Raw genomic sequence first — 169525 nt, forward strand, 5'->3', positions numbered from 1 at the left:
TCGATGCCGGCCGAATTCGCCGTCATGTGGTCGGGCGCCTTCAATTTCCTCGGGGTTCTCACCTCCAGCGGCGCGGTCGCCTTCGGCATCCTGTCGCTGCTGCCGGTCGAGTTGATCCTGCAGGTCGGCTCGTCCTCGGGCTTCGCCATGGTGTTCGCGCTGCTTGTGGCGGCGATCCTGTGGAATCTCGGCACCTGGTTCCTCGGACTGCCGGCGTCGAGCTCGCACACGATGGTCGGTTCGATCATCGGCGTCGGCCTTGCCAACCAGTTCATGGCGCCCGCCGGCAGCGCCACCAGCGGCGTCGACTGGTCGCAGGCGACCAATGTCGGCGTCACCCTGCTGGTGTCGCCGATCATCGGCTTCTTCGCCGCGGCGATCCTGCTCTATGTAATGAAGCTGCTGGTGCGCAATCCGGCGCTCTACGAGGCGCCGAAGGGCAACACGCCGCCGCCATGGTGGATCCGTGGCCTGCTCATCTTCACCTGCACCGGCGTCAGCTTTGCGCACGGCTCCAATGACGGACAGAAGGGCATGGGCCTGATCATGCTGATCCTGATCGGCGTCGTGCCGACGGCGTATGCGCTGAACCGCACCCCCGACATCAACTATCTCGAAGCCTACAAGTCCGCTTCGGTCAGCGTCGAAACGGCGCTGGGCAAATATGCCAAGCCCGGCGTCACCGTCACCGATGCCAAGGCCGCCGTCCAGGATGCCGTGCGCACCAGGACATGGAGCGACCAGACGACGGTTGCGCTGCAGACCTACATCCACAACACGACGGCTGGCCTGCAGCCCTATGCCTCGGTCGAGACGGTGCCGACCGATCTGGTCAGCAACGCCCGCAACGACATCTATTTGATCGGCGAAGCGCTCAAGCTGATCGACAAGAAGCAGCTGCTGCCGATGGAGGCGGCCGATCTGAAAGCGGTCACCGACTATCACAAGGCCGTCGACAACGCGACGAAGTTCATCCCGATCTGGGTGAAGGTCGCCGTCGCGCTGGCGCTCGGCCTCGGCACCATGGTCGGCTGGAAACGCATCGTCGTCACGGTCGGCGAGAAGATCGGCAAGAGCCATCTGACCTACGGCCAGGGTGCGGCGGCCGAACTCGTGGCGATGGTGACCATCGGCATGGCCGATCGGCTGGGACTGCCGGTGTCGACGACTCATGTGCTGTCGTCGGGCGTTGCCGGAACGATGGCGGCGAACGGTTCGGGGCTGCAATGGGCGACGGTGCGCAATCTGCTGCTTGCCTGGGTGCTGACGCTGCCGTGCTCGATCACGCTGGCTTTCGTGCTGTTCATCATCTTCCGCCAGGTGTTCTGAGCCGAGCGTAAGCTTCCGAACAAAAGGCAGCGCCGGGTGACCGGCGCTGCTTTTTTCTTTAAGTGAGCACTGCGTTCAAGGGGCGAAGACGTATTCGTTTCTGTTGACGTGGAACATGCCTAGGAAATTGGCCGAAACGCCTTTCGCTTCGTCATCCTGTGGCGGAGCAGGGAGCGAAGCGACGCGGCGCAGACCATAGGATCCATGCCGCGACTCCTGAGCGTTGCCGCGGTGCAGAATTCTGCTCCGCTGCACTCCGTGGCAAAGGTCACGGCATGGATCCCAGGGTCTCCGCGACGGAGCTTCGCTCCTGCTTCGCCCAGGGATGACGAAGTTTGGAGGCGTCGGCCAATCTCGAGCGTCGGCGATGGCCGTTCAAACGAATCCTGGCCAACACGCTGAACCGTTGGGCATAACCGGCCTGGCTACGTCGGGTCTTCGCGATGCAGGTCATGGATGGCCACACCGTCGACATTGGTCGGCATCGTCAGCCACTCACGATGGCGCAAGGTGCGCTGCGTGTCCTCCAACCCTGTCTCCCAATGCTCGCGCATCGAGGTGCCTGAGAACTCATAGTCCTTGGCGTGACCCTCATAGCCCTTGTGCTGATAGATCAGGTGCACGATGTTGACGGTGCCGGCGTCCGAATAGTCCTCGATCAGCGCTTCCTCGGCCGGCGTCCGCAACTCCTTCGGCACCCGTTTCAGTGCATCGAGCAGGCGCATCTTGAGACCGTGGATGCGTTTGAAATTGTCAGTGTTTTGCCGTGTGCGGCTCGAATACATGATGTCCTTGTGGCGCGACAGCACGTCCGGCATGCTGCGCGGCAGGACGCCTCGCGCGCTGAACAGGTCGACCTGGAAAACCAGCGAGGAACGGTCCTCTTCCTGGTCGAGCAGATATTGCAGCGGCGTGTTGGAGACGATGCCGCCGTCCCAGTAATATTCGCCTTCGATGCGGATCGACGGGAACGCCGGCGGCAGCGCGCCGCTGGCCATGATGTGCTCCGGTTCGATGCGGACCTTGTCGGTGTCGAAATAGACGAAGTTGCCGGTCCGGACGTTGACCGCGCCGACGCTCAACCGCTTCTTGCCGTCGTTGAGGATGTCGAAATCGATCAGGCTTTGCAGCGTCTCCTTCAGCTCGGCCGTGTCGTAGAAGCTGGTGGCGCCCTCGGCGCCGGGCTGCTCCATCCAGGGGTTAGGATTGCGCGGCTTGAAGAAGCCCGGCTGCCCCATGACCATGGTCATCCACGAACTGGTGCGATTGCGGATATCACGGTAGATGTCGCCTTCCGGCGTATAGGCCCAGATCTTGCGACCCGAAATCGTCTGCCAGAATTGCTCGAGGCGCTGCAGCCGGCGGCTCGATTCATTGCCGGCGATGATCGCCGCATTGATGGCGCCGATCGACACGCCGGAAAGCCAGCTCGGCTCGCAGCCGGCCTCTGCCAATGCCTGGTACACCCCAGCCTGGTAGGCGCCGAGCGCGCCGCCTCCCTGAAACACCAGCGCGACGCGGTCATACTGCGCCGAGATCTCCGCGATGGTGGCGGTGGCCTCCTTGTTGCGATTGCGTTCGAGCACGGCTTTGGTCTCCGACTTCTGTTTGGGCTCTGAAAGGCTTGTGCAGCTCAGGTGCGGTCGGCGAGATAATCGTGAACCACTTCGCCCAGCCCAAGCGTCAGGTCGGCGGTGAAGTGGACGGCGGATACGATGTCGAGCACCGGCAGCCGCGCCACGTCGGCCATGACGTGCGGCCGCAAATCGAGTGCGGCGGGCGCTGTCCAGGCTTCCTTCAGCGTGATGTCGGTGAGGTGGTAGCGGACCAGTTCGCAGATGCGCGGCGTGCCGTCGACATGCGGGACGATCTTGATCAGGAAATTGGGCGCGGCCAGCGAAGCGAGGACAGAGCCGTGATCGGCTTTCTTGTGCTTGTAGCCCATCGTGCCGGTGGCGCACAGAACGCTGCCATAGTGCAGCGTGCCGACGATGACCTCGCCTTCATGCACGATCTTGGGATTGGCAAGCTTCTTGGGAAAGCCCCACAGTTCGCGGCCGCCGGCGATCGGCGCGTCGTCGTCGAGATACATCGAATGGACGTAGGCGCCGTGCTGGCCCTTGTAGCGCACCGGGATGACCTGGCCGGTCTCGGTGTAGTCGCCGAAACCGGTCGAGTCAGGCATGCGGATGAATTCGTATTTGACCAGCGGCTCGTCGATCTCCAGCGGCTCCGGCACGACAGCCTCTAGCGCCTCGCGCGTCGTGCGGTAGGTGATGATGACGTATTCGCGGTTGAAGAAACGGTACGGCCCGGGCGGAAAGGAGGGGTTGGTCAGCGGCATCGCATAGGCGCGCTTCACGACATCGGCGATCTGCAAGGCTGTAGCCCCATTTTGGTTCAGGAATGACTGCGCGAATGCGCTCCGGATTATGTTGCACGGCACCATGACAGTGCCGTGTCAGCCGCCGGACAGCCGCCCAAGAGGCCTGTCGACGGCCGTCTCAATCCTGTAATCGCACCGACATATGGCTATGGCACTGTCATGGTGCGGCGCACAAAGGCGGCCCCGTTCGTTCCCTCCCACCTCTTGCGAGATCATCATGGGTTTCCTGTCTTCGAAGAACGCCCTCGTCACCGGCTCGACCAGCGGCATCGGCCTGGCCATCGCCCGCGCCTTTGCCGTGGAAGGCGCCAATGTCACCATCAACGGCCTTGGCGATGCGGCTGCCATCGAGCAGGAGCGCACCGGCATCGAGAGGGATTTCGGCGTCAAGTGCCGCTATTCCGGTGCCAACATGATGGATGGCGCGGCGGTCAGCGCCATGGTGCGTGAGGCCGAGGCTGCCTTCGGCAGTCTCGATATCCTGGTCAACAATGCCGGCATCCAGCATGTCGCGCCGATCGAGGAGTTTCCCGATGACAAGTGGGAAGCCATCATCCGCATCAATCTGCTCGCCGCGTTCTACGCCATCAAGGCGGCACTGCCGGGCATGAAGACGCGCAAATGGGGCCGTATCATCAACACCGCCTCGGCGCATGCGCTGGTCGCCTCGCCGTTCAAGTCGGCCTATGTGTCGGCCAAGCACGGCATTGCGGGCCTCACCAAGACGGTAGCGCTCGAAGCAGCGCTCGACGGCGTCACCGTGAATGCGATCGCGCCGGGCTATGTCTGGACGCCGCTGGTCGAAAGGCAGATTCCCGACACGATGAAGGCGCGCGGCATGACCGAGGAACAGGTCAAGCACGATGTGCTGCTCGCCGCCCAGCCGACCAAGGAATTCGTCACCGTCGACGAGCTCGCCGCGCTGACGCTGTTCCTGTGTTCGGACGCGGCCAGGCAGGTCACCGGCACGACCTTGCCGATGGACGGCGGCTGGACGGCACAGTAGAGGGTAATCCAAGCGTTAAATTTGCCGGCTGGTGCCGCTGGGCGCTGGCAGAAAAGCACCCGGCTATGCCGTGATCTTAATCGATGCGGATGGCGTGGTCGTGCATTTCCATGATTTTCCGATCGACGCGGCGGGTTGCCCGTCTCCGGCAGGCTTCGCGGGACACTGAGCAAGACTTCCCGCGAGGGCCAAGATGCCGCCAGTCGCATGTGCCGGCCTATTGCACGGCAGCGCAACAGGCTGCGCCGTTGCTGAGCTGAACGATGCCAACCGATGCCCATCCGCGCACTGACGGCGACTGCGCGGCATCGGGTTTCCCAGCCTCTTTCTCGTCCCGCCGGACTACGGTGAAAGTGTCCAAAAAGCATGGGAATATGGACATTAGTCTTGACAGAAATACAGATGTTCAATACCCGTCAGGCAATCGAACAAGCCTGCATTATGGGAGGAACGAGCGGTATGGCTTCCAATGTTTCGTTGACGGGTCTTGCCCTCGATCTCGAGGAACGCGCAAAGTCGGGCAAGCCTATCCGCATCGGCCTGATCGGCTCGGGCGAGATGGGAACCGACATCGTCACTCGTGTCGCCCATATGTCGGGCATCGAGATCGGCGCCATTTCCGAACTGAACCTGCCGGCCGCCAGCAAGGCCGTCGATATCGCTTTCCAGGAAACCGGGCATGCGCGCGAAGTGTCGAATGCTTCGGCTATGACGTCGGCGATGGAAGCCGGCAAGGTGGCGGTCACCAACGACGCCGACCTTGTCATCAACAATGATCTGATCGACGTCGTCATCGATGCCACCGGGGTTCCCGCCGTTGGCGCCGAGATCGGGCTGCGCGCCATGGAGCATGGCAAGCATCTGGTGATGATGAATGTCGAGGCCGACGTCACCATCGGCGCCTATCTGAAAAGCGAGGCCGACCGGCTCGGCGTCACCTATTCACTGGGCGCCGGCGATGAGCCGTCCTCCTGCATGGAGCTGATCGAGTTCGTCTCGGCCATGGGTCACCCGATCGTTGCCGCCGGCAAGGGCAAGAACAATCCGCTCAACATCGACGCTATTCCCCCGGACTATGAGGAGGAAGCCAAGCGCCGGCACATGAATGTCCGCATGCTGGTCGAATTCGTCGACGGCTCCAAGACCATGGTCGAGATGGCGGCAATCGCCAATGCCACCGGCCTGGTTCCAGACAAGGCTGGCATGCATGGCCCGGCGGCGACGCTTGGCGAACTGTCCAAGGTGCTGGTGCCGCAGAAGGATGGCGGCGTTCTGTCGAAGGTCGGCGTCGTCGACTATTCGATCGGCAAGGGTGTCGCGCCCGGCGTCTTCGTCGTTGCCGACATGTCGCATCCGCGCATCTCCGAGCGCATGGAAGATCTGAAGATGGGCAAAGGCCCGTATTTCACTTTCCATCGTCCCTATCACCTGACCTCGCTCGAGGTGCCGCTGACCTGCGCGCGCGTCGTGCTCTACGGCAAGGCCGACATGGTGCCGCTGGCCAAGCCGGTGGCCGAAGTCGCCGCCGTGGCCAAGAAGGACATGAAGCCCGGCGAGAAGCTCGATGCGATCGGCGAATATTGCTACCGCGCCTGGATCATGACGACGCCTGAGGCGCGCGCCGCCAAGGCCGTTCCCTGCGGCCTGCTGCAGGGCGGCTCGGTCACCGCGCCGATCAAGAAGGGCGAACTCATAACCTACGCGAATGCAGCGCCCGCGGCGGGCTCCAAGATCGCCGAACTGCGCGCTCGCCAGGACAAGCTCGTCTATGGGACCGGGGGAGCGTGATCATGGCCACAGCCAGCAAAGCCGTCACTGACAGTCGCGCCAATCTGCCCTTCGTCTACCGCCAGTACAGCGCCGAGCAGCTCAAGCAGGTGCTCCACAAGATGTACCTGATCCGCCGCTTCGAAGAGGGCGCGGAGGAGTGCTACACGCGCGGCCTCATCCATGGCACCATGCATTTGTCGATCGGCCAGGAAGCCAGCGCCATGGGCATCTGCATGCCGCTTGCCGAGGATGACCAGATCACCTCGACGCATCGCGGTCACGGCCACTGCATTGCCAAGGGCGCCGAGGTCAAGCGCATGTTCGCCGAGTTCTTCGGCAAGACCACAGGCTACTGCAAGGGCCGTGGCGGCTCGATGCACATCGCCGATGTCGGCAAGGGCAATCTCGGCGCCAATGGCATCGTCGGTGGCGGTATTCCGATCGCCGTGGGGGCGGCATTGTCCTCCAAGATGATGAAGACCGGCAAGGTCGTGGTCTCCTTCTTCGGCGATGGCGCCAACAATGAAGGCGCTTTCCACGAGGCGCTCAACATGGCGGCGGTCTGGAAGCTGCCTGTCATTTTCGTCTGCGAGAACAATGGCTACGGCATGTCGACATCGACAGCCCGCTCGACCGCGGTCAAGAACATCGCCGAGCGCGCCGCCGCCTATTCGATGCCGGGCGTCATCGTCAACGGCAACATCTTCTCCGAGGTCGCCGAGGCGTCTCATCAGGCTGTTGCCCGAGCCCGCGCCGGCGAGGGGCCGACGCTGATCGAGTCCAAGACCTATCGCCATCGCGGCCATTCCAAGAGCGACCGCAACCGCTATCGCACCAAGGAAGAGATCGAGGACTGGATGTCGAACCGCGATCCGATCACCCTGTTCGAAAGCGAGCTCAGGGAATTCGGCTTCATCGACGACAAGGGCATCGAGGCCATTCGCGATGCCGTGGCGCAAGAGATCGCCGAGGGCATCGAGTTCGCCAAGGCGAGCCCTTCGCCCGATATCAGCGAGACGGGAAATTACGTGTATACGGAGCAGGCGTGATGGACGCGATGGTGCGTGAACTGAGCTACGCCCAGGCGATCCAGGAGGCCATGGCGATCGCCATGGACATGGACGAACGCGTTTTCCTGATGGGCGAGGATATCGGCGTCTATGGCGGCGCCTTCCAGGTCACCGGCGACCTGGTCGAACGTTACGGCGCTGACCGCGTCATCGACACGCCGATTTCGGAACTGGGCGGCGCGGGCGTCGCGGTGGGCGCTGCGCTCACCGGCATGCGGCCGATCTTCGAGTTCCAGTTTTCCGATTTCGCCACGCTTGCCATGGAGCAGATCGTCAACCAGGCGGCCAAGATGCGCTTCATGCTGGGCGGCGAGGTTTCGGTTCCCGTGGTGATGCGCTTTCCCGCCGGTTCCGGCACCGGTGCGGCCGCGCAGCACAGCCAGAGCCTCGAAGCCTGGCTCGGCCATGTGCCGGGTCTGAAGGTCATCCAGCCGGCGACCCCCTATGATGCCAAGGGCATGCTTTTGGCGGCGGTCGCCGATCCCGATCCGGTCATGATCTTCGAGCACAAGCTGCTCTACAAGATGAAGGGCCCGGTGCCCGAAGGCTATTACACCGTGCCGATCGGCAAGGCCGATATCTGCCGCGAAGGCCGGGATCTCACCATCGTCGCCACCTCGATCATGGTGCAGAAGGCGCTCGACGCGGCAGCCGTGCTGGAGAGCGAAGGCATCGACGTCGAAGTCGTCGATCTTCGGACCATCCGGCCGATGGACAAGCAGACCGTCATCGACAGCGTCAAGAAGACGTCGCGGCTGCTATGCGTCTACGAAGCGGTCAAGACGCTGGGCATCGGCGCCGAGGTCAGCGCCATGATCGCCGAGAGCGAAGCGTTCGACTATCTCGACGCGCCGATCGTGCGGCTGGGCGGCGCCGAAACGCCGATCCCCTACAATCCGGAACTCGAGAAGGCGACGGTGCCGCAAATTCCGGACATCATCACCGCCGCGCGCGACCTCGTGAAAGGGGTCCGCTAGCCCATGCCGACCGAAGTCATTCTTCCCAAGGTCGACATGGACATGGCGACCGGACAGATCTCGCGCTGGTTTGCCGAGGAGGGCGCGCACGTCAAGAAGGGCGATGTGCTGTTCGAGATCGAGACCGACAAGGCGGCGATGGAAATCGATGCGCCGGCCAGCGGCGTGCTGCGCGATGTCACCGGCAAAGAGGGTGTCGATATTGCGGTCGGCGCTGCCGTGGCGTGGATCTATGCCGACGGTGAGGCCTATGGGGCTGATGCTGCTGCGGCCAAGCAGGACAAGGCGCCAATCTCCCCACCCGCGGGGGAGATGTCGACGAAGTCGACGGAGGGGGGCGCTGTCGCGCCAACGTCTCATTCTGTCACGCACCCCTCTGCCCTGCCCTCTTTGCCGCCACTTGGCATCTCCCCCACAAGGGCGGAGATCGGCCAGTCGCCATCGGCCGGCCGTGCAACACCGCTTGCCCGGCGCCTGGCCCGTGAGGCCGGCCTGAACCTCTCGACCATATCTGGCACCGGCCCGCATGGCCGGGTGGTGAGGGCCGATGTCGACGCGGCCATTGCCGGTGGCAGCGCCCAGACGGCGCCTGCCGCCAAGGCTCCGGCTGGCGTGCCCGCTGCTGCTGCCGCGCCGGTAAAGGCGATGTCGGACGATCAGGTGCTGAAACTGTTCGAACAGGGCTCCTACGACCTCGTCCCGCATGACAATATGCGCAAGACCATTGCGCGCCGCCTGGTCGAGGCCAAGACCACCATTCCGCATTTCTACCTGACGCTCGACTGCGAGCTCGATGCGCTGCTGGCGCTGCGCACGCAGATCAATGCGGCAGCCCCGGTGAAGAAGACCGACAAGGGCGAGGCACCGGCCTATAAGCTGTCGGTCAACGATATGGTGATCAAGGCGATGGCCATGGCGCTGAAGGCGGTGCCCGATGCCAATGCCTCGTGGACCGAAAGCGCCATGGTCAAGCACAGGCACGCCGATGTCGGCGTTGCCGTGTCGATCCCCGGCGGCCTGATCACGCCGATCATCCGGCATGCCGACGAAAAAACGCTGTCCACCATCTCCAACGAGATGAAGGATCTGGCCAGTCGCGCGCGCAGCCGCAAGCTGAAGCCGGAAGAGTATCAGGGTGGCACCACGGCGGTGTCCAATCTCGGCATGTTCGGCATCAAGGACTTTGCCGCGGTCATCAACCCGCCGCACGCGACCATCCTGGCAGTCGGCGCCGGCGAGGAGCGGGCAGTGGTCAAGAACGGCGAGATCAGAATAGCCACCGTGATGTCGGTGACGCTGTCGACCGACCACCGCGCCGTGGACGGTGCGCTGGGTGCCGAACTGCTGGTCGCCTTCAAGAACCTCCTTGAAAATCCGATGGGCCTGCTGGTCTGATCCACCAAGCAGAAGCCGGCGCCGACTGATGCGCCGGCTTGCGACAGAAACGACTTGTCAGGCGCTGACCCTTGACCCATGTTCTATCTGGATTGCGATCCAGGGAGGCCAAATATGCCTGCATTCGACCCATCTGACGTCAAAACCCTGTTCGGCAAGGTCATGGGTGCGTCGCCATCCGACATCAAGCTGGTGGCGCAGCGCCTGCACGACCACGCCTTCGAGCCTCGCATGTCGGCGGAGGAGACCAGGCAACTCGTCGTCAGCCTCGGCTATGACAGTCTGGACGCGTTCTGCGCCGACATCGGTCTGCCCACGCATATCGCCGAGCGGTGGAGCCGTTTTGGTGTTTCCGGCGAGATGAAGCAGGTGTTCACACTGTTGGCGGCGCAGCGCAAGCGGGTGGCCGAGGCGATCGCCGAATTCGAATCCATGACCCATGTCGGCGTCGAGGATTTTTTGCGCGAGCGCGGGCTGATCTAACCGCCCTTGGCAAGCAGCGCCGTGGCGGTATCGCTGTCAGTGATCAGCACATTGGTGTCGACGGCTTTCAGCGCGGCGAGGATTGCCGCGACCTTGCGCTTGCCGCCCGCGGCGAGAACCACATTCGGCACCTGGCCGACCACATCGAGATCGATGGCCATGACACGCCCGTTGACCTCGTGGTCCACCAAACGGCCATTGGCATCGACGAAATAGCACAGCATGTTGGCGACCGCGCCCTTCGCTTTCAACGGAGCGATCAGCGATGACGGAACGATGCCATGCCGGAAGATGGTGGCGTCGGGCGACATGTCGCCGACGGTGAGCAGCGCGATGTCGGCGGCGGCCGCGCGTTGGCGCACATCCTGCAGGGTCGGCTGTGCCCAGAGGAGATCGCGCAGCGAGGAATTGTCGACCGTGACCGGCGCGGTGATCTGGTAGCTGTCGACCTCGAAGACATCGGCTACCTTGGCGGCAACGATGGACGGATTGATCCATTGCGAGTGCGGCAGGCTGCCGACGAGCGCCACCACACAGGCACGCTTCAACTGCCGGCGGGCAAGGAAGCCGAGGCTGGCATGCAGGGTCGCGCCGCCACCGATGGCCAGCGTCATGCCGTCCTGCATCTGCTCGCCGAGATAGGCCGCGACGGCATGGCCGATGGCCTTCTCCAGATGGTCATGCGCCGAAGGCGTCGGGATGACGACGGCGGCGTTCAGACCCCAGCGCTTTTCCAGCTCCCGCTCGAGCGCCACCTGCCCGGCGGTCGGCGCGTTGATCATGGTGACGACAATGCCCTCGGCGGTGCAGGAGGCCAGCGTACGCATGACCTTCACCCTGGAGACATCGAGCTTTTCGGCGATCTGTTCCTGGGTGAAACCTTCGACATAGTAGAGCCATGCCGTCTTGACGGTAAGGTCCGACGAGACCATCGGCAGGCGAGCCTGTCTGGGTTTTTCTGTGGTCATCGGTTCCTGTCCCTCATGAGCCGTGGCCTGACCGGTGCTCATCAAGGAAATACCGGCCGGATGTCAACTGATGCCGGATCTGCGGCGTGTCGATTGTCGCACATTTCTGTTCATTTGTAATTGACATCGTACATATGAACATATTTTGTGGGTTTCACGCGCTGTGTCATCCACCAGTCATATGCGCCGTGCAGGGAGGAAGAGACGGGGAGCCGGCCAGAGCCGGACCGGTCATGCACAGAAAGACAGGAGGTCTCATTGAAGACGCACTTCATCAAGCTGCTGGCCAGCCAGCTGGCGCTCGCAGCAACTTTGTTTGCCGGCGTGGCAAACGCCGAAACACTGACGCTCTACACGTCCCAGCCGGAAGCCGACGCGGCCAAGACCGTGGATGCCTTCAAGAAGGCGCAGCCGGGTATCGATGTGAATATCTATCGCTCCGGAACGAGCGACATCCTGACCAAGATGGCGGCCGAGTTTGCCGCCGGCAGCCCGCAGCCCGACGTGCTTCTGATCGCCGATGCGGTCTCGATGGAGCTGTTGAAGAAGGACGACCGGCTACTGCCCTATCCCGAGGCAAAGCTCGATGGCATCGAAGCGGATGCCTATGACGCCGACAAGACCTATTTCGGCAGCAAGCTGATCACCACCGGCATCGTTTACAACACCGCTGCGACCGAGAAGCCGCAGCATTGGGCCGATCTTGCCAAGCCCGCCTATGCCGATGGCCTGGTCATGCCGAGCCCGCTCTATTCGGGTGCCGCCGCCTACCTGCTTTCGGGCTTCGTCGGCGACGCCAATTATGGCTGGGATTTCTTCCAGAAGCTGAAGACCAACAACACCGTCAGCGTGCGCGGCAATGGTGCGGTGCTGAAGTCGGTGGCATCGGGCGAAAAGCCCTATGGCATCCTGGTCGACTTCATGGCGATGAACGCCAAGAAGAAGGGTTCCCCGGTCGAGTTCGTGTTCCCCTCGGAAGGTGTGCCGGCAGTGACCGAACCGGTCGCCATCATGAAGACTGCCAGGAATGTCGACGGCGCCAAGAAGTTCGTCGACTTCATTCTTTCCGATGACGGCCAGAAGCTTGCGCTTTCGATGGGCTATCTGCCGGCGCGCGCCTCGGTCGGCCGCCCCGAATGGCTGCCGGAAGGCGTCCAGGTCAAGGTGATGCCGTTCGACACCAAGGCAATCGTCGCCAAAACCGACGCCGACAAGGCGAAGTTCTCGGAACTGTTCGGCGGCTGAGCCGGCAATCCAGTCAGGGGTGCCGTCCCAGCGGTATCCCTGACGGGCAAAACCCCGATCGCCTCGGCTGATCGACCCCAGGAAACGCAATCATGTCAACACGGATCAGGGAAAGCCGGGGCCAGGAAATGGTCCTGACGGCGGCGGTAGCCATCGTCATCGTCCTGCTTTCCCTGCTGCCGATGCTGCGCCTGATCAAGGAGATCGTGGCGCCCGGCGGCACGCTGTCGACCGTCGCGATAAAGGCGGGGCTCGCCAGTCCGGCGACCTGGATCGCCACCTGGCACACACTGGTCGTCGGTATCGGCGGCACCCTGCTTGCGGTGCTGTCTGGAACGCTGGTGGCCGTCCTCGTCACTCTGACCGATATCCGCGCTCGCAGCGCCATGGTGCTCTGTTACGTCATGCCCTTGATGATCGCGCCGCAGGTGACGGCGCTGGCCTGGCTGCAATTGTTCGGCCCGGCAAGCCCGTTCCTCAAGCTGTTTGGGGCGGCACCGCCGCTCGGTACCAGGAACCCGCTCTATTCGACATCGGGCATCATCCTGCTGCTCGGCGTGCAGTATGGCCCGCTGGTTTTCCTGTTGGTGCGCGCCGGGCTGCGCAAGCTGCCGCGCGAGCTGGTCGAAGCCGCGCGGGCGGGCGGCGCCGGCTGGTTCACCGTGCTGGTCACCATCGTGCTGCCCTTGATGACGCCGTCGATCATGGCGGCCGCTGCTCTTGCCTTCGTCTCATGCGTCGGCAATTTCGGCATTCCGGCCTTTCTCGGCATTCCCGCCAACTATCTCGTGCTGCCGACGCTGATCTATCAGAAGCTGGCCGGCGGCGGCCCCGCCGTGCTCGGCGAAACCGCGTTCCTGTCGGTGCTGATCGGCATTATCGCCATGGCGGGCATCCTTGCCCAGGAGATCATGAGCCGCCGCCGCGACTATCGCATCAGCTCCACGTCGCTTCCGGCCGAGCCCTATGAGCTCGGCCGCTGGCGGCCCGCCGTGCACGCCGGCATGTGGCTGCTGATCATCGTGGTGCTGGTCCTGCCGCTGTTCGGGCTGGTTCTGACATCGCTGGTGCCGGGCTACGGCATTGCGCTCACCGCCAAGACGGCGACGCTCGACAATTATCGCTTCGTGCTGTTCGAGCATGATGCCGCCAGTAGGGCTTTTTTCAACAGCTTCTGGCTGTCGATCGCGGCGGCCTTCTTCGCGGTCCTCGTCGCCGTGCCGATCGGCTATCTGATCGCCTGGGGCAAGCAGCGCTGGGTGCGGCTGCTCAATCTGTCGGTCGAACTGCCCTATGCCTTGCCCGGCGTGGTGCTGGCGATCGCCTCGCTGCTCATGTTCCTGCGGCCGATCCCGCTGACCGGCATCCAGCTCTACAACACCGTCTGGATCATCCTCTACGCCTATCTCGCCCGCTTCCTGGTGCTGGCGCTGCGGCCAACCATCAGCGGCTATCACCAGATCGACCGGGCGCTGGAGGAGGCGGCGCAAGTAGCGGGCGCCGGGCTGTTCACGCGCATGCGCACGATCATCTTTCCCCTGGTGGCACCGGCGGCGATCGCCGGCGGACTACTGATCTTCATGACGGCGCTCAGCGAACTCACCGTCTCGGCGCTGCTGTGGTCGTCCGGGTCGGAGACGATCGGTGTCGTGATGTTTTCCTTCGAGCAGGGCGGCGATTCCAACTATGCGGCGGCGATGTCCGTCATCACTGTGGCGGTCACTTTCCTGTTGATGCTGGTGACCAATCTGCTTGCCCCCTACCTTCCGACCGGAGTGCTGCCATGGCGCGATTGAGCCTGGACAATGTGACCAAGAGCTTCGCCAATTTCGATGCCGTCAAGGACGTATCGATCGATGTCGGCGACGGCGAGTTCCTGGCAGTGCTCGGGCCGTCCGGCTGCGGCAAGACCACGCTGCTGCGGCTCGTTGCCGGATTCGAGAAGGTGACGTCAGGCGAGATCCGTATCGGCAGCGAGGTCGTGTCGGGCAAGGGCGGCAGCGTCGCGCCGGAAAAGCGGCGCGTCGGCATCGTCTTCCAGAACTACGCGCTGTGGCCGCACATGACGGTCGCCGAAAACATCGGCTATTCGCTGAAGGTGGCGAAGCTCGACAAGGCCGTCGCCCGCCGGAAGGTTGAAGACGCACTCGCCCTGGTCAATCTGCAAGGGCTGGGCGAGCGTCGGCCGGCCAATCTGTCCGGCGGCCAACGCCAGCGCGTGGCATTGGCGCGCTGCCTTGTCGCCGCGCCCTCGTTGGTTCTGTTCGACGAGCCGCTGGCCAATCTCGACGTGCATCTGAGGGCTTCGATGGAGGACGAGTTCGCGTCCTTCCACAAGCGCACCGGCACGACGATCGTCTACATCACCCATGACCAGGCCGAGGCGATGGCGCTGGCCGATCGGATCGCGGTGATGGATGGCGGGCGTCTTGCCCAGCTGGCGACGCCACGCGAACTCTATCATGAGCCGGCAAATGAAATGGTGGCTTCCTTCATTTCGCAGGGCATTTTGCTGCCTGCGGATGTGTTGAGCGCGGAAGAAAGAGGGCACTGCAAGGTCCGCGTTCTCGGCGCGGAACTGATTGTCCGCTGCCGGCCAGGCGAGCGGCCGCGAACCGGGGCAAAGGTCTGCTGCCGGTCGGCCGATCTCGACGTGTCGCCGGATGGCCCCGGCTTCGATGGTCTGGTCAAGCGGGTGATCTATCAGGGTGGCTCGGCGCGCATCGAATTCACGCCTTCGACCAATCCCGACCTCACCTTGCATTTCGAACAGCCCGATCCGGTCGCGCTGGAGAGCGGAGCCCAGGCACGCCTGCGGATACGCTCCGGCTGGCTGATCCCGGCGGCGGGGGCGGCATCGTGATGATGCTCGACCTGCTCGGCGGCTTTGGCGAAAAGGGCCGCACCAGCCTTGCTGTCAGCAGCGGCAAGGATCGCATCCTGCTCGACGTCGGCATCAAGGTCGGCGCCTCGGGGGCGGACTACTATCCGGCGCTGAACGGCTCGGTCGCCGACATCGATGCGCTGTTCGTCTCGCATGCGCATGAGGATCATATCGGCGCGCTGAGCTGGCTGCTGTCGCGCGGTTATGCCGGTCCGATCTTCATGACCGCCGAGACCCGCGACGAGGCGCCTGCCACGCTCGCGGGCTATGCTGAGCCCGAGGATTTCAGGCGGTTTCCTTTTCCCGAAGATCGCATCGAATTGTTCGAACCCGGCGATACGCTGAAGAGCGGAAATCTTACGATCCGGACGGGACGCTCCGGACATGTCGTGGGCGGCGTCTGGTTTGCCGTCGACGATGGCGAGAGCCGCGTCGCCTATTCCGCCGATGTGGTGCCGGACAGCAATGTCTTCGTCATGGACACCATCCCGCACTGCGACCTGCTTGTCCTCGATGCTTCCTATGGCGCCGATCCGGTGCCGGGGGCGGCGCGGGCGCTCGAAATCTCGCAATGGGTTGCGAGGCATTCGGACGGGTGTCTTTTGCCGACGCCGCTCTCTGGTCGCTCGCTGGAGCTGATCGCGGCCTTGCCAGGGCCGTTCGCCATCCATGCCGGCATGCGCTCGTCCCTGGAAGCGCAGATCGGCGCCACGGCAGCCCTGTTGCCGGGCGTTTCAACGTTGCTGCGCCGCCGCTTGCAGGAAGCAGCCGACTGGACCGATGCCGATCCCCTGCCGTCCATGCCGCTGCTGGCGGATGACGGCATGGGTGAAGCCGGCCCATCGTCGCGCCTCTTGCCGCGTGCCGACCATTCCGGTTTTCCGGTGCTGCTTACCGGGCATCTGCCGTCAGGTTCGCCGGGCGATCTGTTGCACAAGGCCGGTCGGGCGGACTGGGTACGCATGCCGACCCATCCGACGCTGTCGGGCAATGTCGATATCTGGGAGAAGGCCGGCCGTCCCGCGGCACTCGGCCATTCCTGCACGCCGGATCTTCTCGGCGACCTGCAAACCCACATCCCCTCGCTGCGCACGCAGTGCCGCACCGGCCAGCGCATAGTGGTGTCGGAGGCAAGAAAACGATGAGAATTCTGATCTGCAACGATGACGGCATCGAAGCGTCGGGGCTTGCCCGTCTGGTCGCGGCCGCCAGCGCGTTGAGCGGCGATGTCTGGGTGGTCGCGCCCGACGGCAAGCGCACCGCCGCCGGCTCGTCATTGACGATTGCCAGGCCGTTGACCATGCGGCGCCTCAAACCGAACTGGTACGCCTGTTCCGGCACCCCGGCCGATTGCGTGGTAAGCGCCATGACCTGGTTGTTCGCCGATACGAAGAAGCCAGATCTGGTGCTGTCGGGTGTCAACGATGGCCGCAACGTTGCCGAGGACCTTGCCTATTCCGGCACGCTCGGCATCGCGCGGGAGGCGACTTTCTGGGGCGTTCCGGCCATTGGCTTCTCACGCGTGAAAAATCCTGATTTCACCGATGGCGACGACCAATGGCTTGGCGCGCTGATCGTGTCCCTGTGGCAATCGCGCGCCGACTGGGCCGCTGAGGGTCATTGGCTGAGCATCAACCTGCCGACCTCGCTGCCGGCCGAAATCCGCCAGCCGCGCATCGGTCGCGACAAGATCGCCCGCAAGGCCGAGATCGTGGAGAGCGACGGCGACCGCACGGTCATCACCGTGCCGCGCGGGCGGGCTCACGACAGCCAGCCGGGCGACGAGAACGACGCGATCGATGCCGGCTTCATCAGCATCAACCGGCTGAACTGGCTTGGCGAGACGCGGCTGGACGAACGGTTTCTGGACGGGATCCCGCGCCAGCGGCAAACTGGCTGACCTGAGGTCTGCGCGTCGTCATCCGATCACCAACCTGTCAGCGGTTAAATCAAGCCAATCCACTACCTATGCTTGAAGCCGCCGCTATTTCATTCCACATCGGTGCGGATGAAGGGCGAAACAGAAGAACGGCGGCGGCATTTGCTGTGGGCTTTGCCCGCATCGCTGATCCTGCATGCGCTCATCGCAGCGTTTCTGATCTATGGCCTGCCGAGACCCGAGCAGCAGCCGGTTCAGCAGGAACAGCCCGTCAATGTCGCGATCGTGCCGCCGCCCGAGAAGCCCAAGCCGAAACCTGCTCCAAAGCCGCCGGAACCGACACCTGAAAAGAAGGCTGAAAAGCCGCCTGAACAAAAACCGCCGCCGCCGAAACCGCCAGACGACCAGGTTCTGAAGCGCGTTTTCCAGTACGGCCAGAAAGATACCGGGCCGGAGAAATCGCTCGACGGAAGCAGCGCTAAACCCAACACGCCGTCGCCGGCCAAGGATGAGGCTGCAAAGCCGCCTGTCGCGCCGACACCCGCGCCGACGGAGCCCGCCCCGGCTGCAACGCCACAGCAGAAGGCAGACCCCAGCAAGCCTGACGAGAAGCCGGCCACCGTTGCGCCGGACGAAAAGCCCGCGCAAGGCGAGGAAAAGCAGGCGACCGAGGACACCGACAAACAGCAGCCGGACAAACAAGAACTCGCACCGCAACCTGACGAAAAGCAAGCCGTCGTGACGCCAAAGCCATTGACGGCTGAGACCGGTGACAAGCCGGCGCCTCCAGCTTCGACTGCAAAGGCAAAGTCCAAACCTGCCAAGACAATGACGTTCAAACCCGCAAGAGCTTTCAAAGCACCGATCGGGAATGCTGGAAGGTCAAATCCCACCAACGACGACGTTGCAGGATCACCAATCTATTCCGGCCTTCCGGGCGTCAGAAAGCTTTACTCGCAAGGGGCAACCGGCAATGCGTTCGCTACAAGCTCCATGGAGAATGTGCCGCGCGGTCAGCGGGTGGCCACCCTTTGCGGCAACGTTCTGAGCCGGGAACTGCAAAGTGCCGACTATACGGTCAAATGGGTGCCAACCATTACGCTGGACAAAGGCAATGTTCTCAATCCTCCGCAGGCCGCCTTCAGCACCAGAAACGCTTGGTACAACCTAAATTTCCGATGCGAAGTCGACGCCGATGCGACGAGGGTCCTGTCCTTCAACTTCCGTGTGGGCTCACTCGTGCCGCCTGGCGAATGGGCCAGCCGTGGATTCACAAAGTATCGTCTAAACTAGGCCGGCACACCAAACCTAGCCAATTGCCGGCTAACTTCTTGCCAGTCGGCGCAGACGAAATCGGCACCGGCAGCCGTCAGCCGCGCGGCGTGCTCGGCATAGGTATGGCCGCCGCCGGTGTAGCCGATCGCCGTCATGCCGGCGGCGATCGCGCCCTGGATGCCGAAGGGCGAGTCCTCGATGACGATGCAGTCAACGGGATTGGCGCCGATCTTGTCCGCCGCGAAGAGGAAGATGTCCGGCGCGGGCTTGCCGTTCTTGACCATCGAGGAACTGTAGATCGCATCGCCGAAGAAACGCGCCAGCCCGGTCACCGCAAGGCTGTGGTTTATGCGCTCGACGGAGGAGGACGAGGCGACACAGCGATCGCCCGCGAGCGCCTCCAGAAAGGCAGTGATTCCCGGTGTCGGCTTCAATTCCTGCGAGAACAGCACCTTGGTCTCGGCCCAGATGTCGCCGTCCGCCGCCGCCGGAAACTGGTGGCCGGTCAAATCTTTGATCCTGGCGATGATATCGGACTGCTTCATGCCGATGCATTGGGCGATGATGCTGGTGTTGACGCCGGGCATGCCGTGCTTTTCGTAGACGCGCTCATAGGCGCGGGCGGCCAGAGGCTCGCTGTCGACAAGAACGCCGTCGCAATCGAAAATAATAGGCCTTGGTCGCGCCACGCGTTTCCCTCTCGAGTCAATTTTCGCACATCGCTATCGGCAAAAAGTCAAATGTTCAATAGCACGTGCGGTTTTGGGGACGCGAAGAGCGGGCTCAAAGCTGGCGCAACGCATCGCTCGCACGGGAAGACCCGAGCGCCCGCTGCATGGCTTGCCGGGACTGCGCGCGATCCGGGGTGATCCAGTTCGGTTCGGCGCCGAGAAAGCGGTCGAGGAAAGCCACCGCATAGGCCGGCATCTCGGTCACATTCTCGCGATAGGACCACCAGGTGCGCAAATCGTCGGCGCATTTGTCGATGCCGGGTGCCGTGCCGAATTCCTGCTCGTGGATCGCCGAAATCACCGAGACGCAGTAGTTGGTGTAGAGGAAACCCTCCGGCCAGAAGCGGACGATTTCCAGCGTGCCGGCGTTCGTTTCCGTCTCGATCAGCTGCGTGAGGCCGGAGATTTCCCTGGCCGGCGCCTGTTTTATCAGCTCACGCAGCACGAGGCCGGCGGCAAAGACGATGAAGTCGGCGCGGTCGATCGCGGCGAAGCGCTTCTGCGCCTCCATGATCTCGACCCAGTCGAGAAAGGCCCTGGTGAGCTTGGCCTCGTCGATCTCGAAGCGCACGCCGAACGTGTCCGAGACCACCTTGGCGCTGCCGCGAAAGGTGGCGCGGAACCAGCGCAACTGCCGCAGCCGATGGCGAAGATCGGGCATCAAGGCCAGTTCGTCCCTGAAGGGCAGGTCCATGTTTCCTCGTATCCTGTTTCCCGGTCAGCCTAGCACAAGCGCGCCGCCGCCGAAATCTGTCAGCGGCCCTGTGGAGGACCGCTTCAGAGGCCAATATCATACATATTGACATTCTCGGAAACAAATGTTCTCACTTTGCTGTTGTCACGCGCCAGTCCAAGGTGCGATTCAACTGAGGCTTCGGGAGGAGAACCGAATGGCGATTTGGCAGTGGGGACTGCTTCTGCTGGTTATCGTGTGGGCGCTGCAGTCGCTCGGCGTCTGGCTGCAGATGCGGCACTATTCGGATGTCTTCAGGGGCGTCACCGACCAGTACAAGGACGGCTTCGTCGGAGCCGGCAATTTTCGCGGCCGGTTGGCCAAGGGCACCATCGCGCTCGTGGTGGTGACGCCCGATCTGGTCGTGCGCCGCCTGATGGTGATGAGCGGCCGTTCCGTCTTCACCAAGTTCAAGAGACATGAAGAATTCGAGGGTGTTCCCCTCGATCGACTCCGGTCCAACCCTGCAATCATGGGGGAGGGGGAACCCGGTGTGGCCGAGGCCGTGAAACGGGCGATCGAGCAGATCGACAAGACACGGTCGGAGCCGGGGAAGAAGCCGGGCCTGTCCGGTTTGAACGTAGCAAGGGCTTAGAGCCGGATGATTTCGGGCTCTAAATCAAAGGGATAGAGGACGCCGCGCACCGACTGGGATCAACCGGCGGGTGGCATAAGGAGGAGAAATGTCTGTATTTTCGTTGTTGGCGCAGCATGCCGACATGGCCGTGCACAATCTGCATGTCGCAGGTGCCATGGTTTCGGATGCCGCATTGCATGGCAAGCTCGCTGTCGAGCATGCCTCCGACCATCTCGTTGTCCTCGCACAAGCGGACAGCGGACCGATCACCGTCGATCAGTTCAAGGAAAAGCTGAAGGACGTCCAGCAGGAAGAGCAGCTCGGCTGGCTGACCGCCATCGGCAAGTATTTCATCGGCATCTTCCAGAAGGGCGGCGAGGTCTTCGCCGGCTTCGTCACCGGCATCATTCCGACGCTGGTGGTGCTGATGACGGCCTTCTATGCCGTCACCGAACTGGTCGGTGAAGAGCGCGTGCATGGCCTGGCGCGCGGCGCCGGCCGGATCGCGCTGACGCGCTACACGCTTTTGCCGCTGCTGGCGGTGTTCTTCCTCACCAATCCGATGGCCTATACGTTCGGATCGTTCCTGGAAGAAAAGCACAAGCCAGCCTTCTATGACGCGGCCGTGTCCTATGTGCACCCGCCGCTCGGCCTGTTCCCGCACATCAATCCCGGCGAGTATTTCGTCTGGGGCGGCATTCTCGTCGCGCTGCTGGAGCTGGAAAAGAAGGGCGTCGTCGTCGCCGGCTACCACGTCAAGGTGGCGATCTGGTACGCCATCGTCGGCCTCGTCGTCATCCTGCTCAAGGGCATGCTGACCGAACGCATCACCGCGATCATGGCACGCCGCCAGGGCGTCGAGCTGTAAGGGCGGGGAGGACATCATGGCCAAGACATATAAAGCCGTAAAGATCTCCCAGGGCAAAACCGGCTGGGGTGGCCCGCTCATCATCGAGCCGACCGAACAGCGCAGCAAGGTGGTTTCCGTCACCGGTGGTGGCATTCACCCGGTGGCGCAGCTCATCGCCGACATGACCGGCGCCGAGGCCGTCGACGGCTTCAGGGCACCGCCGATCGAAAGCGAGATGGCGGTTGTCGTCGTCGATTGCGGCGGCACCGCACGATGCGGCGTCTATCCGCGCAAACGTATCCCGACCGTCAATCTGACGCCGGTCGGTCAATCCGGGCCGCTGGCCCAGTTCATCACCGAGGACATCTACGTTTCGGGCGTGAAGCCGGCCAACATCACAATGGCGGACGGATCCGAAACGATCACGACTGCAGGGGGAGCAGCAGCGATGAGTTCAAACAACAATGCGACCGCGGCACCACAGCCGCTGCCGAGCGAAGGTGGGCTGATCGGCCTCATCAGCACGATCGGCCGCGTCATGGGACGTATCGTCGGCATCTTCTTCAATGCCGGCCGCCGCACCATCGACCAGGTCATCCGCAACGTGCTGCCGTTCATGGCCTTCGTGACCATGCTCATCGGTCTGATCCTGTATACCGGCATCGGCGATGTGCTGGCGCAGCCGATGGGTCCGCTGGCCAACAACATCGTCGGCCTGCTGATCATCTCGGCGATCTGCGGCCTGCCGTTCCTGTCGCCCATCCTCGGGCCAGGCGCTGTCATCGCGCAGGTCATCGGCGTCGCCATCATCGGCCCGCAGATCGCCAACGGCACGATTTCGCCGGCAATGGCACTGCCGGCGCTGTTTGCCTACAATACCCAGGTGGGCTGCGACTTCGTCCCCGTCGGCCTGGCGCTCGGCGAGGCCAAGCCTAAGACGATCGAAATCGGCGTTCCGGCGGTGCTCATCAGCCGCCAGATCATGGGTCCGGTCTCGGTGCTGATCGCCTGGGTCGTCAGCCTGATCGTGTTCTAAGGCAATTCCGGGAAAAGCGCACAATGCTTTCCCTTGGAAACTGCGTCAAAACAAAGAGATAGAGCGGTTCACCGCTCTAGGGAAAGTTTGAGAAAATGAGGTTCGCCATATGACGGTTCTTTTGAGAACACGGGTCACTGCCATCGGCCCCGAAGTGGCGGACCTTGCCGAAGGGGGCGTGGTCATCCTGTTTGCGGATGGCTCGCCGCCGGAGCTTGCCGAGGTTTCGGTGCTCCACAAGGCGGAGCAGGGACCAAGTGACGGAGCGCCCGCCAAGGGCGCTTCGATCACCCTCGGCCCGGTTGCCGCTGTTATCACAGCGGTCGGCTCCAGCGCGTGGAGCAAGGTGCTGGAAATGGGTCATGTCGTCATTTCGTTCAACGGCGCTACCGAGGCCGAGAGACCGGGCGAGATCTGTGCGTCGCAAGTCGATCCGCAAGCGCTCGTGGCCGCCCTGAAGACCGGCGCGATCATCACCATCGCCGCCTGACAGCATTCGCGCCGCGGCCCATGTTGGGAGCGGCGCCCAAAACCAGAGTATTTGCCATGGAACGCTCGACCATCGTCAGAGTGCATGAAGGTTTGCACGCCCGTCCCGCGACGCGGTTCGTGAAGCTCGCCAAGGGCTTCGAATCCGACGTCGAACTGATCAAGGACGGCAAGGCGGTCAGCGCCAAGAGTTCGGTCAAGCTGATGCTGCTGGCGGTCAAGGAGAACCAGGAAGTCACGGTGCGGGCGAATGGCGCCGATGCCATCGAGGCGCTCGAGGCGCTGATCGGCTATCTCGAGAATCCGCGGGCCGGCCTCGATGATGAAGCGGAAGCGCAGAGCCCAGCCAACGATGCCGGGCAGGAAGCGGCACCCGCGCCGGGATCCGTGCCGGCGGCACCTGGCGGGGCAAACCGCTTGCGTGGCGTGGCCGCCAGCGAAGGTTTCGCCATCGGCCCGGCCTTTGCGCATTTCCCACCCGATATCGCCGGACAGGGCCGCATGTTGCGGGCCGAGGAGATAAAAGGCGAGATCGACAGGTTCCGCACGGCTGTCGGCGCGGTCCAGGCCCGCATGGATCATGCGTTGGCGCAGGACAGCCTGTCGGCTGGAGACCGCGGCATCGTCGCCGCGCTGCGCGATATCGCCGCCGACGACAGCCTGACTGGTGAGGCCGAGGGCCTGATCAAGGGCGGCAACGACGCGGTTTCCGCCGTCATCACCGCCGCCTCCACCATTGCCGCCGAATTCAGCGCCGTCGACGATCACTATCTCAACGCGCGGGCAGATGATGTCCACGCCGTTGGGCGGCAGATTTGCCTGGTGTTGCTGGGCCAAGACGATGTCAGCCTCGAAAACATCCCCGAAGGGGCTATCCTGATCGCCGACGACATCGGCGCCTGGGATCTGGCACGCGCGCCGCTGAAGCGTATCGGCGGCGTGGTGTGCGGCCATGGCGGCGCCACCTCGCACATCGCCATCATCGCGCGCTCGCACGGCATTCCGGCAGTGCTCGGCCTCGGCGACCAGGTCAATGCCTTGCGTACCGCGCGAGACGTCGCGCTCGACGGCAATGCCGGCCATGTGATCATCGACCCCGACGAGGCGACCCGTGCCGATTTCGCCGGCCGCGTCGAAGCGGCGGCAAAGGAGCGCGCCGGGCTGACCGTCTTCAAGACGGTGACGCCGAAGCTCGCCGACGGCAGGATCATCGAGGTGGCGGCCAATATCGGCTCACTCGAGGAAATCGAAGCGGCGCAAGAGGCTGGTGCCATGGGCATCGGCCTGTTCCGCACCGAGCTTTTGTTCATGCGCCATATGCATCTGCCCTCGGAAGACATGCAGGCCGAGACCTATGCGGCGCTGGCCAAGGCTTTTGCGCCTTATCCGGTCATTGTGCGCACGCTCGACATCGGCGGTGACAAGCCGATTGCCGGCATCGAATTTCCCGACGAGGAGAATCCCTTCCTCGGCTGGCGCGGCATCCGCATGTGTCTCGACCGGCCCGACATCTTCAAGCGCCAACTGCGGGCGCTGCTGCGCGCAGCCGTGCACGGCAACATCAAGGTGATGCTGCCGATGGTGTCCGACCTCTCGGAGGTCAGGCAGACGCGCGTGCTGGTCGACGAATGCACGGCCGAGCTGAAAGCCGAAGGCGTGCCGCACGCATCATTCGATCTCGGCGTCATGATCGAAACCCCGGCCGCCGTGCTCATCGCCCCGGCGCTGGCCAAGGAGGTCGCTTTCTTCTCGATCGGCACCAACGATCTGACCCAGTACATCATGGCCGCCGACCGGCTCAATCCGACCGTCGCCAAGCTCAACGACGTCACCAATCCGGCCGTCATGTCGGCGATCGAAATGACGGCAAAAGCCGGCGTCGCCGCCGGTATCATGGTCGGCATGTGCGGTGAAGCGGCCGGCCGTCCGGATCTGATTGCGACCTTCGTGAAGATGGGGCTGACCGAACTCTCGATGAGCCCGGCTTCGATCCAGCGCGCCAAGAAAGCGATCATGGCCATGGTCGCTGAAGGCTAGCCAGGCCGGCTGACTACGGCAGATGGGCAAGCAAGGTGGCGAAGACCGGTGTCAGTTCAGCGATCGGGTTTGCCTTGGCGCAAGCCTGAACGATGCGATCGTGGCGAATATCCGCCGCCAGGATCGCGATCTCCAGCATATCCGGCTCCGGCGCGCCGTCGCTGCCGGTGGTCGCCAGGCCGCAGGCCAAAGCGAGCGGCGCCAGGCAGCTTATGTCGAGCGCCCCGCCGCCCGCCGGCGTTCCCGGCACGGTCTCGGCAAAGCGAACGGGACGCTGATTGAGGCACTCGACCAGCAGCGCCGAGCAGGTGGCCGCGATTGCCTGCAGTCCGGCACCCGGCGCGGCCAATGCGGCCAGGAGATCGCCATGCCGCTTGCGCATCGTGGCATGGACGGCCGCGAAATCGGCTTCGTGGATGCGGGCATTGTCGATGTTCAGGCCGGCAAGCACCGCTTTGGTCAGATAATACATATCGCGCCGGAACAGGCGCTCGGCGTCCAGTTGGCGATCCTCGTTGCCGACCGGGAAATAGGTGCCGAGGCCCTTCACCGTGGTGCCGTCCACCTTGATCGGGCGCTCATGCGGGACGAAAGCTTCGGCGATCGACAGTGCTTCGTCGACGGCACTCGCGGCATGGCTGAGCAGGCCTTCGATGCCCTTGCCTGGAAACGGCGGCAGATGGCTGGTTGCTTCGCGCAGGATACTGGCGTCGCCGCTGCCGTCATGGCGGCTCTGGCGGATGATTTCGCGGACTTCCCGCAGCCGGTCCTTCAGATTGACGCGGACATCTTCGGAGATTTGTCGGAGCATCGCGGATCGCCTTGAAATTTGCTGCGGATAGCCGACCGGGGCAGCCGCCACTCTCTACATTGTTCCTATCGATAGGTAGATCAATAGGCGATACTAGACCAGCATGCAGAATCGGCGGCGGCGCCCTCGTCCGTCGCCGCAGGGGGAGAGACAGACTTGGGCAGACGACGACAGGGCGAAAGCGAAGACGGTCGAGGCGAGGCAACCGAGCTGGTCGCCAGCGAAAGCCGGACGGATCGCCTCAGGATTCGCGCCGCCTGGATGTATTTCGTCGAGCAGATGACGCAGAACGAGATCGCCGACGTGCTCGGCGTCGGTCGCGTCACCATCGTGCGCATGCTGGCGGATGCCCGGGCGCGCAACGAAGTGAAGATCACCATCGAGAGCGAATTGTCGGAAATCGTGCGGCTTGAGCGCGCATTGGAGAAGACGTTCGGGCTGCAGCAGGCTCTGGTGGCGCCGCTTTCGGCAGCCGATGCCGATCCCATACCAGCGATCAGCGCCAAAACCGGCAGCTTCCTGTCGGACACGATGAAGTCCGGCATGCGGGTCGGTGTCGGCTGGGGGCAGACGCTGTTCTCGAGCCTGCCCTTCATCAGCGCCAAGTCGCTCACCGACTTCAAGGTGATTTCGCTGCTTGGCGGTGTCGGCGTCGTGCGCCGGGTCAACCCAGCCGAGTTCGCCTGGCGCTTCGCTCAGATATTCCAGGGCGACGGCTATCTGATGCCGACACCAGCCGTGGTCGACAGCGTCGAGACCAAGATCGCCCTGATCGAGCGCTGCGGCCTGCAGGAGATTTTCGAAATGGCCGACGTGCTCGATGCCGTTCTGCTGAGCGTCGGCGGGATCGCCTCGGCCACCACCTTCTCTCGTGGTGGCTTCCTCAAGGAGGCGGATCGGGAGGCCCTGCTTGCGCGTGGCGCCGTGGGTGACCTCCTGTTCCATTTCTTCGACCGCAACGGCGATCTGGTCGACCACCCCGTCAACAGCCACGTGATGTCGGTGGATGTCGACCGTCTGCGCAAGGCACCGATCCGCATCCTCACCTCCGGTGGCGAGGAGAAAACCGAAGCGCTGCTCGGCGCCATGACCCTCATCGCCCCAACCATCCTGATCACCGACGAGGAGAGCGCGCGGCGCATGCTGGAAGCGGTCAGCGGAAGCTGAAGCTGTCCATGATGTAGTCCGGCCAGGCCTGCTGTTCGTTGAAAACAGCGGCGAGATCCGGTGTGTCCGCCAGTATTCCGCTCAGCACCAGCGCGGTGGCGAGGCCGGTGCTGTTTCCCCCCGATATGTCGTGTTCGACGCTGTCACCGACGCAGACCACGGTGCGACGGTCCGGCTCGCCGGCCAGCGCCAGCGCGGCTTCGAAAATCGCCGTGTCGGGCTTGCCGATGCGGGTAACGCTGCCGCCCAGGCTCTCGTAGAGATCGGCCAGCCGGCCGGCGCCGAAGCGAGGGCCAACGGCCGTCAGCATGATCATGTCGGGATTGGTGCAGAAACACGGCACCCGCCGCTCCGCCGCCGGCGCGAACAGCCTGCGATAATGGTCAAGGTCAAAGCGGTCACCCTCGCTGGCCGCGATCAGCACCAGCTCGGCCTCATCTCCGGACCCGGTCAGCGCAAATGGCAGGCTTTCGATCGCGGAGCGGTCATTGTCGCGGCTGATCAGCAGGCATTTTGTCCCCGGGCGCAGCTTTCCCGACGTCGCCATCTCCCCAAAGGATCGCCACGCCACCTCGCCGGAAGAAACGAAATGATCCCAGCTTCCCGCTTCGAAGCCGAGTTTCATGAGCCGGCTTTCATTGGGTTGAGCCCGCCTGCCGGAGTTCGAAACCAGCACCACGGTCTTGCCGGCGCGTTTCAGCGCCGATAGCGCTGCCACCGCGCCTGGATAGGGCCGCGTGCCGTCATGCAGCACGCCGAACTGGTCGAGCAGAAACACATTATAGCGCTCCGCCAGCGGCCCAAGGCCGTCGAGACGTTCGATCGTTTTCGCGCTCATAGGAGTCCTGCCCGGCTTGCACCCATCAGCGCCAGCCGCGCCGTGCCGGCGGCGGCCTCGTCGGAAAGCGCGGGCAGGAAATCGACGCCGAGCCTGCGACGCCGGATTGCCGTCCAGGCCGGGTTCGCTGCCCCGCCTCCGACGCTCCTGACCGATATCAGCGTGGGCGCGCCGAGTTCGGCAAGCCTGTCATAGCCGAGCGCTTCGATCGCGGCGATGCCTTCGAACATCGCTTTCAGATAATCGGCGTCGTCCGCCGGCCGCGGCGCAAGGCGAGGCGGCAGCGCCGGATCGGCGATCGGAAACCGTTCGCCCGTGGCGGGAAGCGGATAGTAATCGAGGCCGGTGCCCGTCTCCGGGTCGATTGTCGCGCTGAGTTCGATGATACGGGCGAGCGGAAAGTGCTGGGCCAGCACCTTGCCGCCCGAGTTCGAGGCACCGCCCGCCAGCCAGGCGTTGCCGAGCCGATGGCTGTATATGCCGAAGCGCGGCGCCGAAATCGGCCGGTCGGACAGAATCTTGATGGTCAGCGAGGATCCCAGCGCAGTGACGCCGTCGCCGATCGCGGCAGCACCGGTCGCCAGGAACGAGGCGCAGCCATCCGTGGTGCCGGCGACGACGGCCACATCGCGCGGCAAGCCGAACAGTTCCCCGGCTTCCGCGGTGAGGGCGCCCGTGACCTCGCCCGGCACGACCACGCGCGGCAGCAACTCCATGCGCATTCCGGTCGCCGCGATCCATTCCGGCCAGCGGCGGGCCTCGACATCATAACCTGTCTTCAGGGCATTGTTCTCGTCGCTGACATCGAAGCGGCCGGAGAAGTTTCCGGCAATCCAGTCGGCCTGATGCAGCACCATTGCAATACCCGGCAGATGCTGGAAGCGCAGGGCCTTGGCGAGGCCGGATGTCGCTCCGTGCGCTGCACTTGCAGCCGGCGCGGTGCGGGCGATCGCGGCCAGGATGTCGTCGTCATCGACCTTGTCGTTGTACATCAGCGGTTCGGCCAGCGGCCGCCCGGCGGCGTCGACCGGCAGCAGCGTGCCGGAGGTGCCGTCGACGGCGATGGCGCGGACCGCCGTGCGGTCGATGCCGGAAAGCAGCTCCGTCAGCACCGCCTTCACCGCTTGCCACCACGCCGTGGGGGCTCGGCCATCGCCGCCAAACCTGTCGAGTGGGACGGCCGAATGCCCGGCTATGGAAAAGTCAGGGCGCATGGCGACGGCGCGCGCACCTGATGTGCCAATGTCGATGCCGATGACAAGTGGCATCATGTCCATGCTAGCCGCCAGCCGCGTTGAGCTTCTGGCGATACTGCTCGGCGTCCCAGTTGACCAACTCGTCATTCTCGGAAGCGGTGAGATAGTTCAGCCGCGCGGCGATGTCGATGCGCGCCGTCACGTCGGCGAGGCAGCGTTGCATGGCATCGGCGCCGGCACTGGCGTCGCCGCGCATCAGCACGCCTGCGCCGGGAAACAGGATCGCCGCAGGCGACGTGCCCAGTCGTGCAACGACATCAGCCACGGCCTCGCCTGGCTTCGCCACGACGGAGCCCTGGCCGAGGAAGATGACGTGGTCCGGATAGAGGCTGCCGGCCTGCGCCACGCGGCGGCTCTCAGGGTCGAGCGCAACCGCATGCGCTTCGACATCGGCCGGCAATCTGTAGCCGCTGTCGCCGGCGAGCGCGGCCAAGGCGTCGAGGTCGGGTGCGGCGGTCGCGCGCGCCGGCCGGGCCAGCAATGACCTGATACGGCGCAGCAGAAGCTCCGCCCCGGCGACGGTTTCGGCAGCGACGACCAGACCGTGATTGCCAAGGATCAGCACGTCGACACCAGGCCGCAGTTTTTCGGCAATGCCGCGTGCAAGCGGCAGGCCGGGCCGGAAATAGGGCACATAGGCCCATTCGATGCCATCGAGCCGCTTGGCGACCTCGGCCTCGCCATCGGCCTGCACGGCAAGCGAGATGGTGTCGACGCAATGGACATGCAGAACGACGCGCTGCGGCATCAAAGCGTGCACCGTGGTCTCGATCGATGGCCGCAGGCCGCGCGGGTTGAGCGCTGCAATGGTGAAACCCTGCGGCTGGTCGGCGGCGCGATCGCGCTGTTCGACGGCTTTCAGCAGCGGCGCCATCGCCACCGGCACCATGATGTCATCGACGAGCGCGTCTTTCAGCCAGGTGCCGGAGGCCTTGATCCACAGCGTGTCGCCGGCTTTCAGCGAGGTGTTGCCGCCTGCCGCCTGGGTGAGATGCGGGCTCCGCCCGATGCTGGCCGAAAGCGCCCGCAAGGCCGCCAGTTCCTGCGCGTCAGCTTGGGTCGCCATGGCGCTTTTCCTCCAACGGCTCGGCCGTGTCCTGCGCGAAATCCCGTTGCCGGGATCGAATTGGCGCTGATATCGCAGAAACGAGTGATCTACGTCAATAGTGATCTACTGTCATCAAACACGCTTGCAATCCGACTAATGTTGAGTAAGTTACGCCAATTGCCATGGAAAATGGCATCCGGGAGGAAAGAATTGAGCGACTCCGGCCGTCAGCGTCAGATCGTCGAACTGTTGCGGGATCGTCCGTTCGCTTCGGTGCGCGAGTTGCAGGAGCGGCTTGGCGTTTCAGCCGCGACGGTCAGGCGCGATATCGACAGGATCGACGAGGCCGGCGAAGCGCGGAAGGTCTATGGCGGCATATCGGCGCTCGACGGCGCTTCCCAGGCCGGTGTTGCCTACGCCAGGCCCTACGACGAGAACCGCGACCTTGCGGTCGAGGCCAAGCGGCAGATCGCCGCTCTCGCGGCGACCATGGTGCGCGACGGCGACGCCGTCATCGTGCATGGCGGCTCGACCTGCTTCCATCTGGGCGTCAAGCTCGCCGAGCGCAACATCCGCCTCTACACCAACTCGATGCCGCTGGCGGCCTATCTCAGCGACCACGGCCATTGCAGCCTGACGGTTGCGGGCGGTGATCTGCATCGCGAACCCGGCATCATCCATTCGCTCAGCCAGACCGTGCCCTTCTATGCCTCCAAATTCTTTCTCGGCGCGCAAGGCCTTGGCCAGGAAGGCGTGATGGAATCGCACCCGCTGCTGGTACGCTCGATCGTCGATCTCAGCCTTTGCGCCGACCAGATCGTGGTGCTGGCCGACAGCCGCAAACTGTCGATCCACGCGCGCAATGTCGCGTTGCCGCTTTCCCGCATCGGCACGCTGGTCACCGACGACGGTCTCTCCGACGCCGATGCGCGCATGCTGGAGGACGCCGGCGTCATGGTGCGGATAGCCTCGGGAGCCATCCAGTGAAGGTGGCTGTCCTCGATTTCGGCAAGACCAATTCGAAGCTGTTCGTCTTCGGCCAGGACGGGCGGATCATCGACGAGCGCCGGACACAGCCGAAATGGGTGCGCCAAGGCGTCTTCAGCGTGCTCGACGAGGCGGCGCTCCACCATTGGGCGCTCAGCGCCGTTGCCGATGCGGTCGACCGTCATGGTGTGGAAGGGGTCATGGTGTCGGGCCATGGCTGCACCTTTGCCTTGGTCGACGAAGCGGCGCTGACGCATCCGATCCTCGATTACGAGCAAGAGCCGCCGGCCGAGATTGCCGCGCGGATCGATCGCCGCATTCCGGACTTTTCCGAGACCTTTTCGCCGCGGCTGCCGCTCGGCTTCAACTACGGCCGCCACATGCTGTGGCTGCAGGAGGTCGATCCCGACGCGTTCGCTACGTCGAAATCGATCCTCGGCTATCCGCAATACTGGAGCTGGCGCCTTGGCGGGCGGGCGGTCTCGGAAGTGTCCTATCTCGGGTGCCATTCGCATCTGTGGGCGCCGCGGAGCCAGGACTTTTCCTCGCTGGTCGACGCGCAGGGCTGGCGTGGCCGGATGCCTGGCTTCGAGCGCGCCGGCACCGTTATCGGCGAGCACCGCCTCGGCGCTGCGGCGCGACCGATCGCCATCCACAACGGCGTCCATGATTCGAATGCGGCGCTCTATGCCTATCGCCGGCAGGAGCTTGGCCCGGTCACCGTCGTTTCGACCGGCACCTGGGTCGTCGTGCTCAATCCGGATTGCCCGCTCGACGCACTCGACCGGGATCGCGACATGCTGGTCAATGTCGATGTCGGCGGCGGCCCGGTGCCGACCATTCGCTTCATGGGCGGGCGCGAATTCGCAACCATCAGCGGCGGCTGGCAAGGCGAGATCGCCCGTCCGGTGGTGCAGCGGGTGATCGATGCCGGCATCATGGCGCTGCCGAGCTTCGCGCCAGGTGGGCCGATGCCCAGTCAGTCCGGCCGGCTGGTGGGGCGCACGCCCGATGCCGAGGAACGCGCGGCGGCGGCGCTGCTCTACGTCGCGCTGATGGTCGATCTGTCGCTCGACCTCATCCATTCGAACAACACGGTGATCGTCGATGGCGGGCTGAACACAGGCGGTGTGTTGGCCGGCCTGCTGGCGCAGTTGCGTCCCGGCCAGGCTTTCCTGCAGGGCGCCACGCTGGAGGGCAGCGCCACGGGTGCAGCGGCGCTCGCCTTCGAGAGCGTCGGGCGCGAATTCGCCGCCGAAGTTCCAGAGCCGGTGCACGCGTCGCGTTTCACCGGGTTGGCAGGCTATCGCAGCAACTGGCGTGACGCCACGATGGACCAGAGCGTCGCCGGTGCGGCAGTGGGAGGCGCGCGATGAGTGCGATTGCCCAGGCTGAGACGGCGCGCCAGCCGGTGCTGGAGATGCGCCACATCTCCAAGACGTTCGGCGCGATCCGTGCCTTGCACGATGTCTCGCTCAGCGTCCATGCCGGGGAGCTGCACGCCCTGATGGGCGAGAACGGCGCCGGCAAGTCGACATTGATGAAAGTGCTTTCAGGCGCCTATCGGCCGGATGCCGGCGGCGAGATCCTGATCGACGGCATGCCGGCTGCGACCGGCGATCCGATCAAGGCGCGCGCCAGCGGCGTCGCGGTGATCTATCAGGAGCTGTCGCTGGCGCCCAATCTGACGGTGGCGCAGAACATCTTCCTCGGCAACGAGCCGCGACGCTTCGGCATCGTCGATCGCGACCAGTGCACGCGGCGCGCCAGCGAGATCATCAAGCGGCTCGGCGTTTCCTTTTCGGCCCGCGACATGGTCTCCAGCCTGTCGCTCGGCGAGCGCCAGCTGGTCGAGATCGCCCGCGCGCTATCGACCAATGCGCGCATCATCGTCATGGACGAGCCGACCACGTCGCTGACCTCGCGCGAGACCGACCGGCTGTTCGAGGTCATCGCGACGCTGAAATCGCAAGGCATCGCCATCATCTACATCAGCCACCGCATGGAAGAGGTCTACCAGCTTGCCGACCGCGTCAGCGTGCTGCGCGACAGCGGTTATGTCGGCACGCTCGAGCGTGCCGACCTCAGTGCCTCGCGCCTCGTCTCGATGATGGTCGGCCGCGATTTGTCGGCTTTCTACAAGAAGGATCATCGGCCGCCGGATGAAAAGCGCGCGGTGGCGCTCTCGGTGCGCGCCATGTCCGACGGCCGTCTCCTGAAAAACTGTTCGTTCGACCTGCACAAGGGCGAGGTGCTGGCGCTGGCGGGTCTGGTCGGTTCCGGCCGCACAGAGCTTGCGCGGCTGATCTTCGGCGCCGACAGGCACATTTCAGGCACGCTGGAACTCGACGGCAAACCTGTAACCATCGGCTCGCCGCGCGAGGCGCTCGATGCCGGCATCGCCTATCTGACCGAGGACCGCAAGGAACTCGGCCTGTTCCTCGACATGTCGATCTCCGACAATATCAGCATGGGCGTGCTGGCGCGGGATTCGCGCGCCGGCGGCTTGCGCGACTTCGCGGCCGCCGAAAGGCGTGCTTCCAAGGCCGTTGCCGATCTCTCCATCCGCACCAGTTCGGTGCAGGCCAATGCCGGCTCGCTGTCGGGCGGCAACCAGCAGAAGGTGCTGCTCGCCCGCCTGCTCGAGACCGAGCCGAAGGTCGTCATCCTCGACGAGCCGACCCGCGGCGTCGATGTCGGAGCGAAATCGGAAATCTACCGGCTGATCGACAATCTCGCCAAGCAGGGCATCGCCATCCTGATGATCTCCAGCGAACTGCCCGAGGTGATCGGCGTCGCCGATCGCGTGCTGGTGATGCGCGACGGAAAGATATCGGGCGAGGTGACGGCATCGCAAGGCGAACCGCTAAGCCAGGAGGAAATCATGGAACTTGCAACGGGAGCGGCCCAGCAATGACCGACAAGGCGACCGAGATCAGCGCAGGCGGCCAGGCGACCGGCACGAGCCGACGGTTGCGCACGGCTTTCGCTGCCCTTGGCATGCTGCCGGTGCTGATCCTGCTGGCGGCCGGCTTCCAGTTCCTGAACCCGCGCTTCCTGACCGAGACCAACCTGTTGATCGTCACCCAGCAGTCGTCGATCAACATCGTGCTGGCGGCCGGCATGACCTTCGTCATCCTCACCGGCGGCATCGACCTGTCCGTCGGCGCCATCCTCGCCGCATCGGCGATGGTGGCGGTGATCGTATCGCTGGTGCCGGACTGGGGTTTGCTCGGCGTGCCGGCGGCCATTCTGGTCGGCCTCGGCTTCGGCCTCATCAACGGGCTGCTCATCGCCTACATCAAGCTGCCGCCCTTCATCGTCACGCTGGGTTCGCTGACCGCGGTGCGCGGTGTCGCCCGCCTGCTCGGCCAGGACACGACGGTGTTCAATTCGGACCTGCCGTTCGATTTCATCGGCAACGGTTCGCTGTTCGGCATCCCGTGGCTGGTCATCATCGCGCTGTCGGTGGTGGTGCTGTCCTGGCTGGTGCTCAAGCGCACCGTGCTCGGCACCTGGATCTACGCCGTCGGCGGCAATGCGGAAGCGGCGCGGCTGACCGGTATCAAGGTGCCGCTGGTGCTGCTCTTCGTCTATGGCGTTTCCGGCCTGCTGGCCGGCCTCGGCGGCGCCATGTCGGCGGCCCGGCTCTACGCCGCCAACGGCTTGCAGCTGGGCCAGTCCTACGAACTCGACGCCATTGCCGCGGTCATTCTCGGCGGCACCAGCTTCGTCGGCGGCGTCGGCTCGATCTGGGGAACGCTGATCGGCGGCCTGATCATCGCGGTGCTCTCCAACGGGCTCATCTTGGCCGGTGTCTCGGACATCTGGCAGTACATCATCAAGGGATTGGTCATCATCGTGGCGGTCGCCCTCGACCGCTACAGGCTCCAGGCAGGAGCAAGAACGTGATTGACCTTAGTCGCCGGCGTCAACGACCGGTTTGTGTAACGCACCGTGAGAGGCGCGGGGCAATCGGAGGAAAGCAATGAAGACCATCGCCAAACTGCTCTGCGGCGTCGCACTCGCGTCGCTCGCCATCGCGCCTGCTTCGGCCAAGGACCTCAACAAGGTCGGTATCTCGGTCGGCCTGCTCGGCAATCCCTTCTTCGTCGCCACCATCAAGGGCATCGAGGACGCGGCCAAGAAGATCAACCCGAAGGTCGAGGTGACCTCGGTATCGGCCGACTATGACCTCAACAAGCAGGTCTCGCAGGTCGATTCGTTCATCGCCGCCGGTGTCGACGTGATCATGCTCAATGCCGTCGACGCCAAGGCGATCGCGCCGGCGGTGAAGAAGGCACAGGCCGCGGGTATCGTCGTTGCCGCCTTCGACGTTTCGGCGCCGGGCGCCGACGTCACTGTGATGACCAACAACGTCAAGGCCGGCGAAGAGGCCTGCCAGTACCTGGTCGACCACACCGGCGGCAAGGGCGACTACGTCATCCTCAACGGACCGGCATCGTCGTCGATCCTGGAGCGGGTGAAGGGCTGCAAGAACGTGCTTTCGCAGCATCCCGACATCAAGATCCTCTCCGACGACCAGAATGCCGAAGGCTCGCGCGACGGCGGCCTGAAGGTGTTCCAGTCGCTGCTCACCCGCTTCGACAAGATCGATGCGGTGTTTGCCATCAATGACCCGACGGCGATCGGCGCCCAGCTCGCTGCCAAGCAGCTCAACCGTTCGGAGTTCATCTTCACCGCCGTCGACGGCGCGCCCGATATCGAGAAGGAACTCTCTTCCGGCACCTCGATGATCAAGGCCTCGGCCTCGCAGGATCCCTATGTAATGGCCGGCCAGTCACTGACGATGGCGGCCGAACTGCTGGCCGGCAAGAAGCCGGCGGAGCCGACCGTTCTGCTCGACCCGAAGCTGATCACGGCCGAGAACCTGAAGGACTACAAGGGCTGGACCGCAGCCCGCTAAATTCTTCCCAAGGCCGGTGCGGCCGGGATGACCCGGCCGCACCTTGTCAGCACCGGAGACGATGATGTCGCGTATTGGAATCCATTCTTTCGTCTGGTCGGCGAGCTCGGCTCAGGCCGATCTGGAGCGCACGCTGGCCAACACCAGGGAGGCCGGCTTCGATCTCATCGAATTCTCCTATCTCGACCCCGCCAATGTCGACATCGGCGGGCTCGCCAGGCGCATCGCCGATCTTGGCCTCGGCGTGGCGATCAGCATCGGATTGCCTGTTGACGGCGATATTTCGAGCGCCGACAGGGCGATTGCCGCGCGCGGCGTCGAAATCCTCAACGATACCATCGCGCTGACGCGTGACCTCGGCGGCCGGAAGGTCGCCGGCATTCTCTCGACCAGCCACGGATTGCAGGTCGAGGCGCCGACGCGCGATCAATGGCAGCGCAGTGCCGGCACGCTGGCCAAGGTTGCCGAAACAGCCAAGGCGGCCGGCGTCACGCTCAACCTCGAGATCGTCAACCGCTTCGAAAGCAATCTGCTCAACACCGCCGCGCAAGGACTGGCCTTCATCGAGGACACTGGCTCGGACAACATCTTCCTGCATCTCGACACGTTCCACATGAACATCGAGGAGGCCGATGTCGGGCTGGCCATCCATCAAGCCGCGGACAAGATCGGCTATGTCCATATCGGCGAAAGCCATCGCGGCTTCCTCGGCACCGGCAATATCGATTTCGCCGCGATCTTCGATGCGCTGACGGCGATCGGCTACAGCGACGATCTCAGCTTCGAATCCTTCTCTTCGGAAATCGTCGATGAGCACCTGTCGAAGAAGACCGCCATCTGGCGCAATCTGTGGACGGACAACATGGCGCTGGCCAAGCACGCGCGCGCCTTCATCGGGCTCGGGCTGGAGACGGCAAGGCGCAAGGCGGAACTCGTTTCGGCGCGCCACAAACCCTGACCCGCCCGTCGAGAGGGCGCGGCGTGCGCCGCATGGCAGGGCTCTGACTTCAAATCAACAAACGGCCTTATGGCAGCCAGTGCTGGCAGCTTTTGCGCCGCCAGCTTTTTCGCGATAGGAATTTTTTCTTGACTCGGTGACCTCAGCTATGGTACATTTTTGCCTATGGTGCTGATTTGCGCCAGTGACCCGCCGCACAGGCGGGTTTTTGTTTGATGCACCGTCAGCCAAGGTGCCGGCCGTATGGCGGCGGCATTGCTCGCGGCAGGTGCATCGGTTATCTGACCGGCCAGGCAAACAGCGCCACGCAATCCCCAAACGGAGTTCGGCACATGACACGCGAGACAATCCTCAAATTCGGCACCGTCGAACACGCGGACGCAGGCGATCTGGCTGGCTGGATCGTCGTCGAGGGCAGGCCGACCATGCAAACCGCCGTCCAGCACACGACCGAGGACGGCAAGGTGTTGTCGGGCACCTGGCGGGCGACGCCCGGCACCTATCACGCCACCTATACCGACTATGAGTTCGTGCACATGATCGCCGGCCGCATCATCATCACGCCGGACGGCGGCACGCCGGTCGAGGTCGGCCCCGGCGACGCCTTCGTGGTGGAAGCGGATTTCAAGGGAACCTGGAAGATCATCGAGCCGGTGACGAAGCATTTTGTCGTGCGGGTTGGCTGAAGCGGGGTGATCCGTCTGGCCGCGCCATCGCGGCGAGTGCTCAAGCGAAGCTTTTTCGTGCCTCCGGGGGCCTTTTGGAGGCCATCCCACCCGACATCGCCTGGGTGTCGCCGATGGCTCGGAGGAGGTGCGCTGACCTGAGCGCGGTAAGCGTATTCGCTGATCTCTGCATTCGCCGGGGCCTCGGCTCGGCCACTCCTCGGACTCCGGTCATTGGGTCATGAAGGCGTCTGTGGCGTCATCCAGACGGTCGGCCTCGACATGAATGATACGGCACTCGCCAGCCAAGCGATCTCTCATCGGTGCTTACCGGCCAAGTATCCTTGATACACCGGATTGATCCCCTAGTTCTTTCGGGGGCGCGGCAATCGCGAGGTTGCCTCGGGGGCAGCGGCGGTTCGCGCCGTTCTGACTGCACGCGGCGGAAAGACGGTTGGACCGACGCATCCATGGAGGTCGTCGTGCGTCAATCGAGTGGATTCACCTGTGCGTATTTCGTCTTAGCTTGCTCGATCGCGGCAGTTTGCGCAGGAGCTGCAACGGGTGGTCAGCAAGGCGGAGGGCATGGCAACGGCGGCCATGGTTCTGGTGGCCATGGTGGCGGCGGAGGTCATGACGCCGGCGGCAACCAGGGCGGCTCGCACAAAGGGACTGGCGACGACCCCGGCGGCTCCAGTTCGTCGGCGGACGACGGCGAGACCAGCACAAGCGGCACTATGACAGCCCCGGGGACGGTAGGTTCGGCCACCGCTACTGCTGTTGCGTCCGCAAGGGGCGGACAGTCGCTCGACCTCCCGGCCGCTCTCCAGCCTCCCGGCGACAGCAAAACTCAATCAACAGTCAGCCGAACCGAGGCGCTGCCGGGCGTCCCGGATAAAGTCGTTCGGGCCTGCCATGATGCCATCGAGTCGGCCGCCGCTCCGTTGGGGGCGACCAGCGTGCGCGTCACCAGCGCGGGCTTCGTACATCAGTTGAGTCGGGCGACGATCTCGGCCCCCATCGAGGTCAGCATCGACTATGCGCGGCAAGGCAGCGTGGAAACGCGGCAGGCGGCGATCCAATGCGAATTGGACGCGACAGGCAGCGTGATCGGCCTGACATAGCGCATCGCGCAGAACACTCTCGCTGATGAAGCAGGGTGAATTCGAGAGGCCATTCATCTTTGGCCGAAATGGCAGCAGGCCTCGGATGTGTTACGAAGGGGTGCGGGGCATCAAAAATGGCCTTCCACGGAAGCGACCGCGCAGTCGGAATCACTGCGGTGTCACGTGTCTTGGCAAGAGCGAATAAGGAAGTGTGATCGAACGCACCCGGGTCATCCGCGAAGGGTTGCGAACCTTGCCAATCTTCTTGCTGACGGCCTTCACCTGGCTGGCTGCCGCGCGGCCAGAACGCGGCTTCAGGGGCGGTTCGATCTGCGCGCTGCGGCGCTCGGTCCTGAGCCTGTCGTTGTCCCCGCGCGCCGCAGCCAAGTCGCGGGCAAGAGAAACAGTGGCCTCGCGTTGCTCGTCCAGAGCCTCCTGAAGCTTAGCGACACGCACCAAAAGAGCTTGGGCGGCGGCTTCGCGCTCGATGCGTGCTCTGTCGAGATCCTCACGATTCATGACGGCTGTAGTACGTTCCCGTGCCAGAGCCTGTGCCGTCTCGGTTGCGGCCTGCTCGGCACGCTCTTTCGCTGAGACTGCCTTGGCTCGCTCCAGTTCAGCCGCCTGGCGCTCGACGCGAGCTTCTTTCAGCTCCTCAACGGCCGCTGCTGCTGCAGCGCGTTCTCGTGCGAGCGTTCGCTCCGTGTCAGCTGCGGTCCGCTCCACTTGTCGCCTCGCTGTGACCGCGTCGGTCTGTTCCCGCTCAGCCGCAGCCGTACGCTTCATGAGTGCGGCATTGGCCAGTTTCGCTTCGGCGAGATCGCCACGAAGCAGCTCCGTCTTCCGGCGCTCGTCGTCGAGTATGCCGCTCGCCTGCGCCAGTGAAGCCTTGGCCGTGGCGCGATCCTTGGCGGCCTCGGTCTCAAGCTGTTCAATTTGGACGCGCGCTTGCGAGAAATCGCGCGCCTGCCTTTGGGCTTGCTCCTGCTCGAGATGGGCAGCGGGCATCTCCTTAAGGACATAGCTGGCGGCCTCGCTCAGCATCGTGCGGGCCTCTCCCGCAATGCGCCGCAACGCGTCAAGGGTGCGGGCTGCCGCGAGTTCATTGCGCAACCGCTCCTCGCGCGCGTCATCGGCAGCTGCCATGCTTGCCCTCAGCGTGTGGATCTGCTTGCTCGCCTCGAGGAGCGCTCCCTGCAGAGCGGCGCTCCTGGCACGCTCGCCTTCCGCCGCCCGGTGCTCCTGGTCGGCCAATTGTCTCGCAGCGGCAGCCTGAGCACGATCCGTCCCGGTTTGCGCCTGGTTAGCCGTGAGATCCGGGCCAAGCAATTCGGCACTCGCCTGAAATCCCAACGGGCGCGAAAGGTCTCGATGGGCCTGGTCTTGGGTTTGCGAGATGGCGGAAGCGCTTTCGACCCAGATTTGTCTCGTCATCGCATAGCCAATCGGCGCGGCCAGACAAATGGCGGCGAGACCCAAGCGCGATACAAGAACGATCGGCCTGCGAACGACAGGGTTTGAGGCAGGCGCCATGGCCGGGTCGGGATCTCTCAACTGAGCTGTGAAATTCAAACCGCGATCCGCAGCATAGGCCAACGGAGCAATTTTTGGCGGTGAAGCCTTATGGCGCAATTGGTTCCATGCCGACCCGCAAATCCGCTTCCCACGTTCCGCGATCGCGCTGATGGATGCTGCAAGCCGGCCAGACTGCACTCTGTTCGGTGCAGGAGCACCGGTCTCGACCACTGACGAGCACCCGCTGGGTTCGGATGTCGCGGCGAAATGTTCGATTCGCACTCCGAACCGAGAGTAGTTGGTATTTTGAGCCCGAACATCCAGGCCGACCGCATGCAAAGGGTTGGCAGCCTTGGAAGAAGCAGGCCCGGCGACAAGTCCGGCCGGGCTTTCCCATTCCCAAGAAGCCTCGTCGGCGAAACCGGATCTGCCTTCGTCAAACGCTGCAAGGCGGCGCCGTCGCACCGCGGCAAGGATACGCCGGAGCACAAGATAGACGCCCACCGATGCAAGCGTCACCACTGCGCTCAGAATGGCCAGATTTACGTCGTTTGCATACATTTCGGCAAGATAATTTGGCATTGCCGTGCCCGTGCGTTCTGGGTGTATTGCCAAGTTCATAAAGCGATGTCTGGTCATTCGCCTTGGTATTCGCCAAGGCCTTACCGCTCTCGGAGCGTCGCTTTCTTCGGGATCCTTCTGGTCCTTGCGAATTGTTGCGGATGGCGGGGCGCCGGTCGCGTGCCGATAGATCGCCGCAGTTGATATTCCGTAGCGGGCAATGGCCGACCAAGGACGCATGCAGGGCTCTGAAACGCCGGTTTGCGCCTCTGCATAGCAACCTCGCGAGAGTTCGCCGGTGCGGACAATTCGCCATTTCCGGGCTTAGGACTGTCCATCATGAACTTTAAGCTAGGTCACAGCGCACCACGGTCAACCATCAGCTCCTAATGATCCTGCAGGCAGCCTTCGGCCAGACGAAAGGGCCATTGTAGTGCCCGCTCTTCGTAGCGAAGCTGATCGTTCCTTGTTCGGTGATGCATTCCCGCCGAGATTAGAATTCGTCGTACTGTTTCGCGAAAAGTACGACGTCAATTTGCTAAGCTGATGCAAAGCATGGTGATCCCGACAGGAATCGAACCTGTGACCTACAGATTAGGAATCTGCCGCTCTATCCTACTGAGCTACGGGACCACGCGGCCAGACACATAGCCGCTTCGGATCGTTTCGCCAAGAGGCCGGCCGAAGGCAATTCGGCCGGCTTTGCGCTGCCGCTGTCAGGCGGCCAGCGCGGTTTCAGCCAGTTTCACCCAGTAGCTCATGCCGTGCGGGATGACCTCGTCATTGAAATCGTAGGCCGGGTGGTGCAGACCGGCGGTGTCGCCATTGCCGATGAAGATGAAGGCGCCGGGGCGGGCTTCGAGCATGTAGGAGAAATCCTCGCCGCCCATCACCGGCTGGATGCCGCGGTGGACATGGGCGTCGCCGGCGACACTCATCGCGACGTCACCGGCAAACACCGTCTCTTCCGCGTGGTTGAAGGTCACGGGATAATTCGCCTGGTAGTCGACCTCGATCCTGGCCCCGAACGCGGTCGCCAGCCCGTCGCAAATGCTGCGGATGCGCTCTTCGGACTTCTTGGCGATTTCTTTTCGCAAGGTGCGCACGGTGCCGGCGATTTCGGCGGTTTCGGGAATGATGTTGTAGGCATCGCCGGCGTGGAACTTGGTCACCGACACCACCACGGCCTCGACCGGATCGGTGCTGCGCGAGGCGATCGTCTGCAAGGCGCCGACCAATTGGCTGGTGATGACGATCGGGTCGATCGTGCCGTGCGGCATCGCCGCGTGGCCGCCCTTGCCGCGCACGGTGATGGTGAATTCGGCGGTCGCCGCCATGATCGGGCCCGGGCGAATGGCGAACTGTCCGACAGGCAGGCCCGGCATGTTGTGCATGCCGAACACCCTGGAGATGTCGAAACGCTCCATCATGCCGTCCTTGACCATCTCGTTGCCGCCGCCGCCGCCCTCTTCGGCCGGCTGGAAGATCACCGCCACCGAACCGGTGAAGTTGCGCGTCTCGGCGAGGTATTTGGCCGCACCCAGCAGCATCGCCGTGTGGCCGTCATGGCCGCAGGCATGCATCTTGCCGGGGATGGTCGAGGCGTAGGGCTTTCCTGATATCTCGTTGAGCGGCAGCGCGTCCATGTCGGCGCGCAGGCCGATGGTGGGACCTTCGCCCTGGCGGCCGCGGATGATGCCGACGACGCCGGTCTTGCCAAGGCCGGTGACCACGTCGTCGCAGCCGAAGGCCTTCAGCTTTTCGGTGACGAAGGCGGCGGTCTTGAAGACGTCGAAGTTCAGTTCTGGCGTCTGGTGCAGATGCTGGCGCCAGCCGGCAACTTCGTCCTGCATTTCGGCGGCACGGTTCAGGATTGGCATGATGGTTCCATCTCGCTGTTGGGACGGCGGGTGTTGGCCGCTGCCTTGCAATTGTGATCGCCAGGCACTTTGCCATCTTGGCGTCACATAGAGTAAATAGCACCGCAACAATGGGGTCCGGTTTTTGAGGGTCGGACCATATGCTGGCGATCGCGTAATGAAATCTTACGGAGCCAGGGGCGACTACGGCAAGAGGCGATTTCGGATTTGATCATGCGGTACAGGCATTTCCTCAAACTATTCTCGGCTGGCACAATCGCGCTGTCGGTTGTGGCCGGGCCGGCGCTGGCCAATCCGGTGGTCGTATTCGACCTCGGCAGCGGCAAGATCCTGCAGCATCAGGATGCGTTCAAGCGCTGGTATCCGGCGTCGCTGAGCAAGCTGATGACCGCTTACGTCACCTTTCGGGCGATCGCGGCCGGCGAGGTACAGCTCGATTCGCCGATCAAGGTGACCAAACACTCCGCCGCCGAGCCGCCAAGCAAGATGGGCTTCAAGCCGGGCTCGGTGATGCGGCTCGACAATGCGCTGAAGATGATGCTGGTCAAATCGGCCAACGACATTGCCATGGCTGTCGGCGAAAATGTCGGCGGTTCGCAGGCGGCCTTTGCCGACCGGATGAACGCCGAGGCGACCCGGCTCGGCATGAACGGCACGCATTTCGTCAATCCGAACGGGCTCTATTCGCCGGATCAGTACACGACGGCGCGCGACCTCGCCGTGCTGGTGATGGCGATCCGCCGCGAATTTCCGCAATATGTGCCGTGGTTCTCGATCGAGGGCCTTGCCGTCGGCAAGAAGGCGATCCCCAACTACAATCTCTTGATCGGCCGCTATCCCGGCGCCGATGGCATGAAGACCGGCTTTGTCTGCCCCTCCGGCTTCAACATGATCGGTTCGGCGACGCGCAACGGGCGCACGCTGGTCGCGGTTGTGCTTGGCGAGAAGTCGGCGGTCACCCGCGCCGAGACGGCGGCAAAACTGCTCGATCAGGGGTTCGACACGCCTGTCGCCGGCTCGGCCACCGTCACCACGCTGGCGCCCTATGGCGACACGGTCTCACCCAACGACATGCAGGACGAGGTCTGCAAGAAGAAGACGCCGCAGGAGCAGTCCGAGGCGCCGCCGGCCGCCGCCAAGAACGTGCCGAAATCACCCTACCAGGAAAAGCTCGACCATGTGCCGACGCTGGTTGCCGTCGGCCTTGGCGGCGCCACCGGTCCGGCGCCGAAGGCCATCCTCGACCAGGGCGCGCAGGAATTTGCCGATGTGCCGATCCCGAGCTGGCGGCCCGACAGGCCGGCACCGGCCGGCACCGGCCCGAAGATTGCCGGCTCCGCCGCGCAGGGCGACCAGCCGGTCAAGGTTGCGAACTAGCCAATGGGCAGCGGCTTCCCGATCCCAGTCTCGGTGCTGACCGGCTTCCTCGGCGCCGGCAAGACGACGCTGCTCAACCGGCTGCTCAAGGATCCGGCGCTGGCCGACACCGCGGTGATCATCAACGAGTTCGGCGAGGTGGCGATCGACCATTTGCTGGTCGAGCAGTCTTCCGACGGCATCATCCAGCTGTCGGACGGCTGCCTGTGCTGCACGGTGCGCGGCGAACTGGTCGATACGCTGGCCGACCTGGTCGACCGGCTGCAGACCGGCCGCATTGCCCGGCTCGCCCGCGTCATCGTCGAAACCACCGGCCTTGCCGACCCGGCGCCGGTGCTGCAGTCGATCATGGCGCATCCGGCGCTGATCCAGGCCTTCCGGCTCGACGGCGTCATCACGCTGGTCGATGCCGTCAACGGCAACGCCACGCTCGATGCCCATGTCGAGGCGGTAAAGCAGGTTGCCGTCGCCGACCGCATCGTGCTCAGCAAAGCCGATCTGGCCACCGACCCCAATGAGCTGGAAATGCTGCGGGCGCGCCTGCGGCAGATCAATCCGGGCGCCGAACTGCTCGATGCGGGCGACACGGAGACAGGCGTGGCGGCGCTGTTTGATTGCGGCCTCTACAACCCGGCAACCAAATCCGCCGATGTGCGGCGCTGGCTTGGCGAGGAAGCGGCGCACGATCATCACCATCATGCTGGTCATGATCACGAGCATGGCCATGACCACGGCCATCGTCACGATCAGCGCGTGCGCTCCTATTCGCTGGTGCATGACGGCCCGGTGCCGTTTTCGGCGATCGAGATGTTCCTCGACCTGCTGCGTTCGACCCATGGCGAGCGCCTGCTGCGCATGAAGGGCGTCATCGAGCTCAGGGAAGACCCGTCGCGGCCGCTGGTGATCCATGGCGTGCAGAAGATCCTGCATCCGCCGGTGCAATTGCCGTCCTGGCCGGATGGCCAGCGTGGCACGCGGCTGGTGCTGATCACGCTCGACATGCCGGAAGATTATATCCGCAGGCTGTTCGCCGCCTTCACCGACCGGCCGTCGGTTGACACGCCCGACCGCGCGGCGCTGGAAAACAATCCGCTGGCGATCGCCGGGCGGTAGCCCCCAACGATTACGGCGCGCCGCGCTCGACCAGGAAGCGATGGCCGCCGGAGACCGCGGCCGTTTCAATCAACTGGTGGCCGCTCTCGGAGCAGAATGCCGGAATGTCGATGACGGCGAGCGGGTCGGTGGTCTCCAACCAGAGCCGACTGCCCGGTTGCATCCCCGCCAGGCGCTTCTTGGCCTTGAGCACGGGCAAGGGGCAGTTCAGCCCCTTGAGGTCATAAATAGCGGCGCGATCAGCCACGGGCGATATCAACCGCCGAACATGCCGAGCAGCTTGTTCTTCAGCTTCGTCACGCGACTCTCGTCGGCACTCGCCGCTTGCGTTTCAGCCATTGGCGCCGTTTCCGAAGGAGCCGCGATGGTCGCGGTGGCGACTGGGGCCTCCTTGGCGGCCTTCTCGGCCTCCTTTTCGGCCAGAGCCTGGGCCTTGGCGGCTTCCTTGGCTTGCTTGGCCGCCTCTATGGCAGCCAGCCTCTGCTCCTCGGCCTTCTGCTTGGCAGCTTTTTCCGCGTCAAGAGCCGCCATCTTGCGGCCAGCGGGCGAATCGATGCGGCCCATGCGTGCCGTCTCGGTGACCGAGCCGTCATTGTTGAGCGACGGCGGATCGATCGGTACGCGTTCGCCGCGTGCGCGGCGCTTGGACCAGTCGGAGACGATGCTGGCTTCCTTGATACCGGCGATGGTCGGCTTGGGCGCCGGCACGCTGGCCTTGACCGCGCCGCTGAACGCCGCGTCATAGGTGCTCATGTAGGAATTGTAGGCGCTCTTCAGCGAATCAGGCTGCGTCGTCGCCGGGCAGGCGCCAGTCGGATCGAATGTCTGACCGTCGGCGGCTACCTGGTTGAAGACATAACGCTTCTCGCAGACATCGACCTTCGGCGGCACCTTGGTGATTTCGAAATTGTCGTAGCCGACCTTGAGCATCTTCCAGAAGTCGTAATTCGGGTCGTTGCGGTAGCGCGCCATGTTGGCGGCGGTCATGCGGAACGGAAACGCCTGGATCTGGAACTCGGTCTGGCCGCCCTGGAAGGCGTCGCGGCCGAAGGCATAGATCTGCTCGATCTGCGCATCGGTCATCGAATAGCAGCCCGACGACGAACAGGCGCCGTGCACCATCAAATTGGAGCCGGTGCGGCCGTTGGCGCGGTCATAGGCGTTGGGATAGCCGATGTTGAAGGACAGATGGTAGTTCGAGCGCGGATTCATCTGCGCCGGGCGCACCGTGTAGAAGCCTTCCGGCGCCTGGCGGTCGCCTTCGGTGTATTTCGGCCCGAGCTTGCCCGACCATTTGCAGATGTCGTAGCTGGCAACCATGTCATAGCGGCCGTTGGTCTTGGCCTTCCAGATCTCGAGCTTGCCTTCTTCCTTGAAGATGCGGGCCATCACCGACGAGGTGCGGACCATGCCCTTGGCCCTCATGTCGGCGAGGATCTTGTCGGGCAGCGGCTTGTTGGCCTCCGGGGCAAAATCCTTCATCGACGAATTGTTGCAGCCGGCAACGCCGAGGGCAGCGATCAGGATTCCGGTGCGGGCAAGCTTGACAAACATGGCTACGGATATCGTCTTTTCTCTGGCGCCAGGACGTTTCCTGCCCCGGCTGCTACACTGCGCATCGACGGACCCTAAGCCCGTTAACCCTAATAAATTCCTTACCGCAAGTGCCGACCCATCCCCCTGCGGCAGTCTCATTGAGCCGAATGCAGCGGCATTTTTGTGGCAAAAATGCTCCGCTCCGCCACATTGTTGCGGCCAAGGGTGCCTGTGGTCAGAGACTGCGGCCCATGGCCAGGTATTTTTCGCGGCGCTGTTCGCGGAAATCGGTGTTGGCGCCGGCGAAGTCCTTCATCGTCCTGGCGATGAGGTCTCCGGTCGCGGCGATCACGGTTTCGGCGCCGCGATGCGCACCGCCGAGCGGCTCGGGGATGATGGCGTCGATGATCTTCAGTTCCAGAAGATCCTGCGCGGTGATCTTCATGTTGGTCGCCGCGTCCTTCGATCGTGTCGTGTCGCGCCACAGGATCGAGGCGGCACCTTCCGGCGAAATAACCGAATAGATGGCGTGTTCGAGCATGTAGACGCGGTTGGCGGTGGCGATGGCAATGGCGCCGCCCGAACCGCCTTCGCCGATGACCACCGAGATCGACGGTACTTTCAGGCCGAGACAGGTCGAGGTTGAACGGGCGATAGCCTCCGCCTGGCCGCGCTCCTCGGCGTTGACTCCGGGATAGGCGCCGGCCGTGTCGACCAGCGTCAGGAGCGGGATCTTGAAGCGGTCGGCCAGTTCCATCAGCCGTACCGCCTTGCGGTAGCCCTCCGGCCGAACCGAGCCGAAATTGTGCTTCAGGCGGCTGGCTGTGTCGGAACCTTTTTCCTGGCCGATGATGGCAATGGGTTCGCCGCGGAAACGGGCGAAACCGCCGACGATCGCCTGGTCCTCACCGAAATTGCGGTCGCCGGCCAGCGGCGTGAAATCGGTGAACAGGCCCTTGATGTAGTCGACGCAATGCGGCCTGTCGGGATGGCGCGCCACCTGCACCTTCTGCCAAGGCGTCAGCGCCTTGTAGGCATCGCGCAATGCGTCGCGGGAGCGCTTCTCGAGACGACTGATCTCGTCGCCGACATCGACCGCCTCGCCATTCTCGGCAAGCTTCTTCAGCTCGAGGATCTTGCCCTCGAGGTCCTGCACCGGCTTTTCGAAATCGAGGTAATTATACATGCGTGAGCGGACCGATACGTCGGAAGGCAGTGGCTGACGGAACCCTTGAATCCAAGGCTCCGGGCGGTGAAATGTCGTCCTCACATAGCGATATGAGGCCTAGTCGGCAAGCGGATGATGATCGTTGACCAGCCGCACCAGCCGCTCTTCCAGCACATGGGTGTAAATCTGTGTCGTCGATATGTCGGCATGGCCAAGCAATTGCTGCACGGTCCGCAGATCGGCGCCGTTCTGCAGGAGATGGCTGGCGAAAGCATGGCGCAGCACGTGCGGCGAGATCTTCGCCGAGGCAATGCCGGCCCTTGCCGCCAGCCCTTTCAGGTCACGCGCGAAGACCTGGCGCGAGAGATAGCCGCTGTCGGAGGCGGCCGGAAACAGGAACGGACTGTCGGCCAAGGCTGGCACCTTGGCGCGGGCGGCAAGCCAGGTCTTCATCGCCGCGCGTGCCTTGGCGGAGAGCGGCACCATGCGCTCCTTGTCGCCCTTGCCGCGCACCATGAAGAAGCGGTCGTCGCGTTGCGCCACCGTCACCGGCAAGCCGACCAGCTCGGAAACGCGCAGGCCGGTGGCGTAAAGCACCTCGACCAGCGCATGCAGGCGCAGTGATGCCAGGCTGTCCCCATCGCCCGACGAGACATCGCCGGCTTCAATTGCTGCACGGTCGATCAGCCGGCCGGTGTCGGCCTCGCTCATCGTCTTGGGCAGCGGGCGGCCCTTTTTCGGGCTGTCCAGCGTGCCGGTCGGGTCATCGCCGCGCAGGCCTTCGGCGTAGAGGAATTTGAAGAACTGGCGGATCGCCGACAGTTTGCGCGCCTGCGACGTGGCGGCAAAGCCGCGGGCGGCAATGTCGTCGAGATAGGCGCGGATATCGGCGGCGGCGGCACCGGCCAGCCCGCCATCGATCGCGCCGGAAGCGTCCTCGAGGTCGCGGCGGTAGGAGGAAAGCGTGTTTTCTGCCGCGCCCCGCTCGGCGCTCATCATTTCCAGAAAGGCTTCGATGCGGGCGGCGCTGTTCATTCAGCCTGTCTTGTCATTCAGCTTTTCTTGGGATTGAGCTTTTCCGGAGGGATGCGCACGCTCATTTCCCCCTTCTTTGGCTCGACGAACATCACCAGTGCGAACATCGTACCATAGGCAATGCCAGCCAGAATCGCCGTTACCACGACAAAGCGAAACAGTGTCGGCATCAATTTTCGCCCGTCTTCTTGTTCTGCGTTTCCAAACCCTGTCCCCTTATGGGACGCCAATCCGGCCAATTCAAGGAAGAAGCTGGGGCCTGTTAGCAACTTCTGATGCAGACCCTGCCGGTCCATATCGGGTTCAAGGCACTTGCCACGCTTGACGCAAACGGGCTTTTCATGTCGATACGCCGGCAAAGAGGGCCTTCGAAACATCCGATGAACGCGCTGCCAGCAAATCCTCCAGACGAGAACCACGCCGCGTTGCTCGGCAGGCTGGGCAGCCGTTCCGTCGTCTTTGTCGGACTGATGGGCGCCGGCAAGACGGCGATCGGCCGCAAGGTGGCGACGATGCTGGCGCTGCCCTTCATAGACAGCGACCAGGAGATCGAAAGCGTCTCGCGCATGACCGTTCCGGAATTGTTCGAGCGCTACGGCGAGACCGAATTCAGGGCGCTGGAGCAGCGCGTCATCCTGCGCGTGCTGGAAAACGGGCCGCAGGTGCTGTCGACCGGCGGCGGCGCCTTCATGAATGCGCAGACGCGCGAGGCGATTGCAGCGCAGGGCGTCTCGGTGTGGCTGAAGGCCGAACTCGACCTTCTGATGGATCGCGTCGCCAAGAAACAGAACCGGCCGCTCCTGAAAAGCGCCGACCCGCGCGCCGTGCTGGAGCGGCTGATGGGCGAGCGCTATCCGGTCTACGCGACATCGGACGTCACAGTGCCGACCCGCGACGACCGCAAGGAAGTCATCGCTACCGAGGTGGTGGACGCGCTGTGCCGGCATTTCGGCATCGATGAGGCGGCTGCGACGGGCGAGGTGGAACAGTGAGCATCGAGGCACCCGTTGTCGTCGAAGTCGGCCTTGGCGACCGGACCTACGACATTCTGATCGGCTCGGGATTGTTGTCCCGCGCGGGTGCGGAGATTGCGCGCCGCCTGCCGGGCACACGCGCCGCGGTCGTCACCGACGCCAATGTCGCTGCAGCGCATCTCGGTGCGCTGAAGGCAGGCCTCGAAACGGGTGGCATCCAGCCCGCCATCATCACACTGCCGGCCGGCGAGAAGACCAAGAGTTTTGCCCATCTCGAAGAGGTGGTCGACGGTGTGCTGGCTGCGAAACTGGAGCGCGGCGACATCGTCATCGCCTTCGGCGGCGGCGTTATTGGCGACCTTGCCGGCTTTGCCGCCGGCATCGTGCGGCGCGGCATGAATTTCGTGCAGATTCCGACCTCGCTGCTGGCGCAGGTCGATTCCTCGGTCGGCGGCAAGACCGGCATCAACAGCCCACGCGGCAAGAACCTTGTCGGCGTCTTCCATCAGCCGAAACTGGTGTTGGCCGACACAGGGGTGCTCGACACGCTGCCGATCCGGGAATTCCGCGCCGGCTATGCCGAGCTCGCCAAATACGGGCTCATCGACCGGCCGGAATTTTTCGCCTGGCTGGAAAAGAATTGGGTTCAGGTTTTTGCCGGCGGGCCGGAGAGGGCGCAGGCGATTGCCGAAGCCTGCCGCGCCAAGGCCGACGTGGTTGCGCGTGACGAGTTCGAGACCGGCGACCGCGCGCTGCTCAATCTCGGCCACACATTCGGCCACGCGCTGGAAGCCGCCACCCAATATGACGGAAGCCGCCTCGTCCATGGCGAAGGGGTCGCCATCGGTATGGCGCTGGCCTACCGGTTCTCGTCGCGGCTCAATCTGGCCAGCCCCGACGATGCCGCGCGCGTCGAGGCGCATCTGCAAGCCGTCGGCCTGCCCTGGCGAATAGCCGACATCCCGGGCGATCTGCCTGACGCCGAGGCGCTGCTTGCCTTTATCACCCAGGACAAGAAGGTGTCGCGCGGCGCGCTGACCTTCATCCTGACGCGCGGCGTCGGCCAGGCTTTCATTGCCAAGGATGTTCCGGCATCGGAAGTGCTGTCGTTTCTGAGGGAAAACCACCCAAAGGAAAGCGACCGGAGATGAACGAGCCCGACTGGATCGTTGTCGCCGTCCTTGCCATCCTCATCGTGCTGCTCGTTGCCGTGCGCACGCGCCTGCTTGCCATGTTCGGGTACGAGCTTTCGCGCATCGAGCCGCAGCGTTCCAGCCAGGACGAATTGCGCGGCGCGGTCGACGATTTCCGCCGCGACGGCCAGGTGGTGCGCGAGGATCGCGACCGCGTCGGCGGCCTGTTCGATCTCGCCGAGCTCGAAGTCTCCGACATCATGGTCCACCGCACCAACATGCGCTCGGTCAATGCCGACAATGCGCCGGAAGCGGTGGTGCGCGAGATTTTGCAAAGCCCGCACACCCGCATGCCGCTGTGGAAAGGTTCGCTCGACAACATCGTCGGCGTGCTGCATGCAAAGGATCTGCTGCGCGCCTTGAACGAAGTCGGCAACGATTTCTCCAGGATCGACGTGATGAAGATCGCTTCGAAACCCTGGTTCGTGCCCGACACCACGACCTTGCAGGAACAGCTCAACGCCTTCCTTCGCCGCAAGGCGCATTTCGCCGTCGTCGTCGACGAATATGGCGAGGTCGAAGGGCTGGTGACGCTGGAGGACATTATCGAGGAGATCGTCGGCGAGATCGCCGACGAGCACGATGTCGACATACAGGGCGTCAAGCAGGAGGCCGACGGCTCCGTGGTCGTCGACGGTACGGTGCCGATCCGTGACCTCAACCGGGCTCTCGACTGGAACCTGCCGGATGAGGAGGCAACCACCATTGCCGGCCTCGTCATCCACGAGACGCAATCGATCCCCGAGGAGAAGCAGGCTTTTACGTTCCACGGCAAGCGCTTCATCGTCATGAAACGCGACAAGAACCGGATCGCAAGGCTGAGGATCAGGCCAGCCGGCGACGCCTGATGTGCGCCGGGAGACCGGGTGCCGTCATCCCGCGATCTGGCTCGTCGAGCGTTCGTGGATCGTCGCGCCGGTCTCGGCATCCATGGCCGCCAGGCTGACTTCATAACCCCAAAGCCTGCGGATGTGACGAAGCGTGGCGTCGCGGCTGGCATCCTCGAGAAGGATGCCGTCATTGACCTTGTGCTGCAGCCGCAAATGGCGGTCGCCGAGCAGATCGACATCCACCACCTGAATGTCCGGCCGGTTCGCGCCGAGATCATAACTGTTGGCAAGCGCGGCGCGTATCTTGGCGTAGCCGCGCTCATCGTGGATGGACGCGACCAGGCAATGCGGCTGGTCGGCAGCGTCGCCGAGCACAAAAAACCGCCATTTCCGGATCAAGGCCGGGCTGAGGTACTGGCGGATGAAGGATTCGTCGCGATGCTCGGCCCAGGCGTCCAGCAGGACCTCGCGCCAGTTGCCCTGGCCGGCCATGTCGGGGAACCAATCGCGGTCCTCGGCCGTGGGTTCGGTCGAGATGCGCTGAATGTCCTGCATCATGTCGAGGCCGAGAGCATAGGGGTTGATGCCTGAAAAACGCGGATCGTCGAAGGCCGGCTGGAAGACCACGTTGGAATGATTGCGCAGGATTTCGAGCATGGCGCCTTCGCTGATCTGGCCGCGGTCGAACAGCATGTTCATCAGCGTATAGTGCACGAAAGTGGCACAACCTTCGTTCATCACCTGTGTCTGCCGTTGCGGGTAAAAATATTGCGCGATGACACGAACGATCCTGATGATCTCGCGCTGCCAGGGCTCCAGGACTGGGCTGTTCTTTTCCAGGAAATAGAGCAGGTTTTCCTCGGGCAGATTGAGCGATTTCTTCCACTCTGGGTCCTGGCCCTTGTCGTTGGCCGCTTGCTGCGAGGCCGGCAGCGTACGCCACAAGTCGTTGTAGGAGCGCTCCTCGTATTCGAGACGCTCGCGAATTCCTTCGCGTTGCCGTTCCGACGACAACCTCGGCGGCCGGTGATAGCGAAACACGCCCTGATCCATCAGCGCGTGGGCGGAATCGAGAACAGCCTCGACGGCGGCGAGGCCGTGCCGCTCCTCGCAGCGGACTATGTAGCCCTTGGCGAAGTCCAGGTAGCTGAGGATCGCACCCGCATCCGTCCACTGTTTGAACAGCTGATTGTTCTTGAAGAAATGATTGTGCCCGAGCGCTGCGTGGGCCGTCACCAGGGCCTGCAGGGCCATGGTGTTTTCCTCCATCAGATAGACGATGCAGGGATTGGAATTGATGACCAGTTCATAGGCAAGCCCCCGCCCGCCCTTGCGATAGAGCAGATCCTGGTGGAGGAAATGTTTGCCGAAAGACCAGTGACGGTACATCAATGGCATGCCGATGGACGAATAGGCGTCGAGCATCTGCTGCGACGAGATGATCTCCATCTGAACGGGATAGGTGTCCAGATGAAGCTCTTCGACCGCAAGTGCCTCGATAGCGTCATAGGCCCGCGACAATGTTTTGAAATCCCAGTCGGACCCTGAAAAAAGCAGGCTGGATTTGCTCGCTTGTCTGGCCATCGGGAACCCTCATGCCCTCTTGAGGGCGGCCGGTTGCCTGCCGAAGAGCTGGCGAAAAACCGGATAGATATCGGCGGGTGTGGCGATGCGGCTCATCTGGAAGTTCGGCCATTTCTGGTCGATGGAGTTGTAGGCACGCCACAGCGATGTCCCGTTTTCTGTCGAGCCGAAAATATGAGCTTCACGCTCGTCGATGATCTCGACATACGCAAAATACTGGCACAGCCGCATGAGCTCGCCATTGAGCAGCGAAATGCATCGCTCCGAATCGCCGGCGAAATTGTCGCCGTCCGAGGCCTGGGCGGCATAGATGTTCCAGTCATGGGCCGGGTAGCGGCTGGTGATAATACGGTGCATTTCCTCCAGCGCGGTGGAAACGACGGTGCCGCCGCTTTGGGTGTTGTAGAAAAATGTTTCCTCGTCGACCTCCTGAGCCAGGTGCGTGTGGCGGATGAAGACAATCTCGATGCGGTCGTAGCGCCGTTTCAAGAACAGGTGCAGCAAGACGAAGAAGCGCTTGGCCAGATCCTTCTCGCGCTCGCCCATGGACCCGGACACGTCCATAAGACAGAACATGACGGCATTGGCGTTCGGCACCGGCCGGGAATCGAAGCGGTTGAAGCGGATGTCGACCGGATCGACATAGGCAATCCGGCGGCGGCGGCGTTCCAGCCGGTCGAGTTCTTCGCGCAATGCCGCAATACGCTGGCGCGCGTCGGCGCTGGATGGCGTCGACTCGAGCGAGGCGATTTCCTCGAGGATCGCATCCAGTTCGACCTGCTTGGGGCGCCTCAGCGCAATGCGGCGGCCGTGGCTGTTGCGCATCGTGCGGCCAACATTGATGTTGGTCGGCGAACCTGTGGCGGCGAAGCCGGCTCTGCGCGGCTTGAAGGCAAGGATCTCCTTGAGGTTGAGCTTGACCATGTCCGGGAGCTCGAGATCCTCGAAGAAAAGATCGAGCACTTCCTCGCGCGACAGCACGAAACGAAAGTCGTCTTCAGATGCCTTGTTTCCCGGCGACGATGCTCCCCCGCCGCCCCCGCCGGGCTTGGGGATCAGGTCTCCAGCGGAGAAATGCCTGTTGCCCGGCAAGATGTGCTGGCGCCTGCCGCTGTCGCGGGCGTTGTTGAAGCTCGGCTCGCTTGTGCCTCTTTCGGGCATGCGCACGGCATGCTCGGAATCCGCGTCGGCGATCCTGCCGGTGCGGATCTGATCGCGTATGCTGCGTTTCAATTCCTCGCGCGCGCGTCGCAGGAAGCGCTGGCGATTGCCGAGGCTTTTGTCTTTCGGGTTCAGGCGGCGGTCGATGAAGATCGGCATGGAACCATCCGGGTTCTCTAACCCGCCCTGTTCACCCGCATGTACCAGTCCACAAGGCGACGCACCTGCCGCTCGGTGTAGCCGCGCTCGACCATCCGCTGCACGAATTCATTGTGCCGCTTTTCCGTGACACTGTCCTGCTTGGAGCCGAAACTGATCACCGGCAGGAGGTCCTCGACCTGGCCGAACATGCGTTTTTCGATGACTTCCCGCAGCTTTTCGTAACTTGTCCACGCCGGGTTGCGGCCATGGTTTCTTGCACGGGCGCGCAGGGTGAATTTCACCACCTCATTGCGGAAGTCCTTGGGATTGGCGATGCCGGCCGGTTTTTCGACCTGTGAAAGCTCGTTGTCCAAAACCTCGCGGTTGAGGATCTGGCCTGTGTCGGGATCCTTGTAGTCCTGGTCTTCGATCCAAGCGTCGGCATAGGCGATGTAGCGGTCGAAAAGGTTCTGGCCGTACTCGCTGTAGGATTCCAGATAGGCTTTCTGGATCTCATGGCCGATGAATTCGGCATACCGCGCGGCCAGCTCGGACTTGATGAACTCCAGATAGGCGGCTTCCGTCTCCTTCGGAAACTGTTCGCGCTTGATTGCCTCCTCCAGGATGTACATGAGATGCACGGGGTCGGCGGCCACCTCTTCGGTGTCGTAGTTGAAGGTCTGCGACAGGATCTTGAAGGCAAAGCGCGTGCTGACGCCTGCCATGCCCTCATCTACGCCGGCGGCGTCCCGATATTCCTGAACCGACTTTGCCTTGGGGTCGACTTCCTTGAGGTTCTCGCCATCATAGGCGCGCATCTTGGTGTAGAGCGGCGAATTGTCGTGCTCGGCCAAGCGGGTCGAGACGGTAAACCGGCTGAGGATGTCCAGCACCTCTGGAGCGCAGGGACTGGCGGCCAATTCGCTCTCCCGCAACAGTTTCTCGTAGATCTGCCGCTCTTCGGTTATCCGCAGGCAATACGGCACCTTGACGACGAGGATGCGATCGAGAAAAGCCTCATTGTTCTTGTTGTTCTTGAACTGCAGCCATTCCGACTCGTTGGAATGGGCCACGATGATCCCCTGGTAGGGAAAGGCGCCGAAATTTTCGGTGCCGTTGTAGCTGCCTTCCTGGGTAGCCGTCAGCAGCGGATGCAGGACCTTGATAGGCGCCTTGAACATTTCGACGAATTCAAGCAGGCCCTGGGTGGTCCGGTTCAGTCCACCGCTATAGGAATAGGCGTCCGGATCGGACTGGCTGAAGTTTTCCAATTGCCGGATGTCCACCTTGCCGACCAGGGCCGAGACGTCCTGATTGTTCTCGTCGCCGGGCTCGGTCTTGGCGATGCCGATCTGGCGCAGTCGCGACGGCATCAGCTTGACGACGCTGAACTTGGAAATGTCGCCGGAAAGTTCGTCGAGGCGCTTGGCCGCCCATGGCGAAATGAGCCCATTCAAGCGGCGTCGTGCAATGCCGTATTTATCCTCCAGCAGGTCGCCCATGCGATCGGGATGGAAAAGGCCAAGCGGCGATTCGAAAACCGGGCTGACCTGGTTGCCGACCTTCAGCGTGTAGATCGGGCGCTGTTCCATCAACTTCTTCAGCCGCTCGGCAAGGGAGGATTTGCCGCCGCCCACCGGGCCGAGCAAATAGAGGATTTGCTTGCGCTCCTCGAGCCCCTGGGACGCATAGCGAAAATAGCCGGCGATGCGCTCGATTGTATCCTCCATGCCGTAGAAATCGGCGAAGGAGGGGTACACTTTCAGGGTCCGGTTGGAGAAAATACGGCCGAGCCGCTCATCCTTGCTGGTGTCGACCAGGTTCGGCTCGCCGATCGCCTCGACCATCCGTTCAGGCGCCGAGGCATACATCGACTTGTCCTCGCGGCAGGCAAGGAGATATTGCTGGATGCTGATCTCTTCCTGCGCCGCGTTGGTGTAAATTTCCGAAAAGAGATCGAAGACGTCAGACTGGTTCTCTCGCATGATGCTTTTGCCCTCGGAGCCGCTGTGGCTTCCATTCGGCTCGTCTCGCATTCAACTGCCGGGGGGCACCGTTTGTTCCCTTCATGTGAAGAGGTGGCCGCGATCTTAAGGATTGAGGCTACTCCGCGAGACCAAAGCGCTCGTTGCGGAGCCGTATTCAGCGGGTAGCGGGTGTGTTGCGAACCCCTGACTGGACGGCTGGGGCGGCCGCGTGCAGTCTTGCCTTGCCAGGAGACAATGATGATCGATCGACGAAGCCTGATCATGGCCTCCATGGCGGCGATGCTGCCGTTGGAAGCGTCGGCCGCGTGGAAAACACGCCGGCCCACGCCAGAAACCTTCGACTACGGGCCGGCCAAGCTCGACATCTACGCGCCCGATGGTGCAACCGGCCTGCCGGTCGTGTTTTTCGTTCATGGCGGCACCTGGCAGTTTGGCAAACGCAGTCAGGTGGACGCCAAACCGGCCTTCCTGCTCGCCAACGGCTTCTGCTTCGTCTCCATCGATTACCGCATGCTGCCGCAGGCCAATGTCGCCACCCAGGCTGGTGACGTCGAAAAGGCCTATGCTTACATCAGGGCCAACATCGCCCGGCATGGCGGCGATCCCAACCGCATCGTCGGCATGGGCCATTCGGCCGGCTGCCATCTGGTTGCGCTGACCGGCATGCGCGGCGGATTGCCGGGCATAGCCGCGCTCATCCTCGACGACACCAGGGCCTATGATCTTGCAGCACTTGCCAAGAATGGCGGTATGGTCCGGGCCTATGCCCGCGTCTTTTCCGATCCCGCGCAATGGGCGGCACTTTCGCCGGCCAGCTATGTCGACGGCCGCAAGCACCCGCCGACTTTCATCGCCTATTCGCGGGCATCGGGCCGGAGCGAGGACTCCAGGGCCTTTGCCGAGCGCCTGCGATCGACGGGCACCAAGGTTACGCTGTTCGACGGCAGCGCCTATACGCATATGTCGATCAATCGCGATTTCGGCGAGGAGGGCGACGCGCTGACCGCGGCCGCGCTGGCATTCCTGAAATCGACGGTTGGCTGATCTTTACGGCACTGGATTAGATCAAAAGTAGCGGCAAGACATTGCTGCAGGTGCTCGCGGGTGCAACTGCTCTGCGATCTTGAGCGGGAGGGAATTGCATGAACGGCGCCGATGTCCTGTGTGACGTGCTTCTGGCCAATGATGTGACGGTCTGCTTCGCCAATCCCGGCACCTCCGAAATGCACTTCGTTGCAGCGCTTGACCGCAAGCCGAAAATGCGTTGCGTGCTCGGGCTGTTCGAAGGCGTGGTGACGGGTGCCGCCGATGGCTATGCGCGGATGACCGATCGGCCGGCCGCGACGCTGCTGCATACCGGTCCCGGCCTGGCCAACGGGCTGGCCAACATGCACAATGCCCGGCGTGCCTTCAGCCCGATGATCAACATCGTCGGCGACCACGCCTCTTACCATCTGCCGCTCGATGCCCCACTCACCAGCGATATCGAGAGCCTTGCGGCGCCGATGTCCAACTGGGTCGGCCGCGTCAAGGGTCCGGCCGATGTCGTGCCGGCAGCTGAAGCGGCCTTTCGCGCCTCGCTGACACCACCCGGCGTCGCGACCCTGATCCTGCCGGCGGATGCCGCCTGGGGCGAAGTCGAGGCGGTTTTGCCCGGCAAGGTGACGTTGGCGCCGACGCCGGCCGTCGATATGGACGCGGTACGCAAGATCGCCGCGGCGATCCGTGCCGCTCCGGGCCGGGCCGGCATGATCGTTCGCGGAAAGGCCGCGCGCGCCGATGCGCTCGCCATCGCCGGGCAGATCTCGACGGGCAGCGACGTCCGGCTGTTCGGCGAGGTTCTGATCGCACGGATGCAACGCGGGCGCGGGCGTGTCGCGCCGACCCGCATCCCCTATCCGGTCGATGCGGCGATGGCTGTGCTGAGCGACGTCGATGTTCTGATCCTGGTCGGCGCAAAGGAGCCGGTTGCCTTCTTCGCCTATCCGGGAAAACCGGGACGGCTTGTCCGGGAAGGCTGCGAGGTGCTGACATTGGCCGCCCATGGCGACGATCTGCATGCGGCGCTGGAGGCGCTTCGCGACGAACTTGGCATCAAGCCGTCGCGACACAAGGTGCTGGCGGCCGCTTTTCCCGACGAGGCAACGCCGAACGGCAAGCTGACGGAAGATGCCGTCGCACTTTCGGTGGCGCGCAAACTGCCGGCCGATGCGATCGTCTGCGATGAAGCGGTCACCTCGGCCAGGCGTTTCTTCGCGCTGTCGGCCTTTGCCGCGCCGCACGACTACATGATGGGCACGGGCGGATCGATCGGTGGCGGCATCCCGATGGCGACCGGGGCGGCAATCGCCTGTCCCGACCGCAAGGTGGTCAATCTCGAAGCCGACGGCAGCGGCATGTACACGGTGCAGGGATTGTGGACGCAGGCGCGGGAAAAGCTCGACGTGGTGACGATCGTGTTTTCCAACCGAACCTATGCGATCCTGCATGGCGAGATGAAGAATGTCGGCGTCGGCGCCATCGGCGAGAACGCCAGGCGCATGCTCGACCTCGACCATCCCTCGCTCGACTGGGTATCGCTGGCCAAAGGCATGGGCGTGGAGGCGGCTCGCGCCGATACGTGCGAGCGCTTCGACGCGTTGCTGGACAGTGCGCTGTCACGGCGCGGGCCGTTCCTCATCGAAGCGGTGCTCTGAGCGCGGGGAAGCGACCTACCAGCGGGTCTTTTCGCCGGGAGCCGCGGGTTCGATCGCCAGCGCATGCACGCCGGCCTTCAGTTCGTCGGCAAGCAGTTCGTTGACGGCGCGGTGACGGTCGATGCGGCTCATGCTGGCAAAGGCGGAAGCGACGACGCGGACGCGAAAATGCGTCTCGCCGGTGCCGTCGTAAGTGCCGTGATGGTCGGAGCCGTGATGGTGGTGGCCGGCATGGAGATGGCTCTCGTTGATGATAACCAGCCTGTCCGGCGAAAATGCCTTGTTGAGCTTGTCTTCCATGGTCGCCTGTATGGACATCGCCATCTCCCTTCACCACATATCGTTGGCGTCTCGGCCTGGAAACCGAAAATCGGTTTCGCGAGGGGCCGCCGCCGCGCAACAAAATCCGCCATTCGCCTGCTTTATGCCGCGATTCAGCGGTTAGGGCGATGATCGCGAAAATGTCAATTCTTGTTTCGCATCTGCGAACGCCCCATAAATGGGTAAGATGAAGCCGTACCCCAAATATTTCGAGAAGATTCGCGTCCGTCCCGACAAGGACGCGGAGCTGAAGTCGCACTCGCCGATCTGCCAGTGGGACGGCTGCAAGGAAGCGGGCACCCATCGTGCGCCGGTCGGGCGCATGAAGGAGGGTGAGTATTTCCACTTCTGCTTCGATCATGTGCGCGAGTACAACAAGGGCTTCAACTACTTTTCCGGCGTGCCGGACACCGAGGTCGCGCGCTTCCAGAAGGAAGCCATGACCGGGCACCGGCCGACCTGGAAGATGGGCGCCAACGGGGCCTCGACCCGGTCGTCGCCCGATATGGCCCAGATGCGCTCCGGCCGCGCCGGCTACTATAACCGCATGCGCGACCCGTTCGACCTGTTCAAGGGACCCAAGGATCCGCGCGAGGCGCGCGAGCGCAAGGCCAAGCCGCTTGAGGCCAAGGCGCTGGAAACGCTTGGTCTTGATACAAAGGCGACTGGCAAGGAGATCAAGGCGCGCTATAAGGAACTGGTGAAACTACACCATCCGGATGCGAATGGTGGCGACAGAGGTTCGGAAGACCGGTTCCGCGATGTGCTGCAAGCCTATCGCGTGCTCAAACAGGCGGGCCTGTGCTGAGCGACCATACGGTTCGTGTCGTTTTCCAACTTTCATAAGGTTGGAAAAGGCTTTAAGACCGCCCCCGGACAAAATCGATTGCCGGCGAAATCAGACGTTTCGCCCGTGGAGACGTTGAGAGATATGAACAAGGTCGATCGCGACATCGCCAACCTGCCCGACACGACGGTGTCGGTGAAGGAGAAATTCGGCTTCGAATCCAAGATGGTGGTGCCGGCCTATTCGGTGACATCGGAGCATGTGCCCGACATCGACCCGGACTATCTGTTCGACAAGAACACGACGATGGCGATCCTTGCGGGCTTTGCCTACAACCGCCGCGTCATGGTGTCGGGCTATCACGGTACCGGCAAGTCGACCCATATCGAACAGGTAGCCGCCCGCCTCAACTGGCCCTGCGTGCGCGTCAACCTCGACAGCCATGTCAGCCGTATCGATCTCGTCGGCAAGGACGCGATCGTGGTCAAGGACGGGTTGCAGATCACCGAATTCCGCGACGGCATCCTGCCCTGGGCCTACCAGCACAATGTCGCGCTGTGCTTCGACGAGTATGATGCCGGCCGTCCGGATGTGATGTTCGTCATCCAGCGCGTGCTGGAATCGTCAGGCCGGCTGACGCTGCTCGACCAGAGCCGGGTTATCCGCCCGCATCCGGCCTTCCGGCTGTTTTCGACCGCCAACACGGTCGGCCTGGGCGACACCACCGGCCTCTATCACGGCACCCAGCAGATCAACCAGGCCCAGATGGACCGCTGGTCGATCGTCACCACGCTGAATTATTTGCCGCACGACAATGAAGTCGCCATCGTGCTGGCCAAGGCCAAGCACTATCGCGACGGCAAGGGCAAGGACATCGTCAACAAGATGGTGCGCGTCGCCGACATGACGCGCTCGGCCTTCATCAACGGCGATCTGTCGACCGTGATGAGCCCGCGCACGGTGATCACCTGGGCAGAGAATGCCGAGATATTCGGCAATATCGGCATGGCGTTCCGGCTGACCTTCCTCAACAAGTGCGACGAACTGGAGCGCTCGGTGGTGGCCGAGTTCTACCAGCGCGCCTTCGGCGAGGATCTGCCCGAGAGCGCCGCCAACGTGGTGCTGGGCTAAGACCGCTCCATGGGAACGACCCACCGGACGTTCCTATGGAGTCTTGTATTCCTCTGCTTTGGTCTCAGTCAGGCAGCCATGGCCCAGAACCAACCACTCAAACCTGGGCAGACTTGGACGTATCACGGCGCGACACCAGTATCCTCGCGTGTGATCATAGGCGCTGTCGATTATCTGGAAGGCGAAAGTCAGCCGATCGTATCGATCTCAGTCTCTGACGCGCCGATACCTAATGACGGAAAGCAGCTGCAAACAATCCCTCACCTCCCTGTAGCGGCTGACGTACTGAGAGAAAGTCTGGTTGAACTTGAGGGTGTTCGTCCAATTCCCGACGGGTTTGACCACGGATACAGTCATTGGAGACAGGCATATGACAGTGGGAAAGGCGGCTATTTTACGATCTCGGTCGAAGAGATTATCGGCCTCCTGCGCACTCAGCTTGGCCAGCGGCCAGCGGTACAATAGAGATAGATGATGGCGGGTCCGGGCGACAACACGCGCAACAAGTCGAAGACGGGCTCTGAAGCCGACAGCTTCAAGCGTGCCGTCACCGTCTGCATGCGCGCCATTGCCGGCGACAAGGAACTGGAAGTCGGTTTCGCCAAGGACCGGCCGGCGCTCGCCGGCAGCCGCGCGCGCTTGCCGGAGCTGCCCAAGAAGGCATCGAAGACCGATATCGCGATCACCCGCGGCCTCGGCGATTCCATGGCGCTGAAGCGCGCCTGCCATGATGTGCGCATCCACACCAAGCTGGCGCCGGAAGGCAAGGCGGCCCGCGCCATCTATGACGCGGTCGAGCAGGCCCGCGTCGAGGCGATAGGCTCACGCGCCATGCAGGGCGTCGCCGACAATATCGGCTCGATGCTGGAGGACAAATACGCCAAGGCCAACCTCGTCGACATCAAGGACAAGGCCGACGCGCCGATCGAGGAAGCTCTTGCCCTGATGGTGCGCGAGAAGCTGACCGGCCGTCCGATCCCGAAAAGCGGCGAGCGGCTGGTCGAACTTTGGCGCCCCTGGGTCGAGGAGAAGGCCAAGGCCGACCTCGACGGATTGTCGGCCAAGCTCGGCGACCAGCAGGCGTTCGCCCGGGTCGTGCGCGAGATGCTGGCCTCCATGGAAATGGCCGAGGAACTCGGCGACGACCAGGAGACGGAAGATTCCGAGGACAATGATGACAACCAGCCGCAAGGCGAGGAGCAGAGCGAGGAGGGCGGCGAAGAGGATTCCGGCTCCGAGCAGTCGCAGTCCGAGGATGCCGAAGCTTCCGCCGATGACGAACAGTCGGCCGAGACGGAAGCCTCCGACGCCACCGCCGACGATCTGTCCGACGATGACGACGCCGATGCCGAAACACCCGGCGAAGCGCGCCGCAACGACAATCCCTTCACCAATCTGCCGAAAGAGATCGACTACAAGGTCTTCACCACCGCTTTCGACGAGACGGTCGGCGCCGAGGAGTTGTGCGAAGAAGAAGAGCTCGACCGGCTGCGCGCCTTCCTCGACAAGCAGCTCGCCAACCTGTCCGGCGTCGTCGGGCGGCTGGCCAACCGCCTGCAGCGCCGGCTGATGGCGCAGCAGAACCGCTCCTGGGACTTCGACCTGGAAGAGGGCTATCTCGACCCGGCACGGCTGGTGCGGGTCGTCATCGATCCGATGCAGCCGCTGTCGTTCAAGCAGGAGCGCGACACCAAGTTCCGCGACACGGTGGTGACGCTGGTGCTCGACAATTCCGGCTCGATGCGCGGCCGGCCGATCACGGTCGCCGCCACCTGCGCCGACATATTGGCGCGCACGCTGGAGCGCTGCGGCGTCTCGGTCGAGATCCTCGGCTTCACCACGCGGGCGTGGAAGGGCGGGCAGGCGCGCGAGAAATGGCTGAAGGACGGCAAGCCGCCGAATCCTGGCCGGCTCAACGATCTGCGCCACATCATCTACAAATCGGCCGACCATCCGTGGCGGCGGGCACGGCGCAATCTCGGCCTGATGATGCGCGAAGGCCTGCTCAAGGAAAATATCGACGGCGAGGCGCTGCTGTGGGCGCATAACCGGCTGATCGCCCGGCCCGAGCAGCGCAAGATCCTGATGATGATCTCGGACGGCGCGCCGGTCGACGATTCGACGCTGTCGGTCAATCCGGGCAATTATCTCGAACGCCATCTGCGCGCCGTCATCGAGCTGATCGAGACGCGTTCGCCTGTGGAACTCTTGGCCATCGGCATCGGCCACGATGTCACGCGCTACTACCGCCGCGCCGTCACCATCGTCGATGCCGAGGAGCTGGCTGGCGCCATGACCGAGCAGCTGGCTTCGCTGTTTGCCGAGGAAAGCGCGAAGGATACGCGGCGCGGCGGTGGTATGCGGCGCGCCGGATGATCTCCAGGCGCGGCGGCTTTCAGCAGACGCTTTTCGCCGCCATCGCCCTGCTTTCCGGTGTGGCTTCGGCGGCAGCCGGTTCGCCCGACTCTGGTTCTGTCGAACCGGTCGAAATCTCGGCCCGCCCGATCACCGAATTTCACATTGGCCGTGCCGACAAGCAATTCGGCCCTTTCGAATTCGTCGGCGGGCTGGAGATGACCTCGCCGACACGCGATTTCGGCGCGCTGTCGGCCTTCCGCTTCCTGAAGGCCGGCGGTGACTTCATCGGCGTTGCCGACACCGGCTTCTGGTTCTTCGGCACGGTGGTCCGCGACGCGGAAAAGCGGCCCTCCGGCATCCAGAATTTCCGCATGCAGCAGATGGTCGACGAGACCGGTCGGCCGATCGACAGGAAATGGGAGGTCGATGCGGAAGGCCTCGCGGTCAAGGACGGCATTGCCACCGTCGGCTTCGAGCGCAGCCACCGCGTCGCCCAGTTCAAGATCGACGCCAACGACATGAAGGCGCCGTTCAAGCCGCTGGATTTCGTCGTTCCGGCCCAGGAGCTGCGCCAGAATCGCGGCTTCGAGACCGTCACCCACGCCAATGCCAACGGTCAGCATGAGGGCGGCCTGGTCGTGGTCTCCGAAAAGAGCCTCGACAAGGCCGGCAACATCTATGCCGCCATCATCGAGGGGCCGCACAAGGGCGTCTTTACTGTCAAGCGCAACGGCGATTTCGACATCACCGACGGCGCCTTCCTGCCGGATGGCGATCTGCTGCTTCTGGAGCGCAGTTTCTCGATGGCGAGGGGCGTCAAGATGCGGCTGCGGCGCATCTATGGCGAAAGCGTCGAGAAGGGCGCGGTCGCCGACGGGCCGGTGCTGCTGGAGGCCGACATGGGCTACCAGATCGACAATATGGAAGGGCTCGACGTCTGGACCCGCGACGACGGCGCGCTGATGGTGTCGCTGATCTCCGACGACAACCACTCGATCCTGCAGCGCAACCTCTATCTGGAATTCATCCTGCACCAGGATTGAGCCCGCCGGCTTTACGTCTTGGTGGCGATCCAGATGATATGGCGCGCGCCGCGCTTGCCGTTGGCGCGCGTACTGACCTCTTCGACCCCGAAGCCTGCCTGCTTCAGCCGCCGCGTGAAGCCGATGTCGGGGCCTTGCGACCACACCGCCAGCACGCCGCCCGACTTGAGGGCGCTGCGTGCGGCTGCGAGGCCCTGCAGGCTGTAGAGCGCGTCGTTGGATTTGTGGACGATGCCTTCCGGGCCGTTGTCGACATCGAGCAGGATGGCGTCCCAGGCCGCGGGCTGCCAGCGTATCAGCTGCCCGACATCGGTCTCCTGAATGGTGACGCGCGGATCGTCGAGACAGCCGCCAAAGATTTCGGCCATCGGACCGCGCGCCCAGGCGACAACGGCCGGCACCAGTTCAGCGATGACGATTCCGGCATCATTGGCCAATTCTGTAAGCGCGGCGCGCAAGGTAAAACCCATGCCAAGCCCACCGATCAGGATTGTTGGATGGCTATGGCCGGCAATCCGCCCGCAGGACAGTTTTGCCAGCGCTTCCTCGGAACCGCTGAGGCGGCTGTTCATGAGCTCGTTGGTGCCCAGCATGATCGAGAATTCGGTGCCGCGCCGCTTGAGGCGAAGTTCTTGTCCGCCGTCTGGGGTCTTCGCTGAATCGAGCTGGATCCACGGGATCATGATCTTTGTCCGACCAGGATCTTTTCCGAAAACGGGGTCCCACTTTTCGGGATCATGGTTTAAGCCGCAACCGCGGGCTGGCTCCAGCGGGCAGCGAGCAGCCGGTAGGGTATGAGTGCGACGACGGCGATGATCAGTTTCACCGAGAGATCACCAAGCGCCCAGGAGATCCAGCGCATCGCCTCGACATGGAAGACGCCCATCAAGGGTGCGTTTTCCAACGCAAAGCCGTCGTTTGGTCCGGCGAAGGCAAAGGCAGCCGAGAAAGCGACGGTGAAGAACACGGCGGTGTCGAACACCGACCCGACCAGCGTGCCGATGATCGGCGCCCGCCACCAGCTCTGCCGGCGCAGCCGGTTGAACACGGTGACATCGAGCAGTTGCGCGGAAAGGAACGCCGCTCCGGACGCGGCCGCGATACGCACCAGCCGGTCGGCGGCGGTCTCGAATTCGATCAGGCCGTGACGGAACAGGAAGGGCGGGACAAGGATCGAGCAGATCACCGCCGTCATGAAGCCGACAAGGACGATCCGGCGCGCCACAGTGGGTCCGTAGCGGCGGTTGGCGAGGTCGGTGATCAGGAACGAGAAGGGATAGGTGAAGGCCCCCCAAGTCAGAAGGTCGGCCAGCGAGAGGCCCCCGATCTGGCCCTGCATCGGGAATTGCACGAGAATGTTCGATGCCACGACGACAAGCGCCATGGCGGCCACGAAGGGCAAATACCGCGAGAAGGAAGTCATTTTTTTATCCTGGGTAATGGAACCAGCCAAGCATCATGCCCATGCGGGCGATGCTCGCCTTCGTATGTGGGCACCGGATTGCCAAAACCTTGCGGCTTCGATCCGATGCCCCAAGGCCAACAAGATGTTGGCCAGAGGCCAACAAGATGTTGGCCAGGGCGGTCGTCCCCCGCCTTTGAACTGTTTAAGCGGCAGCCTGCTCGGCGGTCTTCTTGGCGATCTGCTTCTTCAGCAGACGGGCGCGCTGCGACAATTCCTTGACGTCGGCCTTGGCCAGGAAGGCGTCGAGACCGCCGCGATGTTCGACCGAACGCAGTGCGTTGGCCGAAATGCGCAGGCGCACATTCTGGTTCAGCGCTTCCGAAATCAGCGTCACATTGACGAGGTTCGGCAGGAAGCGACGCTTGGTCTTGTTGTTGGCGTGGCTCACATTGTTGCCGGACATGACTGCCTTGGCAGTGAGTTCGCAGGTGCGGGACATTGTTCTAACCTTCAGTTCTCGGGGTCTGCCAAACACTCAAGCCCACGCCGGGTGGCGCGCGGTTCTGGTCAGGCGGCCTTATGGAAAAAGTTGGCGTTCCATAGTTGCATTTCGCCGAGGCGTCAAGCTCCTGCATTGCCCACGGCGCGCCCGGCATTTTCATATTAAGGCCGGAATTCATCCTATAAGCGGTCTCATAGGGACATGCCAGACCGGAGTTGCCCGCCTCCGGCCGAAAATCAAGGACCCGATCCCGCCATGCTTCGTTCGTCACATGCCTTTGCCGCCATGCTTGCCGCAGCCTTGCCGTCCGCCGCGTCTGCTGCCTCGCCGCAGTCGTTCAAGGGCGAGTATACGGTGTCGTTCCTTGGACTTTCGATAGCGAAATCAACGTTTTCCAGCCGTTATGAGAACGGCGCCTACGCGATCGAAGGCAGCGTCAGCGCGGCAGGGTTGGCAAAACTGTTCGACGACACGCGTGGCACGATCTCATCCAAAGGCACGATTGCGGGCAAGAGGATGGTGCCGCAGGCATTCCGCGCCGATTACACCTCCGGCAAGAAGGCATCGGTGGTCGACATCCGCTTTGCCAATGGCAGGGTCACCTCGACGCAGGTCGTCCCGGCGCCGGGCAAGCGCGACCCCAAGAGTTGGGTGCCGCTCGGTGCCGGCGACCTGGCATCGGTGCTCGATCCGATGGCTGCCACCGTCATCCATGCCGACAGCCTCGACCAGGTCTGCGGCCGCACGGTAAAGTTCTACGACGGCGAGATGCGCGCCGATCTGACGCTGACCTACGCTTCGAAGGGCACGATCTCGGTGCCGGGCTACAAGGGCGACACGGTTACCTGCCGGATGGGCTTCGAGCCGGTGGCTGGCTATCGCAAGGGCCGCAAGGCGCTCAACTATCTCAAGAACAAAAGCCGCATGATGGTGACGTTTGCGCCGCTCGGCCAAACCGGCGTATATGCGCCGATCCATGCCACGGTGGGCACGCAGATCGGCACCTTGACCATCAGCGCCGGACGTTTCGAAGCGGTACAATAGCCAGGCGCAGAATTGGCGCGCCACTGGAGACAGAATGGGGCGCGCAACACTGATCGGCTTTTCGGCGGTCGCCATGTGGGCGCTGCTCGCACTGCTCACCGATGCGTCGGGCCAGGTGCCGCCGTTCCTCTTGTCGGCGATCACCTTCTCGATCGGCACCGGTGTCGGGCTGGTCGCGCGGCTGTTCATGCCGGCACCCGACAAGAGCCAGAGGATACCGCCGCAGGTGTGGCTGATCGGCATTGCCGGGCTGTTCGGCTACCACTTTTTCTATTTCACCGCGCTGCGCAATGCGCCGGCGGTGGAGGCGAGCCTGATCGCCTATCTATGGCCTTTGCTGATCGTGCTCGGCTCGGCGCTGATGCCGGGCGAAAAACTGGCCTGGAACCATGTCGTCGGCGCGCTGCTCGGCCTTGCCGGCACCGTGCTGATCGTCACCAAGGGCGGGGGCCTCGCCTTCGACGCCCGTTACGCCTTCGGCTATGCGATGGCCGCCGTTTGTGCCGTGCTGTGGTCGTCCTATTCGCTGTTGTCGCGGCGCTTCCCGTCGGTGCCGACCAGCATCGTCACCTGGTTCTGCGCAGCGACCGCGGTGTTGTCGCTCGCCTGCCACCTGGCACTGGAACAGACGGTTCTGCCTGACGGTGCCGGCCAGTGGCTGGCCGTGCTCGGCCTTGGCCTGATGCCGGTGGGTGCTGCCTTCTATGCCTGGGACATCGGCGTCAAGCGCGGCAACATCCAGGTGCTGGGTGCTGCAAGCTACGCCGCGCCGCTGTTGTCGACGCTGGTGCTGATCGCGGCCGGCGTCGCCGAGCCGTCGCTGCGCATCCTCGCCGCCTGCGTGCTCATCACCGGCGGGGCCGCACTTGCAGCGAAGTCGCTGTTCCTGCGCAAACCGGCGGCTGAGAGCGGGGCCAGGGCATCCCAAAGCGGAGCCGGGGCATGACGATGCCGTTTGCCGGCGGCATCGACGCAAATGCCAATGCGACACTGATCTTTTCGCTGGCGGCGGCGGTGATCTACGCCTTTACGCTTGGCATGCCACCAACGCTCGCCCGCTCGGCGGCAAAGACGCTCGCCGTGGCGATGCTTGCCGTGCTGGCCGGGCTGCAGGGCGGCCCGCTGCTGCTCGCCGCCGCGCTCGCCCTCAGCGCTGTTGGCGACGCATTCCTGTCGCGCGACGGTGAAAAGGCCTTTCTCGGCGGGCTGGCCAGTTTTCTTGTCGCCCACATCGTCTACGTCGTGCTGTTCCTGCGCAGCGGTGGCGGGTTGGGGGTGCTTGGCGCCGAGTCGTGGCGCGGAGCGATCGCGCTCGCCATGGCGGTGTTTGCGGCCGTCATGCTGGCGGCGCTGTGGCGGCGCGTCGGTCCCGGCCTGCGTATCCCGATCGCCGTCTATGTCGCTGCGATCCTGGCAATGGGTATCTCGGCGCTGACCACCAGCAACGTCTCCGTGATCGGCGGTGCGCTGTTGTTCATGGCATCCGACGGGCTGCTCGCCACGGAGAAATTCCTGGTGGCCGCCATCTCGCCGCACCGCGCCTGGATGCGCTTCGCCGTCTGGGCGCTGTACTACGCCGCCCAACTCGCGATCACGCTTGGGTCCCTGCTATATCCGGGCTCTTATTGAGCTACGGTTGTTTCGGCTGCCAGCCGGGTGCTGCCAGTTCGAAGGCGGCAAACTCGAAGCCCGGCGCGACGGTGCAGCCGACCAGCGTCCATTCGCCGAGGCTGCGCGCCGATTGCCACCAGCCCGCCGGCACGACGATCTGCGGCCGCTCACCGGCTGCGAGATCGATTCCAAGCACCTGCTCCACAACGGTGCTGCCTTCTTCCCACATTGCCAGTGCCAGCGGGGCGCCGGCATGGAAGTGCCAGACCTCGGCGGCGTCCTTGACCCGGTGCCAGGCCGAAACCTGATGCTCCTCAAGCAGGAAATAAATGGCGGTCGAATGGCCGCGCGCGCCGCCAGTGCCATCGCGAAAGGTCTCGGCATACCAGCCGCCTTCCGGATGCGGCTTCAGCCCGAGCGTCGCGATGATTTCGGCGGAGCTGGTCATGGCGTCGACGATATCACGGGCTCTAGAAGTTGTCCTTGCGCTTGCGGATTTCGGCAAAGACCTCGGCGTCGGAAGCCTTCTCCAGCCCAAGATGCTTGCGGATCGCCGGGTCGTGCCAGCGCAGGAAGGGATTGGTCGACAGTTCCTCGCCGATCGTCGTCGGCAGCGTCGGCTTGTTCTCGGCGCGCAGCTTTTCGATCCTGGCGGCGCGTTCCTTCAATGCTGAATTGGACGGATCGACGGTCAGCGCGAAACGGGCGTTGGAGAGCGTGTATTCGTGGCCGCAATAGATGGCCGTTTCAGCTGGAAGTGCAGCCAGCTTCTTCAGCGAATCATACATTGCCGGCGGCTTGCATTCGAACAGCCGCCCACAACCCAGCGCAAACAGCGTGTCGGCGGTGAACGCCACGCTCGAGGCCGGCAAATAATAGGAAACGTGGCCGGCAGTGTGGCCGGGGGTGGCGATGACTTCGATCCTTTCATCGCCAAGATGGAGAACCGAGCCGTCTTCGACGGTCTCGTCTATGCCGGGGATCTTGGCCTTTTCGGCCTCTGGACCGACGATGCGCAGCTTGAAGCGCTCCTTGAGCGCCAGATTGGCCTCAACGTGATCCATGTGATGATGTGTGGCCAGGATCATCGTCGGCGTCCAGCCGGTGCGCTTTATCGCGGCCAAGATTGGCGCTTCCTCGGGCGCATCGATGATCGCGGTCTGGCCGCTTTTGGGGTCATGAACCAGCACGCCGAAATTGTCGCTGCGGCACATGAACTGTTCGATTTCGACCGGCATCACATCTCTCCGTTATGGCCGCAGACATAGGGCGCTTGCGGGTCGATGTCATCCCGGATGTCGAATGACATTCCCGGAATGTCGGGTCGTCGCGGCCTTTTGTTGAAACCTGGCGACATCACGGCTACATCCCTGCCATGCATTCCGACATCGTCGATCTTCGCTCGTTCTATTCGACAACGCTCGGCCGGTTCGCCGAGCGTTCGATCACCATGGCGTTGTCGTCGATATGGGCGGCCGTTCCCAACGAGCGGCTGGTTGGTCTGGGCTACACCTTGCCGTGGCTGGAGCGGTTCGGCAGCGACGCCGAGCGGGTCTTCGCCTTCATGCCGGCAACGCAAGGCGCGGTGGTGTGGCCGGCGACGGGGCCGACGGCGACGGCACTGGTCTTCGACGAGGAACTGCCGCTGGTCGATTCCTGCATCGACCGCATGCTGCTCGTCCATTCGCTCGAACATGTCGAGAACCCGCGTGAGACGCTGAACGAGATCTGGCGCGTGCTGTCGCCGGCCGGCCGGGTGGTCATCGTCGTGCCCAACCGGCGCGGTGTCTGGGCGCGCTTCGAGCACACCCCATTCGGCAACGGCCGGCCCTTTTCGCGAGGCCAGCTTACGGAACTGCTGCGCGAGGCCAATTTCACGCCCGCCGCTTGGTCCGATGCGCTGTTCTTTCCGCCATCGCGGCGCCGTTTCATGATGCGCTTCCACAATGTACTGGAGCGCGCCGGCCGGCGGCTGTGGCCGATCTTTTCCGGGGTCATCGTGGTCGAGGCGCAGAAGCGGCTCTATCAAGGCGTGCCGGTGGCGCAGCGCGCATCGCGCCGCGTCTTCGTGCCGGTGCTGTCGCCGCATGGCGCCACCCGGCTTGGCCGTCACAAAGCGGATGCCAAGCCCTTGGCTGCGCGGGTGACGGCTTCGTGATCGCGGCAAGCGTGCCTGACGTCGTTTCCCTGCCTATCTGTCGCAAGCAGACCGACAGCCCATCCGGCAGCCCATACGAACGCCTGTCAAGTTTCTCCATCCGGTTGCAGCACTGACGCAAGGACCTCGGCCATGGCTGATCAACCGGACAATGCCGCCGCCGTTCAGCCGGTTGCCGTGGCCGTCGAGGCCAGCAGCCTGCACGATCAGGTGATGACGATCCGGCGGGCGCTTGCGGGATCGCCGGTTCGCAGATGGTTGCTGTGGACATCGGTCGGCATCATGGCCGTGATCATCGCAACGTCGATCGGCCAGGTTCTGCTCAACCGCTGGAACCAGCCTTTCTACGATGCGCTTGCCCGCCGCGACATGGCGGCCTTTTTGCACCAGCTCCTCGTCTTCGCGGCCATAGCCGGGGGACTTCTGGTGCTCAATATCGGCCAGACCTGGCTCAACCAGATGATCAGGCTCAAGCTGCGCGAGGCGCTGACGCTGGATCTGATCGATCAATGGATGCGGCCGGCGCGCGCCTTCCGTCTGGCCAATGCCGGCGCCATCGGCGTCAATCCCGACCAGCGCATGCAGCAGGACGCCGCGCATCTGTCCGATCTGTCAACCGATCTCGGCGTCGGCCTGCTGCAGTCGTGCATCCTGCTCGTGTCCTTCGTCGGCGTGCTGTGGGAGCTGTCCTCGGGCTTCGTGTTCCACATCGGCGGGACCTCGCTGGCCATACCTGGCTACATGGTCTGGGCCGCCATCCTTTACGCCGGTATCGCCTCCTGGCTGAGTTGGCTGGTCGGGCGGCCGCTCATCCGCCTGAACAGCGACCGCTATACACGCGAAGCCGAGCTGCGCTCCTCGATGGTGCGCGTCAACGAGAATGTCGATGCCATTGCGTTGTATCATGGCGAGGCCGACGCCAGGCGGCGGCTCGAACTCGATCTCGGCACGGTGCTGGGCGCCATGCGGCGCATCTACACCGCCCAGATCAACCTGTCCTGGGTGACCGACACCTATGGCTGGATCACCGTCGTGGCGCCCATACTGGTTGCTTCGCCTGTCTATTTCTCAGGTGATATCAGCTTTGGCGGGCTGATGATGGCGGTCGGCGCATTCAACCAGGTCCACTCCTCCTTGCGCTGGTTCATCAACAACATCGGCAGCATTGCCGATTGGCGCGCCACGCTGATGCGCGTGGCCGATTTCCGCATCGCGCTCGATGAAACCGATGCGCTGCACGACACCGAAAAGCGCATCGCCTTCGGCCAAAACGTCAGTGGCAGCCTGACTTTCGAGAAGCTCGAAGTGGCCTCGCCGGAGGGCTGCACCAGGCTCGCCGACCCGCATGTCGAAATCCGCCCCGGCGAGCGCGTCATGATCACCGGCGATCCCGGTGCGGGCAAGACGCTGTTCTTTCGTGCCATTGCCGGCCTGTGGCCATGGGGAAGCGGCCGGATCGGCCTGCCGGCGGGAGAAACCCCCATATTCGTGCCGCGCGTGCCTTATTTTCCGGTCGGCACATTGCGCGAAGTCCTCGATCACCCGAACGGCCCCGCGCCGGCGGACGATGCCGACATTTCGGCGGTGCTGGCCGAGGTCGGTCTGGGACGGCTATCCTCATCGCTCGACCGCGCCGGGCGTTGGGACCATGAGTTGGGCGATGACGAACAGCGCTCGCTGGCCTTCGCCAGGCTCGCGTTGCGGCAGCCGAAATGGGTGATCATCGACGAGGCGCTGGATGCATTCGACGGCCCATCGCTAAGACGCGTGCTGTCGATGCTCGAGAAGCGTTTGCCGGCGACAGCGATCCTCAACATCGGGCGCGGCCAGCACAACGACCACTTCTTCCCGCGCGCGTTGACGATCGTCAAGGATTCCGGTGCGCCAGCGCTGAAGCCCGCCCGCGTCAGAGCCGGCGCGATCGAACCGCCGCCAGTCGCCGCCCGCGGCAAGAAATGACCTGATATCCGGACGGGGAAGCAAAGCTTTATTTTGCCGTGATCGCGAGGGAAGCTCTTCGGGAGAACAACCTGGCGACGGCCATGCTTGATGCTCTGCGCCTGCTTGCCTGTCTTGCCTGCGCCCAGGCTGCCCCCGCCGCCTCGCCGCGGGATGCGCTCGCCGTCGACGTCGAGCTGGTGCTGGCAGTCGACATCTCGCTGTCGATGGACGAGAAGGAGTTCGCGCTGCAGCGCGCCGGTTATGTCGAGGCGCTGCGGCATCCCGACTTCATCAAGGCTGTCCGCGCCGGCGCCACGGGCCGCATAGCGCTGACCTATTTCGAGTGGGCCGGCACGGTGCGCGACGACGCGGTCATCGGCTGGCAGATCATCGATAGTGCCGAGAGCGCCAACAGCTTTGCCGACGAGGTCGCGGCGCGCCCGTTCCGCAGCTTTCGCGGCACTTCGATTTCCGGCGCGCTGGCCTTCGGTGCCGAGCTTTTCGACCGCACGTCTTTCCAGGGCGAACGTAGCGTCATCGACATTTCGGGCGACGGACCGAACAATATCGGGCCGCCAGTCACCGCGACGCGTGATGCGGCGACTGCCAAAGGCATCGTCGTCAACGGCCTGCCGATCCTGATCAGCCCGTCGCCCACCTTCAGCCATCTCGACCAGTATTACGCGCAGTGCGTGACCGGCGGGCCCGGTTCCTTCGTGCTGCCCATCTATGCCGCCGCGGAGTTTTCGACAGCCATCCGGCGCAAGCTGATCCTCGAAGTGAGCGGCATTCGGGACAAGGCGAGAATCACCCCCGTCGACGCGGCCAAGCCGATAGACTGCCTGCAGGGCGAACGGGACAGGCGGTTTTTATCGGATCCGTATTTTCCCGAACTTGACCGCTGAGCTCTCGATAGTGCGGTTCACGCAATCCGGAGGGAAAACCGTTCCACGATTTTCCTGGAGTTGCTCTGGGTTCAGGCGAGCCGGGCGCCACATTGGTTGCGAAACTCGTTGGAGAGATCGCGGCGCCAGCGTCGGCCATGGACATAGCCTTGCATCAATTCCGGCAGCGAGTAGCCAAGCGCTTTCGACGATCGGTTGGCCATATAGCCCTGGAATGCCTCCGGTATCCTGCCTCGCAGGATATCGGCGATGAGCTGCCGCGAGATCATGTAAGGCGGAATGTGCGGGTAGGCGTGGGCAATATGAGGATGTTTGCCCATCAAGTTCGCATAGGCCTCGACATAGCCGTCACGGCGGCCGGAAATCGAGTTCTCCGAATTGTATTTCGTCCAGTCGAGGTCCTCGGACAGTTGCGCGCCGAAGCGCCGGGCAAGGCGCAGCAGCAATTCGCGATCCTGCATGCGGGTGATGTCGCTGTCGTAGCCGCCGATGGCCAGCAAGGCTTCACGGCGAGCAGTGATCGCGGAGCCGGCGATGAAGATGGTCTGCCCAACCAGCGTCCGCTCAAGCATTGCGGGGCTCACGAATGCCTCTGGGTTGGCGCAGTTTGTGATGCGATTGCCCTTCAGGGACACGAACGAACTGATCAGCACTTGCAGTGCAGGATTTTCATCGAACCAGGTCAGGGTTCGTTCAAGCCGGTGCGGCAAGTAGATGTCGTCGGAATCGAGGAACGTCACCAACGGTGCCCGCGCCCGCTCGATGCCGGCATTCCTGGCGGCGTTGGCGCCTCGCCATTTCGCCCCGACATAGATCAGCCGCGGGTCCTGGATGCGGGCCAGCGCCGCTTCGGTCCCATCGGTCGAACCATCGTCGACGACAATGTGCTCAAACCTCGACATGCTCTGGGAGAATACGCTTTCCACGGCGCGCAACACTGTTTCGCGTCGGTTGTGGGTCGGCGTAATGACCGTGATGAGAGGTACTGGATCGATCCCGGCCATGTCTGTCAGCTGTTTCCTGCGCAGGGTTGCGCGTCTGTCCAGGACTTTTCGATTTTCAGAACGGTCGAATGGATTGGACTTCCCTTTCTCTACACCACATCACAGTCGGCGCGACGCTATAAAAAACGACTGCCCCTGTCACCCACCGTGCCGGTACTCAATCCAGGCGAGACAACGAATCCCCGCTCTTAGCGTTCCAATTGCAACAGCACCGCCGCACATAGCATTACGAATCACCATGGAAGCAACCCATCATGACAGATAGCATACATCTCATTACCTCAGACGTAATCGCTTAGCGCTCGGCCTTTGGTCAGATTGCCCATGCAGAGGCCGGCAACTCGGCTTCGATGACAAGGGAGTTCAGTCATGGCCGCTTACGCCGTCGCCCATATGCGCCAAGCCACAATGGGTCCGCAGATCGTCGAATATCTGCATAGGATAGATGCCACGCTGGAACCTTTCGGCGGCCGTTTTCTGGTCCATGGCGGCGATGTGGAGGCGATCGAGAACGACTGGCCTGGCCATCTGATCATCATAGAATTTCCCGACAGGCAGCATGTGCATGGCTGGTACAATTCGCCGGCCTACCAAGCGATACTGGCGCTGCGCACGGACAATTCGGAGGCCGATGTGGTGTTCGTCGACGGCGTCGAACATCCGCACAAGGCCACGGATGTTCTGGAGCAATCGCCGGATCAAGGATCAATTGGACGCTGAACTGCGGTTCAAGGAATGGCGGTACAGCGTCTAGCTATGCCCAACATAGTCTGGCACCGTTTCGATTTTGTCGCGAACCATGCCAGTTGCGAAACTGAACTGGCCCCAAAACGCCAAACCATAAAATGCCTGACCGACAATCAGAGAAAAGGGAACCTGCCAAAGCGGCATCCCGGTTTCCCGGGCATGGCCTACGATCCGTCGTGTCGTGCGCCATGACATGGTGAGCCACCGGCTGAAGGACTTGACTATCCGTCGCGTGCGGCTCGGCGAATTGAGCGCAACGAACTTCCGGTCGGCGTCGCGACCTGTAACCAGGGCGCGCCAGTAAAAGAACCGCCAGCCCCGCGGCGAATAGTGATAAACGCGTGCGTTGACATTATGAATTTTGTGGCCCTCCCGCAGCAGTTCGCGCATCAGCAAAGTGCAGGAAACCTTGAAGCCGTTATGTTTTGGAAAAGGATGGCTGAGGATCCACTCGCGTCGAAACGCTACATTGTTGGCGTTGATCGCTCGCTTCGAGGCAAATCGCCCGTCACCACGGGCCATCGGGAAAAACCAGATCAACGCAAAGGTTCTTGAAAAGAAGTCGTCGTATGAAAGGTATGTATATCCGTTTGCGCAGATAACTTCAGAGTTTTCAAAGGGTTCAAGCAGTCCTGATAGCCACCCTGGTTCCGCGACCACGTCGGAATCCAGAAAGATGACGATATCTCCGTCCGATGCCAGCATACCGTTGTTCTTCAGGTCGTAATATCGGCCACCAGGGAAAGCTGTGAAGACGAGTTCGGCAACCTGACCGAGCTGCGGGGCCTCATTCGAAATCTCACGACGCAACGCCTCTTTGTCCGACTCTGCTCCGCCGTGAGAGATGACGATCCTTGGTCGCGCTGAACCGGTTGCTGAAACCGATGAGAGTTCCCGAGCCAAGGCCTTCATCCCAACGCCGATCTCGTCCCAGTCGATCGATTTTGCATTCTCCATTTCGACGACGAGTGAAAAGGTTGCGCGTTCTTCGACCATTTTTGCCCCCCCGAGCCGTCAGTGTGGCTATAGCCACACTAGCCCGCTGTCAAACAGTCGACGCCAATTTACACTGGTTCGCGATCGTCATACAGGGCGACTTTGCTCGGCGGCAAACACACTGTTGCTTGGCGAGTCGGGTCTTTGATCGGTGCGGAAATTACCGTTTCAGCAAGAACACTGCCTGCTGGCCGAAGAAGTTCCAGAACCACCACGGCATCGACAGGCCGATCTTCTGGCCGGCGGCGTCGAGGGCGGTTGCCTTCTCGACTGTCGCGCCGAGTTCGTCGCACAGATTGACGAAATCGCGGATGGTGCAGAAGTGGATGTTGGGCGTGTCGTACCAGGAATAGGGCAGGTCCTTGGTCACCGGCATGCGGCCGTTGAGGAACAGCGACAGGCGCACACGCCAATGGCCGAAATTGGGGAAGGAGACGATGGCGCGGTTGCCGATCCTGAGCAGTTCGTCGAGCACCAGCTTCGGGTTGCGGGTGGCCTGCAGCGTCTGCGACAGGACGACGAAGTCAAAGCCCTTGTCGGGATAGAATTCGAGATCCTTGTCAGCGTCGCCCTGGATGACCGAGAGGCCGCGCGCCACACATTCGTTGACGCCGCGCTGCGACAGCTCGAGTCCACGACCGTCGACCTGCTTGGTGTCCTGTAGCAGTTCGAGCAGCGAGCCGTCGCCCGAGCCGACATCGAGCACGCGCGACTGTGGCGGGATGAGGTTGGCGACGACTTCGAGGTCGACGCGCTGGTCGCGGTTGACGCTCATGGCTTCGCCTCCCGCCTGGCGCGTGATCCCGATCGGAAAAGCCTGCAATTTTTCGAGATCATGCGCTCAGCCCTCTCGCCCGGGCCGCCGAGCCGATGAAGCCGTTTATCGCGGCAAACAGTTCCGGCTCGTCGAGCAGGAATGCGTCGTGGCCTCGGTCGGTCTCGATCTCGACGAAGGATACCGATGCGCCGGCGGCGTTGAGCGCATGCACGATCGAGCGGCTCTCCTCGGTCGGGAACAGCCAATCCGAGGTGAACGACACCAGGCAGAAGCGGGTTTTCGTGCCGGCGAAGGCATCGGCCAACCGGCCGCCATGGTCTGCGGCGAGGTCGAAATAGTCCATCGACCGCGTCATGTAGAGGTAGGAATTGGCGTCGAAGCGATCGACGAAGGTCATGCCCTGGTGCCGAAGATAGCTTTCGATCTGGAAGTCGGCGTCGAAGCCGAAGGTCAGCGCTTCGCGATCCTGCAGATTGCGGCCGAACTTGCGGTGCAGGGCGGCTTCCGACAGGTAAGTGATGTGGGCGGCCATGCGCGCTACCGCCAAGCCCTTTTCCGGGCGTTTGCCGTGCTCGAAATATTTGCCGCCATGCCAGTCCGGATCGGCCATGACAGCCTGCCGGCCAACCTCATGAAAGGCGATGTTCTGCGAGGAATGGCGCGCGCCGGTGGCGATCGGCAGTGCCGAGAAGACGCGCTCCGGATAGCTCGACGCCCATTCCAGCACCTGCATGCCGCCCATCGAGCCGCCGAGCACGCAGAATAGTTTCTCGATGCCGAAATGGTCGATCAGCATCTGCTGTGCCCGCACCATGTCGCGGATGGTGATGATCGGCAGGTCAAGCCCATAGGGCTTGCCGGTGGCGGGATTGGTCGAGGCCGGGCCGGTGGAGCCAAGGCAACCGCCGATGACGTTGGAGCAGATGACGAAGAAACGATTGGTGTCGATGATCTTGCCGGGGCCGATCAGCACTTCCCACCAGCCAGGCTTGCCGGTCACCGGATTGGTGCTGGCGACGTGCTGGTCTCCGGTCAGCGCATGGCAGACGAGGATGGCGTTGGAGCGGGCATCGTTCAGCGTGCCATAGGTCTGGTAGGCGATCTGGAACGGTGACAGCAGCGTACCGGCGTCCAGCTTGAGCGGCTTGTCGGATCCAAAACGCAAAACCGGGCTCGACGGTTGGTCGACCTCGTTGTTGGTTTTGCGGGCACGCAGAACGGCCATGACATCCATCTCACACTTTGAGCCCACGCATCGCACTCGTCGAAAGTCGATGCCGATACGGGTGTCCGGCCGGCGCGGACAACAAAAAACCGGCATTGCGGTCGCAAAGCCGGTTACAGGATGCAAACGGCCCTTTAGCAAGTTGTTTAACGTGGCTGCAAGCCGACCGGCCAAATCACCACGGAAGTTCGCTCCCCTTCTAGGGCTGTGGCGCGCCGGCGTCAACGGCCTGCCTTGGGCGGGAGGCTGTCGCCTCTCGACATTGCAGGCCACGGCTTGTATTTCCGCTGCGGCTTCCCTCAGGAAGCGTTCTCGACGGATTTTGCGACATGAGCCAGACACCGGACCAGGCACGTCCAACCCCGCGCGCGGGCATCATGGACATAGACGCCTATGTGCCGGGCAAGAGCACGGCGCCTGCCGGCGTCGCCAAGGTCCACAAGCTGTCCTCCAACGAGAACCCGCTCGGGCCCTCGCCGAAGGCGATCGAAGCCGCGCGCGAGATTGCCGGCAAGCTCGACATCTATCCCGACGGCACCGCCAGGCGGCTGCGCGAAGCGATCGCCGAGGTGCATGGCCTCAACCCGCAGAACATCATCTGCTCCAACGGCTCCGACGAGATCCTCGGCCTGCTGGCGCAGACCTATCTGGCGCCCGGCGACGAGGCCGTCATCACCGAGCACGCCTTCATGGTCTACAAGATCTACATCCAGTCGGCGGGCGCCGTTCCGGTGACGATCAAGGAAACAGACGAGCGCGCCGATATCGACGCCATCCTGGCCGCCGTCACGCCGCTCACCAAGATCGTGTTCCTCGCCAATCCCAACAATCCGACCGGCACCTATGTGCCATTCCAGGAGGTGCGGCGTCTGCATGCCGCACTGCCGAAGAACGTGCTTCTGGTGCTCGACGCGGCCTATGCCGAATATGTCCGCCGCAACGACTATGAGGCCGGCATCGAACTGGTCGGCAGCGCAGAGAACGTGGTGATGACCCGGACCTTCTCCAAGATCGGCCTTGGCGGGGCGCGGATCGGCTGGATGTATGCGCCGATGCACATCGTCGACGCCATCAACCGCGTACGCGGCCCCTTCAACGTCAATGCGACGGCGATCGAGGCCGGCATCGCCGCCATTCGCGATCGCGCCCATGTCGAGCGCAGCGTGGCGCACAACGAGACCTGGCTGGCCTGGCTGAGTGAGGAATTCACAAAGCTTGGGTTGCGGGTGACGCCCAGCGTCGGCAATTTCATCCTCATTCATTTTCCCGAGGACCAGAAACATTCGGCAGCGGCGGCGGACGACTATCTGACGGCGCGCGGCTATATATTGCGGCGCGTTTCGGGCTATGGCTTTCCCAACGCGCTGCGCATGACCGTCGGTACCGAAGAGGCCAATCGCGGCGTTGTCGCCGCTCTCACGACATTCCTGAAAAGCTAGAAACCATGACATCACCGATGTTTGAAAAGATCGCGCTGGTCGGCATCGGCCTGATCGGCTCGTCGCTGGCCCGCGTCATCCGCCGCGAGGGGCTGGGCCGTCACGTGGCCATATCAACGCGCAGTGCGGCGACGCTGGCGCGGGCTGAGGAGCTTGGGCTGGGCGATAGCTATAGCACCGATGCGAGAGAAGCTGTCCGCGATGCCGACCTGGTCATCATTTCGGTGCCGGTCGGCTCGTCCGGCGCGGTTGCCGAGGAAATCGCGTCGGCGCTGAAGCCGGGCGCGATCCTCACCGATGTCGGCTCGACCAAGGCGTCTGTCATTGCGCAAATGCAGCCTTATGTGCCTGAAGGTGTCCATTTCATTCCCGGCCACCCGCTGGCGGGCACAGAAAAATCCGGCCCCGACGCCGGTTTCGCCGACCTGTTCGACAATCGCTGGTGCATCTTCACGCCGCTGCCCGACACCGACCCGGACGCGCTGGAGAGGCTGTCGGAGTTCTGGCGGCGCTGCGGCGCCAACATCGACACGATGGATCCCCAGCATCACGATATGACGCTGGCCATCGTCTCGCATCTGCCGCACATCATCGCCTACAACATCGTCGGCACCGCCGATGATCTGCAGTCGGTGACCAAATCCGAAGTGATCAAATATTCGGCTTCCGGCTTCCGCGACTTCACCCGCCTTGCCGCCTCCGATCCGACCATGTGGCGGGATGTCTGCCTGCACAACAAGGACGCCATCCTCGAAATGCTGGCGCGGTTCTCGGAAGATCTGGCGTCGCTGCAGCGCGCAATCCGCTGGGGCGACGGCGAAAAACTCTTCGACCTGTTCACCCGCACCCGCGCCGTGCGCCGCTCGATCATCGAAGCCGGCCAGGACATCGACGTTCCCGATTTCGGCCGTCAGGCGGTCGAGCACCCCGCGAAGGGCTAGGTCTGTCTCAGGCAGGCCAGGTCTGCGCAACCATGGCCAGCGTCTCGGCTCGGTTCGGCGCGCCAAGCCTGCCGCCGAAGCGCAGGCATTTGAGCGCCGCGGCCGCACTGGCAAACCGCAAAGCCTGCTCGACCGGCATGGCTTCCGCCAGCCCGACGGCGAAGGCGCCGTGAAAAACATCGCCGGCGGCGAGCGTGTCGACCGCCTTGATTTTCGGCGCCGCGACATGGCGCACGCAGCCAGCGCGACGGTCGTGCCACCAACTGCCCGCCGCGCCGCCTGTCACTGCGACAAAAGCGTCGCTGCGGCTGGCGAGATCGGCGCAAGCCGTTTTCGGATCGAGCGCCTGGCCGCAGACGATGCGCGCTGCCGGCTCCGAAGCGATGATGTGCGTAGCGAGCGGCAACAACTGCTCAAGGACCTCCAGCGGCGCGGTGTCGGCATCGAGGATCGCCGGACGGCCGATGGCGCGCGCCGCCTTCAGGGCGAGTGCCGCCGCACCCGGCCAGCGGACATCGACCAGAACGGCATCGAATGCCATGAGGTCGGCGACCGGCAGGACGTCGGGATCGGCCTGGGCAAGCCTGTCATAGAACGGCACGATGATGCGCTCGCCATGCGCGTCGACCAGGATGGAGGCCAGCGCCGAGCGGGCACCTCTGACGCGCCGCACGAAGGTGCAATCGACGCCTTCGGCCTCTATGCCGGCGATGAGCTGGTCGGCGACGGCATCGTCGCCGGCACTCGCCCACAGCGATACTTCGGCGCCCAGGCGATAGGCAGCGCAGGCGGCGCTGGTGGCCATGCCCGAGGCGATCTGGACGCCGTCGGAGGCCATGAACTTGCCCTGATGTATGGGCAGCGTCTCGACGCGCAGGATGGTGTCCAGCGTCAAAGCGCCAACGCTCAGCAGCTTCACGGGTTTTGCCATGGCTGAGCTATTCGACCGGCTTGATCTTGCCCAGCGGAATGAAGCCGAGCGAGGCCTTGCCCCTGACCACCTTCAGCGGCATGGACGGTTCGTTGCCGAGCACCGCCAGGGCAGAAAAACCCTGCTCGATCTGGCTTTTCTGCTCGGGTATGGCGGTGCCGAGGATGGCCGCCACCGCTTTCGGGTCCTTCAACCTGATCATCAGGTCGGCGTTGACCAGGCCCTCGGCATCGACCGAGAGCGGTCCCGAAACGGTGATGCGCGCCGTCCCCGACGACAGGTCAAGGTTGCGGATTTCGATCGCCTGGCCACGAAGGCTCTTCACCCGCGTGCCGATCAGTGCGACGCCGTTCTTCAATGTCACGTCGCCGCTGGCATCGAGCGCCGGAAGCACGCGCCCTCCAATTGCGTCGGGGTCGACCTCGAGATCGCCGAAACTGCCGAGATAGTCGACATCCTCGCCGTTGGGCTGCAACTGACCTGATGCCTTGCCGGCACTGAACAGTTGCACCGGATCGGTATCATCGGCCGGATCGGTTTGGCCGGAAAGGCCCTCTGCCTCCAGCGAAATCCGCCGCGGCAGCGGCCACCACAATTTGAAATTGGCCTGCAGATTGTCCCAGTCGATCCACAGCGGCACCATGTCGGGAACGGAGGTCCTGAGCGGGCCGCGCAGATTGGCAACCGGCGACAGAGGCTGGATGATCTGGGCGGCTGCGTTGAAACTGCCGGCTGAGGCCGCAATGTTCTTGGCATCGTCCTCATAGGCGAGGTTGTCGCAGGAGACAGTAAAGCTCAAGGGATAGCCGCTGACCTGGAGATTGGCGCAGCCGGCCTCGACGCCATTCTTGTTGAGCGTGGCAACCGCCTTGTCGGCCTCGCTCCTGACGCGGTCAGCCAGATAGAACCAGCCGCCGCTGTAGAGGGCGAACAGCACGACGATGAATGCTGCAAGCCAGATCAGGCGGCGACGTTTGTTCGGCTGGCGTTCGTCACTTGACGTCATGCTTTGGCTCTCGTTAACGCATGGGTATTGCGGACGGGTAGTCGATTCCGCCAGGTGGACAGACGTATAGTTAGACGGGACGGGCGGAAAAAACACCGGTCCGGGTGCGGTGTTGGCATCTTTTGCAATCAGGCGCGGCGATATGGGCGATTTTTGGGTGTTTGGCTATGGCTCGCTGATCTGGCGGCCGGGATTCGCGCATGTCGAAACACAGCGTGCCCGCCTGCATGGCTACCGGCGCTCGCTCTGCGTCTATTCCTTCGTGCATCGCGGCACGCGCGAGCGGCCGGGGCTGGTGCTCGGCCTCGATCGTGGCGGGTCCTGCGTCGGCCTCGCATTCCGCGTCCCCGGCGACTTGCGCGACGAGGTTATGGCCTATCTGCGCGAGCGCGAGCTGGTCACCAATGTCTATCTGGAGCGTCTGCTCAAGGTTCGCCTCGACGGCGGCGGTACGGTCGACGCGGTGGTTTACATTGTCGACCGCCAGCACGAGCAATATGCCGGAGCGCTCGACGCTGCAGATGCGGCGGCCGTGGTGCGCGGTGCGGTCGGCCAGTCCGGCAACAACGAGGACTATGTGCTGAGCACGCTGGAGCATCTCGAGGCGCTGGGCATTCGCGATCATTGGCTGGAAGAGGTGGCGCTGCAGGTCGCGCCTTTGTGAAGCTGGCTCTGCGGAAAAAGGCCGCCAGGCCTTTGACCTCGTTCAGGCAAGACCTAGGTTAGGCTCCAACCCTCAGCCCGCGGGCGCCAGTTGCCCGCCCAATCATCCCGGAGATCCGCCTTGCAGAAACGTCATCTCGGTCGCACCGACTTGTCCATCGCGCCGCTGGTTCTGGGCGGCAACGTCTTCGGCTGGACTGCCGACGAGAAAACCTCGTTCGACCTGCTCGACCGCTTCGTCGGCGCCGGCCTCAACGCCATCGATACGGCGGACGCCTATTCGCGCTGGGTTCCAGGCCACAAGGGCGGCGAATCGGAAACCATCATCGGTAAATGGATGAAAGACCGTGGCAATCGCGACAAGGTCGTGGTGATCACCAAGGTCGGTTCGGATATGGGACAGGGGCACAAGGACCTGTCCGCCGCCTACATCGAAAAGGCCGTCGACGCATCGTTGAAGCGGCTGCAGACCGAATTCATCGATCTCTATCTGTCGCATTGGCCGGATCCTGCGACGCCCTATGAGGAAACGCTTGGCGCCTACGAGAAGCTGCTCGCCAAGGGCAAGATTCGCTATGCCGGGTGCTCTAACCTCGACGCCGGCCAGTTGCGTGCGGCACTCGATGTGGCGAGCCTGCGCAGTCTGCCGCGCTACGAGGTGCTGCAGCCGGAATACAATCTTTACGATCGCTCATCCTTTGACGGGCCGTTGCGCGATCTGTGCGTGGCCGAGGACATCGGCGTCATCACCTATTTCAGCCTGGCCAAAGGTTTCCTCAGCGGCAAATACCGCAGCGAGGCCGATCTCGGCCAAAGCCCGCGTGGCGGCGGCGTGAAGGACTATCTCAATGCGCGCGGCATGCGCATCCTTGCGGCACTCGACGCGGTGTCATCAAGGCATTCGGCCAAGCAGGCGGAAGTCGCGCTTGCCTGGGTGATCGCTCGGCCGGGCGTCACCGCGCCGATCGCCAGCGCCACCAAGCCCGAGCAGATGGACAGCCTGATCAAGGCGGCGTCGCTGAAGCTGAGCGCCGCCGACATGGCCGAACTCGACAAAGCGAGCGACTGAAGTTTCGGCGGCCGCTCCTCGCACGAACGTCCAAGACGACCCTCTTGTCTTGCCATAGCCTCCTTCGCACGGGGCAAGACAGAGGGTGAGATGACTGAGCCGCTTCTTTTGCAGCCGGATCTTTGGCGCCAGTTGTGCGCGCTCGTGCTTGCCTCCGCCGTCGTCATGGGCAGCCCGGGGCCGGCAACGATAAGCGTCACCGCCGTTGGTGCCGCCTTCGGTTTGCGCCATTCCCTGGGCTATGCCTGGGGAATCATCCTGGGCACGATCGCCGTGCTTTTGGTTGTCGCGACCGGGGTCATGGCAGTGCTCACCTCGATGCCGAAGCTGGCGCCGTTGCTGGCTTTGGCTTCCGCGGCCTACATCCTCTATCTCGCCTTCAAGATCGCTACGGCGCCGCCGCTGGCCGCGCGCGCCGCCGAGACTTCGCGTCCCACATGGCTGGCTGGATTTCTTCTCGCGGTCGCCAATCCAAAGGCCTATGTGGCGATCGCCGCCGTGTTCGCCGGTGCTTCGTCCAAACAGGGCGCCACTGAGCCTGGTCTATGGCTGAAGCTGGCGGTTCTCGCCCTGATGATCGTTGCCATCCACGCTCTGTGGCTTGTCGCGGGGGCTGGGTTCGCGCGCTTCCTGCGCCGGCCGGCGGCCTCGCGGATCATCAATCTGATCTTTGCCGTGACGCTGGTGTTGACCACCGCGCTGGCGGTGTTCGGCTGAGAACTGCCGGCCGGAGACTTCCGGTTCAGACTTTGGTTCTTGCGGCGTTGTCCAGCTCTTGCAGCCTTTTCGCCGCTGTCGGCGGCAAGGCAGGCGGGTTCGGGCCGCGCGCCGCATCCATCAGGAACTGGTCGCAGGCAGCTTCGGTCTCGCCGATCAGCCGGGCCATGAATTCGTCCTTGCTCAGTCCCGGTGGGATCGGCGGTAGGAAACGCGCCTTGATGGTGCCGGGATAGCGCAGGAATTTGCGGCGCGGCCAATAGAGGCCGGCGACATGGGCAACCGGCACCACCGGAACACCAAGCTGCGTGTAGATTTCGACGATGCCGTATTTGTAGGCCGGTTCGTCGCCCGGCGCGCGTCTTGTCCCTTCGGGGTAGATGATGAGCTGGCGAGGGTTGCGCGCCATCTCTTCCTTGGTCGCGGCGACCACGGCCTTCAGTGCTTTCGAACGGCTGCCGCGATGAACCGGGATCATGCGCATCTTCATGATGTACCAGCCGAAGAACGGGATCCAGGTCAGCTCGCGCTTGAGGATGTAGAGCGGGTCCTGAAGGAAGGGGAAGAAGGCGATCGCGTCCCAGAACGACTGGTGCTTTGGTGCCAGGATGAAGGAGCCTTCGGGCAGGTTTTCCCGGCCGGTGATCTCGTTCTTCGTTCCGGCGATCTTTTCGTAAAGCCACATCGAGGTGCGCGACCAGAATTTCGGCACGAACCAGGCGCGGTGCCGGGGCGACAGGAAATAGTAGGGGGTCCAGAGGATCATCTGGACGATCAGGTTGACGTAGAAGACGAAATTGAACGTCAGCGATCTGATGTAGAGCATTGGGGGAGCCCGGTGAGGAGGTGAGCGTTGGTTACACCAAGCGCGGGAAAAAAGGAAATGGCCGCAGGGCGCTTTGGGTGGCGACGAAGAACGGCCACCGATGGGTTGGCCTGGTTCCGCTACATCAGCCGCGCCAGCCGCGCCTTCAGGCGCGGAGCGGCAAAATCGAGGAAGGCGCGCAGCTTGACCGGCAGCAGGCCATGGCCCGCATGCACCAGGCTTACCGGCCATGGCGCCGGCTCGAATTCCTGCAGCAGGACGCGCAGCGCGCCGGACCGCAGCGCGGCTTCGATCTGGTAGGAAAGCACACGCGTCAGCCCGACGCCGGCAATCGCGGCATCGATGGCCGCTTCGGCGGTGTTGACCTGAAGCCGCGAGCGGACCCGAACCGGGATTTCGGCCTTGCCCTTGATGAAGCTCCAACTGGCGGCGGAGGCGAGCCCCTCGAAGGTGATGCAATCGTGTGTTTCCAGATCCTCCGGGGTTGTTGGCGTGCCGTGTTCGGCCAGATAGGCCGGGCTGGCGCAGACGACGCGGCGGATCGCGCCGACGCCGATGGCGACCAGGCTCGAATCGGGCAATCGGCCGATGCGGATGGCGAGATCGAAATGGTCCTCGACCAACTGGGTTATGCGATCGGCCAATGTCAGGCGGATGTCCACGTCGGGATAGGCGGCGAGAAAGCCGGTGACGACCGGCAGCACGTGCAGGCGGCCAAAGACGACCGGCGCGGTGATGGCCAGTTCGCCGGTCGGAACACTGTATTCGCCGGCGGCCGTGCGTTCGGCCTCGCCGACGTCGTCCAGGATGCGGCGGCAGGCGGCAAGATAGGCCTGGCCGGCATCGGTCGGTGTCAGCCGTCGCGTCGAACGATTCAGGAGGCGTGTGTTCAGATGGCGCTCGAGATCGGAAATCTTGCGGCTGACCGTCGCCAGCGGAATGCCAAAACGGCGGCTGGCCGCGGAAAGGCTGCCGGCCTCCACCGCGGCGACAAAGAGCGACATGGCCTCGAGACGATCCATAGCTTCTTCCGAAAAATGGAAGGACAAGTTACGAATATGCCACCTGCCTTTGAATGATGGAAGGCTTATATTCCAGTCTGTCGGCCCTGCCTGCAGCATGGCCTCGCACAGGAGTTGCCATGTCCGAAGCCCGCCCGCCGCTGCCGCCGTTTACCGCCGAGACCGCAGCGCAGAAGGCGCGCATGGCCGAGGATGCCTGGAATTCACGCGATCCAGCGCGGGTCGCGCTCGCCTATACAAAGGACAGCCGCTGGCGCAACCGCGCCGAATTCCTGCAAGGCCGCGACGCCATCCAGGCCTTCCTGACGCGCAAATGGAGCCGCGAGCTCGACTACCGGCTGATCAAGGAGGTCTGGGCCTTCCACGGCAACCGCATCGCCGTGCGTTTCGCCTACGAATGGCGCGACGACAGCGGTTCATGGTTCCGCAGCTACGGCAACGAGAACTGGGAATTCGACGAACAGGGGCTGATGCGTCTGCGCATCGCCAGCATCAACGACCTGCCGATCGGCGAGGCCGATCGTAAGTATCACTGGCCGCTCGGCCGGCGGCCGGACGACCACCCGACATTGTCGGAGCTCGGGCTTTAGCATCTTGCCGCAAGGAAGCTTTCGATGAACGCACATGCTTTCACCAGCGACGTCGCCTTCACGCCGACCGTCAAGGCGATCCAGGCCCGCAAGGGCTCACGTCAGTCCTATGCCCGCGTCGAGGAGCGTGGCGGCTGGCAGGCCGGCATCACCACGGACCTTGCCGCCTTCATCGAAATGCAGACCAGCGTCTTCCTGTCGACCGCCAACCGCGAAGGGCAGCCCTATGTCCAGCATCGCGGCGGGCCGGCCGGCTTCCTCAAGGTGCTGGATGAACATACGATCGGCTTCGCGGATTTTTCCGGCAACCGGCAGTTCATCACGCAGGGCAATCTGGCCGACAATCCAAGGGCGTTCCTGTTCCTGATCGACTATATGCACCGCCAGCGCATCAAGATCTGGGGCACGGCGCGGGTCGTCGAGAGTGACGCCGAGCTGATGGCGAAGCTGATGCCGCAAGGCTACGGAGCGCGCCCCGAGCAGGTCGTCCTGTTCACGGTCTCGGCCTGGGATGCCAACTGCCCGCAGCATATTCCACAACGGTTCGAGGCAGCCGACGTCGCGGCGGCACTCGGCGAGCGGGACAAGCGTATCGAACGCCTTGAGCAGGAGATCGCACGGCTCAGGGGAAATTCGGGCGCGGCCGCAGGGGAATAATCAGCCGCCGGCCGCGGTTTCGGCCAGCGCGATGCCGTTGGGCGTCGGCTTGACAGGCACGATGCCGCGCGCCAGCGCAAGCAGATATTTGTTGTATTCGGTGAACAGCACGCGCAATGCCCGCGGCTTGGTCAGCCAGCCGCCATTGTCGAGGTTGGAATTGACCACCGGATAGGGCTCGAGCTTGGCGCCATGCAGCAGCCTGCCCATTTCCAGCAGGCTGCGCGGCATATGATAATTGTTGGTGACGAGGATCACCGTGCCATAGGCGTGGCTCTCGACCCATTTGGCGCTTTCCTCGGCATTGCCGATCGTGTCGAGCGCGGCGCGGTCGATGTCGACGCAACAGGAGAACAGATTCTTGTCGCCGCCGGTTGCCGCCTGCAGCTGGCGACGGCTGGCCGAAGGATGCACGCCGCTGATCAGCAGCCGTTCGCCCTTGCCGGACGCCAGCAGATCCATCGCGGCATCGAGGCGGGACTGGCCGCCGGTCAAGACGATGATCGCGTCTGCCCTGGCCGGATTGGCGGGCGTCGTCAGGTGACTGACCTTGTTGGCGAACCAACCGAAACCGCCGGCAAACAAAGTTGCGAGGATGAGGACGGAGAGGGCGGACAGGCGCAACGTGGCTCTTAGACGGCTCACAGCGCAGCGGTCATGCGAACGTGCAACCACCACTGGCATCTGCCCAGCCGTACCGGTCGAATCCCGCGCGTCCATCGCCATATGGTTAATCCTGAAATGCGGCCTTGGGTAGGTAAAAGACGCACTTTGCGTTACGCGAATTCTCTATTCGTGATCACCCTGTTTTATCCATGTCGTTGTCCCAAAACCGGTTCCCACTTTTGGGCGACATGAATTAGCCTGCATCCGGTTGGCGGACATCGATGTCGCTGAGATAGGCAACGACGGTGGCGTGCGAGGTTGCCGCCGTCAGTCCGCCGATCACCAGCACCATCAAGACGACACCGAGATAGCCTGCCGAACCGATGGCGAAATTGCCGAACAGGGCGGTCGCCTGGTCGGCCTGCGGCGTCGCCATATTGCGCGACGACCACCAGGAAAAGACGATGAACACGAGCACTGCGGCGGCACCGCCGGCCGCCGCTCCCTTCATGCCGGTGACCAGGAAATGCCGGCGGAATTCGCGCGCGATAAAGCGTGCCTCGGCGCCGACGAAATGCAGGACTTCGATGATGTGACCGTTGCCGGCCATGGCGCCGCGCGTCGCGAACACCACGGTCAGCACCGTCGCCGACAGCATCAGCGCCAGCACGGCGATGCCGATGGTCACCGTGGTGCGGGCCATCGCCACCAGCCGGTCGACCCAGGTGCGGTGATCGTCGAGCGATGCGCTCGGCAGTTTCGGGGTGATCGCGGCGCGTATGGCGGCGAAATCGGGCGGGCTGTTCTCGTCGATGGTGACGATGATCAGTCGCGGCACCGGCAATTCGTCGATGTTGAGGCCCGAGCCCAGCCAGGGCTCAAGGAGCCGCGCGGTCGCCTCGCGGTCGATGATCCGGGTCGCCTTGACGCCGGGGAATTCGCCGGCGATCTGGGAGGCCTGGGTAAGGGCTGCTTCCATGTCGAGGCCGTCGACCGGCTTGATCTGGATCGTTGCCTCACGTGAAATCTGGTTCTCCCAGACGGACGCTGTGTCGCGCACCAGCGTCACCGCGCCGAAAGTCAGGCAGGACAGGAAGGTCATGATGGCGATGACCAGCACCAGCGCCCGGCCGGCGATGTTCTGCGCCGGCACGATCGGCGCCATCCTGCGCTGGGCGCGCGGCTTTGCTTCGGTCGCCTCGGCGTCCTGCTCCCTTTCCACAAAATGTTCGGCGGACAGTTCAGTCATAGATGTCCAGCCTTCCCCCGGCCAGGATCATGCGGCGCGCGTCGACCTGCTCCATCAAGCCGAGGTCGTGGGTGGCGATCACCACGGCGGTGCCGAGACGGTTGAGTTCGATGAACAGCCGCAGCAGGCGTCGCGCCAGCGGCGGATCGACATTGCCGGTCGGTTCGTCGGCGAGCAGGATTTCCGGCTGCTCGATCAGCGCCCGCGCGATCGCGGCGCGCTGCTTCTCGCCACCGGACAGAACCGGCGGCAGCACATGCATGCGTTCGCCCAGCCCGACCCACTTCAACAGCTCGGTGACATCGGTGCGGTAGCTCGCCTCCTCGCGCCCGCGCACGCGCAGCGGCAGCGCGACGTTCTCATAGGTGGTCATGTGGTCGAGCAGCCGAAAATCCTGGAACACCACGCCGATCCGGCGTCTGAGATGCGGCAGCTCGGTGCGGGAAATGCGGGAGCGATCCTTGCCGAAGATGGTGATCAGCCCGCGCGTCGGCTTCAGCGACATGAACAGCAGGCGCAGCAAGGTCGTCTTGCCGGCGCCCGAAGGCCCGCTGAGGAATTGGAAGGAGCGCTCCGGAATGTGCAGGGAGATGTCGCGGAGGATTTCCGGACCCATGCCATAGCGGAGGCCGACATTTTCGAAGCGAATCAATTTCGACGACCTGAAATTCGGCACGGCAGCGAGCCGGCCTGTTCTGGGTAAAGACCATCGGCCGGCATGGTTAACCGGCGGTTAATTCCTAGGCTCTTTCGACTCGTCACGAGGGCTCCGGTGGGGAAGCGTTAACCATTTGTGTTTACGCAAAAGAAACGAAAAGCGAACACGTGCTGCAATGCTGGGGCCATGATGGCTGACGATCGAACCGCGCGCCCGGTTTCCGGCGAAATCATGACCGATCCGACGGCAATTGCCGCGGCGGACCGGTTCATGCGCGGTTCGGCCGCCGACATCGTCGATGCCGATTACGTGGTGATGCCGCGCCCTGCACCTGCCGTGGAAAGCGTTTCGCCGCTGCCGCGTGCGATCGTGATGCCACCCATCGAGGGCATGGACATGCTGCGCAAGCCCGAAGCCCCGCCGGAGCGGCCGCCACCCTCGCGCGGCGGGCCGATCTTCTGGATCGCCGGCATCGGCGCTGCCTTGGCCGCCTTCTGGGTTTCGGGCGGGCACGCGCTGGTGCGCCAGGTGCCGTTCCTGTCCAGCGCGCAAGCGTCGGCGCTCAGCATTTCGGGCGTCACGTCACGCGTCGATGCTTCCGGACCGAACCCTGCGCTGTTCGTCGATGGCGAGGCCGCCAATGACGGCGCCAAACCGGCGCAGCTGCCGCCGCTTGAAATCCGGGTGACCGGCAATGACGGGCACATCACCCGCTATACGTTGGGGACATCCGGCCGTTCGCTGGCCTCTGGCGAAAGATTCGGCTTTGCCAGCCGGCTCGACGTGCCTAGAAACGGTGTAAGAACTGTATCGGTCACCTTCGCCGAATAGCGTGTGCTGATATTCAGGTGAGACTGGCCGCAAACGGCGGTTTCCTGCGCTTCCGGTGCTCACGTACTTCAGTACGCTCCGCTCCGGTTCTCGGAAACCACCGTTTTCGACTCAGCCTGACCTGAATCTCAACACATGCTGGGCGTGAACGCGTTTAGGCAAGAAAATCAGCGGGGCGAAAAAATGCCAATTGTACGCGGCAAGGACATCGAAGTCCTGTTTTCTGCATCGGCGATCGCGCGGCGCAATCTCGAACTCGCCAAGGAGATTGCCGGACACGACTACCATGACCTCCTGGTGATCTCGGTGCTGAAGGGGTCGTTCATCTTCGCCGCAGATCTCATCCGCGCCATGCACGATGTCGGCCTGTCGCCGGAGGTGGAATTCATCTTCATCTCCAGCTATGGCGCCGGCACCAGCAGCGGTGAGGTGAGGGTGCTGCGCGACATCGACAATGAGGTCGCTGGCCGCGACGTGCTGCTGATCGACGACATTCTCGAATCGGGCAAGACGCTGAGCTTCACCCGGGAGCTGATGCTGTCGCGGGGCGCCAAGAGCTGTTCGATCGCCGTGCTGCTCGACAAGCGCATGCGCCGCCAGACCGAACTCAATGCCGATTATGTCGGCTTCGACTGCCCCGACTATTTCGTCGTCGGCTACGGCATGGATGTAGCCCATGCCTTTCGCGAGTTGCCCTTTGTCGGTGTCGTCAAAGGGGATGCCTGAGCGGCATCAAAAAGGTTTGCTGATCCTCAGCGCTTTCAGGAAAAGTCAACTTTTGGCGGCCAAATATGCCGGCCATGGCAAAGCTTCTGATCGTCGAGGACGATGAGTCCGTCCGCACCCTGGCCGCCCGCGCGCTTGAACGCGCCGGGCACACAATCGATATCGCGGCGGATGGCGCGCAGGGGCTTGCGCTGATCCAGGCCGCGCGTGGCGGCTATGATCTCGTCGTCTCCGATATCCGCATGCCGGAGATGGACGGCATCGAGATGGCGATAGCGGCGGCAGCATTGTTTCCCGCCATCAAGATCGTGCTGATGACCGGCTATGCCGACCAGCGCGAGCGCGCCGAGGAATTGAACGGCATCATCCTCGATGTCGTGCAGAAGCCCTTCACGCTGGCTGAAATCCGCTCGCGTGTCGAACGGGCGCTGATCTGCTTCGCCTGATCAGGCTGGGTCGGCAGCAGCGAGCACAGGTGGAGTACTCTTGCGCCGTTCGGTGCTGAGCGCCAGCAGGCCGGCGCCGATGATCAAGGCGGCACCGATCACGGTCGTCGACCGCGGCACCTCGGCGAAGAACAGGAAACCCCACAGCGGCGACCACAGGATGCCGGTATATTCGAAGGTGGCAACGCGGTTGGCCGGCGCCATCCGGTAAGCCTGCGACAGCAGGATCATGCCGGCGGAGGCGACGAAGCCGCAGGCGGCCATCTTGAGAAAATCCGGCAGCGTCGGCCAAAGCCATGGCCGTACCAGGAATTCCAGGCTGGGGTGGACGGCGTGGGTTATGCCGGCAAGGTGAAACGCGCCGGCAACCACGGCGGCGCCAACCAGATAGGCGCCGTTCTGATAGAAGGCCATCACGGTGGACGATTCGGTGTCGCCGATCTTGCGGGCCATCAGCTGCGAAAAACCATAGAGCGCCGCCGAGCCCAGCGACAGCAGCGCTGCCCAGTCGAACAGCCCTGCGCCGGGGCGCAGCATCACGAGGACGCCGAACAAGCCGATCAGCACGGTTGCCAGTGTCTGCCAGGAGACGCGCTCGCCAAGGTAGGGCCCGGCCAGCACCATGATGAACAGCGGCGCCATGAAATAAAGCGCCACCGCATCGGCAAGCGGCAAGGCGGCGATGGCCAGGTAGTACATCGTATAGGAGGTGAACTGGATGAAGGCGCGCACCGTCAGCATGCCGAATCGCTTCGACAGGATCGCCCGCAAGCCAACATCAGCATGGACCAGAACGATGAGGATCGGCAGAGCGACGATCGAGCGGATCGCCATCACCTCGGTCACTGGATAACCGCTCGACACGGCTTTGACGAGCGGATCCTGCAGCGAAAAGACCAGCACGCCGAGGCACAGGCTCAGGATGCCGCCCACCATCCGATTTTGCATCTGTATCCAGGCTCCTGCGCGTACGATCCGAAGCTGCCGCCTGCGGGGTAAAAAGAACCCGCCACCGTTTCGGGCAGCGGGCACGAGTGAGGACTCTTGATTGGTCCGCGGCTGATTTCGCAGCCGCATATCCAATGGGTGAGGCGACTATCATCCGCCGTTTGACATGTTGCAAACGAATTGGAATGATGCCAGCAATCAAATTCTCTTATGGCGGATTTCATGCGGCCGACCCTCGACAGCGACCTCCTGCGCACCTTCGTGGCGATTGCCGAGACCGGCAATTTCACCAAGGCGGCGGAGCAGGCCGGCCGCACCCAATCCGCGGTGTCGATGCAGATGAAGAAGCTCGAAGATCTAATCGGCGCCAGCCTGTTCGAGCGCGGTTCGCGCGGCGTCGCGTTGACGCGGCGCGGCGGCGAACTCATCGTCAACGCCCGCCGCATCGTCTCGCTGCTCGACGAGACGTCGGCATCGATGGCAGCAGCGCCGCTTGGCGGGCCGGTGCGCATCGGCATTCCGGAGGAATATGGCCACGCCATCCTGTCGCGCGCGCTCGGCGCTTTCTCGAAGCGTCATACGCAGGTCGAGGTCACCGTGCGCTATGCCCATTCCGGGGCACAGATGGCGGCGCTCGCTGCCGGCGAGCTCGATCTGTGCGTGGTGTTCGAATGGCAGGATCCCGCCGGCGGCGAAGTGCTGATGCACGACCCGACCGTGTGGGTGACATCGTCCCTGCATCACATGCATGAGGAACAGCCGGTGCCGATCGCGCTCTACAACCGGGCCGGCTGGTGCAAGGACTTCGCCATCAAATCGTTGGAGCAGCGCGATCTTGCCTATCGTGTCGCCTATACCAGCGACACCACCGGCGGCCTCAAGCTCGCCGTCACCTCCGGACTGGCGATCGCGCCGATCTCGCGCAGCAACATTCCGGACGGCTGTCGTGAACTGACCACGGCGGACGGATTCGGCGCCATCGATTCCTCGAACGTGGTGATGCACCGCAACCCGAACGCGTCAGGCGAGGCGATCGACGGCATGCAGGATGCGATCCGCGAAGCCTTCGTCAACAGGCTCAGTCAGCCGGCGGCATCCTCGTAGAAATGCAGCCTGTTGCCGAACGGATCGGCGACCGATACCTCGCGGGTCTTCCAAGGCGTCTCTTCCACGCCTGGCCTGGCGAAGCGGTAGTTTTTGCCGATCAGCTCGCCATGAAGAGCCGTGATGTCCTCGACCTCGATGCGCACGGCGATGCCGGGTGCACCGTCGCCATGATGTTCGCTGAGATGCAGGACGCAGCCGTCGCGGCCGATCGCCATGTAGAGCGGCGCGTCGTCGGCGAAGCGATGTTCCCACTGCACCTTGAAGTCGAGGAAGCCGACATAGAATTCACGCGCCTTGGCAATGTCGAAGATGCGCAGGATGGGTGTGACGGCGCCAAGTCTGGGCATGGTGGTGCAACCGTGCGAGAGGGTTTTCAGGTGGGATGGACGGGGGCGGCAATCCCTTTGTTTTTTCGCAATTCCGGACGGAAAACCGCTTCACATATTTCCTGGAATTGCTCTATTTCAGCTCGAGCAGCCGTTCCAGATAGCTGCGTTCGATGTCAGGGCTGAGCGCATTGCCGAGCCGCTTGCGGATCGCTTCCAGAATCTGGCGGGCGCGCTGCACGTCGATCTCGTCGGGCACCTTCACCGAATCGCCGAAATCGGGACCCTGGCTGGCGCGCGGCCGGCCGAGCGGATCGCGATCGGCGTTCTGCTGGCGGCCGCCTTCCTCGCCGCCACCTTGGTCGCCCTGCATGGCCTGCATCTGCTTCATCATGTCCTTGGCGCCCTTGCGCAGCGCTTCCAGCGCCCGGCCCTGATGGCCGACGGCCGCATCGCCTTCGCCTTCGCCGAGTGCCTGTTCGGCATTGCCCATGGACTTGCCGGCCTCGCCAAATCCTTCATTGGGCTCCATACCCATGCCTTCGAGGCCCTTCTTCAGCTGTTCGAGGTCGCTCTGCAACTGGCCCTGGCCCTGCTGCAGCTGTTTCAGCGCATCGGCGAACTCCTGGGGCGTCATCGGCTTTTGCCGGGCGAGCGGATCGCGGTCTTCGCCGACGCCGGGTCTGTCCTCATCCTGGCCGCCTTCGCCGAGCTGCTCGTCACGGTTCTGCCCGCGCTGGCGCTCGCCGCGCTGCATCTGATCCATGCGGAAGGTGTCGTTCATCATCTCCTGCTGACGGCGCAGGATCTCGCCCAGCTTGTCCATCTGCTGGCGCATCTCGCTGTCCTGCTGGCCGCCTTGCTGCTGCCGGCCGGCCTGCAGATTGTTCATCATGTCCTGCAGTTGCGACAGCAATTGCTGGGCCTTGTCGCGATCACCGGACTTCGCCAGGTTCTCGATCTGGTCCATCATGCGATCGATGTCGCTCTGGCGCAGTTCCTGGCCATTCTGCTGCATCTGCGGGGCGTTGGGATTTTGCTTGGCGCGCTCCGCGAATTCCTGCAGGAACTGGTTCATCGCCTCGCGCAGTTCCTTCATCGCCTTTTCGATTTCAGCGTCGCTGGCGCCATTCTTGATGGCGTCCTGCAGCGCCTGTTGCGCCTGGCGCAGCCGCTTTTCGGCGGCCGAAAGATTGCCTTCCTCGATGCCGAGCGCGATTTCCCAGAGATAGGAGACCTCGCTGCGCAATTGATCGTCGCTGTCGGCCATCTTCAGCCGGGTGCGGGCGCTCATGATGGCGAGGTAATGGGACATGTTGTCGAAGGTGTCTTCCGGCCGCAGCGTGATGGCGTCCATCAGGTCTAGCACGCGCGGCTTGGCGTTGGCGTCGAGCGCCAGCAGGCGGCGCTGTTCGATCACGGCGCGTGCCAGCGGATTGGCGAAAGGCCGCTCCGGCATCAGCAGCGTCTTGGTTTCGCTGGATGCGGTGTGCCCGGCATCGTCGGTGGCGACCAGCGTCAGCTTGATGCTGCTGCCGGCCCAGACATGCTCGGTCAGGTCCTTCGAGGTCCTGGCGGCGTTCGACTTGCCGCCGCGGCGCGGCAGCGTCAGCGGCATTTCAGGTGCACCGTACAGTGGACGCGCATTCGGCGCCTGCGGATCGGCAAGCGCGAACACCGCCTTGGCGGTGGCGGCGCCATAGTCGTCGTCGATCTGGTAGTTGAGCTCGAAGGCGCCGTTGGCGGCGCGCTTGGGCTCGCCGACGAAGCGGATCTGCGGCGGCTTGTCCGGTACGACCGCGAAGGCCCAGCGGCCGAGCTGGTCCTCGCCCGACGTCAGCGTCAGCGTGCCGTCGCCGGTCAGCTTGCTGGTGAACTGGCGCACCTTGGACGGCGTCGCCGGGCTTGCAGCCGGCTTGGCGGCGGCCTGCGGCGCAGCCGGGTCGATGGCGCGGGAATTGCCATTCTTGTCGGCGTAGCCGAGCGTTTCCTCGCCTGAGCCGCCCGTCACGCGCAGCGAAACGTCACTGCCTTCGGGAACCGTAAAGGTCGGGATGGCCTGGTTGGCGTCGGCGGTCAGGAAGATCGGCGGCTTGCCGGTGTAGGACGGCGGCGTCACCCAGGCGTCGATGCGCGGCGGCACGATATCGCGCGCGCCATGGGCATTGAAGCCGTCGCTGATCCTGCCGCCCGTCGGCCCGAAGGAGAAGGCGAAGGCGGTAACGAGCAAAAGTGCCGCTACCGCGCGCAGGGCCCAAGGGTCGCGCTCCGGCACGCGCGTGCGCGGCAGGTCGGCGCCGAGGTTGTCGAGCTTTCCGGCCATGCGCTTCTGGTGTTCGCGCCATAGCGCCTGCGAGAAGCTGCTTTCCCGGCCGCTTGGCCGGTCGGTCTGCACCAGCACCGGGCTGTGCAACAGTTGATTGGCTGCCTCGATGCGGCGGTCGATTTCGCCGGCGCCCGGCAGGCGGAAGAAACGCAGGGGATAAAGCGCGGCCAGTGCTGCTATGGCAAAGGCAGCGACCAGGCCGATGCGCGTCATATCCGGCAGCCGGGAGAATAGCCCGAGCCAGGAGATGCTGAGGAACAGGCTGGCAACGATGACCAGGGGAAGCAGCAACGGCCAGCCGCGCTCGACCACCATCGAGACCCGCGTGGCCAGCCTGCTCAAAGCCAGCCGCCCGGCGAGGCCGCGATCGCTGCTGAAGGTGGGTCGTTGCGTCATCGGCCCTTCCTTGAGCCTATGGCATCCCGAAACCGGGATGCGGCCCTATCCCTTTGAGCATGATCTGTTCCGAAAGGGATTCCATGTTTCGGGATCATGCTGTGGAGCGGGCAGATAGCCCGACGCCTCACGACTCAAAGAATACCAGCAAACACGGCAAAGGCGAGGCGGTTCGAAAAAACGTGAAATGGACCGTTATAGTTCCATCCTGCATACCCTTTAGAAGGCAGCAGGCCCTTTAGAAGGTAGCGGGGTCCGCATTCGCCCCGCAGACCAGCACGGCGAGCCGTTCGCCCTGCGCCGGCGCATAGCGGCCCGACAGGATCGCGGCAAAGGCGGCCGCACCTCCCGGCTCGGAGATGATGCGGGTTCGGTTCCACAGCGCCTTCTGCGCGGCGACGATGTCGTCGTCGCCGACCAGGATCGAGCGTTCGACATAGGCCTCGGCGATCGGGAACATCATTTCGCCGACGCGCTTTGGCGCCAGTGAATCGGCGGCGATGCCCTCGGCCGGCGCATCGACGGGGTGTCCGGCCTCGAAGGCGCGATGCAGCGTCGGCGCTCCTTCCGGCTCGACGGCGATGATACGGATGCGGCCGGCGAACCAGGCAGCGATGCCGCCGATCAGGCCGCCGCCGCCGACAGCGACCAGCAGCGTGTCGATCCGAGGCAAATCGGCCTCGATTTCGAGCCCAAGCGTGCCCTGGCCGACCAACGTTTCCTCCTGGTTGAAGGCGTGAATCTGCAAAGCGCCGGTCTCCTCGGCGAACCGTTCGCTGGCGGCCAGCGCTTCGGCATAGCGGGCGCCGCCGACGATCAGCTCGGCGCCATAGGAGCGGATCCGTTCCAGCTTGGCCGCCGGGCTCACTTCGGGAACGAAGATGGTCGCCTTGTGGCCAAGCCGCATGGCGGCATAGGCGACGGCCGCGCCATGGTTGCCGCCCGATGCTGCGACGACACCGGCCTTTGGGACCGCACGCTCCAGCAGGTTGGTGAAGGCGCCGCGCGCCTTGAACGAGCCGGAATGCTGCAGGCATTCGAGCTTCAGGTCGACGGCCAGCGGCTGCCGATCGAAGTCGGCCATGTCGACGCGCAGCACCGGCGTGTGCCTGATATAGGGGCGGATGCGCGGTTCCATCGCGGCAATGCGCTCGCGTGTGACGGTGATGCCGTTCGTCATGATTGCTCCCTGTGACGGGTCGGTGTGTTTCCGGCGCTTCTATGCAAGCCAGTCGGGCACGGAATCCAGCCCGATCAGGTCGTCATAGGTCAGGCGTGGGCGCACGACGTGGAACCGGTCGCCGTCGACCAGCACCTCCGGAACCAGCAGACGGGTGTTGTAGGTGCCGGCCTGCACCGCGCCATAGGCGCCCGCGGTGGAGACGGCAATCATGTCGCCGGCCTTCAGCCTGGGCAGATCGCGGTCCAGGCCGATATAATCGCCGGTCTCGCAGACCGGGCCGACGACGTCGACCATCATGCGCGGCGTGTCCGCCGGCGGCTGCACGACCGGACGGATATCGTGGAAGGCATCGTAGAGCGTCGGCCGGATGAGATCGTTCATGGCGGCGTCGACGACGAGGAAGTTCTTGGCGTCGCCTTCCTTTACGAAGATCACTTCCGAGACGAGGATACCGGCATTGCCTACGATCAGCCGGCCCGGCTCGAACATCACCTTCAGCCCGAGCTTGGTGACATGCTTCCTGACGATCTGGGCATAGGCATCGGGCAGCGGCGGCGGGTTGTTGTCGACGCGATAGGGGATGCCGAGGCCGCCGCCGAGGTCGATATGCTCGATGGCATGGCCGTCCGCCCGCAGCGCGCCGACCAGATCGACAAGCAGGGCGAAGGCGTCGTCGAAGGGCTGCAGCTCCGTGATCTGGCTGCCGATATGGGTGTCGATGCCGGTGATCCTGATGCCGGGAAGCGTTGCCGCGCGGGCATAGACCTGCCGCGCCCGCTGCCACGGGATGCCGAATTTGTTCTCGGCCTTGCCGGTGGAGATCTTCTTGTGGGTCCTGGCGTCGACATCGGGATTGATGCGCAGCGAGATCGGCGCCACCTTGCCAAGGGCAACGGCTCGCGCCGACAACAGCTCAAGTTCAGGCTCGGACTCGACGTTGAAGCAGAGAATGCCGGCGGCAAGGGCAAAGTCCATTTCGCGCGCGGTCTTGCCGACGCCCGAAAACAGGATCTTGCCGGCCGGAATGCCGGCGGCCAGCGCCCGGCGCAATTCACCTTCCGAAACCACGTCGGCGCCGGCGCCGAGCTTCGCCAGCGTCCGCAGGACGGCCTGGTTGGAATTGGCCTTCATGGCGTAGCAGACCAGCGTGTCGAGCCCGGCAAAGGACTGGGCAAACACCCGGTAGTGCCTGGTCAGGGTGGCCGTCGAGTAGCAGTAGAATGGCGTGCCGACCTGTGCGGCGATATCTGGTATCGCCACGTCCTCGGCATGGAGCACGCCGTCGCGGTAGTCGAAATGGTTCACGGGAGTGGTTCCGGAAGTTGCGGCAAGATGAGATCGGGTTGGAAGGCCCCGCTCTCGTCGGCCTAGATCAGCGGGTCGAGGATGAACTTCTTGTCCTTGACCGGTTTTTCCGGCTCCGGCGGCACGGGCTGATGGGCCTTCGAGGCATCCTTGCGCGCCTGCACGGCCGCCTCATAGGGCGTGTCGAGACCGCCCCTCCTGCCGCAGGCCGAGACGGCCGCGATCGCCACCAGCAGCGTCAGCGTCACCAAAATCCTGCTTCCGGTCATCGATCCATCCGTCCGAAACGTTTGTCAGCCGCCGCTTTTAGCCGAGTTCTCGGCGCATTGCACCCCGAGATATTGCTCGTCGCAATATCTGGCGCAACGTCCGGATATTGCTGGTCGCATGTCCGGGATATTGCTGGCGCAACATCCGGCATTACGCTTTCGCCAGTCGCTTTTTCCAGGCGCGGATCTGCTTCCTCACTTCCGACGGCGCGGTGCCGCCGAAACTGGTGCGGCTCTTGACCGAGTTCTGCACCGCCAGCACTGAGAATATGTCGGCCGTGATGCCGGGATCGATCGACTGCAAATCCTCCAGCGAAAGCTTCTCCAGCCCCACCTTCTTGTCTTCGGCCAGCGCCACCGCCCGGCCGGTGACATGATGCGCCTCTCGGAACGGCAGGCCGAGCGTGCGCACCAGCCAGTCAGCAAGGTCGGTTGCTGTCGCGTGGCCGGAGCCGGCGGCCTTCTTCATCGCGGCTGCGTTGACCGTCATGTCCGAGACCATGCCGGTCATCGCCGCCAGCATCAGGTCGAGCGTCTCGGCGGCGTCGAATACCGATTCCTTATCTTCCTGCATGTCCTTGCCATAGGTCAAAGGCATGCCCTTCATCACCGTCAGCAGGCCGACCAGATGGCCGGTGACGCGGCCGGTCTTGCCGCGCACCAGTTCGGCGGCATCGGGATTCTTCTTCTGCGGCATGATCGACGAGCCGGTGGAAAACGAGTCCGACAGCCTGACGAAGCCGAATTGCGGCGTCGACCAGATGATGATCTCTTCGGCCAGCCGCGACAGATGCGTGGCGCAGATCGCGGCCATGGCAAGGAACTCGAGCGCGAAATCGCGATCCGAGACGCTGTCGAGCGAATTGCGCATCGGCTCGCGGAAGCCGAGCCCCTTGGCGGTCCGGTGGCGGTCGATCGGGAAGCTGGTGCCGGCAAGTGCGGCGGCACCGAGCGGGCTTTCGTCCATGCGTTCGATCGCATCGCGGACACGCGACAGGTCGCGCGAAAACATCTCGACATAGGCCATGCAGTGATGGCCGAAGGTCACCGGCTGGGCCGCCTGCATATGGGTGAAGCCCGGCATCACGGTCGCCGCATGCTCCTCGGCCCGCTCCAGCAGCGCCTCAATCAACCCCTTCAACGCCTCGGCGACGCGAAAGCACTCCTCCTTGACCCAGAGCCGCAAATCGACCGCGACCTGGTCGTTGCGCGAGCGGGCGGTGTGCAGGCGGCCGGCCGCCGGGCCGATCAGATCGGCAAGGCGCGCCTCGATGTTCATGTGGATGTCTTCGAGCCGCGTCGAGAACTCGAAGCTGCCGGCCTCGATCTCTCTCAGGATCGTGTTCAGCCCGTCAGCGATTTTTTCTTGATCGGCCGCCGAAATAATGCCCGTTTGCGCCAGCATCTCGCTATGGGCGATCGAGCCTTTGATGTCCTGCGCATAGAGTTTGCGGTCGAAGGAGATAGACGCGTTGATCGCTTCCATGATGGCGGCCGGACCCGAGGCAAAACGTCCGCCCCACATCTGGTTGCTGGTTTTCTTATCGCTCATGGCTATAACCCGTGCTTCGGAGCAGTTTTGAGAAAATGGCAGACGGTAGTAGATTCTTCCCGGCCCCGCGCCTGATCCTCGCCGCCTTGGTGGCGGGCGCGCTGGCGGGCGCGGTCGCGGTATATGTCAGCGAGAGCCGGTCTGGCAACAATGCACCGGCACAAGCTGCCGTGGGTGAGAGCAAGGACGACGTGGCCTGCGCGGCCAAGAGCGACCGCGCCAAGAAGGTCGCGGCTTCGGCCACCGGTGAGGTCGCGGCACTTTTGCCCGCCGATCCGCCACAATCCCTGAAGAGCCTTGCCTTCAACGGTCCGGACGGCAAGCCGATGACGCTTGCCGATCATGCCGGCAAGACGGTGCTGCTCAATCTGTGGGCGACATGGTGCGCGCCGTGCCGTGCCGAAATGCCGGCGCTCGATGCGCTGCAGAAGGAAAAGGGCAGCGACGCCTTTCAAGTGATCGCCGTCAATGTCGATGCCGGCGACGATGTGAAGCCGAAGAAGTTCCTCAGCGATACCGGCGTCGCGACGCTTGGCTATTACCGGGATTCGACGATGGCGCTGTTCAACGACCTCAAGAAGCGCGGCCTGGCGCTAGGCCTTCCTGTCACCATGCTGGTCGACGGCGAGGGCTGCCTGATCGCCCATATGAACGGCCCGGCCGAATGGTCGGGGCCGGACGCCAGGCGGCTGGTCGAGACGGCACTCAAGCCCGAGAGCCTCTAGTCTAGCGTGTGGCTAGCGCAGGTGCCGGTGCGAAGGCCAGAACGCTTCTGTCGCGCAAGGTAGCGGGTTTGCTGCCGACAGCGGGTGCGACGACACCGGTCAGATCGCCGAATTCTTCGATGGGAGCTGGCCTGCCGATATAATAGCCCTGGCCGATCTCGCAGGCTTCGGCGTCCAGGAATTTCAGTTCGCCGAGCGTCTCGACCCCCTCCGCCAGAACCGGCAGGCCGAGACCGCGTCCAAGTCCCAGGACGGCGCGCACGATCGCCGCGACCTGGCCGTTCTTGTCGACGGACTTGATGAAGGAGCCATCGATCTTGATCTTGTCGAAGGGGAAGGCGCGGAGGTTGGAGAGCGAGGAATAGCCGGTTCCAAAATCGTCCATGGCCACGCGCACGCCCAGCGCCTTGACCTGCCGCAAGGTGGCCAGCGCCCGCGGCATGTCCTTGACAAGCGCCGTCTCGGTGATCTCAAGCTCGAGCCTGCCGGGCGCCAGGCCGGAATTCAGCAATGTTTCGTGGACCTTGCGGCTGAAATTCGTGTTGTGGAGCTGCACCGCCGAAACGTTGACGGCCACTGTCAGCGGATTTTCCCAGCGGGCGGCTTCCTCGCAGGCAGCCGTCAGCACCCATTCGCCAATCTGGCCAATGGCGCCGCTGTCTTCGGCCACCGGGATGAATATGGCCGGCGACACGTCGCCGCGCGTCGGATGCCGCCAGCGGACCAACGCTTCGAAGCCGACCATCTTTCCGCTGCTGATCTCTTTCTGCGGCTGGTAGACGAGATAGAACTCCTGGCGTGCGACCGCCTGGCGCAGTTCGTGCTCCATGACGCGCTTGTCGCGGGCCTCGGCCCCCATCGATGCTTCGAAATAACGGTAAGTGTCCTTGCCTTCGGTCTTGGCCCGGTAGAGTGCCGTATCGGCGTGGCTTATCAGGCTGGCCTGGTTTTCGGCATCCGACGGATACAGCGCAATGCCGATGCTTGCCGACACAAGGCCGCCGCCGACCGAGAGCCGGTTTTCCTCGCGCATGGCGGTCAGCACGGCGTTGGCGATACGGCCCGCCTCCAACGGGTCGGCCAGGTTCGGCGCGATGATGGCGAACTCATCGCCGCCCAGCCGCGCCACCATCTGCCCTGGACGAAGGATACCGGTCGCGCACTGCGCAACCTTCTGCAGCATGGCATCGCCTGCGCCGTGCCCATACAGGTCGTTGACCTCCTTGAACCGGTCGAGATCAAGCAGCAGAAGCGCAAGCTGGCCGCCTTTCCTGGTCCGGACCATCGCAGCGATTTCCGTCTCCAGCCGGCCGGAAAAGCTGCGGCGATTGGCCAGTCCGGTCAATGGATCGAAATGGGCAAGCCGCAGGATCTCCTGTTCCGCCTTCTTGCGCTCGCGAATGTCGCGGACCGCGACCACGTTGTGCGGTTTGCCACAGTAGTCGATGCTCCTGGCGATCAGCTCGACAGGAATGCTCGTGCCATCGCGACCGCTCAATTCGGCCTCCTGCGGCTGTTCGCCGAAGCCCGACATATCGGATCCGAAGAGATCGCCAAGCTGCATTCCGTTCAGGGTCGCTGTTGCTATGCCCGTCAGTGCCGCAATGCTGTCATTGGCACTGATGATGCGGTTGCCGTCGCAGACGATCAGCCCCTCCACGGCGGCATTGGCCAGGCCGTGCATGCGGTCGACCTCGAGCTTCTGGCGACGGAAGCGCAAATCGATCCACAGCGCCGATGCCGACAGAACCAGGATCACCAGTGTGGCGGCGGCGGCCGCGAAAGCCTGCGAGGTCGGCTCGATCGTGTATTCGGATATGACGATCGAGGGATCGGGGAAGATCGAGACGGCACCCATACCGATGAAATGCAGGGTGCAGATCGCCAGCGTCAGCAGCACCGCGCCGCCGGATGTCGCCTTCAAGGAGGGGCGGCGCTGCACGACACGCAGCGCCAGCGCCGCGAGCGTTACGCCGGCCAGCAGGGAAACGGCGACAAGCAAGAGGTTCCACTCGATACGGCCCTGAACCTCGAACGCCGCCATGCCGATGTAGTGCATGGCTGCGATACCGCCGCCCAGCACGGCGCCGCCGACGAGATGATAGTCGAACTCATCCCGCAAGGTGGCGATCCACATGCCGGCTGCCGTCAAAGTGACCGAAGCAGCGAGCGAAAGCACGGAGAGTGCCGGATCATAAGCACTGGGTATGCCCGGTGTGAATGCGAGCATGGCGATGAAGTGCGTTGCCCAGATGCCAAAGCCGGTCGAAGTGGCCGCGATCATCAGCCAGGCAAGCCGGTTCCGATCTGTGGAACGGCTTATGTGCTGAAGCAGGTTGACAGCAGAGAAGCAGGAAATTCCGCAGATCAGCGCGGCGAGTGCGACCAGTCTCAGATCATGTTCGTTGACGATACAATTGTAGACCGTCAGCATTTATTTCACCTGATCTTTGGAAATAAACAGGGCAGCAGGATTGAGTAGCGCGTTGCCGTTGAAGGATCGATAAAGTCGGCTGCAACCTTGGCGTGTCTCTTCGGGTTGCTGCGGCTGCAATCAGGGCTGACACGCCGAAAGCGAGCTTGACAGTCCCGACGGTGCTTCCTGGCGCGCTTGTCGTCGCGCCAAGCCGGCTAACCGTATCGCTCTCCATGCCTCCAAGCGGAGGCGAGCGTTGCGTCAGGTAAAGGGTGAAGTTCGTCGATCTGCAACAAAACCGTTGTCTGATTGTCATGAGCGACACATATTGCCTTCGCGGGAGTGCCCCCTTTCGCCAATGACAAACGGGAGATGAAACATGAAGTCCTTCGGCTTCGCGGCCGGTGTTGCCGCTACCTTTATGACGCTTTCCTCAACCTCCGCTTTTGCCGTCACGCAGATCAGTTGGTGGCACGCCATGACTGGCGCCAATGCCGAAGTCGTCGACAAGATCTCCAAAGATTTCAATGCCAGCCAGAGCGACTATGAGCTCGTTCCGGTGTTCAAAGGCACGTATCCCGAGACGCTGAATGCCGGCATTGCCGCCTACCGCGCGGGCCAGGCGCCAGACATCATCCAGGTGTTCGACGTCGGCACCGGCGTGATGATGGCGGCCGAAGGTGCCATCAAGCCCGCAGCCGATGTGTTGACCAGCGCTGGAATGACCTTCGACAAGAGCCAGTATCTGCCAGGCATAGTCGGCTATTATTCGAAGCCGGACGGCACCATGCTCTCCTTCCCCTACAACTCCTCCTCGCCGATCCTTTATTACAACAAGGATATCTTCAAGAAGGCTGGTCTCGACGTCGATAGCCCACCCAAGACCTGGAATGAAGTGTGGGAAGACGCCAAGAAGATCAAGGCGAGCGGCGCGGCCGCCTGCGGCTACACCTCGACCTGGCTGACCTGGATACATCTGGAGAATTTCGCGGCCTGGAATGACGTGTCATGGGCCACCCAGCAGAACGGTCTGGCCGGCGGCGATGTCGAGCTCAAGATCAACGCGCCGATTTTCGTCAACCATTTCCAGGCGCTGGCGGACCTCGCCAAGGACGGCACCTTCAAATATGGCGGCCGCACCTCCGAAGCCAAGCAGATCTTCCTTGCAGGCGAATGCGGGATCATGACCGAATCGTCCGGCGGGCTTGGCGATATCGTCAAGTCCGGCATGAATTACGGCATTGGCCAATTGCCGTATGACAGCGACGCCAAGGGTGCGCCGCAGAACACGACGCCGGGTGGCGCCAGCCTGTGGGTTTTCGCGGACAAATCCGATGAGGAATACAAGGGCGTCGCGGCCTTCTTCGCCTACCTGTCGAAGACCGAGGTGCAAGAATACCTGCACCAGAAGTCGGGTTATCTGCCGGTAACGCTGGCGGCTTATGAAGCGACCAAGAAGTCCGGTTTCTATGACAAGAATGTCGGCCGCGAGACCCCGATCCTGCAGATGACGGGTAAGATGCCGACCGACAATTCCAAGGGCGTACGTCTGCCGAATCTGCCGCAGGTGCGCGATATCCAGAACGAGGAGTTCGAGAAGATGCTCGCCGGCCAGCAGACCGCGCAGCAGGCGCTCGACAATGCGGTTACGCGTGGCAATGCCGCGATCAAGGAAGCGCTGGGGAATTAGAGCGAGCGCAGGTCCTTGCTCTACGGCGCACCCACCTGTCCCGCCGGGCATCTCCCCTCGTGAGGGGAGTTTTGCCGTCCTTTGCGATTTCGCCAATGGTCGATGATGCCCAGTCCGAAACGCTCATCAAAGCCATCTTGGCGGAGAGGGGTGCCGCATGGTGCCGCCCGCCTCATCACCTCGGAGTGGCTCCGTGACCCCTCGCGTCGTGTTCCCCAACAAGGTCCTTCCCTACCTGCTTGTGGCGCCGCAACTGGCCATCACGCTCGTTTTTTTCTACTGGCCGGCCGGTCAGGCGTTCTACCAATCCATGCTCAGGCAGGATCCGTTCGGGCTGAGGACCAAGTTCGTCTGGTTCGCCAATTTCAGGAAAGTGCTTGCCGATCCGGCCTACCTGAACTCGATCAAGGTCACGGTGGTGTTTTCCCTTGCGACCGCTATCGTCGCCATGTGCGTGGCGCTCCTGCTGGCGGTCATGGCAGAGAAGGTGGTGCGCGGCAAAGGTCTCTACCGCACGCTCTTGATCTGGCCCTACGCGGTGGCGCCGGCGATTGCCGGTATGCTGTGGCTGTTCCTCTTCAACCCTTCGATCGGGTCGCTGGCCTACATGCTGAGGAGTTTCGGCATCGCCTGGGATCCACTGCTCAATGGCACCCACGCCATGATCCTGCTGGTGTCCGCCGCTGCCTGGAAGCAGATAAGCTACAATTTCCTGTTCTTCGTCGCCGGCCTGCAGGCGGTGCCGAAAGCCTTGATCGAGGCGGCGGCCATGGACGGCGCCGGCGAGACCAAGCGATTCTGGACCATCGTCTTCCCGCTGCTTGCGCCGACGACCTTCTTCCTGCTGGTCGTTAACACCGTCTATGCCCTGTTCGACACGTTCGGCATCGTCCATGCCGTCACCGGGGGCGGTCCGGGCAAGACGACTGAGACGCTGGTCTACAAGGTCTACAATGACGGCTTCGTCAATCTGATCCTCGGTGACTCGGCGGCGCAGTCGGTTATCCTGATGGTCATCGTCATCTCGCTCACCGCCATCCAGTTCCGCTATGTGGAACGCAAAGTCCATTACGGCTGAGGGCGAGCGATGATCGGCCAGTCACCGCTCCGCACCGTCATCGCCCACGCCATGCTGATCCTCGGCATATTGATCGTCGCCTTCCCGATCTACTACACGTTCGTTGCCTCGACGCAGACGCTGCAAACGATCCTCAGGCCGCCATTGCCGCTCCTGCCCGGCGATCAGTTCTGGAACAATTACAGCGAGGCATTGTTCGGCGGTGTCGGCCGCATCGGCGGCGTCAGCGTCGGCAGGCTCCTGCTCAACACGACGATCATGGCGCTCGGCATCGCGGTGGGAAAGATATTCATCTCGATCCTGTCTGCCTATGCGATCGTGTTCTTCCGCTTTCCGCTGCGCATGACCTTCTTCTGGCTGATCTTCATCACCCTGATGCTCCCCGTCGAGGTGCGCATCCTGCCAACCTACAAGGTGATGGTCGATCTCGGCATGATCGACACTTATGCGGGCCTGATCATCCCGCTGATCGCCTCGGCCACCGCCACGCTGCTGTTCCGCCAGTTCTTCATGACGATTCCTGGCGAATTGGTTGAGGCGGCGCGGGTCGATGGTGCGGGGCCGTGGCGCTTCTTCTTCGATATCCTGTTGCCGCTGTCGCGGACAAATATCGCGGCGCTGTTCGTCATCCTCTTTATTTATGGCTGGACACAGTATCTGTGGCCGTTGCTCGTCACCAACAGCAGCAACATGAACACGATCGTCATCGCGCTCAGAAAGATGGTCTCCTTCGCCGATGCCGATACGCAATGGCACATGGTCATGGTTACAGCGATGCTGGCCATCGTGCCGCCGATCCTGGTCGTGGTGCTGATGCAACGCTGGTTCGTTCGCGGCCTGGTCGATTCCGAAAAGTGAGAAGCTGATGGCGACCGTCGATCTAAAGGATGTGAAGAAGGTCTACCCCAGCGGTTTCGAGGCCGTGAAGGGCGTTTCAATCGCGGTTCCCGACAAGGAGCTTTGCGTGCTGGTCGGCCCGTCGGGTTGCGGTAAGTCCACGCTGCTCAGAATGATCGCCGGGCTTGAAACCATCTCCTCGGGAACAGTTGCGATCGACGGCAAGATCGTAAACTCAACCGGTCCGACCGAGCGTGACATCGCCATGGTGTTCCAGAACTACGCGCTCTATCCGCATATGAAAGTCTACGACAACATGGCCTATGGGCTGCGCAACCGCGGCACGCCGAAAGATGAGATCGACAGCCGGGTCCGCGCGACGGCGAAAATACTGGAACTTTCGGCGCTGCTCGACCGCCGCCCGCGCGAGCTTTCCGGCGGCCAGCGCCAGCGTGTCGCCATGGGTCGTGCCATTGTGCGCAATCCGAGGGTTTTCCTTTTCGACGAGCCGCTTTCCAATCTCGATGCCAAATTGCGTGGCCAGATGCGCGTCGAGATAAAGAACCTGCAGCGCTCGCTTGGCGTCACGTCGGTCTATGTCACACATGACCAGCTCGAGGCGATGACGTTGGCCGACATCCTCGTCGTCATGAATGCCGGACTGGTCGAGCAAATGGGGGCGCCGCTCGACGTCTACGAAAGGCCGGCCTCGACCTTCGTCGCTTCCTTCATTGGCGCGCCGCCGATGAATCTCCTGCCCCTTTCGCAAGGCCCGGCTGGTCCGGCGCTGGCTGATGGCAAGACGATTGAATTTGCGCCTGCGAACGCCGTCACGCTCGGCTTCCGCCCCGAGGATGCCGACGTCACCTTCGGGTCCGAGGCACCGTCCGGCGCGCTCATCCTGCCGGCGCTGGTCGAGGCAGTCGAACCGGTAGGCGCCGAAAGTTTCCTTCACTGTGCTGCAGGTGGCAGCAGGATCGTCGTGCGGGTCGCGGGTCGCGCCACCGCCACGGTTGGCAACCAATTGCGCGTGGTTGCCAAGGCAGAAAAGCTGCACTGGTTCGATCAGGCCGGAAAGCGCGTCGGCTAATCAGAAAGATATGCCTACGCTCCACCCACGCGGCGTTCAGGCGAAGACATGCGCCTTTCCCGATACAGTCAGCCGGACGATCTCGCCGACCGCCGGCGCGTCCATGCCCGGTTTGCGCAGGACCAGCGGCGTGTTGCCGATCGCTGCCGCATCGGGCGGATCGGCATTGTTCAAGAGCCGCACCGCGACCGTGCACATCGAGCCGGCGAATTCGGATTCCGTCACCTCGCCGAACAGCATGTCCGAGGTGCCGGACATACCCTCGCGCGACGTTCTCTTCAGCGCGATCTGCTCCGGGCGAAGCATGATGCGGGCGATATCGCGGCTGTCATGGGTGTCGACCGCGATGCGGCCGAGCGGCGAGTTGGCGAAGCCATTTGATATCTTGGCCGGCAGGATGATGGCGTCGCCGAGGAATTCGGCGATCATCCTGTCCTTCGGCTTGAGATAGAGCTCGCGCGGCGTGCCGATTTGCGAGAACTTGCCGTCGCGCATCACCGCGACCTGGCTGGCGAAGGACAGCGCTTCGGCCTGGTCGTGCGTCACCAGGATGGTGGTGATGCCGGCGGCCTCCAGAAGTTCGGCCACCGCCTTGCGCATCGAGGCGCGCAGGCCGGTATCGAGCGCCGAGAACGGCTCGTCGAGAAGCATCAGCCTGGGCTTCATCGCCATGGCCCGGGCCAGCGCCACACGCTGCTGCTGGCCGCCGGAAAGCTCGTGCGGGCGGCGTTTGAGGATCGCCTTGTCGAGCCCGACGATATAGGCGAGCTCGACGATGCGCTCAGCGCGCTTGTCCTCGCCGCGGCCCATGCCGAAACCGATATTGTCGCCAATGGTCAGATGCGGAAACAGGGCACCATCCTGCGCCACCACACCGATGCCTCGGCGATATGCCGGCACCGCAGCGCCGCCGTTGGCCAATATGGCACCGTCGAGCGTGATGTGGCCCTGGTCCGGAGCCTCGAAGCCGGCAATCAGCCGCAGCAGGGTCGTCTTTCCGCAACCGGAAGGACCGACGATCGCCGTGCGGCTGCCGCTGGCGACGCTGAGGTCGACGCCGGCAAGAGCCGCCACCGGGCCGTATTGCTTGTGCAGGCCGCTGATTTCGAGAAAGCTCATCGTCCGGCCATCCGTTTCGACTGGACATAGAGCAGCCAGGTCAAGGGCAGCGACATCGCCACCATGATGAAGGCGTAGGGTGCCGCCGAGGCATAATCAATCTCGCCACTGTAGGACCAGAAAGCCATCGCCAGCGTGCGGGTGCCGTTCGGTGCCAGCATCTGGGTGGCGGTCAGTTCGTTCATGATGCCGAGCGCCACCAGGGCCATGCCGGCCGCGGCACCCGGCGCCGACAGGCGGATCGTCGTCGACCACAGCGCCTGCAGCGGCGGCCGGCCGAGGCTGGAAGCGGCGCGTTCGAGCTCGACCGGCGCCTGCGCGATCGATGCCCGCAGGCTGACCAGCGCGCGCGGCAGGAACATCAGCGCATAGGCAACCAGGATGGTGAACAAGGTCTGGTAGAGCGGCAGCGCGATGCGTACGGTGATGGTGACCAACGCCAGTGCGATGACGACCCCGGGCAGCGAGCCGACGATGTAGTTGCAGCCCTCCAGAAGACGCTGCAATGGCCCCGGCGCGCGGATCGAGATCCAGGCCATCGGCATGGCGGCGACGGTGGCGAGCAACGCGCCGGCGAGCGCCAGGAACAGCGTCTGGCCAAGCGCCAGGCCGATCTCGTCCAAGCGCCAGACAGCGGCGCCGCCGGCGGCAAGCCAGCCGCCAATGGTGACGAACGGCACGCCGAGCGCCAAAAGCGTAATAACGACAAGCAAGAGCAGGCTAGGCAGGGTGGCGCGTCCGAGGCTTGTGCGTTGCTGATGGCGCGCCGCGCCGGAGCCGACACGGGCATAGCGCTCCTCGCCGCGCACCAGCACTTCGAGGCCGAGCAGCACGAAGCAACAGCTGACCAGCACGCCGGCCAGCATGTTGGCGGCCGGTCCATTGAAGGTCGACTGGAACTGGTCGACGATCGCCGTGGTGAAGGTGTCGAAGCGGATGAAGACATAGAGGCCGTACTCGGCCAGCAGATGCAGGCCGACCAGCAGCGAGCCGCCGCAGATGGCGAGCCGCAATTGCGGCAGCACGACCCGCCAGAACACGCGCCGGGGCCCAAGGCCGAGTGCGGCGGCGGCGTCTTCCAGGGCGGGATCGAGACGGCGCAACGCCGCCGACACCGGCAGATACAGAAACGGGAAATAGGCGATCACGGAAACCAGCACGCCGGCCCACAGGCCGTGCAGTCCCGGCACCATGGTGACCCAGGCATAGCTGTGCACAAAAGCCGGGATGGCGAGCGGCGCCACGCACAGCCAGGCCCAGAGCCGGGCGCCCGGCAGGTCGCTGCGCTCGGTCAACCAGGCCAGCGAAACCGACAGCACGATGGTGATCGGCACCGAGAGCGCGACCAGCAGGACAGTGTTGACCAGAAGCTCGCCGACACGCGGCCGGAAGACCAGTGCCGAGACTGTTTCCCAGCCGGTCTGCACCGCGATCCAGATGATGAAGGCAAGCGGCACCAGCGCCAGCAGCGCAACGAAGATGGCGGCGAGGACCAGCCAAAGCGGTGCGCGTCGCCGAGCCCTTCGGCCTGTACCCGAAGGCAGGCCCGAATGCGCGAGATCGACCGCGGACTGCATCAGGTCAGACGCCGTGCCGTTGCCGTCCAGCGGCAGCAATTGAAAGACCGCGATCGCGGTCGGGAACACAGCGTGTCGTCATCGACGAATGCCATCTCGAAAAACAAAATCACTCCCGCGGAAGGCGAATTCCCGCGGGAGCGTGGTCGGGTGTCCTTTTAGGACGAATGGCAACTAAAGCAAGCCGGCTGCCGTCATCAGATCGGTGACCTTCTTGGAGTTCAGCGTCGTGGCATCGACCTTCGGCGCCTGCAGATCGGCGAGCGGCACCAGCTTCGGGTTGGAGTCCGCACCCTTGCCGACCGCGTACTCGAAGGAATCGCCGGTTTTCAGCACGTCCTGACCGCCTTTGCCTGTCAGCCATTTCAGGAACGCCTGGGCTTCCTTCGGATGCTTGCTCGAAGCCAGCACACCGCCGCCGGAGATCGAGACGAAGGCGCCCGGATCCTGATCCTTGAAATAGTGCAGCGCGACATTCTTGCTGTTTTCGCCGGTCTTGGCCTGATCGCCGAAATAGTAATAGTGATAGATCACGCCGCCTTCGATCTCGCCGGCATTAACCGCCTTCATCACCGTGCTGTTGCCCTTGTAGGCGGTGAAATTGGTTTTCATCGCTTTCAGCCAGTCGGCGGTAGCGGCTTCACCTTTGAGCTGGAGCAGGGCGCTGACGATGGCCTGGAAATCAGCGCCCGACGGGGAGGCGGCCCAACGGCCTTTCCAGCTCGGATCGGCGAGGTCCAGCATCGACTTGGGCAACTGGTCGGCAGTCAGCTTGGTCTTGTTATAGGCAAAGACCGTGCTGCGCGCGGCAACGCCGACCCATTTGCCGCTGGCCGGCTGATAGTCCTGGGGAACCTGTGCCAGCGTGTCCGCGTCGACCGGCGCGAACAGGCCGGCGCTCTCGACCAGCGCCATGGCCGGTGAGTTTTCGGTCAGGAAGACGTCTGCGGGCGAAGCAGTGCCCTCGGCGACGATCTGGTTGGAGAAATCGCTGTCGCCGCCATTGCGCACGGTGACCTTGATGCCTGTTTCCTTGGTGAAGCCTTCGGCCCACGCCTTGGTCAGGCTTTCGTGCTGGGCGTTGTAGACAATGATGCCATCCTCTTCCGCCTTTGCCGGACCGGCGATGAGGCTGATTGCCAGCGCGGCGGCGCCGGCGAAGGTGGAAAGAGCGTATTTCATGGCATTGTCCTCGATTTCGGGGGTACTAGGTCTGTCACGGCTGCACCTATCGATACATGACAGCTATAGTCAACATTGTTGGTGTGCTTCAATCGGTCGCTGACGTGCAAAGGTCGGTACCGAACGGACAATTCCGCGTGATGCTCACGGTTCGGCGATGCCGCAAACTTTCGTGATTTGCCGACAGTTTGGCTTGGACATTATTTCGCCGGCCACGTAACAAATCAGCGCCGAGACGCGAAAATCGGGGAGTGAACTCTTGTGAGCGGCAAGGACGAGGCCGAACTTTCCCGGCTGATGCGGGCCGCGATCGCGGGAGATGAAAGGGCTTACGCCGACTTTCTGCACCGGATTGCCGCGCTGGTTCGCGGTTTTGCCAGGCGCAAGATCGTGCAGGGCGGGGTCGATCCCGAGGATGTCGTGCAGGAAACCTTGCTGGCCATTCATGTGAAACGGCATACCTGGCGTCAGGATGCGCCGGTGTTGCCGTGGGTCTATGCGATTGCCCGCTTCAAGCTGATCGATGCGTTCAGGCGGCGCGGACGGCGCATCGAGATCGACGTCGACGATATCGCCGAGACGTTCGCCGAGCCGGAAACCGAGACCGTCAGCGAGCGCGACATCAACCGTGCATTGGACGGTCTGTCGCCGGCTCAGCGCTCCGTGGTCTCGGCCGTGTCGGTGGAAGGGCGGTCCATCGGCGAGACGGCGGCAAAGTTCGGCATCAGCGAGACGGCGGTGCGGGTGTCGCTGCATCGCGGACTTGCCGCGATAGCCAAGCGATTCGGGCAGGGGCGGTTCGGGCGGGAATGACATGAGAACGGACGATCTCATCAAGGCGCTGGACGCCGATGCAACCAGCAAGGCGATGCCGCTGCAATCGGCCTGGTGGCTGGCCGCCGGTGCGGCAGCGGTGATCGCGGCCGTCGTTTTCCTGCTGACCATCGGCCCACGTCCGGATTTCATGGCGGCCGCGCACACGATGCGCTTCCTTTCCAAATTCGTCTTCACCATCGTGCTTGCCGTCAGCGCCTTCGCCCTGATCCGTGCCTTGTCGACGCCGGGTGCATCAACGGGCCGGGCGATGGTTGGGATGGCTGCGGCGCCAGTGCTGGTAGCCGTGGCGGTGGTTCTGGAGCTTTTCATGGTGCCGGAGGCGCTGTGGGGAACCAAAATGGTCGGCTCCAACATGATGATCTGCATGGCTTTCATCCCGCTGATCGGCCTCGGTCCGCTTGCCATCTTCCTGTGGATGCTGCGCTACGGGGCGCCGACACGGCCGGTGCTTGCCGGTGCGGTGGCAGGCCTGCTCGCCGGCGGGCTGGCGGCAACCTTCTATGCCGCCCACTGCTTCGACGATTCGCCGCTTTTCGTCGCCACCTGGTACACGATAGCCATTGCAGCGCTCGCATTGCTTGGCGCGCTCGGCGGACGGTTTTTCGTGCGCTGGTAGCGTTGCGCCACGCTCGCCCGCTCGCGCATACCGATCCTTAATCATGCCGGCAATTGTTTGCCGGTTAGCGATGGCACCGGAATGCCTGACGCAACCTTTCCTTAAAATCGATCCGCCAAGGTTGAGGCGAGAACATGCGTTTGCGCACGGGGGTGGCACGTATCGTGATGTGGCGAGGATTGACCAGCCGAGAATCTCTTGGGCGTGCAGGGCTGGCGTTGCTCGTCGCCGGCCTGGGCGTGCTGGCGGCCTCGATCCTGCTGTCGCACCTGGACCTGGGCACCGAAGCCTTGAAACTCTGCCTGCAGATCGCGATGGCAGTGGCGGCGGGCGCGCTGTTCCTCGCTGCCCTGTCCACCCGCAGGATCAGCAGGGATCGCCAACAGATCGCCGAGAGCGAGCTGCGCTTCCGCCGCGCCATGGAGGATTCAGCGATCGGTATCGTCGTTGTCGGTCTCGATGGGCGCATCCGCCAGACCAATCCGGCCTTCGCGGCCATGCTTGGCTACACAAGCGAAGAGATCGAGACGCTGACTTTCTTCCAGATCACGCATCCCGACGACCAGCAGATCGGGCGGGAGACGATGGACGATCTGAAGGCGGGCACGGTCAATTCCTTCCATTTCGAGAAGCGCTATCTCCGCAAGGACGGAACGCCTGTCTGGGCCCATCTTGCCGGTTCGGTCATTCGCGATGAGACCAGCGGCCGCCCGCTCTATCTCGTCTCGCAAATCGAAAACATCGACGCTCGCAAGCAGGCCGAGGCGCGCATTGCCGAAGCGGAAACGCGTTGGAATTTCGCGCTCGCCGGCGCCGGCCAGGGCGTCTGGGACCTCGACATGCGCAAGGGCGGCACGACCTATTCCTCGACCTGGGTCAAGATGCTGGGCTATGCGGATGGCGAGCTCGATGGCGACACCGACCGCTGGCTGACGATGATCCATCCTGATGATCGCGAGACTGTCGCCGAAGCGGATCGCGCTCATCTCGAGGGCAAGACACCGTTCTTTGAGGCCGAGTTCAGGATGCGCCACAAGGATGGCCACTGGGTGTGGATCCTCGACCGCGGCAAGGCCATCGAACGTGATGAGGATGGACGGCTGATCAGGGCCATCGGCAGCTTGACCGACATCACCCGCCGCAAGGAGGCCGAAGAGCGCCTCACCGTGTCGGCGGCAATGCTTGCCGATGAAAAGGAGCGGCTGAGGGTGACGCTGCAATCGATCGGCGATGCCGTGATCTGCACCGATGCCGCAAACCGGATCACCTTCATGAACCCGGTCGCCGAAAAGCTGACCGGGATTGCCGGCGGCGAGGCTCTCGGCAAGATGCTTGGCCATGTCTACTGGGCGGTCGATGAGGAGACGGGGCACAGGATCGGCGTGACCCGGCCCGCGGTTGGCGTTCATGCGCCCGCCGACCAGAACAGCCGCGCCGTCCTCATCCGGCGCGACGACACGCGCTGCAGCATCCGCCAGGTGGTGTCGCCGATCGTCAACGACCGCCACGAATTCTGCGGGCTGGTCATCGTCTTCCAGGACTTTACCGATGCGCGCGCGCTGCAGCGCCAGCTCGCCCACGCCGCGGCACACGATGCGCTGACCGGCCTTGCCAACCGCTCCAGCTTCATCCGCGCCATGGAGGACCTCGTCGGCCAGGCGCGCAAGGACGGCACCGCCGACACGACAAGGTCGGTCGGCGACACGACAAGGTCGGTCGGAGGCGCCGGACATCAGTTCATGTTCATCGACCTCGACCACTTCAAACTGGTCAACGACACGGGTGGTCACGCGGCGGGAGACGCGCTGCTGAAGCGGGTCGCCGTGGCTATTCGCGGCGTGCTTGGTCCAGACGACATCGTCGCTCGCCTCGGCGGCGACGAATTCGCGGTCGTTTTGAAATCGGGTTCGGCAGCCGGCGCCAAGATCGCGGCGCGCTCCATCATCGATGCGATCGGCGGGCTAGACTTCACCTGGGACGGCCGTCCTCACGTGATCGGCGCCAGCATCGGGTTGGCTGCGATCAATGCCAATTGTGGCGAGGTCGACGAGATCATCGCCAGGGCCGATGCGGCTTGCTATGCCGCCAAGGCGGCGGGCCGTGGCTGTGTCTCCGTGGCGCCCGACGCACAGATCGTGGATGGCCGGACAGAGCCACTGGCGGTGGCCTCCTGATAGACCCGTCGCCGTTGAACCGAAAGGCTTGTCCCTGATTTGCGCCGACGATCCGCTCAGCGCGTCGGGACGGGATGCTCGCCGCGATAGTCGTAGAAGCCGCGCCCGGTCTTGCGGCCGAGCCAGCCGGCCTCGACATATTTCACCAGTAGCGGGCAAGGGCGGTACTTGGAGTCCGACAGGCCGTCATGCAGCACCTGCATGATCGACAGGCAGGTATCGAGCCCGATGAAGTCAGCCAGCTGCAGCGGTCCCATCGGATGGTTGGCGCCGAGCCGCATGGCGGTGTCGATGGCGTCGACCGAGCCGACACCCTCATAGAGCGTGTAGATCGCCTCGTTGATCATCGGCAGCAGGATGCGGTTGACGATGAAGGCAGGAAAATCCTCCGAGACCGTGATCGTCTTGTCGAGCTGCTTCACATAGGTCTTGGCTGCCTCGAAGGTCTGGTCCTCGGTGGCGATGCCGCGCACCAGTTCGACCAGCTTCATCAACGGCACCGGGTTCATGAAATGTATGCCGATGAACCGCTCGGGCCGGTCTGTCTGCGCGGCAAGCCGCGTGATCGAGATCGACGAGGTGTTGGTCGCCAGGATGGCTTCGGGATTGAGCTGCGGACAAAGCTGGGCGTAGATCTTGCGCTTGACCGTCTCGTCCTCGGTCGCCGCCTCGATCACCAGGTCAGCACCCGCAAGATCGGCCATCGCGGGCGCGGCCGAAATGCGGCCCATCGCATCGTTGCGCACCTTCTCGTCGAGCTTGCCGGACCCCACCTGGCGGGCCATGTTGCCGCTGATCGTGGCGATGCCCTTCTCGATGCGGTCGGGCGAGATATCGTAGATCAATACCTTGTAGCCTGAAAGCGCGGAGACATGGGCGATGCCGCCACCCATCTGGCCCGCGCCGATGATGCCGATCGTCTCGATCTTGCTCATTACACCGATCCCGTCCTGAACCCTTCCGCTTGAACTGCGAAAGCGCTCCACCTTTTATTTTACCGCAATCCCGGACGCAAAACCGCTGCGCACTTTGCTGGATTGCTTTCAGCCTTTGCGGCCTGCTTTTTGTGCGGTGCAAACTAAAAGGGCGGGGCGACTTCGTCTACCCCACCCTCACCATTTAATACGCTTTGGCAGAAAGCGTCAAAGCGCCTTTTGCAGTTCCGGCAGGATGACGAACAGATCCCCGACGAGGCCGTAGTCGGCAACCTGGAAAATCGGCGCCTCCTCGTCCTTGTTGATGGCGACGATGACCTTGGAATCCTTCATGCCGGCAAGGTGCTGGATGGCGCCGGAGATGCCGACCGCGATGTAGAGATCGGGGGCAACCACCTTGCCGGTCTGGCCGACCTGCCAGTCGTTCGGCGCATAGCCGGCATCGACGGCGGCGCGGGAAGCGCCGACCGCGGCGCCGAGCTTGTCGGCAACCGGCAGGATGACCTCCTGGAATTTCTCCGAGGAGCCCAGCGCGCGGCCGCCCGAGATGATGATCTTGGCCGAGGTCAGCTCCGGACGGTCGGTCTCGGAAAGCTTGTTCTCGATGAAGGTGGAGAGGCCCGGATTGGCCGCGGCCTTGACGGTCTCGACGGCTGCCGAGCCGCCCTCGGGGGCTGCCTGGAAGGAGGCGGTGCGCACGGTGATCACCTTCTTGGCGTCGCTCGACTGCACCGTCTGGATGGCGTTGCCGGCATAGATCGGACGCTTGAAGGTGTCGGGCGATACGACTTCGATGATCTCGGACACCTGCGCGACATCGAGCAGCGCTGCGACGCGCGGCGCGACATTCTTGCCCGACGAGGTCGCCGGGGCGATGATGGTGTCGTAGGCGCCGGCCAGCGAGACAACGAGTGCCGCAGTCGGCTCTGCGAGGCGCTCGGCCAGTTCGTCGGCTTCGGCCAGCAGCACCTTGGTGACGCCCTTCAATTTGGCGGCGGCATCGGCAGCTCCCTTGGCGCCCTTGCCGGCGACCAGCACATCCACGTCCGAGCCGATCTGCAGGGCCGCCGACAGCGCCTTGGCGGTCTGGTCGGAAAGGCTTGCGTTGTCGTGTTCTGCAATCAGAAGAATAGCCATTGATGATATTCCTGACTTTCGTCTTCGCGGCTCCCTGAAATCCGGTCAGGCCGAGTCGAAAACGGTTGGTTTCGAGAACCGGAGCGGAGCGTACTTCTGTACGTGAGCACCGGAAGCGGAGAAGCCAGCCGTTTGCAGGCCGGCCTCATCGGATTTCCTTACAGCACGCCGGCTTCGTTCTTCAGCTTGTCGATCAGCTCGGCGACACTCTTGACCTTGACGCCCGCTTTGCGGCCGCTCGGTTCCTCGGTCTTGAGCACTTTCAGGCGCGGCTGGACGTCGGCGCCGTAGTCGGCCGGGCTCTTCTCGTCGAGCTGCTTCTTCTTGGCCTTCATGATGTTGGGCAGCGAGGCATAGCGCGGTTGGTTGAGGCGAAGGTCGGCGGTGACGATCGCCGGCATCTTCAGTTCCACGGTCTGCAGGCCGCCGTCGACTTCGCGCGTCACCTTGGCCTTGTCGCCGTCGAGCACGATCTTGGAGGCGAAGGTGCCCTGCGCCCAGCCCAACAGTGCCGCCAGCATCTGGCCGGTCTGGTTGGAATCGTCGTCGATCGCCTGCTTGCCGAGGATGACGAGGCCGGGCTGCTCGGCGTCGACGACGCCCTTCAGCACCTTGGCGACGCCGAGCGGCTCGGTCTGTTCGTCGGTCTTGACCAGGATGGCGCGGTCGGCGCCCATAGCGAGCGCCGTGCGCAGGGTTTCCTGCGCCTGCTGCGGGCCGATCGAGACGACGATGATTTCTTCCGCCTTGCCAGCTTCCTTCAGCCGGATCGCCTCTTCAACCGCGATCTCGTCGAACGGGTTCATCGCCATCTTGACGTTGGCGAGCTCCACCGCCGAACCATCAGCCTTCACGCGAACCTTGACGTTCGCATCCACAACCCGCTTCACGGGCACAAGGATCTTCATTTGCCTGTCACCTCTTCACGCTAATTGGGCGCGCTATAACAGCCTGCGCCCGTTCTGAGTTGTCGAAAGCCGACATTCCAGGTGGAAATTCTGGCCGGATGGAAATTCTGGTCTTTGCCCGCCTTAGGTTGCGGCGGAGACGTTTCCGTAGTTGCGGCAACCCTGCACGTCAATACGCTGCAAGTGGCTCAAATCGGTTCAGTCCGAACTGGAAGCGTTTCCGCGTCCCCAGCGCGGTGTCGCGGCGGGTTGATCGGGGATCAGCGGTTCCGTGGCAACCGGCGGCTGGTCGGGCGCGGCGGGCGCGACGTCTTCGTCGGCGCCGGCAAACAGCGGCACGCCGCGGCTACGCAAGACAAGCACCAGAACGGCGCCGGCGATGATGCCGCCGATATGGCAGGCCCAGGAGATCTGATCCTCGCCGCCGGCGGCAAACATCACCACCTGGAAGAGGACCCACAGGATGAGCGGGATGAAGGCCGGAATACGCAGCGGGATGCGGGCGAAGGCCAACACCCAGACCTTCACCCTGGGATAAAGGATCAGATAGGCGACGACCACGCCGGCGATGGCGCCCGAGGCACCGATCAGCGGCACCTGCGAGTCCCAGGCGACGAGGCCCTGGAAGGCGGCGCCGGCGATCGCGCACAACAGGTAGAAGATGAGGTAGCGGATGTGACCGAGCGCGTCCTCGACATTGTCGCCGAACACCCACAGGAACAGCATGTTGCCGCCGAGGTGGAAGATGTCGGCATGCAGGAAGGAATAGGTGAGGTAGCTCAGGCTTTCGGGGATGACGATAAAACGGGGATCGAGCTCGGCGGTGTCATGGACGACCGACGGGATGAAGCCGAGACCAAGCACGGCGGCATTGGAGAAACTCTCGCCGCCGAGCGCGGTGACGAGGTAGACCAGGGTGTTGGCCACGATCAGCCCGATGGTCACATATTGCAGGCGGATGTGGCGCAGCCTGTTGGTGTCGTAAAGCGGGATGAACATGCCCCAGGCCCTCTTCCGCTTTCGACAATCAGCGGTTCTTGCCGGGAACCCATAGCACGTCGGCGTTTCCGTTGTCATTGACCGCCCGGGCGGCGACAAACAGGAAATCCGAGACGCGGTTGATGTATTTCAGACCGTCGCGGTTGACGTGCTCGTTCGGGTCCTGGGCCAGTGCGACCATCAGCCTTTCGGCTCGCCTTGCCACGGTGCGGGCAAGGTGAAGTGCCGCCGCCGCCGCTGTGCCGCCATTGAGCACGAAGGATTTGAGCGGCTGAAGCTCCTTGTTGAGAAGGTCGATGTCCTTTTCGACCCGGTCGGTCTGCACGGCGACGATGCGAAGCGGCTCATAGCCGAGCGGCTTGCCGTCGTCGGGTACGGCGAGATCGGCGCCGAGATCGAACAGATCGTTCTGGATGCGGGACAGCATGGCGTCGATCGCGGGATGGGCCGCGGCCGTGTGGACCCTTGCGATGCCGATGCAGGCATTGGCCTCGTCGACCGTGCCGTAGGCCTCTACCCGCAGATCGGATTTCAGCCGCCTCTCGCCGGTGCCGAGACCCGTGGTGCCATCATCGCCGGTGCGGGTGTAGATCTTGTTGAGCTTGACCATTTCGCCTCCCCGGCCGCCGGCATCCTCACTTGCGGGTGAAATACACCGCCAGCAGGATCAGCACCAGCGCCACGGCCTGCAGCATGACTCGCGCCTGCATCAGCTTGTTCGAGGTGACGCCGGAGCCGCCGCGCATCATGTTGATGAGGCCGCGAACAAGCACGACCGCAACGGCGACCATGACCAGAATGGCGAGAATGTTGAAGACGGTTGCCATTGCTTCGTTCCAGTTGGTTGGCGTTCAGGCGCGTTTGGCCATCAGGCGGTAAAGCATCGATGCCGGCAGGATGCGTCTGAGCACCGCGCCGATCCTGGCGGGCACTGTTACCACATAGTGCGGGCGTGGGCGCCGCGACAGAAGTGCATGGCGCAGCGCCGCATGAACCACTTCCGGCCCTGGCTTCAAGGCCGATTGGCTGCCGCCGGCCCGCAGTCGCTCGAGTTGCGCCGCATAGTCCACGCGGTGCACGGAATTCTCGTGGTCGATGTTGCTGAGAAACCAAATGAGGCCATTGCTGGCGATCTTCGACTTCACCGGCCCCGGCTCGATCAGCGAAACGTGGACGCCGCTGGCCGCCAGTTCCTGGCGCTGGCAGAGCATCAAGGCCTCCAGTGCGTGCTTCGACGCCGAATAGGCGCCGCGAAAGCGCACCGGCACGAGGCCAAGGATCGACGAACAGTGGACGATGCGGCCCTGACCCTGGCGGCGCATCACCGGCACCAGCCGGCGGGTCAAATCATGCCAGCCGAAGAAATTCGCCTCGAACTGCTGCTTGAGCGCGGCAACGGGCAGATCCTCGACGGCGCCCGGCTGCGCATACGCGCCGTTGTTGAACAGGGCGTCGAGCCGGCCGCCGGTGCGGTCGAGCACCGCCGTCACCAGCGCGGCGATGGAGTCCGGCTCGCAATAATCGAGATAGAAGGCCTCGATGCCATCGGCTTCGAGCGCGGCGATGTCCTGCGGCTTGCGCGCCGTTGCGAACACCCGCCAGCCCTCCGCCTTCAACGCGCGGGCGCAGTACGCGCCTATTCCCGAAGACGCACCGGTGATGATAATCGAGCGCAACTTCTGCGCCGGACTGTTCGTGGTTTCGCCAAGGGTTGCCATTTGCCGCAATCCCTTCCCATATTCCCGGCGTGGAGACAATTGGAGGGCGCGGTTCTTGTTGCGGAAGATCGTAGCCCTCAAGCGGGTCCTCTACGACGCACTTGGCCATTTCAACACCGATGACGGCTGGGCGATGGCCAGCCATCTGGCGATCACCTCGCTGATGGCGCTGTTCCCGTTCCTGATCTTCGCGACGACGCTGGCGAGCTTCCTCGGCGCGCAGGCGTTCTCCGACACGGCCGTGCATCTGGTCTTCGACACCTGGCCCGAACAGATCGCCAAGCCGATCGCGCGCGAAGTGCTCAATGTGCTGACCGTCAGGCGCACCGACCTTTTGACCTATGGTGTGGTGCTTGCGGCCTATTTTGCCTCGAACGGCATCGAGGCGCTGCGCACGTCGCTCAACCGCGCCTACCGCGTCTCGGAAACGCGCGGCATCATCTACCGCCGGGTGCAGAGCATCATCTTCGTTCTCATCGCCACGGCCGGTTTCCTGGCGATCAGCGTGCTCCTGGTGTTCGCGCCGCTGCTGGCGCGGCTCGCGGAAGCCCATATCGACTGGATCAAGCCCTATATGGGCACCATTACGCTATGGCGTTACGTCATCGCTTCGGCGGTCATTGTCGGCGGATTGTTTGCCGTCCATTTCTGGCTGCCGGCGGGCAAGCGCCGCTTCGTGTCGCTGGTGCCGGGCATCGTCTTCACGCTGGCGGCATGGCTTATCGGTTCGACCATCTTCGCCACCTATCTCGACCACTTCTCGTCCTATGTGACGACCTATGCCGGCCTGGCCTCGATCATGATCGCCGTGGTCTTCCTCTACATGGTGTCTGCGATCTTCATCCTCGGCGGCGAGCTCAATGCCGCGATCAGCCGCTACCTGGAGGCGCGTGCGCGGGTGGGATGACAGGTCGAATTGAGGAATTGAAGAATTGGAGAAAAAGCGGGCCATATCCGGCGCTGTCTGCTTCTTCCTCAATTCCTCAATTCCTCAATTCCTCAATTCCACAGTTCTTCCCTTGGCCTGCCGCGCCGTTGCCAGGCCGACGCCGAATGTCGTGATCGCCATGCCGGCAATCTGAAGTGCGTTGAGCTGCTCGTCGAACAGGGCCCAGGCGATGATCGCCGTCACCGCCGGCACCAGGTAGAACAGCGAGGCCACCTTCGACATCTCGCCGTCGCGGATCATCACCATCAGCAGGAAGATGGCGCCGAGCGACAGCACCAGCACCAGCCAGGCCATGGCGAAGATGAGTTCGCCATTGATGACGACCGTGTGGGTTTCGAAGGCGAGGGAGGCGACGAGCATCAGCGAGCCACCGCCGACATATTGCCACATGGTCGCCGCGACGAGGTCGCCGCCGGAGGCAAAGCGCTTCTGCCAGATGGTGCCGGCGCTCATGCCGAGCACCGAAACCAGCGAGGCGGTCAATGTCGCCGCGGTCACGCCGCCGCCGAGCGCGCCGAGCTTCGGCCACAGCACGATGACGATACCGATGAGGCCGATGCCAAGGCCAAGCCAGTGACGCGGCAGGATCGCCTCGCCGAGGAATTTGCCGGCCAGCACCGCCGTGATCAGCGGCTGCAGGCCGACGATGAGGGCCGAAAAGCCGGCCGGCATGCCCCTGTGGATGGCCCAGAACACAGCGCCGAGATAGACGCCATGCATCAGGATGCCCGCGCCGGTGGCATGCAGCGCCTCCTCGCGGGTGGCTTTTTTCGAACCCAATACAAGCATCAGGACGGCCAGCAGGATGGCGGCGATGACGAACCGCGCGGCGAGGAAGGTGAACGGCTCCGCCCATGGCATGGCGTAGCGCGCGCCAATGAAGCCGGTCGCCCACAGAACGACGAAGGTGGCGGGAATGAACCGCTTGATGCTGTGCATGTTCCGGAGTCCGCCGCACTGGAGAGAATTGCCGTGGCGATGCTCTAATCCCGTTCACCCCGGCGCGCAAAGCGAAACGGTTGATCCATAGATCACCGGAATTCAACGCCGGCCCATCTGGGGTGGCTTCTTGGTCTCACCGGGCTCAAAGCCCGACCATTCGCCTGATGTCGTCAGGCGATGCGCCGGCATGGCGCAAGGCGGCAAGGCCGGTATCGCCCAGGCTCTTCGACAGTTTTCGCCCGTCGGGCCCGAGGATGAGGCGATGATGGAAATAGGCGGGTTGCGGCAGTCCCAGGAGTTGCTGCAGCAGGCGCTGCACGCCGGTGGCGGAAAACAGATCTTGTCCGCGCACGACGTGGCTGACACCTTGCAGGGCATCGTCCATGACGACGGCGAGGTGGTAGCTGGTCGGGATATCGCGGCGCGCCACGATCACGTCGCCCCAGTCCTGCGGACGGGCTTCGATCGAGCGTGTCGCGGAAAGCGTCTCGTCGGCGAATTCGGTCCAAGACAGGTCCTTGCCGACACGCGCCAAGGCGGCATCGACATCCAGCCGCCAGGCGAAGGGCGCATTCCCGGCGATCCGCCGCTGGCGTTCCTTGACTGGCAGCGCCTTGTCAGCGGCGGGGTAGAGCGGCACGCCATCGGGATCGCGCGGCCAGTCGCGCCCACGCTTTTCACTGTCGGCGATGAAGGCGCGGATCTCGCCACGGCTCATGAAGGCGGGATAGACGAGTTCCTCCCGGACCAGCCGCTCGAGCACCGCCTGGTATTCGGCGAAATGCTCGGATTGGCGGCGCACCGGCTCTTCCCAGCCAAGCCCCAGCCATTCCAGGTCGGCAAGCACGCCGGCCTCGAATTGCGGCGTGCAGCGCGTCGTGTCGATATCCTCGATGCGCAGCAGCAGGCGGCCGTCCCCCCGTGCCGCCAGCTTCCGGTTGAGCAGCGCCGAATAGGCGTGGCCGAGATGCAGGTCGCCATTGGGGCTGGGCGCGAAGCGGAATGTCAGGAGTGTCATCTCTGCGGCGGCAATCGGGTTGTGCGGCGGTTTTGCCAATTGCTACCGTGCTGCCGGTTCAGGAACAAGAAAGCATGCAGCGTATCGCGACATCGGACGACATTGCCCGGGGGCTCGATGCGCTTTGCGTGATCGACCCGCGCCTGGAAAAGGTGCGCGGCATGGCCGGCGAGGTGCCGCTGCGGCTGTCCGAACCGGGGTTTCGAAGCCTGGCGTCGATCGTCGTCTCGCAGCAAGTGTCCCGCGCCAGCGCCGATGCGATCTTCGGCCGGCTGACCAAGCTCGTCGATCCGCTGACGCCGCAGGCCATCCTGGCCGCCGGCGAGGACATGTTTCGCGAGGCCGGCCTGTCGCGGCCGAAGCAGCGTGGCCTGATCGCAATTGCCCAGGCCGTGGTCGACGGCCTCGACCTGCATCACCTCTGTTCGCTCGATGCCGAGGAGGCGATCACGACGATGACGGCGGTGTCCGGCATCGGCCCGTGGACGGCGGAAGTGTACCTTTTATTCGCCGCCGGGCACCCCGACATTTTCCCCGCGCGTGATGTCGCGCTGCAGAGCGCGGTCGGCCACGCGCTCGGCATCGAGCCGCGTCCGCCGGAGAAAACGCTGATCGCATTGGCCGAATCATGGAGCCCGTGGCGAGGTGTCGCATCGCGGCTTTTCTGGTCCTATTATCGTGAAACCAGAGGGCGGGACGCCGCGCCGCCGGCCTGAATCCGCGAAAAATCATAAAAATCATGCATTTTTGGCGCTTCAGCGACGCGACAATCCGCTTCACATCCCTGTCATGTCGGGCTTACAGTATCCGTGCCGTTCGGGTCTAGAACCAAGGAGGTGAACACGTGACGGTTGCCGTATCTCCGGATGGGCTTCCAGCACTGGTGCTGAATGCGGATTACCGTCCGCTCAGCTATTACCCCTTGTCGCTCTGGTCGTGGCAGGACGCTATCAAGGCGGTGTTCCTCGACCGGGTGAACATCGTCGCCGAATACGAGCACGCCGTCTCCTCGCCGACCTTCTCGATGAAGCTGCCGAGCGTTGTCAGTCTTAAGGCCTATGTGAAGCCCTCCAGGCACCCGGCCTTCACCCGCTTCAACGTCTTCCTGCGCGATCGCTTCCAGTGCCAATATTGCGGCACGCCGGAGGACCTGACCTTCGATCACGTCATCCCCCGCCATCGCGGCGGCGCGACGACGTGGGAGAATGTCGTTGCCGCCTGTTCGCCGTGCAATTTGAGGAAGGGCGGCATGATGCCGGCGCATGCCAAGATGTGGCCGCTGCAGAAGCCTTTCCAGCCGACGGTGCACGATCTGCACAACAATGGCCGCCTGTTCCCGCCCAACCATCTGCATGAGAGCTGGATGGATTATCTCTACTGGGATGTCGAACTCGAACCATAGAGTTCGGCACAAATCCGCCATGCTGGCCGCCTGACGCAGCTTTCTGCGCTTCCGGTGCTCACGTACTTCAGTACGCTCCGCTCCGGTTCTCGAAAGCCGCGCCATCCGACTCAGCCTGGCGAATTTTTGCTCGAACTCTGCGTCGCGCCGTTCAATCGAATTGGCTTAGTCGCGGGCGAAAGCGGCTCGGAAGGCGACGGCGGCGAGGATCAGGCTGGCGATGGCGTTCCAGCCGGCCAGCGACAGGCCGAGGATGCGCAAGGCGGCCTTGTCGCAGGATGGCGGCACGAATTTGTCGAGCGCGTCGAGCACGCCCTTGCCGCCGGTGTCGACCGGTCCGGCGCCTGCGGTACAATCGGTCGGGCCGGCCCACCACTGCCATTCGACGCCGGAGTGGTAGACGCCGAGATAGAGGCCGTAGAGCATCAGGATGCCGCCGACGGCCAGCAGGCCGCGCGTCAGCCAGCTGGGTGCGTGCAGCATCGATGCAATCACCGCCAGCACCATCAGCGGGACGCCGATATAGTAGGGCGTGCGCTGTTCGAGGCAGAGGTGGCAGGGGATGTAGCCGCCGAGATACTGGAAGCCGAGCGCCGAGCCGACAGTGGCGGCCATGGCGGCGGCGAGGAACAAGGCGGTCAGCGTGCGCTGGCGTCCGGTGTCGGCATTCATGGTCGCTGTCATTTCAATCGGTCCGTCCGGCTTGCAATGGTTCTGTTCAGAACGCGTATTTGACCAGGATATAGAGCAAAATCAGGGCAACCGCCCCGGCGCCGGCGATCAGGCCGAGGCGCTTTTCGATGAATTCGCGGATCGGTTCGCCATAGCGGCGCAGCAGCCAGGCGAGCAGCAGGAAGCGGGCGCCGCGGGCCACGATCGCCAGCACGATGAACAGCAGCAAATTGACGCCGATGACACCGGACAGGATCGTCACCACCTTGATCGGCGGCAGGTGGGCGGCACCCGATGTGATCAGCATCAGGACGATGAAGCCGACGCCGGCGCCCGCGCGCAGTTGCTCGAACTCGTCGTACTTGCCGTAGAATTCGAGGATCGGCCTGGCGACCGCGTCATAGGCATAGTGGCCGATGAACCAGCCGGCGATGCCGCCCAGCACCGAGGCGACGGTGGCGATCAGCGCATAGCGGTAGGCGCGATCCGGCCGCGACAGCGCCATCGGCAGATAGAGCACGTCGGCCGGCACCAGGAACACCGAGCTTTCGACGAAGGCGATGAAGGCCAGCCACCATTCGGCGGATTTGCGGGCCGCCAGCGACAGGGTCCAGTCGTAAAGTCCGCGAAGCATCGGCACTCCTAATGCGTGTCGTTCAATTGCGCAGGCATGTTGGGGTGTAACGGCATGCACAGAACAAAGACCCAGCGCACGCCATCCGTCCCCGCAGACGTGCCGCGCTTTGATGCGCCGCCTGTCTAGAAAGATTTTCCGCGCTGCACAATGGCAGCCCCGTCACGAAATCGAAAGGCGCAGTTTGGTCGCATCCGGGGCGACGAGGAATTGGCCAGTTGACGAACAGGCCTCCAACCGTATAGTCCCGCGCCATCCAGGCCGCCCGGCCTGAGCCCCTATGGCGGAATTGGTAGACGCGCTCGACTCAAAATCGAGTTCCGCAAGGAGTGCTGGTTCGATCCCGGCTAGGGGCACCACCCTTCGCTCTCCGAGCTTCGGGTGGCGGGCCACTCGAAGTTCAATAGACGAAGGGCGTCACGGTCGCTTTGGCTCCCGATACGTCTCAGCAGGCGATCAACACGCTTTGCGCGCCACGCTGGGGTCGCCGTCATTGGCCGGGCCGATCTCGCCAGCTGCCAGCAATTCGTCGAATGTCCGTTCTAGGTCGGCGCTGTCATCGGCTGCCGGTCCGCTGGGCGGATCCTGGCGTGTCAGCGTTTCCAGCCTTTGGTGAAGCTGGCGGTTCTCGTTGCGGCAACGGGCATGCGCGAGTTCGTCGGTCATGCCGCGCAAGCGGAGATCGGCGAGTTGAACCTTCACCGCGCCACAGTCCCGGCGCGCCGCGTCGCGCTCCTGGCGTAATTTCGCAATCTCGGTTTCCGAGGTTTGGCGCCGATGCTCGGCCACGTCCTCGGCGCGCTGCCCGGCGCTCGGCGTTGCGCGGACCACGCTTTGATCGGGGGCGTTGCGCTGGAGCGAGCGCAAGCTCTTTTCAAGTTCCACGGCCCGTTCCTGCGCGGCGGCGGCGCAATCGCCGAGAACGCCGCGCTGATGCTCGACCGTGGACAGCCGCGCCTGCAGGTCCTGCTGTACAAGCATCTGCGCAGATAGTTTGCCGGTCAGTCGTTCGTTGTGGAGCTGGTAGTCCGCGACCTTGGACCGAAGCAGCATGGCGGCCTGTTGCAAGCTGGCGAGCCGCGATGCGACGTCCTCACGCGCCTGCTCGGCGGCTTGCCTGGCCATGGTCTCGTCGCGAAGTTGCCCCGACACGCGCGCCAGGTTCCGTCCCAGGCGCTCGACCTCGACATTCGCTTCGAGGAACCGTGTTGCGCGCTGGCCGGCATGCCTATCCGCCTGCGCAATGGTCTGCCGTGCCCTGTTGAGTTGGACCTCCAGGTCGGCGATGGTCTTGCTTGCGATCGATAGCTCGCGCGATTTTCGCCCAAGCTCTTTCGAGGTGCGATCCTGCAAGCGTTGCAGCTTCGCCACCTCTTCCTGCAAGTCCCATTTGTCCGTATCGTGAGCGTCGGCATCGTGCGTTTGCGCATCGAGCCTGGCCACATAGTCCTCAACCAACGACCACGCCAAGTCGTCATCGTTGGACAAGAGCGAGGAGCCGCGCATGGCGTGGGCCTGACTCGAGCCCGTCCGGGCCGAAGTCGAGCCGAGGGAGGCGGCCAGCGTGTCTGACTGGGCCAATCCGGTCACGGGCTCCTCTTCGAAGAGAGGCAAAGCTTGATGCGTGGCGGCTCGGATGCTTCGAATCAGTTCTTCGAAGTCTTCGTCGGCCCTTCGGACAACGGCGCTGTCGTTCGCACTGATGTGCCGGGCGCCGTTGGCCTCATGATTCAGCGACATTTTTCTCTCATCGCGGACCGAATCACTAGACTATCGTGCATCAAGGACAAGAATGCGAGTAGATCTTGCCGGGTTTCACCGGAAAATTGCTGCAAAAAATCTCGTTTTTTTGAAGCGGAAGTCGATCTTAGCGCTTGCCTCTTGGGCAATCGAAGTAAAGTCCCGGCCACCTCTGTGTCAAATATTGCAGCGAAAATGTGCCATCCTTCCAGAACCGCACCCTTGCCTTTTCTCAGCGCCGCCCCAACAAGCTCTTCATGCGGTTGCGCAGCAGGCGGGCCATGTTGCGGGTTTCGCGGTAGAGGTGCAGTTGCGAGGCGGCCTGGCGGGTGAGGCGGTCGGCGTCCGGCGTCAGGCCGATCACCAGCGTGCCCATCGGCTTGCGCTCGGCCCATAGCCGGCTCATCACCGGATGGTCGGGCACGGCGCAGGAATCGGTCATCATGATGTTGGGATCGTCGAGATGCTGCCTGGTCACCTCGATCATCAGCAAGGTGCCCGGCGAATAGCTGGCCAGCGTCTCGTCATAGGCGGTCTTCCAGGTGTAGGCGATGCCGGCTTCGACGAAGACGATCAGGCAGGCGATGGTGCGGCCGTCGAGCGTCAGCGAATGGATGCGGCACATGTCCTGCTCGGCCAGCCGGTGCACGGCCTCGCGGGCGAAGGCGGCGCGGAAACGGTCGATCGCCATGGCGGTGCGTTCGCGGCCCTTCCAGCCGGCCGCCTCCAGCGTCAGGAAGTTCTCGATGGCGTGGCGGATGTCTTCGGGGCCGCGCGCCACGACATGCTCCAGCCTGCCGAGGTCGCCAAGGCGCCGCTTCAGCCGCCGGAACTCGCGATAATGGTGCGAACGCAGCGAGGCCTTCAGATAGTCATCGCCGTCGCGCTCGCTCTCCAGCGCCGGGCGCAGGGTCTGGCCGGTGGTGACCAGCATCAGGCCGCGCGTCTCGGCCACGGTGGCAAACAGGCTCGCCACCGGGCCATCGAGCCGGACATCGGGCAGGACGAACACTTTCGGCAGCTTGAGATGCGGGCGCGACAGCATCGAGAAGAAATCCTCGACGACGCCCACCGGGTCGTCGCGGTCGACCAGCGGCGTGCCGAGCGGACCGAACGGGCTCGACCATGTGCGCATCACCGGCACGCCGAGCGGTACCACCGGCCGTTCCACCGAGAACGGCACCAGAAGGCGCAGCCGGTTGCGGTATTCGTCGCCGTCGCGGATGACCGCCAGCCGCACCTCGCGATCCTCCAGCCGCGGCATGGCGGGCGCAAGGAAACGCGGGTTGAAGAACACGTTGGGCTCGACCGTGCGGGCGCAGAGATAATCCAGTTCCTCGACAAGGTCGAAGCCGGCGGATGCCGGGTAGATGGCGAGCTTGCGCTCGGGCCGGTTGTTGGCGAGAATCTCGATATGGGCGGGGTCGGCGTCACGGGTCAGCCCGGCAAGGCCCGACACCATGGCGCCGGCGGTGCCGCCGCTGGTTTCCTCAAGCAACGGGATGGCAGCCATCACGCGGCTCCTTTCGCAGGCACGAAGATAAGCATGACGATGCCGAGCTTGCGCCACACCGTGAAGGACAGCGCGCCGGCTTCGAAGATCATGGCAAAGGCGGTGGCCATGGCCGCGCCCCACAGGCCGAACATCGGGATCAGCATCACGTTGAGGGCGATGTTGAAGGCCAGCGTCATGGCATAGACGGCGGCGCAGATGTTCTGGTTGCCGCTCATCGTCAGCAGGCTTTCGCAGGGGCCGACGGCGGCGCGCGCCGCGACGCCGAAGACGAGCAGGAACAGCAAGGGATAGCCGCTGCTGAATTCCGGGCCGAACAGCACCAGCATCGGCTCGCCGAGCGCCAGCACCAGCAGCGCCATCAACAGCGAAGGCCAGAACGTCCACGACACCGTCTCGCGGGCAAAGGCGGCGAGCCTTTGCGGGTCGCCATGGGTGAACTGGGCGTAGCGCTGGGCAACGCCGGCCTTGACGGCGAAGTAGACGAAATGCACCAGCGCCAGGGTCTTCACCGTGGCGAAATAGACGGCGACGTCATTGGGGTCCATATAGGCGCCGACCATCAGCACGTCGGCATTGGTCAGCAGGAAGAAGAAGCTCTCGACCAGGAAGATCGGCAGCGAGACGACGAACCATTGCGCAAAATGGACCTTCATCGGCCCGGCCGGGATCTGCCGTTCCATGCGCTGGGTGACACCGATAAGCTGGCCGAGCGTTGTGGCGTAGGTGGCGGCGATCGAAGCAAAGATTGCGGTCCTGGCGTCGGGTGCGTAGCCCGCAAACAGCATCAGCGCCATGAACAGCAGGATCAGCACCGGCCGCACCAGATAGGTCGGCGACAGGGCAAACAGCGCCCAGCTGTTGGCGCGTGCCAGGCCCGACAGAAGGTCGGACATGGCGATCATCGGCAGGCAGATGATGCCGAGGATGAACGGGATCACATAGTAGCTCTCGATCCAGGGTGCCGCCAGCCAGACGCCGAGCGCGCCGAGCCCGGCGATCAGCGTCGATGCGATCAGCACGAACAGACGGCTGGCCAGCACGATGCCGCGCAACTCGTCCATCAAGCCGCGCTCGCGGTATTCGGGAATGTAGCGGATGACGGAGGTGTGGAAGCCCAGGCAGGCGAGATTGCCGACGATGACCATCGTCACCCAGACGAGGACGAAGATGCCATATTCGAACGAGCCCATCCAGCGTGCCATCAGCACCTGGCTGACGAAGGCAATGACGGCGCTGACGATGCGGACCGAGAAGGCGATAACCGACATGCGGCTGGCCTCGCCGCGCTCGTCGGCGGTGAACAGCACGGCATCGATGCGGCCAAGCAACGGCCCCATGCGCAGCGCCCAACGCTGCGGCAAGAACCGCCCGGCTGTCGTGGCCGCGGAAAAGCGCACCCCGATTTCTCTCCGTTTTCCGCTTCTTTTCAGGCGTTGGTGTAGCGGAGACACATTAAGAAACGGTTGGGTGAGAAGTTCCTTCGCCCGTCCCTATACGAGGAGAACGTGCCGGCAGGCGGATGAGGGGCGGCGCAGGCGTTTGAGGTTGCGCCGCTGTTTCATCATCGCCGAGGCGCGCAGCACGGAGACGTTGCCGATCAGGATAGCACCCGGCTTTATCGATCGTGCCTCAGATGGTGCCTTGGCTGCCAGAGGAAGAGGCCGCGCAGCTGAAGTTCGAGTTCGAGGCGGCTTAGTCGGCGGGACAGCGCCCCCCCCTCTGGCCTGCCGGCCATCTCCCCCTCAGGTGGGGAGATTGGCTAATCGCGAAAATCCGCGCCGCCCCTCATCTGCCTGCCGGCACCTTCTCCCTGTGAACGGGGGGAAGGAAAGCGCCCCTTACGCGAACGCCCCGTGGCAGTGCTTGTACTTCTTCCCCGAACCGCAGGGGCAGGCTTCGTTGCGGCCGACTTTGCCCCAGGTGGCCTGGTTGTTGGGGTCGCGGTCTTCGGGGGCGACGATTGCGGTTGTCTCCGGGCGGACCAGGAGGGCGGTTTCGCCGCCTTCGAAGTCGTTTTCGCCGGTGGTGCCGTCGATATGGGTGCCGAACATGTCGGGGGCTTCCGGAGGTGGCGCTTCGGCGGCCTGGCGGACCAGTTCGACGCGCATCAGCTGCGCGGTGACGGCCTGGCGCAGATTGCCAAGCATCGCCTGGAACAGCTCGAACGCCTCGCCCTTGTACTCCTGCAGCGGATCGCGCTGGGCGTAGCCGCGGAAGCCGACGACCGAGCGCAGATGGTCGAGATTGACGATGTGCTCGCGCCACAGATGGTCGAGCGTCTGCAGCACCACCGAGCGCTCGACGTAGTTCATCACCTCGGGGCCAAAACGCTCGGCGCGCTCCTTGGCGGCGGCTTCGGCGGCCTGCGCGATGCGCTCGCGGATGTCGTCCTCGGCGATGCCCTCTTCCTTGGCCCAGTCCTCGACCGGCAGGTCGAGGTTCAGGAACTCGGCGATCTCGGCCTTCAGCCCGGCAACGTTCCACTGCTCGGCATAGGCATTTTCGGGAATGGCCTTGGCGACGATCTCGTCGATGACGCCTTCGCGCATCTCGGCGATCGTTTCGGAGAGGCCTTCGCCGTCCATCAGTTCGATGCGCTGCTCGAACACCACCTTGCGCTGGTCGTTGGAGACGTCGTCATATTTCAACAGGTTCTTGCGGATGTCGAAGTTGCGCGCCTCGACCTTCTTCTGCGCCTTTTCCAGCGCCTTGTTGATCCACGGATGGATGATCGCCTCGTCTTCCTTGAGGCCGAGCTTCTGCAGCATGCCGTCCATGCGCTCGGAGCCGAAGATGCGCATCAGATCGTCTTGCAGGGACAGGAAGAATTTCGAGCGGCCGGGGTCGCCTTGTCTTCCTGAACGACCTCTAAGCTGGTTGTCGATGCGGCGCGATTCGTGGCGTTCGGTGGCCAGCACATAGAGGCCGCCGGCGGCCAGCGCCTTTTCCTTCAGCCGCTCAATGTCGGCAATGATTTCCTTTTCCCGCGCCTCGCGTTCGGGGCCGGCCGGCATGTCGCCCAGCTCTTCCTCGATCCGCATCTCGGCATTGCCGCCGAGCTTGATGTCGGTGCCGCGGCCGGCCATGTTGGTGGCGATGGTGATGGCGCCGGGCTTGCCGGCCTGGGCGACGATCGCCGCCTCGCGCTCGTGATGGCGGGCGTTCAGCACTTCGAAATCGGTAAAACCTTCCTTGCGCAGGCGCTCGGCCAGCTGCTCGGACTTTTCGATGGAGGTGGTGCCGACCAGCGTCGGCTGGCCCTTGGCGCTGGCTTCGCGGATCTCCCTGACGATCGCCTTGTATTTCTCCTCGACCGTCCGGTAGACCTCGTCGTCCTCGTCGATGCGGATCACCGGCAGATTGGTCGGGATCTCGGTGACTTCGAGGCCGTAGATGTTGCCGAATTCCTCTGCCTCGGTCAGCGCCGTGCCGGTCATGCCGGACAGCTTCTTGTAGAGGCGGAAATAGTTCTGGAAGGTGACGGAGGCGAGCGTCTGGTTCTCCGGCTGGATCGCCACATGCTCCTTGGCTTCGAGCGCCTGGTGCAGGCCTTCCGAATAGCGGCGGCCCGGCATCATGCGGCCGGTGAACTCGTCGATGATGACGATCTCGCCGTTGCGGACGATATAGTCCTTGTCCTTCTGGAACAGCCGGTGCGCCTTCAGCGCGTTGTTGACGTGGTGGACGATGGCGACGTTCTCGACGTCGTAGAGCGACTCGCCCTTGAGCAGGCCGGCGTCGCGCAAAAGGTTCTCGAGTTTCTCGGTGCCTTCCTCGGTGAAGATCGAGGTCTTCTGCTTCTCGTCGATCTCATAATCCTGCGGCTGCAACTGGATGATGAAGGTGTCGATGGTGTTGTACATTTCCGAACGGTCCTCGAGCGGACCGGAAATGATCAACGGCGTGCGTGCCTCGTCGACCAGGATGGAATCGACTTCGTCGACGATCGCGTAATTGTGACCGCGCTGCACCATCTGGGCGCGCTCGTATTTCATGTTGTCGCGCAGATAGTCGAAGCCGAGCTCGTTGTTGGTGGCGTAGGTGACATCGGCGGCGTAGGCGGCGCTGCGCTCCTCGTCGGACAGGCCGTGGACGATGACGCCGACCGAGAGGCCGAGGAATTTGTAGACGCGGCCCATCCATTCGGAGTCGCGGGTGGCCAGATAGTCGTTGACGGTGACGACGTGGACGCCCTTGCCGGCAAGCGCGTTGAGGTAGACCGGCAGCGTCGCGACCAGGGTCTTGCCCTCGCCAGTGCGCATCTCGGCAATGCCGCCATTGTGCAGCACCATGCCGCCGATCAGCTGGACATCGAAGGGGCGCATGCCGAGCACGCGGCGCGCGGCCTCGCGGGCGGTGGCGAAGGCCGGCACCAACAGATCGTCGAGCGTGGCGCCGTTGGCGATGTCCTGGCGGAATTTCGCGGTGCGGCCGACCAATTCCTCATCGGAAAGCGCCCGCATCTCGTTTTCCATGGCGTTGATCGCCTCGACACGGGGCCGGGTCGATTTGACCCGACGGTCGTTGGAGGAACCGAAAACCTTACGGGCGAGACCGCCGAGACTGACCATCCAATGGTCCTTTCGATAGAATTCTCAATCTTGAGATGAGCGCCGGGCGGCCCCATCAATTCCACGTGAACGTGGACAAACACAAAAAGCGCCCGGAAAACGGTTCTGGACGCAAAGTCGTTGGACAGATAAGAGGGGGCTCAACTGATGTCAACGCCGCGCTGGCCCTGCTGGCTGCGCCAAATTCCGCCACAATCTGGCCGATCTGGAAGCACCCCTCTTAACAATCCCCACCGGAGTCCCCCTATGTCCCTGTTGTTTCGCCGCGCGTCGCTCGCCAGCCTTGGCTTGGCCGTCGGCCTGTCGGCCCTTTCGCTCTCGCCTGTGACGGCGCAGCAAACCGCTCCCGCTCCGGCGGATGCAGCAGCGCCAGCCGCGGCACCGGTCGATCCCAATAAGGTTATCGCCACGGTCAACGGTCAGCCCCTGACCGAAGCAGATCTGGTGCTTGCCGAAGGGGAATTGTCGCAGCAGTTCGCACAATTGCCGCCCGAGCAGCGCCGTGCCGCCGCCCTTTCGGCTGCCATCGAGATCCGCGTCATGGCCGCCCAGGCGGTCACCACAGGGCTCGACAAGGATCCCGACTTCCAGCGCCGCATGGCTTTCCTGCAGCAGCGCGCGCTGCATGGCGAGATGGTCGAGAAGGGTGTCGTCGACAAGGTCACCGACGCCGAGGTCCGCGCCCGTTACGACCAGGAAATCGCCAACACGCCGCCCACCAACGAGCTGCATGCCCGTCACATCCTCGTGAAGACGAAGGAAGAGGCCGAGGCGATCATCAAGCAGCTCGACGGCGGCGCCGACTTCCAGAAGCTCGCCAACGAGCACACCAGCGATCCGTCAGGCAAGACCAGCGGCGGCGACCTCGGCTGGTTCGGACCTGGCCAGATGGTGCCGGAGTTCGACAAGGCGGCCTCCGCGCTCGAGGTCGGCAAATACACCGAGCAGCCGGTGCAAACGCAGTTCGGCTGGCATGTCATCAAGCTCGAGGACAAGCGCACCAAGCAGCCGCCGGCCTTCGACGACGTCAAGGACCAGGCCAAGCAGGCGGTCATCCGCGACAAGTATTTCGCGCTGGTCAAGTCGCTGCGCGCCGGCGCCAAGGTCGAGATCCCCGACGCCAACCTGAAGAAGGCGGTCGATACGCTGGAAAGCGCCAAGTAAGACTGGCAGCTTTTTGAAAAAGGGGCGCGGCAGCCAGGGGTTGCCGCGCCCTTTTCATTCATTGCCGTCTTTACGAGGCAGGCGCCGCTATGCCTCGCATCACGTAGTTGACGGCCTTGCCGATGGTCGCTTCGTCCTCGTCGAGCCGGTTGGTCAGCAGATGTCTCCAGGCGAAGGAGGCGATCAGGTCGGCGACGACAGCTGAATCGATTTCGGCCGGGATTTCGCCCCTTGCCTTGGCGCGTTCGATGATCTGGGCGGTATGGGACCGTCGGCCCAGTGAGTAGTCGGCAAGGGCCGCGGCCGCGGTCGCGTCCGACTGTGCCTCGGCGATCAGCGACCGGAACACGCTTCCCGACGATGTCTCGCGCCAGTGGGCGAACAGGTTCTTCAGGAAGCCGACGAGATCCTCCTCCAACACCCCGGTATCGGGAACATCGACGCGCTTCTGGCGCTGGTAGACCTCAAGCAGCAACGCCGCCTTGCTCGGCCACCAGCGATAGATCGTGGGTTTGCCGGCGCGGGCCCGCCGCGCCACCGCCTCGATCGAGAAACCGGCATAACCGGCTTCGACCAGTACGGTCTCGGCGGCTTGGAGAATGGCCTCGGCGCTGTCGGGATTGCGCCGTGCACCGATCGATCTGCGCGCCGGATCGGCGTCCTCGGCCATCTCTGTCATCCTCGCCAAACACTTCGCCGGCAATATAGGTGACCCGACGCTCAAACGAAACGGCGCGTTTTGAAGCTTCTGAAGGCTGGCAAGGTCGGGGCAGGGGTTGGTCGTTTTTCTGGAACCTCTACCGGCGTGTTGGTTGGCGAGGCCCCAAAAGCAAAACCCGCCGGGACGGCGGGTCACTGGCGCAAATCAGCACCATGGACGAAAATGTAGCATAGCTGCTCTCACCCTGTCAAGAATAAATTCCTACTAACATGAACGCGGCCGGCGCAAACTGGCTGACACCGCCGGACCGGCCGTCGGACGATGTCTACTGCATGGCTTGCGATGTCTCGGAGCCCTGCTCCGAGGGGCGAGTTCGAGCTCCCGGACAAGAGCGACGAAAACGCCCTTGCGCCGGCGCGGTCTATCGGGCAAACCGGCCTTCCCTTGCGATTTTCCCGCCCGAGGCCTCCATGTCCACGACGATTTCGCCGCTTGCGCCGAAGAAATACCCGAAAATGCCAGAAATCGAGGGGGTGCGCATCGCCACCGCCGAGGCAGGGATAAAGTACAAGGGCCGCACCGATCTTTTGACCATGGTCTTCGATGAAGGCACTGCGGTCGCCGGCGTGTTCACGAAATCGAAATGCCCCTCGGCGCCGGTCGATTTCTGCCGGCAGAATCTCGGCGCGGGCAAGGCGCGGGTGCTGGTCGTCAATTCGGGCAATGCCAACGCCTTCACCGGCAAGAAGGGCCGCGAGTCGACCGCACTGACCGGCGAGGCGGCGGCGAAGGCGGCCGGCTGCACGGCAGCGGAGGTTTTCATGGCCTCGACCGGCGTCATCGGCGAGCCGCTCGACACCAGCAAATTCAGCCATCTGCTCGCGGGGCTGGTCAGCAAGGGCAAGCCCGAGCTGTGGACCGAAGCGGCAAAGGCGATCATGACCACGGATACCTATCCGAAAGTGGCGACCGCGACCGTCAAGCTCGGCGACACCGATGTCACCATCAACGGCATTTCCAAGGGCGCCGGCATGATCGCGCCCGACATGGCGACGATGCTCTCCTTCATCGCCACCGACGCGCCGATCGCCGCCCCTGTCCTGCAGGATCTGTTGTCGCGCGGCACGGCCAAGACTTTCAACGCGGTCACCGTCGACAGCGACACCTCGACCAGCGACACGCTGCTGATCTTCGCCACCGGCAAGGCCGCCAGGCGCGGCGCGCCGGAGATAACCGATCCCAAGGATGCCCGTCTCGGCACGTTCCGCCGGGCGCTCGGCAAGGTGCTGAAATCGCTGGCGCTGCAGGTGGTGCGCGACGGCGAAGGCGCCCGCAAGCAGGTCGAAGTCACCGTCACCGGCGCCAAATCGGCGCGCTCGGCCAAGCGCATCGCGCTGTCGATCGCCAATTCGCCGCTGGTCAAGACGGCAGTCGCCGGCGAGGACGCCAATTGGGGCCGCGTCGTCATGGCCGTCGGCAAGGCCGGCGAACCCGCCGATCGCGACCGGCTGTCGATCTGGTTCGGCGACAACAGGCTGGCGCATGAAGGCGAGCGCGACCCCGGCTATTCCGAGGCCGCGACGTCGGCCTACATGAAGCGCGACGATATCCGCATCCGCGCCGATATCGGCATCGGCCGCGGCAAGGCGACGGTGTGGACCTGCGACCTCACCAAGGAATATGTCGCCATCAATGGCGATTACCGGAGCTGACGGTTTTGAGCTCCAGGCATCCGGCAAGCATGCTGGCGATCGTACGCCGTTACGAGGCGGCCGGCTTTCGCGCCTGGCCGGCGGCCGCCGTCCACTATGACGGCACCTGGGTGGTGCGGCTGACCGCCGGCCATCCGGCCAAGCGGCTGAACTCGGTCAATCCGCTCGATCCCGGCGACATCCAGCACATTGCCGACCGTATCGGCCGGGCCAGCCGCCGTTTCGATGCCTATGGCAGGCCGCTGACATTCCGCATGTCGCCGTTGTCGGGTCCCGATCTTGCCAGTCATCTCGACCGTGAGGGATGGAGCCGGTTCGACGAGTCGCTGGTCATGCGGCTGCCGCTGGCCGATGCGCAACTCGACGCTGCCATGGACCAGATCCCGCTGAAAGACATCAGCCGCTTCATCGGCGCGTCGCTCAAGGTCAGCGGTTCGGATGTTTCGCTGCGCCCCGGCCTGTCGGAGATCATCGGCGCCATCCAGCCCGAAGCCGGGCTGTTCGCGCTCGAAGATGGGTCAGAAGCGCTGGCGACGCTGATCTGCGTGCATGACGGCGATCTCGCCGGCCTGTTCGAAGTCGCCACCGACAAGTCGGCACGCAACAGGGGCCACGGCCGCAACCTGATCCTGTCCGCACTGAAATGGGCACGGCTGCGGGGCGCACGGGAAGCCTGGCTGCAAGTCGAGGCCAACAATGTGCCGGCACTGGCGCTCTACCATTCGCTCGGCTTCGAGGAAGTCTATCGCTACCACTACCGCCGGCCGCCGGGTCATGAATGATGTCGTGATTGCCGGCAAGCGCCTGCTGCTGGTCGCCGCCTGCGCGCTGGTCGATGCCGACGGCCGGGTGCTTTTGGCGCAGCGGCCTCAGGGCAAGCAACTTGCCGGGCTGTGGGAATTTCCCGGCGGCAAGGTCGAGCCGGGCGAGACGCCCGAACAATGCATCATTCGCGAACTGCATGAGGAAATCGGCATCGAAACCGACATCCCGTGCCTGGCGCCGCTCACTTTCGCCAGCCATTCCTACGACGATTTCCACCTGCTGATGCCGCTGTTCATCTGTCGCCGCTTTCGCGGTATCGCGCAGCCCAGGGAAGGGCAGGCGCTGAAATGGGTAAGGCCGAAGCAGATGCGCGATTACCCGATGCCGCCGGCCGATGAGCCGCTGATCCCGTTCCTCATCGATCTTCTCTGAGGCTCCCGTCCGGCCGGTTCCTGGCCGAGGCGTTGTATCAGCCAGCATTAATGGAAGATTTATCTCGTCGTGAAAAATTGAAGCATGGCCGTTCGCGGCCGAGCCGTCGATTTGCCGGGGAGCGATAGCATGAGCCTAGACAGGGATTGGGACTCGATCAGGCCCGAGCGCGGCTTTCGCGCCGCCGATGCGGGCATGGGCATATTGCGCATAACGCTTCTGTTCGGTTCGGCCGCGGTGGCGCTGGCGCTGATCGCAACCCCTTTCCTCGACAGCCAGACACGCTCGCTGTCGGCCCGTGACGGTTTCGGCGGGCTCGACATGGCGGCCACAGGCTCGATCGGCCATCGCGAAACCTACACGCTGCGCCGCAGCGTGCTGCAGCCGCAGCCGAGCTCGGTCTGCATCATCAGGTCCAATGGCCGGAGCAGCGGCGACTGCTGACATGGTTAAGAAATTTCGCAAAGGCGGCGGTTTCACCGCCTGTTAAGCCTTTGCCGTTAACCTTTCTTAACAGGTCGGCTGTAAGGTCCCGGACAGAGGGGTTGAGGCCATGAAAGCAGTGCTGCTGGGTTTTCTGAACGACGAGACCGGCGCCACGGCCGTCGAATATGGCGTGATCATCGCCGTGCTGTCGCTTGCCATCGTCGGCGGCATCGGTGAGGTCCGCGACGGGATCATCTGGCTGTTCAGCGACAACAACAGCAAGCTTGCGAACGCTTTCGCACCCACTCCCTGATGCGGCTTTTCCGCACCCTGGGGCAGGATCATTGCCCGTCGGGCGCCTCCAGGATTGTTTTCAGCGAGACCTTGGCCGACCCTGGCTTCAGCGGCTTTTGCTGTGAAGCGTCGGGCGCCCAGCCGGACATCCAGACAATCGAGAAACTTGCCCTGACGCGGCCGTCGGGGTCGGAAAACCGCTCGGCGTAGATTTCCGCCGCACGGGCAAACAGCTTGCGCGAGCCCGGCCGCCGGCTGCGATCGGTGAGCGCATTGGTCTCGCCCATGGCCCGCAGATCCGCGATCAGGTTGAACAGGCTGGCATAGCGCACCGTCACCGTCTCGACGTCGGCGACCGGCAGAGCGAGACCGGCGCGCTGCAGCAGCGCACCGGCATCGCGCACATCGGTGAACGGCGCGACACGCGGGCTGGCGCCCCCGTAAAGCTCGGTCTCGGCCGCAAGCAGGCTTTCGCGCAATTCGAAAAGCGTGCCGGCGCTGGCAAAGGCGCCGAGGAAAAGCCCATCCGGCCGCAGCGCGCGGCGGATCTGGATCAGCATGCCTGGGATGTCGTTCATGGCCTGCAGCGACAAGAGCGACACCGCCAGATCGAGGCTTTCCGGCTCGAACGGCACGGTTTCGAGCGGTGCGATCAGGCCGGCATCGCCACCGCTCAGGAAAGCCGTATCCGTCTCGACGCGGACAATGTCGGCGACCTTGCCGCTTTCGGCGAGCGTTTCGGTCGCCGCCGGCGTCTGGCAAAACAGCACGGCCGCCTTGCCGAACCGGCGCTCGACGGCGCCCAGCCGGTCGGCAAGGTCCTCGGCCGTGCGGCGCATGAGGAAGTCCGCGCCGTCGACCGGACGGGCAAGCGCGCGCCGCTTGTGCGTCAGCCACAGAGAGGTATCCATTATTGGCTGCAACGGGCAGATCCTTTGTTTGTCCACGCTCCGAGATCGTTGATATAGTGGCGCGCAGGAGCAACCACGTGGCCGATCCGATGCCCAAGATCAAGTCCATCGGGATCACGAACCTGGCCCGGTCGGTTGTCGGCTGGCCGGCGCGGATGCTGTTTCCGCCGGTCTGCGCCGGTTGCCGCCGGCATGTCTCGCAACCGGGCGTGCTGTGCGGCGCCTGCTGGCCGAAGCTCAGGCTGCTGGAGCGGCCATGGTGCCCTGTCATGGGTACGCCGTTCACCCACCATATGGGCGAAGGCTTTCTGTCGGCCGAGGCGATTGCCGATCCGCCGCCTTTCGAGCGGGCGCGGGCGGCGGTCGCCTATTCCGGCGTTGCGCGCCAGATGGTGCAAGGGTTGAAATACCAGGATCGCACGGATCTGGCACCTTGGATGGCGCGCTGGATGATGCGTGCGGGTGCCGATCTCATCGCCGAAGCGGATGTGGTGGTGCCGGTGCCGCTGCACTGGCGGCGGTTTTTCAGGCGGCGCTTCAACCAGTCGGCGGAACTGGCAAGGGCGGTCTCGGCACTTAGCGGATTGCCCTTCGCCCCGTCGGCGGTGCGGCGCGTGAAACTCACCCGCCAGCAGGTCGGGCTGGAGCGCGGCGAACGCGAGGAGAATGTGCGGGCCGCGTTCCGGGTGCCCGCCGAGGCGGAAATCGAGATCGCCGGCCGCAGGGTACTTTTGATCGACGATGTCTATACCACCGGCGCCACGGTGCGTTCCGCCACCAAGGCGCTGAAAAGGGGAGGTGCGGCCGCCGTCGACGTGCTGACCTTTGCGCGTGTGTTGCCGGGGGACTTTCGGGCGGACGAGTCCGCGACTATATAAGTCGGCAACGAACAGCGGAAATTCGTCATGACCGATGTCACGATCTACACCCGCATGATGTGCGGCTATTGCACGGCAGCCAAGCGGCTGCTCGAGCGCAAGGGCGTCGCCTTTACCGAGCACGATGCCTCCTTCTCGCCGGAATTGCGCCAGGAGATGATCTCCCGGGCGCATGGCCGCACGACCTTTCCGCAGATTTTCATCGGCGATACGCATGTCGGCGGCTGTGACGACCTCCACGAGCTGGAGGCCGAAGGCCGGCTGGACAAATTGCTCGCCAACGGCGCGACGAATTGAGGGAATGACGATGGGTGTTTTCAAGGCCGCTGCGATCCAGATGCGTTCGGGCGAGAGCCCCGAGCGCAACGCCGTCGATCTCGAACGGCTGGTGCGTGAAGCAGCCAGCCTAGGTGCCACCTACATCCAGACGCCGGAAATGACCGGGGCGCTGATCCGCGACAAGGAAGCTCGCGCCGCATCGTTCACGTCGGAGGACAAGGACATCGTCGTCGCGACCGCGCGCAGGCTGGCCAAGGAGCTCGGCATCTTCCTGCATATCGGCTCGACCGCCATTCTGCGCGCCGACGGCAAGCTCGCCAACCGGGCGCTGCTGTTCGGGCCGGATGGTGCTGCGCTCGCCGCCTACGACAAGATCCACATGTTCGACGTCGATCTCGACAATGGCGAGAGCTGGCGTGAGTCCGCCGCCTATGAACCGGGAACCGAGGCCGTCGTCACCGACATCGAGGGTGCAAAGCTCGGCTTCGCCGTTTGCTACGATCTGCGCTTTCCGCAACTCTTCCGCGCCGAGGCGTTGGCCGGCGCAGACCTGCTTTCCGTACCGGCTGCCTTCACCCGCCAGACGGGCGAGGCGCACTGGCACGTGCTGCTCAGGGCCCGCGCCATCGAGAACGGCGCCTATGTCGTCGCCGCCGCGCAGGGTGGCTTGCATGAAGACGGCCGCGAGACTTACGGTCATTCGCTGATCGTCGATCCGTGGGGCCGGATCATTGCGGAAGCCGCGCATGACGAACCGGCGGTGATCGTCGCCGAGATCGACCCGGCGCAGTCGCTTGCCGCGCGCAAGAAGATCCCCAATCTCAGGAATGCGCGGGATTTCGCCGTCAATGCCGGCTCGGGCGAGGCGCCACGGCTCAGGGGTGCAGCCTCTTGATCCGTTTTGCCCTGATCTGCGAGCACGAGCACGAATTCGAAGGCTGGTTCCGCAGCAACGACGATTTCGACACCCAGAAGAAGCGCGGCTTCGTCGATTGCCCGAGCTGCGGTTCGCACAAGGTGCAGAAAGCACTGATGGCGCCGGCCGTCTCCACGGCGCGCAAGCAGGAAACCATAGCGCTGGCCATGGGCGAGGCGCAGAAGCAGGCTTTGGCGCAGCTGAAGGCGATGGCCGAGAAGGTGCGCGAGAATGCCGATTATGTCGGCGACAAGTTCGCCGAGGAAGCGCGAAAGATCCATTTCGGCGAGAGCGACCCGCGTGGCATCTATGGCGAGGCGACGCTGGACGAAGCCAAGAGCCTGGTCGAGGACGGCGTCGAGTTCATGCCGATCCCGGTGTTTCCGGACGACCGCAACTGAGTTCCGAGGGAGCTTTGCGCGACCCAGAAGCGATTGAGCCGCGACGCAGCATAAGAGCCGTCGTTGGCCGATTGGCCCGCTGGGGCGCCGTCAAGCTTAGCGGTACCCGAACGATCGACGGGTTGCTCATCATCAGCGACAAGGGCACCGACAAGATCGTCGAGGCGCTTCAGCTTATTCGTGATTTTGATCCAGTGCGCTACAGACGGCTGCTTGGTGACGTAAGACAGGTATTTGTCACAACCCTTCCTGCTTCCGTCGCGCAATGGGCAAACTCTTCCAAGGCATGCGAATTGGACGAGCGCCATGTCATCAGCGAAGGGACGACGCCGGAATTGGTCGCTTCGATTATCGTCCATGAAGCCACCCACGCGCGGCTTATGCGATGTTGTATCGGCTACGAAGAGGCGCTGCGGGATCGCGTGGAGCAGGTCTGTCTGCGTCGAGAAATAGCCTTTGCGGCCAGATTGCCGACCGGAAAGGGCCGGAGCCAGCAAGCCGAAGCGACACTCGAGGCCATGCCGGACTTTTCCGACAAGGCGATGAGTGAGCGCTATCTCAGCGGTTTGCGGGATGCTCTGCTCTACCTCAACATGCCGACCCGGCTTGTCGACCTCACCGTATCATACCGCCGCTGGAAACACCGGCGCCGGTTCTCGCGGCAGCCTACGAACTGACCCGGCTTAGCTCACGCTCCCGATCAATTTCTCAAGCAGCCGAGAGAGCGTCTCCCGTTCGGCCGGTGTCAGGCCGGAAAGAATCTCATGCTCGTTGGCAACATGGGCGGCAATAGCCTCATCGATCAACGCGAGGCCCTTTTCGGTCAGCCTCACGACAATGCCGCGCCGATCGTTGGGGTGCGGCCCGCGCAGGATCAATCCGGACGTTTCGAGCCGGTCGAGCCGGTTGGTCATGGCGCCTGACGTCACCATCGTCGCTTCATAGAGGGCGGTCGGCGTCAGGGCGTAGGGTGATCCAGAGCGGCGCAGCGTTGCCAGCACGTCGAATTCCCCGGACTGCAATCCATAACGGGCAAACAACGGCGCCAGGCGCTCGCGGGCGATCAGCGAGGCGGCCTCGTTCAGCCGCCCGAGCACACCCATCGGCGAGACGTCCAGATCGGGTCGTTCCCGCTTCCATTGCTCGATCGCCCGTGCTGCCCTGTCCAACTGTCTCACCATCATTTATCTTGACGTTAAGAATCTTTACGTTATCTTACTGCAAGATGCAATGCCGGCCAAGAGCCGCGCTACAGGATTCGGTCAATGAAGCTTCTCTGGGATTCGGCGCTCGGCCTGCTGGTCGTCACCGGCGGCCTGCTCGGCCTGACGCTGCCGTTCGGCAAGCTCGCCACGGCTGCCGGCGTGCCGGCCATGGTCTGGGCCTTCGTCATCTCGCTCGGCGCCGGCGGGGTCTTGCTGTGCATGCTCTTGGCTCGCGGCAAGCGGGTCCGGCTCACCGCGCACAAATTGCGCTATTTCTTCGTCACCGCCGCGGTGTCCTATGCTGTCCCCAATCTCCTGATGTTCTCGGCCATCCCGCATCTGGGCGCCGGCTACACCGGCATCATGTTCACCCTGTCGCCGGTCATCACGCTGGTGTTCTCGATCCTGCTGCGTGTCCGGCGCCCCAACATGCTGGGCATTGTCGGCATCGCCGTCGGCTTCGTCGGCGCCGTCATGGTCGCGGTGACGCGCGGCGAGGCCGGCCAGCCGGCCGATTTGTTCTGGGTGGCGATGGGGTTGCTCATCCCGGTCAGCCTTGCCGCCGGCAACATCTATCGCACGGTCGACTGGCCGGACGGCACCGGCCCGATCGAGCTTGCCGTCGGCAGCCATCTGGCGTCGGCGGCGATGCTGCTTGCCGGCATTCTCCTCCTGTTCGGCGGCGAAGCTTTCGTCCCACTCGGCGGCGTGCCGCTGGTCGTCGTCGCGCAGGTCGCGTCGGCATCGGCGATGTTCGCGTTCTTCTTCCGGCTGCAGGCGGTCGGCGGTCCGGTCTATCTCAGCCAGATCGGTTATGTGGCGGCGGCCGTCGGCCTGTTTGCCGGAACCCTCTTCCTTGGCGAGCACTATCAGTTGCTGACCTGGGCAGGCGCGCTCATCATCACCGCCGGCGTGTTCATCACCACCAGGGCACAAAGCCAGAAGGCGTGAGCGGTCGCAGGGGATCCGAACTGCCTTCGCGCCTGGAGCCGATCTCACCTGAATTTGTATCCAGATCTGCTTTATCTTCTTGTTTGAGCGTGGTCTTTTCCGAGGACCTTTCCCTTTTTGGAATCGTGCTCTGGAGCAAGCCATGACCGAACCGAAGACATCCGAGGAGACTGCCGTCGATGTAGCTGATTTTCGCGCCGCGATGCGGCTGATCGTCGGCAATGTCAGCGTCATCACCGCCGGCACCGGCGAGGATCGCTCCGGTCTGGTGGTCATTTCGGTCGTCTCGCTGTCGGCCGAGCCGCCCAAGGTGATCGCCTGTGTCAACCGGTCATCGTCGACCTGGCCGGTGATCGAACGCTACCGGCATTTCGGCGTCAACTCGCTTGGCCCCCAGCATCAGCGCGTGGCCGAGCGGTTCTCCGGCTTCGGCGGCATCAAGGGCAAGGACCGCTATGAGGGCGCCGAATGGGTGACGCTCAAGACCGGAGCTTTGCTGCTTTCGGATGCGGTGGCCGCATTCGACTGCAGCCTCGATGAAATGATCGATCGCGGAACGCATTCCATCGTCATCGGTTCGGTCGAGGCCGTGCGCACGTCCGATGCCGGCCAGGCGCTGATCTACTGGCGCGGCGGCTACCGGCCGCTGAATTCTGAATAAGGTCAGACCGAGCCTTTTTCCGCCAGGACCATGTAGTTGACGTCCATGTCCTTCGACCGCGCCCAGCGGTCGGCCAGCGGATTGTAGGTGACGCCGGTGCGGTCGATGATAGTCAGGCCGGCGCCGGCAAGCGCCTTTTCGAGCTCTTCCGGGCGCACCAGCTTGCCGAACTGGTGGGTGCCGCGCGGCAGCCAGCGCAGCACATATTCGGCGCCGATGATGGCTAAGCCCAGCGCCTTCAGCGTGCGGTTGATGGTGGCCACGAACATGATGCCGCCGGGCCGCACCATCTCGCCGCATTTGGCGACGAACAGGTCGATGTCGGCGACATGCTCGACCACTTCCATGTTGAGGATGACGTCGAATTTCTCGCCGGCGTCGGCAAGGTCCTCGGCCGTCGTGGCGCGATAGTCGACGCTGACATTGCCTTCGGCGGCGTGCAGCTTGGCCACTTCGATGTTGGTTTCGGAGGCATCCGCGCCCACAACCTCGGCGCCAAGCCGCGCCATCGGCTCGCACAAAAGTCCGCCGCCGCAACCGATATCGAGGATGCGCAGTCCCTCGAAAGGCCTTGCAGCGCGTGGGTCACGGCCGAAGCGCGTCGCTATCTGGTCGCGGATATAGGCCAGCCGGACCGGATTGAATTTGTGCAGGGGACGGAACTTGCCGTTCGGGTTCCACCATTCGGCGGCAAGGGCGGAAAAGCGTTCCACTTCTCCGGCATCGATCGTCGATCGTCGGGGCTCTGGCATAGTTGGTCTCCTCGACACTACAGCGCCGCGCGTCCTCTTGGACGCGCAAAGGACGCTGTAGCACTTTAGATTCTGCGCATGATCCTTTCCGAAATCGACTTCGATTTCGGGGTCATGCGCTAGGAAGTCGGGCGTGAAGCCGCGAATGTCAAGGCAACAATTTTCCTCTGCCGGCAGGGAGCCGGATTCTGTCAGGGCATGTCAGCTGGAGTGCGCCGCGGTGAAACACAATTGGCCTGGCGGGCGAAGGAACACATCATCGTTTTGAACTCGAAGGAGGTGACGATGACAGCAATGACGGCTTCGATCCTCTGGCATCGGCTGGACGTGGAGGGGCATGATGCCTGTCTGCTTGCGCAGACCGATGGCGGGCACAGCCTCAAGGGACAAGCCATCTTCATCCACGACGGCAAGCCGTGCTGCCTCGCCTACGGGGTGGATTGCGATGCCGGCTGGCACACACGGGCGGCGCTTGTCGAAGGCTTTCTCGGCACGCGCCAGCTGCACTATGCGATCGAACGCGATTTCAACGGCCAGTGGACGCTGAACGGCGAAGTCCAGCAGGGCGTCGACGGCCTTGTCGACGTTGATCTTGGCTTCACACCGGCATCGAACCTGGTGGCGATCCGCCGGTATGGCCTCGGGATCGGCGAAGCGTCGCCTGCCCCGGCCGCCTACCTGACTTTCCCTGAACTGAGGCTGGTGCGCCTCGATCAGACCTATCGGCGTCTCGACACGGTTCGCTATGCCTATGCCGCGCCGGTGTTCGGCTATGACGAAACCCTCAACGTCTCGCCGCACGGCTTCGTTGTCGACTATCCCGGCCTTTGGAGACGCGCGGCTGCGTCAGGCTGAAGCGATTGTGATCAGTCCGCCGCGACCTGCGTCGTGCCGAGTACGTCACGCAGTTTCGCCGCCAGTTGCTCGATGGTGAAGGGCTTGGCGAGGAAATGCACGTCGTGGTCGAGCACGCCGTTGTGGACCACGGCGTTCCTGGTGAAGCCGGTGGTGAAGATCACCTTCAGCAGCGGCATGCGGGCAACGGCCTCTTCCGCCAGCTTGCGGCCGTTCATGACGGGCATGACGATGTCGGTGAACAGCAGGGCGACCTTCGGGTTCTCCGCCAGTTTCTGCAACGCTTCCTCGCCACTCGCGGCATCAATGACGGTGTATCCGAGTTCGCGTATGGCCTCGACGGTGGAGACCCGCACGCGGGCATCATCCTCGACGACAAGGATCGTTTCGGCGACCGGTGCGGCGGGGTTGTCGCCGCGCCCGGTGGGCACGGCCGGCTCTTCGGCGCCGAAATACCGCGGCAAGTAGATCTTGATTGTCGTGCCTTCGCCGGGCTCGGAATAGATGTTGACGTGGCCGCCCGACTGTTTGACGAAGCCGAACACCTGGCTCAATCCAAGGCCGGTGCCCTTGTTGACCGGCTTGGTGGTGAAGAAGGGTTCGAAGGCCTTGGCCATGACATCGGGGGTCATGCCCGAACCGGTATCGCTGACGGCGATCATCACATACTGGCCGGCCGCGACTTCGGCATGGGCGGCGGCGTAGCTGTCGTCGAGATGGCTGTTGGCGGTCTCGATGGTCAGCTTGCCGTCATCGCCCATGGCGTCGCGGGCGTTGACGGCCAGGTTGAGAACGGCGTTCTCGATCTGGCTCGGGTCGGCATGGGTTTTCCACAAGCCTCCCGCCAGCACCGTTTCGATGCGGATGGTTTCGCCGAGTGCCCTACGGATCAGGTCGGACATCCCGGTCAGCAGGCGGTTGGCGTCGACGATCTGCGGCGCCAGCGGCTGCTGACGCGAGAAGGCGAGCAGCCGGGCCGTCAGATTGGCGGCACGGGTCGCGGCATCGATCGCCGCGTCGATGAATTGTGCGATATCGTGCTCGCCGCGCGCCAGCTTGCGCTGGGCTAGGTTCATGGCGCTGATGATCACCGCCAGCATGTTGTTGAAGTCGTGGGCGATGCCGCCTGTAAGCTGGCCGACCGCCTCCATCTTGTGCATCTGGCGGATCTGGGATTCTGCCTTTTCACGTGTCTCGATCTCACTGCCGAGCGCGACGTTCTTGCGCACCAACTCCTCCTGGGCGACCGCCACCTCAAGGAAGCGGCGGCGCGATTCCCTGATCGCGTAGCCGGCAAGCAGGAAGATCGCCAGCAGTGCCGCCACCGAACCGATGCGTAGCCAGGTCTCGACCTGGTCGGTATGCGCGTCGCGCGCGGCGACGGCTGCGGCGCTGATGCGTCGGACCGTATCCATGCTGGTTCGGATTTCGTCCATGACTGCCTTGCCCTGGCCGCTGCGAATCAGATCCAGCGCTTTCGTCGCATTGCCCTGGTCGTACAGGGCAATCGTCTCGGCCAGTTCAGCCTGCTTTTGCGAAAGCGCGTCCTTGATGTGGTTGATCGGCTGGACGAACTGGTCGTCGGGGGCGGTCAAGCTGTCGATACGGGCAAGTTGCCCCGGAATGGCGCCGACAGCGCTCCGATAGGGTTCGAGATAGGATTTCTCGCCGGTCAGCAGGTAGCCACGCTGGCCGTTCTCGGCTTCCTGTGCCAGAGAAAGCAGACCCGAAAGCAATTGCTGATATTCGATTGCCTCGCGCGCGGCGGCGCGGTTGGCCCGCTGTTCCTCGACCAGCATGGCACGGCTGCCGACAATAAGCGCCAGCACCGCAAAGCCTGCGACAAGCGGGAGCGATTGCCATCGCATGGCACGTCGAAACCGAGCAATCATCATCTGCTATGCCGAACCAAAAGAATTCCCCGCAGGCAGCATTTCGTAGGCGGCGCCGGGGCGGAAGGCAATATGCCGGCTTCTGGAGCCGGCAATTGGCCGCCAGCCTTGCGAAACCTTCGTCATTTGGCTAAGGAGGCCGCGCATTCAGCGGCCGGCGTCAGCCGGCCTTCCGCTTTTCGGGATTCCGGCTTTTGGCTGGGATCCGGCTTCAGTCAAAGGCATTTCGCTCCCATGGCGCGCATCGTGATGAAATTCGGCGGAACCTCCGTCGCCGACATCGCCCGCATCCGCAACGTGGCGCGTCACGTCAAACGCGAGGTCGACGCCGGCCATGAGGTGGCGGTGGTCGTTTCGGCGATGGCCGGGAAGACCAACGAACTGGTCGGCTGGACGCGTGAGGCCTCGCCGATGCATGACGCACGCGAATATGATGCGGTCGTCGCTTCCGGCGAGCAGGTCACGGCCGGCCTGCTGGCCATCACTTTGCAGAACATGGGCGTGCACGCCCGCTCCTGGCAGGGCTGGCAGATCCCGATCAAGACCGATAATGCGCATGGGGCGGCGCGCATCCTCGACATTGACGGTGCGTTCCTGATCAAGCGCTTCGGCGAGGGCCAGGTGGCGGTGATTGCCGGGTTCCAGGGCATCGGCCCGGACAATCGTATTGCCACGCTCGGCCGCGGCGGCTCCGACACCAGTGCTGTCGCCATCGCCGCGGCGGTCAAAGCCGATCGCTGTGACATCTACACCGATGTCGACGGGGTCTACACCACCGATCCACGCATCGAGCCCAAGGCGCGGCGGCTGGCCAAGATCTCGTTCGAGGAAATGCTTGAAATGGCCTCGCTCGGCGCCAAGGTTCTGCAGGTGCGTTCGGTCGAGCTTGCCATGGTGCACAGGGTGCGTACCTTCGTGCGGTCGTCCTTCGACGATCCCGATGCGCCCGGAATGGGGGATTTGCTCAATCCGCCCGGAACGCTCATTTGCGACGAGGAAGAGATCGTGGAACAGCAGGTCGTCACCGGAATTGCCTACGCCAAGGACGAAGCGCAGATTTCACTGCGCCGGGTCGGCGACCGGCCGGGCGTTGCCGCCGGCATCTTCGGGCCGCTGGCCGAGGCCAACATCAATGTCGACATGATCGTCCAGAACATTTCCGAGGACGGCAAGTTCACCGACATGACCTTTACCGTGCCGTCGGGCGATGTCGACAAGGCGCTGGCCGTGCTTGAACGCCTCAAGGCCTCGATCGGCTACGATGTCGTGCAGTCGGAAGCCGGCATGTCGAAGGTTTCGGTCATCGGCATCGGCATGAGGAGCCATGCCGGCGTCGCCGCCACCGCTTTCAAGGCGCTGGCCGACAAATCGATCAACATCCGCGCCATCACGACCTCGGAGATCAAGATTTCGATCCTGATCGACGGCCCGTATACGGAACTTGCGGTTCGTACTTTGCATTCCGTCTACGGTCTGGATAAGCAGTAGCGAGAACGATTTGAGTTGTTGCGTGTGCGCCGGTCGCGGTGGAAACTGCGGCGGGCAGAATGCCCATTGGAGAACAAGCCGCGATGCGTGATCAGGCCAGTGGCCCGCGCGTTTTGCTCAAACGGCTCCGCGAGCTCATGCAGGAGCCGCTGGAGCCGCAGGAGCGGCTTGACCGGATTGTGCGCGACATCGCCTCAAACATGGTCGCGGAAGTCTGCTCGCTCTATGTGCTGCGTGCCGATTCGGTGCTCGAACTCTACGCCACCGAAGGCCTGAACCCGAACGCCGTCCATTTGGCGCAGTTGCGGCTGGGCCAAGGCCTGGTCGGCACCATCGCCGCCAGCGCGCGGCCGCTCAACCTGTCCAATGCGCAGGAACACCCTGCCTTCGCCTACCTGCCGGAGACCGGGGAAGAGATCTACAACTCGTTCCTGGGCGTGCCGGTGCTGCGGGCAGGGCGCACGCTGGGCGTGCTGGTGGTGCAGAACAAGACCATGCGCCACTACCGCGACGACGAGGTCGAGGCGCTGGAAACCACGGCGATGGTGATCGCCGAGATGATCGCCACCGGCGATCTGGCGCGGCTGACCCGGCCCGGCCTCGAACTCGATCTGCGCCGTCCTGTCAGCTTCACCGGCCTGTCCTTCAATGAAGGCGTCGGGCTTGGCCATGTCGTGCTGCACGAGCCGCGCATCGTCGTCACCAATCTGTTCAACGAGGACAGCGAGGAAGAGGTTCGCCGGTTGGAGACCTCACTCAGCTCGCTCAGGCTGTCCATCGACGACATGCTGGAACGCCGCGACGTCGCCTTCGAGGGCGAGCATCGCCAGGTGCTGGAAGCCTATCGCATGTTCGCCAACGATCGCGGCTGGGTGCGACGGCTGGAAGAGGCGATCCGCAACGGCCTGACGGCCGAAGCGGCGGTGGAAAAGGTGCAGAGCGACATGCGCGCCCGCATGCTGCACATGACCGATCCCTATCTGCGCGAGCGGATGAGCGATTTCGACGACCTCGCCAACCGCCTGCTGCGCCAGCTGATGGGGCGCGGGCCGGAAGATGTCGCGGCATCGCTGCCTAAGGACGCCATCATCGTCGCCCGTTCGATGGGGGCTGCCGAACTGCTCGATTATCCCCGCGACAAGATGCGCGGGCTGGTGCTCGAGGACGGTGCAGCGACCAGCCACGTCGTCATCGTCGCGCGTGCCATGGGCATCCCCGTCGCCGGCCAGATGAAGGGCGCTGTTTCCATGGCGGAAAACGGCGATGCCATCATCGTCGACGGCGAGGAGGGCGTGATCCATTTGCGGCCGCAGCCAGATCTCGAGGCCGCTTATGCCGAAAAAGTGCGTTTCAGGGCGCGCCGGCAAGAGGTCTACCGCGAACTGCGCAAGAAGCCGTCGACGACCAGGGATGGTGTCCAGGTCGATTTGCTGATGAATGCCGGTCTCGCCGTCGACCTGCCGCAGCTTGCCGAAGCGGGTGCGGCCGGCATCGGTCTGTTCCGCACCGAATTGCAATTCATGGTCGCTTCCACCTTTCCCCGGGCCGAGGCCCAGGAAAAGCTCTACCGCGACGTGCTCGAAGCGGCGCGCGGCAAGCCCGTCACCTTCCGCACCATCGACATTGGCGGCGACAAGGTGCTGCCCTATTTCAAGGGCGCGATCCAGGAAGAGAACCCGGCGCTTGGCTGGCGGGCGATCCGCCTGACGCTCGACCGGCCGGGCCTGCTGCGCACCCAGATCCGCGCTTTGCTCAAGGCCAGCGGCGGCCGCGAATTGAAGCTGATGCTGCCGATGGTGACCGAACTCGGCGAGATTACCCAGGCACGCGAGATCATCGACCGCGAGGTGCGGCATTTGTCGCGCTTTGCCCATCATTTGCCGACCAGCCTGAAGCTGGGGGCGATGCTTGAAGTGCCGTCGCTGCTGTTCCAGCTCGATGAATTGATGAAAGCGGTCGATTTCGTCTCGGTCGGTTCGAACGACCTGTTCCAGTTCGTTATGGCCGTCGACCGCGGCAACACGCAACTGGCCAACCGCTTCGACACGCTGTCGGCACCCTTCTTGCGCGTCCTCAAGCAGATCGCCGATGCCGGCGTCCGCAATCACACGCCGGTGACGCTGTGCGGCGAACTCGCCGGCAAGCCGATCTCGGCGATGGCGTTGATCGGACTCGGTTTCCGCTCGATCTCGATGTCGCCGGCCTCGATCGGGCCGGTCAAGGCGATGCTGACGGAACTGCCGCTGGACGAATTGAAGGCGTTTTTCGACGACAATCTGATGGCTCCGGCACAGGGCCTGCCGATGCGGGCGCTGCTGCAGGCCTTTGCCGACGACCGTTCGATCCCGTTATAGCAGCCTCATCATGGTCAATTTGCCCCGCGATCGTATGGATCAAGTCGTCAAGCGTTTCGAGATGCTCGAAGCGCAGATGTCGGCCGGCCCGGCGCCGGACGCCTATGTGCGGATGGCGTCCGAATATGCCGAAATCCAGGACATGGTGGCCAAGGTCAGGGCGCTGCGCGCGGCCGAGCATGAACAGGCCGACCTCGAAGCCATGCTTGCCGACAGGGGCACCGACGCCGAGATGCGGGCGCTGGCCGAGGCCGAGCTGCCAGGGGTCGAGGACCGCATCGAGGCGCTGCAGAAGGACATTCAGATCCTGCTGTTGCCCAGGGATGCCGCCGACGACAAGAACGCCATTCTCGAAATCCGCGCCGGCACCGGCGGCGATGAGGCCGCGCTCTTCGCCGGCGACCTGTTTCGCATGTACGAACGCTACGCCGCCGAACGCGGCTGGCGTTTCGAGACCGCCTCGGCCAGCGATGGCGATGCCGGCGGCTACAAGGAAATCATCGCCACGGTGTCGGGCAAGGGCGTCTTTGCGCATCTGAAATTCGAATCCGGCGTGCACCGCGTGCAGCGCGTGCCGGCGACCGAGGCCAGCGGGCGCATCCACACGTCGGCGGCAACCGTCGCGGTGCTGCCCGAGGCCGAAGAGGTCGACATCGACATCAGGGCCGAAGACATCCGCATCGACACGATGCGCGCCTCGGGTTCGGGCGGCCAGCACGTCAACACCACCGATTCGGCCGTCCGCATCACCCATCTGCCGACCGGCATCATGGTCGTGCAGGCTGAGAAATCGCAGCACCAGAACCGCGCCAAGGCGATGCAGATCCTGCGCGCCCGCCTCTATGATCTCGAACGCGGCAAGGCTGACGAGGAGCGCTCCGAATCGCGCAAGTCACAGGTCGGCTCCGGTGACCGCTCGGAACGCATCCGCACCTATAATTTCCCGCAAGGGCGCGTCACCGACCATCGCATCAATTTGACGCTCTACAAGCTCGACCGGGTGATGATGGGCGAACTCGACGAGATCATCAACGCGCTGATCGCCGATCATCAGTCCAAGCTGCTCGCCGACATCGGCATCGATGACTGACCTGCCCAACGCGCTCGGGCCGCTGCTGCGGGAAGCGCGGGCTCGGCTCGGCAGCACCGTCGACGACCCGACGCTCGATGCGAGGCTGATCGTCGAGCATTTTTCGGGCACGACGCGCACGCAAGCCATTGCGGACCCCGAACGCAGGGTCGGCGCCGGCGCTGTTGCCGAAATCGATGCCGCCTTGAGACGCCGCGCCGGCGGCGAACCTGTGCATCGCATCCTCGGCTATCGTGAATTCTACGGTTTGCGCCTGGCGCTGTCGCCGGAAACGCTGGAACCGCGGCCGGATACCGAAACGCTGGTCGAGGCGATATTGCCCTTCGTCAAGGCGGTTGCGACGCAGGAAGGCGAGTGTTGCATCCTCGATCTTGGCACCGGCACCGGCGCCATTGCGCTGGCGCTGCTCAGCGTCGTGCCGACGGCTAATGCCACCGGCGTCGATCTGTCCGCGGGTGCGCTGGCGACGGCGGCCCGCAATGCCGGGCAACTGGGCCTTGCGGGCCGGTTCACGGCGCTGCAGTCGGACTGGTTCGAAAAAGTTTCCGGCCGGTACCATGTAATTGTCGCAAACCCTCCCTATATATCTTCCGAAGACATTGGAAATCTGCAGGACGAAGTCCGCAATTTCGACCCGCGCCTAGCCCTGGATGGCGGCGCGGACGGTCTGAACCCCTACAGAACCATCGCTGCGGAAGCGGCAAGGTTTTTGGAAATTGAAGGCAGAATTGCGGTCGAGATCGGCCATACGCAACGCAACGAGGTCTGCGAGATATTCACTGCAGCCGGCTATGCGCCGGGCAGTGTTTTCCGTGACCTCGGTGGAAACGACAGGGTTATTGTCTTTGAAAGGATAAAGCCTTGACGCAGTGCAAAAAAGCGCTTGGCAATGCCGGGGAATGCGGCTAGGGTCGCCTTAACCGGATGAGACGAAGCAGGCAGTGCTCTTAGCGATTCGGTTTTCCTTGGAAATAGCTGCCTTCTTGCGCAAACGATGCCCAAGCTTCGTGCGGGAATCGTCCGGCAAGTGATGTAACCGGAACAGGAAGACACGTGGCGCCAACGCAATCGATGCGGGCGAACGCCGGTGAAGAGACGAAACGGCTGGCTGCATGAGCGCCTCCGTTCGTGAAGAGTTTTTCGAAAATTTCAAAATGAAGAGAGTTTGATGAGGCCACAACAGCAGAACAGGCGCATGCGCGGTCGCAACAACAATGGCGGCGGCGGTGGTAACAATAACAACAATAACAACAACAACCGCAAGGGGCCTAATCCCCTGACGCGCAACTACGAGAGCAATGGCCCGGACGTGAAGATCCGCGGTTCGGCTCAGCAGATCGCCGAAAAATACGCCACCCTTGCCCGTGATTCACACAGCTCCGGCGACCGGGTCATGGCGGAGAACTATCTCCAGCACGCCGAGCATTACAATCGCATCATTGCGGCCGCACAGGCGCAGATGCCAATCCAGAACACGCAGCAGAATCGCGATGATTTCGACGATGATGGCGATGAGGACCGCGACGATTTCGACAATAGCAGCAACAACAGCAACGCTGCTTCCGACGTCCAGATCCCGGTGGTCAACCATGGCGCCGGCCCGCAGCCGGTTATCGAAGGTACGCCGGCCGAGGTCGCGCTGAACCGGGAAGGTGGCCGCGAGGCCCGCGATAACAATGGCGGGCGCAACAATGGCGGCCGCGACAACAATGGCGGGCGCCATCGTGATCGCCGCCCCAATGGCGGCTATGGCCAGAACGGCCAGCGCGACTTTTCATCGTCCGCCGAGCAAGGTGGTCAGCCCCAGGGCAACGAGATCCCGGTCCAGGGCGAAGCCGTTTCGCCGACCGAATCTGTGGCGCCGGCCGAACCGGCTCCGTCGTTCGAGAACCTTTCCCCGGCAGGTCTTGCCGCCCAGGCCGAACTCAACGAGGCGGCCGCCGAAAGCGGTGCTGCCCGTCGTCCGCGTCGTCCGCGCCGCCCGCGCGTCAACGCCGATCAGGTTGATGGCGGTAGTGACAATGCCAGTTCCGGGACCGACGCCGGCGAGGTGGCTGCGGCCCCGGCCGACAGCGGCAACGCCCAACCGGTCAATGTCGATATCGATAACTGACCCAACGGCATTTCAAGGCATTGAGCGGCGGAGAGAAATCTCCGCCGTTTTCGTTTGGGCGGCCGTGCAATATTATGTGGTTGCCGATATCGGGACGTCTTGAGGGTTCAGCGCCTGTGCACCATATCAGCCTCAACTGGACCCGGCTCGAATGAGCGGGTCCGTCACCGCAATCGGATCCGGTGCCGCAAAGCGGGCCGGTGATGGAAGGAGACAGATATGAACCTTGAGAAATACTCAGAGCGCGTGCGCGGCTTTATCCAGTCCGCGCAGACCATGGCGCTTTCCCGCAACCACCAGCAATTCACCCCTGAACATATCCTGAAAGTGCTCGTCGACGACGACGAGGGCTTGGCCGCGTCGCTGATCGAACGCGCCGGCGGCAACGTCCGCGACGTCAAGCTTGGCGTCGAGACGGCGCTCGAAGCGATGCCCAAGGTCGAGGGCGGCAATGGCCAGCTCTATCTGGCCCAGCCGCTGGCGAAAGTGTTTTCGACCGCCGAGGAACTGGCCAAGAAAGCCGGCGACAGTTTTGTCACGGTCGAGCGGCTCTTGCAGGCGCTCGCCATGGAAAAGTCGGCCAAGACCGCCGACATACTGGCCAAGGCCGGCGTCACCGCGCAGGCGCTCAACCAGGTCATCAACGATGTCCGCAAGGGCCGCACCGCCGATTCGGCGAGTGCCGAACAGGGCTACGACGCGCTGAAGAAATACGCGCGCGACCTGACTGCGGATGCCCGTGCCGGCAAGCTGGACCCCGTGATCGGCCGTGACGACGAGATCCGCCGCACCATCCAGGTGCTGTCGCGCCGCACCAAGAACAATCCGGTGCTGATCGGCGAACCCGGCGTCGGCAAGACGGCGATCGCCGAAGGCCTGGCACTGCGCATCGTCAATGGCGACGTACCGGAATCGCTGAAGGACAAGCAGCTGATGGCGCTCGACATGGGCGCGCTGATTGCCGGCGCCAAATATCGCGGCGAGTTCGAGGAGCGGCTGAAGGCCGTGCTCTCCGAAGTCACCTCGGCCAGCGGCAACATCATCCTGTTCATCGACGAGATGCACACGCTGGTCGGCGCCGGCAAGGCGGATGGCGCCATGGATGCGTCCAACCTGCTGAAGCCGGCGCTGGCGCGCGGCGAGCTGCACTGCGTCGGCGCCACCACGCTCGACGAGTATCGCAAGCATGTCGAGAAGGATGCAGCCCTTGCCCGGCGCTTCCAGCCGGTTTTCGTCGACGAGCCGACGGTGGAAGACACCGTTTCGATCCTGCGCGGCCTGAAGGAGAAATACGAGCAGCACCACAAGGTGCGCATTTCGGATTCAGCGCTGGTGGCGGCGGCGACGCTGTCCAACCGCTACATCGCCGATCGCTTCCTGCCGGACAAGGCGATCGACCTGGTCGACGAAGCCGCATCGCGGCTGCGCATGCAGGTCGATTCCAAGCCCGAGGCGCTGGACGAGATCGATCGCCGCATCATGCAGCTCAAGATCGAGCGCGAGGCGCTGAAGGTCGAGACGGACGATGCTTCGAAGGACCGGCTCGCCCGCCTGGAAAAGGAACTCGTCGGCCTTGAGGAGGAATCGACCGAGATCACCGCCAAGTGGCAGGCCGAGAAGCAGAAGCTCGGGCTCGCCGCCGACCTGAAGAAGCAGCTCGACGAGGCGCGCAACGACCTTGCCATTGCCCAGCGCAAGGGTGAATTCCAGCGCGCCGGCGAGCTTGCCTATGGCAAGATTCCGGAACTGGAAAAGAAGCTGAAGGAGGCCGAGGCCCAGGACGGCAAAGCCGGCATGGTCGAAGAGGTGGTTACCCCCGACCACGTCGCCCATATCGTCTCGCGCTGGACCGGCATTCCTGTCGACAAGATGCTGCAGGGCGAGCGCGACAAGCTGCTGCGCATGGAAGACGAGATCGGCAAGCGCGTCGTTGGCCAGGGCGAGGCGGTGCAAGCTGTGTCGAAAGCGGTGCGCCGCGCCCGCGCGGGCCTGCAGGATCCGAACCGGCCGATCGGCTCGTTCATGTTCCTCGGACCGACGGGTGTCGGCAAGACCGAGTTGACCAAGGCGCTGGCGAGCTTCCTGTTCGACGACGAGAGCGCCATGGTGCGCATCGATATGTCGGAGTTCATGGAAAAGCACTCGGTCGCCCGGCTGATCGGCGCGCCTCCCGGCTATGTCGGCTATGAGGAAGGCGGCGCGCTGACCGAAGCGGTGCGGCGCCGGCCCTATCAGGTCGTGCTGTTCGACGAGATCGAGAAGGCGCATCCGGATGTGTTCAACGTGCTTTTGCAGGTGCTCGACGACGGCCGCCTGACCGACGGCCAGGGCCGCACGGTCGACTTCCGCAACACGCTGATCATCATGACGTCGAACCTCGGCGCCGAATATCTCGTCAACCTCACCGAGGACCAGGATGTCGATCTGGTGCGCGACGAGGTGATGAACGTCGTCAGGGCATCGTTCCGGCCGGAGTTCCTCAACCGCGTCGATGAGGTGATCCTGTTCCACCGGCTGCGCCGGCAGGATATGGGCCGCATCGTCGAGATCCAGCTCAAGCGGCTCGAGAGCCTGCTTGTCGACCGCAAGATCACGCTATCGCTGGACCAGGAGGCGGTGGATTGGCTGGCGGCCAAGGGCTACGACCCGGCCTATGGCGCGCGGCCGCTGAAGCGGGTGATGCAGAAGGAATTGCAGGACCCACTGGCGGAGAAGATCCTGCTCGGCGACATCCTCGACGGCTCGACCGTCAAGGTGACAGCCGGTTCCGACCGGCTGAATTTCCGCTCCAAACCGACGATCGTCGCGGCGGAAGCGGCAGCCTGATCCTGCGCCGCGCGTCCTTCCTGGACGCGCGGCGTTTTCATATAAAACGTGGGGCGGGGATGACACTGGACGACTACAACAGCTTCTGCGACTCGCTGCCTTCGACGACCTATGTCGTCCAGTGGGGTGGCGCCCATGTCTGGAAGGTGGGGGCCAAGGTCTTCGCGATCGGCGGCTGGGACGATGGCCAGCAGCTCTTCGTCACCTTCAAATGTTCCGATATCGCCTATGATGTGCTCAAGGAACAGCCGGGGCTACGGCCTGCACCCTATCTTGCCTCGCGCGGCATGACATGGATCCAGCGTCGGACAAGCCAGAGCATGGATGATGCCGCGCTGAAGGACTATCTGCGCGAGAGCCATCGCCTTGTCGCCCTGAAGCTTACCAGGCAGGCGCGCAAGGAATTGGGACTTGCCGAAAGCTAGCCTATATTCCTTGAGGCGCCGGAAAACCGCCATCTTCATGCCCGGTTCATGTTGGAACCATAGGATGGTGTAACTGGTTTGCTGGCGAAGGGGTTCGCCAGAAGACAATGCCGGCGGCGGCAAATTTACGGACCGGAGAATTTGGCCACCATGTTCCGCACGATCTTTGCCCTCTCGGCGCTAGCCGCCGGGCTTGTGTCTTCCGGGGCGTTCGCCGCGCCGACGACGGACAATGCGCCAAGGGTTGTCCGCGCCGCCGATACCGGGGGCATCCTTGTCGCCCAGGACGGCAATCTCGACATCTACTACGACGCCAGGGGCAACCGCGTGATCGTCGATGCCGATACCGGCAAGGTCATCGCCATCCAGCCGCCGCAGACCCGGCTCGACCGCCGCGCCTTGCGCCGCGAGACACGACTGCGCGAACTGGGCCGCGCCCCCGAAGGCGACGACCGCTACTATCTCGACGATCCGGAAGACATGGCGCGGTTCCGGCGCAAGCAGTTGGAAGAGGAAGGCCGCGTTATCCCGCCGCCGGCGGATGAGTACGATCCCTATGGGGACAATTCCGCCGAAGCCTACCCGCCGGCGCCGCAGGACGATGGCAATTACGACGACAATTATCCCGACGCGCCGCAGCCGGCTAAGCCGGGTACCATCAAGCGCCAGCCGCTGAACGAGGCCGCGATAGACCCTGCCCAGCCGACGACACCCGCCGATCAGGCGGCTCTGCCGCCAAAGGCCGGCGACAAGACCACCGTTGCCCCGGCACTTTCGCTGGGAGCGCGCCAGGATGTCGCCGCCCTTCAGGTGCTGCTAGACCGGGGTGGCGCTTCGCCTGGCGTCATCGACGGGCGTTTCGGTTCGAATGTCGACAAGGCGCTCGCCGCCTACAACCAGATCACCGGCGCCAATCTGCGATCGACCGACGCGGTCGCCATCCAGGCGGCACTTGCGCAATCCGGCGGCGATGCCTTCGCCAACTACACGATCACAGCGGAGGACGCGGCCGGTCCCTATGTCGCGTCGATCCCGGAAGACTACAGCCAGAAGGCGCAACTCGACCGCATGGGTTATACGTCGGTGACCGAGGCGCTCGCGGAGCGCTTTCACATGGACGAGAATTATCTCAAGGCGCTCAACCCGGAGGTCGATTTCAATCGTCCCGGCACGATCATCAAGGTCGCCAATTTCGGCAGGCTGGTTTCGACGCCGGTGGCGCGTATCGTCGCCGACAAGGACAAGAAAGAGGTTTTCGCCTATGACGCCGGCGGCAAACTGGTCGCGGCCTATCCCGCAACCATCGGCTCGTCGGATACGCCGTCACCGTCCGGCATACACACGGTGTCGCGCGTGGCGCTCGATCCGAACTACACCTACAATCCCAGCATCAATTTCAAGCAGGGTCAAAATGACAAGGTCCTGACCATTCCGCCGGGCCCGAACGGTCCCGTCGGTTCGGTCTGGATCGCCCTGGATAAGCCGACCTACGGCATCCACGGCACGCCCGATCCGTCGAAGATCGGCAAGACCGAGAGCCATGGCTGCGTACGCCTGACCAACTGGGATGCGCGGGAGCTGGCCAAATTGGTTTCGCCGGGCGTGACGGTGGAGTTTGTCGGCGGGCCCTCAGCCGATAACCTTGCGCAGCAGTGAACCGCGAAGCGCGGCGGCATAGACCAACTGCACGACCAGGATGAAGCCGACGCCGAGCAAGGGACTGACAAGCGAGAGTGCGGCGCCGACCGCCCACAGGATCTGTGCCTTGATGATGCGCAGATAGACCGTGCGTTTGGTTTCCGCATCGACATCCTCTGCTACGAAGCCGCTTTTCTCCGCATAACGCCAGCTCGCGAACAGCGTGACGCCGAGCGCCAGCAGATTGAGCCAGTAGACCAGCACCGCGGTTCTGAACTCGAGGAAGTCGGCCAGAAGATCGGTCGAGAAGGGCAGCAAGGCGATGAAGGCGAGAAAGCAAAGGTTCAGCGTGGCAAGCCGTCGATCGGATTTGGCGATCAGACCATGCTGCGCCTGCTGGCCAAACCAGAAGATGGTCAGCGTCAGGAAGCTCAAGGCGTAGGTCAGGAAACGCGGCGCCAGAGCGGCGATCGCGGCGAGCAGCTCGCGTTCGGAATGGATCGCCTCGTGCGCCGGCACCCTGATTTCGAGAACGATCAGGGTGAGCGCGATGGCGAATACGCCGTCGGTGATCCCGACGATACGGCCGCGTCCCTCAGCCGATGCTTCAAGTGGCCGCTTCATCGATGTTTCCCCATCGGCACCTTCCGGAAACCTAGCATGGTTGCCGCCATTTGCATCCGACAGGGTGCGACCCTGGCCAAACGGCTGGTTTCAGCGACAGCAAGCCACTGGCTGGTTGTTGCCGGTGCGCTGGGGGTTTAAGCAAGGTTTCATGCATTCGCCAAGTGAAGCCGCCGCCGTCCCGCTGACCAATCCGGTCACGAATGGAACGTTTTGTCCGCAGTCGCGGCGACGATTTGTGCTGGTCGCGGCAATTCTGGCCTCGGCGCTTGGCTTCATAGACGGCTCCATCCTGGCCATCGCTACACCAGCGATCCGCGTCAATCTCGGCGCAAGCCTTGCCGAGGCGCAGTGGATTTCCAATGCCTATGCGTTGACGCTGTCGGCGCTGATTTTGGCCGGGGGCGCTGCCGGCGACCGATTCGGTCTGCGCCGCGCCTTCGTGGCCGGCATTGCGCTGTTCATCCTCGCTTCGCTTGCCTGTGCGCTGGCGCCGAATGCAATTGTGCTGATCGCATTTCGCGCGTTGCAGGGCATCGGTGCGGCAATCATGGTGCCTGGCAGCCTCGCCATCATCGCCAAGGCCTACCCGAAGAAAGAACGCGGCCGTGCTATCGGCATCTGGGCGGCGGCTTCGGCGCTGACCACGGCACTTGGCCCGGTGTTCGGCGGCTTCGTGCTGTCGGCCTTCGGTGACGGCATCTGGCGGGCGATCTTCGCCATCAACCTGCCGCTGGGCTTGATTTCGATCTGGCTTCTGCTGGCCAAGGTTCCGGCCGATGCGCCGACGGAGAAACGCAGCCTGGATCTCGGCGGTGCAGCGCTCGCGACATTGGCTTTCGGTGCGCTTGCCTATGGGCTGACCTCGATGAGCGCCAGCGGCGAGGGCCTCATGGCAGGGCCGAGCATTGCCGCCGGCGTCGTATTGCTGGCTGTCTTCATCGTCTTCGAGCTTCGGCAGCGCGAGCCGATGATCGACCTCAGCCTGTTTCGCGTCGGTGCTTTCGCCGGCGCCAATGTGGCGACGTTCTTCCTCTATTTTGCGCTGTCGGCCAACCTTTTCTATCTGCCAATGCTGCTGATCGCCGGCTGGGGCCTGAGCACGGCCGAGGTCGGCTTCATCTTCCTGCCCTTGTCGGCATCGATCGCGCTTTTGTCGGGACCTGTCGGCAAGCTGTCGGACCGGATCGGACCGCGTTTTCCGATCGCCTGCGGCAGCCTGGTCGTGGCTTTTGCGTTTGCCGGGCTGGCCTTGCTCACCTACGCCGGCATCCACAATTTCTGGACCGGAACATTCCCGCTGATGGGGCTGATGGGGCTCGGCATGGCTCTGGTCGTGTCGCCCTTGTCGACCGCGATCATGACGGCGGTGGAGGACAAGGACACGGGGGCGGCCTCCGGCATCAACAATGCCGTCTCACGCATCGGCGGTCTGATCGCGGTGGCGGCGATGGGCTCGCTTGCCGCGTGGGTCTACGCGAATGCACTGGACGCGAGCGCAACGTCCGGCATCCCGGGATTTGGTGAACCGGCGCCAGCCGGGCTTGCCCCGGCCATCGATGCGACAAGGCTCGCCGCCAGCGACGCCGCGTTTGCCGCGGTTTCTTCGGTGACCGCGCTGCTTTGCCTGCTTGCGGCTGTTATCGCCTGGACGACCATTCCCGGTGATCGATTGCCATGGCCGCGAAAGGCCGAAGATACGCCAGGCTGAAGCCGATCAACCGTCGATCTTGGCGCTCGCAACCTTCAGCGAATCGCTGTCTTCCTGCTTCAACAGTTCGTCGATGCGTTCGCGTTCGCGCTTGAAGGCGACGAGGTCATCGCCCTTCAGCACCTTGCCGACCGGCAGGCGGACACGCATCGGATCGACCTTGGTGCCGTTGACGATCAGCTCGTAGTGAAGATGCGGGCCGGTGGCGAGGCCGGTTTGGCCGAGGAAGCCGATGGTCTGGCCCTGGCGGACGTGCACGCCCGGTTCGATGCCTTTGGCAAAGGCGCTCTGGTGATTGTATGAGGTTTCGTAGCCATTGGCGTGGCGGATGATGATCTGCTTGCCGTAACCGCCGGCCCAGCCGACCTTCTCGACCGTGCCGTTGCCGGCGGCGATGATCGGCGTGCCGATGGGGGCTGCCCAGTCGACGCCGGTGTGCATGCGGACATAGCCGAGGATCGGATGCCTGCGGGCGCCGAACCCGGAGCGGAATTTCCCGGCGGGCAGGGGATTGCGCAACAGGAACTGCTCGGCGCTCGAACCGTCCTCATCGAAATAGTCGGTGCCGCCGTCCTGCATCTGGAAGCGGTAGAAGTTGCGGGTCTGGCCGCCGAACGTCGCCGAGACGTAGAGAAGCTCGGAGCTGTCCGAGGTCTGATCGTCGCCGTCGGGCTGCGAAAACAGGACTTCGATGCGGTCGGCGGGGCTGAGGCGAGACTGGAAGTCGACATCGGACGCCAGCAGCTTGATCAACCGCTGCGTCATCGCCTTGGACATGCCGTAGGAGTAGGCGGCGCGGTAGATGCCGTCATAGACGTTGGGCAGGTTGCCGCGCACCACCACCGGCGCCGACGAATCATCGAAGGCCGTCAGCAATTCGGGGTTCGGATCCGGTTCCTGCGCCGGCACATACTGGCCGCGATCGTTGAGCGCGATGGTGACGATGTGCTGGGTCCGGTCGTAGACGCTGGTGCGCACGACCTTGGCGGCATCGCCGTGAACCTCGAGGCCGACGCGCAGCACGGTTCCAGCCTTGAGCGCCGTCGCATTGAGCAACTTGGCGATGGCTTCGGCCATTCCGGTGGCGTCTTCCCCTGTGTAGCCCGAATCAGCAAAAGCCTCGGTGACGTCGAGATCCTTGGTGAAGGGGATGATTTCCTCGGCGAAAGCCGGCGCCTGGTCGTCCACGGTGGCTCGCGGCGCCACCGAGACGTTTTCCGGCACGATCTTGACATCGTAGGAGCCGGCCATGCTCTCGGCAAAGGCTTCGCCGAATCGCTGCGGATCGACATAGTGGAGCGAAGCGACCTGCACGGCGCCGTCGCTGAGGTCGGTGCCGGCCTCGCGCACCACTTTTTCCACCTCGTCGGCGGAGAGGTCGCTCTTTTCGTCGAAGGAAGCCGTGTCGATCGGAAAATCGACGGTCTTCAGACTCATCTCGCTTTCGACCTTGGCGCCGTAGATCTGGCCGGAAGCGGCCGTCGCCGGCTGGGCATTGTCGTCGCCGTCGTCGCCGAACACTTGCATCGGGTCGAAGGGGGGGTAGGCGCGGCTGGTGGTGTGGCCGGCGGCAAGGGCCATCTTGATCTGCACGAAAGGCATGGTGTGGATGACGTCGCGGTCGCCGACCTTGGTGACCATCGACACTTCCATGCGGCGGCGGTCCTTGGCCTTTGCGATCTGACGCGGCGCCACCAGCCTGGTCGTCTTGGCGACTTCGCCGGAATCTCCGTTGCCGGCAAGGCTGATCAACTCGGCGATCTCGGGTGGGGTGGCCAGCTGCTGGCGGCCGTCAAGAGCGGCGAACAGCGCCACGCCCATCAACACGCTCGAGGTCACGCCAGTGAGAAATGTTCCCGACAGCCAGCGTGCAGAAACCTCGCGCCGGTCGGGCGGGCCGCTGCGGCCATCCGCGATCAGCGGCGGCTCATTGCCGAGTTCGGCTATGACATCTTCCGTGTCTGGCATCCAGAAAGGCTGCTTCTTCCCCGGGCGGAACGGCTTGTCGCTTTTGTTGTGGCCGTGACATTTGCCTGTCATGGCAGGTGAAGTCAACGAAGCGCCAGGCTCCGACCGAATTGCCCCCAGGCACTTCTCCTATAGAGCACTCTACCAGGCGGGGCGGTGTACCTTCTCCGCAAGGCCCATCGCACACTCCTATATAGGAGGGCTCCTAAGAGAGGCGCTGCTCGATCGGCGGCGCCCACATTCGATGGCTTTGGTGTCGAACGGCAATGCG

General features: G+C 63.6%; 160 protein-coding genes, 2 tRNA genes and 1 riboswitch (2 of these 163 running past the window's edge). Of the genes, 92 read left to right on the forward strand and 70 right to left on the reverse strand.

Annotated elements, in window-relative coordinates; all coding sequences use genetic code 11:
* A protein-coding gene (locus LB519_RS12140; protein ID WP_024503026.1) for an inorganic phosphate transporter crosses the window boundary here: on the forward strand, nucleotides 1-1329 show its 3' portion. The gene continues 273 nt to the left of window position 1, outside the view; 1329 of the gene's 1602 nt are visible here — the last part of the coding sequence; its start codon lies off the left edge, out of view; the stop codon is at nucleotides 1327-1329.
* Nucleotides 1330-1754: 425 nt separating this feature from the next.
* Here the strand turns inward: LB519_RS12140 and LB519_RS12145 are convergent, their stop codons facing one another.
* Nucleotides 1755-2915 (reverse strand): patatin-like phospholipase family protein, encoded by a 1161-nt coding sequence (locus LB519_RS12145; protein ID WP_024503027.1) that lies wholly within the window; start codon nucleotides 2913-2915, stop codon nucleotides 1755-1757.
* A 47-nt stretch (nucleotides 2916-2962) separates the two neighbouring features.
* Nucleotides 2963-3709, reverse strand: coding sequence for an acetoacetate decarboxylase (locus LB519_RS12150; RefSeq protein WP_063169133.1), 747 nt, complete (start codon nucleotides 3707-3709; stop codon nucleotides 2963-2965).
* Nucleotides 3710-3932: 223 nt separating this feature from the next.
* On the opposite strand from LB519_RS12150, the gene LB519_RS12155 reads away from it, so the two are divergent.
* The 6 genes from LB519_RS12155 (at nucleotide 3933) to LB519_RS12180 (ending at nucleotide 10416) form a co-directional block, all read left to right on the forward strand.
* Nucleotides 3933-4721, forward strand: a complete 789-nt coding sequence (locus tag LB519_RS12155) for a 3-hydroxybutyrate dehydrogenase (protein WP_224620137.1) — start codon at nucleotides 3933-3935, stop codon at nucleotides 4719-4721.
* A 459-nt stretch (nucleotides 4722-5180) separates the two neighbouring features.
* Nucleotides 5181-6509: an NAD(P)H-dependent oxidoreductase gene (locus LB519_RS12160; RefSeq protein ID WP_224620138.1), complete on the forward strand. Its 1329-nt coding sequence runs from the start codon at nucleotides 5181-5183 to the stop codon at nucleotides 6507-6509.
* A 2-nt stretch (nucleotides 6510-6511) separates the two neighbouring features.
* Complete coding sequence (locus LB519_RS12165; protein WP_063169131.1) at nucleotides 6512-7540, forward strand: thiamine pyrophosphate-dependent dehydrogenase E1 component subunit alpha; 1029 nt, start codon at nucleotides 6512-6514, stop codon at nucleotides 7538-7540.
* Entirely contained in the window at nucleotides 7540-8538 is a 999-nt protein-coding gene (locus tag LB519_RS12170) for an alpha-ketoacid dehydrogenase subunit beta (protein WP_224620139.1), read from the forward strand. Before LB519_RS12165 ends, LB519_RS12170 begins: the two co-directional genes overlap by 1 nt.
* Nucleotides 8539-8541: 3 nt before the next feature.
* Complete coding sequence (locus LB519_RS12175; protein ID WP_224620140.1) at nucleotides 8542-9933, forward strand: pyruvate dehydrogenase complex dihydrolipoamide acetyltransferase; 1392 nt, start codon at nucleotides 8542-8544, stop codon at nucleotides 9931-9933.
* 114 nt (nucleotides 9934-10047) lie between these two features.
* The gene (locus LB519_RS12180) at nucleotides 10048-10416 is read left to right on the forward strand and encodes a hypothetical protein (protein ID WP_224620141.1); all 369 of its coding nucleotides are present in this window, start codon (nucleotides 10048-10050) and stop codon (nucleotides 10414-10416) included.
* Here LB519_RS12180 and LB519_RS12185 read toward each other — a convergent pair.
* A complete protein-coding gene (locus LB519_RS12185) occupies nucleotides 10413-11384 on the reverse strand; it encodes a sugar-binding transcriptional regulator (RefSeq protein WP_224620142.1) in 972 nt (323 codons plus the stop codon). The two genes, LB519_RS12180 and LB519_RS12185, sit on opposite strands and share 4 nt — an antisense overlap.
* A gap of 258 nt (nucleotides 11385-11642) precedes the next feature.
* On the opposite strand from LB519_RS12185, the gene LB519_RS12190 reads away from it, so the two are divergent.
* The 6 genes from LB519_RS12190 to LB519_RS12215 all read left to right on the forward strand — a co-directional run bounded on the left by LB519_RS12190 (nucleotide 11643) and on the right by LB519_RS12215 (nucleotide 18685).
* Nucleotides 11643-12629 carry an ABC transporter substrate-binding protein gene (locus tag LB519_RS12190; protein WP_013529319.1) on the forward strand — a complete coding sequence of 329 codons (987 nt, stop codon included), beginning with the start codon at nucleotides 11643-11645 and terminating at the stop codon, nucleotides 12627-12629.
* 92 nt (nucleotides 12630-12721) lie between these two features.
* A complete protein-coding gene (locus LB519_RS12195; RefSeq protein WP_224620143.1) occupies nucleotides 12722-14425 on the forward strand; it encodes an ABC transporter permease in 1704 nt (567 codons plus the stop codon).
* Nucleotides 14413-15492 (forward strand): ABC transporter ATP-binding protein, encoded by a 1080-nt coding sequence (locus LB519_RS12200; protein ID WP_013529321.1) that lies wholly within the window; start codon nucleotides 14413-14415, stop codon nucleotides 15490-15492. Before LB519_RS12195 ends, LB519_RS12200 begins: the two co-directional genes overlap by 13 nt.
* Nucleotides 15492-16658 carry an MBL fold metallo-hydrolase gene (locus tag LB519_RS12205; RefSeq protein WP_224620218.1) on the forward strand — a complete coding sequence of 389 codons (1167 nt, stop codon included), beginning with the start codon at nucleotides 15492-15494 and terminating at the stop codon, nucleotides 16656-16658. Before LB519_RS12200 ends, LB519_RS12205 begins: the two co-directional genes overlap by 1 nt.
* The gene (locus LB519_RS12210; RefSeq protein WP_013529323.1) at nucleotides 16655-17413 is read left to right on the forward strand and encodes a 5'/3'-nucleotidase SurE; all 759 of its coding nucleotides are present in this window, start codon (nucleotides 16655-16657) and stop codon (nucleotides 17411-17413) included. Before LB519_RS12205 ends, LB519_RS12210 begins: the two co-directional genes overlap by 4 nt.
* A 108-nt stretch (nucleotides 17414-17521) precedes the next feature.
* Nucleotides 17522-18685, forward strand: coding sequence for a DUF930 domain-containing protein (locus LB519_RS12215; protein ID WP_224620144.1), 1164 nt, complete (start codon nucleotides 17522-17524; stop codon nucleotides 18683-18685).
* Here the strand turns inward: LB519_RS12215 and LB519_RS12220 are convergent.
* Entirely contained in the window at nucleotides 18682-19356 is a 675-nt protein-coding gene (locus tag LB519_RS12220) for an HAD family hydrolase (protein ID WP_013529325.1), read from the reverse strand. The two genes, LB519_RS12215 and LB519_RS12220, sit on opposite strands and share 4 nt — an antisense overlap.
* A gap of 94 nt (nucleotides 19357-19450) precedes the next feature.
* Nucleotides 19451-20092 carry a hypothetical protein gene (locus tag LB519_RS12225; RefSeq protein ID WP_027162939.1) on the reverse strand — a complete coding sequence of 214 codons (642 nt, stop codon included), beginning with the start codon at nucleotides 20090-20092 and terminating at the stop codon, nucleotides 19451-19453.
* A gap of 196 nt (nucleotides 20093-20288) precedes the next feature.
* Between LB519_RS12225 and LB519_RS12230 the strand changes: the two genes are divergently transcribed.
* From LB519_RS12230 to ptsP (LB519_RS12250), 5 genes are all read left to right on the forward strand, one after another.
* On the forward strand, nucleotides 20289-20726 hold the full coding sequence (locus LB519_RS12230; protein ID WP_013529327.1) for a transcriptional regulator GutM: 438 nt from the start codon (nucleotides 20289-20291) through the stop codon (nucleotides 20724-20726).
* An 88-nt stretch (nucleotides 20727-20814) separates the two neighbouring features.
* Entirely contained in the window at nucleotides 20815-21576 is a 762-nt protein-coding gene (locus LB519_RS12235; protein ID WP_013529328.1) for a PTS glucitol/sorbitol transporter subunit IIC, read from the forward strand.
* Nucleotides 21577-21592: 16 nt separating this feature from the next.
* Nucleotides 21593-22594: a PTS glucitol/sorbitol transporter subunit IIB gene (locus tag LB519_RS12240; RefSeq protein ID WP_013529329.1), complete on the forward strand. Its 1002-nt coding sequence runs from the start codon at nucleotides 21593-21595 to the stop codon at nucleotides 22592-22594.
* 109 nt (nucleotides 22595-22703) lie between these two features.
* On the forward strand, nucleotides 22704-23084 hold the full coding sequence (locus LB519_RS12245) for a PTS glucitol/sorbitol transporter subunit IIA (RefSeq protein ID WP_013529330.1): 381 nt from the start codon (nucleotides 22704-22706) through the stop codon (nucleotides 23082-23084).
* Between the two features lie 56 nt (nucleotides 23085-23140).
* A complete protein-coding gene (gene ptsP, locus LB519_RS12250) occupies nucleotides 23141-25120 on the forward strand; it encodes a phosphoenolpyruvate--protein phosphotransferase (protein WP_224620145.1) in 1980 nt (659 codons plus the stop codon).
* Between the two features lie 13 nt (nucleotides 25121-25133).
* Here ptsP (LB519_RS12250) and LB519_RS12255 read toward each other — a convergent pair whose 3' ends face one another.
* The gene (locus LB519_RS12255; protein ID WP_224620146.1) at nucleotides 25134-25931 is read right to left on the reverse strand and encodes a hypothetical protein; all 798 of its coding nucleotides are present in this window, start codon (nucleotides 25929-25931) and stop codon (nucleotides 25134-25136) included.
* Between the two features lie 156 nt (nucleotides 25932-26087).
* Here LB519_RS12255 and LB519_RS12260 point away from each other — a divergent pair, with 156 nt between their 5' ends.
* A complete protein-coding gene (locus LB519_RS12260; RefSeq protein WP_024503720.1) occupies nucleotides 26088-27098 on the forward strand; it encodes a sugar-binding transcriptional regulator in 1011 nt (336 codons plus the stop codon).
* Here the strand turns inward: LB519_RS12260 and LB519_RS12265 are convergent.
* The 3 genes from LB519_RS12265 to LB519_RS12275 are packed head-to-tail and all read right to left on the reverse strand — an operon-like array spanning nucleotide 27085 to nucleotide 30258.
* A complete protein-coding gene (locus tag LB519_RS12265; protein WP_013529334.1) occupies nucleotides 27085-27936 on the reverse strand; it encodes a TIGR01459 family HAD-type hydrolase in 852 nt (283 codons plus the stop codon). The genes LB519_RS12260 and LB519_RS12265 overlap by 14 nt on opposite strands.
* The gene (locus tag LB519_RS12270; protein ID WP_164920012.1) at nucleotides 27933-29207 is read right to left on the reverse strand and encodes an FGGY-family carbohydrate kinase; all 1275 of its coding nucleotides are present in this window, start codon (nucleotides 29205-29207) and stop codon (nucleotides 27933-27935) included. Before LB519_RS12270 ends, LB519_RS12265 begins: the two co-directional genes overlap by 4 nt.
* A gap of 7 nt (nucleotides 29208-29214) precedes the next feature.
* Complete coding sequence (locus LB519_RS12275; RefSeq protein ID WP_013529336.1) at nucleotides 29215-30258, reverse strand: class II aldolase/adducin family protein; 1044 nt, start codon at nucleotides 30256-30258, stop codon at nucleotides 29215-29217.
* A gap of 192 nt (nucleotides 30259-30450) precedes the next feature.
* On the opposite strand from LB519_RS12275, the gene LB519_RS12280 reads away from it, so the two are divergent.
* From LB519_RS12280 to LB519_RS12315, 8 genes are all read left to right on the forward strand, one after another.
* Nucleotides 30451-31227, forward strand: a complete 777-nt coding sequence (locus LB519_RS12280; RefSeq protein WP_224620147.1) for a DeoR/GlpR family DNA-binding transcription regulator — start codon at nucleotides 30451-30453, stop codon at nucleotides 31225-31227.
* The gene (locus LB519_RS12285) at nucleotides 31224-32603 is read left to right on the forward strand and encodes a carbohydrate kinase (RefSeq protein WP_224620148.1); all 1380 of its coding nucleotides are present in this window, start codon (nucleotides 31224-31226) and stop codon (nucleotides 32601-32603) included. The genes LB519_RS12280 and LB519_RS12285 overlap by 4 nt, the downstream gene beginning before the upstream one ends.
* Nucleotides 32600-34144, forward strand: coding sequence for a sugar ABC transporter ATP-binding protein (locus LB519_RS12290; RefSeq protein ID WP_024503725.1), 1545 nt, complete (start codon nucleotides 32600-32602; stop codon nucleotides 34142-34144). Before LB519_RS12285 ends, LB519_RS12290 begins: the two co-directional genes overlap by 4 nt.
* A complete protein-coding gene (locus LB519_RS12295) occupies nucleotides 34141-35139 on the forward strand; it encodes an ABC transporter permease subunit (RefSeq protein WP_027162931.1) in 999 nt (332 codons plus the stop codon). Before LB519_RS12290 ends, LB519_RS12295 begins: the two co-directional genes overlap by 4 nt.
* A 76-nt stretch (nucleotides 35140-35215) precedes the next feature.
* Complete coding sequence (locus LB519_RS12300) at nucleotides 35216-36154, forward strand: ABC transporter substrate-binding protein (protein ID WP_013529341.1); 939 nt, start codon at nucleotides 35216-35218, stop codon at nucleotides 36152-36154.
* Nucleotides 36155-36218: 64 nt separating this feature from the next.
* Nucleotides 36219-37112, forward strand: coding sequence for a sugar phosphate isomerase/epimerase family protein (locus LB519_RS12305; RefSeq protein ID WP_224620149.1), 894 nt, complete (start codon nucleotides 36219-36221; stop codon nucleotides 37110-37112).
* A 332-nt stretch (nucleotides 37113-37444) separates the two neighbouring features.
* Complete coding sequence (locus LB519_RS12310) at nucleotides 37445-37798, forward strand: cupin domain-containing protein (protein WP_024503728.1); 354 nt, start codon at nucleotides 37445-37447, stop codon at nucleotides 37796-37798.
* A gap of 449 nt (nucleotides 37799-38247) precedes the next feature.
* On the forward strand, nucleotides 38248-38901 hold the full coding sequence (locus LB519_RS12315; RefSeq protein ID WP_224620150.1) for a hypothetical protein: 654 nt from the start codon (nucleotides 38248-38250) through the stop codon (nucleotides 38899-38901).
* A gap of 150 nt (nucleotides 38902-39051) precedes the next feature.
* Here LB519_RS12315 and LB519_RS12320 read toward each other — a convergent pair whose 3' ends face one another.
* The 3 genes from LB519_RS12320 to LB519_RS12330 all read right to left on the reverse strand — a co-directional run bounded on the left by LB519_RS12320 (nucleotide 39052) and on the right by LB519_RS12330 (nucleotide 42839).
* Nucleotides 39052-40980, reverse strand: coding sequence for a hypothetical protein (locus tag LB519_RS12320; RefSeq protein ID WP_224620151.1), 1929 nt, complete (start codon nucleotides 40978-40980; stop codon nucleotides 39052-39054).
* 535 nt (nucleotides 40981-41515) lie between these two features.
* A tRNA-Arg gene (locus tag LB519_RS12325) sits at nucleotides 41516-41592 on the reverse strand.
* Between the two features lie 83 nt (nucleotides 41593-41675).
* On the reverse strand, nucleotides 41676-42839 hold the full coding sequence (locus LB519_RS12330; RefSeq protein WP_063169116.1) for a M20 aminoacylase family protein: 1164 nt from the start codon (nucleotides 42837-42839) through the stop codon (nucleotides 41676-41678).
* Between the two features lie 213 nt (nucleotides 42840-43052).
* Here LB519_RS12330 and LB519_RS12335 point away from each other — a divergent pair, with 213 nt between their 5' ends.
* Both LB519_RS12335 and LB519_RS12340 read left to right on the forward strand, forming a co-directional pair.
* Nucleotides 43053-44216: a D-alanyl-D-alanine carboxypeptidase family protein gene (locus LB519_RS12335; protein WP_013529350.1), complete on the forward strand. Its 1164-nt coding sequence runs from the start codon at nucleotides 43053-43055 to the stop codon at nucleotides 44214-44216.
* A gap of 3 nt (nucleotides 44217-44219) precedes the next feature.
* Nucleotides 44220-45329: a CobW family GTP-binding protein gene (locus LB519_RS12340; RefSeq protein ID WP_027162928.1), complete on the forward strand. Its 1110-nt coding sequence runs from the start codon at nucleotides 44220-44222 to the stop codon at nucleotides 45327-45329.
* 10 nt (nucleotides 45330-45339) lie between these two features.
* Here LB519_RS12340 and LB519_RS12345 read toward each other — a convergent pair whose 3' ends face one another.
* From LB519_RS12345 to LB519_RS12365, 5 genes are all read right to left on the reverse strand, one after another.
* The gene (locus LB519_RS12345) at nucleotides 45340-45576 is read right to left on the reverse strand and encodes a sulfurtransferase TusA family protein (protein WP_024503732.1); all 237 of its coding nucleotides are present in this window, start codon (nucleotides 45574-45576) and stop codon (nucleotides 45340-45342) included.
* 8 nt (nucleotides 45577-45584) lie between these two features.
* Entirely contained in the window at nucleotides 45585-46883 is a 1299-nt protein-coding gene (locus tag LB519_RS12350) for a murein L,D-transpeptidase family protein (protein ID WP_024503733.1), read from the reverse strand.
* A 217-nt stretch (nucleotides 46884-47100) separates the two neighbouring features.
* Nucleotides 47101-48051 carry an acetyl-CoA carboxylase carboxyltransferase subunit alpha gene (locus LB519_RS12355; protein ID WP_063173172.1) on the reverse strand — a complete coding sequence of 317 codons (951 nt, stop codon included), beginning with the start codon at nucleotides 48049-48051 and terminating at the stop codon, nucleotides 47101-47103.
* Between the two features lie 99 nt (nucleotides 48052-48150).
* On the reverse strand, nucleotides 48151-49068 hold the full coding sequence (locus LB519_RS12360; RefSeq protein WP_063173171.1) for a site-specific tyrosine recombinase XerD: 918 nt from the start codon (nucleotides 49066-49068) through the stop codon (nucleotides 48151-48153).
* Nucleotides 49069-49085: 17 nt separating this feature from the next.
* Nucleotides 49086-49238 carry a hypothetical protein gene (locus tag LB519_RS12365; RefSeq protein WP_013529356.1) on the reverse strand — a complete coding sequence of 51 codons (153 nt, stop codon included), beginning with the start codon at nucleotides 49236-49238 and terminating at the stop codon, nucleotides 49086-49088.
* 210 nt (nucleotides 49239-49448) lie between these two features.
* Between LB519_RS12365 and LB519_RS12370 the strand changes: the two genes are divergently transcribed.
* Genes LB519_RS12370 through LB519_RS12380 form a run of 3 tightly spaced genes read left to right on the forward strand, consistent with a single transcriptional unit; the run spans nucleotide 49449 to nucleotide 52083 of the window.
* Complete coding sequence (locus tag LB519_RS12370) at nucleotides 49449-50060, forward strand: shikimate kinase (protein ID WP_224620152.1); 612 nt, start codon at nucleotides 49449-49451, stop codon at nucleotides 50058-50060.
* Nucleotides 50057-51193 (forward strand): 3-dehydroquinate synthase, encoded by a 1137-nt coding sequence (gene aroB, locus LB519_RS12375; RefSeq protein WP_224620153.1) that lies wholly within the window; start codon nucleotides 50057-50059, stop codon nucleotides 51191-51193. The genes LB519_RS12370 and aroB overlap by 4 nt, the downstream gene beginning before the upstream one ends.
* Nucleotides 51190-52083 (forward strand): HlyC/CorC family transporter, encoded by an 894-nt coding sequence (locus tag LB519_RS12380; protein ID WP_224620154.1) that lies wholly within the window; start codon nucleotides 51190-51192, stop codon nucleotides 52081-52083. Before aroB ends, LB519_RS12380 begins: the two co-directional genes overlap by 4 nt.
* A 24-nt stretch (nucleotides 52084-52107) precedes the next feature.
* Here the strand turns inward: LB519_RS12380 and LB519_RS12385 are convergent, their stop codons facing one another.
* From LB519_RS12385 to LB519_RS12395, 3 genes are read right to left on the reverse strand one after another with little or no spacing between them, the layout of a single operon-like run.
* Complete coding sequence (locus LB519_RS12385) at nucleotides 52108-53649, reverse strand: SpoVR family protein (protein ID WP_024503737.1); 1542 nt, start codon at nucleotides 53647-53649, stop codon at nucleotides 52108-52110.
* Between the two features lie 9 nt (nucleotides 53650-53658).
* Complete coding sequence (locus tag LB519_RS12390) at nucleotides 53659-54969, reverse strand: YeaH/YhbH family protein (RefSeq protein WP_024503738.1); 1311 nt, start codon at nucleotides 54967-54969, stop codon at nucleotides 53659-53661.
* A 17-nt stretch (nucleotides 54970-54986) separates the two neighbouring features.
* The gene (locus tag LB519_RS12395; protein ID WP_013529362.1) at nucleotides 54987-56936 is read right to left on the reverse strand and encodes a PrkA family serine protein kinase; all 1950 of its coding nucleotides are present in this window, start codon (nucleotides 56934-56936) and stop codon (nucleotides 54987-54989) included.
* 240 nt (nucleotides 56937-57176) lie between these two features.
* Here LB519_RS12395 and LB519_RS12400 point away from each other — a divergent pair, with 240 nt between their 5' ends.
* Both LB519_RS12400 and LB519_RS12405 read left to right on the forward strand, forming a co-directional pair.
* Nucleotides 57177-57983 (forward strand): alpha/beta hydrolase, encoded by an 807-nt coding sequence (locus tag LB519_RS12400; protein WP_063169111.1) that lies wholly within the window; start codon nucleotides 57177-57179, stop codon nucleotides 57981-57983.
* Nucleotides 57984-58081: 98 nt separating this feature from the next.
* A complete protein-coding gene (locus LB519_RS12405) occupies nucleotides 58082-59635 on the forward strand; it encodes an acetolactate synthase large subunit (RefSeq protein ID WP_063169110.1) in 1554 nt (517 codons plus the stop codon).
* Between the two features lie 15 nt (nucleotides 59636-59650).
* Here LB519_RS12405 and LB519_RS12410 read toward each other — a convergent pair whose 3' ends face one another.
* Nucleotides 59651-59953, reverse strand: coding sequence for a BolA family protein (locus tag LB519_RS12410; RefSeq protein ID WP_063169109.1), 303 nt, complete (start codon nucleotides 59951-59953; stop codon nucleotides 59651-59653).
* Nucleotides 59954-60134: 181 nt separating this feature from the next.
* On the opposite strand from LB519_RS12410, the gene LB519_RS12415 reads away from it, so the two are divergent.
* The 4 genes from LB519_RS12415 to LB519_RS12430 all read left to right on the forward strand — a co-directional run bounded on the left by LB519_RS12415 (nucleotide 60135) and on the right by LB519_RS12430 (nucleotide 65275).
* Complete coding sequence (locus tag LB519_RS12415) at nucleotides 60135-60764, forward strand: J domain-containing protein (protein ID WP_013529366.1); 630 nt, start codon at nucleotides 60135-60137, stop codon at nucleotides 60762-60764.
* A 123-nt stretch (nucleotides 60765-60887) separates the two neighbouring features.
* Nucleotides 60888-61874: a cobaltochelatase subunit CobS gene (gene cobS / locus LB519_RS12420; RefSeq protein WP_013529367.1), complete on the forward strand. Its 987-nt coding sequence runs from the start codon at nucleotides 60888-60890 to the stop codon at nucleotides 61872-61874.
* A gap of 474 nt (nucleotides 61875-62348) precedes the next feature.
* On the forward strand, nucleotides 62349-64250 hold the full coding sequence (gene cobT / locus LB519_RS12425; protein WP_063169108.1) for a cobaltochelatase subunit CobT: 1902 nt from the start codon (nucleotides 62349-62351) through the stop codon (nucleotides 64248-64250).
* Nucleotides 64247-65275 (forward strand): esterase-like activity of phytase family protein, encoded by a 1029-nt coding sequence (locus tag LB519_RS12430; protein ID WP_063169107.1) that lies wholly within the window; start codon nucleotides 64247-64249, stop codon nucleotides 65273-65275. Before cobT ends, LB519_RS12430 begins: the two co-directional genes overlap by 4 nt.
* An 11-nt stretch (nucleotides 65276-65286) precedes the next feature.
* On the opposite strand, the gene LB519_RS12435 is transcribed toward LB519_RS12430, so the two are convergent.
* The 3 genes from LB519_RS12435 to rpmB form a co-directional block, all read right to left on the reverse strand.
* On the reverse strand, nucleotides 65287-65958 hold the full coding sequence (locus tag LB519_RS12435) for a hypothetical protein (protein ID WP_063169106.1): 672 nt from the start codon (nucleotides 65956-65958) through the stop codon (nucleotides 65287-65289).
* A gap of 59 nt (nucleotides 65959-66017) precedes the next feature.
* Nucleotides 66018-66698, reverse strand: a complete 681-nt coding sequence (locus LB519_RS12440; RefSeq protein WP_224620155.1) for a queuosine precursor transporter — start codon at nucleotides 66696-66698, stop codon at nucleotides 66018-66020.
* 184 nt (nucleotides 66699-66882) lie between these two features.
* Nucleotides 66883-67179, reverse strand: coding sequence for a 50S ribosomal protein L28 (gene rpmB / locus LB519_RS12445; RefSeq protein WP_013529373.1), 297 nt, complete (start codon nucleotides 67177-67179; stop codon nucleotides 66883-66885).
* A gap of 258 nt (nucleotides 67180-67437) precedes the next feature.
* Here rpmB and LB519_RS12450 point away from each other — a divergent pair, with 258 nt between their 5' ends.
* From LB519_RS12450 to LB519_RS12460, 3 genes are read left to right on the forward strand one after another with little or no spacing between them, the layout of a single operon-like run.
* On the forward strand, nucleotides 67438-68226 hold the full coding sequence (locus LB519_RS12450; RefSeq protein ID WP_224620156.1) for a DUF3108 domain-containing protein: 789 nt from the start codon (nucleotides 67438-67440) through the stop codon (nucleotides 68224-68226).
* A gap of 34 nt (nucleotides 68227-68260) precedes the next feature.
* On the forward strand, nucleotides 68261-69172 hold the full coding sequence (locus LB519_RS12455) for a DMT family transporter (protein ID WP_024503744.1): 912 nt from the start codon (nucleotides 68261-68263) through the stop codon (nucleotides 69170-69172).
* Entirely contained in the window at nucleotides 69169-69855 is a 687-nt protein-coding gene (locus tag LB519_RS12460; RefSeq protein WP_127369168.1) for a lysoplasmalogenase, read from the forward strand. Before LB519_RS12455 ends, LB519_RS12460 begins: the two co-directional genes overlap by 4 nt.
* A 1-nt stretch (nucleotide 69856) precedes the next feature.
* On the opposite strand, the gene LB519_RS12465 is transcribed toward LB519_RS12460, so the two are convergent.
* Complete coding sequence (locus tag LB519_RS12465) at nucleotides 69857-70285, reverse strand: cupin domain-containing protein (protein WP_013529377.1); 429 nt, start codon at nucleotides 70283-70285, stop codon at nucleotides 69857-69859.
* A gap of 22 nt (nucleotides 70286-70307) precedes the next feature.
* Nucleotides 70308-71075, reverse strand: coding sequence for a hydroxyacylglutathione hydrolase (gene gloB / locus LB519_RS12470; RefSeq protein WP_224620157.1), 768 nt, complete (start codon nucleotides 71073-71075; stop codon nucleotides 70308-70310).
* Between the two features lie 137 nt (nucleotides 71076-71212).
* Here gloB and LB519_RS12475 point away from each other — a divergent pair, with 137 nt between their 5' ends.
* The 3 genes from LB519_RS12475 to LB519_RS12485 all read left to right on the forward strand — a co-directional run bounded on the left by LB519_RS12475 (nucleotide 71213) and on the right by LB519_RS12485 (nucleotide 74841).
* Nucleotides 71213-71995, forward strand: a complete 783-nt coding sequence (locus LB519_RS12475; protein ID WP_013529379.1) for a class I SAM-dependent methyltransferase — start codon at nucleotides 71213-71215, stop codon at nucleotides 71993-71995.
* 132 nt (nucleotides 71996-72127) lie between these two features.
* Nucleotides 72128-73954: an ABC transporter ATP-binding protein/permease gene (locus tag LB519_RS12480; protein ID WP_027162917.1), complete on the forward strand. Its 1827-nt coding sequence runs from the start codon at nucleotides 72128-72130 to the stop codon at nucleotides 73952-73954.
* Nucleotides 73955-74037: 83 nt separating this feature from the next.
* A complete protein-coding gene (locus tag LB519_RS12485) occupies nucleotides 74038-74841 on the forward strand; it encodes a DUF1194 domain-containing protein (RefSeq protein WP_063169101.1) in 804 nt (267 codons plus the stop codon).
* Nucleotides 74842-74912: 71 nt separating this feature from the next.
* Here the strand turns inward: LB519_RS12485 and LB519_RS12490 are convergent, their stop codons facing one another.
* Nucleotides 74913-75845, reverse strand: coding sequence for a glycosyltransferase family 2 protein (locus LB519_RS12490; protein WP_013529382.1), 933 nt, complete (start codon nucleotides 75843-75845; stop codon nucleotides 74913-74915).
* Between the two features lie 369 nt (nucleotides 75846-76214).
* On the opposite strand from LB519_RS12490, the gene LB519_RS12495 reads away from it, so the two are divergent.
* Nucleotides 76215-76565: a DUF1330 domain-containing protein gene (locus tag LB519_RS12495; protein ID WP_063173160.1), complete on the forward strand. Its 351-nt coding sequence runs from the start codon at nucleotides 76215-76217 to the stop codon at nucleotides 76563-76565.
* Nucleotides 76566-76595: 30 nt separating this feature from the next.
* Here LB519_RS12495 and LB519_RS12500 read toward each other — a convergent pair whose 3' ends face one another.
* The 3 genes from LB519_RS12500 to metX form a co-directional block, all read right to left on the reverse strand.
* Nucleotides 76596-77588, reverse strand: a complete 993-nt coding sequence (locus tag LB519_RS12500; protein WP_224620158.1) for a glycosyltransferase family 2 protein — start codon at nucleotides 77586-77588, stop codon at nucleotides 76596-76598.
* Between the two features lie 160 nt (nucleotides 77589-77748).
* Entirely contained in the window at nucleotides 77749-78363 is a 615-nt protein-coding gene (metW, locus tag LB519_RS12505) for a methionine biosynthesis protein MetW (RefSeq protein WP_013529385.1), read from the reverse strand.
* Nucleotides 78364-78421: 58 nt separating this feature from the next.
* Complete coding sequence (gene metX, locus LB519_RS12510; protein ID WP_013529386.1) at nucleotides 78422-79591, reverse strand: homoserine O-acetyltransferase MetX; 1170 nt, start codon at nucleotides 79589-79591, stop codon at nucleotides 78422-78424.
* A gap of 114 nt (nucleotides 79592-79705) precedes the next feature.
* A riboswitch (SAM riboswitch) is annotated at nucleotides 79706-79783 on the reverse strand.
* Nucleotides 79784-79920: 137 nt separating this feature from the next.
* Between metX and hisC the strand changes: the two genes are divergently transcribed.
* The gene (gene hisC, locus LB519_RS12515; RefSeq protein ID WP_224620159.1) at nucleotides 79921-81030 is read left to right on the forward strand and encodes a histidinol-phosphate transaminase; all 1110 of its coding nucleotides are present in this window, start codon (nucleotides 79921-79923) and stop codon (nucleotides 81028-81030) included.
* Between the two features lie 5 nt (nucleotides 81031-81035).
* Nucleotides 81036-81971 carry a prephenate/arogenate dehydrogenase family protein gene (locus tag LB519_RS12520; protein ID WP_224620160.1) on the forward strand — a complete coding sequence of 312 codons (936 nt, stop codon included), beginning with the start codon at nucleotides 81036-81038 and terminating at the stop codon, nucleotides 81969-81971.
* Between the two features lie 7 nt (nucleotides 81972-81978).
* On the opposite strand, the gene LB519_RS12525 is transcribed toward LB519_RS12520, so the two are convergent.
* Together LB519_RS12525 and LB519_RS12530 are read right to left on the reverse strand one after the other, a co-directional pair.
* Nucleotides 81979-82902, reverse strand: a complete 924-nt coding sequence (locus LB519_RS12525) for a sugar kinase (RefSeq protein ID WP_224620161.1) — start codon at nucleotides 82900-82902, stop codon at nucleotides 81979-81981.
* A gap of 7 nt (nucleotides 82903-82909) precedes the next feature.
* On the reverse strand, nucleotides 82910-83908 hold the full coding sequence (locus LB519_RS12530) for a DUF2125 domain-containing protein (RefSeq protein WP_224620162.1): 999 nt from the start codon (nucleotides 83906-83908) through the stop codon (nucleotides 82910-82912).
* A gap of 142 nt (nucleotides 83909-84050) precedes the next feature.
* Between LB519_RS12530 and LB519_RS12535 the strand changes: the two genes are divergently transcribed.
* The 3 genes from LB519_RS12535 (at nucleotide 84051) to LB519_RS12545 (ending at nucleotide 86357) form a co-directional block, all read left to right on the forward strand.
* On the forward strand, nucleotides 84051-84572 hold the full coding sequence (locus LB519_RS12535; RefSeq protein WP_013529391.1) for a gamma-glutamylcyclotransferase: 522 nt from the start codon (nucleotides 84051-84053) through the stop codon (nucleotides 84570-84572).
* A 120-nt stretch (nucleotides 84573-84692) separates the two neighbouring features.
* Nucleotides 84693-85640 (forward strand): aldo/keto reductase, encoded by a 948-nt coding sequence (locus LB519_RS12540; protein WP_224620163.1) that lies wholly within the window; start codon nucleotides 84693-84695, stop codon nucleotides 85638-85640.
* Between the two features lie 90 nt (nucleotides 85641-85730).
* Complete coding sequence (locus LB519_RS12545) at nucleotides 85731-86357, forward strand: LysE family translocator (RefSeq protein WP_063169095.1); 627 nt, start codon at nucleotides 85731-85733, stop codon at nucleotides 86355-86357.
* A 25-nt stretch (nucleotides 86358-86382) separates the two neighbouring features.
* On the opposite strand, the gene LB519_RS12550 is transcribed toward LB519_RS12545, so the two are convergent.
* Together LB519_RS12550 and LB519_RS12555 are read right to left on the reverse strand one after the other, a co-directional pair.
* Nucleotides 86383-87183, reverse strand: coding sequence for a lysophospholipid acyltransferase family protein (locus LB519_RS12550; RefSeq protein WP_064993070.1), 801 nt, complete (start codon nucleotides 87181-87183; stop codon nucleotides 86383-86385).
* A 119-nt stretch (nucleotides 87184-87302) separates the two neighbouring features.
* Nucleotides 87303-88205: a LysR family transcriptional regulator gene (locus LB519_RS12555; protein ID WP_013529395.1), complete on the reverse strand. Its 903-nt coding sequence runs from the start codon at nucleotides 88203-88205 to the stop codon at nucleotides 87303-87305.
* Between the two features lie 119 nt (nucleotides 88206-88324).
* Here LB519_RS12555 and LB519_RS12560 point away from each other — a divergent pair, with 119 nt between their 5' ends.
* Both LB519_RS12560 and LB519_RS12565 read left to right on the forward strand, forming a co-directional pair.
* Nucleotides 88325-88795, forward strand: coding sequence for a DUF1348 family protein (locus LB519_RS12560; RefSeq protein WP_224620164.1), 471 nt, complete (start codon nucleotides 88325-88327; stop codon nucleotides 88793-88795).
* Between the two features lie 24 nt (nucleotides 88796-88819).
* Nucleotides 88820-89452, forward strand: coding sequence for a pyridoxamine 5'-phosphate oxidase family protein (locus LB519_RS12565; RefSeq protein ID WP_224620165.1), 633 nt, complete (start codon nucleotides 88820-88822; stop codon nucleotides 89450-89452).
* On the opposite strand, the gene LB519_RS12570 is transcribed toward LB519_RS12565, so the two are convergent.
* From LB519_RS12570 to ftsE, 3 genes are all read right to left on the reverse strand, one after another.
* Nucleotides 89453-90178, reverse strand: coding sequence for a YdcF family protein (locus LB519_RS12570; RefSeq protein WP_063173153.1), 726 nt, complete (start codon nucleotides 90176-90178; stop codon nucleotides 89453-89455). It lies immediately after the preceding gene.
* Nucleotides 90179-90311: 133 nt separating this feature from the next.
* Entirely contained in the window at nucleotides 90312-91307 is a 996-nt protein-coding gene (locus LB519_RS12575) for a cell division protein FtsX (RefSeq protein WP_013529399.1), read from the reverse strand.
* Complete coding sequence (ftsE, locus tag LB519_RS12580; protein ID WP_010911739.1) at nucleotides 91300-91959, reverse strand: cell division ATP-binding protein FtsE; 660 nt, start codon at nucleotides 91957-91959, stop codon at nucleotides 91300-91302. The genes LB519_RS12575 and ftsE overlap by 8 nt, the downstream gene beginning before the upstream one ends.
* A 192-nt stretch (nucleotides 91960-92151) precedes the next feature.
* Here ftsE and LB519_RS12585 point away from each other — a divergent pair, with 192 nt between their 5' ends.
* The 3 genes from LB519_RS12585 (at nucleotide 92152) to LB519_RS12595 (ending at nucleotide 93968) form a co-directional block, all read left to right on the forward strand.
* Entirely contained in the window at nucleotides 92152-92796 is a 645-nt protein-coding gene (locus LB519_RS12585) for a hypothetical protein (RefSeq protein ID WP_224620166.1), read from the forward strand.
* Nucleotides 92797-92979: 183 nt separating this feature from the next.
* A complete protein-coding gene (gene hpt / locus LB519_RS12590; RefSeq protein WP_013529401.1) occupies nucleotides 92980-93522 on the forward strand; it encodes a hypoxanthine phosphoribosyltransferase in 543 nt (180 codons plus the stop codon).
* A gap of 74 nt (nucleotides 93523-93596) precedes the next feature.
* The gene (locus LB519_RS12595) at nucleotides 93597-93968 is read left to right on the forward strand and encodes a response regulator (RefSeq protein ID WP_024503765.1); all 372 of its coding nucleotides are present in this window, start codon (nucleotides 93597-93599) and stop codon (nucleotides 93966-93968) included.
* Here LB519_RS12595 and LB519_RS12600 read toward each other — a convergent pair whose 3' ends face one another.
* A complete protein-coding gene (locus LB519_RS12600) occupies nucleotides 93969-94916 on the reverse strand; it encodes a DMT family transporter (protein WP_024503766.1) in 948 nt (315 codons plus the stop codon).
* 222 nt (nucleotides 94917-95138) lie between these two features.
* On the opposite strand from LB519_RS12600, the gene LB519_RS12605 reads away from it, so the two are divergent.
* On the forward strand, nucleotides 95139-96020 hold the full coding sequence (locus tag LB519_RS12605) for a LysR family transcriptional regulator (protein ID WP_024503767.1): 882 nt from the start codon (nucleotides 95139-95141) through the stop codon (nucleotides 96018-96020).
* On the opposite strand, the gene LB519_RS12610 is transcribed toward LB519_RS12605, so the two are convergent.
* The 6 genes from LB519_RS12610 to argH form a co-directional block, all read right to left on the reverse strand.
* A complete protein-coding gene (locus LB519_RS12610) occupies nucleotides 95999-96370 on the reverse strand; it encodes a glyoxalase superfamily protein (RefSeq protein WP_013529405.1) in 372 nt (123 codons plus the stop codon). The two genes, LB519_RS12605 and LB519_RS12610, sit on opposite strands and share 22 nt — an antisense overlap.
* A 112-nt stretch (nucleotides 96371-96482) precedes the next feature.
* Nucleotides 96483-99071, reverse strand: coding sequence for a TIGR02302 family protein (locus tag LB519_RS12615; RefSeq protein WP_224620167.1), 2589 nt, complete (start codon nucleotides 99069-99071; stop codon nucleotides 96483-96485).
* Nucleotides 99072-99309: 238 nt separating this feature from the next.
* Nucleotides 99310-100251, reverse strand: a complete 942-nt coding sequence (locus LB519_RS12620; RefSeq protein WP_027162900.1) for a threonine/serine dehydratase — start codon at nucleotides 100249-100251, stop codon at nucleotides 99310-99312.
* Nucleotides 100252-100290: 39 nt separating this feature from the next.
* The gene (gene lysA, locus LB519_RS12625; RefSeq protein WP_027162899.1) at nucleotides 100291-101559 is read right to left on the reverse strand and encodes a diaminopimelate decarboxylase; all 1269 of its coding nucleotides are present in this window, start codon (nucleotides 101557-101559) and stop codon (nucleotides 100291-100293) included.
* A 62-nt stretch (nucleotides 101560-101621) separates the two neighbouring features.
* Nucleotides 101622-101828, reverse strand: a complete 207-nt coding sequence (locus LB519_RS12630; RefSeq protein WP_013529409.1) for a lipoprotein — start codon at nucleotides 101826-101828, stop codon at nucleotides 101622-101624.
* 151 nt (nucleotides 101829-101979) lie between these two features.
* Entirely contained in the window at nucleotides 101980-103380 is a 1401-nt protein-coding gene (gene argH / locus LB519_RS12635; protein ID WP_063169086.1) for an argininosuccinate lyase, read from the reverse strand.
* A 35-nt stretch (nucleotides 103381-103415) separates the two neighbouring features.
* Between argH and tlpA the strand changes: the two genes are divergently transcribed.
* Complete coding sequence (tlpA, locus tag LB519_RS12640) at nucleotides 103416-104105, forward strand: thiol:disulfide interchange protein TlpA (RefSeq protein WP_027162897.1); 690 nt, start codon at nucleotides 103416-103418, stop codon at nucleotides 104103-104105.
* A gap of 1 nt (nucleotide 104106) precedes the next feature.
* On the opposite strand, the gene LB519_RS12645 is transcribed toward tlpA, so the two are convergent.
* Nucleotides 104107-106539, reverse strand: coding sequence for an EAL domain-containing protein (locus LB519_RS12645; protein ID WP_224620168.1), 2433 nt, complete (start codon nucleotides 106537-106539; stop codon nucleotides 104107-104109).
* 361 nt (nucleotides 106540-106900) lie between these two features.
* Between LB519_RS12645 and ugpB the strand changes: the two genes are divergently transcribed.
* The 4 genes from ugpB (at nucleotide 106901) to LB519_RS12665 (ending at nucleotide 111216) form a co-directional block, all read left to right on the forward strand.
* Nucleotides 106901-108211 (forward strand): sn-glycerol-3-phosphate ABC transporter substrate-binding protein UgpB, encoded by a 1311-nt coding sequence (gene ugpB / locus LB519_RS12650; protein ID WP_027162895.1) that lies wholly within the window; start codon nucleotides 106901-106903, stop codon nucleotides 108209-108211.
* Between the two features lie 157 nt (nucleotides 108212-108368).
* A complete protein-coding gene (gene ugpA, locus LB519_RS12655) occupies nucleotides 108369-109289 on the forward strand; it encodes a sn-glycerol-3-phosphate ABC transporter permease UgpA (protein WP_224620169.1) in 921 nt (306 codons plus the stop codon).
* A 9-nt stretch (nucleotides 109290-109298) separates the two neighbouring features.
* The gene (gene ugpE, locus LB519_RS12660; RefSeq protein ID WP_224620170.1) at nucleotides 109299-110147 is read left to right on the forward strand and encodes a sn-glycerol-3-phosphate ABC transporter permease UgpE; all 849 of its coding nucleotides are present in this window, start codon (nucleotides 109299-109301) and stop codon (nucleotides 110145-110147) included.
* Nucleotides 110148-110154: 7 nt separating this feature from the next.
* A complete protein-coding gene (locus tag LB519_RS12665; RefSeq protein WP_024503776.1) occupies nucleotides 110155-111216 on the forward strand; it encodes a sn-glycerol-3-phosphate import ATP-binding protein UgpC in 1062 nt (353 codons plus the stop codon).
* A gap of 36 nt (nucleotides 111217-111252) precedes the next feature.
* Here LB519_RS12665 and LB519_RS12670 read toward each other — a convergent pair whose 3' ends face one another.
* The 3 genes from LB519_RS12670 to LB519_RS12680 form a co-directional block, all read right to left on the reverse strand.
* A complete protein-coding gene (locus tag LB519_RS12670; protein ID WP_013529417.1) occupies nucleotides 111253-112335 on the reverse strand; it encodes an ABC transporter ATP-binding protein in 1083 nt (360 codons plus the stop codon).
* The gene (locus LB519_RS12675) at nucleotides 112332-113912 is read right to left on the reverse strand and encodes an ABC transporter permease (protein ID WP_224620219.1); all 1581 of its coding nucleotides are present in this window, start codon (nucleotides 113910-113912) and stop codon (nucleotides 112332-112334) included. The genes LB519_RS12670 and LB519_RS12675 overlap by 4 nt, the downstream gene beginning before the upstream one ends.
* Nucleotides 113913-114086: 174 nt before the next feature.
* Nucleotides 114087-115094: an iron ABC transporter substrate-binding protein gene (locus LB519_RS12680; protein ID WP_224620171.1), complete on the reverse strand. Its 1008-nt coding sequence runs from the start codon at nucleotides 115092-115094 to the stop codon at nucleotides 114087-114089.
* Nucleotides 115095-115355: 261 nt separating this feature from the next.
* Here LB519_RS12680 and LB519_RS12685 point away from each other — a divergent pair, with 261 nt between their 5' ends.
* The 3 genes from LB519_RS12685 to LB519_RS12695 all read left to right on the forward strand — a co-directional run bounded on the left by LB519_RS12685 (nucleotide 115356) and on the right by LB519_RS12695 (nucleotide 118721).
* Nucleotides 115356-115907, forward strand: coding sequence for a sigma-70 family RNA polymerase sigma factor (locus tag LB519_RS12685; RefSeq protein ID WP_013529420.1), 552 nt, complete (start codon nucleotides 115356-115358; stop codon nucleotides 115905-115907).
* Between the two features lies 1 nt (nucleotide 115908).
* Nucleotides 115909-116547, forward strand: a complete 639-nt coding sequence (locus LB519_RS12690) for an NrsF family protein (protein WP_013529421.1) — start codon at nucleotides 115909-115911, stop codon at nucleotides 116545-116547.
* A 134-nt stretch (nucleotides 116548-116681) separates the two neighbouring features.
* On the forward strand, nucleotides 116682-118721 hold the full coding sequence (locus tag LB519_RS12695) for a PAS domain S-box protein (RefSeq protein ID WP_224620172.1): 2040 nt from the start codon (nucleotides 116682-116684) through the stop codon (nucleotides 118719-118721).
* A 56-nt stretch (nucleotides 118722-118777) separates the two neighbouring features.
* On the opposite strand, the gene LB519_RS12700 is transcribed toward LB519_RS12695, so the two are convergent.
* The 7 genes from LB519_RS12700 to LB519_RS12730 all read right to left on the reverse strand — a co-directional run bounded on the left by LB519_RS12700 (nucleotide 118778) and on the right by LB519_RS12730 (nucleotide 124418).
* Nucleotides 118778-119656: a 3-hydroxybutyryl-CoA dehydrogenase gene (locus tag LB519_RS12700; protein WP_013529423.1), complete on the reverse strand. Its 879-nt coding sequence runs from the start codon at nucleotides 119654-119656 to the stop codon at nucleotides 118778-118780.
* A 207-nt stretch (nucleotides 119657-119863) separates the two neighbouring features.
* Nucleotides 119864-120793 carry an electron transfer flavoprotein subunit alpha/FixB family protein gene (locus tag LB519_RS12705; protein ID WP_224620173.1) on the reverse strand — a complete coding sequence of 310 codons (930 nt, stop codon included), beginning with the start codon at nucleotides 120791-120793 and terminating at the stop codon, nucleotides 119864-119866.
* Between the two features lie 158 nt (nucleotides 120794-120951).
* Entirely contained in the window at nucleotides 120952-121701 is a 750-nt protein-coding gene (locus LB519_RS12710; protein WP_224620174.1) for an electron transfer flavoprotein subunit beta/FixA family protein, read from the reverse strand.
* A 198-nt stretch (nucleotides 121702-121899) separates the two neighbouring features.
* Nucleotides 121900-122700: a rhomboid family intramembrane serine protease gene (locus LB519_RS12715; RefSeq protein WP_224620175.1), complete on the reverse strand. Its 801-nt coding sequence runs from the start codon at nucleotides 122698-122700 to the stop codon at nucleotides 121900-121902.
* A 28-nt stretch (nucleotides 122701-122728) separates the two neighbouring features.
* A complete protein-coding gene (locus tag LB519_RS12720; protein WP_013529427.1) occupies nucleotides 122729-123310 on the reverse strand; it encodes a cob(I)yrinic acid a,c-diamide adenosyltransferase in 582 nt (193 codons plus the stop codon).
* Between the two features lie 25 nt (nucleotides 123311-123335).
* Entirely contained in the window at nucleotides 123336-123527 is a 192-nt protein-coding gene (locus LB519_RS12725; RefSeq protein ID WP_013529428.1) for a twin transmembrane helix small protein, read from the reverse strand.
* A 24-nt stretch (nucleotides 123528-123551) separates the two neighbouring features.
* Complete coding sequence (locus LB519_RS12730; protein ID WP_224620176.1) at nucleotides 123552-124418, reverse strand: SDR family oxidoreductase; 867 nt, start codon at nucleotides 124416-124418, stop codon at nucleotides 123552-123554.
* 55 nt (nucleotides 124419-124473) lie between these two features.
* On the opposite strand from LB519_RS12730, the gene LB519_RS12735 reads away from it, so the two are divergent.
* Nucleotides 124474-125325, forward strand: coding sequence for a YihY/virulence factor BrkB family protein (locus tag LB519_RS12735; RefSeq protein ID WP_013529430.1), 852 nt, complete (start codon nucleotides 124474-124476; stop codon nucleotides 125323-125325).
* Between the two features lie 84 nt (nucleotides 125326-125409).
* On the opposite strand, the gene LB519_RS12740 is transcribed toward LB519_RS12735, so the two are convergent.
* A complete protein-coding gene (locus LB519_RS12740) occupies nucleotides 125410-126306 on the reverse strand; it encodes a DMT family transporter (protein WP_063169083.1) in 897 nt (298 codons plus the stop codon).
* A 145-nt stretch (nucleotides 126307-126451) separates the two neighbouring features.
* On the reverse strand, nucleotides 126452-127327 hold the full coding sequence (gluQRS, locus tag LB519_RS12745; protein WP_224620177.1) for a tRNA glutamyl-Q(34) synthetase GluQRS: 876 nt from the start codon (nucleotides 127325-127327) through the stop codon (nucleotides 126452-126454).
* A gap of 74 nt (nucleotides 127328-127401) precedes the next feature.
* Between gluQRS and LB519_RS12750 the strand changes: the two genes are divergently transcribed.
* Both LB519_RS12750 and LB519_RS12755 read left to right on the forward strand, forming a co-directional pair.
* A complete protein-coding gene (locus tag LB519_RS12750) occupies nucleotides 127402-128043 on the forward strand; it encodes a DNA-3-methyladenine glycosylase family protein (RefSeq protein ID WP_013529433.1) in 642 nt (213 codons plus the stop codon).
* A gap of 128 nt (nucleotides 128044-128171) precedes the next feature.
* The gene (locus LB519_RS12755) at nucleotides 128172-128729 is read left to right on the forward strand and encodes an HNH endonuclease (RefSeq protein ID WP_006328497.1); all 558 of its coding nucleotides are present in this window, start codon (nucleotides 128172-128174) and stop codon (nucleotides 128727-128729) included.
* 165 nt (nucleotides 128730-128894) lie between these two features.
* Here LB519_RS12755 and LB519_RS12760 read toward each other — a convergent pair whose 3' ends face one another.
* Nucleotides 128895-129413, reverse strand: a complete 519-nt coding sequence (locus LB519_RS12760; protein WP_224620178.1) for a disulfide bond formation protein B — start codon at nucleotides 129411-129413, stop codon at nucleotides 128895-128897.
* Between the two features lie 34 nt (nucleotides 129414-129447).
* Nucleotides 129448-130035 (reverse strand): YqaA family protein, encoded by a 588-nt coding sequence (locus LB519_RS12765; protein ID WP_013529435.1) that lies wholly within the window; start codon nucleotides 130033-130035, stop codon nucleotides 129448-129450.
* 274 nt (nucleotides 130036-130309) lie between these two features.
* Here LB519_RS12765 and LB519_RS12770 point away from each other — a divergent pair.
* Nucleotides 130310-130394: transfer RNA gene (locus tag LB519_RS12770), tRNA-Leu, on the forward strand.
* A gap of 97 nt (nucleotides 130395-130491) precedes the next feature.
* Here the strand turns inward: LB519_RS12770 and LB519_RS12775 are convergent.
* From LB519_RS12775 to secA, 4 genes are all read right to left on the reverse strand, one after another.
* A complete protein-coding gene (locus LB519_RS12775) occupies nucleotides 130492-131775 on the reverse strand; it encodes a hypothetical protein (protein ID WP_224620179.1) in 1284 nt (427 codons plus the stop codon).
* Nucleotides 131776-132007: 232 nt separating this feature from the next.
* Nucleotides 132008-133288 (reverse strand): GNAT family N-acetyltransferase, encoded by a 1281-nt coding sequence (locus LB519_RS12780; RefSeq protein WP_013529437.1) that lies wholly within the window; start codon nucleotides 133286-133288, stop codon nucleotides 132008-132010.
* Nucleotides 133288-134688: a lipopolysaccharide biosynthesis protein gene (locus tag LB519_RS12785; protein WP_224620180.1), complete on the reverse strand. Its 1401-nt coding sequence runs from the start codon at nucleotides 134686-134688 to the stop codon at nucleotides 133288-133290. Before LB519_RS12785 ends, LB519_RS12780 begins: the two co-directional genes overlap by 1 nt.
* Before the next feature lie 441 nt (nucleotides 134689-135129).
* On the reverse strand, nucleotides 135130-137862 hold the full coding sequence (secA, locus tag LB519_RS12790; RefSeq protein ID WP_013529439.1) for a preprotein translocase subunit SecA: 2733 nt from the start codon (nucleotides 137860-137862) through the stop codon (nucleotides 135130-135132).
* Between the two features lie 246 nt (nucleotides 137863-138108).
* On the opposite strand from secA, the gene LB519_RS12795 reads away from it, so the two are divergent.
* Nucleotides 138109-139026, forward strand: coding sequence for a peptidylprolyl isomerase (locus tag LB519_RS12795; RefSeq protein ID WP_027163508.1), 918 nt, complete (start codon nucleotides 138109-138111; stop codon nucleotides 139024-139026).
* Nucleotides 139027-139096: 70 nt separating this feature from the next.
* Here the strand turns inward: LB519_RS12795 and LB519_RS12800 are convergent, their stop codons facing one another.
* Nucleotides 139097-139696, reverse strand: coding sequence for a TetR/AcrR family transcriptional regulator (locus tag LB519_RS12800; RefSeq protein WP_224620181.1), 600 nt, complete (start codon nucleotides 139694-139696; stop codon nucleotides 139097-139099).
* A 461-nt stretch (nucleotides 139697-140157) separates the two neighbouring features.
* On the opposite strand from LB519_RS12800, the gene argJ reads away from it, so the two are divergent.
* The 5 genes from argJ (at nucleotide 140158) to LB519_RS12825 (ending at nucleotide 143335) form a co-directional block, all read left to right on the forward strand.
* The gene (gene argJ / locus LB519_RS12805; protein ID WP_063169075.1) at nucleotides 140158-141399 is read left to right on the forward strand and encodes a bifunctional glutamate N-acetyltransferase/amino-acid acetyltransferase ArgJ; all 1242 of its coding nucleotides are present in this window, start codon (nucleotides 140158-140160) and stop codon (nucleotides 141397-141399) included.
* A 29-nt stretch (nucleotides 141400-141428) separates the two neighbouring features.
* Nucleotides 141429-142181 (forward strand): GNAT family N-acetyltransferase, encoded by a 753-nt coding sequence (locus tag LB519_RS12810; RefSeq protein WP_013529443.1) that lies wholly within the window; start codon nucleotides 141429-141431, stop codon nucleotides 142179-142181.
* Nucleotides 142174-142596, forward strand: a complete 423-nt coding sequence (locus LB519_RS12815) for a (deoxy)nucleoside triphosphate pyrophosphohydrolase (protein WP_024503790.1) — start codon at nucleotides 142174-142176, stop codon at nucleotides 142594-142596. The genes LB519_RS12810 and LB519_RS12815 overlap by 8 nt, the downstream gene beginning before the upstream one ends.
* Before the next feature lie 129 nt (nucleotides 142597-142725).
* Nucleotides 142726-143040 carry a hypothetical protein gene (locus LB519_RS12820; RefSeq protein WP_013529445.1) on the forward strand — a complete coding sequence of 105 codons (315 nt, stop codon included), beginning with the start codon at nucleotides 142726-142728 and terminating at the stop codon, nucleotides 143038-143040.
* 109 nt (nucleotides 143041-143149) lie between these two features.
* Nucleotides 143150-143335: a Flp family type IVb pilin gene (locus LB519_RS12825; RefSeq protein ID WP_013529446.1), complete on the forward strand. Its 186-nt coding sequence runs from the start codon at nucleotides 143150-143152 to the stop codon at nucleotides 143333-143335.
* A gap of 28 nt (nucleotides 143336-143363) precedes the next feature.
* Here the strand turns inward: LB519_RS12825 and LB519_RS12830 are convergent, their stop codons facing one another.
* On the reverse strand, nucleotides 143364-144239 hold the full coding sequence (locus LB519_RS12830) for a class I SAM-dependent methyltransferase (protein ID WP_224620182.1): 876 nt from the start codon (nucleotides 144237-144239) through the stop codon (nucleotides 143364-143366).
* 65 nt (nucleotides 144240-144304) lie between these two features.
* On the opposite strand from LB519_RS12830, the gene LB519_RS12835 reads away from it, so the two are divergent.
* The 5 genes from LB519_RS12835 (at nucleotide 144305) to LB519_RS12855 (ending at nucleotide 147378) form a co-directional block, all read left to right on the forward strand.
* On the forward strand, nucleotides 144305-145105 hold the full coding sequence (locus LB519_RS12835; RefSeq protein ID WP_013529448.1) for a ComF family protein: 801 nt from the start codon (nucleotides 144305-144307) through the stop codon (nucleotides 145103-145105).
* 27 nt (nucleotides 145106-145132) lie between these two features.
* Nucleotides 145133-145402, forward strand: coding sequence for a glutaredoxin 3 (gene grxC / locus LB519_RS12840; protein ID WP_024503792.1), 270 nt, complete (start codon nucleotides 145133-145135; stop codon nucleotides 145400-145402).
* A gap of 10 nt (nucleotides 145403-145412) precedes the next feature.
* Complete coding sequence (locus LB519_RS12845; RefSeq protein WP_027163514.1) at nucleotides 145413-146279, forward strand: carbon-nitrogen hydrolase family protein; 867 nt, start codon at nucleotides 145413-145415, stop codon at nucleotides 146277-146279.
* Entirely contained in the window at nucleotides 146276-146701 is a 426-nt protein-coding gene (locus tag LB519_RS12850) for a DUF1178 family protein (protein WP_013529451.1), read from the forward strand. The genes LB519_RS12845 and LB519_RS12850 overlap by 4 nt, the downstream gene beginning before the upstream one ends.
* 122 nt (nucleotides 146702-146823) lie before the next feature.
* Nucleotides 146824-147378 (forward strand): hypothetical protein, encoded by a 555-nt coding sequence (locus LB519_RS12855; protein WP_224620183.1) that lies wholly within the window; start codon nucleotides 146824-146826, stop codon nucleotides 147376-147378.
* Between the two features lie 6 nt (nucleotides 147379-147384).
* Here the strand turns inward: LB519_RS12855 and LB519_RS12860 are convergent, their stop codons facing one another.
* The gene (locus tag LB519_RS12860) at nucleotides 147385-147870 is read right to left on the reverse strand and encodes a MarR family winged helix-turn-helix transcriptional regulator (protein WP_013529453.1); all 486 of its coding nucleotides are present in this window, start codon (nucleotides 147868-147870) and stop codon (nucleotides 147385-147387) included.
* 96 nt (nucleotides 147871-147966) lie between these two features.
* Between LB519_RS12860 and LB519_RS12865 the strand changes: the two genes are divergently transcribed.
* Both LB519_RS12865 and LB519_RS12870 read left to right on the forward strand, forming a co-directional pair.
* Nucleotides 147967-148857, forward strand: coding sequence for a DMT family transporter (locus LB519_RS12865; RefSeq protein WP_127387724.1), 891 nt, complete (start codon nucleotides 147967-147969; stop codon nucleotides 148855-148857).
* Nucleotides 148858-148999: 142 nt separating this feature from the next.
* Nucleotides 149000-149518, forward strand: coding sequence for a flavin reductase family protein (locus LB519_RS12870; protein WP_063173138.1), 519 nt, complete (start codon nucleotides 149000-149002; stop codon nucleotides 149516-149518).
* A 2-nt stretch (nucleotides 149519-149520) separates the two neighbouring features.
* Here LB519_RS12870 and ubiG read toward each other — a convergent pair whose 3' ends face one another.
* Nucleotides 149521-150270: a bifunctional 2-polyprenyl-6-hydroxyphenol methylase/3-demethylubiquinol 3-O-methyltransferase UbiG gene (gene ubiG / locus LB519_RS12875; protein ID WP_013529456.1), complete on the reverse strand. Its 750-nt coding sequence runs from the start codon at nucleotides 150268-150270 to the stop codon at nucleotides 149521-149523.
* A gap of 285 nt (nucleotides 150271-150555) precedes the next feature.
* Here ubiG and LB519_RS12880 point away from each other — a divergent pair, with 285 nt between their 5' ends.
* On the forward strand, nucleotides 150556-151125 hold the full coding sequence (locus LB519_RS12880; RefSeq protein ID WP_127366421.1) for a putative glycolipid-binding domain-containing protein: 570 nt from the start codon (nucleotides 150556-150558) through the stop codon (nucleotides 151123-151125).
* Nucleotides 151126-151136: 11 nt separating this feature from the next.
* Here the strand turns inward: LB519_RS12880 and LB519_RS12885 are convergent, their stop codons facing one another.
* Nucleotides 151137-152993, reverse strand: coding sequence for a CHASE3 domain-containing protein (locus LB519_RS12885; protein ID WP_127371321.1), 1857 nt, complete (start codon nucleotides 152991-152993; stop codon nucleotides 151137-151139).
* A 258-nt stretch (nucleotides 152994-153251) separates the two neighbouring features.
* On the opposite strand from LB519_RS12885, the gene LB519_RS12890 reads away from it, so the two are divergent.
* From LB519_RS12890 to LB519_RS12925, 8 genes are all read left to right on the forward strand, one after another.
* The gene (locus LB519_RS12890; protein WP_013529459.1) at nucleotides 153252-154505 is read left to right on the forward strand and encodes an aspartate kinase; all 1254 of its coding nucleotides are present in this window, start codon (nucleotides 153252-153254) and stop codon (nucleotides 154503-154505) included.
* A gap of 83 nt (nucleotides 154506-154588) precedes the next feature.
* On the forward strand, nucleotides 154589-156859 hold the full coding sequence (ptsP, locus tag LB519_RS12895) for a phosphoenolpyruvate--protein phosphotransferase (RefSeq protein ID WP_063169068.1): 2271 nt from the start codon (nucleotides 154589-154591) through the stop codon (nucleotides 156857-156859).
* A gap of 10 nt (nucleotides 156860-156869) precedes the next feature.
* Nucleotides 156870-157949: a peptide chain release factor 1 gene (gene prfA, locus LB519_RS12900; RefSeq protein ID WP_013529461.1), complete on the forward strand. Its 1080-nt coding sequence runs from the start codon at nucleotides 156870-156872 to the stop codon at nucleotides 157947-157949.
* Nucleotides 157942-158814 (forward strand): peptide chain release factor N(5)-glutamine methyltransferase, encoded by an 873-nt coding sequence (prmC, locus tag LB519_RS12905; protein ID WP_127371764.1) that lies wholly within the window; start codon nucleotides 157942-157944, stop codon nucleotides 158812-158814. Before prfA ends, prmC begins: the two co-directional genes overlap by 8 nt.
* A 303-nt stretch (nucleotides 158815-159117) precedes the next feature.
* Nucleotides 159118-160062 carry a DUF4167 domain-containing protein gene (locus tag LB519_RS12910; protein ID WP_224620184.1) on the forward strand — a complete coding sequence of 315 codons (945 nt, stop codon included), beginning with the start codon at nucleotides 159118-159120 and terminating at the stop codon, nucleotides 160060-160062.
* A gap of 219 nt (nucleotides 160063-160281) precedes the next feature.
* Nucleotides 160282-162888: an ATP-dependent chaperone ClpB gene (clpB, locus tag LB519_RS12915; protein WP_013529464.1), complete on the forward strand. Its 2607-nt coding sequence runs from the start codon at nucleotides 160282-160284 to the stop codon at nucleotides 162886-162888.
* A 59-nt stretch (nucleotides 162889-162947) separates the two neighbouring features.
* Nucleotides 162948-163313, forward strand: coding sequence for an MmcQ/YjbR family DNA-binding protein (locus LB519_RS12920; protein ID WP_224620185.1), 366 nt, complete (start codon nucleotides 162948-162950; stop codon nucleotides 163311-163313).
* Nucleotides 163314-163463: 150 nt separating this feature from the next.
* Entirely contained in the window at nucleotides 163464-164969 is a 1506-nt protein-coding gene (locus LB519_RS12925) for a L,D-transpeptidase family protein (RefSeq protein ID WP_013529466.1), read from the forward strand.
* Here LB519_RS12925 and LB519_RS12930 read toward each other — a convergent pair.
* Entirely contained in the window at nucleotides 164943-165575 is a 633-nt protein-coding gene (locus LB519_RS12930; protein ID WP_063169065.1) for a TMEM175 family protein, read from the reverse strand. The genes LB519_RS12925 and LB519_RS12930 overlap by 27 nt on opposite strands.
* Nucleotides 165576-165726: 151 nt before the next feature.
* On the opposite strand from LB519_RS12930, the gene LB519_RS12935 reads away from it, so the two are divergent.
* Complete coding sequence (locus tag LB519_RS12935) at nucleotides 165727-167286, forward strand: MFS transporter (protein WP_127368056.1); 1560 nt, start codon at nucleotides 165727-165729, stop codon at nucleotides 167284-167286.
* A 6-nt stretch (nucleotides 167287-167292) separates the two neighbouring features.
* On the opposite strand, the gene LB519_RS12940 is transcribed toward LB519_RS12935, so the two are convergent.
* On the reverse strand, nucleotides 167293-169254 hold the full coding sequence (locus LB519_RS12940) for a M23 family metallopeptidase (RefSeq protein WP_063173803.1): 1962 nt from the start codon (nucleotides 169252-169254) through the stop codon (nucleotides 167293-167295).
* A gap of 244 nt (nucleotides 169255-169498) precedes the next feature.
* Here LB519_RS12940 and LB519_RS12945 point away from each other — a divergent pair, with 244 nt between their 5' ends.
* On the forward strand, nucleotides 169499-169525 hold the 5' end (the start) of the coding sequence (locus LB519_RS12945) for a hypothetical protein (protein WP_050580470.1). The gene runs 318 nt beyond the window's last position; 27 of the gene's 345 nt are visible here — the first part of the coding sequence; its start codon is at nucleotides 169499-169501; the stop codon falls past the right edge of the window.

The sequence above is a fragment of the Mesorhizobium sp. AD1-1 genome, from assembly GCF_020164655.1.
Classification (GTDB): Bacteria; Pseudomonadota; Alphaproteobacteria; order Rhizobiales; family Rhizobiaceae; genus Mesorhizobium; species Mesorhizobium ciceri.

What these genes read in the sequence shown, in the direction of transcription:
- LB519_RS12155 (WP_224620137.1), top strand. Translation starts at nt 3,933, where the DNA reads ATGGGTTTCCTGTCTTCGAAGAACGCCCTCGTCACCGGCTCGACCAGC.
- LB519_RS12160 (WP_224620138.1), top strand. Translation starts at nt 5,181, where the DNA reads ATGGCTTCCAATGTTTCGTTGACGGGTCTTGCCCTCGATCTCGAGGAA.
- LB519_RS12165 (WP_063169131.1), top strand. Translation starts at nt 6,512, where the DNA reads ATGGCCACAGCCAGCAAAGCCGTCACTGACAGTCGCGCCAATCTGCCC.
- LB519_RS12170 (WP_224620139.1), top strand. Translation starts at nt 7,540, where the DNA reads ATGGACGCGATGGTGCGTGAACTGAGCTACGCCCAGGCGATCCAGGAG.
- LB519_RS12175 (WP_224620140.1), top strand. Translation starts at nt 8,542, where the DNA reads ATGCCGACCGAAGTCATTCTTCCCAAGGTCGACATGGACATGGCGACC.
- LB519_RS12180 (WP_224620141.1), top strand. Translation starts at nt 10,048, where the DNA reads ATGCCTGCATTCGACCCATCTGACGTCAAAACCCTGTTCGGCAAGGTC.
- LB519_RS12185 (WP_224620142.1), bottom strand. Translation starts at nt 11,384, where the DNA reads ATGACCACAGAAAAACCCAGACAGGCTCGCCTGCCGATGGTCTCGTCG.
- LB519_RS12195 (WP_224620143.1), top strand. Translation starts at nt 12,722, where the DNA reads ATGTCAACACGGATCAGGGAAAGCCGGGGCCAGGAAATGGTCCTGACG.
- LB519_RS12200 (WP_013529321.1), top strand. Translation starts at nt 14,413, where the DNA reads ATGGCGCGATTGAGCCTGGACAATGTGACCAAGAGCTTCGCCAATTTC.
- LB519_RS12205 (WP_224620218.1), top strand. Translation starts at nt 15,492, where the DNA reads ATGATGCTCGACCTGCTCGGCGGCTTTGGCGAAAAGGGCCGCACCAGC.
- LB519_RS12210 (WP_013529323.1), top strand. Translation starts at nt 16,655, where the DNA reads ATGAGAATTCTGATCTGCAACGATGACGGCATCGAAGCGTCGGGGCTT.
- LB519_RS12215 (WP_224620144.1), top strand. Translation starts at nt 17,522, where the DNA reads ATGAAGGGCGAAACAGAAGAACGGCGGCGGCATTTGCTGTGGGCTTTG.
- LB519_RS12225 (WP_027162939.1), bottom strand. Translation starts at nt 20,092, where the DNA reads ATGGACCTGCCCTTCAGGGACGAACTGGCCTTGATGCCCGATCTTCGC.
- LB519_RS12230 (WP_013529327.1), top strand. Translation starts at nt 20,289, where the DNA reads ATGGCGATTTGGCAGTGGGGACTGCTTCTGCTGGTTATCGTGTGGGCG.
- LB519_RS12235 (WP_013529328.1), top strand. Translation starts at nt 20,815, where the DNA reads ATGTCTGTATTTTCGTTGTTGGCGCAGCATGCCGACATGGCCGTGCAC.
- LB519_RS12240 (WP_013529329.1), top strand. Translation starts at nt 21,593, where the DNA reads ATGGCCAAGACATATAAAGCCGTAAAGATCTCCCAGGGCAAAACCGGC.
- LB519_RS12245 (WP_013529330.1), top strand. Translation starts at nt 22,704, where the DNA reads ATGACGGTTCTTTTGAGAACACGGGTCACTGCCATCGGCCCCGAAGTG.
- ptsP (WP_224620145.1), top strand. Translation starts at nt 23,141, where the DNA reads ATGGAACGCTCGACCATCGTCAGAGTGCATGAAGGTTTGCACGCCCGT.
- LB519_RS12255 (WP_224620146.1), bottom strand. Translation starts at nt 25,931, where the DNA reads ATGCTCCGACAAATCTCCGAAGATGTCCGCGTCAATCTGAAGGACCGG.
- LB519_RS12265 (WP_013529334.1), bottom strand. Translation starts at nt 27,936, where the DNA reads ATGAGCGCGAAAACGATCGAACGTCTCGACGGCCTTGGGCCGCTGGCG.
- LB519_RS12270 (WP_164920012.1), bottom strand. Translation starts at nt 29,207, where the DNA reads ATGATGCCACTTGTCATCGGCATCGACATTGGCACATCAGGTGCGCGC.
- LB519_RS12275 (WP_013529336.1), bottom strand. Translation starts at nt 30,258, where the DNA reads ATGGCGACCCAAGCTGACGCGCAGGAACTGGCGGCCTTGCGGGCGCTT.
- LB519_RS12290 (WP_024503725.1), top strand. Translation starts at nt 32,600, where the DNA reads ATGAGTGCGATTGCCCAGGCTGAGACGGCGCGCCAGCCGGTGCTGGAG.
- LB519_RS12295 (WP_027162931.1), top strand. Translation starts at nt 34,141, where the DNA reads ATGACCGACAAGGCGACCGAGATCAGCGCAGGCGGCCAGGCGACCGGC.
- LB519_RS12300 (WP_013529341.1), top strand. Translation starts at nt 35,216, where the DNA reads ATGAAGACCATCGCCAAACTGCTCTGCGGCGTCGCACTCGCGTCGCTC.
- LB519_RS12305 (WP_224620149.1), top strand. Translation starts at nt 36,219, where the DNA reads ATGTCGCGTATTGGAATCCATTCTTTCGTCTGGTCGGCGAGCTCGGCT.
- LB519_RS12310 (WP_024503728.1), top strand. Translation starts at nt 37,445, where the DNA reads ATGACACGCGAGACAATCCTCAAATTCGGCACCGTCGAACACGCGGAC.
- LB519_RS12315 (WP_224620150.1), top strand. Translation starts at nt 38,248, where the DNA reads ATGGAGGTCGTCGTGCGTCAATCGAGTGGATTCACCTGTGCGTATTTC.
- LB519_RS12320 (WP_224620151.1), bottom strand. Translation starts at nt 40,980, where the DNA reads ATGCCAAATTATCTTGCCGAAATGTATGCAAACGACGTAAATCTGGCC.
- LB519_RS12330 (WP_063169116.1), bottom strand. Translation starts at nt 42,839, where the DNA reads ATGCCAATCCTGAACCGTGCCGCCGAAATGCAGGACGAAGTTGCCGGC.
- LB519_RS12335 (WP_013529350.1), top strand. Translation starts at nt 43,053, where the DNA reads ATGCGGTACAGGCATTTCCTCAAACTATTCTCGGCTGGCACAATCGCG.
- LB519_RS12340 (WP_027162928.1), top strand. Translation starts at nt 44,220, where the DNA reads ATGGGCAGCGGCTTCCCGATCCCAGTCTCGGTGCTGACCGGCTTCCTC.
- LB519_RS12350 (WP_024503733.1), bottom strand. Translation starts at nt 46,883, where the DNA reads ATGTTTGTCAAGCTTGCCCGCACCGGAATCCTGATCGCTGCCCTCGGC.
- LB519_RS12355 (WP_063173172.1), bottom strand. Translation starts at nt 48,051, where the DNA reads ATGTATAATTACCTCGATTTCGAAAAGCCGGTGCAGGACCTCGAGGGC.
- LB519_RS12360 (WP_063173171.1), bottom strand. Translation starts at nt 49,068, where the DNA reads ATGAACAGCGCCGCCCGCATCGAAGCCTTTCTGGAAATGATGAGCGCC.
- LB519_RS12365 (WP_013529356.1), bottom strand. Translation starts at nt 49,238, where the DNA reads ATGCCGACACTGTTTCGCTTTGTCGTGGTAACGGCGATTCTGGCTGGC.
- LB519_RS12370 (WP_224620152.1), top strand. Translation starts at nt 49,449, where the DNA reads ATGAACGCGCTGCCAGCAAATCCTCCAGACGAGAACCACGCCGCGTTG.
- LB519_RS12380 (WP_224620154.1), top strand. Translation starts at nt 51,190, where the DNA reads ATGAACGAGCCCGACTGGATCGTTGTCGCCGTCCTTGCCATCCTCATC.
- LB519_RS12385 (WP_024503737.1), bottom strand. Translation starts at nt 53,649, where the DNA reads ATGGCCAGACAAGCGAGCAAATCCAGCCTGCTTTTTTCAGGGTCCGAC.
- LB519_RS12390 (WP_024503738.1), bottom strand. Translation starts at nt 54,969, where the DNA reads ATGCCGATCTTCATCGACCGCCGCCTGAACCCGAAAGACAAAAGCCTC.
- LB519_RS12395 (WP_013529362.1), bottom strand. Translation starts at nt 56,936, where the DNA reads ATGCGAGAGAACCAGTCTGACGTCTTCGATCTCTTTTCGGAAATTTAC.
- LB519_RS12400 (WP_063169111.1), top strand. Translation starts at nt 57,177, where the DNA reads ATGATCGATCGACGAAGCCTGATCATGGCCTCCATGGCGGCGATGCTG.
- LB519_RS12405 (WP_063169110.1), top strand. Translation starts at nt 58,082, where the DNA reads ATGAACGGCGCCGATGTCCTGTGTGACGTGCTTCTGGCCAATGATGTG.
- LB519_RS12410 (WP_063169109.1), bottom strand. Translation starts at nt 59,953, where the DNA reads ATGTCCATACAGGCGACCATGGAAGACAAGCTCAACAAGGCATTTTCG.
- LB519_RS12415 (WP_013529366.1), top strand. Translation starts at nt 60,135, where the DNA reads ATGGGTAAGATGAAGCCGTACCCCAAATATTTCGAGAAGATTCGCGTC.
- cobS (WP_013529367.1), top strand. Translation starts at nt 60,888, where the DNA reads ATGAACAAGGTCGATCGCGACATCGCCAACCTGCCCGACACGACGGTG.
- cobT (WP_063169108.1), top strand. Translation starts at nt 62,349, where the DNA reads ATGGCGGGTCCGGGCGACAACACGCGCAACAAGTCGAAGACGGGCTCT.
- LB519_RS12430 (WP_063169107.1), top strand. Translation starts at nt 64,247, where the DNA reads ATGATCTCCAGGCGCGGCGGCTTTCAGCAGACGCTTTTCGCCGCCATC.
- LB519_RS12435 (WP_063169106.1), bottom strand. Translation starts at nt 65,958, where the DNA reads ATGATCCCGTGGATCCAGCTCGATTCAGCGAAGACCCCAGACGGCGGA.
- LB519_RS12440 (WP_224620155.1), bottom strand. Translation starts at nt 66,698, where the DNA reads ATGACTTCCTTCTCGCGGTATTTGCCCTTCGTGGCCGCCATGGCGCTT.
- rpmB (WP_013529373.1), bottom strand. Translation starts at nt 67,179, where the DNA reads ATGTCCCGCACCTGCGAACTCACTGCCAAGGCAGTCATGTCCGGCAAC.
- LB519_RS12450 (WP_224620156.1), top strand. Translation starts at nt 67,438, where the DNA reads ATGCTTCGTTCGTCACATGCCTTTGCCGCCATGCTTGCCGCAGCCTTG.
- LB519_RS12455 (WP_024503744.1), top strand. Translation starts at nt 68,261, where the DNA reads ATGGGGCGCGCAACACTGATCGGCTTTTCGGCGGTCGCCATGTGGGCG.
- LB519_RS12460 (WP_127369168.1), top strand. Translation starts at nt 69,169, where the DNA reads ATGACGATGCCGTTTGCCGGCGGCATCGACGCAAATGCCAATGCGACA.
- LB519_RS12465 (WP_013529377.1), bottom strand. Translation starts at nt 70,285, where the DNA reads ATGACCAGCTCCGCCGAAATCATCGCGACGCTCGGGCTGAAGCCGCAT.
- gloB (WP_224620157.1), bottom strand. Translation starts at nt 71,075, where the DNA reads ATGCCGGTCGAAATCGAACAGTTCATGTGCCGCAGCGACAATTTCGGC.
- LB519_RS12475 (WP_013529379.1), top strand. Translation starts at nt 71,213, where the DNA reads ATGCATTCCGACATCGTCGATCTTCGCTCGTTCTATTCGACAACGCTC.
- LB519_RS12480 (WP_027162917.1), top strand. Translation starts at nt 72,128, where the DNA reads ATGGCTGATCAACCGGACAATGCCGCCGCCGTTCAGCCGGTTGCCGTG.
- LB519_RS12485 (WP_063169101.1), top strand. Translation starts at nt 74,038, where the DNA reads ATGCTTGATGCTCTGCGCCTGCTTGCCTGTCTTGCCTGCGCCCAGGCT.
- LB519_RS12490 (WP_013529382.1), bottom strand. Translation starts at nt 75,845, where the DNA reads ATGGCCGGGATCGATCCAGTACCTCTCATCACGGTCATTACGCCGACC.
- LB519_RS12495 (WP_063173160.1), top strand. Translation starts at nt 76,215, where the DNA reads ATGGCCGCTTACGCCGTCGCCCATATGCGCCAAGCCACAATGGGTCCG.
- LB519_RS12500 (WP_224620158.1), bottom strand. Translation starts at nt 77,588, where the DNA reads ATGGTCGAAGAACGCGCAACCTTTTCACTCGTCGTCGAAATGGAGAAT.
- metW (WP_013529385.1), bottom strand. Translation starts at nt 78,363, where the DNA reads ATGAGCGTCAACCGCGACCAGCGCGTCGACCTCGAAGTCGTCGCCAAC.
- metX (WP_013529386.1), bottom strand. Translation starts at nt 79,591, where the DNA reads ATGGCCGTTCTGCGTGCCCGCAAAACCAACAACGAGGTCGACCAACCG.
- hisC (WP_224620159.1), top strand. Translation starts at nt 79,921, where the DNA reads ATGAGCCAGACACCGGACCAGGCACGTCCAACCCCGCGCGCGGGCATC.
- LB519_RS12520 (WP_224620160.1), top strand. Translation starts at nt 81,036, where the DNA reads ATGACATCACCGATGTTTGAAAAGATCGCGCTGGTCGGCATCGGCCTG.
- LB519_RS12525 (WP_224620161.1), bottom strand. Translation starts at nt 82,902, where the DNA reads ATGGCAAAACCCGTGAAGCTGCTGAGCGTTGGCGCTTTGACGCTGGAC.
- LB519_RS12530 (WP_224620162.1), bottom strand. Translation starts at nt 83,908, where the DNA reads ATGACGTCAAGTGACGAACGCCAGCCGAACAAACGTCGCCGCCTGATC.
- LB519_RS12535 (WP_013529391.1), top strand. Translation starts at nt 84,051, where the DNA reads ATGGGCGATTTTTGGGTGTTTGGCTATGGCTCGCTGATCTGGCGGCCG.
- LB519_RS12545 (WP_063169095.1), top strand. Translation starts at nt 85,731, where the DNA reads ATGACTGAGCCGCTTCTTTTGCAGCCGGATCTTTGGCGCCAGTTGTGC.
- LB519_RS12550 (WP_064993070.1), bottom strand. Translation starts at nt 87,183, where the DNA reads ATGCTCTACATCAGATCGCTGACGTTCAATTTCGTCTTCTACGTCAAC.
- LB519_RS12555 (WP_013529395.1), bottom strand. Translation starts at nt 88,205, where the DNA reads ATGGATCGTCTCGAGGCCATGTCGCTCTTTGTCGCCGCGGTGGAGGCC.
- LB519_RS12560 (WP_224620164.1), top strand. Translation starts at nt 88,325, where the DNA reads ATGTCCGAAGCCCGCCCGCCGCTGCCGCCGTTTACCGCCGAGACCGCA.
- LB519_RS12565 (WP_224620165.1), top strand. Translation starts at nt 88,820, where the DNA reads ATGAACGCACATGCTTTCACCAGCGACGTCGCCTTCACGCCGACCGTC.
- LB519_RS12570 (WP_063173153.1), bottom strand. Translation starts at nt 90,178, where the DNA reads ATGGCGATGGACGCGCGGGATTCGACCGGTACGGCTGGGCAGATGCCA.
- LB519_RS12575 (WP_013529399.1), bottom strand. Translation starts at nt 91,307, where the DNA reads ATGACTGAACTGTCCGCCGAACATTTTGTGGAAAGGGAGCAGGACGCC.
- LB519_RS12585 (WP_224620166.1), top strand. Translation starts at nt 92,152, where the DNA reads ATGATGGCTGACGATCGAACCGCGCGCCCGGTTTCCGGCGAAATCATG.
- hpt (WP_013529401.1), top strand. Translation starts at nt 92,980, where the DNA reads ATGCCAATTGTACGCGGCAAGGACATCGAAGTCCTGTTTTCTGCATCG.
- LB519_RS12595 (WP_024503765.1), top strand. Translation starts at nt 93,597, where the DNA reads ATGGCAAAGCTTCTGATCGTCGAGGACGATGAGTCCGTCCGCACCCTG.
- LB519_RS12600 (WP_024503766.1), bottom strand. Translation starts at nt 94,916, where the DNA reads ATGCAAAATCGGATGGTGGGCGGCATCCTGAGCCTGTGCCTCGGCGTG.
- LB519_RS12605 (WP_024503767.1), top strand. Translation starts at nt 95,139, where the DNA reads ATGCGGCCGACCCTCGACAGCGACCTCCTGCGCACCTTCGTGGCGATT.
- LB519_RS12610 (WP_013529405.1), bottom strand. Translation starts at nt 96,370, where the DNA reads ATGCCCAGACTTGGCGCCGTCACACCCATCCTGCGCATCTTCGACATT.
- LB519_RS12615 (WP_224620167.1), bottom strand. Translation starts at nt 99,071, where the DNA reads ATGACGCAACGACCCACCTTCAGCAGCGATCGCGGCCTCGCCGGGCGG.
- LB519_RS12620 (WP_027162900.1), bottom strand. Translation starts at nt 100,251, where the DNA reads ATGACGAACGGCATCACCGTCACACGCGAGCGCATTGCCGCGATGGAA.
- LB519_RS12630 (WP_013529409.1), bottom strand. Translation starts at nt 101,828, where the DNA reads ATGACCGGAAGCAGGATTTTGGTGACGCTGACGCTGCTGGTGGCGATC.
- argH (WP_063169086.1), bottom strand. Translation starts at nt 103,380, where the DNA reads ATGAGCGATAAGAAAACCAGCAACCAGATGTGGGGCGGACGTTTTGCC.
- tlpA (WP_027162897.1), top strand. Translation starts at nt 103,416, where the DNA reads ATGGCAGACGGTAGTAGATTCTTCCCGGCCCCGCGCCTGATCCTCGCC.
- LB519_RS12645 (WP_224620168.1), bottom strand. Translation starts at nt 106,539, where the DNA reads ATGCTGACGGTCTACAATTGTATCGTCAACGAACATGATCTGAGACTG.
- ugpB (WP_027162895.1), top strand. Translation starts at nt 106,901, where the DNA reads ATGAAGTCCTTCGGCTTCGCGGCCGGTGTTGCCGCTACCTTTATGACG.
- ugpA (WP_224620169.1), top strand. Translation starts at nt 108,369, where the DNA reads ATGGTGCCGCCCGCCTCATCACCTCGGAGTGGCTCCGTGACCCCTCGC.
- ugpE (WP_224620170.1), top strand. Translation starts at nt 109,299, where the DNA reads ATGATCGGCCAGTCACCGCTCCGCACCGTCATCGCCCACGCCATGCTG.
- LB519_RS12665 (WP_024503776.1), top strand. Translation starts at nt 110,155, where the DNA reads ATGGCGACCGTCGATCTAAAGGATGTGAAGAAGGTCTACCCCAGCGGT.
- LB519_RS12670 (WP_013529417.1), bottom strand. Translation starts at nt 112,335, where the DNA reads ATGAGCTTTCTCGAAATCAGCGGCCTGCACAAGCAATACGGCCCGGTG.
- LB519_RS12675 (WP_224620219.1), bottom strand. Translation starts at nt 113,912, where the DNA reads ATGCAGTCCGCGGTCGATCTCGCGCATTCGGGCCTGCCTTCGGGTACA.
- LB519_RS12680 (WP_224620171.1), bottom strand. Translation starts at nt 115,094, where the DNA reads ATGAAATACGCTCTTTCCACCTTCGCCGGCGCCGCCGCGCTGGCAATC.
- LB519_RS12690 (WP_013529421.1), top strand. Translation starts at nt 115,909, where the DNA reads ATGAGAACGGACGATCTCATCAAGGCGCTGGACGCCGATGCAACCAGC.
- LB519_RS12695 (WP_224620172.1), top strand. Translation starts at nt 116,682, where the DNA reads ATGCGTTTGCGCACGGGGGTGGCACGTATCGTGATGTGGCGAGGATTG.
- LB519_RS12700 (WP_013529423.1), bottom strand. Translation starts at nt 119,656, where the DNA reads ATGAGCAAGATCGAGACGATCGGCATCATCGGCGCGGGCCAGATGGGT.
- LB519_RS12705 (WP_224620173.1), bottom strand. Translation starts at nt 120,793, where the DNA reads ATGGCTATTCTTCTGATTGCAGAACACGACAACGCAAGCCTTTCCGAC.
- LB519_RS12710 (WP_224620174.1), bottom strand. Translation starts at nt 121,701, where the DNA reads ATGAAGATCCTTGTGCCCGTGAAGCGGGTTGTGGATGCGAACGTCAAG.
- LB519_RS12715 (WP_224620175.1), bottom strand. Translation starts at nt 122,700, where the DNA reads ATGTTCATCCCGCTTTACGACACCAACAGGCTGCGCCACATCCGCCTG.
- LB519_RS12720 (WP_013529427.1), bottom strand. Translation starts at nt 123,310, where the DNA reads ATGGTCAAGCTCAACAAGATCTACACCCGCACCGGCGATGATGGCACC.
- LB519_RS12725 (WP_013529428.1), bottom strand. Translation starts at nt 123,527, where the DNA reads ATGGCAACCGTCTTCAACATTCTCGCCATTCTGGTCATGGTCGCCGTT.
- LB519_RS12730 (WP_224620176.1), bottom strand. Translation starts at nt 124,418, where the DNA reads ATGGCAACCCTTGGCGAAACCACGAACAGTCCGGCGCAGAAGTTGCGC.
- LB519_RS12740 (WP_063169083.1), bottom strand. Translation starts at nt 126,306, where the DNA reads ATGCACAGCATCAAGCGGTTCATTCCCGCCACCTTCGTCGTTCTGTGG.
- gluQRS (WP_224620177.1), bottom strand. Translation starts at nt 127,327, where the DNA reads ATGACACTCCTGACATTCCGCTTCGCGCCCAGCCCCAATGGCGACCTG.
- LB519_RS12750 (WP_013529433.1), top strand. Translation starts at nt 127,402, where the DNA reads ATGCAGCGTATCGCGACATCGGACGACATTGCCCGGGGGCTCGATGCG.
- LB519_RS12760 (WP_224620178.1), bottom strand. Translation starts at nt 129,413, where the DNA reads ATGACAGCGACCATGAATGCCGACACCGGACGCCAGCGCACGCTGACC.
- LB519_RS12765 (WP_013529435.1), bottom strand. Translation starts at nt 130,035, where the DNA reads ATGCTTCGCGGACTTTACGACTGGACCCTGTCGCTGGCGGCCCGCAAA.
- LB519_RS12775 (WP_224620179.1), bottom strand. Translation starts at nt 131,775, where the DNA reads ATGTCGCTGAATCATGAGGCCAACGGCGCCCGGCACATCAGTGCGAAC.
- LB519_RS12780 (WP_013529437.1), bottom strand. Translation starts at nt 133,288, where the DNA reads ATGGCTGCCATCCCGTTGCTTGAGGAAACCAGCGGCGGCACCGCCGGC.
- secA (WP_013529439.1), bottom strand. Translation starts at nt 137,862, where the DNA reads ATGGTCAGTCTCGGCGGTCTCGCCCGTAAGGTTTTCGGTTCCTCCAAC.
- LB519_RS12795 (WP_027163508.1), top strand. Translation starts at nt 138,109, where the DNA reads ATGTCCCTGTTGTTTCGCCGCGCGTCGCTCGCCAGCCTTGGCTTGGCC.
- LB519_RS12800 (WP_224620181.1), bottom strand. Translation starts at nt 139,696, where the DNA reads ATGGCCGAGGACGCCGATCCGGCGCGCAGATCGATCGGTGCACGGCGC.
- argJ (WP_063169075.1), top strand. Translation starts at nt 140,158, where the DNA reads ATGTCCACGACGATTTCGCCGCTTGCGCCGAAGAAATACCCGAAAATG.
- LB519_RS12810 (WP_013529443.1), top strand. Translation starts at nt 141,429, where the DNA reads ATGCTGGCGATCGTACGCCGTTACGAGGCGGCCGGCTTTCGCGCCTGG.
- LB519_RS12815 (WP_024503790.1), top strand. Translation starts at nt 142,174, where the DNA reads ATGAATGATGTCGTGATTGCCGGCAAGCGCCTGCTGCTGGTCGCCGCC.
- LB519_RS12820 (WP_013529445.1), top strand. Translation starts at nt 142,726, where the DNA reads ATGAGCCTAGACAGGGATTGGGACTCGATCAGGCCCGAGCGCGGCTTT.
- LB519_RS12825 (WP_013529446.1), top strand. Translation starts at nt 143,150, where the DNA reads ATGAAAGCAGTGCTGCTGGGTTTTCTGAACGACGAGACCGGCGCCACG.
- grxC (WP_024503792.1), top strand. Translation starts at nt 145,133, where the DNA reads ATGACCGATGTCACGATCTACACCCGCATGATGTGCGGCTATTGCACG.
- LB519_RS12845 (WP_027163514.1), top strand. Translation starts at nt 145,413, where the DNA reads ATGGGTGTTTTCAAGGCCGCTGCGATCCAGATGCGTTCGGGCGAGAGC.
- LB519_RS12865 (WP_127387724.1), top strand. Translation starts at nt 147,967, where the DNA reads ATGAAGCTTCTCTGGGATTCGGCGCTCGGCCTGCTGGTCGTCACCGGC.
- LB519_RS12870 (WP_063173138.1), top strand. Translation starts at nt 149,000, where the DNA reads ATGACCGAACCGAAGACATCCGAGGAGACTGCCGTCGATGTAGCTGAT.
- ubiG (WP_013529456.1), bottom strand. Translation starts at nt 150,270, where the DNA reads ATGCCAGAGCCCCGACGATCGACGATCGATGCCGGAGAAGTGGAACGC.
- LB519_RS12880 (WP_127366421.1), top strand. Translation starts at nt 150,556, where the DNA reads ATGACAGCAATGACGGCTTCGATCCTCTGGCATCGGCTGGACGTGGAG.
- LB519_RS12885 (WP_127371321.1), bottom strand. Translation starts at nt 152,993, where the DNA reads ATGCGATGGCAATCGCTCCCGCTTGTCGCAGGCTTTGCGGTGCTGGCG.
- LB519_RS12890 (WP_013529459.1), top strand. Translation starts at nt 153,252, where the DNA reads ATGGCGCGCATCGTGATGAAATTCGGCGGAACCTCCGTCGCCGACATC.
- ptsP (WP_063169068.1), top strand. Translation starts at nt 154,589, where the DNA reads ATGCGTGATCAGGCCAGTGGCCCGCGCGTTTTGCTCAAACGGCTCCGC.
- prfA (WP_013529461.1), top strand. Translation starts at nt 156,870, where the DNA reads ATGGTCAATTTGCCCCGCGATCGTATGGATCAAGTCGTCAAGCGTTTC.
- prmC (WP_127371764.1), top strand. Translation starts at nt 157,942, where the DNA reads ATGACTGACCTGCCCAACGCGCTCGGGCCGCTGCTGCGGGAAGCGCGG.
- LB519_RS12910 (WP_224620184.1), top strand. Translation starts at nt 159,118, where the DNA reads ATGAGGCCACAACAGCAGAACAGGCGCATGCGCGGTCGCAACAACAAT.
- clpB (WP_013529464.1), top strand. Translation starts at nt 160,282, where the DNA reads ATGAACCTTGAGAAATACTCAGAGCGCGTGCGCGGCTTTATCCAGTCC.
- LB519_RS12920 (WP_224620185.1), top strand. Translation starts at nt 162,948, where the DNA reads ATGACACTGGACGACTACAACAGCTTCTGCGACTCGCTGCCTTCGACG.
- LB519_RS12925 (WP_013529466.1), top strand. Translation starts at nt 163,464, where the DNA reads ATGTTCCGCACGATCTTTGCCCTCTCGGCGCTAGCCGCCGGGCTTGTG.
- LB519_RS12930 (WP_063169065.1), bottom strand. Translation starts at nt 165,575, where the DNA reads ATGAAGCGGCCACTTGAAGCATCGGCTGAGGGACGCGGCCGTATCGTC.
- LB519_RS12935 (WP_127368056.1), top strand. Translation starts at nt 165,727, where the DNA reads ATGCATTCGCCAAGTGAAGCCGCCGCCGTCCCGCTGACCAATCCGGTC.
- LB519_RS12940 (WP_063173803.1), bottom strand. Translation starts at nt 169,254, where the DNA reads ATGCCAGACACGGAAGATGTCATAGCCGAACTCGGCAATGAGCCGCCG.